A 230,686-nucleotide genomic window follows, 5' to 3' on the forward strand; every position below is an offset into this window, starting at 1 on the left:
GCCCGCCTCCGCGCACGCGGTGGCCAGCTCGGGGTTCTCGGAGAGGAACCCGTAGCCCGGGTACACCGCGTCGGCGCCCGCTTTCTTGGCGGCCTTGACGATCTCCTCGACAGACAGATACGCCCGAACCGGGTGACCGGGTTCGCCGATCTCGTAAGCCTCATCGGCCTTCATCCGGTGCTGGGAGTTGCGGTCCTCATGTGGGAACACCGCGACAGTCCCGGCGCCGAGTTCATACCCGGCCCGGAACGCCCGGATGGCGATCTCGCCACGGTTGGCGACGAGCACCTTGCGAAACATGCCCGGATACCTCCTGCTACTTCAGCGTCGGTCGCCGGAGATTACCGTGTCTTTCCCGCCAGTCGGGAACGTCGTCCCACGTGACGGACTACTCGCCGGTAACGCCGTCGCCGTGTTCCGCGCGTTCGGCCGACCTCGAATCCGAAGTCTCGCCCAGCTGACAATTGTCCTGGCAGGCGGGGTTCCGCGCCGGATCAGTCGACCACGATCTCGTGCACTCCGACGGTCGGGCCTGGCGGAAAAACGACGCGTACCTGCGAAGCCATGAGGCCGTGGACGGAGACGCCGCTGTACTCCCCCGCGATCCGGCCCACGGTCCGCCAGGCCCCGACGCCGTCGCGCAGCTGGATCTCCCCGCGCGGGGGCGTGTGGCGGGCGGCCAGGACGACCACGCTGGTGATCGGCCGGGGCCCCGCCACGGGCACCTCGGCGACCCCGGACGTGACGGGGAACACGGTCTCGGCGGCCCCGTCGGCGCACGCGTCGACCGGCGCCGGGGTCACGCTGAACTCGCTCACGGCCAGCCAGTGCCGCTGCCCGGCGGTGGCCCGCAGCCGCAGGTACCGGGTCGCCTCCGTCAGCCCGGCCACGACGGTCGGACTGGCGACCTGGCGGACCGGCAGCCAGGTGATGCCGTCGACCGAACGCTCGATCACGCCCGACCGCAGGTAGTCGTGGGGCCGGGCGTTCTGGCCCATGACCAGCCGGACGCCGCTGAGCGAACGGACCCGGCCCAGGTCCAGGACGACCTGGGTGCCCGCCCGCGGCGCGCCCGCGCTCCAGAAGTAGGTCGTGGCGTCGCCGTCGACCATCCGGGCGGGAAGGTGGTCGCCGTAGGCGCCCATGTCGGTCGTCGGCGCCGGGTGGGTGCGGCGCAGGTTGAGCGCCCGGTCGGACTCGGCCCGGGCGGCGGCGACGAACCGGCGGTGGCGCGGCGGCACGTCGAGCCCGGCCAACGCGAGGCGATGGGCCCACGCGCGCCGGTGGTGCCCGAGGGCGTGGGCAAGCAGGATCCGCGCGGCGCGGCGGGCGCTCTCGGTGTCGCCGCCGGTGTCCGTCCGGAGTCGGTGGTCTAAAACCGCGGCGGTGCGACGCAGGTCGGTGCGGCCGACATAGGCGGCCCAGAAGTCGGCGACGGCCTGCGCGGTGGCCACGGGCGACGTGGGCGCCTCGGCCGCGGCGGGTGCCTGGGCGGCCAGCAGCGCGGCGACGACCACGGGCAGCCCGCGTCGAAGGTGGCGTCCGCCTGGTGGCACGACAGGTCCTCTCTTGGTGCCTCGGACAGGCGGGCACAGCACTGGGCCCGGGCGGCTGAAATGTCTCAGCAACGCCCGGGCCCGCGCCAGAGCCGTCACCCGAACGGCGGCTGGACAACCACGTTCGGTTGACGGACGGCGACGCTTACTGTCCTGTGTAGAGGATGCGGTCGGCGGTGTTCGGCGGCAGGTTGCACACTCCTCGACTGGCCTTGGCCTTGAGCGCGGCCTGGACCTGCGCCGGTGTCGCCACGGGGTTGAGAGCGGCGAACAGGGCGGCGCCGCCGGTTACGTGCGCGGCGGCGAAGGAGGTCCCGCTGATCGTCACGGTCGCGGTGTCGGAGGTGATCCACGGGGCGGTGATGCCGACGCCGGGCGCGTAGAGATCGACGAGCGGGCCGTAATTGGAGCTACGAGAGGCACAGTCGTTGCGATCGATCGCCGCGGAGGTGATCGCCTCGACGACGCGCGCGGGCGAGAAGTTGCCCGCCTGGCTCGCCGAGGAACCGGCGGGCACCGAGTAGGTGACGCCGGAGGCGATCGAGCGGCGGACCGCGTCGTCGAGCGCCTGGTTGGCCGAGCCGCCGAGACTCATATTGGCGACGGCGGGCTTCACCGCATTGCGGGTCACCCAGTCGATACCGGCGATCACGGCGGAGATCGTTCCGGAGCCCGAGTTGTTCAGCACCCGAACCGGGACGATCCGGACTTCCTTGGCCACACCGTGCGCGGTGCCGCCGATGACGCCCGCGACGAAGGTGCCGTGGCCGTTTCCGTCGGTGGGATCTTGGTCGTGGTCGACGAAGTCGTAGCCACCGGAGACGCGGCCGGCGAAATCCTGGTGCGTGGCCTTGACTCCGGTGTCGATCACGTAGGCGTGGACGTTCGCCGCGGTGGTCGCGTAGCGATAGCGGCCGTCGAGCGGGCGGGTTCGCTGGTCGATGCGGTCGAGGCCCCACGACGGTGGATTGAGTTGCTCCCCGAGGGCGTGCACGGGACTGTCGGGGACCAAGTAGGAGACGGCCGGATCGGCCGCCAGGGCGCGCGCCTGCCCGCGGGTCAGGCGGGCCGAAAACCCTTGCAGGGCAGCGGAATACCGGTGTTCCACGGTTCCGCCGTGGCGGTGGGTCAGGTCGTCCGCGGTGCCCGCGCGGAGGACCACGACGTAGGCCGCGGCGGACTCGGCGCCCGCCGGGACAGGGATGGCCGCCAACGACAGCGCGACAATTGCCGGAAGCAACATGCGAATTTTCTTCGGCGTCATATACCTGATCTACGTCGCCCAGGTCGGCGCGAACAATCATCCCCAATTACCAGCCTGTGGAAGACACGATTGGGGGACCCACTAAAGTGGGGCAATGCCGACTGCCGACGCCGAGTCCGCCGACAAAGTCCCACACTTCGACACGGTCCTGCGTGGGTACAACCCCCGCCAGGTCAACGAGCGGGTCACCCGTCTCACCTACGACCTGCGCCACGCGGCCAAGGGACGCGACGAGGCTTCGGCCAAGGTCGCGGAGCTGACCAAGTCGCTTGGTTCGTTGCAGCAGCAACTGTTGGAGACGACGACCCGGCTCAACCGGATCACCTCGAACCCCAACAGCACCGAGGGGATGACCGAGCGCGTCCGGCTCATGATGGAGCTGGCCCGCGAGGAGATCGCCGACTTCAAGCGTGAGGCCGACGAGTACGCGCAGGCGACTCGCACCGAGGCCGACACCTACGCCACGGGCGTGAAGTCCAGCGCCGACGACTACGTCGCGCAGACCCGCAAGAACGCCGACGGCTACGCCCAGAACACCACCCGCGCCGCCGACGAGGCCGCCGCCGGCCTGCGCGCCGAGGCCGAGGCGTACGCCGCGGACCTCAAGGCGAAGCACGAGCGCCTCGTCGCCGATGTCGAGGAGCGGCGCAAGCAGTTGGAGGCGGACTACACCCGCAACCACGCCGAACTCGACGCCGAGTACGAGACGATGCGCGCGAACCTCGTCGCCGAGCACACCAAGCTCATGGCCGACTCCCGCGCGGAGATCGAACGGCAGTCGAAGGCCAACGAGGCCCGCATCGCCCAGCTCTACGACGACGCGTCCGCCCACCGCGACGAACTCGACGCCGAAGCCCAGCGCATCCGCGAACAGCTCGACGCCGAGGCCGCGGAACTGCGCGCCGCCGCCGCCGAGAAGGCCGACCAGGACCTCGCCGCCAAGCGCGCCGCGGCCGAAGCCGACCTCGCCGCCCGCACGGAGCAGGCGGAGGCCACCTTCGCCGAGCGGACCGCCGAACTGGACCGCGAGTACGCGGCGAAGTCCGCGGCCATCGAGAAGGACCTCGCCGACGCCCGCGCGAAGTCCGACGCGGAAATCACCGCCCGCCTCGACTCGGCGGAGAAGCGCGCCGCCACCCTGATCGCGGACGCGGAGAAGTTCCAGGCCGACACCGAGTCCACCCTCGCCGCCCAGTCCGCGGCGGTCGAGAAGGAACTCGCGGACGCCCGCGCCAAGTCGGACGCGGAAATCCTGGCCAACCTCGACACCGCGGAAAAGCGCGCCGCCAAACTCGTCGCCGACGCCGAGAAGCTGCGCAAGGACACCGAGGCCAAGCTCGCCGAGGAGCGCAAGAGCGTGGAGGCCGAGCTGGCAGCCCAGCGAGCCACCACGGAAAAGGAAACCGCGAAGCTCCTGTCCGACGCGGAAGCCCGCCTGACCGACGCCACGGAGAAGAACCGCGCCGCGACCGACTACGAGACCCGCGTCTCGGAACAGGTCACCAACGCGTTCGCGCTGCTGGAAGAGGCCAAGCGCCACTTCACGTCGGCGAAGCCGGCGAAGACCGAGAACGCCGCCCCTGCGAACTCCAACGGCAACAAGGCACCCGCCAAGACCCGCTAGATGTGATCACGTGGAAAGGCGCCCGGGGCTTCGCTCCGGGCGCCTTCCCTTCTCAAGCAGAAACTTTCGGTCATCCACATCGTTCCGGATCCCATCCACAGACTCCGCAGCCCGCTCAACCGTAGGGAGACGTGTTGCCACGACCTGGCGTGTTCTGCCTTGAAGGCGAATGGAGCTGGAGTTCTACCTACGAACGTGGCTGCAGAAGCGCTACGACAACTACCGCGTGCTCTACCTGGCTTGCCACGGCTCAGCCGATGGCATCGAACTCGGCGGTGACATGGTCACGCTCGCCGACTTGGCGACCATCCTCGAAGGCGGGTGCGACGCCAGCACTATTTACTTCGGCTCATGCATGGCGATGGATGTCGAGGATCGGGTCCTCACAGACTTGGTCGCACGAACCGGGAGCGAAGGCTGTGGTTGGTTACAGCAACGACATCGACTGGCTGGACTCCGCGGCGTTCGAGTGTTTGCTCCTCGACCGCCTGACCCGAGGCAACCGGACCGACGGAATGTTCAACCAACTCCATAACGACCACGGCCAGATGGCCGAGCGGCTCGGGCTTGTAGCGGCTACCCGCACCACCGTTTACCGGGCTCCCCGGCGAACCCGACCGAAATAGCGGCCAGGAAGCCTGGCACGAACTGCAGGCCGATCACCGATGTCGCGGTGACGGGTCGCTTGCCGCCACCGCCACCGCCACCAGCGCGAGGCTTGTCTTTGTCCCTGCAGTTCCCCCTTGCCCCTCGTCCTGGCCGTCTTTAACTCTCGATCATCGGTGTCAAGGGTCGCGCAGCGATCGCGCAGCGACGGCCGTTTACGGCCGCCCTTGACGCCGATGATCGAGAGTTAAACAATTATGGCCAGAGGGGCACCCGGTTTCGGCCCCCGGGTTTGGGCAGCCCGCTATTCGGCTGACAGCAAGTCTTGCAACTCCTGCACAGCCTTCTTCAGCTCATCCGCGAACGCGTACATCTCAGCCGCCACCCCCACCGGCGTGCTCAAGTACAGGTTCAACCGATCCGGCAGCAACACATACGCCACCCCAATGCACTTCGAAGACGTGGACCCGAACCCGAAGTACTGGATGTTGACCGACGGCGCCGAGCTCGTGCTCAGGTAGTCGTCGCGCATCGTGATCCAGCCCGGGCTGTCATACAGGGCAAGGGGTTCTCCGCCGCCGCGGCGCTTCTGGATCAGCTGGAGTTCCCACAGGTGCTGCTCCGGTGCCCGACCGGCCTGGCAGTCCTTCGCCCGGGCGACGTGCTTCTCCGCTGCCGCCCGGAAAGCGGCGCGGCGGGTGTCCGGGTCGCCGGATTCCATGGCCTCGACGAACTGCAGCACCTCCGGGGTGACGACCCGCATCGCCTCGGTGCGGCCTCGGTTGTACTGGCGGGTGGCGATGGACTCGTAGGTGGCGCCGGTGATGCCCTTGGTGCGCTTGTGCGCGAGCTGGTACGCCAGCTGCGCGAAGGCGTCCGGGGACATGCCCAGTTGCTTCGCTTTGTTCGCCCCGAAGTCGTCGAACGAGACGATCGTGGTGGCGTTGGCGGCCGCGTAATCAGCGAAAGCCTTGGCGGCGGTTGCCACATCGGCGCGCAAGGCGTCGGTGAGGGTGAACTCGACCAGTTCCGACGTCGGGACGCCGGGCGCGGTCTCAGCGGTGGGCTCGTCGCCGAGGATGCTGTCGACGAAGGCGAGGATGGTCGTCCCGTCCAGGCCGCAGTGCTCGATGTTGATGCCCGCGCGGCCGTCGGCGAAGACGATCAGGGACACGGCCTTGTCGAACCACCGGTTGGCGCTGTCACCGTGGAGCAGGTGGTCGCACGCCTCCTGGGTGTCCTTCGGCGCGAAGTCCTCCAGGCACACGCAGAACAGCGCAGTCTCCACGACGTCCAGGGCGGCCGCGTTGTCCTGCGCAAGCGCTTGCCTGGTCGCTGCCCAGTCCGCGCGGGCCATCGTGGTGAGGTGGCCGACGCAGGTGTCGGAGCGCTCGGGGGTCATCAGAGCGCGCAGGGCCTCGGTGAGGCCGTCGAGGGAGTACGGGCGGCCGTCGGGGGCGATGACGTCGAGCCGGATGATGTTGCCCCGGAACAGCACCGCGATGTGCTTGGCCTGCGACGGGCCCGGCCACTCGTCGGTGTACGGGACGCGGACGGTGTCCTGCTCGAGACCCGGGATGCGGGTGGCGGAGAACAGGTACTTGTTCTGCTCCATCGACAGCGGCTGCCCGCGCTGCAAGACCGGCGGGATCCGCTCGTCGTCGAGGCGCAGCTTGTAGTCGACGGCGGCCGCGGTCAGCGCGGCGGCGCGCTCGACCTGGCCCAGGTCGCTGTCCTTGAACAGGAAGAAGAAGTTGGCGTTGAGCGCGATCCGGTCGCGCCTGCCCAGGTAGCGCGACGGCCAGAATGTGTCGAGCCAGCTGTGCACACCCTCGGTCTCGTTGTACCGCACCAGCTCCGCGTGCAGTTCCCGCGCAGGACTGTCAGGCCGCAGGTAGTCGGCCACGGCGGCCTCGGTCTGGGCCAGTTCCTCGGCCGTCAGCAGCGGCGCGCACCAGGCCAGGAAGCGCTCGCACGTGTCTTCCAACTCGGGCAGCGGGACCCGCGGCAGGAGGTCCTCGTTGCCGAAGGTGCGGGGAGACCATTGCTGGCTGCTGTTCACGTTGATCCTCGAACTCGGTGGTCGGGTGTGCCCATCATCGCGCGGTCAGGCGCGCGGACGGGAGATATAGAGCCGGGCATAGAGCCACCCTTCGGCTTCCAGCCCGGCCGGGTCCACCGACACGCTCGACAACGTGTCCAGGACCTGCGTCTGCTCCTCCGCGGAAGCGAACCGCCGCTGCCGGAAGTCGCCGTCGACGGCCTCGGTCTCGTAGCCGAGTTCGGCCAGGCTCTCGGCCACCGGGTCGAAGGAGAACATGCGGAGCACGAAGTGCGCCATCCACGGCCGCCGCTCCTGCGCGCGGGCGATCCGGGAGATCGTCTTCTCGGTCACATAGCCGACGCAGCCGGTGGAGACGACGATGTCGGTCCCCGCCAACTCGGCGCGCTGCTCCGGCGTCGGGTCGGCGCGCTCCAGGTCGGCGTGGAGGGCGGAGTCGATGAAAGCGGCCGACAGCGCGTAGGACAGGGCGTTCTCGGAGGCGTCGAACCCGGCGAACCGCACGCCGTCGAGGCGCGGGCGCGCGCGAACCAACTCGCGGTCGCGCGCGACCAAGTCGCCGTGGCCGAGTTCCCCGGTGTCGGCGTAGTGCAGGTACAGGTCGTCCATCGTCGCGTCGCAGCGCAGGAGCGCGGCGTTGATCCCGTAGGAGCAGCCGACGTCGAGGACGTTCACCTCGGCGGCGCCGGTGGTCTCCCGGTACTCGTGGATGAGCTTGAGGAAGTACGGCTTGGCCAGCTCGGGAATGCGGTAGTCCAGCTCCCGCAGCGCGCCGTAGTACGCGCGCGGGTCGGGCTGGATGTAGATGTCGTCGAAGGAGATCTTTCCGGTGGTGTCGAAACGCACGGACACGCTCGCTCCCTAGTCCAACAACTGGTCGCCTCGAACGGCGCGCCCCGCGGCCGCCAGGTGTTCAGGCAGGACGCGGCCGAAGAGCTGCCGGGTCCGTTCCACATTGCCGATCACGCCGGGACGCTCGCTGTAGGCGAAGATCGCCGAGTGGCGGGCCGTCTCGCCGCGCACGGAGGTCACCCGGTGCAGCGAATAGCGGCCTTTGAACAACTGCAGGTCGCCGGGCCGCAGGGAAAGCCGGCGGATAAGCCGTTCCCCACTCCCGGTCAGCACCGCACGCACCTCGCCGAAGTTCTCGGCCTGCCCGGACCGGATATTCGGGCAGTATTCGAACACGCCGCCCGCCGCCGATTCCTGGGTCAGCATGCTCACGGTGAATTCGTTCGTGTCGAAATGCCACGGGTGTTCCATTCCCGGCGACACGACATTGAGGCACAACCCGGCCAGCGGGTCGGCGAACTCGTGCAGCTCCGGCAACTCGAAGCACTCGGCGACGAATCGCTTGAACAGCGCGCTGGTGTAGAGCTGGTGGATGAGCGAGGTCTCCGGGATGCGGTCACGGGCGACGAAAGCGTTGCCCCGCTCCAGAATCATGCGCCCGGGGTGGTCCTCGGGCAGGTCGGCGTCGAGCGGGATGTTGTAGGCGTTGACCTGCTCGACGTCGTAGTGGGCGAGCGGCGCGACGCTCGCACCCTCCGCGCGCAGCGTCTCCCTCAGTTCCGATCTGATGAAATCCGGCAGCACACTGCAGCCGTCGGTGCGCAATTCCTGACGGGCCTGGGAAACAGCGGTTCGCCACGCGCCGCTTGCCGGATCCGTCAGCGGATAGCGAGCCGTGTCGACCACCCGGTCGATCACTCGGACTTCCGTAGCGACCATGCGGTTCATTGTCTTGACTCACGAGTAGCGACCGCTACCTGAAATGCGCGGTAATTTTCGTGATCGTAGCCATATTGTGTCAGGACACCAAGATCCGTTAAGTTCAGGACTTTTCCAGATATTCCGCCCGGTCTTCGGCGACCAGTTGGCGGACCATCGTGGCCAATCCCGGATACGGCTTGAGGTCCGGGTCGTCGGCGATGAGCGCCTGGGCCACGACCCGGGCGTCGGCGATGACGTCCTCGTCGCGCAGCAGCGACAGCATCTTGAGCCCGGAGCGCGAACCGGACTGGCTCGACCCGAGGATGTCGCCCTCGCGCCGCATCTCCAGGTCGAGCCGGGCGAGCTCGAAACCGTCCAAAGTGGACGCCACGGCGGCCAGTCGGTCGCGGGTCGCGGTGCCGCCCGGCATCTCCGTGACCAGCAGACACAGCCCCGGCGCGCTGCCTCGGCCGACCCGGCCACGCAGCTGGTGGAGCTGGCTGACACCGAACCGGTCGGCGTCCATGATCACCATGGCGGTCGCGTTGGGCACGTTGACGCCGACCTCGACGACCGTCGTCGCGACGAGCACATCGATCTCGCCCGCCGCGAACGCGCGCATCACGCGGTCCTTCTCGTCGGGCGCCAGCCGCCCGTGCAGGATGCCCAGTCGCAGCCCCGCGAGCGCGCCCTCGGCCAGTAGCGGCGCCACGTCGGCCACGGCCAGCGGCGGCCTGCGGTCGGTCCCGGAGTCCTTAGGGGGTTCCCCCTCATTTGTGTCCTCCGAAGATGCCTCCTCGCCGATGCGCGGGCAGACGACGTAGGCCTGGTGGCCCTTGGAGACCTCCTCGCGGATGCGCTCCCAGACCCGGTCGAGCCACGCGGGCTTCTCCGACACCGGCACGACGTTGGTCGAGATCGGGGACCGGCCCGCCGGGAGTTCGCGCAGCGCCGAGGTCTCCAGGTCGCCGTAGACCGTCATCGCGACCGTGCGCGGGATCGGCGTCGCGGTCATGACCAGCACGTGCGGGCTGACGTTCTCCCCCGCCCGCGCGCGCAGGGCGTCGCGCTGCTCGACGCCGAAGCGGTGCTGCTCGTCGACGACGACGAAACCCAGGTCGGCGAAGGAGACCTTGTCCTGGATCAGCGCGTGCGTGCCGACGACGATGCCCGCGGCGCCGCTGGCCGCGTCGAGCAGTGCCTGCTTGCGTTGCGGCGCGGTCAAGGACCCGGTGAGCAGCGTGATGCTGGTGGCGTTCTCCGCGCCGCCGAGCTGACCACCCTGGGCGAGGTCGCCCAGCATCTCGGCGAGCGAGCGGGCGTGTTGCGCGGCAAGGACTTCCGTGGGCGCGAGGAGCGCGGCCTGCCGACCGGAGTCGACGACCTGCAGCATCGCGCGCAGGGCCACGATCGTCTTGCCGGAGCCGACTTCGCCTTGCAGCAGCCTGCTCATCGGGTGGCTGCCGGAGAGGTCCTCGGCGATCGCGTGGCCGACCTCGACCTGGCCCTTGGTGAGCGTGAACGGCAGCCGCTGGTCGAACGCGTCGAGGATTCCGTCCGGCCGTGGCGGGCACGCGGGCGCGGGGCGGGCGCCGCTGGCCATCCGCCGCTGGGCGAGCACGAGCTGGAGTGCCAGCGCCTCGTCCCACTTGAGCCGGGTCTTCGCGGACTCGACGTCGGCCCAGTCGGCGGGCAGGTGGATCGCGCGAACCGACGCGTCGTACTCCGCGAGGCCGAGCTTGTCGCGCAGCTCGTCGGGGAACGGGTCCTCGATCTCGTCGAGCATCCCCAGCGTCTGGCTGACGCACTGGGCGATCTGCCAGGACTGGATCTTCGCCGAGGCCGGGTAGACCGGGATCAGGCTGCCCGCGAACTCCCCGGCGTCGACCTCGTCGGTCGACTCGAACAGCTGGTAATCGGGGTTGGCGAGCTGCAGCTTGTTGCGGAACGCGGTGACCTTGCCCGCGAAGAGCGCGTTGAGCCCCGGCTTGAGCTTGTCCAGGTGCCAGGGCTGGTTGAAGAACGCACACTCCAGCGACTTGCTGCCGTCGGTGAGGACGACCTCGATGATCGACCCGCGCTTGGTCTTCATCTGCCGCTTGTTGACCGAGACGACCTTCGCCATCACCGTGACGTGCTCGCCGACCTCCAGCCCGGCGATCTCGGTGAGCTTGCCGCGCTCTGCGTAGCGGCGGGGGTAGTGGCGCAGCAGCTCGCCCGCGGTCTCCAAGGAGAACGCGGCCTTCAGCGCGTCGGCCGACTTCTTGCCCACCACCCGGTCGAGCTTCTCGCTCAGCGAAGCCATACTTCTCCGTTCCGCACTCGGCTCGCCCAATTATGTCGACTCACACCGACACCGGCACGCGCCCCTCGTCGTGCCTGTGGACAAACTCCGGCTATTCGAGGCCGAGCGTGAGCACCGAATCGGACTGGCCGCCGCGGTAGACCACCAGTTCGGCTTCCGGCCGCGCGGTGCGCAGGTACTCGGCCAGCGCCTCGGCGAGGCCATCGGGGGCGTCGCGGCCGAGCAGCGCGGTCACCAGTTCCCCGCCTACCGCGAGCATCCGCTCGACCACCCCGCACGCCACCTTGATCAACGCGTCGGACAGCGGCGGGCCGGGCTCGATCAACACGACCTCGCCGTCGGCGAACCCGACCACGTCGTTCGCCTCGCACGAGCCGATCCAGGTGATCGCGGCCTCCGCGGCGACCAGCACCGCACCGCGCCGGGTCGCCGCCGCGGCCTCAGCCATGGCGACCACGTCGTCACCTGACCGGCGCCTCGGGTCGTGGACCGCGATCGCGGCAAGCGCCTGGACGGGGGACGCGCACGGCACGACCACGACGTCCTGACCGGCGGCGACCGCGCGGATCGCGGCCTCGTCGGCAATCTCCATCAGCCCGGCGTCACCCGGCAACACGGTCACGTGACCCGCGCCCGTACCGGTGATCACCTGCAAGAGCTCGTATGGCGTCGGCACGTCCGCGTCGCCGACCCGGAGCACGGCGACCCCCTCGGACAGGAACAGCTCCGCGAGGTCGTCGCCGCGCACGGCGGCCACCACGGCCCGGTCCTTCGTGTAGCGGCTCTCCTCGCCGGAGACCGCGTCGGCGAATCGCGCGACCCGGATCTTGCGCGGCCGCCCGACGTCGATCCCGGCCTCGATGGCGGCGCCGACGTCGTTGCAGTGCACGTGGACGGTCCACAGGTCGGCGCCGTCGCCGACGACGGACACGCAGTCACCGAGGTCGTCGAGCGCGTCGCGCAGCCGGTCGACCTCGGTGGCGTTCTCCAGCAGGTACATGACCTCGTAGGCGTAGAGGTCCGATCCGGCCTCGCGAGCCGCGACCAGCGGGTTCTCCGCCCGCCGGGGGGCGATCGGCGCGTCGGCGGTGACCCGGGCGGCCGCGGCCAGCTCGGGCGGCTTCCCGCCGATCACCGCGACCAGCGCGTCGAGGACCACGACGACCCCGCGCCCGCCTGCGTCGACGACACCGGCCTCGGCGAGCACGGCGAGCTGGTCGGGGGTGCGGTCGAGCGCCTCAGCGGCGGCGATCGCGGCGGCGGCGGCCACGTCGTGCAGGCTGTCCGGCCCGGTGGCGGAGGCGGCGGCGTCGAGCACGCTGAGCATGGTGCCGGGCACGGGCTTGGACACCGCCGCGGTGGCCAGCTCAGCCCCCCGCTTCAGCGCCGCCCGCAGCTCGGGCCCGCCGACTTCGCGCTGGTCACGGACCGTTTCGGCGATCCCGCGAAGCAACTGCGAGATGATTACCCCGGAGTTGCCCCGCGCGCCCGCGAGCGCGCCTTTGGCCAGCACGGCGAACGCGCCACCCGCGTCCGACCGCTCCATGACCGGTGCGCGCAGCAGCGCTTCGAGGGCCGCGCGCAGCGTGTTGAGCAGGTTCGAGCCGGTGTCGCCGTCGGCGACCGGGTAGACGTTGATCCGGTCGATCGCCGCGCGGTGGGCGTCCATCGACTGCACGCAGGCCGCCGCCCAGCGACGCACCTCGCCCGCGTCCAGTGCCTGCAGCACGCAGCCTCCCCAAATCCGGCGGTATCCGGGCAGCGTAGCGACCGGGTCCCGCCCCGGTTTGGAACACCACACCGGCACCCGTTACGCTGTGCTGACTGCCCGGGCCCCTGGGGCCCTCGTATGTGCGCCCATGTACAGATCCGTTTATGGGCACCGCAACCTGAAGGAGTTCGACGTGGCTGCCGTGTGCGACGTCTGTGGCAAGGGGCCAGGCTTCGGCAAGTCGGTCTCGCACTCCCATCGGCGTACCAACCGTCGTTGGAACCCGAACATCCAGACCGTGCACGCCAAGCTGGGCATTTCTCAGCGCAAGCGCCTGAACGTGTGCACCTCCTGCCTCAAGGCGGGCAAGGTCGTGCGCGGCTGACGCTGCCGCAACTTGTCGTCGAAACCGGCGTCGGTGACTCAGGTCACTGACGCCGGTTTTGTCATGCCCACAGCCCGCAGTGCGCGCAAGGCGGCCAGCCCGGCCAGCAGCGAGGCCGCACCCGCGATGGCGAACGACCACCGGGCCCCGGCGAGCGCGACCACGGCGCCGCCGAGCACGGTGCCCAGCACGTTCGACCCGATGAGGATCGCCCCGGCGGCGGCGAACACCCGCCCGCGCAGTTCCTGTGGTGTCCGCGAGCGCACCAGCCCTTGGTTGCACACGTTCTGCACGCCGTTGGCCGCGCCGCCGAGCAGGTAGCCCGCCGCCACCGGCGCCGCGAACGGCAGCAGCGCCGGCACCAGCATCGCGGCGCCCATCGTGCAGCAGGACAGCCCGAGACCGGTCAGCAGCACCCGCTCGGTCCGCACCCGCCCGGCCAGGCGCACGCCGATGAAGACGCCGATCATCCACGCGGCGTGCAGGATCCCCAGGGTCGCGGCGCCGCCGTGGAGCACGTCGATGACGTAGAAGACGTTGGCGACGTCGGCGATCATCACCCCGAGCATCGCCAGCGCCAGGCTGACCTGGGCGACCCGCAGCACCGGGTCCGCCGCGACGTGCCGCGCGCCCGCCATCGCCGCACCGCGCCTGCGCCGGGTGCGCGTCCCCCGCGGGTCGCGTTCGGCCCGCACGAAGCCGAGCAGGCACGCCTGGGCGAGGTAGGTGGCGGCGTCGAGGTACAGGGCGTCCCGGGTGCCCAGCGCGGCCACCAGCAGCCCACCCGCGGCCGACCCGCCGAGCATCCCGAGTGTCCGTCCGGTCGCGACCACGGCGTACCCGCGGGTGGAATCGCGTTCGCCGCAGATCACCGGGACCAGCGCGGCCGCGGCGGGGTTGACCACGGCGGTGCCGCAGCCGAGCAGCACGAGCATGACCAGCACCAGCGGCAGCCGGTCCAACACGGACACGACCCCGAACACCGCGCCTGCTTGGACCAACTGGCCGACGATCATCAGCCTGCGGTTGGGCAACCGGTCCACGAGCAACCCGGCGAGCGGCGCGCCGAGTGTCACCGGGACGAACTCGGCAATCAGGATCGCGACGACGGCGTAGGCGCCGAAATCCTTGACGTGCAACAGAAGCACAATGAGCGTGATGGCCGTGCCGAACATCGACACAGCGGAACCGGATGCAACCAAAATCAGATCGCGTCGCCCCAGCACATCGCCGACGCTACTGACGATCTTGGGCGAACTGAACGGACGTCACACCCTTGCCGGACCGTGCTACTGGGATGCGCAGTCCGGCGGGTTTCCGTTCACCCGGTCGTCCTAGCCATTTCCCTAACGGCCGATCGACATCGGTGGAAACCGTTGGTCAAGGCAACTTCCAGTCGACTGGGTCCGCTCCCTGTTCGACCAGCAGCGCGTTCGCCCGGCTGAACGGCTTCGAGCCGAAGAACCCCGCGTGCGCCGACAGCGGACTGGGGTGCGGGGACTCGATGCAGGGCACGGGTTCCAGCATCGGCCGGAGGTTGCGGGCGTTGCGGCCCCACAGGATCGCCACCAGCGGACCACCCCGGGCGGCCAGCGCGCGGATCGCCTGCTCGGTCACCTGCTCCCAGCCCTTGCCCTGGTGGGAGTTCGGCTTGCCCGGCTCCACCGTCAACGCGCGGTTGAGGAGCAGCACGCCGTGTTCGGCCCACGGGGTGAGGTCGCCGGTGGAGGGCAGCGGGTGACCTAGGTCCTCGCAGTACTCCTTGTAGATGTTGACCAGGCTCTTCGGGATCGGCCGCACCTCCGGCGCCACCGAGAACGACAGCCCCACCGCATGCCCCGGCGTCGGGTACGGGTCTTGGCCGACCACGAGCACCCGCACGTCGGCGAAGGGCTGTTGGAAGGCGCGGAGAACGTTCTCCCCGGCGGGCAGGTACCGGCGCCCGGCGGCGATCTCCGCGCGCAGGAATTCGCCCATCTCGGCGATCTTGTCCGCGGCGGGGGCCAAGGCCTGTGCCCACCCGGCTTCGACTATCTCAGTCAGCGGTCGTGCCACGCCGGAAAACCTTACTCAGTCGAGCCTGCGCAGCCCCGCCCGGTAGGTCTTGGCGTGCTGCAGGTAGCCCTCCACGATCCCCGACGTCATGTCCTCGGGCACAACGTGGCCCTCACGGACCTTCGCCGGGACACCCAGCGCCATCGACCGGGCGGGGATGAAACCGTTGAACGACATGACCGCGCCCGCACCGAGGATGGCGCCGTCCTCGACCACGGAACCGTTGAGCAGCACCGAACCCGAGGCGATCATGCAGCGGTCGCCGACGGTGGCGCCCTCGATGTGCACGTTGTGCCCGATGACGCAGTCCGCGCCGATGATCGCGGGGTGGAACTGGGTGCAGTGGATGACCGTGCCGTCCTGCACGCTGGTCCGCTCCCCCACCACGATCTCCCCGGCGTCACCGCGCAGGACGGCCTGCGGCCACACGGAAGCACCGGCGTGCAGGGTCACGTTCCCGATGACCGTGGCGTCCGGGTGGACGTAGGCGTCGGGATGGATGGTGGGCGTCAGGTCGCCGAGGGCGTAGACGGGCACGCGATCTCCTTGCCGAGGTGGACGGAATGCTCGTGCCCGGCGTAGTAGCCGAACGCGGGAACGGGTGTGTAGCCGGAGGACTTGTAGAGCGCCACGGCCTCGGGCTGCATCAGGCCGGTCTCCAGGATCAGGTTCTGGATGCCCGCCTCAGCGGCGGTGCGCTCGATCTCGGCGAGCATCCGGCGCGCGAGACCTTTGCCGCGTCCGTCCGGGGAGACGTACATGCGCTTGATCTCGGCGGTGCCGTGCCCGTGGTCGCGCCAGGCGCCGGTCACCAGGGGGCGGTCGTCGAGGTAGCCGACGAAGAAGCGACCCTTGGGCGGCAGGAAATCCGCGGGGTCGACCGGGGTCTCGTCGGGGGTGCCGTAGCGGACCACGTACTCCTGCTGGACCTCGTCGATGAGCAGCTGGGAGTGCGGGTGGTCATAGGGCAGAGCTTCGATACGCACCGGCCGATTGTCGTTTATGCGAGTGCGCGACTAAAGGTCAGGTCTGTCACCTTGGGCTGCTGGAACAATCACCTCACGCAACAGCGCGTAACCATGACACTCCGCAAGTTCCCAGGCGACTGCGAGCCGGCTTCGTCGACTAGCGCCAGTGCTGCCAGCCTGCCGCGCCCTCATACGTCGAGCCGTCGACAGTCACGCCCGAGCCGCGGGTGACCGTCCCGATCGCGCGCCAGCCCTCCGGGATCGCGCCCGGGTCGGGGAACGTCGCCGCCAGCGCGTGGTCCTCGCCGCCGGTGAGGACCCAGTGGCGGGGGTCCGCTCCGAGTGCCTGGGCCACGTCGATCAACCGCTGGTGGACCTCGATCAGGTCCGTCCGCACATCGATGGCCACATTGGACGCGACGCCGATGTGGCCGAGGTCTGCCAGGAGGCCATCGGACACGTCGATCATCGCGGTGGCTCCGCAGTCCGCCGCCTGCGGTCCGGCGGCGTAGGGGGGTTCGGGGGCGCGGTGGGCTCCTACGACGGTGACCGGGGAGCGGAAACCTCTGCCCAGCACCGCCAGACCGGCCGCGCTCCAGCCGAGGCGGCCGGCGACCGCGACGATGTCTCCGGGCATGGCGCCGCCTCGGGTGATCGGCATTCGGCCCTCCAGGTCACCGAGGGCCGTGACTGAGATCACCATGGTGTCGGAGTTGGCCATGTCGCCGCCGATGATGCCGATGCGGGCCCGGCCCGCTTCGTGCCACATGCCCGCCGACAGCTCGTCGATCACCGACACCGGCGTGGTCGACGGACACGCCAGGCCGACCAGCACCGCCGTGGGGACCGCGCCCATGGCGGCGATGTCGGCGAGGTTCACCGCGATCGCCTTGCGGCCCACCTGGTCCGGCGGCGACCAGTCGAAGCGGAAGTGCACTCCCTCGACCAACACATCAGTGCTGGCCACGACTCTGCCGTCAACGGCGGCCACGACCGCGGCGTCGTCGCCGGGGCCGAGCAAGGTCGGAATGCCTTGTTTGCGGCCCTCGGTGATCCGGCGGATGAGACCGAACTCACCCACATCGGCCACGGTTTCCTGGCCCTGGGTCGAATCCGGTCGCACGACTTCCTCCGATCACCGATGTTCGGATCCCCCAACGAATCCTGAACTGGGGTACGTTGCTGAACACGTTCCTACATCTTGGGGACTCCTAGCCGCGAAGGGGCGCGCCGTGGTCCACGCTTACATCCTGATCCAGACCGAAGTCGGCAAGGCAGCTGCCGTCGCCTCGGAGATCGCCGAGATCTCCGGGGTCACCACAGCGGAGGATGTCACCGGGCCGTACGACGTCATCGTCCGGGCCGAAGCCGACAATGTCGACCTCCTGGGCCAACTGGTGGTTGCCCGCATCCAGAATGTGGACGGCATCACTCGCACGCTGACCTGCCCGGTCGTCCACCTCTGACCCGTGGTCTAGTGGGCCGGTGAGTGACCAGCCCCTGACCGGGCCGCCTCGCGCCGCCGTCATCGCCGCCGTGGTCCTCGTGGGCCTGCTGGCGGTCGGCGTGGTGATCGCGAGCCGGTTCCTGCCGTCCGAACCGACGGCTCCGACGACCTCCGCGGTGCCCAAGACCGGGCCGGTAGGGCTGGTTCCTGTCGACGCCCCCGACTCGGGGTCGACGCACTGTACGGCCGTTCTCAAAGCCCTGCCCACGTCGCTGGTCAGCGCTGGGACGACCTTGTCGAAGCTGCCACTGGCCGACCCCGCCCCCCAGGGCGCCGTCGCCTGGGGCGACCGGATCGCCCCGCCCGTCGTGTTGCGCTGCGGGCTGCCGAAACCGGCCGAGCTGACGCCGACCTCAGCTCTGCGTGAGGTGTCCGGCGTGAAATGGCTGCCGATCGAGGGCACTGGCAGCTCCACCTGGTTCGTCGTCGATCGGCCCGTGCACGTCGCGCTGACGCTGCCCCAGGGCGTGGGCACCGGGCCGCTGCAGACAGTGTCCGAAGTGGTGGGTGCCACGCTCCCGGCGCAGCCGGTCAAGCCTTAGCGCAGGCCGGTTCCGCGGGCGATCGCGGTGTCGATGAGCGTGGACAGCAGCGTCGGGTAGTCCACGCCGGTGACCTCCCACATCTTCGGATACGCCGAGGTGGGGGTGAAGCCGGGCATGGTGTTGATCTCGTTGATCGTCAGCGTGCCGTCCTCGCCGACGAAGAAATCCACCCGGGCCAGGCCCTGGCAGTCGAGCGCGTGGAACGCCTCGACGGCCATGGCGCGCAGGCGTTCGCTGACGGCGTCGGGGAGCTTGGCCGGGATGTCGAGCTCGCAGACGTCGTCGAGGTACTTGGAGTCGAAGTCGTACCAATCGATCCCGTCGACCAGCCGCACCTCCGCGGGCTGCGACGCCTCGACCCGGCCGTCCGGGAACTCCAGGACCCCGCATTCGACCTCACGGCCGACAATCGCGGCCTCGATCAAGACCTTCGGGTCGATCTCGCGCGCGTGCGCGATCGCCGCGTCGAGCTGGTCCCACTCGGTGACGCGGCTGATGCCGGTGGACGATCCGGCGCGCGACGGCTTGACGAACACCGGCAGCCCCAGGCGCTCGCGCTCGGCGGCGTCGAGCGTGGTCTGCTCGCGGCGCAGCTCGACATACGGGCCGACTGGCAGCCCCTCGGCCATCAGCAGCTTCTTGGTGTAGCCCTTGTCCATCGCCACGGCGCTGGCGAGCACGCCCGGTCCGACGTAGGGCAGGCCGACCATCTCCAGCAGGCCCTGGATGGTGCCGTCCTCGCCGTAAGCGCCGTGCAGCATCGGGAAGACGACGTCCACCGCCGAGAGCACCTCGCCCTCGCGACCCTTCTCCAACACCACCAGGCGGCCCGACGTCGGGTCGGCTGGCAGCGTCAGCTCGGTCCCCGCCTCGACGCTGGGCAGCGCGCGGCCCTGGATGCGCAGCGCGGCGGGATCCGACGGCCCGAGCACCCAGGCGCCCTCGCGGGTGATCCCGACGGGCAGGACCTCGAAGCGCTCCGGGTCGAGGTTGGCGAGCGCGCCCGCGGCGGACACACAGGAAATCGTGTGCTCGGTGCTGCGTCCGCCGAACACGACGGCGACTCGGATCTTTGAGCTGGACATGGGTCACGACCCTACCCGGATGGGCTAACGGCGGACCCGATCGACCTGGCGAACAGCTCCGCCAGCACCGGGATCGCGGCCCGCAGCTGATCGCGGGAACACGCCGCGTACCCGAGGGCGATGCCGAACCAGCTCGCCCGACCGCTGTGGTGGCGGGCGAGCCCGTCGAGCAGCAGGCCCCGGCGCAGGCCCTCGTCGATCAGGGCGCGCTCGGCCTCGGCGGAGTCGAGCGGGACGACCAGGTGCGCGCCCGCGTCGTCGCCGATCATCGGGATGGCGGCCGCCTCCAACGCGTCGACGAGCAGCGCACGGCGCTCGGAAAGTTCGCGGCGGAGTTTGCGCAGGTGTCTGCCCAGGTCGCCGTTGCGCGCGAGTTCGACGAGCACGAGCTGGCCGGCGGCGGCCGGGCTGGTGCCGCACCGGTCGCGGTGTTCGAGGACGGCGGTGACGACGGACGGGGGCGCGACCATCCAGCCGGTGCCCAGCGTCGGGGTGAGGATCTTGCTGGTGGTGCCCAGGTGCACCACGACGTCCGGGGCGAGCGCGGCGAGCAGGGGCAGTGGGGCGACGTCGTAGCGCAGTTCGCCGTCGTAGTCGTCCTCGACCACCAGCCAGCCCTCGCGGCGGGCGCGTTCGACCAGCTCGACCCGCCTGCCCGCGGACATCCGGCGGCCCAGCGGGTACTGGTGGGCGGGCGAGCAGTAGATCAGCTTGGTGGCGGCGGGCAGCGCGTCGAGGAGCAGCCCGTCGGCGTCGACATAGGCGGGCACGACCCGCAGGCCCGCGGCGCGCAGGGTGTGGACGGCCCGCTGGTACCCGGGTTCCTCGACGGCGACGGTGTCGCCCCGGCGCAGCACGGCCGCGGCCAGTTCGCTCACCGCGGCCGTCGTGCCGCCGGTGGCCAGGACGGACTCGCCTTCGCCGCCGTCGTCGAACTCGCCGCTCACCCGCAGTCCCCGGTGCCGCAGCAGGTGCTCGGCGACGATGGCCCGGTACGCGGGCAGGCCTGCCCGCTGCGGCCGGGACAGCGGTGCGATGTCCGCCGCACCGCGCCAGGCCCGCCGCCACGCGGAGCGGTCGATGCCGCCCGCCCAGGGCGATCCGGGGGTGAGGTCGACGGCGTCGGCGGCGATGACGTCCGAGCGGGGCCTGCGCGGCTTGGCGCGCAGCGAGCCCGGCGGCTCGGTGGTGATGTAGGTGCCGGAGCCGTGGCGACCCGCGATCCAGCCCTCGGCGTGCAACTGCTCGTAGGCGGCGGCCGTGACCGTGCGACTGACGTCGAGCTGCGCGGCCAGCGCGCGCGTGGAGGGCAGCCGGTCGCCGCTGCGGAGCCTGCCGTCGCCCGCCGCGGCCCGCAGCTCCTCGGCGAGCTGCACCGCGAGTGGAGTGGCGGACTCGCGGTCGAGGGTGACCGGCAGCGCTGGACTCTCCGCCATAAGTGGACTCCTGAAATTGCTGAGCTGTGGCCCTATTGGGATGCCACTCTACTCGGCCAGGCTAGTCGGGTGACCCAGACACCGCTCTCCCCGACCAGTCGCAGCACCGTCCGCCGGGGCAAGAAGCGCGCCGTCGCCGACCGCGCGGTCCTGTACTCGATCCTCGACTCCGGCCTGGTCTGCCACCTGTCCACGATCATCGACGGCGCGCCCGTGGTCTTGCCGACCGCCTACGGCCGCGATGGCGACACGCTCTATGTCCACGGCTCGACCGGCGCCCTGAGCCTGCGGACCGCGGGCGCGGGTGTCGAGGTGTGCGTCGCGGTGACCCTGGTCGACGGGATCGTGTACTCGCGGTCTGTGTTCAACCACTCGATGAACTACCGGTCGGCGGTCGTGCACGCCACGGCGACCGCGGTGACCGACCCGGACGCGAAGTGCCACGCGCTCAAGCTGGTCACCGAGCATGCCGCCCCAGGGTCCTGGGACTACGCGCGCGTGCCCAACACCAAGGAGCTGGCGCAGACCTCCGTGCTCGCGATCGACCTCACCGAGGCGGCGGTCAAAGTGCGCGCGGGCGGGCCAGGCGACGACGAAGACGACATCGCGGCGAACCGGGTGTGGGCCGGTGTGCTTCCCCTGCACCAGGTCTGGGGCGAGCCGGAACCGTGTGAGCTGCTTCCCGAGGGTGTCGCGGCGCCGGAGCACGTGGTCGCGCGCGAGGTCCGATAGCCGCCGGCTCGGGCGGGCGGGCGCGGACAGGCTGGGCGCATGACGTTCGAATTCCATGCCATTCCCGCCGCCGTCCTCGCCGAGGTCCGCTCGAAGCCCGCGCAACCGTGGACCGCGGGCGGCGGCGAACCGCTGCGGTGCTGCCTGCGCAACGCCGTCGCGGGTGAAGAGCTGATCCTGTTCAACTACGAGCCGCCGCTGCCCTGGGACAGTCCCTATCGGGAGAAGGGCGCGGTGTTCGCGCACCCGGCCGACTGCGACGGTCCCGCCGCGACCGACCGGTATCCGTCCGACTGGCTGGGCAAACCGCAGGTGTTGCGCGCCTACGACAGGCGGGGCTGGATCCACCCGTCGACGACGGTCCACGACGGACAGGACCCACAAGGCGTGATCGCCAAGCAGCTGGCGGACCCGGACGTGGCCTGGGTGCACAGCCGCAACATCGCCTACGGCTGCTACATGTTCACGGTCACACGGGCTGCGGGCCGGTGAGCGGGTCGAGCCGGTAGTGGCCCATGGGCGGACGGCCCTCGCGGTAGACGTGGATGCTCACCGCGGGGTCGGTTCCGGCGTTGGTGACCTGGTGGACGTAGCCGGGGCCGAAGACGCGGGTCTGGCCGACGGTCACCGGGTGCAGCACCTCGGCGGGCCGGGCGCCGCCGCGGGCCACCCGCTCGGTCAGGACCCCGGACACGACGGTGAACGCGCCCGCGACCGAGCCGTGGTCGTGCAGGTCGGTGCCCTGGCCCGGCAGCCACGACATCAGCCAGACCTCCTGGCCGTCCGTGCGGTCGATGAGCGCGGTGAAGCGCTCGTCCGGGTCGTAGCTGAGCAGGTCGCGCCAGCGGTCGCGGTCCAGCGCGTACTCGCGGGCGATCAGCGCCGGGTGCGCGAGAGCCGGGGTACCGCCGAGGGCGATGGTGTTCGGGGGAACGGCGAACATCTTCAAGTCTCTTCTCGGGATGCACGAGCACGACACGACCGGATCAGGTCGCAGGGCGGGCTGGATCACCGACAGAGACAGAGCGCGCCGGCGACACGACAGAGGTCGATGTGACCCCGTCGGCCGGTCATGGCGCGGAACAGCATGGGAATAGGGAACCATGAGTCCGGGCGGCCGTCAAAGGCGCCCAGTTGCTGAGACGACCCATCCGCACCCGCCAGGGCGCCGAATGCCTGCTGTCGGGGTTGGACGGATGAGAGCGGGTGGCCATGGCCGACCGGGTTCGACGGATCACGGGGAGCGTGCCCGATACGGAGCTGCCCCCGGACGCGGGCGCGCTGCTGCAGCGGGTCGCGCGGGGCGACGAGCAGGCGTTCGACGCGCTCTACGACCTTGTCTCGGCGCCCGTGTTCGGGCTGGTGCGACGCGTTGTCCGGGATCCGGCGCAGTCGGAGGAGGTGACCCAGGAAGTGATGCTCGAGCTGTGGCGGACCGCCGCCAGATTCGCCCCCGATCGGGGCAGCGCGATGACCTGGGTCATGACCCTGGCCCATCGCCGCGCGGTCGACCGTGTCCGCTCGGCGCAGTCGGCGACCGACCGTGAGGACAAGGCGTTCCGCCGCGAGACCACGCGGCCCTTCGACGAGGTCGCCGAGCAGGTGAGCACCCGCCTGGAGTACGAGCAGGTGCGCCGCTGCCTGGCCTCGCTCACCGACCTGCAGCGCGAATCGGTCGAACTCGCGTACTACCGCGGGCTCACGTACAAGGAAGTGTCGGAACTGCTCGACACGCCGCTCGGCACGGTCAAGACTCGGCTCAGGGACGGACTCATCCGTCTGCGCGACTGCTTGGGGGTGGCCCGATGACCCCGGACATCCACGCGCTGACCGGCGCGTACGTGCTCAACGCCGTCACCGAGACCGAACGCGCGGACTTCGAACGCCACCTCGCGGAGTGCGAGTCGTGCGCCGAGGAAGTGCGCGAACTGGAGGCGACGGCGACTCGGCTCGGCGAGGCCGCGGCCGCACGACCGCCCGCGGCGATGAAGGCGGCGGTGATGACCCGCATCGGGGACGTCCGGCAGCTGCCGCCGATCGGCGACGAACTCGCGGTGCGGCGCAAGCGGTGGTCGACCCGGATCCTGGGCATGGCGGCGGCCGCGCTGCTGGTGGTGTCGGTGGCGCTCGGGGTGGCGCTGGTGCAGACCCAGCGGGACTTGGACGCGGGTCGGCGGCAGGGGGCGGCGATGGCGGAGCTGCTGTCGGCGTCGGATGCCCGGGTGGTCAACGGGTCGACGCCCGCGGGGCTCAGCGGGACTGTTGTGGTGTCGCGGGAACGTGGGCAGGTGATGCTGCTGGCCGACAAGATTCCGGCCGCGCCCGCGGGGAAGACGTATCAGGTGTGGCTGATCGGCGGCGAGAAGCGCTCGATCGGCCTGCTCACCCCTGACGAACGCGGCAAGGCCCACCTGCTCGACGCCTCCGGCGTCGGCGATGCCGTGGCGATCGGCGTGACCGTGGAACCCGCCGGCGGCTCCCGCCAACCCACCACCGACCCCGTCATGGCCATGACCCTCCCCGCTTGACCCACCCGAATGTCGAACTCACTCGCCTGAACGTCGAACTCACTTGCCGGAAAGGGCGACTCGTTCGCTGGACGGGGCGACTCGCGATGGTCGCGAGTCGCCCCTTCTGGCAAGTGAGTCGCCCCTTCGGGCGAGTGAGTTCGACGTTCAGGCGGGTGAGTTCGACGGTCGGGTCAGGTGTCCAGGGCGGTGAGGATGTCGGCGACCAGGTCGGTGGGGTCTTCGCAGCCGCAGGAGAAGCGGAGTAGGCCGTCGGGGACTGGGTCGCCCCAGCGGGCTCGGCGGTCGGCGGTGGAGTGGAGGCCGCCGAAGCTGGTGGCCGAGGAGACCAAGGTGGTGGTGGCGACGAAGGTGTCCGCTGCCTGCGCCGACTCCAACTCGAAGGTGACCACTCCGCCGAAGCGGCGCATCTGGCGGGACGCGAGTTCGTGTGCGGGGTCGTGTTCCGAGCCGGGCCAGCGGATCCCGCGGATTCGCGGGTGCTCACGCAGCGCCTCGTAAACGGCTGCCGCGTTCTCCGCCTGCCGTGCCAGCCGCAGATCCAGGGTTCCCAGACCCCGGTGCGCCAGCCAGACCTCGAACGGGCCCGGGACGCTCCCGCTGCCGGTGCGCTCCGAGCGGAGACGGGCCGCCAGGTCCGGGTCGGCGGTGCTGATGTGGCCGAGCACCACATCGCTGTGGCCCGCGAGTGCTTTGGTGTCGCTGGCGAAGACCACGTCCGCGCCCAGGGAGAGGGGACGTTGGCCCAGTGGGGTCGCCGTGGTGTTGTCGACCGCCATCAGCGCGCCCGCCGCGTGGGCGAGGTCGGCCACGGCGGCGATGTCGCACACGTCCAACCGGGGGTTCGACGGCGTCTCGACGATCACCAGGCGGGCGCCCTCGACCATGTCCGCCGTCCACACCATGCCGGTCGGCAGTTCACGGACCGTCAGGTCCAGCGCGGCCAGGTTGTCGCGGACGTAGGTGCGGGTCAGGTAGTAGCCGTCCGACGGGAGCACGACAGTGTCCCCCGCGCGAAGCACCGTGCGCAGCAGGGACGTCGTGGCGGCCATGCCGGAGGCGAAGACGACACATGTGCCGCCGTCGAGGTCGCCGATCGCCGACTCCAGTGCGTCCCAGGTCGGGTTGTCGGCGCGGCCATAGGAGTGTGCGCCGCCGAGGTGGAACTGCGAGGCGAGCACCGGCTGCGGCCCCACCGGGGCACCGGGTTCGGCCGGGGGCAGTCCGGCGTGCACGCAGCGGGTGCCGTCGCCGAGGGTCATCGTTCCGGCTTCGTCTTGCGGCCGATCAGCTCGCCCGCCATCTCGCGCGGGTCGAAACCGTCGTGGCAGACCCGGTGGACGACCTCGGTGATCGGCATCTCGACCCCGTGCCGCTGGGCGAGTTCGCGGATCGAGGAGCAGGACTTCACGCCTTCGGCGACCTGGCCCTGCGCGGCGGCCTGGGCCTGCGCGACGGTCTCGCCCTTGCCCAGGCGCGCGCCGAAGGTCCGGTTGCGCGACAGCGGCGAGGAGCAGGTGGCGACCAGGTCGCCCAACCCCGCGAGCCCGGAGAAGGTCAGCGGGTCCGCGCCGAGCGCCGCGCCGAGGCGGGCGGTCTCGGCGAGGCCGCGGGTGATCAGCGTGGCCAGGGTGTTCGCGCCGAAGCCGAGGCCGGTGGCCATGCCGCAGGACAGCGCGATGACGTTCTTGCAGGCGCCGCCGATCTCGCAGCCGATGACGTCGGTGATCGTGTACGGCCGGAAGTAGCTGTTCGTGCACAGCTCCTGCAGCGCGACCGCGCGGTCGTGGTCGCGGCAGGCGATGACCGACGCGGTCGGCTGCTCCTGGGCGATCTCCAAGGCGAGGTTCGGTCCCGACACCACCGCGACCCGGTCCTCGTCGACACCGGTGATGTCGACGACGACCTCGCTCATCCGCTTGAGCGTGCCCAGTTCCACGCCCTTGGCCAGGCTCACCAGGGTCGCGTCCGGCGGCAGCAGCGACGACCACGCCGCCAGGTTGTGCCGCAGGCTCTGGCTCGGGACGGCGAGCACGACCGTGTGCGCGCCGTCGAGCGCCACCCTCGGGTCCGAAGTGGACCTCAGGGTGTCCGGGAGCCGCACGCCCGGCAGGTACTCGGCGTTCTCCCGGTGGCGCTCGATGGCCTCCGACACCGAGCCCCGGCGAGCCCACAGGGTGACTTCGCGCCCGCTGTCGGCCATGACCTTGGCGAAGGTGGTGCCCCACGATCCGGCGCCCAGAACGGTGATCTCGGCCATGTCAGCTCGCGGTCTCGTCGCGCTTGGCGCCGGGCCGGAAGAACTCGGCGGGCGGCTGCTCCTCGCGGATCTCGGCCAGCAAATCGCGGACTTGAGTCATCAGCAGGTCGGTGACCTCGCGAAGCAACTGGTTGGTGATGGGCTTGCCGCGGTACGCCGAGAGATCCACGGGGTCACCGACAACAGTGCGCACGTGCTTGCGCGGCAGCGGGCGGAACTTCTTGGTGTACCCGTCCCAGATGTCGTTGGTGCCCCAGCGCGCGGCGGGCAGCACCGGGACGTCGTTCTCCAGGGCCAGCCGCGCCACCCCGGTGCGGGCCCGCATCGGCCAGCCCGTCGGGTCCTTGCTGATGGTGCCTTCGGGGTAGATCACCACGACCTTGCCCTCCTGGAGTGCCTCATGCGCGGCCCGCAGGCTGTCCTTGGCCTCCGACGACCCACGGTAGACGGGGATGCCGCCGGAGCCCTTGAGGATGCGGCCGAAGATCGGCACCTTGAACAGGCTGTCCTTGGCCATGAACCTCGGCACCCGCTTGTTGCGGTGCACGAACACGGCGTCGTTGGGCGGGTCGAGGTGCGAGACGTGGTTCATCACGAGCAGCGCGGCCCCGGTGCGGGGCAGCTTGTCGCCGCCCACGTAGGTGCGCTTGCCCAACCAGGTCATCGGGTAGAAAGCGGCGGCGGCCGCACCGACCCAGAACCCACCCTTCTCGCGCTTGCCCAACGTTCGTCCTCCTCTTCGCGCTGCCGTGGCCCGTGAGTCTCCCTGGCGACCCCGCCTCCGGTCCAGACGGGGTGCCATCGGGCGAGCCGGCAGGATCTCGGGTTGTGGTGGACCTCGTGGTCCCGGTGAAGCACCTCGACCGGGCGAAATCGCGGCTGCGCGGCACGGTGCCGGGCGGTCCGGCGGGGCACCGCGAACTCGTGCTCGCCCTGCTCGTCGACACCCTCACCGCCGCCGTCGCGGCCCCCGGCGTGCGCCGGGTCCTGGTCGTCTGCGAGGACGAGCGGGTGACCGAGGCGGTGGCGGCCACCGGGGCGGAGTGCGTCGACGAGCGCGGGCTGCCGGGTCTCAACGCGGCCCTGCGGTTCGGCGCGGACGTCCTGCTCGCCGACGACCCGGACACCACTGTCGGCGCGCTGCAGGCCGACCTGCCCGCACTGCGCCCAGCGGACCTGGGCACCGCGATCGACCGGGCCGCGGGCGCCCGCGCGTTCGTCGCGGACCGGGAGGGCACCGGCACCACGCTGCTCATCGCCGCCGCGGCCACAGCGCTCGTCCCGAGGTTCGGCGCGGGGTCGGCGCTCGCCCACGGCCGCACGGCCCTGATGGTGGGCGCCGGACTCGCCACGCTGCGCTGTGACGTGGACACCGCGGCGGACCTCAGCGAGGCCATGGCGTTGGGTGTCGGACCCCGCACCAGCCAAGTGGTCGAAGGTATCCGAAGGGTGTGCTGAGAATTAACCGCCAGGTTCGCCCGACAGTGGGCTGATGGCCGGTTCTTGCTGAACAATGGGATCCCGTGAGCACCCAGAGCAGTCAGAGCAGCGAGAACACCGACGAGAAGGTCATCGCCCCTCCGGCCGCGGCGACCGAAAGCCGCGCGGCCGAGCCGCGTGCGCTGCCGTCCGCACCGCCCGCGGTGACCCCCGCGGCGGCCGTGACCGACCTGCCCGACGACCGGTATCTCAACCGCGAACTGTCCTGGTTGGACTTCAACGCGCGCGTGCTCGCCCTGGCCGAGGACTCTTCGCAGCCGTTGCTCGAGCGAGCCAAGTTCCTGGCGATCTTCGCCTCGAACCTCGACGAGTTCTATATGGTGCGCGTCGCCGGCCTCAAGCGGCGCAACGAGACGGGCCTGTCGGTCCGCAGCGCCGACGGCCTGACCCCGCGCGAACAGCTGGCCTACATCGCCAAGCGCAACCAGGAACTCGTCGAGCAGCACTCGCGGGCATTCGAGGAGCGGGTGCGCCCGGAGCTGGCCGAGCGCGGAATCCGCATCGCCACGTGGAACGAGATCACCGACGACGAGCGCACCCGCCTGTCGGCTTATTACCGCGACCAGGTCTTCCCGGTGCTCACACCGCTGGCCGTCGACCCCGCGCACCCGTTCCCCTATATCTCCGGCCTGTCGCTCAACCTCGCGGTGACGGTGCGCGACCCGGAGGGCGGCATCGAGCGCTTCGCCCGGGTCAAGGTGCCGGACAACGTGCCGCGGCTGGTGCCGATCGACCGCAGCGCCGACGAGCAGGTCGCGATCTTCCTGCCGCTGGAGGAACTGATCGCCGCGCACCGCAACACCCTGTTCGCGGGCATGGACGTCACCGGGGTGCACGCGTTCCGGGTCACCCGCAACGCCGACCTCGAGGTCGAGGAGGACCGCGACGAGGACCTGTTGCAGGCCCTGGAAAGGGAGCTGGCGCAGCGCCGCTTCGGCGCGTCGGTGCGCCTGGAGGTCGCGGGCGACATGACCGAGCACATGCTCGAACTGCTGCTGCGCGAGTTGGAGGTCCACCCCAACGACGTCGTCGTCGTGCAGGGACTGCTGGACCTGTCGTGCCTGTGGCAGCTCTACAGCGTGGACCGCAAGGAGCTCAAGGACCCGGTCGTCGTGCCCGCCACGCACCCGGCGTTCGGCGAACGCGAGACCCCGAAGAGCATCTTCGCCACCCTGCGCGAGGGCGACGTGATGGTGCACCACCCGTACGACTCGTTCTCCACGAGCGTGCAGCGCTTCGTCGAGCAGGCCGCGAGCGACCCGCATGTGCTGGCCATCAAGCAGACGCTGTACCGCACCTCCGGCGACTCCCCCATCGTCGACGCCCTGATCGACGCGGCCGAGGCGGGCAAGCAGGTCGTGGCGCTGGTGGAGCTGAAGGCCCGGTTCGACGAGCAGGCGAACATCAAGTGGGCGCGCGCGCTGGAGAAGGCGGGCGTGCACGTGGTGTACGGGCTGGTGGGTCTCAAGACGCACTGCAAGATCTCGCTCGTGGTGCGGCAGGAGGGGTCCACGATCCGCCGCTACTGCCACATCGGCACGGGCAACTACAACCCGAAGACCGCGCGGCTCTATGAGGACGTCGGCTTGCTCACCGCCGAGCCCACCATCGGCGCGGACCTGACCGACTTGTTCAACGTGCTCACCGGATACGCCCGGCAGGACACCTACCGGGGGCTGCTCGTGGCGCCTTACGGTGTGCGGCGCGGGATCATCGAACGGGTCGACGACGAGATCGCCCACCAGCGCGCGGGCAGGCCCGCCGGGATTCGCATCAAGGTCAACTCGTTGGTGGACGAGCAGGTCATCGACTCGCTCTACCGGGCGTCGCAGGCCGGGGTGCCGGTGGAGATCGTGGTGCGCGGCATCTGCGCGCTCAAGCCGGGGATCCCCGGGCTGAGCGAGAACATCGTGGTGCGGTCCATCCTGGGCCGGTTCCTGGAGCACTCGCGGGTGTTCGTGTTCAAGGGCTGCGACGAGCACTGGATCGGCAGCGCCGACATGATGCACCGCAACCTCGACCGGCGCGTGGAGGTCCAACTGCGGGTCACCGACAAGCGCCTCACCAGACAGTTGGACGACATGCTGGACTCGGCCCTGCACCCGGCGACCCGCTGCTGGGTCCTCTCCGGCAACGGCGACTGGCACCCCTCACCGGTGGGCGCGACTTCGGTGCGCGACCACCAGGCCGAACTTCTCAAGCGCCACCGAGCCCTGGGGTAGCCCCGTGATGAAGCCCATCCTCGCCGCCGGAGCCGTGCTGTGGCGGCGGGCGGCGGAGGTCGAGATCGCCGTGGTGCACCGCCCGCGGTACGGAGACTGGACGCTGCCCAAGGGAAAGCTCGACGACGGCGAGTCCCGCTACGCCGCGGCGGTGCGGGAAGTCGCCGAGGAGACGGGGTTCCGCTGCGCCCTGGGCCGGTCGCTGGGCCTTGTGTCGTACGCGGTGGACGGGGTGCCGAAGTCCGTCGACTACTTCGCGGCCCGGGTCGTCGACGGAGAGTTCACCGTCAACGACGAGGTCGACAAGCTGGAATGGCTGACACCCACTGCGGCGGCGGCCCGGCTGACGTACGACCACGACCGCGCGGTGTTGGCGACTTTCTGCGAGCACGGCCCGGAAACCACGACCCTGCTCCTGGTGCGCCACGGCCACGCCGGCCGCAAGGACAAATGGCCGGGCCCGGACGACGAGCGACCACTGTCGAAGACCGGCCGGGTGGAGGCGAAAGCGCTCGCGAAGCTGATTCCACTGTTCGGTCCCGACCGGGTGCACTCGGCACCGAAAACCCGGTGCGTGCAGACCGTCCAGCGGGTCGCTGAGCGGCTGCGGGTGGAGGTGCGGATGGAACCGAGGCTGGTGGAGTCCGCTCCGCTGGACAAGGCCATGGGACGGCTGCAGGAGATCGTCAGCGAGAGCGGGACGGCGGTCGTGTGCAGCCAGGGCGGAGTGATTCCCGACCTGGTCAGGGGCCTTGCCGAGGATTCCAGTGTGGACGTTGGCGAGGCCCACAGCCGCAAAGGCAGCATGTGGGTCCTCTCGTTCGTCGGGGAACGAATGGTGGGCGCTCTGTATATAAGGCAGGCGACCAACACATAGCCCAGCTACCCCACCCCGCTCGGTCGCGGTGACGTTTCGGGGGTCCCGCACGAACACGCCATCGAAGTTGGCAGTGTTCGTGCGGGACCCCCGAAACGTCACCATCAAAGCGACCGAGCCGCGCCGCCGAAGGCGGCGCCACATTACAGCGAGAACCCCGCACGGGAGAAGCGTGCGGGGTTCTCGCGATGTGCCTAGCTGACTACTTCTTGGCTGCCCGCTTGGCCGGGGTGGCCTTCGCCGTCGCCTTGGCCGCGGTGGTCTTCGCCGCGGTCGTCTTCTTGGCGGTGGTGGCCTTGGCCGCTGCCGGCTTCTTGGCCGCGGTGGTCTTCGCCGCTGCCTTGGGGGCCGCCTTGGTGGCCGTGGACTTCGCCGCGGTCGTCTTGGCCGCGGTGGTCTTCGCCGCTGCCTTCGGGGCCGCCTTGGCGGCCGTCGTCTTCGCCGCGGTGGTCTTCGCCGCCGTGGCCCTGGTGGTCGCGCGAGCCGTGGTGGCCTTGGGGGCCGCCGCGGGCTTCGCCGCTGCCGCGCGGGTTCGCGTGGTGGTGCTACGCGTTGCCGTGGGACGTGCCGTGGTGCCCGCCGCCGCCCGGGTGGTCCGGGTCGCCGTCGCGGTACCGCGAGCCGCGGGGGCCTTGGCCGCCGCTGCCGCCGGACGAGTGGCCGCCACCTTGGGCAGCTTCTTCGTCCCGCTCACGACCTCCTTGAACATCGTGCCCGCGCGGAACGCGGGAACGTTGGTCTTCTTCACCTTCACCGTCTCGCCGGTGCGAGGGTTGCGCGCGGTGCGGGCAGCGCGAGCGCGCTTCTCGAACACGCCGAAGCCGGTGATGTTGACCTTCTCGCCCTTGTTGACCGTACGAACGATCACGTCGACGAGACCGTCGACCGCAGCGCCTGCGGCCTTCTTGTCGCCAAGACGCTCGGACAACGCCTCGATGAGTTGGGCCTTGTTCACCCTTCAGTCCTCCGTTTGAGACCACACTGCCGTTAACGGCCCAATTTGGCCGACTTCAGGCCACCGTATGCCTATAGGCGCGTAATTTCCACGCGACGCGCCCGATTTTTCCTTGCATCGTGCGATGTTCGGCCCTCTGGGGGGTCGAAATCGGCGAAATCGGGTGCGTCGCGCTGAAAGTCGGCGGCTGGATTGTGGTCCTCGGATACCCCTTGCGGGAAGGGAATCCGGGAGTGGATCAGGGGGCGGCGAGGGGTGTGGTGACCGGCTTCCACTTGGGCCTGGCCTGCTCGAACTCGGTCACGGCGGCCTCGTGGCGCAGGGTCAGGGCGATGTCGTCGAGCCCTTCGAGCAGCCGCCAGCGGGTGTAGTCGTCCACGAAGAACGGGGCGGTGAAGTCCTTTGCCCGGACGGTCTTCTCGACCAGGTCCACCGTGACCTCGGTGCCCGGCTCGGCCTCGAGGATCTTCCAGAGCAGCTCGATATCAGACTGCTCGCACTGGGCGGCCACCAGGCCCTGCTTGCCCGCGTTGCCGCGGAAGATGTCGGCGAACCGCGACGAGATGACGACCCGGAACCCGTAGTTCGACAGGGCCCAGACCGCGTGCTCGCGGGAGGATCCGGTGCCGAAGTCCGGTCCGGCGACCAGGACACTGCCCGCCCGGTAGGGCTCCTGGTTCAGGATGAACTGCTCGTCGGCGCGCCAGGCGGCGAACAGGCCGTCCTCGAAACCGGTCCGGGTGACCCGCTTGAGGTAGACGGCCGGGATGATCTGGTCGGTGTCCACGTTGGACCGGCGCAGCGGCACCCCGACGCCGGTGTGGGTGGTGAACGGCTCCATGGTGTTTCTCCGTCCTCAGTTCAGGTCGTCGGGGGTGGACAGGGTGCCGCGGACCGCGGTGGCGGCGGCGACGAGCGGGGACACCAGGTGGGTGCGGCCGCCCTTGCCCTGCCTGCCCTCGAAGTTGCGGTTCGACGTCGACGCGCTGCGCTCGCCGGGGGCGAGCTGGTCGGGGTTCATGCCCAGGCACATCGAGCAGCCCGCCTGCCGCCACTCGGCGCCCGCGTCGAGGAAGACCTTGTCCAGGCCTTCGGATTCGGCCTGCGCGCGCACCCGCATCGAGCCGGGCACCACGAGCATCCGCACGTTCTCGGCCACGTGGTGGCCGCGGATGATGTCCGCCGCCGCCCGCAGGTCCTCGATGCGGCCGTTGGTGCAGGAGCCCAGGAACACCGTGTCGACGTGGATGTCGCGCAGCGGCGTGCCGGGGATGAGGTCCATGTACGTCAGCGCCTTTTCGGCGGCGACGCGCTCGTTCTCGTCGGCGATGTCGGCCGGGTTCGGGACGCTCGCGGTGAGCGGCAGACCCTGGCCGGGGTTGGTGCCCCACGTCACGAACGGCGCGAGCGAGTCGGCGTCGATGACGATTTCCTCGTCGAAGACGGCGTCGTCGTCGGTGCGCAGTTCGCGCCAGGCGGCGACGGCGGCGTCCCAGTCCTCGCCCTGGGGGGCGTGCGGACGGCCCTTGAGGTACTCGAAAGTCGTGTCGTCGGGCGCGATCATGCCCGCGCGGGCACCCGCCTCGATGGACATGTTGCAGACCGTCATCCGGGCTTCCATCGACAGCGTCTCGATGGCGCTGCCGCGGTACTCCAGGACGTAGCCCTGGCCGCCGCCGGTGCCGATCTGGGCGATCACCGCGAGGATCACGTCCTTCGCGGTGACACCGTGGCGCAGCTCACCGTTCACGGTGATCGCCATCGTCTTGAATGGACGCAGCGGCAGGGTCTGGGTCGCCATCACGTGTTCGACCTCGGACGTGCCGATGCCGAAGGCCAGCGCGCCGAACGCGCCGTGCGTGGAGGTGTGGCTGTCGCCGCACACCACGGTCATGCCGGGCTGGGTGAGGCCGAGCTGCGGGCCGACGACGTGCACGATGCCCTGCTCGACATCGCCCATCGGGTGCAGCCGCACGCCGAACTCCGCGCAGTTGCGGCGGAGCGTCTCGACCTGGGTGCGTGACACCGGATCAGCGATTGGGAGGTCGATCCCAATCGTTGGCACGTTGTGGTCCTCGGTGGCGATGGTCAGATCGGGCCTGCGCACCGGCCGACCGGCCAGCCGCAGACCGTCGAACGCCTGCGGACTGGTCACCTCGTGAATGAGGTGCAGGTCGATGTAGAGCAGGTCAGGTTCGGCGCCGTCGCCACGGCGCACCACATGCTGGTCCCAAACCTTTTCGGCGAGCGTCTTAGCCATCGCTCATCACCATCAACTTCCCACGGACTGGACTTCCCATATAACGGGAACGTAGTATCGAGTTGTGGGACAGCATAGCGGCATCGGGGTTCTGGACAAGGCAATGGCCGTACTGCAGGCCGTTGCGAAAGAGCCCTGCGGGTTGGCGGAGCTGTGCACCAAGACCGGACTGCCCAGGGCCACGGCCCATCGCCTGGCGGTCGGCCTTGAAGTGCATCGCCTGCTGCGCAGGGGTTCTGACGGTCGGTGGCGGCCGGGAGCGGCGCTCGGCGAGCTGGCGGGCGGCGCGACCGACCCGCTGCTCGACGCGGCCACCGCGGTGTTACCGAGATTACGCGACCGGACCGGCGAGAGCGTCCAGCTCTACCGCCGCGACGGCCTGCACCGCATCTGCGTGTGCTCGGCGGAGCCGCAGAGCGGGCTGCGTGACACCGTTCCCGTCGGGACCCGCCTGCCGATGACCGCCGGGTCGGGCGCGAAGGTGCTTGCCGCGTGGGCGGATCCCGCCACGCAGCGCAGCCTCCTGGCCGACGCGGTGTACGGCGAGCGCGCCCTGCTCGAGGTCCGCAGGCGCGGGTGGGCGCAGAGCGTCGCCGAGCGGGAACCCGGTGTGGCCAGTGTTTCCGCCCCGGTCCGCGACGCCACGGGCACGGTCGTGGCCGCGGTGTCGGTCTCCGGCCCCATCGACCGGATGGGACGCAGGCCGGGCGCACGCTGGGCGGCGGACCTCCTCGCCGCCGCGGACGCCTTGCAAAACCGGCTGTAGTCGGTTGTGTGCCGCCCGGCAGCGTGTGTCGGGCGGCACACAACGAGACGCAATCGTCATCGCGGCTGAGTAGTGCTACGGATCTCTTTCGGGTCGAGCCAGGCCATTCTCAGCGCATGCCAGCCGAGAGAACCGCACTCGCGCGTCTCGCCGAGGAGATCGACGAACTTGGGCGCCGCCTGACCCTGGTCGGCGCGGAACTGCGGACGCTCCACACGTCTGCCGCCCAGCCGACAGTGCCGACAACGCCGCCGCCATCGCCGACAACACAGTCGGCGCAGCAGCCACAGCAGGCACAGCCCTGGCAGCCGTCGGGCGAACCGGTGGCCGCGGCCGGTCCGATGCCGTACGCCGCACCGGTGTGGCCACAGGCGCCCATGGGACAGGTGGGACAGACCCCGCCGCCCGGGTACGCCTGGCCGTCGCCGCCGATGGTTCAGCCGATGCCCGCCATGGGGCAGCCGCCGAGGTGGCCCGCACCCGCGCCGGTCCGCCGGGAGTCGCTCGGCGAGAAGCTGGGCAAGGAGGGCGCCGGGAGCAGGCTGCTGGCCTGGATCGGCGGCGCCGTCACGCTTCTCGGGATCGTGCTGCTGCTCGTGCTGGCGATCCAGCGCGGCTGGCTCGGACCGCTCCCCCGGGTCCTCGTCGGCGCCGGGTTCGGCCTCGCGCTGGTCGCGGTCGGCCTGCGCCTGCACCGCGATCCGGCGGGCCGCACCGGGGCCTTCGCCCTCGCCGCGACCGGCATCGCCGTGCTCTACCTGGACACCATCGCGGCCACGACCCTCTACGAGTACCTGCCCGTCGTCGTCGGCTTGGGCGTCGCGCTGGCCATCGTGGTCGGCGGCCTGCGACTGGCCACGCACTGGGATTCGGCGTTGCTAGGCACTGCAGTGGTCCTCGGCTGCGCGGTGTGCGCACCCCTCATCACCCAAGGGTTCACGCCGACGCTGGTGACATTCCTGTTGGCGGTCCAGTTGGCGACCACCCCGGTTCAGCTCGGCAAGGAGTGGACCCCGATGGTCTGGGGTGCCGGGATCCCGCCGCTGCTGGCGTCCGCGGCGAGCACCTTCGCGTTGGCGAAGCCTGGTTCCTGGACCAACACAGCGGCCGCGGTGGGCGCGGGTGTGGTCGGCGTCGGGCTGGCCGTGCTCGCGACCCGCCGCCGCCCGGCGGACCCGGCCGCGCTGACCCTGCTGGCCCTCGCGGCCGCGCCGACGCTGATCGCCGCGCTGTTCCTGCCGAAGTCCCAGGCCGTCCTGCTGGCCGCGGGCGCCGCTGTGGTCCTGCTGGGGGTGTGCGTGGCCCTGCGTGGGACGGCCGGACAGCTGGCGGGCATCGCCGCGATGGTGGCGGCCTTCCAGGCGACGGTCACCCAGTTCGACGGCACCGCCCGCACCGCGGTCCTCCTCGCGGAGGCGCTGCTGCTCACCCTGGTGGCGTGGCGCGTGCGCAAGGACTTCGCGCTCGCCGGGGGCCTCGCGTTCGCCGTGGTCGGCGGCCTGCTCGCGTGGAGCACCGACTTCCCGCCCACGATGATCGCCGAGTTCCGCCCGTGGACGTCGGGCAGGCTCGCAGGCGCCTGCCTTGTCGCCGCGCTGATCCTCGCCGTCTCCGTGGCGCTGCCGTGGACGGCCGCACGGTTGGGCAAGCTCGGCGCCCCGGGGACGACCATGCCGCCCTGGGTGTTCGCCGGATTCCTGGCGCTCTATGGGGCGGCGGGAGTGGTGCTGACCGCGTCGCTGCTGGTGTTCCCGGGCCGGACGGGATTCCTCGTCGGGCACGTGCTCATCACGGTCTCGTGGACCGCGGCGGCCCTGGTGCTGCTCGTGCGCGGGATCAACGTGCCCGCGCTGCGGATCATCGGCCTGGTGCTGGTGGGCGCGGCCGTCGTCAAGCTGATCCTGTTCGACCTGTCGGCGCTCGACGGCATGGCGCGGGTCGCCGTCTTCCTCTGCGCGGGCCTGATCCTGCTCGCCGCGGGCACCCGCTATGCCCGGCTGGTCGCCGCCGCCGCCCGACCGCAAGAGCAAGGTCCGTAGCCGCACGGGGGTTTCGCCGTAGATCGGCCGGATGTCGTAGTGCGAGACGCGCCGCACTGGCCGGTGTGGAGCACCTTTCTCCCGGGACGGCCGGTGGCCGCGAAAGGATTCGCGGCCACCGACGCTGTCCTACTGGGTGTCCGTCGCGGTCAGCGTGATCGGCACCGCGGCGCCGAGCCAGAGCTGGGTCAGGACGTAGCGGGTGCCGCTGGGCAGCGTGCCCGACTCGTCCGCCGAGGAAGACGCGGCGGACCCGGTGGGCTGGCAGGCGGCGTCGTAGAAATACAGGTCGAGGTCGTACGGGGCGGGTGAATCGCCCTTGACCTCGACGTTGTGCGCGCCGTCGCCGAAGCTCGCAGGCACCTCGGTCACCCAGCCGTCGGCGCCCTGCGCGGGTGCGGCGGGCACACCGCACGCCGTCGTGAGGGCCGTGGCGGTGACACCGGTCGGCGCCGTCCCGGTGGACGGGTTGGCCGCCACGATGGTGCCGGTGTCGGTGACCGGCTCGTCCGGCGGGAGCGGCGGGAGCGGGTCGATTCCCTTGACCTTGCCGGAGAACACCTGCACTTCGGCGGTCTGCACGACCGTCTTCGTCTCGCCCTGTGCCGAGTCGGTCCAGAAGCGGATGTACTGCGCCTGCACGGGCTTGTCGAAGGTGAACGTCCGGTAGTTCAGGTCCGGGGCGGTGGGCCGCGGGGCCTGGTAGCCGAACGCCGCGGACTCGGTCCGCACGGTCTTCCAGTTCACGCCGTCGGTCGAGGTCTGCAAGGTGAACCCGCGCAGGGCCTCGAAGCGCGACGTGGTGAACGCGCTGACCTGGATCGCCGAGACCGGGGCCGTCTTGGCCAGCTTGACGGTCGCCTTCCCGGTGCGCGGAGCGGACTTCCAGGTGCTGCCCGCGGTGTCGTCGAGCAGGTTCTCCGCGCCCGGCGTGGTGCTGTCGACCACGGTCGCGCCCATCGCCGTCGAGGCCAGGTTCGGGCTCAGGGTGAACTTCCGCGCGGTGATCGCACCCGCGCCGACCGCGACGTCGTCGAAGGTCTGCGTGCCGAACCCGGGGGCGGAGATCGTCACCGGGTAGCGGCCCGCGGTCACCGGGGCGGAGAACGCTCCGGTGGCCGAGGTGGTGCGCAGCGGGGTCACCCTGGCCTCGAACCGGCCGAGCACGATCTTCGCGCCCACCACGGGCGAACCGGTGGCGGCGTTGACGACGGTGCCGGTCAAGGTGCCGTTGCGGGCCGGGTCGAGGTGCGTGAACGACGGCACGGGATCGGTGTCCTCGCCGCCGTCGGTCGCCGCGCCGACGCCGAGTCCCCGCTGGGCGAAGGCGCCGAAGACGAGGTCGACGACGGTGTCGTAGTCCGACCGCGAGTGGTAGCGGTTGTCCAGCGCGGTCCGCATGGCGTCACGCATGTCCACGAAGGACGGGTCGGGCGGGGACAGCGGCATCGCGTCGGTGACGATCCGGGCGGTCATCTCCCCGCCTTGCGCCTCACCGAATTTCGCGACGAGGGACTTGCGCACGTCCCACAGGATGGTCGTCCAGATCTCGCCGTCCGAGTGCACCTCCGGACCGCCGAGGTCGTAGCCGATGTCGCCGAAGGTCGTCGGGTTGCGGTCGTAGTCCCAGTTGCGGATGCCGCGCTCGCCGTTGCCGGTGGCGTACTCGCCGACGACGGCCTTGCTCGCCAGTCCCTTGCCGTAGAGGTAGTTCAGCGCGTACCAGTCGCCCCAGCCCTCGCCCATCGAGCCGGACTGGTGGGCGTTGAGCGAGTTGTCCTCGCCGCTGACGTACCGGTTGGACAGACCGTGGGCGTACTCGTGCTCGATGACCGACGCGTCGAAGTTGCCGTCGGTGTACGGGCCCTCGAAGGCGTCGTTGATCGGCTCCCACAGGAACATCCCGCTCCACGGCGGGATCCCGTCGGGCAGCGTGAGCATGTAGGCGTTGTCCCGGCCGGTGTAGGTCGGCGCGCCACCGGAGGCGGCGCCCGCGTGCACCAGGCCGATGATCGGGTCGCCGCCCTGCCCGCCGTTGCCGTTGTTGTTGACCTGGAAGTTGCCCGCGGACTCGGTGAAGCCGAGTTCGGCGAACTCGTCGTGGATGCGGTTGTGGTGGAAGAACAGGTTGGTGGCGGCCGGATCCAGGTCGAGCGCGTAGCTCGGCGGGACGATCGCGCCATTGGTGCGGGCCCAGTTCGCCGCGTAGGCGTAGTTGAACTGGGAAGTCGGGCTCACCGGGCGCGGGCCCTGGTCGGCGGGGACGAGGAAGTTGGAGTAGTTGGCGTAGGTGTTGGCGTTGTTGCCGAATGTCGTCGGGCCCGGCAGGCCCGCAAGCCCGGTCGGATCCACCCAACCCGCGGGCGACTGCGGGGTGGGGCCGAAGGGCTTGATGACGGGGTTCCCGCCGCGCGCGGCGCCGGGGTGGTTCTCGTAGACGGTGCCCTCGGACTCGTGCGCGACAAGGTTCGCGCGGTAGAGCACGGCGCCGGTCTCCGCGTCGACCATGGTGTCCCACGCGGCGTCGAGCGCCTTGACGAACAGGACCCGGTAGGCGGGCCGGGCGCCGTCAGCGGTGGGGAAGGCTGCCCGCTGGACGTAGGACTCGGCGGCGAACGGTCCCTTGACGAAGGTCTGGAAGCCGGCGCGCTCACCCGCGCTCGTCGCGGTGAAGGCGACTCCGGGCGCGAGTGCGGCGGCGACACCCTGCAATGCCTGCGCGGAGCTGAGCCGGTAGTCGCCGCGCAGCTCGCCGCCGCGGGCGGTCGCGCCTGCGTAGGACAGCACCCGACCGTCGGCGGTGACGGCGACGACGAGGTGGCCGCCTCGGGCGGCCCGCACTCCCTCGAAGGTCTGGGCGAAGGTGACCAGCCGGGTGCCGGTGCCCGCCAGTTCGTGCTCGCGCACGACGGCCAGGCCCGCCACCTCGGCCGAGCCGAGCCCGAACGCGGCGCGGTGACTGTCCACGAAGGACCTCGCGATGACCGCGGCGGCGCCGGTCGCCGGCCCGGTCAGCCAGCCGCCGTCGCGCCGGATGGTGCGTGGCGTCCCGAATCTCGGATCCCACGTGACGCGCGTGCCACTGCCCGCCTGGGTGGCCAACCGGTTGGCGGCGGCGAGTTGTTCCCCGGTGGGGGTGACGTCGGTGGCGCGGCGCACGTCGACGCCCTCGCCTGGGGGCGCCGCCGGGTCGACGGTGACCGAGTTGGCCGCTGGAACGAGCGCCACTGTGGTGGCGACGGCCAGCGCGGCCGCTAGTAGCGGACGGACACGCATGATTGCTCCTCACGTGCACGAGCAGGGGATCCGATCGGACGTGAATCGGCCGGATGCCCTGGGCGCAACAGCGGAGGAGCGGAATTACGCCATTTGTCGTAACGCTATCGGAAAGTCGGAATCACGCTGGGTAGCAAGGTCGGCAGCCCTGGCCTGGTGCGCACGCTGGGCGTGGTCGTGGTGACCTGCGGTGGTTTGGCCGGACCGCCCGCCGTGACCGGGACGACCGACGTGGTCGGGAGCACCGCCTGCGCGGGTCGGGTCGTGACCGCGGTGGACGTCGTGGACGTGGGCGATGGCTCGACCGCGAGGGCGCGCAGCCGCTCCATCTCGGCCCGCAGGCGCCGCTCCTCCACCGGGTCGCGGACCTCGTCGATGAGTTCGCCCGCCCGGTCGAGAAGGGCTCGCGCGGACCGCAGGTCGCGGCGTTCGATGGATCCCCGCGCGTCCCCGAGAACCTGTTCGGCGGCGGCGATGGCGACCCGGTTGGGCCCGGCCGGGGCCGTCGGCGCGGACGGCCCGCCGGTCTGGCCGCCGGTGAGGGAGACGACCCCGACGCCCGCCGCGATGACGGCCGCGGCGGCGGCCAGCCAGCGCACGACCCGACCGGCGCTTCGCGGCTTCGCGGCCGGGGGCGCGCTCTTGCGGGGTCGGGCAGCGGGCGCCACGACCGGGGACTCGAGGAACGCCGTGGTCTCCCCCGGCACGGGCTGCTCGGCGGACAGCAACGGTTCGAGCGTGCCGACGTGCGGCACATAAGGCGGGGACGGCTCCGAGACCGCGGGCGGCGTCATCGAGTCGTCGGCGGCGGTCCCTGATCCGGGTCGGTCCGGGAGGGCCGCGCGCCACTCCGCGAGCAGGGCGATCGGGTCGGCGGCGTCCGCTACGGGATCGCCACGGCCGATGCGGTCGAGCAGGTCGTCGTCCGCGGCGAGGCGGGCGAGGTCGATGGCGAGCCGGTCGTCGGTCATGCCACCACCTCGTCGGCCGGATCCCGCGTCCACTCCCGCAGGCGCGCGAGCGCCCTGGACTGTGCCATGCGCACGGCGGCAGGCGTCATTCCCAACACCGCCCCGACCTCCTCCGCGGACAACCCGGCGGCGATTCGAAGCGTGATGATCTCACGTTGGGTGTCCGAAAGATGATGGAGCATCCCGGCGACCCGCTGGAACAGATCCGCCGACAACGCGTGCCGCTCCGGGCCGGGCGCCTCGTCGGCGGGCTCGGGCACCCGGTCGAACGGAAACACCGAGGACGCCTTCATGGCCGCGCGGTGGGCGTCGGCGACCTTTCGGGCGGCGATGGCGTAGACGTACGCGGTGAACGGCAGCCCGCGGTCCTGGTAGCGGCGCAACGACTGGAAGACCGCGAGGCACACCTCCTGCGCCACGTCGTCCGGCGAGGCATAACCCCGGCCCGACGCCCCCAGCCGCGCCCAGCAGTAGCGCAGGATGCCCGGTCGGATGGCGGCGAGCAGCGCGGCCTCGGCCCGCGAATCACCGCGCACCGCCGACCGCACGGTGTCGCTGTCGACCTCCGCCATCGCCACGCCCCTCCGCCTGCCGGGATCGCCGGACTCAGGGGGACAACGACGGCCGGGCCGACAGGTCACTCTGACATGGCGCCGGCCCGCCGGCGCGGCTCGGGTGGGTTACCTGGCCTTGACTCGCGACCCGATCTGGTCTTGGCTCGCGGCCCACTGACCTACATCAGTGGGCCAGGCAGTGTGACTCGCCGGGGCAGCTGCGCAGGAGCTTGACTTCCGGCGCGCCGGTGATCGCGCCCGCCGTGTCGGAGGTGGCGGGGGGCCACTGGATGGAGATGGCGATCGACGACGAGTTGTTGGTGTAGTCCTTCTCGATCAGGCCGCGGTCCTCGTTCACCGTGTGGACCAGGTCGTAGGTGCCGGACGGCACATGGGTGATGTCCAGCCACTGGTAGCCGATGCGGTACTCGTACTCGTCGCCCGCGCCGACCGAGATCCCCTGGGTCACGTCCAAAGCGGAGGGCTGGTGCATGGCGCAGTAGTTCTCGCGGAGGTACTTGGCGAGGCGGCCCGTCTCGCTGGTGTCGTCGCGCGGGGTCTGGGCCAGGCTGTCGGCGTCCTTGGTGACGTAGCGGTCGCCCAAGCAGAAACCGTTCTTCCGGTCGCTCACCACCGTCGCACCCAGGTGGTCGCGCAGCTGGAAACGGTCGAAGCCGTTGAGGTGCCAGTGGTGGTGCGACTCCGCGGGCTCGTAGTACGCCGTCGCCGGGGTCCAGGCCTGCGCTTGGCCGTAGCTCTTCGGGAGCGGTCCGCCCGGACCGACCTGGAAGGCCTGGCGCACCGACATCAGCGGCTGGTCGACGCTGTCGCGGTGGCTGAAGAGCAGCATCGGACCGTCGCCGACGTTGTCCACCGAGGTGGTGAACCGCAACCGGACCGCCTTGGCCTTCCCGAAATACCCGATGCAGCGCCCCTTGGGAGCACCGGGGTCCTCGACCAGGCAGACATCCCAGTCGGTGCAGGTCGCGGGATCACCCGCGAAACCACCAGGACAGCCGACCGGGCCCTGACGCAGATCCGGGACCATCGTCTCGGCCATCGCGCCCGCCTGAGCCGATGGCGCCAGAACCGCCGCCGCCATCACCGCGGCGGCCAGTGCCGCATACGTCCTGATCATGTGTTTCACGTCCGTCCAGCGATCTTGATCAGCAACGCTCGACCCTAGCGACGGCCGCGACGAACGGTCTACAGAGGACAAGCCAGATTCACTCGATCGATGGGGAAAGAAGAGCCGGACGTGCGCGGGTCATCACGCGTTGGTCAGGATTCCGGCCACCCGGTTGGCGAGCCCGACACTGGAGTTCCAACTGGTGACCTCCGGATAGACATGTGCCGTGGTGGCCAGCAGCAGCGGGGTTTCGGCGACCTCGATCGGCGGCTGGTGGGTGAGGAACCCCAGCGGGTACACCGGCTCCACGAAGGGCGCCTTGAACACCTGGACGTCCTCGATGTCCTCGGCGGTCAGGCCGATCCCCGCGTAGAGGTCCACCAACTGCCCGGCCCACCTGGCCGCGATCGCGTCGCCGTCCTCGCGGTACAGCGCGGATTCCCGGTCGGTGTAGCGCATGGCGTACACCAGGTGCCTGCCGCCGTAGGCCTCGACGCCCGCCAGCTCCGACATCTCGATCACGCCGTCGAAGTCGGTCCCGGAACGCAGCACCGGCGTCCAGTAGTGCCCGGTCAGTGGCCTGCGCAGGAAGAACAGCGCGTTCACCACACCCTGGTACGGCAGCCGCAGCCCCGGCAGCCGCGCGGCCAGGTCGGCGTCGGCTAGACCGCGCAGCAGTGGCAGGGACACAGTGGACACGAGGTGGTCCGCTTCGAGGATCTCGTTGTCCGCCAGCGTGATCCGCGCCCGGTCGCCCTCGGCGGACACCTGCCGCACCGGGACCGACGTGCGCACCGTCCCGCCGTGGGACTCGATCGACGTCCGCAACCCGTCGATGAGCGACTTGTAGCCGCCTTCGGGATAGCCGCGGGTGGCGACGTTGCGCTCCCGGCCCAGCCGCTGCCACAGGTAGAGCGCGGGCACGTTTCCGAAGGACGGACCGAACTTCGAGCCGAACATCGGCGCGAGCAGGTCCTCCCACACCTTGTCGCCGTACAGCCCGCGCAGCCAGTCCTCGGTCCGGGTGGTGTCGAGGTCGCGGCCCTTGCCCAGCCGCCGCAACAGCAGCGAGATCGCACCGAACCGGATCCGGTCGAGCGGGCCGAGCGGACGGAACCGCAGGAGGTCCAGCGCCGAGTTGAACGGGTGGTGCGCGCCGTCGACGATCATGCCCATCCGGGTCGGGCGCCACCGGATCGCGTCCCGCAGGCCGAGTTCGCCGAGCAGCCCCAACAGGTTGTCGTCGGTGGGCATGACGCAGTGGTAGAAGCGCTCCACCCAGCGGTCGCGCCACGGGAAGAAGGTGCCGAGCCCGCCGAGCTGGTCGCTGCCTTCCAGCAGGGTCACCCGCATTCCGGCCCGCGCCAGGCGATGCGACGTCGCCAGTCCGCAGATCCCGCCACCGATCACCACCGCGTGCCGTGCTGTCGCGGTCATCGGTTCACAGCTCCCGGTACGGGGCGGGCGCGAGCCGGTCGCGGACCAGCAGGCTCAGGTACTGCACGATCGTGCGGCGCAGCTTGAGCTTGCTCGGGCCGCGCTTGCGGTCGTAGCGCAGTTTCAGTGGCACCTCGGTGATGACCGGGTGGCAGTGCCGCAGCTTCAGCAAGAGTTCGACCATGCAGGCGAAACCCTGCTCCTCGATGAGGCGCTCACCCCAGTGCAGGCTGGCGCGTTCGAGCAGGGTGACCCGGTAGGCGCGGAACCCGCTGGTGAAGTCGTGCACCCCGTCGACCCGCAGCATCCGCCGGAACAGGGTCGCGGCGCCGCGGGAGAGCAGCCTGCGGAACGCCGGAGCGGTGTCGTCATCGCCGCCGTCGGTGAACCGGGAGCAGATGACGACGTCCGCGCCTGCCGCGATCTCCGCGCGCAGCAGCGGGATCACCCCCGGATCGTGGGTGTCGTCGGCGTCCATGACCACCACGATGTCGTCCTGCCCGGCCGATTCCAGGGCGGCGCGCAGACCTGAGCGCACGGCCTGGCCGAGACCCAGGTTGATCGGATGGCGCACCAGCCGCACGTCGAGCCCGTCGACGCCGGCGGCGGCGACCTCGGCCGTGGCGTCCGACGAGCCGTCGTCGACCACCCACACCGTCAGCAGCTCGGCGCGGCCGACCTCGGCGAGTCTCGCCAGCAGCGGCGGCAGTGACGCCGCCTCGTTGTAGGCGGGCAGCACCACGTGCGAGTGGCAGGTGGTCGGTGTCGCCGTGCGGCTCGGAGCTGTCTGCAAAGTCGCGGCCACTGTCGCGTCGGCGCTCGGGGCGGTCTCCGACATGGTCCGCGACGTGCTGTCCCGTAGTACCACTGGCCCCCATTACGTTCGTTTTCCGGCTGGGGCCAGAATTATTTGCCTGCGTGGGGAATGCGCCTTCGACCACCCCGGCCTTTGTCGTGCAGAATGCGGGCGAACGCGGCCCCGATCGGCTAAAAACGCCTTGCCACACAAGTCTTGAGTCACCCGAAGGGGGGATCAGCGAACTCTCGAACAGGTGAATCACGACGCTAGCAACGCAATTCGGCCGGTATCGGGTAGTCAATTTCCTCGTTCAGGTGAACTCTAATGGTTGAAGGTGGTCGAATGTGACTGGGATGCCTCAGCGAAGGTCGTGGAAACCAGGATCAGATTTCACCCGAAAAGGTGGTTCTGGGTGAATCCGACAAGCTCCACGGTCACCTCGCTTCCCGCACCGAGGAGGCGACTGGCCCCGCCGCGACCACGGCAGACAGAGGGCACGTGGGCGACCGACGCACTCAGTCGGGTGAACGGCGTCGCGGTCCTGCTCGTCGTCGTCGACGTGGTCGCCCTCGCGGCCGCCTCGGTGACCGTCGCGCTCGACTTGGCATGGACGCTCGCGCTGGCGGGCGCGCTTCTCACCTTCCGCGGGAGCAGCCGGATCTACCGCAGGCGCTTGCGGCTCTCCTGGCTGCACGAGCTGCCGCGGTCGGCCATGGCCACGGCCACCGTGTTCGCCACCCTCACCTGCGCCGCCCTGGTCCTGGGGGTGTCCGCGGCCACCACGGCGGCGGCCCAGTGGGCGGTGCTGGCCTTCGTCGCCTACAGCGAGCCCGCCCGGGCGGCGGTGTTCGCGCTCGGCCGCTGGTGTCGCCGCAAGTTCGACCGCTGCGACCGGTCCCTGGTCGTCGGCGCGGGCAAAGTGGGCGCCGACCTGGTCAGGGCCATGCTCGACCACCCCGAGTTCGGCCTGCGCCCGGTCGGGTGCCTCGACACCGGCCCGGTCCCCGCGGCGCTGCCGGTGGACCTGCTGGACGAGGACCTCGCCGAGGCGATCACCCGGCTGCGGGTCGGCACGGTGATCCTGGCGTTCTCGCACCGCGACTCCCCGCTGGTGGAGGCGGCGATCACCGCGCACCGGCTCGGCTGCAACACGCTGGTCGTCCCGCGCATGTACGAACTGCACGCCGACGGCCCCGACATCGAGCGGGTGCGCAGCTACCCGCTGATGCGCCTGGGCACCGCCCCCACGAGCCGCCCGAGCTGGTGGGTCAAGCGGGCCTTCGACCTCGTGGTCGCCGGGGTCGCGCTGATCCTGCTGGCGCCGGTCATGGCGCTGTGCGCGCTGGCCGTGCTGCTGGAGAGCGGCAGGCCGGTGCTCTTCCGGCAGGTCCGGGTCGGCATGGACGACGAGACCTTCGTCCTCTACAAAATCCGCACGGTCCGAATGCGCGGCGACGACGATTCGCAGAGCCGCTGGTCGGTGGAAGGCGATTCCCGGGTCGGGCCGGTGGGCCGATTCCTGCGCCGAACCGCGCTCGACGAGTTGCCGCAGCTGTGGAACATCATTCGCGGCGAAATGTCGGTGGTCGGCCCGCGACCCGAAAGGCCGGGTTTCGTTCGCGAATTCTCCGCGATTCACGAACTATACTGGGCGCGTCATCGGGTGCCGACCGGTCTGACCGGTCTCGCCCAAGTCCACGGTTTGCGCGGAGACACCTCGATCGGCGACAGGTGCCGCTACGACAACTATTACATCGCGAATTGGTCATTGTGGCTGGACCTCAAGATCTTGCTGATGACGGTGGGTGAGCTGGTATGCCGACGCAATCGATGAACACCGTGGGCGCGGCTTCGCGCGGACGACTCGGCCGCGCGTTGGCGGGCGTTGTCCTGATGTCCGCGACGGCCTGTGCCTCCAGTTCGGCCGGGGAATTCGACGCCCCGCCGCCGAAACCACTCGCGCCCTGCGCCTGGTGGTACGGAATCGGTGATTCCCCGACCGCGGCGGAGCTCGAGTCCGCGGCGAAGCGCTATCACGTCGTGGTGCTCAACTCGTGGGAAACCAAGGCCATGCGCAAGCTCCACGAGCTCAATCCCAAGATCAAAGTATTGGTCTACAAGGACCTCTCCAGCACCCGCAATTACCCGGGCGCCGTCATCGGCGACAAGGACGCCGACCAGCTGCCGACCGGTCTCGGCTACCTCAAGACCCAACGCGAGCATCCCGAGTGGTTCGCCGTGGACACCGCCGCCAAGCGCATCGAGTGGCAGGGCTACCCGAGGCACTGGCAGATGACGACCTGGGTCAGGCAGTACCAGGAATCCTGGGCGTACGCGGTCACCAACGAGGTCACCCGCGAAGGCTGGGACGGGGTGTTGGCGGACAACGACTTCAACTCGCTGAGCCACTACTCGCCCGCGGTGCTGGCGGGCACGGCGAACGCCGCGGCCACCGACCGGCTGCTGCGCGACGGGCTCGACGCGTTCCTCAGCGTCGCAGGCGATTCCCTGGAGAAGGCCGGGAAGTTGTTCATTCCCAACGTGTCCGAGACTTTCCTGACGCCGGGCCGGTGGACGGCGCACTCGCGCTTCGCGGGTGCGATGGAGGAGAACTTCGGTTTCCGCGACGACAACGGCGCGGGCGGCCTGCTGACCTTCCAGGGCAACGAGTGGAAGGAGCTGCGCGGCCAGGCCGCGCTCGGCGAGTCCTGGCTGCTGCTGGTGACCCGCGCGCGAAGCCAGCGCGAGGAGCGCGTCGGGTACGCCAGCGCCGCGCTGCTGGCCGGTCCGTACACGTGTTGGAACCTGGCGACCACGCCCGACTACAGCAAGCCCGAGTTGTCGCGGCTGCACGGCGCCGGACTCGGCGAGGCGGTCGAGGCGGCCACCCGGCACCCGAACGGACTGTGGACCCGGGAGTTCACCGGTGGCTGGGTGGCGGTGAATCCGACCGGGGCGGCCGCGGACGTGGCGGTGCCCGCCGGTCTGGTCACTGTCGACGGAGCCGCGGTGACCTCGCCGCTGCGGATCACGGCCGCGGACGGCGCCGTGCTGGTCAAACCCAAGACGAATTCACCCACACCAGTGCCGTGAGTCATCGAATGGGTGGAATTTCGCGGCTAAGTAGCGGAAATCCGGTACGGATCGAAGTCGATCAACCAGTGCCATATACCTCGAAAGGGTAATAGGAATACAGCCCGTACGCTCCCGACACATCATCGAGCACGACATTCTCAGGGAGCATCGTGCGCGGCTATCTCGAACTCGCGGCGTCCACGACGATGTATGGGCTGGGGATCGTGGCCCAGACCATCGCGGCCCGGCGGGCTGAGCAACGGCCCGGGTCCGGCCTCGGTCTGCTCGCCCGACTGGCGACCGACCGCATCTACCTTCTCGGATTCGCCGGACAGGTCGGCGGGTTCGCCCTCGCTTTCCTTGCCCGGGAATCACTTCCGCTCTACCTCGTCCAGGCAGGCTCATCGTCGGCGGTCGGGCTCGCCACCGTGTTCGGCGTGCTGATGCTGCGCTGGCGGGTCCGCGGAATCGAGATCGCCATGCTGCTGGTGATGGCCTTCGGCCTCGCCCTGCTGGCCGCGGCGTCCACACCCTCGGTGGCGAACGACATCCCGACCGGCACGGGGCTCGCGATGCTCGGGCTGCCACTGCTCGCCGGGGCCGTCGCGGTGCACTTGGGCCTGGTGACGACCGCCGTCCCGCTGGCCATCTTCGCCGGGTTGGCGTTCTCGGTCGTGGCCATCACGAGCCGCACGATCGCCGACGAGTCGCTCCTGTCGCTCATGCTGCATCCGCTGGCGTGGCTGATGCTCGTGGCCGCGCTGGTCGGCCAGGCGTGCTTCGCCATGGCGCTGCAGCGGGGTTCCACCACGTCGACCGCCGCGTCGATGGACGGCACGACGGTGATGATCGCGTCCGCCGTCGGCGTTCTCGCCTTGGGCGACCAGATCGCGCCGGGCCGGTCCTGGTGGGTGGCGCTGGGCCTGACCCTCGTCGTGCTCGGCGTGCTCGTGCTCGGCGCGGCCTCGCGGTCCGCCCCCGCGGTCGTCACCACGGGAGCCCGGGAGGTCGGTTGAGCGCGCGGCCGGTCGCCAGCGTCTCGCTGGACCTGGACAACCTGTGGGCATACCTGAAGACCCACGGCGACCCGAGGTGGGAGCGCAGGCCGAGTTTCCTGCCCGCCGCCGTGCCGCGGCTGCTGGAGGTCTTCGGTGAGCACCGGCTGACCAGCACGGTGTTCGTAGTCGGAGCGGACGCCGAACGCGAGGACGGCGCCGCGGCCATCGGCGCGATCACCGCGGCCGGACACGAGGTGGCGAACCACTCCTTCGGGCACGAACCGTGGCTGCACCGGTATTCCCGCGCCGAACTCGAGGCCGAGGTGGCCAAGGCCGAGGAGGCCATCGTCGGCGCGGGCGCCCCACGGCCGACGGGGTTCCGCGGGCCGGGGTTCAGCGTGACCAGGGACCTGCTGGAGGTGCTCGCCGAACGCGGCTACCGCTACGACGCGACCACGCTGCCCACCTGGATCGGCCCCCTGGCCCGGGCGTACCACAACCGCACCGCCCCCAACGCGGGCGAACCGGGTCGCGACGACCTGTTCGGCGGATTCTCCATGGTTCGCGGGCCGAACACGCCCTACCGCTGGCGAATCGGGAGCACCGGGCTGACCGAACTGCCGGTGACCACGATGCCGCTGGTCAGGACCCCCATCCACGGGTCGTACCTGCTGCAACTGCACCAAGCTTCCCCCCGGTTGGCGCGCGGGTATTTCCGTACGGCGCTGGCCTTGTGTCGGGTCCGCGGTGTGTCGCCGTCGCTGCTGCTGCACCCGACCGACGTCCTCGGTGCCGCCGAGGCGCCCGGGATGGAGTTCTTCCCGGGCATGTCCGTGCCAAGTGGACAGAAGGTCGCCCTGCTCGGGTGGGTGCTCGGCGAACTGCGCAGGCACTTCGATGTCGTGGGCACCGGTGAGCACGCCACCCGGGTCGACGCCCGGCTGCGCGACCGGGACGTGAGCCGGGTGCGCCGATGCGGGTGACCCAAGCCGCCGCTCCGCGATGGACGAGCGCACGAGCTTCCTGGCATACCCCGGTGCTCGGTGTCCTCGCGTGCGCGACGGTGGCCTTGGCGCCGATGGAGGGCTACCTCTTCGAGGTGCACGGCCAACTCGCCAAGGTGGCCCCCGCGCTCCTGGCTGTCGCGTGGGTGGTGATCCGGGTGCGGGAACGCCGTGCCCCGAACGCGCATCCGGTCCACGCGGTGCTCGCCCTGTTCGCGGTGGTCCTGCTGGCCTCGGCGGCGGTGCACGCGGGCGGGCGGTTCACTGTGGACTACACCGTGCGGTGGCTGCCGTTCCTGCTGCTCACCGTGATCATCGCGGACATCGCGGCCAGGGAACTGCCGATCCGGCTGCTGCTCGGCGCCGCGGCGGCGGGCGCCACGGCGGCGGCGGGGTCGGCGCTGTACGCGATGTTCGCGGAGGGCCAGCCCCGGGCCAGTGGACCGGTGGAGGATCCCAACGACCTGGCCTATTTCCTGGTGGTGGCCGTGCCGATGCTCATCGCGGTCCTCCCCGCGCGCCCACCCACGCCTCCCTTGTCGACGACGGCAAGCGTGTCCAGGGCCGCGCCGACTCTGGGCACGATGGTCCCTTCCGGCAGGTGGGCGGTGATCGGCGTACGAGTGGTGGCCGTGCTCGCCGGCGCGACCCTCGTGGCGGGGGCGATGGCGACTCTGTCGCGCGGCGGCTTTCTCGCGCTGACCGCGGCGGTGGGCTGGCTGCTGCTTCGCCGCGTCCTGCCCCTGCGCGTGTTGGCGGGGGCGCTGGCCGTGGTCGCCCTGATCGGCGCCCTGGCCATGTCGCTCGCGGGGCCCGCCCTGGCGAAGGCGCTCGGCGAGAAGAGCTTCATCGCGGGGTCCAATGTGGACGCCAGGGAGCTGCGGTGGCAGGCCGCCGCCCGCATGCTCGCCGAGAACCCGGTACTGGGCGTCGGGCCGGGCGGCTTTCGCAGCGACTACGCGGCGGCCTCGCACAACGCCGAGGTCGGTGAACAGACACCCGTGGCGCACAACATGTACCTGGAAGTCGCCGCCGAACTCGGTCTGCCGGGATTCCTGCTGTTCATCGGCCTGCTCGTGCTGGCCGCCGTCGCCACCGAACGTGCCCTGCGCGCGAGCCGCGACCGCCGACCGATGGTGGCCGTGCAGGCCGCCCTGATCGCGGTCGCGGTGGCGTCCACGTTCTTGTCCCAGCAGTACTACCTGCCGCTGTGGCTGCTGATCGGCCTCGCCGTCGCGGCCGAATCGCGTCTTCACGAACGGAGAGGAAGTGCCGATGCGGGTGCTCCAGGTGATCAGTGAGATGGGTGCGGGCGGCGCCGAGGCGCTCGTCTCCGGCATGGTCGGCGAAGGCGCCGACTTCGGTTGGGAGTCGGCGGTCGCCTCCGGCGGCGGGTTCCGCGCGGACCGGTTGCGGGAGCAGGGTTTCACCACGTTCGAGGTGCCGGTCGCGCGCCGCAGCGCCGTCGGCGTGCTCCGGGCCGCCGCCGCGACCGCCAAGGCCATCCGGGGGTTCGACCCGGACGTGGTGATCGCCCACAACGTCTCCGCGAGCGTAGTGACCAGGGTCGCGATGCTGCGGGCGCGGCGGCGGCCGGTGCTGACGATCTTCCACGGAGTCGCCGACGCCGACTTCCCCGGGGCAGTCCGGCTGCTGCGGCGCACGTCCGACGCCGTGGTGGCGGTCTCCTCCGTCACCGCCGATCGGCTCCGCGTCACCGGGCTGACCACACCGGACCCGGTCGTGGTCGCCAACACGGTGTTCCCCGAGCGGCCCACCCTCGACCGCGCCGCGGTGCGGCGGTCGCTGGGCGTGGTGACCGAGGCTCTGCCGGTCGCCCTGTGTCTGGCCCGGATGGAACCGCAGAAGCGCCACGACGTGCTGCTCGACGCCTGGGCGCGGCTCGGTGGCGACGCCGTGCTGTGGCTGGCGGGAGACGGGAGCACGCGCTCCGCCCTCGAAAAGCAGGCAGGCGAACTCGGGCTTGCCGGCCGGGTCCGGTTCCTCGGCAGCCGGTCGGACGTGCCGAACCTGCTCGCCGCGGCGGACGTGACGGTGCTGACCAGCGACTGGGAGGGCATGCCGATCGCCGTGCTGGAGTCGCTGGCCGCGGGACGCCCGGTCGTCGCGTCCGATGTGGACGGTGTGCGGGAGGCGCTGGCCCACGGCGGTGGGATCACCGTGCCGCCCCGGCAGCCGGACGCGACCGCCGCCGCCTTGCGCACGCTGCTGTTCGACCCGGCGGCACGGGCCGCCGCGGGGGCCGCCGGACCGGCGGCCGGACACGACCCGCACACGCTCATGAAGTCCTACGACGAACTCATCCGGACACTCGCGGGAGCGCGGCTGTGAAAGCGATCCTCACCAGGACTCCCCTGTCGGTGTTGGCGGGTCTCGCGGCGGGCCTGCTCATGGCAGCCGTCGTGCTGATCGGCGCCGAGGCGCGCGGCGAGGTGTTCGAGGGCCGGGTCGGGCTGCTCGCCCAACCGGTGCCGGGCGCGCAGACGCCGTACGGCGAAGTCGTCTCGCTGGGGCTGCCCGCCATGGTCGAACTCGCGCGCAGTCCCTCGGTGCTGGAGGCCGCCACCCACGGCCTCGGGATCTCCCCGGCCGAGCTGGCCAAGAGTGTGTCCGTCGAGTTGGTCCCCGCGTCGGCGCTGGTGCGACTGGCTGTGCGGGCGCCCACCGAGGCCCAGGCGCAGACGGCCGTGTCCGCCATAGCCAAGGCGATGGTCACCGCGGATCTGCTTGCCCCGGCGGGAAAGTTGCGGCTCGTCGACGAGCGCGCCGAACTGACCAGGGTCGCCCCGGACCGTCCGCTGGCCTTCGGCCTGGCGTTGGCGGCGGGCGCGGCGGCGACCCTCGCCACCGCCACCGTCGTCACCCTGCGCCGAGCCCGGTCGGTCGGCGCGGCGCTGGGCGCGGCCGGTGTGCAGCACGCGGTGACGGTCGTGCGCGAGGACGACACAGACCTGGCGGACCGGCTGGCCGTGCTGTGCGCGGCGGCGGCGCGGCCCGCCCGAGTGGTGGCGGTCGCGCCGGACCTGGCCGACCGCGCGGACGCGTTGGCGGAACGACTGCCCGACAAGACCGGTGAGCCCGGCGATGGGAGTGCGGTGATCGTGATGGTGCACAAGGAAAACCCGGAGGAGGCGGCGACCGTGGTCGGCCTTCTCCCGCTGTCCTCGGTGCTGGTGGCGGTGGTGCTGGCATGAAGGACCGCACCCTCCGCGTGGTCACCGGTCTCGTCGCTGTCGTGGGCGCGCTGAGTGCCTGGCGCGCGCTGCAGCCGTCGCTGCGGGTTCCGATTCCCACCCTGGCCAACAAAGCCGAAGAGCGGATGCAGGACTTCCGCGACGCCCTGTACTTCCCGATCCGGGAGTTCATGGACGGCGGCAACCCGTACAACCCGGCGGTGATGTTCGCGAACTGGCCGGTGCGCCAGGACTTCAACCTCTACCAGCCGTATCACCTGGTGCTGCACCTGCCGTTCGCGCTCCCGTCCTACCGGGTCGGCGCGGTGACGTTCACCGTCGTCTCGTTGCTGCTGCTGACACTGCTCGCGTGGATGGCGGCGACGCACGTGCGGGTCCAGGTGCCGATTCCGCTGGTGCTCGGCACGGTGGTGCTGGCGACGCTGCTGGTGACCAGCCAGCTCGGCAAGGCGCAGCTGTACGTCGGCCAGGTCAATCCCCTCATCGCGGTGGGCGCGGCCGGGGCGTTGATGGCCCGGTCCAGCCATCCGCGGTGGGCGGCGCTGGCGCTCGCGGCGGCCTGGCTCAAACCGCAGTTCGGCCTTCCGCTGGCGATCCTGCTGTTCGCCCGTGGCTCCCGGCGGGTCGCGGTGACCGGCACCGCGATCGCGGCGGTCGCGAGCCTGCCGTGGGTGGTGCTGCTGATCGCGCGCGGCGGCGGGGTCGGCCCGTTCCTGGACGTGATCGCGGCGAACCTGGCGCACGCCAACAGCACCTCCTACGGCGCCGTGGACTCGGTCACGGCGCAGCGGGTCGACCTTCCCGCGGTGCTGTTCCGGGTCACCGGCTGGGTCGCGCCGGGGGCGGAAGCGTTGGCGCTGGTGGGAATCCTCGCGCTGAGCGTGGTCCTGTTGCGCAGGCTCGACCGGCTCGGGGATGCGAACGCCACGGCGATCGCCGATCTCCTGACCTGCCTGGCCGTCGTGGTCGCCGTGGTGCACCAGCCGGGCGACCTGCTGATCGCCGTCCCGGCGATGGCGCTGGTCGCGGCCCTGTGGTGGCGGAACCGGCGGGACCGTGACTGGTGGCTGGTCGGTGTCGCGGTCGTGGCGCTGGCGGTTCCGTTCGCGCATCTGCATTTCGTGGACAACGCGGTCGTCGCGCTGCTCGGCGCCCGGGCGGGCGTCACGCTCGACGGTGTGGCGATCGTGGCGGCCTGGGTACTGCTGGTGGTCTTCGCGGTCCGCCGGGTGCGGGAACCCGTTTTGCAGGGCGCTCGGTGACCGACCTGCTCGGCGTCCGCGCGGCCCGCGGGTCGCTGTGGCTGCTCGGCGTCAACGTGGTGTCCAAGGGCAGCCAGATGGCGGTCACCTTGGTCCTGGCCGCGTTCCTCACCGAGGGCGACCTGGGCACGGTGTCGCTGGTGGTGTCGCTGGTGAACATCGGCCAGGTCATCCAGTCCATGGGTGTCTACGACGTGATCAGCCGCACCGACCGCGACCCGCGGCGGTTCGCGGGGACGGTGCTGACGCTGAGTGTGAGCGCGGGGCTCGTGCTTGCCGCGGCGCTGGTGCTCGCCGCCGACGTGGTCGCCGAGCTGTTCGGCACGCCGGGGGCGGCGCCGCTGGTCCGGCTCGCCGCGGTGACCCTGCCGTTCTCGGCCGCGGGCGGGGTGCTGATGGGGCTGATGCACCGCGACCTGGACTTCCGGCGCCGGATGCTGCCGGACGCGGGCAGCGCGGTGCTGGGCGCGGCGGTCACGGTGGTGCTCGCGGCGCACGGCGACGGTCCGCGGGCGCTGGTGATCGGGTTGCTGTGCACCGCGATCGCGCAACCGGTCCTGGGTGCGCTGGCCGGAGTCCGGTGTCGTCCAGGTTGGGATTCGGGCGCGGCACGGGAGGCGCTGCGGTGGATCGCCGTGGTGGGCCCGGCGGCCATCGTCGCCGTGCTGCTGGTGACGGTCGACTACCTGGCGATCGGGCACGTGCTGGGTGCCGACGCGCTGGGCGTGTACTCGCTGGCGTACCGGATCGCGTGGGTGCCGTACATCCTCGTCGCGGTCGTGCTCGGCGGCGTCGCGTTCCCCCTGTGCGCCGCGCTGATCCGGTCCGGGCGGCGGGCGGAGCTGCCCGCGGTGGCCTGCCGGTTCACCCGCGCCACCCTGGCCGTCACGGGGGGACTGTTCGTGGTCGCCGCCGTGCTCGCTGATCGGGTCGTGCTGCTGGGTGACCGCTGGGCGCCGGCCGCCGGGGTTTTGGCTCTGCTGTGCGGATATGGGCTGGCCATCAGCGTGCTGCAGACGTGGCACCAGGTGATCAAGGCGGCCGGGCACGCCCGGCTGTACCTCGGGTTGCAGGCGGCTCATCTTGTGGTGCTCGTGTCTTTGCTCGTGCCGGGCACCAGGTTCGGGGTGACGGCGGTGGCGCTGATCCAGGTCGGCGCGGCGTGGCTGCTGGTGGGCGGCACGTGGTGGGCGATGGTCCGGCGCGGCCTCGCCTTCCGGCCGGCTGAACTGGCACGGATGGCCTTGGGCGTGGGACTCGCGGGCGCGGTGTGCGCGGCGGCGGGGATGGCACTCGATGGCGGGTGGACGGAGTCGGTGGCGGGCACGCTCGTCGAAGGGTTGGTGCTGCTTGTGGTCTACGGCGGGGTTCTGCTGCTCGTCGACCGGGACATTGTTCGGCAGTTGCGGGGCTTGCGGGCGGTGGGCCGGTGAGGGTGCTCCACGTGACGCAGCCGGTGACTGCGGGGGTGGCCGCCGTGGTGCTGGATTTGGCGGTGGCGCAACAGCGATCGGGGTGGTCTGTCGGCATCGTGTGTCCGCCTGAGGGGTGGCTTGCCGAACGCGCGCGGGAGGCGCGGATCGAGGTGTGGCCCTGGGCCGCGACCCGGATGCCCAGGCCGTCGTCGGCGGCGGAAGCGGTGCGGCTGCGCCGGATACTGCACAAGGCCTCGCCGGATGTGGTGCATCTGCACAGTTCCAAGGCGGGGCTGGTGGGCCGGGTCGCGCTGCGCGGGCGGGTGCCGACGATCTTCCAGCCGCACCTGTGGTCCTTCCAGACGGCCGGCGGGCTCCTGCGTCGGGCGTGCGGCGCCTGGGAACGGGTCGCTTCACGGTGGACGCATCAGCTGGTGTGCGTGAGTGACGACGAACTGGCGGCGGGTCGGGCCGTCGGGGTTTCCGGGGCGGCCGAGGTGGTCTGCAACGGGGTCGACACCGGGCGTCTGCGCCCTGGGGACCGCGCGGCGGCCCGAACCCGCCTGGGTCTGCACCTGAACGCGCCGACGGTGGTGTGCGTGGGGCGGCTTGCCCGGCTCAAGGGCCAGGATCAGCTGCTCGCGGCCTGGCCCGCGATACTCGCCGCCGTCCCCACCGCCCGCCTGGTGTTCGTCGGAGACGGACCGATGGGAGACACCTGGCGCGAACGCATCGCGGTCGCACGGCACGAGTCCGTCCAGTGGCGGGGCCATTGCGACGCGGTCGCGGACTTCTACACCGCGGCGGACGTCGTGGCCCTGCCGTCGAGGGCGGAGGGGATGGCGCTGGTGCCGCTGGAGGCGATGGCCTGCGGCCGGTCGGTGGTGGCGTTCGACGTCGGTGGCGTGCGGCAGAGCGTGGCGAGCGCGGGTGCTGTCGTGCCTGAGGGGAGCGTCCCGGCGTTGGCCTTCGCGATCGTGCGCAGGCTGGCCGATCCGGCTTTCGCGGCCCGAGAGGGCGAGCTGGCGAGACTGCGCGCCGAGACCCTGTTCGACCGTGATCGTGCGACGGAGCAGATCGCCACGCTCGTCGAGAAACTCGTCTCCCCCAGGGAGTCCGGATGACCGACCGGCTTCGGGTCGCGTACCTGCTGACCCAGGACCACGGCGGGCCGGTGGACCTCACCGTGCGCCTGGCCGCCACCCTGATCGCGTCCGGCGAGGCCGACGTCCGCGTCTTCGGCCCGCTGCCGCGGCGCGGTGCTGAGCTCGTCGAGGGGCACCACGAGCTCATCGCGGTACCGCGCAAGGGAGACCTGGGGGCGGCGCGGAGGGCAAGGGCCGCGCTGCGGGCGTGGAAGCCCACCGTGGTGCACGCCCAGGACCGCCGAGCGGGCTTGGTCAGCGCGGGCCTACCCCGGGTGGTCCACACCTACCACGGCGTCCCGGACGACGTAAGCGAACCGTGGTTCCGCGGCACCCGGGGCGCGCCCCCGCCGTCGAGGTACACCCGGGCCGTCCTGACGGCCGACGCCGTGGTGGCGCGCGTCGTCGCCCGCACGGTGGTCCCGGCCCCCAGCATGGCCACGTTCCTCACCGGCCGGCTCCGCGTCCCCACGCACCGGGTCGTGCACATCGACAACTGCGTGTCGATGGGCGAGGCCTCCCCCGCGCCCGGCCCGGTCCGGAAGTTGCTGTTCGCCGGTCTCCTGGTGGAGCGCAAGGGTTTGGACCTCCTCCTCGAGGCGCTGGCCACCCCCGGCACCATGCCCTCCGACGCGACCCTCACCGTGGCGGGCGATGGACCCGAACGCGCCCGGGCGGAACGTCTGGCCGACCGACCGGGTTTGCGCGGCCGGGTCCGCTTCCTGGGGTTCAGGACGGATGTGCCGGTTCTCCTGCGCCAGCACGACGCTTTCGTGTTGCCGTCCCGGATGGAGCAGCAGCCCCTGGTGATCGCGGAGGCCATGGCGGCGGGGAAGCCGGTGCTGGCCACCGACACCGGCGGCGTCGCCGACATGCTCACCGTGCCTGGGGCGCACCGGTATTTGGCGGTCCCTGGTGATGTTCACGACTTGGCCAAGCAGCTCCGTGCTCTCTTCGCCGCTCCCGCACACAACGGCGATCTTCTGGCGGCGAGCGCCCGTTCCCGCTTCTCCCCGGAAACCTGCGCCCAGCAACACCTCACGCTGTACCGGGACCTCGCCAAGGGTTGATCATCCGGCCCGGTCCGTGCAGCTCGGGTGGTTGGGCTGACTGCCGCGCCCACACCGGGCTTGGGTGGTGCGCACCTTCGGGTGGTTGGGCTTGATTCGGGGACCCCTGAGATGGCCCTGCGGGTCAAGAGCGTGGGGAAAGGGAAGCCCCGCCCCCGCGAGGGTAGGGCCATCTCCGCCCCGAATAAAGCCCAACCACCCGAAGCTGCAGTCGCGTTGGGGACCTCGCGTGAACTGGGAGGACAGACCCCCGCCAAGCCCCTAAACGAGTCGCGCCACCGCCACCGCCACCGCCACCGCCACCCAGCGAGCGCAGCGACGCGTCACCGACAGGGAACGGTCAGGCACGGTCGGCGTTCAGGTGTCGTGATCCACTCCGATGCGCGCAGCGCGAGCCCCCTTTGGTCCGGTAGGGCTGGCATGGCCACCGATCGCACCGTGGGGGTCCGGGGGGTCGCCCCCCGGGTGTAATAACGAAGGAGTCCCCTATGCCTGCTTTCCAGGCATAGGGGACTCCCAACTCCGAGTAGCCCCGACGGGATTTGAACCCGCGCTACCGCCTTGAGAGGGCGGCGTCCTAGGCCGCTAGACGACGGGGCCAAGGAACTTTCTTCTTACGTTATGTTGTCTTGCTGGCGGGAATCCTACCAGATGGCTTTGGACTCTTTACCGCTGGGGTACCAGGACTCGAACCTAGACTAACTGAACCAGAATCAGTCGTGCTGCCAATTACACCATACCCCAATGGCTATTCGATCAGCCCTGTCCGGATCTCTCCGTTAGTGCTGTTCGGGGCGCCGGAGAAGATGTTAGACCACACCCCGCACCGAAGAGAAATCGGGGGCTACCGGCGTGGGGTGGGGACTCCGGAGGCGCTGGTCAGTGTCGGTGTGCGGTAGTCCGTGACGAGGAGTTCGGGCAGGTCGGCGAGGGTCTCGATCACCGGCACGGTGGTGTCCGGGTGTTCGTCGCCGCCGGTGCGGTCTAGCCAGACGCCGTGGAGGCCTGCTGAGCGGGCGGCCAGGGCATCCAGGTCGAGGCGGTCGCCGATGTGGAGGGTTTCGCTGGGGTGTACGCCCAGTTGGGCGCAGGCCGCGTGGAAGATCGCTGGGTCGGGCTTGGCGACGCCCAGTTCTCCGGCGCTGACGACGACGTCGAAGTACCGGGAGATGCCTTGTGCGGCGAGGCGTGCGCGCTGGTGGGGGGCTGAGGCGTTGGTCACAGCGGCGATCATGAAGCCTGCTGCGCGGAGCCAGTCGAGGCAGGGGCGGGCGTCGGGGAACAGGGTCCACGACTGGCGCATCTGGGCGAGTCTGCGGTCTTCCAGCACCGCCACGGCGTCGTCGTCGAGGAGTGCGCCCAGGTCGGCGAGGAACGCCTTCGTGCGGGTGCGGCGCATGGTGTCGTAGTCGAGTTCGCCGGAGACGACCATGGCGCTGTGCTCGTCGGTGACGCGCTGCCAGGCGGGCCACATGTCGTCGCGGCCGATCAATTCGGTGAGTGCCGATCTTGCCGAGCCAGTGAAATCGATCACTGTGTCGTCGATATCCAGGCACACCGCGTGAATTGTTGGCGGGCGGTGGTCGCGGGTCAGCGCTCCGGGCGTGGCCGTCGGCAACATAAAAGACATGAGCGCTGATGTCATTCAGCGACGATAGATTGTCGAACGGCCTTTTCGATTCGTCTGCACAGGTGATATTTCGGCAACTTGCACGGTCAAGCACGAACGCGCCGCGATAGGCCCGAAGGGGTTCTATCGCGGCGCGTCCGAAAAGCGTTACGGCAGTGCGGCGCGCAGCCTCGAGAGGGTGCGGTCGCGGCCGAGCAGTTCCAGGGACTCGTACAGCGGCGGGGACACCGTGCGGCCGGTCGCGGCGACCCGCACGGGGGCGAAAGCCTTCCGCGGCTTGAGACCCAGGCCGTCGATCAGTGCCGCCTTGAGCGCCTCCTCGATGGCGGGGGTGGTCCACTCGCCGAGGCCCTCGAGCGCCTCGATGCTCGCGTCGAGGACGGGCTTGGCGTCCGGTCCGAGCGCCTTCGCCGCCGAGTCCTCCTCGGGGGCGAATTCGTCCTCGGGGGTGAACAGGAACCGCATCATCCCGGCCGCGTCGGCGAGCACGATGACTCGCTCCTGCACCATCGGCGCGATCGCGTCCACTGTGGCCACCTGCTCGGCGGTCGGCTCGGCCGGGAGCAATCCGGCGGAAATCAGATAAGGCAGCGTCCGGCTGACGAACTCCGCGGGCGCCAGCGCGCGCACGTGTTCGGCATTGATGGCTTCGGCCTTCTTGAGGTCGAATCGCGCCGGATTGGAGCTGACTTTGCCGATCTCGAATGCCTCGATCATCTCCGCCATGGTGAAGATGTCACGGTCGTCCGCAATGGACCAACCGAGCAGCGCGAGATAGTTGAGCATTCCTTCTGGGACGAATCCACGCTCGCGGTAGGCGAACAGATTCGACTGTGGATCGCGCTTGGACAGTTTCTTGTTGCCCTCGCCGCGCACCAATGGCATGTGTCCGAAATGCGGGGTGAACTCGGCGACGCCGACCCGCTGCAATGCCTCGTAGAGCGCGATCTGCCGCGGCGTGGACGGCAGCAGGTCCTCGCCGCGCAGCACGTGGGTGATCCGCATGAGAGCGTCGTCGACCGGGTTGACCAGGGTGTAGAGCGGCTGGCCGTTCGCGCGGACCAGCACCGGGTCGGGCACGCTTCCGGCCGGGAAGCTGATGTCGCCGCGGATGAGGTCGGTGAAGCCGATGGCGCGGTCGGGCATGCGCAGCCGCAGGGTCGGCTCGCGCCCCTCGGCCCGCAACTTGACCTTGTCGGCGTCGGTGAGGTCGCGGTCGAAGTTGTCGTACCCGAGCTTCGGGTCCTGTCCGGCCGCCTTGCGCCGCTCCTCCACCTCCTCGTTGGTGGAGAACGACTCGTAGAGCTCGCCCGCCTCGGTCAGCTTCCGGATGACCTCGGCGTAGCGGTCACCGCGCTCGCTCTGCCGGTACGGGCCGTAGTCGCCGCCGACCTCGGGGCCTTCATCCCAGTCGAGTCCGAGCCAGCGAAGCGCGTCGAGGAGGGCGACGTAGCTCTCCTCGGAGTCGCGCGCGGCGTCGGTGTCCTCGATGCGGAAGACGAGTTTGCCGCCGTTGTGCCGGGCGAAAGCCCAGTTGAACAGCGCTGTACGGATGAGCCCGACGTGCGGGGTGCCGGTCGGAGACGGGCAGAAGCGGGCTCGGACTGGGGTGTTTGCGTCAGGAGTGCTCATGGCCCGATCAGGGTATCTCTGCCGATCGTGCTTGACCGACTCGACGCCCGGGTGCATCCTGAGATTATTCAACCGGCGTTGAAAAGGGGAGATCACCATGGACCGCACGACGGTGTGCGTGGCGGGCGGCGGGCCCGCGGGGATGGTTCTGGGGCTGCTGCTGGCAAGGGCGGGCATCGAGGTCACGGTGCTGGAGAAGCACGACGACTTCCTGCGTGACTTCCGCGGCGACACCGTGCACCCGCCGACGTTGGACCTGCTCGACGACCTGGGCCTGGGCAAGCAGTTCGCGGCGCTGCCGCAGAGCCGGATCCAGCAGGTCCAGGTCCCGTACAAGGGCGGCTCGCTCGTCCTCGGCGACCTGTCCCTGCTGCGCGGCAGGCACGACTACATCGCGATGGTCCCCCAGTGGGACCTGCTCGACCTGCTGGCCAAGGCCGCACGGGAGGAGCCGACGTTCACCCTGCGGATGGGCACGGAGGCGACCGGGCTGATCCGCGAGAACGGCCGCGTGGCCGGCGTGACATACACGACCAGAGACGGTGGGAGCGGCCGGATCCACGCGGACCTGACGGTCGCCTGCGACGGCCGGACCTCGCTGCTGCGGGCGGAGGCGGGCCTGCGGTCGAAGCCCTACCCCACCCCCATGGACGTCTGGTGGTACCGCCTCCCGAAGCACGACGGCGACCCCTCGGGCATCGTCGGCCTGCTCGGCAACCACCGCGCCGCCGTGATGATCGACCGCGCCGACTACTGGCAGTGCGCCACCCTCATCCGCAAGGGCACCGACGCGCAAGCCCGCCGGACCCCGATCGAGAACCTGATGCGGGACATGGCCGAAGCGGCCCCCTGGCTGGCCGACCGCGCCGACGCCCTGTCCTCGTGGGACGACGTCAAGGTGCTCGACGTCAAGCTCGACCGCCTGCGCCAGTGGCACATCGACGGCCTGCTCTGCCTGGGCGACGCGGCCCACGCGATGTCCCCGGTCGGCGGGGTCGGCATCAACCTCGCCGTCCAGGACGCGGTCGCGGCGGCTCGACTGCTCGCGGCTCCGATCAAGCGCGGCACGTTGTCCACAAAGGACCTGGCGAAGGTGCGGCGCAGGCGGCTGCTGCCCACGGTCGTGGTGCAGACGATGCAGCGGATCGCCCACGCGAAGGCCCTCAAGCCCGCGCTGGACGGCGAGGTGAACATCGCCCAGTCCGTGGTCCCGCCGAGGCCGCTGCGGCTGATGGCCCGAATCCCGGCCCTGCGCCGGATCCCGGCCTTGATCGTCGGCCGGGGCCTGCTCACCGAGCCGACCCCGGTCTTCGCCCGCCGCTGACCACGCGAGTCCCCACCTCCCGACGGTGAGTTCTCAGGTGAAGTGAGAACTCGGTGTCGGGAGGTGGGACTCGCGGGGTTCAGCGGAGGGTGACCGGGTTGGTGAGGGTGCCGAGGCCGGTGATGGAGACCGAGACGCTCTGGCCGTCCTTGATCTGGCCGACGCCCGCGGGGGTGCCGGTCAGGATGATGTCGCCGGGGAGCAGGGTCATGACGGCGGAGACCCATTCGACCAGCTTGGCCACGTCGTGGATCATGAACGCGGTGCTGGAGTCCTGCTTGACCTCGTCGTCCACAGTGGTCTTGATGTCGAGGTCGTCGGGCGAGACCGACGTCTCGATCCACGGCCCCAGCGGGCAGAACGTGTCGTGCCCCTTGGCCCGGGTGAACTGGCCGTCGGCCTTCTGCTGGTCGCGCGCGGTCACGTCGTTGGCGATCGTGTAGCCCAGGATCACGTCCTTCGCGCGCGCGGCCGGGACGTCGCGGCACGGCATGCCGATGACGACCGCCAGCTCGCCCTCGAAGTCGACGTGATCGGAGTCGCGCGGCAGCTTGATGGCCGCGCCGGGGCCGACGACCGTCGTGGACGGCTTCATGAAGATGACCGGGTGGGCCGGGGCCTCCCCGCCCATCTCCTTCGCGTGGTCGGCGTAGTTCTTGCCGACGCACACGATCTTCGTGGGCAGGATCGGGGCGAGCAGCCTGGTGTCGGCCAGCGGCCACCGGCGTCCGGTGAACGTGGGCGTCCCGAAGGGATGCTCGGCGATCTCGGCCGCGACCAGGTCGTTCCCGTCGCCTTCGACGGCGACGAAGGCGACACCTTCCGGATGGGCAATTCGAGCGATACGCACGACCACACCCTAAGCCGTGCGTTCAGCGCTCGGTGGGGGTGAGGGTGTCCTTGGCCAGGAGGTAGCCGGGGAGGGCCTTGTCGTAGTCGGCGTCGTCGTCGGCGGTAACGGAGACGACCACCGAACGCAGCGGCGTGACCATGGCGAACGCGCGGGCGCGGGCTCCCTTGTCTTTGACGTAGGTCACCTCGACTCCCTCGCCCATGCCGACGCCCGTGTCGCGGTACTGCGGGTCGGAGATGGCGCCCTCGCTCTCGAGGAACTTCTCCAGCGCCCCGCGCGGGGTCGAGCCCGCCTCACGGCCGACCCACGCCCGCAGGAACGCCGCCTTCCCACTGCTCTCCTTGACCTGGCAGGCCAGGGCGAGACCGCCGCGCGGCGACCCGCTCGGTGGCGTGGGCACGACCTCCCACTGCTGGGCGATGTCGAACGCCACCGGCATCGTGCAGGTGTCCGGTGTGCCGACCCGCTTCGCGGACGCCGCGGGCGTCGCACGGGCGTGCCAGACGTCGGAGGCGGGGGGCGCCGAACTGGGCGGCGGCGCGGCGTTGCCCGGCGGAGTTCCGCCACCCGCACACCCGGTCACCGCGATCGCGACCGACACGATTGCCGCCGCTACCTGAATCCGACGCACCCGACTGCCTCCTCTGCCATGAAGGGGCCTACGGACGCAGGCCCCCACCTGTCGGCACACCCGCACGCACACGCATGGCCTTGTGCGTCAGCGCGTCGCAGAGGGCCAGCCAACTGGCCTCCACGATGTTGCCGTGCACGCCGACCGTGGTCCATTCGAGCCCGTGGTCCGTGGACTGCACCAACACCCTGGTGACGGCATCGGTGCCGTGTTCGGTTGCACGCGGGCTGCCACCGGAGGTGAGAATGCGGACCTTGTAGTCGGTCAGTTCGACGTCGTCGAGCCACGGCAGGTGCGGCACCAGCGCCTTGCGCAGCGCCGCGTCCAGGGCGTGGACCGGACCGTTCCCCTCCGCGGTGGCGATGACCCGACGGCCCGCGACGTGCACCTTCACCGTGGCCTCGGACACGACCTCGCCGTCGATGCGGTGGTCGAGGATCACCCGGTAGGACTCCAGCTCGAACGGCGAGCGGACCGCCTCGGCGCCGCCGACCTCGTCGCGCAGCAGCAGTTCCAGGGAGGCGTCGGCGGCTTCGAACGACCAGCCGCGCGCCTCCAGTTCCTTGACCTTGGCCAGCGCGTTGTTCAACGCGTCAGGCCTGCCGGCCAGGTCGACCCCGAGCTCGTGTCCCTTGAGCTCCAGGCTGGCCCGGCCGGCCATCTCGGTGACCAGCACCCGCATGTCGTTGCCGACGATGACCGGATCGATGTGGTTGTAAAGCTCCGGGTCGACCTTGATCGCGCTCGCGTGCAGGCCCGCCTTGTGAGCGAACGCTGACGTCCCGACATAGGCCTGGTGGGTGTCGGGAGCGATGTTGGCGATCTCGGCCAGAGCATGGGAGACCCGGGTGAGCTCGGGCATGGCTTCGGTGGGTAGCACCTGCATGCCGAGCTTGGTCACGAGATTTCCGATCACGGCGAACAGGTCGGCGTTGCCCGCCCGCTCTCCGTAACCGTTCGCGGTGCACTGGACGTGGCTCGCGCCCGCCTGCACAGCCGCGACGCTGTTGGCCACCGCGCAGGACGTGTCGTCCTGGCAGTGGATGCCGACCCGGAAGCCGGTGCGGTCGATGACCGTGCGGACCGTCTCGGCCAGGCCGAGCGGGAGCTGTCCGCCGTTGGTGTCGCACAGGACGGCGACGTCGGCGCCCGCCTCCATGCCCGCGCCGATGACGCGCAGCGCGGTGTCGGGGTCGAAGGCGTAGCCGTCGAAGAAGTGCTCGGCGTCGAGGAACACCCGCCTGCCCTCGGCGACCAGGAACGCGACGGTGTCGCGCACCATCTCCGCGGCCTCGTCGACGTCGGTGCGCAGGGCGAGTTCGATGTGCCTGCGGTCGGACTTGGCGACCAGGGTGATGACCGGCGCCTGGGAGTCGAGCAGGGCCCTGACCTGCGGGTCCGTCGCGGCCTTGGCGCCCGCGCGCCGGGTCGAGCCGAACGCGACCAGCGCGGCGTGCTTGAGGTCGAGTTCCTTGGCCGCGCGGGCGAAGAACTCGGTGTCCTTGGGCATGGCGCCCGGCCAGCCGCCCTCGATGAAGCCGACGCCCAGGTCGTCGAGCAGGCGGGCCACCGCGAGCTTGTCGGTGACGGAGTAGGAGATGCCTTCCCGCTGGGCACCGTCGCGCAGGGTGGTGTCGTAGACGTGGAAGGTGTCGCCGAGCGGTGTGCCTGCGGGCGTCGTGCGGGTCACGGGGGCTCCTGGGTCAGAGGGCGTTTCGTTGGCCGGAAAACAAAAAGACCCCCCGCATGGATGCAGGAGGTCAGCGCGCCGGGTGTGTAGCTCTGCTACCCAGCGCGCTCGTCAATAATGATCATGGAGAAAGTGGCCACGGCCTGATAGTGCCACAGTGGACGTGGCGGTACCAACTCGCGGACCCAGATTCCCAAGCCCTGGGACCGCGAGTCGGCGCCGCAGGTCAGCGGACCGCGACCACGACGTGGTCGTCGCCGAACTGCCAGACCGGACCCGCCGCGGCGAAGCCCGCGCCGGTCAGCAGGGCCACGTATTCGCCCACCGTGAGGCCGCTGGACGAGTCGTGGGAGTAGGTGACCTTGGAGCGCTCGGCGACCAGCGCGTCCATCCCGGGCTCGGCGAGCAGGGCGTCCCACCAGGACCGCCAGTCCTCGTTGTCCACGACGCCCACCCGCTTCGCGCGCTCCGCCAGGACGACCTTGGCGAACTCGTCGAGCGGGCCGGCCAGGTGCATGTTGTCGGCGTTGACCAACACACCTCCGGGCCGGAGCCTGCCCGCCGCCGTGGCGAACACCTGGGCCAACTCGGTCGGGGAGAGCCAGTGCAGCGCGGTGCTGGAGACAACCGCGTCCCACTCCCCCGCCATGCCGACCGCGTCGGCCCAAGCCGGGTCGCCCAGCAGGGCACGGACGAAGCGGACGTCGTTGCGGGCGGCGGAGTTAGCCATGTCGAGCAGGAGCGGGTCCGCGTCGACACCGACGATCTCGGCGTGCGGCAGCGCGTCGGCGAGACGTTCGGCCAGCGAGCCGGGGCCGCAGCCGATGTCGACGATCCTCGGCTTGGCGATCCCCGCCGTTGCCTGCCGGACCACGTCGATGACGACCCGGAACCGCTCTTCCCGGTCGGCGACGTAGCGCTCCTGCTGGGTGTCCCACCGGTCCAGCCACTTCCGTGCGGTTATCGTGTCCACAAGCCCCTCCGGTCACTGGTGTATCGAAGAACGACAGTGACAAACCTAGAGAAGAGGATGTGACTGGTCAAGTGGATTTCGACAGTCACTCAAGTGTGGTCACCCAGGCGGCGCTGGCGTTGATGAACGACGTGTCCCCGGGACACCGGCGCGGCCGCCCGTTCTCCGCGCCCGAGGACCTTCCGGAGGCTGTGGCCCAGGCGATCGCGTCGGTGAACCCGAAGTGGAATGAACTGCCTGATGCCGCCGAGGCCGCGAAGTTGGTGGGTTGGGCGGTGCGGCTGCACGCGGCCATCACGGCTTTGGACGCGGGCGATGTTGATGGGGCGTGCGTGGAGGTGAACCGCGTGATGCGGGAGGCGGGGGCGCTTCCCACGTTGTCTCGGCATGACGGTGAACCGTGGCACCTGCATTTCCATGCGGTGGACGCGCCGTGGGCGGAGAGTTGGGCTTCTTCGATGGCGACCGGGCTGGCGATCGTGCTGGGCAACGCTTCCGTTGAGCGGTTGGGGATCTGCAACGCGCCGGCTTGTGATCGGGCTTATTTGGACGTTTCGCGCAATGGGACTCGGCGGTTCTGTTGTACGGCTTGCCAGAATCGGGTCAAGGCTGCTGCGTTTCGGGCTCGGCAGTCTGGTTAGGCATCTTGGGGGGTGCCTGTTTGGGTCGCCAGGTGGCGCGGTGGGTGCGTACGGGCTGGGTGCGTGGGTGCCTGTTTGGGTGGTTCGCCTTGATTTGGGGCCCCTCCAAATGGGGCTGTGCGGGTCAAAAGGCGGGGCAAGTGAAAGCCCACCCGCACCGCGAGTTTAGCCCCATTTGCCCCAAATCAAGGCGAACCACCCAAACAGGCCGTTCTGTTGAGCCCCTGCGTTCCAGCGTCGATGCTGTCGTGTTGCTCCCTAGCTTGTGGTCAGGAACTTGTTGAACTCCACGATCGCGGCCGGGTTTCGCGGGCCCTCGACCAACGCCGCGTACGGCAGCACGTAGAACCGCTTGTTCTGGATGGCGGGCACGCTTGCCAGCGCTGGATGCGAGAGCAGGAACTGCTTCTTCGCCTCGATGCTGTCCGCCGGCCCGTTGCCGTAGTCGTTGATCAGGATCACCTCAGGCGCCCGCTGCACCACGGACTCCCAGCTCACCGTGGTCCAACTGTCATCCAGATCGCCGAAGATGTTGTCCCCTCCGGCTTTCGCGATGATCTCCTGCGGCCCGGCGTTGCGTCCCGAGGTGAACGGCTGGTCGATTCCGGCGTCGTAGAGGAAGACCTTGGGGCGCTTCCAGTTCGCGGGCAGGTTCTGGGCCGAAGCGACCTGCTTCTGGTAGTCCGCAACGAGTTCATCGGCCCGCTGCCGCACGCCGAACACAGTTCCGAGGTTGCGCAAGTCCGTGTACAGCGCCTCCAGCGGGTCCATGATCCCCCGCTGCTTGCCCACCCCGTTGCGACAAGACTCGGTCAGCAGGTAGCTCTGAACTCCCAATGCCTTGAGGCTGTCCGGAGTGAGTCCCTTGGTTTCGTTGAACCCGTAGTTCCAGCCGGCGAACACGAGATCCGCGTTGGCGCCCTGGATTGGTTCCAGGGCGATGTCCTCGGCGATGCGGGGGACCTTCGCGAAGTCCGCCTTCCACGGGGAACTCGCGATGCCTCGGTCCTGTCCATGGTCCACTGTGTACCCGGCCATCCGGTCGGCCAGGCCGAGGGCGAACATGATCTCCGTGATGCCGATGTCGTTGGCCACCACCCGAGACGGGGCGCGGTCGAACTTCACGTCCGCGTCGCAGTTGCGGATGGTCACGGGGTATCCCTGTGCGGGGGCGGAAGTGTCGGCCGCGATCTGTGCGCCGCACGCGGTCGTGGTCAGCATGACCGCGACGGCCAGGACTCGGGTCTTCACTGGATCTCCTCTTGGTGGACGAGCCGGTCGTAGAGCAGCTGTGGGGCACCGGAAACGGGATGGTCGACGACGAATGCCCGCACGCCGAACACCTCGGCGACCAAGGCCGGGGTGAACACTTCGGCGGGTCGTCCACTGGCGACGATCCGGCCGTCGGCGAGTACGTGGACGCGGTCGCAGTAGGTGGCGGCGAGGTTCAGGTCGTGCAACACGGTCAGCACCGTCAGGCCGGTGCCCGCGACGAGCGCCAGGATCTCGTGCTGGTGGCGGATGTCGAGGTGGTTGGTCGGCTCGTCGAGCACGAGGACCTTGGGCTGCTGCGCCAAAGCGCGGGCGACGAGCACCCGCTGCCGTTCCCCGCCGGACAGGGTGAGAACGCTGCGTTCGGTGAGGTGGGTGGCGTCGACGCGTTTCAGCGCCTCCGCGCAGATCGCGGCGTCGGCCTCGTTCTCGCGCTCGAAGGTTCCCTTGTGCGGCAGGCGGGCCATGGCGACGACCTCGGCGACGGTGAAGTCGAGGTCCACCTGGCTGTCCTGGGTGACAGCGGCGAGTTGCCGAGCGCTGTCCTTCGGCGCCATCGTGGCGAGCGGGTCGCCGCCGAGCAGCACGGCTCCGGCGTCCGGGGTCAGCGACCGGTAGACGCAGCGCAGGGTGGTTGTCTTGCCGCTTCCGTTGGGGCCCACCAGACCCACGACGGTGCCGGTGGCCGCGGTGAGCGAGACGTCCGACACGATCGTGCCGACGGAGAGGTCGCGGAGTTCGATGTCCATCAGCGGCCGCCGAACACGTAGCCGCGGCGGCGCATCAGGAACACGAAGCACGGCACGCCCACGACCGCCGTGATCACGCCCAGCGGCAGCTCCTGCGGCGCGGCGACCGTGCGCGCCACCAGGTCCACCCAGATCAGGAACACCGCGCCCGCCAACGGCGCCACCGTCAGCACGCGGCGGTGGTCGGCGCCGACCACCATCCGCACCAGGTGCGGCACGACCAGCCCGACGAACCCGACCGCGCCGCTCACCGCGACCAGCGTCCCGGTGAGGACCGAGGACACCACGAACAACGTGCGGCGCAGGGCGGTCGGGTCGACGCCCAGGGTCAGCGACGTCTCGTCGCCCATGGACAAAGCGTTGAGGGAGCGGGCGATCAGCCGCAGGTAGACGAGCCCGATGACCACCACCGCGGTCGACAGCGGCAGCATCGCCCAGGTGGCGGCGCCGAGGCTGCCCAGCAGCCAGAACAGCACCGACCGGGCCGCGTCCCCGTGCGGCGCCAGGAAAATCAGCACGGTCGTGACCGCCGAGAACGCATACGCCATCGCCGTGCCGGTCAGCACCAGCCGCAGCGGGGTGAGGCCCTGCGAGGTTCGGGCGGCGACGTAGACGAGCACCGTGGCGACCAGCGCCCCGAGTGACGCCGCCACCGACAGCGCGTAGAGACCCATCGACGCGAACACCCCGAACACGACCACCGTCGATGCGCCGACCGACGCCCCCGACGACATGCCCAGCACGAACGGGTCCGCCAACGCGTTGCGCACCATGGTCTGCACGACGACACCGACCACGGACAGCCCCGCGCCGACGACGGCCGCGAGCAGCACCCGGGGCAGCCGGATCTCCCACACGATCCGGTACGTGCCCGCGTCAGCCTGGTCGATGATCCCGCCGAACAACGCCGCACGCAGGTGGGTGACCGTGTCGACAAGGGGAACCCGCACCGGGCCGAGTGCGACACCGCACACCACGGACACCAGGAGAGCCACGCCCAACAGCGCGACCATCGGCGCGAGCGGGCGCCTGGACAAGAGGACAGGGGCGGACACGGCCACCTTTCGGAGTGCGGGTCCGAAACGAAACCCACGACTCCGGCACGCGCGTCGACGCCGGAAGGGACTTCGCCCGCAGACCTCGGCGGGAGAGAGCTGGCTTGCGCGGGTTGTCAGGTGGTCGGGCTCGTCCGCCGTGAGGCGGACCTACCGTTGCGGGTCAGCGCCGGATTTTGACCGGTCTTCCCCTTCGAACCGCGGATGAAGTTGTGGCACGCATGGTGCTGGCATCGCTACGTGACTGTCAACGCACCATGCCCCTTACGTGCGAATGGCCACACCCGCCGAAGCGGATGTGGCCATTCGTGCGTGCTTTGAGCTATCCGACGCGCACGTTCGACGACACCAAGGCCGCCAGCCGGTCGCCGATGGCGAAGGTGCCACCGGGCGAAGCGTGGTCGCGGGTGGCGAGGTCGAACGCCACCGACGCCTCGATGCGCCGGGCCGACTCGTTCTGGCCCAGGTGGTCGAGCAGCAGCGCGACCGACAGCACGGCGGCCGTCGGGTCGGCGATGCCCTGGCCCGCGATGTCCGGCGCGCTGCCGTGCACCGGCTCGAACATGCTCGGGTTGCGCTTGGTGATGTCGAGGTTGCCGCTGGCCGCGAGGCCGATTCCGCCGGTGACCGCCGCCGCCAGGTCGGTGAGGATGTCACCGAACAGGTTGTCGGTGACGATCACGTCGAAGCGGGTCGGGTCGGTCACCATGTGGATGGTCGTGGCGTCCACATGCTGGTAGGCGACGGTGACCTCGGGGTGCTCGAGCGAGACCTCCTCGACCACGCGCGACCACAGCGAGCCTGCGTGGGTGAGGACGTTCGTCTTGTGCACCAGCGTGAGGTGCTTGCGCGGACGGGCCGAGGCACGGCCGAACGCGTCGCGGACCACCCGCTCGACGCCGAACGAGGTGTTGACGCTCACCTCGGTGGCGATCTCGTGCGGAGTGTCCTTTCGCAACAGACCGCCGTTGCCCGCGTAGAGGCCCTCGGTGCCTTCGCGGACGACGATCATGTCGATCTCGCCCGGGTCGACGATCGGGCTCTTGACGCCCGGGTAGAGCCGCGCCGGGCGCAGGTTCACGTGGTGGTCGAGCTCGAACCGCAGACGCAGCAGAAGGCCGCGCTCCAGGATGCCGCTCGGCACCGAAGGGTCGCCGACCGCGCCGAGCAGGATCGCGTCGTGCTCACGCAACTCGCCGAGCACCGACTCCGGCAGCAGCTCACCAGTCGCGTGCCAACGCGACGCGCCGAGGTCGTAGCGGGTGATCTCGGCGGTCGGAACGACCTCGCCCAGCACTTTGAGTGCCTCAGCGATGACTTCCGGCCCGATCCCGTCACCTGGGATCACCGCGAGCCGCATGCACACACCTCCCGGAGTATCGGCCCGAACTGACAGGGCCTCGTAGACGAACGAAAGGCTACCGGCAATAAGCCCGATTGCCGCACCTCGCCACCCCTCTGGGTGGTTTCATCACACCTCGACCGTGGGCTTGCTACACCTGCGGTGCCCAAATCGGCTGAGAGACAACCATTCCGGGCACGCGGTCGGGATGATCGAGCATCCCAGCAGATGGACCCGATCAGGTGTCGCGCGCCTCGCGGCCGCTGTCGCGGCCGCGAGGAACGGACGGATTCCAAGTCGATCAGCCGAAGTCGATGGAGCGGACAGTGCGGGCGCCGATGGACTTGCCGATCGACTCCAGCACCGACTGGTCGACCGAGCGGCCCACGCGCAGCACCATGACCGCGTCGGTGCCGTCGGTGGTCTGGCTGATCTGCGCGGCGTCGATGTTGATGCCCGACTCGCCGAGCAGGGTGCCGACGGTGCCCATCACGCCGGGGCGGTCCGGGTACTCCAGGAACACCACGTCGCCCTCGGCGCGCAGGTCGAAGTGCCTGCCGTTGACCTCGACGAGCTTCTCGACCTGGGTCAGGCCGGACAGCGTGCCGCTCACGGTCAGCGACGAACCGTCGGGGTAGACCGCGCGGAGCGTGACGAGGCTGCGGTGGTTGTTGCTCTCGGATTCCTTGGAGAGGTCGATCGACACCCCGAGGTCCTCGGCGAGGCGCGGCGCGTTCACGAACGTCACCTGGTCCTCGACGATGCCGGAGAACACGCCGCGCAGCGCGGCCAGCGGCAGGATCGAGACGTCCTCTGTGGACAGTTCGCCGCGGACGACGACCGAGATCGAGGTGGGGGCCTTGGGGCTCAGCGCGGAGAGCACGGTGCCGAGCTTCTGGGTCAGCCGCAGGTACGGGCGGACCTCATCGCCGACGACGCCACCGGCGGCCACGTTCACCGCGTCGGGGACGAACTCGCCACGCAGGGCCAGCAGCACCGAGCGGGCCACGTCGGTGCCCGCGCGGTCCTGGGCCTCGCTGGTGGAGGCGCCCAGGTGCGGGGTGACGACGATGCCGGGGACGCCGAAGAGCGGGCTCTCGGTGGTGGGCTCGGTGGAGAAGACGTCGATGCCCGCGCCGCCGACCTGGCCGCTGCGCACGGCGTCGGCGAGCGCCTGCTCGTCGATCAGGCCGCCGCGGGCGGCGTTGACGATGATGACGCCCTTCTTGGTCTTCGCGAGGGCGTCGGCGTTGAGCAGGCCCTTGGTCTCCGGCGTCTTGGGCAGGTGCACGGAGATGACGTCGGCGCGGGAGAGCAGCTCGTCGAGGCTGACCAGCTCGATCCCCAGCTGCGCGGCACGCGCGGGCGAGGCGTACGGGTCGTAGGCGATAAGCGTGGTGCCGAACGCCGCGAGGCGCTGGGCGAAGAGCTGCCCGATCTTGCCCAGGCCGACGACACCCACGGTCTTGCCGTTGAGCTCGACCCCGGAGAACTTGCTCCGCTTCCACTCGCCGCCCTGCAGCGTCGCGTGCGCCTCGGGCACCTGGCGGGCCACGGCCAGCAGGAGGGCCACGGCGTGCTCGGCGGCGGAGACGATGTTCGAGGTGGGCGCGTTGACGACCAGGACACCCCGGTCGGTCGCGGCGGGCACCTCGACGTTGTCGAGGCCGACACCCGCGCGGGCGACGACCTTGAGCTTGTCGCTGGCCTTGAGCACCTCGGCGTCGACCTGGGTGGCGGACCGGACGAGCAGCGCGTCGGCGCTGGCCACGGCGGCGAGCAGGGCGGGGCGGTCGGTGCCGTCGACGTGGCGGACCTCGATCTCGTCGCCGAACACGTCCAGCACGGACGGCGCGAGCTTCTCGGCGATGAGGACGACGGGTCGGGTCGAATTGGTCACGCTGCGACTCCAAGGTCAGGAGGCTGGGCAGGAGACGGTTACCGCGCTGTAACCAGACGTCGACGAGTCTATGACGTGGGCTGAACCGTTTCACCAGGAGGTGGGATTCATGACATGGCAGCGTTGCGCCACACCGGCCCGACGGCAAGGTCAACTACGCGGCGTCACTCCCCGATGACCTGCGGAGCGGTGAACTCGCCACTGCCGAACATCTCGTCGTCGTCGCCTTCGACGAGGAAGGCTGGGCGCTTTTTCTCCTGGTCCTTGACGGTGGGGAGCTCGGGGTGGTCATCGCCGGACCGGACCGGGACGGGGGTGCTGCCGGTCGAGTAGCCACCGGAGCCCGCGGGGCCGAAGCCGCCGCCGAAGGCGCCCATGGGCGGGAGCTTGGCCGCACGGGCGGGCGGTGGCTGGGGCGGGCGGTTGGGTGGGGCGGGAGGTCGGTTTTGGGGGTTGGGAGGGGGTGGCTGGCGGGAGGCGTCCGGTCCGGGTTGGCGCATCGGGGGACGGGGTGCGTCGGGCCTGCCCATTGGGGGGCGTGCGGCGTCGGCACCGGGTCGGGCCATGGGGCGGGGAGCGTCGGGGCCGGGCCGGGAGATGGGACGGGGGGCGTCGGGTCGTTGGCCCATCGGGCGGGGAGCGTCCGGACCTGGCTGACCCAACGGCGGGCGGGCAGCGTCCTGACCCATCGGGCGGGGAGCGTCGGGACCGAGCTGACGCATCGGCGGGCGCGAAGCGTCCGGACCCGGCTGACCCAACGGCGAACGGGAACCGTCGAGACCGGGCTGGCCCAACGGCGCACGGGAACCATCGAGACCCGGCTGACGCATCGGCGGGCGTGAAGCGTCCAGATCGGGCTGGCCCAACGGCGCACGAGAACCATCCGGCCCCGGCTGACGCATCGGCGGGCGGGCAGCGTCCTGCCCAGGTTGACCCATAGGGCGGGGAGCGTCGAGACCCGGCTGACCCAACGGCGGACGCGAAGCGTCCAGATCGGGCTGGCCCAACGGCGCACGAGAACCATCCGGCCCCGGCTGACGCATCGGCGGGCGGGCAGCGTCCTGCCCAGGTTGACCCATAGGGCGGGGAGCGTCGAGACCCGGCTGACCCAACGGCGGACGCGAAGCGTCCAGATCGGGCTGGCCCAACGGCGCACGAGAACCATCCGGCCCCGGCTGACGCATCGGCGGGCGGGCAGCGTCGGGACCGGGGTTCCCCATCGGCGGGCGGGGAGCGTCCGGACCCGGCCGGCCCGACGGCGGGCGCGAACCGTCCGATCCAGGTTGGCCCGACGGCGGGCGGGAAGCATCGGGGCCGGGCCTGCCCGGGTGGTGCGGAACCTCAGGTCCGGACTGCCCCATCGGACGCGGGGAGTCGGGGCCGGGGTGGCCTGGTCGCATCGGCGGGCGCGGGGCGTCGGCGCCCGGCCCGCCCAGCTGGCGGGGAGCGTCGGGACCGGGCCTGCCTGGTCGGACCTGCGGGTGGGAGGCATCAGGGGCGTGCAGGCCAGTCTGACCCGGCGGGCGCCCAGGCATGGGACGGTGCGGCGGGTCGGTCTGGCCGTCGGCGCTGGGGCTGAATTCGCCTGGCCGCATGGACCGCTCGACTTCGGGCAAGGGGTGACCGGGGCGATTCTGCGGTCCGGGCAGGTGCTGACTGGCCTGACCCGGCGAACGCTCGGGCATCGGATGGCCAGGCCCCATACCCGGGCGACGGCCGTCGGGCACGTGTTGTCCGTGCGGATCCGCAGGATGCCGACCGGACATGGGCGACGGACGATCGCCCGCCTGCAGCGAATGACCAGGCCGACCGGACTGGTGCTCGGCGGAACCACCCGGCAAGCCCTCGGCGCCGGACAGCTGCCCGCCGGGTCGCGCTGGGTCGGGCAACTGTCCCGGGTGCCTGCCCTCCGGCAGGTGTTGGCCGGGACGAATCGGGGGGCGACCAGGTCCGTCACCTGGGTGTCCAGGCCTCGGCCCGGCGGGAGGACCCTGCCGCGGGTCGGCGTGCCTGCCAGACCCACCCGGCATCGGCCCTTGCGTGCCTGGAGGCGACCCTGGGTCGGCCGGGTGCGGTGGCCTGCCCGCCGACGAGTCCTCCAACGGGTCCGGCCCACCCATCGGCCTCGGCGCGGGCTCTCCCACACCGAACGCCATCGGCCTGCCATCGACCGGCGCGGGCCCGGCTACCGGGCGCGCCTCGTCCGGTGATCGCGAACCATGCGGCTCGCCTGTCGGGGAGGGCTGGGGCATCGGCAAGCGGTCCTCACTCAAAGGTGTACGCGATACCTCCACCGGCCCCACTGGGCCGGACGGAAGTGCAGGACCATCCACCTCGTCAAACGACGGGTAGGCGGCGGGCAGCGAAGAACCCGCGTCTTCCGGCGACGGCCAAGAAGGATTGGGCGGAGTCGGCCGCGGGTCATGCCGCGGGAGTGGATCCGCGTGGGTGACCGAAGGCTGTTCTTCCGGCCAACGCTCCTCCCACGGTGCCGCGGGGGCCGTCGAGTGCTGTGCTGGCTCGCGGACGTCCGCGGGGGGCTCCTCGAAGCCGCCGATGCGGGGAGCGACCAGCTCCGGGGCGGCGTGGGCCCGTCGTGCGCGGCGGCCGGGAGGGGCGCTGGGCTCCTCGAACCGGGCTGCCTGATCGTCAGTCATAGAAGAAGGCGCGGCGGGCTCCACGAAGCCTCCACCAGGCCAGACATCCCCAGAACCCCCAGAACCACCGGCAGGCTCCTCGAAGCCCGACCGGCCATGCCCCCCACTGCCTAATAAGTGCTCCTCAGCGGCCTGCCGAGCCTCCGCCGAGTGGCGCCCGCCCCCGGACGGCGGCGTCCACGCCCCCTCGTCCTGCGGCCACTCCGGGGCCGCGCTGGGGGCCACCCAGCCTGGGTCACCCGATCCAGTGAAATCCCCCCGGTCCCGGGCCGCGCCCGAGCTCACCACGGCTCGTCGAACTCGCCTGCCTTGGCGCCCTCGACGAAGGCGTCCCACTCAGACTCGGTGAAGACCAGGACGGTGTCGTCCGGGCCGGTGAACTTGGAGTTGCGCATGGCGATGTAGGTCTTGCCGTCGGTGTGCGGCACGAACGCGATCTCGACGTATTCGCCGTCGGGGTCGGCGTCCGGCTCCGCGGCGCGCTGCCAGTCGGCCTTCGTCAGGTCGAGGTTGCCGCGTACCTCGGCCTTGTCGTCGTAGATGGGGGCGCTGTCCATCGCGTCTCCTCTTTAGTCCCGAAGGCGTAACCGAAAACTGTCGGGCCCAGGTATACCGCAGTGGGCGACTCGGCGATGCCAGAACGTGTCGGTCCGGCCACTGTGCTGTCGCGCTCAGTAGCGTGCCCCGCGTGAGCTCGTATTACGCGCGATACATGAGCGGCGAGCACGAGGCGGTCTGGAACGACCTTCGCGCGCTCGGCGACATCCCGGAGGACCTCGTCGACGACGCCGCCGCGGTGGCCGACGAGACGATGATCCGGGTCGCCCAGCACGTGGCCCGCATCGCCGCGGCGCTGCCCGAGTTCGGCTGGGTGTCCTCAGACCGGCTGGTCCCCGCCCACCAGCCGCCCACAGAGGACGACGACGACCTGGTCGACACCCTGATCGACAAGATCGGCGGCCTGCCACTGGCCCTGGAGGCCTGCCTGCGCCGCGTCGGCGAGGTGTGGTTCGCGGGCGACTGCCAGGTCCTGGAGCTGACCTACCACCAGCAGCCCGCCCCGCGCGGCACCCCGCCCGGCCCCGAGTACCCCGACCCGCTGTGCCTGGGCAACGCCTACTCGCTGAGCTACGAGCTGCAGCGCTGCGACGACCCGGCGGCCCTCGTCTTCGCCATCGCCCCCGACGAGAGCACCAAGGCCAACGTCGCGGGCGCCGCCCACGGCATCGAGCTGCCCGCCCTGACCGCCGACGCGGTCCTGCACGGCGTCGCGGGCAGGCCCGGCATCACGCTCGTCGACTACCTGCGCGAGTCCGTCGCCTGGGGCGGCTTCCCCGGCTTCTCCTTCACCCCGGAACTCGCCCCGGCCGCTCTCATCACCCTGCGCACCAAACCGGACTTCTGAGCGAAACACAGTGGCCCGCGGCGTCGAGGACGCCACGGGCCACTGCTGGGGGAAAGTCTCAGGCGGTGTCGGTCAGCGGCCGGTCGACCCAGGACATCAGGCCGCGCAGCTTGCGCCCGGTCTCCTCGATCGGGTGCTGCTCGCCCTGCTCCTGCAGCTTGCGGTAGTTCTCGCGGCCGGCCTCGTCCTCGGCCACCCACTCGCGGGCGAAGGTGCCGTCCTGGATCTCGCCCAGGATCTTCTTCATCTCTTCCTTGACCGCGGGCGTGATGACGCGCGGGCCGCGGGTGAGGTCGCCGTACTCGGCGGTGTCGGACACCGAGTAGCGCTGGCGGGCGATGCCGCCCTCGTACATCAGGTCGACGATGAGCTTGAGCTCGTGCAGCACCTCGAAGTAGGCGATCTCCGGGGCGTAGCCGGCCTCGGTGAGCACCTCGAAACCGGTCTGGACCAGCGCGGACGCGCCGCCGCAGAGGACGGCCTGCTCGCCGAACAGGTCGGTCTCGGTCTCCTCGGTGAACGTCGTCTTGATGACGCCGGCGCGCGCGCCGCCGATGGCCGCGGCGTAGGACAGGGCGAGCGCCTGGGCGCCGCCGGTGAAGTCCTGGTGCACGGCGATGAGCGCCGGGACGCCCTTGCCGTCGACGAACTGGCGGCGCACGAGGTGGCCGGGGCCCTTCGGCGCGACCATGGCGACGTCGATGTTCGCCGGCGGCTTGATCAGGTCGTAGCGGATGTTGAAGCCGTGGCCGAAGAACAGCGCGTCGCCGTCCTTGAGGTTGGGCTCGATGTCCTCGGCGTAGATGAAGCGCTGCTTGGTGTCGGGCGCGAGCACCATGATCAGGTCGGCTTCCTTGGAAGCCTCCGCCGGGGTGAGCACGCGCAGGCCCTGCTCCTCGGCCTTGGCGCGGGACTTGGAGCCCTCGGGGAGCCCGATGCGCACGTCCACACCCGAATCACGCAGGCTCAGCGCGTGCGCGTGGCCCTGGCTGCCGTAACCGATGACCGCGACCTTGCGACCCTGGATGATGCTCAGGTCGGCGTCGGCGTCGTAGAAGATCTCGACGGACATGGTGCTAGTTGTTCCTTCCTGGGACTACGAAATTCAGCGGACGGCGGTTGCCGTGATGGAGCGTGGCCCGCGGCCGATGGCGACCATGCCGGACTGGACCATTTCGCGCACGCCGTAGGGCTCGAGCATGCGCAGCAGCGCCTCGAGCTTGTCGGCGGTGCCGGTGGCCTCGATGGTGAGCGCCTCGGGCGAGACGTCGACCACCTTGGCGCGGAACAGGTTCACCGTTTCGAGGACCTGGCTGCGCACGGTGGCGTCGGCCCGGACCTTGACCAGCAGCAGTTCCCGCTGCACCGCGATCGACGGCTCCAGCTCGACGATCTTGATGACGTTGATCAGCTTGTTGAGCTGCTTGGTGACCTGCTCCAAGGGCAGCTCGTCGACGGCGACCACGATCGTCATCCGGGACACGTCCGGGTGTTCGGTCGGGCCGACCGCGAGCGAGTCGATGTTGAAGCCGCGCCGGGAGAACAGGCCCGAGACGCGGGCCAGGACACCGGGCTTGTTCTCGACGAGAACGCTCAGAGTGTGAGTAGTCATGATCATTCCTCGTCGAACAGTGGCCGGATGCCGCGCGCGGCCATGATCTCGCTGTTGCCCGTGCCCGCGGCGACCATGGGCCACACCTGGGCGTCCTTGCCGACGACGAAGTCGATCACGACGGGCCGGTCGTTGATCGCCATGGCCCGGTTGATGACCTCGTCGACCTCTTCTTTGGTCTCGCACCGCAGGCCCGCGCAGCCCAGCGCCTCGGCGAGGAGGGTGAAGTCGGGGATGCGGAACTTGTGCGTGCCGAGGTCGGTCTGGGAGTAGCGGCCGGAGTAGAAGAGGTTCTGCCACTGCCGGACCATGCCCAGGTTGCCGTTGTTGATGACGGCGACCTTGATGGGCGCGCCCTCGATGGCGCAGGTGGCGAGTTCCTGGTTGGTCATCTGGAAGCAGCCGTCGCCGTCGATCGCCCAGACCACCGAGTCCGGCTTGCCGAACTTGGCGCCCATGGCGGCGGGGACGGCGTAGCCCATCGTGCCCAGGCCGCCGGAGTTGAGCCAGGTGCCCGGCTTCTCGTAGCGGACGTGCTGCGCGGCCCACATCTGGTGCTGGCCGACGCCGGCGGTGTAGATGGCGTCGGGGCCCGCGATGGCGCCGATGCGCTCGATGACGTACTGCGGCGACAGCGTGCCGTCCTCGGGCCACTCGTAGCCCAGGGGGTAGGTCTCGCGCCACTGGTCGAGCTGCTTCCACCAGGGGGCGAGGTCCTCGGACCCCGAGGCCTTCTCGGCCTTCACCGCGGCGATCAGCTCGACCAGGATCTCCTTGCAGTCACCGACGATCGGGACGTCGGCGCGGCGGTTCTTGGAGATCTCGGCCGGGTCGATGTCGGCGTGCACGATGGCCGCGCCGGGCGCGAACGACCCGAGCTGGCCGGTGACCCGGTCGTCGAACCGGGCGCCGAGGGCGATGAGCAGGTCGGAGCTCTGCATGGCGCCGACCGCGGGGACCGTGCCGTGCATGCCGGGCATGCCCAGGTGCTGCTTGTGCGAGTCGGGGAAAGCACCGCGCGCCATCAGGGTGGTCACCACGGGCATGCCGGTCAGCTCGGCGAGCTCAAGCAGCTCAGGGGACGCCTGGGCCTTGATGACGCCGCCGCCGACGTAGAGGACCGGGCGCTTGGCCGAGCACATGAGCTTGGCGGCCTCGCGGACCTGCTTGCCGTGCGGGCGCGTGGTCGGGCGGTACCCGGGCAGGCGCAGCTCCGGCGGCCAGATGAAGGACGTCTGCTCCTGCAGGACGTCCTTCGGGATGTCGACGAGGACCGGTCCGGGCCTGCCGGTCTTCGCGAGGTGGAAGGCCTCGGCGATGATCCGCGGGATGTCACCCGGGTCGGTGACCAGGAAGTTGTGCTTGGTGATGGGCAGCGTGATGCCGCAGATGTCGGCTTCCTGGAACGCGTCGGTCCCGATGAGCGCGCGCGTCTGCTGGCCGGTGATGGCCACGACCGGCACGGAGTCCATGTTGGCGTCCGCGAGGGGGGTGACCAGGTTCGTCGCGCCGGGGCCGGAGGTGGCCATGCAGACGCCGACCTTGCCGGTGGCCTGCGCGTAGCCGGTCGCGGCGTGGCCCGCGCCCTGCTCGTGGCGGACGAGGACGTGGCGGACCTTGGTGGAGTCGAGCAGCGGGTCGTACGCGGGCAGGATGGTGCCGCCGGGGATGCCGAAGACGATTTCGACGCCTACCGCCTCGAGCGAGCGGACGAGTGACTGCGCGCCGGTCACCCGAACGGGTGTCCCGGTCGGCGGCGCGGGCTTGGGGCGGGCGGAGTTGCCCGGCCCCGGTGTCGCGGGGGCCGGCGTGGGCCGCGATGTGGCGCTGGTCATCGTTTCTGCCTCGTGGGTAGAAGTGTTATCTGGTCACGGGAAGCGGGTGAGGGCACAAAAAAGCCCCCGTCGACCGGCATGGTCGTACGAGGGTCCGCGCGTTCGATGCGTGCTGGCTTCCGTCAGCGTCGAACGCGCGGCGGAAGTACGAGAATGGATGGTGAGGGCACGGCTCAGACGCTAATGCGTTCGGCCTAGGGCGTCAACTCTGCGGGATCGTGATCCCGGATACTGGACGGCGGGCAGGGGGTCGCGCGTATGCCCGCGCGGCCGAGGGTGCACCATTTGAGTGTGTCCGACCAGCAGATTCCTTCCCGCCTCGTGTTCCGGATCCCCGGCGTCGCCATCCTCGCGGCGCTGCTCCTGGCCGTGTGCGCGACGCCGATCGCGTTCGCCGCGCCCTGGCTTCCGGTGCTCTATGTCATCCCGCTCGCCATTGTGGTGTGGGTCATCCGGGTCCGCACCACGGCGACCGCCGAGGGCATCGTCGCCCGCGAGGTCTTCCGGAGCCGGACCCTGCCGTGGGACTCCCTCAAGGGGCTGCGGCTGACCAAGCGCTCCGGGGTGCGCGCGGTGCTGGCCGACGACACCGAGGTCACGCTTCCGTGTGTGCGCGTCCGGCATCTGCCCGCGCTGGCCCTGGTCAGCGGCGGGCGGCTGGACGACCCGACCGAGACGCCGGTCACCGAACCCGAGGAAGACGCCGAGAAACCGGCAGTCGAGGCGGAGTAACCTGGGGTCACCGCTCCCCGCCTGGGCGCCTATCCGGCGCCATGCACGTCCCATAGCTGATAGCGAACCGAACCTTGGAGGAGCCGTGCCCGCGCTGCGCTCCCGCACGACGACCCACGGCCGCAACGCAGCCGGAGCCCGCGCGCTCTGGCGCGCCACCGGCATGACCGACAGCGACTTCGGCAAGCCGATCGTCGCCATCGCCAACTCCTACACGCAGTTCGTGCCCGGCCACGTGCACCTGCGCGACCTCGGCGACATCGTCGCCGACGCGATCCGCGAGGCGGGTGGCGTGCCGCGCGAGTTCCACACCATCGCCGTCGACGACGGCATCGCCATGGGACACAGCGGGATGCTCTACTCCCTGCCTTCGCGCGAGATCATCGCCGACGCGGTGGAGTACATGGTCAACGCCCATCAGGCCGACGCGCTGGTGTGCATCTCCAACTGCGACAAGATCACCCCCGGCATGCTCAACGCCGCGATGCGGGTCAACATCCCCGTGGTGTTCGTCTCGGGTGGACCGATGGAGGCGGGCAAGGCGGTCGTCGTCGGCGGTGTCGCCCAGGCGCCCACCGACCTGATCACCGCGATCTCCGCGTCGGCCAGCTCGGAGGTCGACGACGAGGGCCTGACCGAGGTCGAGCGCTCCGCGTGCCCGACCTGCGGCTCCTGCTCGGGCATGTTCACCGCCAACTCGATGAACTGCCTCACCGAGGCCCTCGGCCTCGCGCTGCCGGGCAACGGCTCCACCCTGGCCACCCACTCGGCCCGCCGCGACCTGTTCACCCGCGCCGGGACGACGGTTGTCGAGCTGTGCAAGCGCTGGTACGGCGAGGACGACGAGTCGGCGCTGCCGCGCTCGATCGCGAACCGCAAGGCGTTCGAGAACGCGATGGCCCTGGACATGGCGATGGGCGGGTCCACCAACACGGTGCTGCACGTCCTCGCCGCGGCCCAGGAAGGCGAGATCGACTTCACCCTCGCCGACATCGACGACATCTCCCGCCGCGTCCCGTGTCTGTCGAAGGTCTCGCCGAACTCCGACTACCACATGGAAGACGTGCACCGGGCGGGCGGAATCCCGGCCATCCTGGGCGAGCTGTGGCGGGGCGGGCTGCTCAACACCGATGTCACGTCGGTGCACAGCCCGTCGCTGGAGCAGTGGCTGTCCGAATGGGACATCCGCGGGGAGAACCCGTCCGAGGCGGCCATCGAGCTGTTCCACGCCGCCCCCGGCGGCGTCCGCACCACCAAGGCGTTCTCCACCTCGAACCGCTGGTCCTCTTTGGACACCGACGCGGCGGGCGGCTGCATCCACGACGTCGAGCACGCCTACACCGTCGACGGCGGCCTCGCGGTGCTGCACGGCAACCTCGCCGAGCGCGGCGCGGTCATCAAGGCGGCGGGCATCGACGAGGAGCTGTTCACCTTCCAGGGCCCGGCGCGGGTCGTGGAGAGCCAGGAGCAGGCCGTCTCGGTGATCCTCGGCAAGCAGATCCAGCCCGGCGAGGTGCTGGTCGTGCGCTACGAGGGCCCGGCGGGCGGCCCCGGGATGCAGGAGATGCTGCACCCCACCGCGTTCCTCAAGGGCGCGGGCCTGGGCAAGAAGTGCGCCCTGGTCACCGACGGGCGGTTCTCCGGCGGCTCAAGTGGACTGTCCATCGGCCACGTCTCCCCGGAGGCGGCGGGCGGCGGCACGATCGGCCTGGTCCACGACGGCGACCAGATCCGCATCGACGTGCACGCGCGGACCCTGGAACTCCTTGTCGAGCCCGAGGTTCTGGCGGAGCGCCGGGCGAAGATGGAAGCGAGCGAACGCCCGTGGCAGCCGGTCGACCGGGTCCGCCCGGTCACCGCGGCCCTGCGCGCCTACGCCCGCATGGCCACCGACGCCTCCACCGGCGCGGTGCGCGACCCGGACAAGTAGACAGTCAACGACCGAGGGGCCCGTCCGGACTGTCCGGACGGGCCCCTCGGTTTCTTCGGCTCTAGCGCAGAACGATGTTGGTGGCCACGGAAAGCCCGATGGCCAGCACGAGGAACACGAACCCGAACGCGGGTGCGCGGCGGAACCACGGAGTCTTGCGGTCGAGCGAGATCTTGCCCGCGCCCGCGAACAGCAGGGCGAAGGCGCCCGCCGCGTACAGGCCTTCGAGTTCGACCGCACCAAGGAATTCCCTGACGTCGAGCTTGACCCAGATGGCGTTCGCCACCACGCCGAGCGCGCCCGCGGCGGCCGCCGGGGTGAACAGGCCGAGGACGAGCAGGGAGCCCGCGGTCAGCTCGGTGACCCCGGTGACCCAGGCCAGCAGCGTCGTCTGCTGGTAACCCAGGGTGCCGAGGAACTTCGCGAAGCCGTCGATCCCCGGGCCTTGCATGATCCCGAAAACCTTCTGCAGCCCGTGCCCGACGAGCATCGCGCCGAGCACGACCCGCAGGACGAGCAGACCCAGGTCGGCACCGAAGTGCCACTGGTGTGGTTCCCGAGTCGCGACTACATCGTCGTCGTCGAAGTCGGTCGTGGTGCCATCAGAGTCGTATGCGGTGTACCTCTGTTCGGAAGGCGTGAAATATCCGCTGTCCGTGCTGCCGCCCGCGACTGGGGTGCGGCCATCATCGATACTCACGGGCGCAGACTAGAGCCTCCGTCAAGGGTTTGCCCTGCGGAAGATCGCTCAGTAGGCCCCGCGAAGCAGGTTCAGGGGCGCTTTCCCGGCGGCGAACCGGGCGATCTCGGCGGCGGCCACCCGGTAGGCGCGAGCCCGGTGACCTGCGCTGTTTCCCGCCACATGCGGTGTGATGACGATGTTCGGCGCGGTCCACAAAGGATGATCAGCGGGCAACGGCTCCGGATCGGTCACATCAAGCGCGGCGCGCAGCCTGCCGGAGGTCAACTCCGCCAGCAGCGCGTCGGTGTCCACAACCGGCCCGCGGGCGGCGTTGACGACGATGGCGCCGTCGGGCAGCAGGGACAGGAACTTCTTGTCGACCATGCGGGTCGTCGCCTCGGTCAGTGGCACGACCAGGACCACCGCGTCGTGTTCGGGGAGCAGTGCGGGCAACTCGTCGACGCCGTGCACGCCGTCCCGGGCCCGACTGGCGACCAACGTGGTGCGCGCGTCGAAGGCGTCGAACCGACGGCGCAACTGGTGGCCAAGGTCACCCGCGCCGATGACCAGGATTCGCTTGTCCTGCAACGTGTCCGTCGTGTGCGGCGTCCACTTGCCCACCCTGCGCGCGGCGTCGAACGCGGTGAACTCCCGGTAGAACGTGAGCAGCGCGCCGACCACCCACTCGGCACTGCTGCCGCCGTGGGCGCCACGGCACGTCGACAACATGATGTGGTCCGGCAGCCTGCCCGCCCAGGCGTCGGCGCCGGTGGTGAGCAACTGCACGAGACGCAGCTTCGGCAACCGATCCACCAGGTTCAGCGCCTCGCCCCCGAGGAAGTCGGGGATGAGCACCTCGGCGTCCGCGGCCTCCGGCGGGAGTCGTGGTGAGTGTCGGAACACCCGCAGCCCCTCGATCCCGGAAAGTGCTTCGATTCCGTGCTCATCGGGCACGAGAACTGTCACCGTCACACAGCACACACTAATCAGGCGTAGTTGTCAGGCAAACTATGTCCGATGCGCGAACACGACCTCATCGCCGCGGACGGCACCCGGATCCGTGGCTGGCAGACCGAGTCCGACGGCCCGGTCGTGCTGCTGTGCCCGGGTCTGGGCACGATTCCCGAGGCGTGGCCCGCGCTGCTGCTTCCGTCGTCGGGTGTGCGGGTGCTGAGCTGGTACCACCGCGGCACCATGGGATCCGACCGGCCCGCCGACCCCGACCGGATCACCCTCGACGACCACGTCGCCGACGCGATCGCGGTCATGGACGCCGCCGGGGTGGCGCGGTGCGTGGTCATGGGCTGGTCGATGGGGGTGATGGTCGCCACCGAGTTGGCCACCCGGCATCCCGAGCGGGTGTCCGGGCTGATGCTGACCGCGGGCGTGCCCGGCGACCTGTTCGGCGGGATGCTCGGCGTCCTGGGCGTGCCCGCGCCGGTGCGCAGGCCCGTGGCGCTGACCACCGCCCGCGCGCTGCGGTTCGCCGGTCCGCTGGTCGACGCCGTGCTGCACCGCGTCCCGGTCAACCGGGTCACCGCCACGGCCATGCGGTACAGCGGGTTCATGCTCCCCGGCGCCGCGACCGCCGACGTGGCGGCGGCCCTGCGGCGGTTCCTGCGCCACGACTGGCGCTGGTACGTCACGCTCGCGCTCGCCCTGGCCGACGTGCCCGACCGCGATCTGGCCGGGATCACCTGCCCGGTCACCGTGCTCGCCGCGCGCTACGACATCCTGGCCGACCCCCGGCGCTCCACCGTGGCCGCGTCGGTGCTGCCCGATGCCCGCGTCCGGGTGCTGCCGACCAGCCATTTCCTCCCGATGGAGGCGCCGAAGGTGATCGTCGACGAGTTGGGCCTGCTCGTCGAGCGGGCGCTCACCGCGGATTCACGGGCGGCCTCCTAACCTGGGGGCATGTCGGGTACATACCGCCGGGTCCGCGCGCTCGCCGCCGCCTGTGTGGCCAGTGCCCTGCTCGCCTCCTGCGCGACGTTCGAGGAGCAGCCGCCTCCGCAGAGCTGGCAGCCCAACCCGAAGCTCACCCCGCAGGCCGCGCCCGAGCCGGACACCGGGGGCGGCGACAGTGGCGGCGGCGGACCCGCAGGCGACCCGCGGGTCAAACCGCCCGGCCCGGTGCCCCCGCCGGACGGCTGCAAGGACTTCCATCCCGCGGTGCTCGCCACCTGCCTCGACACGGTCGTCGCGGTGGCCGCGCTGCCGGGTGACGGGTCGACGCCGTCGGCGCTGGTCGGGGAACGCAAGACCGGCCGCATCCTGCTGGTCCGGATGGGCTCGGAGCCGGTCGTGGTGGCCACGGTCCCGGTCGACGGCAGCACCGACGGAGGGCTCACCGGGCTCGCGCTGTCGCCGACGTACGTCGAAGACCAGCTCCTCTTCGCCTACATCACCACGCCCACCGACAACCGTCTGGTCCGCATCGCGCCGAACGACACGCCCAAGCCGGTGCTCACCGGCATCCCCCGAGGTGCTTCGGGCAACCGCGGGGCGCTGGCGAACGACCACCGTGGGGCGCTCCTGATCGCCACCGGCAACGCGGGCAACCCCGCCGCGGCCGCGGACCCCGCGTCGCTCGCCGGGAAGGTGCTGCGGATCAACTCGGGCGGCAAGCCCGCCGAGGACAACCCCGCACCGTCGGCTGTGGTGGCCAGTGGGCTCGAGTCGCCCGGTGGGCTGTGCAGTTCGCTGGACGGGTCGCGGGTCTGGGTCACCGACCGGACTGCGGCGGCTGACGTGCTCTACCGGCTGGACTACGGCAAGCCCTTGGGGGCTCCGGCCTGGTCCTGGCCCGACAAACCGGGCATCTCAGGGTGCGCCTCGCCCGCTCGGAGCATGTGGGTGGCCATGTCGAAGGCCGCGCACCTGCAGAACCTGGCTCAGGCCCCGGACGGGACGTTCACCGGAAAGCCGCAGGTCGTGATGGCCGAGCCGGACGGCTTCGGCCGCGTCGACGGGCTCGACCTGATGTCCGAGCAGCTCGCCATCGGCGGCACGGTCAACAAGGAGGGCGGCAAGCCCGCCTCCAGCGACGACCGCGCCGTAGTCATCGTCGTCGAACAAGGCGGCGGCGGCAGCGGCGTCGACTAGCCGCGAGTCGCCCCCTCCAGCAAACGAGTCGCCCCCTCCAGCAAGTGAGTTCGACATTCGGGTGTTCCGAACGGGCGACTCACTTGCCGGAAGGGGCGACTCGCGAGGGTTAGCTGCAGCGTTCCAGGATGAGTTCCCGGACGCGCTTGGCGTCGGCCTGGCCCTTGGTCGTCTTCATGACCGCGCCGACGATGGCGCCCGCGGCGGCGACCTTGCCGTCGCGGATCTTGTCGGCGACGTCCGGCTGGGCGGCCAGCGCCTCGTCGATGGCGGCGTAGAGCGCCGAGTCGTCCGAGACGACCTTGAGGCCGCGCTTCTCGACGACGTCCTCCGGCTCACCCTCGCCTTCGAGGACTCCGTCGACGACCTCGCGGGCCAGCTTGTTCGTCAGGCTGCCGTCGGCGACCAGGGCGATCACCTTCGCCACCTGGGCGGGCGTGATCGGCAGGTCGCCGAGCTCGACACCGCGGTTGTTGGCCTGCTGGCTCAGGTACGACACCCACCACGAGCGGGCCTCGGCGGGCGAGGCCCCAGCGGCGACCGTGGTGGCGATCAGGTCGATCGCACCGGCGTTGATCAGGTCGCGCAGTTCCAGGTCGGTGAGGTTCCACTCGGCCTGGACCCGCTTGCGGCGCTGCGCGGGCAGCTCCGGCAGGGTCAGGCGCAGTTCCTCGACCCACTCGCGGGACGGGGCGATCGGGACCAGGTCGGGCTCCGGGAAGTACCGGTAGTCCTCCGAGGTCTCCTTGCGCCGCCCGGCGCGCGTGGTGCCCGACGCCTCCTCGAAGTGCCGGGTCTCCTGCAGGATCGACCCGCCTTCGACCAGGATCGCCGCCTGCCGGGTCATCTCGTGCCGCACGGCCCGTTCGACGCTGCGCAGCGAGTTGACGTTCTTGGTCTCGGTGCGGGTGCCGAACTCCGTGGCGTCCTTGGCCATCAGCGAGATGTTCGCGTCGCAGCGCAGGGAACCCTGGTCCATCCGCACGTCGGACACGTCGAGCGCCTTGAGCAGGTCGCGCAGGGTGCTGACGTAGGCGCGGGCCACCTCGGGAGCCCGCTCGCCGGTGCCCTCGATCGTCTTGGTGACGATCTCGATCAGCGGCACACCCGCGCGGTTGTAGTCGAGCAGCGAGTGCTCGGCGCCGTGGATGCGGCCGGTGGCGCCGCCGACGTGCAGCGACTTGCCGGTGTCCTCCTCCATGTGGGCGCGCTCGATCTCCACGCGGAAGATCTCGCCGTCGTCGAGGGTGACGTCGAGGTAGCCGTTGAAGGCGATCGGCTCGTCGTACTGCGACGTCTGGAAGTTCTTCGGCATGTCCGGGTAGAAGTAGTTCTTCCGGGCGAAGCGGCACCACTCAGCGATCTCGCAGTTGAGCGCGAGGCCGATGCGGATGGCCGACTCGACGCCGATGGCGTTGAGCACCGGCAGCGCGCCGGGCAGTCCGAGGCACACCGGGCACACCTGGGTGTTCGGCTCGCCGCCGAAGGTGACCGGGCAGCCGCAGAACATCTTGGTGTTGGTGTTGAGCTCGACGTGGACTTCCAGGCCCAGCACCGGGTTGAAGCGCTCGATGACCTCGTCGTAGTCCATCAGCTCCACAGTGGACGTCATTTGTCCCCGCCCTTCCGGAACGCCCGAACCGCGATCAGCGCACTGGTCAGCGCGACGAAGATGCCGCCGATCGCGTTGGCCAGCAGCAGCCTGTCGTTGTCCTCGCGCGCCTTGCGCAGGCTGGTCACCGCGGACGTCGCCGCCGTCACCGAGCCGACGACACCGAAGGCGCCCTTGAGATTCTTCACGCCGGCCATCAGTGAGCCACCTCCAGCTCGGGAACGCGGTTGATCAGCGAACCGCCCTGCGCGGCGTTGCGGGCGGCCTCGTACGCGGCGGCCACGCGGTAGCCGCGATGGTCCTGCAGCGCGGGCGACATGATCTGCAGACCCACGGGCAGACCGTCGTCGTCCGACAGTCCACTTGGGACACTCAGGGCCGCGTTGCCCGCCAGGTTCGACGGGATCGTGCACAGGTCGGCCTTGTACATGGCCATCGGGTCGTTCGCCCGCTCGCCGATGCGGAACGCCGTGGTGGGCGTGGTCGGCGAGATGAGCACGTCCACGGTGCCGAACGCGGCGTCGAAGTCACGCGAGATGAGCGTGCGGACCTTCTGCGCCGAGCCGTAGTACGCGTCGTAGTAGCCCGAGGACAGCGCGTAGGTGCCGAGCATGATCCGGCGCTTGACCTCGGGGCCGAAACCGGCCTCGCGGGTCAGCGACATGACCTCCTCGGCGCTGCGCGTGGCGTCGTCGCCCACCCGCAGGCCGTAGCGCATGGCGTCGAACCGGGCGAGGTTCGACGAACACTCGCTCGGCGCGATCAGGTAGTACGCGGGCAGCGCCAGGTCGAAGCTCGGGCAGGACACCTCGACGATCTCCGCGCCCAACTCCTTGAGCTGCGCGACCGCGGCCTCGAAGGAGGCGAGCACACCCGGCTGGTAGCCGTCACCCGCGAACTGGGTGACCACGCCGACCCGGACACCGCTGAGGTCGCCGTTGGCGCCCTCGCGGGCCGCGGCGACGACGGGCGGCAGCGGCGCGTCGATCGAGGTGGAGTCCAGCGGGTCGTGGCCGCCGATGACCTCGTGCAGCAGGGCCGCGTCGAGGACCGTGCGGGCGCACGGGCCCGCCTGGTCGAGCGAGGAGGAGAACGCGACCAGGCCGTAGCGCGAGACCGTGCCGTAGGTGGGCTTGACGCCGACCGTGCCGGTGACCGAGCCGGGCTGGCGGATCGAGCCGCCGGTGTCGGTGCCGATCGCGAGCGGGGCCTCGAAGGCGGCCAGCGCCGCGGCCGAGCCGCCGCCGGAGCCGCCGGGGATGCGGTCGAGGTCCCACGGGTTGTGGGTGGTGCCGTAGGCGGAGTTCTCGGTGGAGGAGCCCATCGCGAACTCGTCCATGTTGGTCTTGCCGAGGATGACGATGCCCGCCTGGAGCAGCTTCAGGGTGACCGTCGCGTCGTAGGGCGGGTTCCACCCCTCGAGCATCTTCGAGCCGCACGTCGTGGGGGCGCCCTGCATCGTCAGAACGTCCTTGAGCGCGAGCGGCACACCGGCCAGCGGCGACGCCGCCGGGCGGCCCGCGGCCACGTCCTCGTCGACGGCCTTGGCGGCCTGCAGCGCGCGCTCGGTGTCGACGTGCAGGAACGCGTGCACGGCGGAGTCCACCGCGCCGATGCGGTCGAGGTGGGCCTGGGCGACCTCGACGGCGGAGACATCCTTGGCCTGGATCTTCGCGGCCAGTTCGGCGGCGGTCAGGCGGATCAGGTCGGTCATGCTTCCTCCCCGAGGATGCGCGGAACGCGGAAGCGCCCGTCCTCGGCGGCGGGTGCCGCGGCGAGTGCCTGCTGCTGGGTGAGCCCGGGTCGAACGAGGTCCGCACGGAAGACGTTGGTCAACGGCACCGCGTGAGAAGTGGGCGGAATGTCCTGGTCAGCGACGTCACCGACCTTCGCCACGGCCTGCACGATCTGGTCGAGCTGGCCCGCGAACAGGTCCAGTTCTTCTTCGGTGACGGCCAGCCTGGCCAGTCTGGCGAGGTGGGCTACCTCGTCACGGGAGATGCTTGGCACTCGACGAACCCCCGGGGGTGTCTGCGATGGGACCCCGTGAGTCTATTTCGCGCAGGACGGAAGCCCCGAACGGGTTGTTCTCAAGGCGCCGGGGGTGTACACCGACCCCATCCCGCGATGCGGTCCGATGGACACCAGCCGCCGTGTGGGTCACCTGGTCTGCGACAATCGGCGGTCGGCGTAGGGCGTGGACGTTTGGTTTCGCGCACCGAGTAGGAACATCGGGAGGCGTTCGCCTTGTCCTTCCTGATCCGGGTCCAGCTCCCGGACAGCCCCGGAACCCTGGGCGCGGTCGCGACCGCGCTGGGGGCCATCGGGGCAGACATCCTCAGTGTGGACGTGGTGGAACGCGTGGGCGGTGTCGCCATCGATGACCTCGTCGTCGAACTGCCCGGCGGCAGGCTCCCCGACGTCCTGATCACCGCGGCGGAGTCCGTGGCAGGCGTCGAGGTGGACGCCGTGCGCCCCTACGCGGGGGTGCTCGACACCCACCGTGAGCTGGAACTGGTCGAGGACGTCGCCGCCGAACCCAACGACGGCCTGGCGATCTTCACCGAGGGCGTCCCGAAGATCATCCGAGCGGGCTGGGCTTTAGTCATCACCTTCGACGCCGACGGCGCCCACCCCATCGCGTCGAGCAGCGCGGCGCCGACGGTGCACCGGCTGGAACTGCCGTGGCTGCCGTTAGCCCGGGCGACGGTGCTCGATGGGGAGGAGTCGTGGGTGCCGGAGACCTGGCAGGAGCTGGGGACCGAACTGGCGGCCACGCCGTTGGGGAAGCCGGACCGGGTGTTGCTGGTCGGGCGTCCGGGTGGGCCGATGTTCCGGGCGGCTGAGGTGGCGCGGTTGGCGCATCTGGCTGGGATCGTGGCAGTGGTGTTGCCGGACTGATTGCGTTTCGCTGCGCGGTTTGGGCGGGTGGTTCGGCGAGCGGTTTGGTGCCGGGCAATCCGAGTGGGGCGGTAAGCGGTTTCCTGTAGTGCGCCCAGGTGGTTTGGTGGCCGGGCGCCTTGGGCGTTGGGTGCCCGTTTGGGTGGTTCGCCTTGATTTGGGGACCCCGCCAAATGGGCCTGGCGCGGGCTCAAAAGGTGGGCGAAGTACAGCCCACCCGCGCCGAAAGTTTAGGCCCATTTGCCCCAAATCAAGGCGAACCACCCAAACAGCCCGTGGGGATCGGACCGTCACCTTTCGCGGGGCTTGCCTTCGCCGGTCGCCGAGTCAAGCCATTCCCTCCCGTGGGATTTGTCGCACCGGCCAGACAGGATTGCGGCCTTCGTCCGCTGGGGCGCGCCATCGCAGTCCCGCCAAGGCTGACCGCCCATCTCACGGGCGCGCCACAATCCGCCCTAAGGACCACGGCACCACCCCCAGGCAGACCATCGCAGTCCCGCCAGGTCTGACCGCCCCATCTCACGGCGCGCCACACCCGCCCGACAGGATCACGGCTCCCACCCCTAGGCGCGCCGACGCAGTCCCGCCAGGTCCCACCGCCCAATCCCCACAGGCCCACCACACCACGCCCGAGAGACCACGGCACCCACCCCAGGCAGGCCATCGCACTCCCGCCAGGTCTCACCGCCCAAAGCCGACAGGCCCACCACACCCCGCCCGAAGAACCACGCCACCCACTCCCAGGCACGTCGTCGCACTCCCGCCGGGTTGGACGCCCCTCAGCTCACGGGCCTGCCACACCCTCCCGTCGGCGGCCGCTCGCCCCGGTGGCTCAGGCGTCCGGTAGGTCCAGTTCGAAGGCGATCAGGTGGACTTTCGGGCCCGGGCTCCAATCGCGGTCTGGCAAGCGGGTGAAACCTAAACGCTCGTAGAGGCGGTGGGCGGGGGCCATGTTCTGTGAGCTGCACAGCACCACCCTCGGCAAACCGAGTTCCCTGGCCCGGTCGAAGACGGCGCGGATGAGGGCTTCGCCGATGCCTCGGTTGCGGGCGGTGGGGGCGACGGCGAGCATGCGGAATTCCAGTTCGCCCTCGCGGGAGATTTCGGCGTAGTCGGAGCCGGGTAAGGCGAGGGTGACGGTGCCGAGGAGGGTGTCGTCGGCGTCGACGGCGACCAGGAGATCCGCGCTGCGCAACCTGCTTGCGGCGTCGGCCAGGCTGGCGGCGTAGCCGCTTGAGTCGGGGCCCAGGTAGCCGTCGGCGGTGTAGGCGTCGAGGGTGAGGGTGCCGATCTGGTCGACCTCGTCCGCGCGGGCCGAGCGCACCGTGATGCTGGAAGCGTCCACTCGGCTACTCATCCGTGGCCTCGGCGTTCCCGGCCGCGTCGGCCTTCGCGCTACCGTCGTCAGCGTCCGTGTCGCCGATGGTAGCTACCTCCGTGGCGGCCTCGGGGCCTTGTTCCAGCAGCACGCGGAAGCCGTCCTCGTCGAGTACGGGGACCTTGAGCTGGATCGCCTTGTCGTACTTCGATCCCGGTGCGTCGCCGACGACCACGAAGGCCGTCTTCTTCGACACCGAGCCCGACGCCTTGCCGCCGCGGGCGATGATCGACTCCTTGGCCTCGTCGCGGGAGTAGGTCTCCAGGCTGCCGGTGACGACGATCGACAGGCCCTCCAAGGTCCTCGGCGTCGAATCGTCGCGTTCCTCTTCCATGCGGACGCCCGCGGCGCGCCACTTGTCGACCACCTCGCGGTGCCAGTCGACGGCGAACCAGTCTTGGACGGAGGTGGCGATGGTCGGGCCCACGCCCTCGGCGTCGGCGAGTTCCTGTTCGGTGGCCTTGGCGATCGCTTCGATGGAGCCGAACTCACGAGCCAGTGCCTGGGCCGCGGTGGGGCCGACGTGGCGGATGGAGAGGCCCACCAGAACCTTCCACAGTGGACGGTTCTTCGCGGTGTCGAGGTTGGCCACCAGCTTGCGGCCGTTCGCCGAGAGCTCCCCGGCCTTGGTGCGGAACAACTCCACCCGCGAGAGCTGCTCCTCATCCAGGGTGAACACGTCGCCCTCGTCCTGCACCACACCGGAGGTGAGCAGGGCGGCGGCGGCCTCGAAGCCGAGCACCTCGATGTCGAACGCGCCCCGGCCCGCCAAGTGGAACAGCCGCTCCCGAAGCTGCGCCGGGCAGGACCGGGCGTTGGGACACCGGATGTCGGCGTCGCCCTCCTTCTCGTAGGCCAAGGTGGTGCCGCACACCGGGCACTCGGTGGGCATCTCGAACTCGTAGGCGTCCGGCGGCCGAACCTCGATCACCGGGCCGAGCACCTCCGGGATCACGTCCCCGGCCTTGCGGATCACCACGCGGTCGCCGATGAGGACGCCCTTGCGCTTGACCTCCGAGGCGTTGTGCAGCGTGGCCATCGCGACCGTGGACCCTGCCACCTTGACCGGCTCCATCACCGCGAACGGCGTCACCCGGCCGGTCCGGCCGACGTTGACCTCGATGTTGAGCAGCGTGGTGGTCGCCTCTTCCGGCGGATACTTGTAGGCGATCGCCCAGCGCGGCGCGCGCGAGGTGGTGCCGAGGCGGCGCTGCAGCGACACCTCGTCGACCTTGATCACCACGCCGTCGATCTCGTGCTCTGCGTCGTGGCGGTGCTCGCCCCAGTACTTGATGTGCTCGGCGAGCTGGTCGGCCGAGTCGAGCACCTTGGTGTGCCCGGACACTGGCAGCCCCCACGCGGCCAGCGCCCGGTACGACTCGGACTGCGCGGTGGGCTCGAAGCCCTCGCGCCTGCCCAGGCCGTGGCAGATCAACCGCAGGTTGCGGCTCGCGGTGATCTTCGGGTCCTTCTGGCGCAGCGACCCGGCGGCGGTGTTGCGCGGGTTGGCGAAGGGCGGCTTGCCCGCCTCCACCAGCCGGGCGTTGAGGTCGGCGAAGTCCTCGACCGTCATGAACACCTCGCCGCGCACCTCTACCAGCGCCGGGACGGGGAACTCGTCGCTCGGGGTGAGCCGGTCGGGCACGCCGCGCATCGTGCGGACGTTGAGCGAGACGTCCTCGCCGGTGCGGCCGTCGCCCCTGGTGAGCGCCCGGGTGAGGCGGCCGTTCTCGTAGAGCAGGTTGATCGCGAGGCCGTCGATCTTCAGCTCGCACAGGAAGTGCGCGGCCGAGCCGACCTCCTTCTCCACCCGGTCGACCCACCCGCCGAGCTCGTCGAGATCGAACGCGTTGTCCAGGCTGAGCATGCGTTCGAGGTGGTCTGCCGCGGCGAACTCGGTGGAGAAGGACCCGCCGACCCGCTGGGTGGGCGACTCCGGGGAGACCAGCGACGGGTGCTGCTCCTCGATCGCCTCCAACTCGCGCAGGAGCGTGTCGAACTCGCCGTCGGAGATCGTCGGCGCGTCGAGCACGTAGTAGCGGAACTGGTGGCCGAGGAGTTCCTCGGACAGCTCGGCGTGCCGCTCACGCACGTCGGAGGGCACATCCTCGACGCCCTCGACCGCGGCTGGTCGTTCCTGCGGAAGATCCTCGTCAACACTCGTCACGTGTCAAAGAGTAGCCAGGACGACCGACATTCGGAGGCTCAGGAAGCCAGCCTGTGGACAAGTTCGCGCAGCTCCAGCAAACCGATGCTGTCGGCGGGCTCGGTGTCGGCGGCCTCGACCCGGCGCAGCCGCTCCCCCGCCAGCCGCTCACCCAGCGTGGCGTCCAGCGGGAGGAACGTCATCGCCGCGCGCGCCGACGGCTCCAGCCCGGCGAGCGCCGGGTGGTAGACCGCGACGTCGACCAGACCCTCCTCGACCTGCGCGTGCACGCGGACATCCGCGAGCGCGACCCGGGTCGCGCCGAGGTTGACCGTGACCTCCGTCGGGTCGGGGACGGCGGGCACCGAGTCGTGGAACTCCCACAGCGGGGTGTCCGGCTCGGCGGCCGCCTTCCACGCGTCGGTGTACGGCCGCAGCCGCGGGTCCTCCTGCCCGCTCACCACGAACGCGTAGATCGAGCGGATACCGCGTTCGAGCGAGAAGTGCAGGTCGGGGTGCAGCGCCGCGACCATCTCGCAGAGCTGGTTCTCGACCCGCTGCGGCTCCCCTTCGCCGAGGGCGGCGGCGACCTCGGGGAGCAGCTGCTGCCACTCGCACCAGAACCGTTCCGCGAGAACTGCCGGGTCGGGCTGCTCGACCGGGTCACGGGACCGCTTGAACCAGCGCGCTAGCCGCCCGCCACCGACGGAATCACCTGGATCTCGGCGTCCGCCGCGACCGGTGTGTCCGCCCCGCCCAGATACCGGCATTCCTCTCCGTCCACGTAGAAGTTGACGTACCGGCGCAGCCCCCGGTTCTCGTCACGCAGGCGCCGCTCCAGCGCCGGGTAGCGCTCGCAGACCACGTCGAGCACCCGGGCCAGGGTAGCGGGATCGGGCGCGTCGATCTCGAGTTTCGCCTGCCCGTCCGCCTTGGCCCGCAGGACCTGGGGCAGCAGCACGGTGATCATCAGATCACCGCGGCCCGCACCGACAGCACGTCCGGCAGGTGCGCGGCGACCTGCGTCCAGTGCTCGCCGCCGTCTCGGCTGGCGTAGACCTCGCCGGACCGGGAACCGAAGTACACGCCCGCCTCGTCGGCGTCGTCGACGCACATCGCGTCGCGCATGACCGCGCTCCAGAAGTCGTCGGGAAGGCCGTCGCCGAGCGCGGTCCAACTGGAGCCCGCGTCGTCGCTGCGGTAGACCCGGCAACGGCCGTCGGGCGGGAAGCGCATCGAGTCCGCGGTCAGCGGGAAGTTGAAGATCGTGTCCGGCTGGTGCGGGTGCACGACCATCGCGAAGCCGAAGTCGCTGGGCAGGCCGTCGGCGATCGATTGCCACGTCTTGGCGTTGTCGTCGCTGCGATAGACACCGTGGTGGTTCTGCGCGTAGAAGCGGTCGGGCCGGTCGGGATGCTGGGCGATCTTGTGGACGCACTGCCCGAACTCGGGGTACGGGTCGGGAAGGAAGTAGGCCTTGATGCCGTCGTTGCTCGCGTCGAAGGACTTGCCGCCGTCGGCGCTGACGTAGACACCGCCGGTCGACATCGCGACCGTGATCCGGCCTGCCTCGGTCGGGTGCGGGATGACCGAGTGGACCGCCATGCCGCCGAAGCCGGGCGTCCACTTCTCGCGGTGCGGGTGGTCCCACAGGCCGCGGACGAGTTGGTAGTTCACGCCGCCGTCGTCGGAGCGGAACAGCGCGGACGGCTCGACCCCCGCGTAGACCACGTCCGGTTCACTGGCAGGCCCGGGGGCGATCTGCCAGACCCGCGCGAGCGCTGTCTCGGTGTCCTCGGGGAACGCGACCGGCGCGTGGTCGGGCTCGGACCAGGTGGCGCCGAGGTCGTCGCTGATCGCGACGCTCGGCCCCCAGTGCTCGGACGTGACCGCGGCCAGCAGCCTCGGTGTGGCGCGTCGGGTGTCGATGGCGACGGCGTAGACGTCGGTCATCGGGTGGTGCGGACCGGTTGTCTCCCAGTCCCCACCGGAGTTGGTCGCGAGGAACAGCCCCTTGCGTGTCCCTATCGCGAGCAGCACCTTCTGTGTCATCGGGCACCTCCGTAAGTGACCCGCGCCACGTTACGCCCGAGCACCGACAGCTACCAGGATTCCGGCGGCTCCACAAAGGCTTTGCCCAGGTCACGAACCTGCTTGAGGGCGGCGCGTACCCATCCGGCTGACGCTCCGGCGAGGCCGCAGGCAGGCGTGACGACGGTGTGCGAGGCGAGGATCGAACGCGGGAAGCCGAGCCGGTCGACCAGCCGCAGCGCGGGCTCGGCGGCCTCGCGCAGCGACAGCCGCTCGCGCGGCTCCGTCCCGGGGACCAACCCGAGGAACATGGACACGCCCGCGTCCCACGCCTCGCCGAGATCGTCGGACAGCGACGCCGGGATTCCGTCGAGCAGAGCGGCGTCCAGGGCGAGTGCGCCCGCGCCCGCTTCACGAAGCAAACCGATCGGGGGACGCGGAGCGCAACAGTGGACTATGACCGGATTGCCGGTAGCGGCACGTGCCGCGTCGATCAGCTTCGACAGCACGTCGCGCGCGTCATGAATGGGAACCGACGGCACGGTGCCGTAGCCCGACGGCGTGGGCAGCGCGCCCGCGAGGACGGTCGGCAGACTCGGCTCGTCGAACTGGACGACCACCTCGGCCCCGGTCCGTTTGCGCACCTCTGCGACATGCAGGGCGAGACCCTCCGCGAGCGACTCGCCGAACTCCCGGCGCGCCCCGAGATCGGTCAGGACGCGGTGGCCCCGGTGCAGTTCGACGCCCGCCATCAGCGTCCACGGCCCGGCAACCTGGACCTTGAACACGGCGGGTGCTTCGCCCGCGCGCCCGATCGCGTCCTCGACAGCGTCGAGGTCCCAGCGCAGCAGGTCGACCCCGCGGCGGTGGTCCCGGCCGGGGTGGGCGGCGACCCGGTAGCCCGAGGGCACCAGTTCGACCGCCAGGTCGACGAGCAGGGCGGCGGTCCGGCCGATCATGTCGGCGCCGAGTCCGCGGGCGGGCAGTTCCGGCAGGTGCGGCAGGTCGGGCAGCTCACCGAGGACGACTGTGGCGGCCTCGGCGGGATCGTCGCCGGGCAGCGAGCCGATACCGGTGGCGGCTCCGTGCGGCCATGGTGCGTTCGTCACCAGGCCAGTGTGGTCGATCAGGCGACGCCGACGCACACCGACCGGCCGCGGTTAGCATGACTCGTGGACCGCAGTGAAGTAATCAAGGCCGCCGACCGCATCGCGCCGCACCTCCGCCGCACCCCACTGCTTCGCTCCGAAGTGGACGGTCGGCGGGTGGTCCTCAAACTCGAGCACCTGCAGCGCACCGGCTCGTTCAAGTTCCGCGGTGCGCTCAACGCGCTGCTCGGCGGTGAGCGCCCCGAGACGGTGGTGACCGCGTCGGGCGGCAACCACGGGCTCGCCGTGGCCACGGCGGCACGGGTGCTCGGCATTCCCGCGACCGTGTACGTCCCCGCGTCCGTCCCACCGGCGAAGGCTCGGCGGATCGAGGCGGCGGGCGCGAAGCTGATCATGGGCGGCGACTCGTACGGCGAGGCCTCCGCGGCGGCGCTGGCCGAGGCGAACAGCACCGGCGCGCTCTACGTGCCCGCGTACGACCATCCGCTGGTCATCGCCGGCCAGGGCACCTGCGCGGCCGAAGCGATCGCGGATGCCCCCGACATCGACACGTTCGTGGTGGCGGTCGGCGGCGGCGGGCTGGCCTCCGGCACCGTGCTGGGCGGCGGCAGGCCCGTGGTCGCGGTCGAACCCGAGAACTGCCAGGCCATGCACAACGCGTTCGCCGCGGGCCACCCCGTCGACTCGACGGTCGACTCGGTCGCCGCGTCCGCGCTCGGCGCGACCCGGGCAGGCGACCTCACGTTCGAGATCCTCCGGTCCGCGGGAGCAACGTCGGTGCTGGTCAGCGACGACGAGCTGCTCGCCGCGCGCGACCGGCTGTGGGAGGAGTTCCGGCTGGCCGTCGAACCCGCCGCCGCCGTGCCGTTCGCCGCGTGGCTCGCCGGGCGGGTGCCCGGCGAGCTCGCCTGCGTCATCGTCTGCGGCGCCAACACCGAGTGGTCACCGAGCTAAGCGCGCATCACTGTCGCGATCGGAATGCGCGCCGCTCGGATCGCGGGAAGCAAACCGCCGAGGACACCGGCGGCGAGACCCGCGATCACTCCCGCGACCCCGGCCTGCCACGGGAACGCGAGGTCGGCCCCCATCGTCTCGAACCGGCCGCCGAGCACCATCGGCGCCAATTTGAGCCCGACGGCCCCGACACCGATCGCGGCGCCCGCCGTCAGCATGCCGATGATCAACGTTTCCGAGAGCACGATTCCCGCCAGCAGCAGCCGTGGTGTGCCGACGGCGCGGCGCAGGGCGAACTCCTCGACGCGCTCGCCGACAGTGGCCAGACCGACGTTGAGGATTCCCGCGACCCCGATAAGCAGGACCAGCACGGCCATCGCGAGGAAGATCATCCGCATCAGCGTGAGCTGGGATTCGATCTCCTTCTTGGACTCGACTTGGTACGCGTGGATCTGGTCGGCGGGCGCGCCGCGGGCGGCGAGCCGAGCACGCAGCGTCTGCTCCACATCGGTCACCCCGGGCGGCATGTAGACGGCGAATGAGTTGCGCCCGTTCTGGTTTCCAGTAGCAGGCGTGGTCCAGTTCAGCAGCTCGTCAGCCCGGACGTAAGCCGCGGGAGAGCTGTCGCCGTCGTGCACGACTCCGAGGACGCGCGGGGTCGGATTCGCCGTCGAACCCTCGATCCGCATCTCCGCGGGAATTCGGTGCTGCGTGAAGGCGGCGGCCGCTTCCCGGTTCAAGACCAGTCCCGGCGATAGCGACGGCTCGCCGGAGAAGTCGAGCCAGCGACCCGCCTCCGCGTGGAAGGGCCGGTACTGGCGGATGTCGCCGGTCAGGCCGACGAGGCGCAGTTCGATCGCCTTGCCGGGTGGAGGTGGGCCGTCATCGGACTTCTGCTCGTGGCAACCCATCTGGTCGCAGACCATCATTGCGCCGCCGTAGCCCTGGCCCGCGTACTTGAGCGGCGACCCGCCCGGGTTGATCGGCATGACCGACGGTTCGCCGATGATCGCCATGGTGCTGGTCAGGCCGACCATCTCCGGCCTGCCGCGGAGAACCTCGGTCATGACCGGCACCGTCGCCTCGTGCGTGGGCAAGTTCAGCACGACGGTGCCGTCCTTGCCCATGCCGAGTTCGATGTCGGTGAGAAGCGCGCGGTTGGCGATCTCCGCCCCGGCTTGCACGGTGACCACCGCTAGAACGCCTAGGAACAGACTGACCATCGAGAGCAGCGTGCGCAGTTTGCGCGCGCGGATGCCTTGTCCGCCGATGATGAGCGCGGAGCGGAACCGACCGGACAGGGCCATCAGGCGTACACCCCCGCCCGCTCGGTCACGAGCCTGCCGTCGGTCAGTCGCACCACGCGACCCATCCGGCTGGCGTGCGCGTGGTCGTGGGTGACCAGGACGAGCCCGCACCCACGCGCGGTCGCGGAGTGCAGGACCTCGATGACGTGGGCGCCGGTCTCTGTGTCGAGCGCGCCGGTCGGCTCGTCGGCCAGCAGGATCTTCGGTTCGCGGACCAGCGCGCGGGCGATGGCCACGCGCTGCTGCTCGCCGCCGGACATACGCTGCGGCTTCTGCTTGGCCAGGTGCGCGATGCCGACCATGTCCAGCGCCGCCATGACCTTCGCGCGCCGCTTGCGCCGCGCCGCCCAGCCCTGGCCGTTGACCAGCGCCATCGAGACGTTCTGCGCGGCGGTGAGGTGCTTGAGCAGGAAGAAGCGCTGGAAGACGAAGCCGAACTCGTCACTGCGCAGCCGCGCGGCGCGGCGCTCGGACACCCGGCTGATGTCCACCCCGCCGAGCAGGTACTGACCGCCGTCCGGCCGGTCGAACAGCCCGATCAGGCTCAGCAGCGTGCTCTTGCCGGAGCCGGAGCGGCCCAGGATCGCCACGCTCTCGCCACTGTGGACGGAGAGGTCGACGCCGGTCAGGATCGGCCGCGGTTCGCCCTGCCCCTTCAGCGTCTTGGTGAGTCCGTGCAACTCGATCAGGGGCGTCATGTCAGGACCCCATACCGGGCTGGGCGTTCTGCTCGGGCGGGCCCGGCGGCAGATTCGGGCCGGGCACGGCCAGCGTCTCGTCGCCGGTCAGGCCGGACTTGATCTGCACGACCCGGCCGTCGGTCAGGCCGAGGACGACGTCCTTGGTCTGGCGTGCGCCGTCCGGCCCCATGACGTCGACCTTGCCGCGGCCCTGCTTGCCCGCGACCGCCTCGACCGGCGCGACGAGCACCTGCTTCGCCGTCTCGGTGATCACCTCGATGGTGGCGGCGGCTCCGTTGATCAGCTTCACGTCGGCGGGCGCGGTGCAGACCAGACGCATGCCGGTGGCCTCCGACGGCTTGCTCTGCGGCTGCTCGGCCTGCGGCTTGGGCTGCGGCGGCGGCTGCTGCGCGTTCGGGTCCGGGTTCGGCTGCTGCGGCGCGGGGTCCGGCGCGGGCGGCTCCGGGATGGTGCCCGCGGGAAGCGCGGCGATGGTGCCCAGGACACGGCAGTCGAACGGGCCGGGTCCGCTCTTGATCTGCGCACGCACCGAGGTCAGCGCGTCGGACAGCTGGTATGCCTGCGCGCCATCGATGTCGGCCACGATGCCGTATCCGACGTGGGTCGCGGAGACGATCGGCATGCCCGTGGTCACCGACGACTTGTCCGCGACGAGGCGACCCGCGAAGACCGCGCCCGCGGGGACGTCGACGTGCGTGGGCTTGCCCGACGCCCACACCGCGCCCGCGCGAGTCGGCTTGGTGGGCGTGCTTGTCGGCGCCTTCACCTCGACGTAGCGGACCTGGCCGTCGCTCGGCGCGACGAGGCCGAAGATCGGGTTGAGCGTGACCTTGCCGGTGAGGCTGACCTTGTTGGTCAGGTCCTGTCGGGTGAGCTTGGCCGTGGTCATGGTCGTGCCGCGGTCGGCGAAGCCGGGCACGGGCGGCGGCGCGTCGGATGACGTACACCCCGCGAGGGTCAAGACGGCGGCGACGACCGCCGCGCAGATTCGTGAGTCCACCGGTACCCCCAGAGAGTCGAATTGCCCGGTACTCGCTCAGTCTATACATGCAGTGAATAGTGATGTTCGCGCCACTGCTCGACCGCCATTTCCACGAAAGCGCGGACGGCGGGCTTGCGGCCGCTCTCCTCCCGCCAGACGGCGAAAACCCGCCGTGACATGGCGGGTTCGACCGGGCGGAGGCGGACGCCGTCGGGCACGTGATCGCCCGCCAGCCGGGGCATGAGCGCCACACCGAGGCCCGCGGCGACCAGACCGAGCTGGGTGGGGAATTCGACGGCCTGATGGGCGATGTCGGGCTCGTGCCCGGCGCCGCGGAAGGTGCTCGTGAGCCAGTCGTGGCAGATGGTCCCGGCCGTGGACGCGATCCAGCGCTCACCGACGAGGTCCGACAGCGCCACAGTGGCCGCGTCGGCCAGCCGATGGCCTGCCGGAAGGGCCACATCGATCAGGTCATGGCCGATGTCATGGGAGCGCAGGCGGTCGGAGATGGCGATCGGGACATTGACCCAGTCCTGGGCGATCGCGAGGTCGACGTCGCCGCGGGCGAGTTGGGCGATGGCGTCATACGGTTCGACCTCCCGCAGGCCAAGACGCAGCCGCGGGTAGCGCTCGTTCATCGCCGCCAGCACCCTGGGCAGCAGCCCGCGCGCGGCGGTGGGGAACGCGGCGACGGTGAAGTCGCCGAGGACCTCGCCGCGGCGCTCCTCCAGGTCGGCCTCGGCCTGCTCGACCGCGCCGAGTATGCGTTCGGCGTGCTCCGCGAGCAGCCTGCCCTCTTCGGTGAGCCGGACCCGCCTGCCGTGCCGCTCGATGAGCACACAGCGGGCCTCGCGCTCCAGTTTCGCCATCTGCTGCGAGACCGCCGAAGGGGTCAGGTGCAGGACGTCGGCAGCCGCGGCGAGGGTGCCCTGGTCAGCGACAGTGCGCAGGACACGGAGTCGTACGAGGTCGAACATGAAGCAAGGCTAACGCTCTTCGGGCGTCAGCCATTAGCGGAGCTTCAGGATACGAAGACCGTGAACGCCCCTCGGTGGACCTGGCCGTCGCGGTTGAACTCCAGGAACAGGCGGTACTCGCCGCGTTCGCCGAACAGCGCCTGGAAGGTGAGTTCGCCGTTGATCAGCGGGGCGCCCAGCGGTTCGCGCGGGTGCAGGTGGGTGGCCGACAACAGGGCGGTGTGGAAGCCCGTCATGTGGCCGTAGGCGCCGAGGTGCGGGTCGACGGTGTCGAGGGGCTTGCCGTCGGGGCCGCGCAGGGAGAACCGCAGGATCGTCGGCTGGCGGACGGCGACGGTGGCCGCACCCTCCGGACGCACGATTCGGTAGCCCGAACCGGCGTCGGCCTCGGCAGCGGGGGCCGGGATCTCGACGGTCGCGGTGTCACCGGCGATCGCGAAGGGCAGGCCCAGGACGACCGGGTGCGTGGTGTCCGTGGTGTTCATCGGGATGAACTCGGCGAACATCCGATACGCGCCGCCGTCGGCGATGGCGACCGCGACCTTCCAGGTGTCCCCCACGAGTTCCGGATGCAGGTGCTGGTAGCCCTGCATGTCGTCGCGGACGACGAAGAAGTGCAACTGCTTGGTGGCATTGAGCTGGAACTGGGTCTCCGGCTTCCCGGACGGTCCCAGGATTCGGAACGCCACCGGCACCGCGTCGCCCCGGGTCGTGGGCAGGGTGACCGGCTCGAAGCGGAAGCCGTTCTCGAAGTCCGACAGCCCGTCACTGTGCGCGGCCAGCGTCATCGGCGAGCCCATGTTCTGGTGGGGCGACGTACCGGTCGAGGAGCGCATCACGACGAAGACAATCGCCACCACAGCGACCAACACCGCCGCCCCGAGCGCGGCCCAACTGGCCCAGTGCAGCTTGCGCATGCGGGCAGAACCTCCGAACCCTCGCGACCGGGACGTGGGCGAACAGCGGGTATTCACCGAATGCGTGCCGGTTTCGTCAATCAGCAGGATCTGCAGTGTCGCTGAGGGGCAAGGCGATGACAACCCGCGAACGGCTGGGTCACTCCATGGCTGACCGGTCCCCCGAAGCCTCGGGCCGTCTGGATTCTCAGCGTTCTCAGCCGGTGGCGGATACGTTGGCGGCCGTGACGGGGAGGTGGGCGCCATGGTCTCGGAGGGGCAGACCCGGTTGATGCTGTCCTCGCTGCGTGGGGCGTGGACACAGGGCAGGGCGGTCGAGCGGATCGGCTATGTCGTGGGTGCCTGTCTCTTTCTCTCCGGTCTCGCGCATTTCGGGGTGTTCCTGGTCGACGGCGGCCCGTGGGAGGGGCCGGTGTCCTGGCGCAAACCCGTCACCTTCGGTCTCTCGTTCGGCTTGGCCTTGATCACCCTGGTGTGGGTCACCACCTGGATTCGGCAGAGCGAGCGAGCGCGGTCGGCGACGCTGTGGTTGTTCACGGCGGCGAGCGTCGTGGAGGTCGGGCTGATCTCCCTGCAGGCGTGGCGTGGGGTGCCATCGCACTTCAACAGTGAGACCGGATTCGACCGGGTGATCGCCACCTCGCTCGCCATTGGCGGCGGACTGATCCTCATCTCCGTCCTGACCGTCACGGTGGCGGCGCTGCGACCGGACTCGGTCGCACGGCCGGACATGCGCTTGGCTGTGCGTGCCGGGTTGCTGCTCCTGGTCGTGGCCTTGCTGGTCGGCGCGGCCATGATCGTGCGGGGAGTCAGCGCGGTGAACGCGGGCGACCCCGACCTCGCGTACACGACGGCGGGCGCGTTCAAACCGATCCACGCGGTCGCCATGCACGCGGTCCTCGTTCTGCCCGGCATCGCCTGGCTGTTGGGCTTCACCCGGTGGACGGACCTGCTCCGGCTGCGCGTCGTACAACTGGGCACCACGGGGTACGGCCTGTTGGCCGTGACCACCGGTGTCGAGTCGGCGCTCGGCGTCTCGCCGTTCTCCGCACCACTACTCGCCGATGTCGCCAACCTCGTCGGCTTGGTCGCCTTGGTGTCGGCCGGGGTGGTCGCCATCTACGGCGTGGTTCATTTCCCGGCCAGAGACACCAACCCCGTTCGTACGGCGTAGAGCGCGGCCTGAGTGCGGTCCTGCAGGCCCAGTTTGGCCAGGATCGCGCTCATATGGGATTTCACGGTCTTCTCGGACAGGTCGAACTTCTTGGCTATCTCCCGGTTGGACAGTCCACGAACGACAGCCTCCAACACCTCCGACTCCCGCGAGGTCAGCTTCAGGTCGCTTGGCCTCGAGTCGCCTTCGGCGAGCAGGCGGGCCACGTCCGGGTGCAGCAACACGTGGCCTGCGTGGACCGACCTGATGGCCGCCGCAAGCGCCCGCGGATCGACGTCTTTGTAGACATAGCCGGCCGCGCCCGCGCGGACCGCGGGAACGATCGCGGAGGGATCGGCGAAGCTGGTGATCACCAGTACCCGCGCGGGATTCGCCCTGTCGCGCAGACCGCGCAGCGCGAACACGCCATCCGTGCCCGGCATGCGCAGGTCGAGCAGGATCACGTCCGGGTTCAACCGCTCCGCCTCGGCAACGCAGGACGCGCCGTCGAAGGCCTCGCCGATCACGGTGATGTCGTCCTGCAAGTCCAGGAAGGTGCGCAGCCCCTGGCGCACCACCGGGTGGTCGTCGACGATCAGGACCTTGATGTCGTCAGTCAACGGGCACCTCCAGCAGCACGGTCGTCCCACCGGGACGCTCCGAGGTGACCTTCAACCGGCCGCCCGCCGCTCGCGCGCGCTCGCGCATCGACGAAAGCCCCAGCCTGCGCGACGTCTGACCGGACGGCGAGGTGTCGAACCCGATGCCGTCGTCCTTGACCCTCACCACGAGCAGCTGGGCGCGGAAAGACACGTCGATCTCGATCTCGTCCGCTTGGGCGTGGCGCAACGCGTTGTGCAGCGCCTCTTGCGCGATTCGATACACCGCCTCCTCTCTCGCCGAGGTCAGCCTCGGCACGTCCCGGCTGCTGAACCGCACGGCCGCGTCGTGGACGCGGTTCAACAGGTCGGCCTGCTTGCGCAACGCGATGTCCAGACCGTCGCCTGCGAGATCGGGCGAACGGAGCCCGATGACGACCGCCGACAACTCGTCCGTGGCGGCCGCGGCGAGCTTGCGCACGGTGTCCATCTCGGCTCGCGCGCGATCGAGGTCGCGGTCCAGCAGGGCGGCGGCCGCCTCCGCGGTGAGCCGGAGGCTGAACAGCTTCTGGGTGACCGAGTCGTGCAACTCCCGCGCGATGCGGTTGCGCTCCTCCACAATGGACAACTCGCGGCTGCGCTCGTACAACCGGGCGTTGACCAGCGCGATCGCCGCATGGGACGCGAGCAGCGCGAGGAGTTCCTCGTCCTGGGCGGTGAAACCGCCCGGCACCTCTTTGTTGGCGACGAAGATCTCGCCGAGGATCTCGTCGCCATCGGTGATCGGCACCCCGAGGAAGTCCGTCAGCACCGGATGCGCCGCGGGCCACCAACCGAACTCGGGGTGCGCCCGGATGTCGTCGAGCCGGACCGGGTGGGGGTCGGACAGCAGGACGCCGAGGAGGCCGTGCTGGCGGGGCACCGGGCCGATCTCGGCCCACTGCTCGTCGCTGATGCCGTCGGCGAGGAACTCGGCGAACCCACCGTTCTTGTCGGGCACGCCGAGCGCCGCGTACCGGGCGCCCACAAGCCTTCGCGCGGAGGTCAGAATCGTCTGGAGGACGTCGCGCACCTCGAGGTGGGTGGCGACCGCCAGCACGGCGGCGCTCACCTCACGCAGTTCGTCTCGGTCGATTCCGGTCACCATTTCAAGGTACCCACGAGGACCGACAAAGCCCCTGGTCCTAGGACTAAAGTCTTAGAAAAGAGCCATCTCTGGTCCGATGGCTGCCGGCCCCGACCGGCCTAACGTCGATCACGTCAAACGACGATCGACGAAAGGACCGACATGCCCGTCGCCATCATCACCGGCGCGTCCCGCGGCCTGGGCCAGGCACTCGCGGCCGGACTAGCAGGCGAAGGCTGGGACCTTGTTCTCGACGCCCGCGGCGCCACCGCACTCGCCGAAGCCGCCGCCGCCCTGCCCAAGTCGGTGACCATCGTGCCGGGCGACATCACCGACCCAGGTCATCGCGCGGACCTGATAGCCGCCGCCGACGCGCTCGGCGGAGTCGACCTGCTGATCAACAACGCCGGCGGCCTCGGCCCGAGCCCACTTCCGAAGCTGGCCGAGTACCCCCTGGACGCTCTGCGCGAGGTGTTCGAGGTCAACGTCGTCGCCCTGCTCGCGTTGACTCAGCTCGCGCTTCCCGGACTGCGCGAGCGAGCGGGCGCGCTGGTCAACCTCACCTCGGACGCGGCAGTCGAGCCGTACGAAGGCTGGGGAGGGTACGGCTCGTCGAAGGCGGCGGTGGAGCAGCTCAGCAACGTGCTCGCCGCCGAGGAGCCAGGAGTCCGCGTCTGGTGGACCGACCCGGGCGACCTGCGAACCCAGATGCACCAGGACGCCTTCCCCGGCGAGGACATCAGCGACCGGCCGCTGCCCGCCACGGTGGTCCCCGCGATGCTCAAGCTGCTGGCGGACCGCCCCGAGTCCGGCCGGTACCGGCTCACGGAGCCGGCGTGACCCGGGCCCTGTGGATTCCCTTCGAGGCGGCCGACATCGACCCGGCCCGAAGGTTCTACCTGGACCGGCTCGGGCTTTCCGAAGTGGACAGTTGGTCCACTTCGGAGGAACGCGGATCGGTCATCCAGGTCACCCCTGGCGCGTTCATCGAGTTGGTCAGCCCGGTTCGACGCCGCTCCGGACAAGGACCACTGGCGTTCGAGCTGCCCACGGTCGCCGACGTCGACTCGCGGCTCGCGGAGATGGGGCGGGACTCGCTCACCCGGGCGCCCGGGCGGTACCCGCGCGGGCATTACGGGTTCGAGGTTTCCGGCCCTGGCGGGGTCGAGGTCATGGTGTGGACCGAGGAGAGGAGCACTGGGGGACGATGAGGAACGCATCACCGGACATTCAAATGTCCACAATGGAGTTCGAGCTTCCTTCGGAGCTGGAGGCACACGAGCCGCCGGAAGCGCGCGGACTCTCCCGAGACGGCGTGCGACTGCTCGTCGGCACCGGATCGTCGGTCGACCACAGGCGGTTCGCCGACCTGCCCAGCGCCCTGCGTGCGGGTGATCTGCTCGTCGTCAACACCTCGGCGACCGTCCCGGCGGCGGTCAAGGTCCCCGACACCGACCTCTCGGTGCACTTCTCGACAGAGCTACGCGACGGTTCCTGGCTGGTGGAACTTCGGCAGGCCCAAGGGAAGACGACAGCGCGCTACCGCGACGGCGTGGCCGGGCGGAGGTACGCCCTTCCCGCCGGCGGCTCGGTGACGTTGACGCGTCCGTACTCGCGGGACCGGCTGTGGGAGGCGGAGGTCGACCGGGGGCCGTTCGGATCCGTCATCGGCTACCTGCGGGCAGTCGGGTCGCCTATCCGCTACGGGTACGTGCCCCGAGACTGGCCGATCGCCTACTACCAAACCGTTTTCGGCACCGAACCCGGCAGCGCCGAAATGCCGAGCGCGTCCAGACCGTTCACTGACCGCATGGTCACCACCCTGGTGACCAAGGGAGTACGCATCGCCCCAGTCCTACTCCACACCGGCGTCGCCTCGCAGGAAGCACACGAACGCCCCTACCCGGAACGGTTCCGCGTCCCGGCGTCCTCCGCGACCCTGATCAACGACACCCGCACCACCGGCGGCCGCGTCATCGCGATCGGCACCACAGCGGTACGAGCCGTGGAAAGCGCCGTGGCCCCGGACGGAACCGTCAAGGCGGCCGAGGGCTGGACGGACCTGATCATCACCCCGGAACGCGGCGTCACCGTGACCGACGGCCTCCTCACCGGCTTCCACGAGCCCCGCGCATCCCACCTCGACATGCTCGAAGCCGTAGCCGGCCGCCGATTACTGCGGGAGTGCTACCAAGAGGCCATCGAAGCCGGCTACCTGTGGCACGAATTCGGCGACCTCAACCTGCTGATCCCATGACGCCCCTCCCCGGCGAACGCCGACAAGGCACGGAAAGGAGTGATAGGCCGGCCAGGCATAAGCACAACAGGGAATGGGCGTCGAGCGACCGGCGGACCACAGCAGGCGGGCCAGGCAGACCCCGGCAGACGGGCCGGGCGGGCCAGGCTGCTGGGCCCGGGCAGGCAGGCTGGGCCGGGCAGGCTGGCAGGGCCGGCTAGGCCAGCTGGGCAAGGCAGAGCTGGCAGGGCCAGCTGGGCTGGCTGGGCAGGGCCGGGCAGGCAGGGCCGGGCAGGCAGGCAGGGCTGGCAGGGCCGGCTAGGCCAGCTGGGCAAGGCAGAGCTGGCAGGGCCAGCTGGGCTGGCTGGGCAGGGCCGGGCAGGCAGGGCCGGGCAGGCAGGGCCGGGCAGGCAGGCAGGGCTGGCAGGGCCGGCTAGGCCGGCTGGGCAAGGCAGAGCTGGCAGGGCCGGCTGAGCCGAGCAGGCTGGCCGATCCGGCTGCGGATCACCGCAGTGCGCTCGCTTGCCCCCAGCATTGCCACGACGACATGAGGAGGGTGGGGCCAGGCAGGCAGGCCAAAGCAGACCGGCCGGACAGGCAGGCCAAGCAGTCGGGTCGGGTTGGCGGCGGTCAAGCTGACCGGAGTACTGGCAGCGGTCAGGTTGCCGCGGTCGGGCTGACCGGAGTCGGACCGGCAGCGGTCGGGCAGGAGGAGTCGGGCACGGGGCGCGCAAGCGCGTGCGAGGCGGCAGCCGGCTCCACGGAGACGTGGAGCCGGCTCAAGATCAGGAGCCGACGTTGATGGTCTCCGGCGTTGGGGAGTCCGCGTAGAGGTCGTCGATGTCGTGGGCGTACTTCTCCGCGATGGGCTTGCGGCGCAGCTTCAGTGTGGGCGTGAGTTCGTCGCCGCCTGGTTCCCAGAAGCCGGGGACAATGCGGAACCGTTTGATCTGTTCCACCCGGGAAAGGGTGGCGTTGCCCTTGCGGACCGCGTCGGTGATCAAGGTTCGTACGGCCTCGTGGTTGAGGACCGCACTGGGCGAGGTGGCGTCCAGGCCGTGTTTCGCGGCGAGGCCGGCGGCGGCGTCCTGGTCTACGACTATCAGTGCCGACACGTACGGGCGGTCGTCGCCGATCGCCACTACCTGGCCGATGAGGGAGCTGGCTGCCTTGACCGCGTTCTCGATGTTCGTCGGGGACATGTTCTTGCCCGACGAGTTGATGATCAGTTCCTTCTTGCGGTCCACGATCGTCACGTACCCGTCCGCGTCGATCACGCCGATGTCGCCGGTGTGGACCCAGCCGTCGGTGTCGATCGTCTCCGCTGTGCGGGTGGGGTCGTTTCGGTAGCCGCGCATGACCGACGCCGCTCGGATGAGGAGTTCGCCGTCGTCGGCAAGGGTTACCTCGGCGCCGTGTACCGGGGTGCCTACGGTGCCCAGTTTGACCTGGCCCGCCCGGCAGGAGGTGCCCAGGCCACCCGTCTCCGACATGCCCCAGATCTCGTACACGGGGATGCCGATGCCCCAGAAGTACTCCATCGTGTCCACCGGGATGGCGGCGGCGCCGGAGGCGGGGACCTTGGCCTCGTCCAGGCCCAGCTTCTTCCGGAGCTTGGACAGCACGAGCTTGTCGGCGAGCTTGTGCTGGAAGCCGAGCGCGGCGGGGACGGGTTCGTCCGCCAGTTGCAGCTTCGCGACCTTGCGGCCGACGTCGAGGGCCCAGCCGGCGATCTTGCGCTTGGCGCCGCTGGGCTCGGCGGCCAGTCCGGTCTCGATGGCGAGCTTGAACTTCTGCCAGACGCGGGGGACGGCGAAGAACACGTGTGGGCGGGCGTCCGGGAGGGCGGCCGCGAGCTGCTTGGGGTCGGCGACGGAGGTGACGATGGTGCCGAACAGCATCGACAGGTAGTGCGAGATCACCCGGTCGGCGATGTGGGCTGACGGGAGAAACGACAACACCCGGTCGCCGGGGTCGACCTCGTACGCGCTGCGGACGGCGTCGGCGACGGCGAGGACGTTGCGGTGGGTCAGCTCGACGCCCTTGGGCGGGCCGGTGGTGCCGGAGGTGTAGATGATCGTGGCCAGGTCGCCGGGTTCGACGGCGCGCCAGGCGGCTTCGAAGTCGAAGTCGGGGTCGCCGGCGGCCTCGAGGTCGGCGAGCGTCGTCGTGCCTTCCTCGGCACCGTCGACGCAGACGATCTTCAGGTCGGCGCCGGTGGCGCGCAGGGTCGGGAGGAAGGCCTTCTCGGTGACGACGACGCTGTTGCCCGCGTTGGAGAACACGTACGCGAGCTGCTCGGGGGCGCTGGTGTTGTAGACGGAGAACGGCACCGCGCCCAGGTGCAGCGCGCCCGTGTCGACCAGGTGGAACTCCGGGCGGTTGGTGAGCATGATCCCGACCGTGTCGCCCCGCTTGACGCCCTGCGCGGCGAGGCCGGCGGCGATGCGGCGGACCCGGTCGGCGTACTCCTGCCACTTGATCGACACCGCGTCGCCGGTCGTGCGCAGCGCGACGAGGTTCGGGATCTCCTTCGCCGTCGCCTGGAATGCCTCGCACAGGGTTTGGCTCATGGCTCGCCTCTCGACCTTTGTGACTGGTCACACAGGGGCGTGATCGTATTCAGAACCGTCGCCCGCTGTCTATGGCCGATTCGTCCGATTCGGTCCGGAATCAGCCCGCGCCCAGGCAGATGAACGGCCTGCGGAACGGGTCCTGGGCGATCGACTCCGCCAGCGCCCGAGCCGGGGCCACCCCCGAGGCGAGCCGCTCGTGGTACTCGACCATCGCCCCCGCGGCCGCGGCGTCGCCGACCCGGCTGGTCGCGGCGACGACGGTCTGGACGCCGCCCGCGAGCAGGGCGCCCGCGTATCCGAGGGCCTCGTCGCCGGGGCGGACGTAGTTCAGCGCCAGCTCGCACGCCGCGAGCACCACCTGCCGCGGCGGCTGCCGCAGCCGGGCGACCTCATAGGCGAACAGCGGCCCGTCGGCCAGCTCCAGCCGGGAGAACAGCGCGTTGGTCGGCTCGTGCTCGCCGTGCGCGGCGAAATGCGCGAGCTCTGCGCCGTCGAGGGCGTTGAGCACCTCGGCGACAGTCGCCCCCTCCCCCTCCAGCATGGTGGCCCGCGGGTAGACCGAGCGCAGCTTGTCCTGCTCGACCACATCGCCGGTCAGCATCGGGCCGCGGGCGAGGACGGCGCGGCCGGTCGCCGCGGCGGTCGTGGACGCCGCGAGCCACGCCGTCGCGGAGGGCGCCACGACTAGCGGCCGCGCCCGCAGCGAGGGCAGACTCCCCCACGGCACGGCGTACAGCGCCCCGGTCGGCACGATGATCAGCTCACGGTCGCCGACCAGGCTGAGCAGCGGCCGGACGATCTGCGCGTCGAGCTCGCCCGCGCTGCGTGCGGCCGAGCCCTTGACGACCTCGATCACCGGCGCGGGCAGCGTGTCCGGCGCGAGGGCGTCGAGGTCCGCGTGCAGGCGGGCGGCCTGCTCGTCGGCGGTGGCCGAGGAGTCCAGCCGCACCATGCGCACCCGCGACCTCGTCACCACAACGGCCACCAAGGCGCCGCGCGAGGTCGCGAGGGACACCAGCGCACGGTCGCCGAGCGTGTCGGTCACCTCGTCGAGCCGGGCCACCGGACGGGGGCGTCCCCAGGTGCTCGACGACCAACCCAGCCGCAGCACCTCCCGTTCCAGGGCCGCGGTCTGCTTCTCCAACCGGCTCGACGGCCTGCCGTCGAGCCGGAACGTCTGCACCGCCCGGCGCAGGGTGCGCAGTTCGGCGGCCTTCTCCGCGACGATCGGGTCATCGATGGCGGGCAGCGGCTCGTAGCGGTACACCTGCGCTCGGGTGCGCTCGAGCCAGCCGAAGAGCTGCCGCGGGTCGGGGCGGGGCCGGTCAAGCACGAGCCGCACGGCCAACTCGCCGAGTTCCTGCCCGTGCAGGGCCGTCCCGCAGACCAGTTCCATGCCGCCCATGCGGTCACGCACCCGGCCCAGTTCCCCCAGGCCCGCCGACGCCTCCGCGAGGGCGGAGCGCGTGCGGCCACGGGCCACGGCGATCTCCGCCCGGCACAGCCGCAACAGCATCTTGTGGTCGATGGGCGTCATCGAACTCGCCCGCGGCACCATGTCCAGCAGCACCTCGGCGGCCCCGACGTCGCCGCGGCGCAGTTCCAGCCGGATCGCGAGGAGCAGGGCCAAGGCCATCTCGTCTTCGAGCATGAGCGCCCGCAGGCTCTCGGCCAGCTTGATGGCTTCCTCGACGAGGGTCTGCCGCACGCGCCCGGTGCGCAGCGCCGTCTTCGTCCTCGCGCGGATACCGGTCAGCGCGGCGATCGCCGCCCAGCGGGCGTTTCCCCGCTTGGCGAAGCTCCGCTCGGCGATCCGGGCGCGGCGCCGCGCGAGTTCGGTGTCGCCGTCGAGCAGGGCCGCGGCGGCGCGGGCGATCTCTGCCTCGGCGGCGTCCTGCCCGCCCCGCTGCTTGCGGAACAGCGGCAGCGCCTCGTCGAGGGTGCGCGCGGCCTCCTCCGCCAACCCGGCGGCGAGCATCGCGCGGGCCTGGTCGAGCAGCACCACGGGAAGCAGGCTGAGCGCGCTTCGGCGGCAGAGCCGGGCGTTGTCCTCGTATCGGCGCAGCGCGGTCGGCATGTCCCCGGACATGTAGGCGACGTAGCCGAGGTTGTGCTTGGCCTTGTAGCTGATCGTCGGGTCGAGGTCGTAGCGCTCGGACAACTCGACGCACCGGTTGAGTTCGGCCGTCGCGGCGTCCGGCTGGCCGTTCATGATGTGGGCGAGGCTGCGGTTGAGGTACAGGATCGCTAGGACGCTGGCCTCGCCGATGCCGTCCGCGAGGCTGCGTTCCAGCACCTCCGCGGCCTGCTCGAGGATCTGCAGCCCCTCTTCGGACCGCCCGACCCGGATGAGCAGGAATCCGCGCTGCTCCAAGGAAAGCCCGGCCAGTTCGGTCCGCTGCCCGGGGTCGGCGATGTCGTCGACGAGCCGGTCGGCGATGTCGAGCCTGCCCAGGCCGAGGTCGACCCGGCCGATCTCCGTGTCGGCGTACGCGGCGGTCACCAGGACGCGGACCCGCATCGGGATGAGATCGACGTGGTCCGGCGCCGGGGCGTCCGCGAGCACGGCGAGCGCTTGCTCCAGCTGCGCTCTCGCGCGAGCGAAGTCGTAGCCGTACACCGCTTCCCGCGCCCGGGAGTGCAACCCGGCCGCCCGCCGCAGTGCCCGCTGGTTCACAGGGGGCACCACGCGGGCGTGAGCTGACCGGCCATGCACAAAACAGTACTGCCGGCCACCTTGCGGGTAACGCCGTGTCGATCAGTTCACCCAGCCGCGTTCCTTGAGCTCCTGGTCAGCCTGGGCGAGCGCCTCCGCCGCCCGGGCGCCGCGCTCGGCCTGACCCTGCGCGGCCGCCGACCCGGCGAGGTGCTTGGCGATCAGCCCCGCGATCACGGGCGTGGCGAACGACGTGCCCGCCCACACGGCGAAACCGGTGGTCAGGTCGTCGGGGTCCGGTGAGGTGCGGCGCATGGCCGGATTGCCGTCGCCCGCGGTGTCCAGGCCGCCGCCTTCGGGCCCCTGCCACAGCGGGACGGTGCTGACCACCGCGTTGCCTGGCGCCCACCGGGTGACCCAGTCGCCCTCGTTGCTGAACGCCGCGACCGAGGTGCCCGACGCATTGAGAGCGCCGACCGCCACCAGGAGCGGGTTGCCCGTGTTCGACCCGTCCGGGTTGAACGCCAACGCAGCCGGGACGAACGGGCGCGTCGTCGAGTCGTTGCCCGCCGCCGCCACGACGACGACACCGAGGTCGGTGAGCTTGCGGACGGCCTCAGCCAGCAGCAGGCCGGTCTGGTTGTCGGTGTGCTCGGGGTAGAAGCCCAGCGACACCGACACCACGTCGACCAAGCCCTCGGTCGTCTCCGTGTCGATCGCGTTCTGCACCCGCGCCCGCAGCCATTCCAGCGCGAGCAGCACCGAGGCGTCGGTCGTGATGCCGTCGGTGTGCAGGACGCGCAGCGACAGGATCCGCGCGTCCGGGCAGTTCTGGACGACGAGGCCCGCGACGAACGTGCCGTGGCCGGAGTGCGAGTCGGTGACGCCCAGCAGCGGCTGCAGCACGTCACGCTGGTCCTCGTAGGAGGCCAGGCTCGGCAGCACGCCGCCGGAGGCGTCGGTCAGGGTGGTCTCCAGGTCCGCGAGCAGCCCCTGGAACTCGGGCGAGACCTCGACGACCGGGTCGGAGGCGACGTCGCCGATGCGCAGCCACGGGTGGGTGCCGATGCCCGTGTCGAGCACCGCGACGACGGGACGCCTGCCCGAGGGCAGGCTGGTCGGGTCGCACGTGCGGTGCGGTTCCGGCATGAACAGCCGGACGGGGTTGCGGGTGCCGCTGGCGAGCGGGATGCCCGCGCCGCCGCCCTGGCCGACACCGCTGCCGTAGGGGACACCGCTGCCATAGGGGACACCGCTGCCATAGGGGACGCCACTGCCGTAGGGCACCCCGCTGCCGTAGGGCGTGCCGTGCATCTCCACGGACGCCGCGTGGGCGACGTGTTCGAGGCTGATTCCGGCGAGGTCGTCGTCGGAGAACTTGCGGCGAAGGTTCACGAGAACCGTCCAGGGATCCGGGGCACGGTCGGCGACCGCGTCCTCGCGCAGGCGCACCAGGACGGGGACCGCCATGCCGTCGTCGAACGTGCGCAGGGCCGCTTGCCAGCGGTCGGTCTCCGGCAGCAGCCGGACCAGTTCGACGCCGAGCGGCTGAAGGGCTTCGTTGAATCGAGCGAGCGCCTCGTCGTCACGCGCGATGCGCAGCGGGACGAGCAGGGTGTCGGCGCGGTAGATGGTCGTGTCGGGTTTGCGGTTGCCGCGGCTCGGTACCGCTGTGGACGGGTTGAGCGCGCGCGCTCGATGCCGGATCACCACGCCCGGCGGCAGGCCGACGACTTCCGACAGGCCTTCGCCCTCGTCGCCGCTTCCTCCGGACGCTTGGTCACCGCTCGGGCTCATGGTCGCCATGGATTAACTCCACCCCGATTGTCGTCTCGTCTTGTCACGGTCGGTACCTGAGATCAGCCCAACCTGCTCATCGTTAGTAGAGCAGGCGGGCAGTCATGAGATACGTCGATCGGCATAGTGCCTGCGTAACGGCTTTACCCGATCGTGCGACCGAAACTTGCCGATCACGCTGTGTCAGGACCCGCTTGCCCTAGTGGCCTAGCGGGTCGCGGAGATCATTCCGCTGCCGAGCACGATGTCGCCCGCCTCGTCCGGCCGGTAGAGGACCACGGCCTGCCCAGGCGCTACACCGCGCAGCTCCTCCGAGGGGCGGACGACCAGGTTTCCCTCGACGAAGTCGGCCGTCGCGGCCGAGGTGCCGCCGTGCGCGCGGACCTGAGCGACACAGTCGACCGGTCGGTCCAGGGCGACGCCGGAAGGCCAGATCGGCCGGTCGGCGATGATCTCGCGGACGGCGAGCTTCTCGATGGCGCCGACCCGGACTTTGCCGCTCACCGGTTCCAGCGCCAGCACGTAGCGCGGACGGCCGTCGACGGAGGGGGCGTCGATGCCCAGGCCGTGGCGCTGCCCCACGGTGAAGCCGTGGACGCCCGCGTGCACGCCGAGGACCGCGCCGGTTTCGTCGTCGACGAGTTGGCCGGGGCGTTCGCCGAGCTTGCCCGCGAGGAAGCCGCGGGTGTCGCCGTCGGGGATGAAGCAGATGTCGTAGCTGTCGGGCTTCTCGGCGACGGCGAGGCCGCGCTCGGTGGCCTCGACCCGCACGTCGGACTTGAGTGAGTCGCCCAGGGGGAACATGGCGTGGCTGAGCTGCTCGGCGGTCAGCGAGGCCAGCACGTAGGACTGGTCCTTGCCGAGGTCGGCGCTGCGGCGCAGTTCCGGGCGGCCGTCGACCTGGGCGAGCCGGGCGTAGTGGCCGGTGCAGACGGCGTCGAAGCCCAGCGCGATGGCCTTGTCCAGCAGCGCTTCGAACTTGATCCGCTCGTTGCACTTGAGGCACGGGTTGGGTGTGCGGCCCGCGGCGTACTCGGCGACGAAGTCCTCGACCACGTCCTCGGTGAACCGCTCGGCGAAGTCCCAGACGTAGAACGGGATCCCGAGCAGGTCGGCGACCCGGCGGGCGTCGTGGGCGTCCTCGACGGTGCAGCAGCCGCGCGAACCGGTGCGCAGGGTGCCGGGCTTGGCCGAGAGCGCCAGGTGCACGCCGACGACGTCGTGGCCCGCGGCGACCGCGCGCGCGGCGGCGACCGCGGAGTCGACGCCGCCACTCATTGCGGCTAGAACTCGCACTGCCTCACACCTCCGCCGCGGCTCGGGACTTGGCCCGCCGCATTCCGGCGAGACCCGCGCTGCGGGCTCGCTCGACCACCGGTCCGATGGCCTCGACCAGGGTGTCGACGTCATCGACGGTCGACGTGTGTCCCAGCGAGAAGCGCAGCGAGCCGCGGGCGATGGCGGGCTCGGCGCCCATCGCGAGCAGCACGTGGCTGGGCTGGGCGACACCCGCGGTGCAGGCCGAGCCGGTCGAGCACTCGATGCCCTTGGCGTCGAGCAGCATCAGCAGGCTGTCGCCTTCGCACCCGGGGAAGGAGAAGTGGGCGTTGCCGGGGAGCCGCGACGGACCATCGTCCACTGTGGACTCACCGGGGTCGCCGTTGAGGATGGCGTCGGGCAGCGCGGCACGGACGCGGGCGACCAGGTCGGCGCGCAGCACGGCCAGCCGGTCGGCGCGCTCGACCCGCTCGGCGGCGGCGACGCGGACGGCCTCGGCGAAGGCCGCTATCGCGGGTGCGTTGAGGGTGCCGGAGCGCACGTCGCGCTCCTGCCCGCCGCCGTGGGACACGGGGGCGCAGGGCACGTCGCGGCCCAGCAGCAGCGCGCCCACGCCGAACGGCCCGCCGAGCTTGTGGCCGGACACGGTCAGGGCGTTGGCGCCGCTCGCGGCGAAGTCGACCGGCAGGACGCCGACGGCCTGCACGGCGTCGGTGTGGAACGGGATGCCGTGCGCGGCGCAGGCGGCGGCCAGTTCGCGCACCGGGTTGACGGTGCCGACCTCGTTGTTGGCCCACATCACGCTGACGACCGAGACGGACTCCGGGTCCTCGGCGATCGCGGCCCGCAGGGTGTCCTCGTGGACCCGGCCGAACGCGTCGACCTCGAGGTGGACGACCTCGGCGCCGTCGTGCTCGGCGAGCCAGGTGGCGGCGTCGAGCACGGCGTGGTGTTCGACCGCGGAGACCAGCACCCGGGTGCGGGCCGGGTTCTTCGCCCGGCGGGCCCAGTGGATGCCCTTGACCGCGAGGTTGTCGCTCTCCGTGCCACCGGAGGTGAAGATCACCTCGGAGGGGCGGGCGCCCAGCGCCGCGGCGACGGTCTCGCGGGCCTCCTCGACGGCGCGTCGGGCCAGCCTGCCGGAGGTATGCAGCGAAGAGGCGTTGCCGTAGGTGGTCAACGCCCCGGTGAGGGCCTCGGCCACCGCGGGAAGGATGGGCGTGGTGGCCGCATGGTCGAGATAGGTCATCGCTCAACCAGAGTAGACCGACTCTCCGCACCCCTGTCACGAGATCCCGCCCACCGGCCGTTCCCATCACGGCTGTAGAGGACGAAACCCAGGGCGGCGACGCCCGCCATCACCAGGTTGAGCGGGAGGACCGCCGCGGTCGGGGCGGCCGCTGTGGCGAGCGACACGAGCAGGACGCCGCCGAACCCGACGCAGACCGCGGAGAACACCATGTCGGCGACCTGCAGCGCCGACGAGGTGAAACCGCGCTCCTGCTCGGAGGTCTGCTGCAGGGCGAGCACGTTGATCGCCGGGAAGGCCATCCCGATGCCCGCGCCGCTGACCACCCACATGACCGAGGCCAGCCAGTGCGGTCCCCAGGCGGGGGCGATGAACGCCGTCGACGCGAGCCCGACCGCGAGGATCGCGAAACCCCAGCGGATCAGCTTGGCGCGGGGGATGTCGGGCCGTCTGCCCTGCCAGTGCGAGGCCCCGGACCAGCCGAGCGCGCCGAGGGTGAGCGGGAGTCCGGCCATCGCGGGCGAGTAGCCGTGGACAGCGGTCAGGGTCAGCGGCAGGAACGCCTCGACGCCGAAGAACGAGCCGGCCAGGACGCCGCGTGCCAGCACGGTGCGGGGCAGGCCCTTGCGGCCGGTGAGGGTCCCGATGGGGAGCAGCGTGCGGAGGGCGGGCAGCAGCACGGCCAGCCCGCCGAGCCCGATCCACAGCGTCCCGAGGGACGGGTGCTGCGCCGCCCATGTCACCGCCGTGATCCCGACGGCCGCAGCGACGGCGGCGAGCGGCAGTCCACGTTTGCCCGGGGTGGCCGGTCGCGTCGGCTTCGGCAGCGCGCGCAGGGCCGGGACCAGCAGGATCGCGCCGAGGACGGCGAGCGGGGCCAGGCCGAGGAACACCCACCGCCACCCGAGCCGCTCGGTGGCGATACCGGCCGCAGTCGGGCCGATGATGGACGGGATCACCCAGGCCGCGGCGAGCAGCCCGAACGCGGCGGGCCGGTACTTCTCCGCGTAGATGAGGGCGACCAACACGTAGATCGCGGCGACCTCGGTGCCCAGGCCAAGGCCCTGCAGGGCGCGTCCGACCAGCAGTCCGGCCATGTCGCCCGCCGTTCCGGCGACGATCAGCCCCGCCAGGAACAGCGTCGGGCCGACCATCAGCGCCGGGCCCGGCCCGACCCGGTCGCAGAGCCGCCCCGAGAGGACGGTCGCCACGACGCTGGCGGCGAGGAAGGAGGTGAACGGCCAGGCGTAGAGGTGGCCGCCGTCGAGCTCGGCGAGCATCCGGGGCATCGCGGTGCTGACCCCGAGGTGTTCGAAGGCGGCGATGGTGATGAGCAGCAGGACGCCGACCGTGGTGGCCCGGTTCTCGGAGCTCCACAGGGATCCGCTGGGTGGTTCGGTGACCGTCACCCGGTCATGGTGCTACCTCCACCGCACCGGAGGTCCAGTCCTTTTCGTGAGATTTCCCGGGGAGGGCAACCTGGCACCCCACCCCGATCGTCACCATGGGTAGACCGGGGAGGGAGACCGTCGGGTGACCGATCGCGACAACGAGTTCGTCGACTACGTCAAAGCGCGCGGGGCGGCGCTGCGCCGCACAGCGTTCCTGCTGTGCGGCGACTGGCACCGGGCGGAGGACCTGGTGCAGAGCGCGCTGCTCAAGCTGTTCCGCGCCTGGCCCAAGATCCGCGCGGACGACGCGGTCGACGCGTACGCCCGCAAGATCCTGGTGCGCACGGCCATCGACGAGTCCCGGCGCCTGTGGCGCAAACGCGAATGGGGCGCCGACGACCTCCCCGAGGTGGCGGCCCCACACGAGGACCACGACGGCGCACTCGACGCCCGACGCGCGCTCGGCCGTCTCCCGGTCCGGCAGCGGGCGGCGGTGGTGCTGCGGTACTGGGAGGACCTGCCGGTCGAGGAAGTCGCACAGCTGCTCGGCTGCGCGGAGGGAACGGTGAAGAGCCAGTGCGCCAAGGGCCTGGCCTCACTACGGCGGATGCTCCGCGACGAGATGGTGTTGGAGGGACCGCGATGAACAGCTTCGCTGAAGGTGCGGAGACGGACCCGCGGGAACGCGACGACGTCCGTTCGGTGATCCACCGGGCGCTGGATGAGGAACCCGAGCTGGGCTTGGAGCCGCAGGAGATCCTGTCCCTGGCCCGACGCCGCCTGCGGACCCGACGTTATGCGGGGATCGGAGGCGTGGCCGCGGCAGTCGCCGGCGTGACCCTGGGGGCGACCCTGTTGACGGGACCGGTCGAGGCCCCGGGCATGGTCGGCCCGGCAGAAGTCGGCCGCGTCACCACGACAGCGCCATCGATACCGCCCACGACGCCCCCACCGACGACGGTGAGCCCGTCCCCGATGCCGCCGCCGAGCGCCACGACCAAGTCGACTGTCCGCGCACCCGAACCTCCCGCCTCCACAGCCGCCCGACGACCGACCAACCCACGTTCGGCGCCCGCCACCTCGGAAGCAGCGCCGGCGTCGGTCAGCCCGACCACCACTCGGCGGTAAACCGGGAACGACCGCGCATCACTGGAGTCCCAGCGGGCCCGACACAAGGGCTTGTTGGGATCTAGCAGCCACGCCCACCACCGCGAAGGTGCTGGACCGAACCCGACGGCCGGCCGGGATGCGCCATCCCAACCACCCCACCCCCAAACGTGACAGGCCAATCCCAACGGCCTGTTTGGGTGGAGTGGTTTCTTTGGGGGAGAAGAAAGACCCCTAAACTCGCGTGGTCGTGGGGCCGAAGGCTTCCCACCCGCTTTCCCACGACAGGGGTCTTTCTTCGTAGGGGCCCCAAAGAAACCACTCCACCCAAACAGGCACCCACCCGGGCAACCGCGGTTGCCGGTCGGCTGGTTTCGAGCAGAGCGGCAGTGACGATCAGATCCGCCGTCAGGTTGCCCGTTGTGTTCTGACCGACGAAACAACCACCGCGGCGAACCAACCTCCACCACCGACCGGTCTTCCTATGCGTACCCATTCCCGCTGTACCAACGCATAGGAGAAGCACATGCGTGCTGTCCGCGTTCTGCTCGTCGGCCTCGGAGTCGGCGCCGCGACCCTGTTCACCGTGTCCCCCGCGACGGCCGAGCAGGGCCAGCCCGCGCCGCCGTCGACCACGGTCAAGGCTCCGCAGCCCTCCGCCGCACCCTCGTCGGCCGTGGTCACCTCCAGCCCCACGCCGATCCCGACCACCGCGCCCGCTCGTCCGCGCCCCAAGGGCGGCGTGCAGACCGGTGGTGGCAGCCCGGAGGGTGACAACACCGGTCTGATGCTCGGTGGCGGCGCCGCCATCGTCGCCGGGTTTGGTGCCTTCGCGCTGCGCAGGCGCGCGGTGCGTGGGTCCAACTGATCGTCGTGAGCCGCATTCGTCATGGCCGCCGCGGGTTCGCGGCGGCCATGGTGGCGGTGGCACTCGTGTCCGGCTGTGCCGCGGCTGTATCCGCGCCACCAGTCATATCCAGCGCACCGCCGCCGGTTAGCCAAAGCACGGCAGCGACCCAAAGCACGACCACGGCCGCTCGAATCAAGCCGGTGTCGGTGGAGATCCCGAAGATCGGCGCGAAGTCCTCGCTGGTGCCGGTCGGGCTCACCGCCGACGGCGCGCTCGACGTGCCGCCGACCTCGCAGCCCCTGCAAGCCGCCTGGTACGAACTGGGGCCGACGCCGGGTGAGGTCGGGCCGTCGGTGGTGCTCGGGCACGTCGACGGCGACGGCAATCCGGGCATCTTCCACCAGCTCACCAAACTCACCCCGGGCGACGAGGTGCTGATCGCCCGCGAGGACGGCAGCACCGTGACCTTCGTCGTCCGCAGGCTGCAGCAGGTGGCGAAGGACGCCTTCCCCACCGAAGAGGTCTACGGCGACACCGCGGGCCCCGAGTTGCGGCTGATCACCTGCGGCGGCAGCTTCGACCGCGCCACAGGAAATTACCGCGACAACATCATCGCCTACGCCACCCCGAAATCAGGCTGACAGCGCCGGGTGCGGTCGGACCGGCCGCACCCGCCTGCGCTGCGCGGGCACCGTGACCCGGCCAAGTGCCGAGTTCACCGCGGCCTCGGTCAGCGCCGCGAGTTCGCGGCGGTCGGCCGCGCGGCCGGGGGCGATCTCGTCAAGCACCTGGACCTGCAGCACCAGACCCCGCAGCCGCGCCACCCGCAGCACCGAGTCGATGATCGTCTCGTCCCCGATGAACGACGGCGCGCTGGTCTCGCGGCCGTCGGCCATCAGGAACCGCAGCGCGATCGGGCGCACCGGCACCCCGCCGTCGATGGCCGCCTGGAACACCGCCGGCCGGAACCGGCCGACCCCCTGGCCGCACCACGTCGTCCCTTCCGGACACACGTAGACCAGCGACCCCGACCGCAGGGCGGCCGAAAGGGACTCCATCGTCGCGGGCAGCGTGCGAAGGTTTTCCCGGTGCAGGAACACGGTTCCCGCGGCGGCGACGATCCGGCCGAGGACCGGCCAGGAGCGGATGTCGAGCTTCGCCAACGCGCGCATCGGGCGGATCGCGTTCACCGCGGCGATGTCCAGCCAGGACACGTGGTTGGTCGCCACGAGGGCGCCGCGTCGCTGGTCGGCCCCGAGATCACCGGTGACGTCCAGCCGGACGCCGAAAGCCCGCAGCAGGCAACGGAAAATCGTCTTCGCGACCAGTTCCCGGCCCGCGCGGCCGATCACCGGCAGCAGCGGGACCGCGAGCGCGCTGCCCAGCAGCACCGCCGCGGCCCCGGCCAACCGGGCCACCACCCGGGCCCGGCCGACGGTCGGCTCGCCACCGGTCAGACAGGACGGGCCGCACGGCGACGTCGGCATCCAGGCGTGGGCCATCGCTACTCCCCCAGGAAGAACTTCAGGTACCGCTGGTCGATGTGCTCGAGGCCGAGCAGCACGAAGAAGTCGGCGACACCGAAGTCGGCGTCGTGCGCGGGCGGGCCGCACACCCAGGCGCCGAGGCGCAGGTAGCCCTTGAGCAGCGGCGGCATCACCGTCCGCGCGGGCGTGCGAACAGAGTCGACGTCCCAAGGGTTCAGCGGCTGGACCCGGTAGCTCTCGTCGGCGTAGTGCTTGGCGCGCACGGTGTTCCACACGCCCGCGGCGAGGGTGCCGCCGTCGTTCAGCGGGACCGACGCGCAGCCCGCGAGCCAGCTGCGGCCGGAGAGCAGCATGTACCGGGCGATGCCCGCCCACACCAGGCTCACCACGGCGCCGTTGCGGTGGTCGGCGTGCACACAGGACCGTCCGGTCTCGACCAGGCCGTCGCGCATCCCGGCGAGCGCGGAGAGGTCGAACTCGGTCTGCGAGTAGAGCCCGCCCGCCTCAGCGGCGCGTTCCGGGGGCAGCATCCGGTAGGTGCCGACGATCTCGCCAGTCGTGTCCTCGCGGACGATCAGGTGGTCGCAGAACTCGTCGAACCGGTCCACGTCGAGACCGGGCTCGGGGGTCCGCAGGGTCGCGCCCATCTCCTCGGCGAAGACCTGGTGGCGAAGTCGTTGCGCGGCACGCACTTCGGCCCCGTCGTGGGCCACCAGAAGCGAGTAGCGCGCGGTAGCGGTCTCTGGGGTGCTCACCAGCACGTGGGTCATATCTGTTTTCTACGGACCACTCGGCAACCGTGACTGGGCCATTCCCGTAACCGGTCGGTGGAAAGTCAGTGAATTGCCAGTGCCGGGGCAAAGAGTTCGGGGCGGCTCCCGAGTGGGAACCGCCCCGAATTCGATCTTGATTCAAACTCAGCCCTTGCGCTTGCCGACCTCTTCGGTCAGCTGCGGGGCCACGGCGAACAGGTCGCCGACGACACCGAAGTCGGCGATCTCGAAGATCGGCGCCTCGGCGTCCTTGTTGACCGCGATGATCGTCTTCGAGGTCTGCATGCCCGCGCGGTGCTGGATCGCGCCCGAGATGCCGAGCGCGACGTACAGCTGCGGGGAGACCGTCTTACCGGTCTGCCCGACCTGGAACTGCGGCGGGTAGTAGCCCGAGTCGACCGCGGCGCGCGAGGCGCCGACAGCCGCGCCGAACGCGTCCGCCAGCTTCTCCACGACCTCGAACTGCTCGGCCGAACCGACACCGCGACCACCGGAGACGACAACCGACGCCTCGGTGAGCTCGGGGCGGTCGCCGCCGACGATCGGCTCCTGGCCGGTGATGCGGGCGGACTTGGCCGCGTCGGCCGCGGGAACGTCCACGGCCTCCTCGGCCGCGGCGCCCTGCGCCTGCTCGGCCTCGAGGCCACCGGGACGCACCGAGACGATCGGCGTGCCCTTGTTGGACTTCGACTTGACCACGAACGCGCCACCGAAGATGGACTGCACGGCGACAACGTCACCGGCGGAGCCCTCGATGCCGATGGCGTCGACCAGCAGACCGGAACCCGTGCGGGCGGCCAACCGACCGGCGATCTCCTTGCCGTCGGCCGTGGCGGCGACGAGGACGGCCGCGGGGGCCGTCTTCTCCACCAGGGCCGCGAGCACGTCGACCTTCGGGGTGACCAGGTAGCCGGTGGCGTCGTCGGACTCGGCGACGTAGACCTTCGCCGCGCCGTAGGCCGCCAGGGACTCCTTGAGCTTGGCCGCCGTGCCGGGCGAGCCCACCACTACGGCCGACGGCTCGCCGATCTGGCGGGCCGCGGTCAGCAGCTCGAAGGTGACCTTCTTGATCTCGCCGTCGACGTGGTCGACGAGGACCAGAACTTCGGACATGGGGTTTCCTCCTTCGCTGCTTGTCAGATGAGCTTCTGGGCGATGAGGTACTCGGCGATCTTCACGCCGCCGTCACCCTCGTCGGAGACCCGCTGGCCCGCCGCGCGCGGGGGCTTCGGGGCCGCCTCGAGCACGGAGGACGAGGCGTTGGCCAGGCCCACCTCGCCCGCGTCGATGCCGAGGTCGGCGACGGTGAGCGTCTCGACCGGCTTCTTCTTCGCGGCCATGATGCCCTTGAACGACGGGTAACGCGGCTCGTTGATCTTCTCGCCGACGCTGACCACGGCGGGCAGGGAGGCCTCGAGGTGCGTGATGCCCTCGTCGGTCTCGCGCTCGACCTTGATCGACGTGCCCTCGATGGTGACCTTGCGGGCGTGGGTGAGCTGCGGGTAGCCCAGCAGCTCGGCGAGGATCGCCGGGACGGCGCCGGAGCGGCCGTCCGTGGCCTCGTTTCCGGCGATGACGAGGTCGACGCCGTCGACCTTGCCGATCGCGGCGGCGATGACCTTGGAGGTCTGCAAGACGCACGAGCCGTGCAGAGCCGGGTCCGAGACGTGCACGGCCTTGTCCGCACCCATGGAGAGGGCCTTGCGGATGGCTTCGGTCGCACGGTCGGGGCCGACGCTGAGCACGGTGACCTCGCCGCCCTGCGCCTCCTTGATCAGCAGCGCTTCCTCGACGGCGCGCTCGTTGATCTCGTCGAGCACCGCGTCGGCGGACTCACGATCCAGCGTGTGGTCGGAGTCGGAGAGCTTGCGCTCCGAGTAGGTGTCTGGCACCTGCTTGACCAGGACAACGATGTTTGGCATGGGTCTTCTTCGACCTCCTGGGTACGAGCACCGTGTGTTCGCCGCCGACCGGCAGCGCGCCGCCTTGAATTCTCGTGCGGTTCGGCTGACCTTGCCATGCGGGTCGGCCGCTTGACACGGTGGCCTTGACCACGCCGATGTTACTCGCCAGTAGCTGAGGTGCAAGGCGCAACCCTCGTGTCAGCGCCGTGACAGTGCTCACCACGCGGCCCGCCCGACGGTGATTGCGCTGGTCCGAACGGGTTATTGTCCTAGGAATGAGGGTCGCCGTGATCACGGACTCCACCGCCTGCCTGCCCGCCGACATGGCCGCGCAGTGGCGGCTGACTGTCATTCCGGTACAAATCCGCATCGACGGCCACCTCGATCTTGAGTCCCGGGTCCCCCGAAAGATGCTGATCGACGCGCTGCGGTCGGGCCGTGACGTGTCGACCGAGCCGCCGGACCCGGCGGCGCTGTTCTGGGCCTACCAGGCAGCCGCGGCGGACGGGTGCGACGCGATCGTGTCCGTCCACCTCTCCAGCAGTCTGTCCCAGACCTACGCGCACGCGAAGGAAGCCGCCGAGCGCGCGTCCATCCCCGTGCACGTCGTGGACTCTCGGACCACGGGAATGTCCCTTGGGTACGCGGCGACGACCGCCGCCCGGGTCGCGGCGGCCGGTGGCGATCCCGCCCGGATCATCGACGCGCTCAGCCGCAGGCTCGCCGACTGCTCCGAACTGCTCTATGTGGACACCCTGGAGTACCTGCGCCGCGGCGGGCGCATCGGCGCGACCGCGAGCCTGATCGGCACCGCGCTGTCGCTCAAGCCGCTATTGGCCATGAAGGACGGTGAGGTCGCCCCGCTGGACAAGGTCCTCGGCGGCAACCGCGCGGTGCGCAAGCTCATCGACCTGGCGGTCCGCCGGATCGACGGCCGGGCCGTCGACCTGGCCGTGGGGCATGTCGGCGCGCCCGAGCAGGCTCACGCGATGCTCGACACCTTGCTGCCGCGCGTTCCCCAGGCGCGGCAGTCGGTGATCATCGAGGGCAGTTCCGCCCTGGCGGTCCACTTGGGCCCCGGCGCGCTGAACATCTCCATCTCGCCCGTATAGGTCCGTCAGGCAGGAACTGGGTCCACAAAACATGAAGACCACCTTCCGGGGGAAAGGTGGTCTTCATGTTCGTGATGAACAGGGCGCGCTGTCATCACGCACGCGCGGCGACGTGGGGGTCAGGCCGTCGCGGGAAGCCATTTCGCACGGCCGGGCGCGGTGGGCACCCAGCAGCCCGCGGCCGAGGTCTCGGCGCGGTGGCGCGCGAAGGCGCCGGGCGTGCGGTCGTCGGGCAGGGCGAGCAGGTCACGCAGGATGTCGGTGGCCCAGCCCGCGCGCTGCCAGAGCACCTCGGTCGGGTTGAGCACGTCCGCGGCGTCGGCGGGCAGCCGGGAGGCGATCGCGTCGTCCTCGGCGTGCAGCCGGATGACGTCGATGACGTTGTGGTGGGCGCGCACACCGACGACGGCGGCGATCTCACCGCGGGCGTCGCGCGGGTGCAGGAAGTCGAAGCCGCGGGCGACGAGCCTGCGCAGGTAGGTCTCGGCGGTCGGCATCCGCAGGACGCCGCCGCGCAGGGCGCTGGTGAAGGAGCGGATGACCTGCCCGGAGAACACCAGGGCCGGGCCGTCGGGGCTCTTGGAGTCACGGATGGCGGTGCGCCCGTCGGAGACCGGCGAGACCTCCACACAGTTGCCGACCGCGCCACTCCGGCTGCCCTTGCGCCAGTCGGCGCCGGTCACCAGTGCTGCTGACATTCCGTTGCGAATCACGGTCATCGCGACCCCGCCTCCCGACGTCATCCTCACGTTGCAGATGCACGTGCATTTGAACGTGACGACGGTAACACGATCACCCGCCGGCGCAAATGCACGTGCATCTGCCGGAGTCGTTCGGCGGTCGGATTTCAGCGGCGAGCGGTCAGGCCGCTTCGCCCGGTCAGATCTCGGCGCGTCGCTTGATCAGCGTCTGCCGGGTCTGGTTCGGCGTCTCGGCGTCGACGGCCAGCCGGTCGATCACCCGGCTGTAGGTCTCGATCTCCTCGCGACGGTCCAGGTAGACAGCGCCGCCGAGGTGTTCGATGTAGACCAGGTCGGGCAGCTCCGGCTCGGTGAACCGCAACATCGTGAACGAGCTCTCCGCGGCGTAGCCGGACAGCGCGTAGGGCACGACCTGCAGGCTGATGTTGGGCAGCCGGGTGACTTCGAGCAGGTGGTCGATCTGGTCGCGCAGCACCCGCGGCCCGCCGATGGGCCGGTGCAGCACGGACTCGTCGATGACCGCCCACAGCTTCGGCGCGTCGGTGCGGTGGAGCACCTTCTGCCGGGACAGACGCAGGGCGACCCGGCGCTCGGTCTCGTCGGTGCTCAGCTCGGGGCGGCCGTGGCTGGCCAGCACCCGGGTGTACTCCTCGGTCTGCAGCAGACCGGGGACGAACTGCAGTTCGCAGGTCTGGATACGCGAAGCCGACTCCTCCAGGCCCACGTAGTCGGTGAACCACGTCGGCATCAGGTCGCTGTAGCGGTGCCACCAGCCGGGCTCGTTCGACTGCCGGACCAAGGAGAGGAACTGCTCGCGTTCCTCCTTGTCGGTGACGCCGTACATGGACAGCAGGTCCTCGACGTCGCGCTCCTTGAAGCCGACGCGGCCCAGTTCCATCCGGCTGATCTTCGACTCGGATCCGCGGATGTGGTAGCCGGCCTTGCCCCGGGTGATCTCGGCTTTCTCGCGGAGTTTGCGGAGCTGGGAGCCCAGCACGATCCTGCGCGCGGTCGGGCCACCGCTGAGCCCACCGTCGTTGCGGCCGTCGGCCACGCTCCGTCCCTTCCCGACTCGACACTCTCCGCCGGAATGCGATCCCTACCTGGCCGCACTCTTGCCAACACCCCTATGGTGAGGTTACCCCTCAACTCCGCACCGTCCATGATCCACGACGCTCTGTGAGGAAAGCATGTCCACCGACGCCCAGCAGACCGAACGTGATGTGCCTGTCTACATCGACACCAGCAAGGCAAGCATCGCGAGAGTCTACGACGCGTTCCTCAATGGCAAGGACAACTACGAGATCGACCGCGAGGTGTTCCGCCGGGTGAAGGCGGTCGCCCCCGAAGCGGCGCAGCTCGCGTACGACAACCGCGCCTTCCTGATCCGCGCGACCCGGTTCATCGCGAACCAGACCGGGATCAAGCAGTACCTCGACCTCGGCTCCGGCCTGCCGACCGCGGAGAACACCCACCAGGTGGCCCAGCGGATCGAGCCCGACTCGGTAGTCGTCTACGTCGACAACGACCCGGTGGTGCTGGCCCACGGCCGCGCGCTGCTCGAGGAGAACGACCAGACGCACTTCATCGCCGAGGACATCTTCGAGCCGGAGCGGATCCTCGAGAACGAGACGGTGCGCGGCCACCTCAACTTCGACGAGCCGATCGCCCTGTTCCAGATGGGCACGATCCACCACTACGACGGCGAGCGGTCTCCCGCCGACATCATGAAGGCCTACATCGACGCGCTGCCCTCGGGCTCGTTCGTCGGCATCAGCCACTTCCTCGACCCGCAGACCACCGAGCACAGCGCGCTCGCGCGGCGCATGGAGGACGTGTTCATCCACAGCCCCATGGGCACGGGTGTGTTCCGCACGCAGAAGGAGATCGAGGGCATGTTCCCGGGCCTGGAGATGGTCCACCCGGGGGTCTCCCTGTGCGCGACCTGGTGGCCGGACGGTCCGCAGATCAAGCCGCTCGACCAGGTCCAGTACTGCATCGCGGGCGGCATCGGCCGCAAGCCCTGATCCGTACTGGCTGGTAGGCCATCGGCTACCGTGCCGGGGTGTCCACCGATCCCGTAGCCACGGCCGAATCGCTCCCGCTGACCGGTGAGCGCACGGTCCCGGGCATCCCCCAGGAGAACTATTGGTTCCGGCGCCACGAGGTCGCGTATCTCGACCTCGCGGCGCACTGCGCGGACGCCGTGGTGCTGGAGGCGGGCTGCGGTGAGGGCTATGGCGCCGACCTGCTCGCGGGTCGCGCCCGGCTGGTCGTGGGGCTCGACTACGACCAGCTGACGGCCGCGCACGTGGCCAAGGCGTACCCGTCGGTGCGCACGCTTCGGGGCAACCTCGCGGCGCTGCCGCTGCGGTCGGAGTCGGTGGACGTGGTGGCGAACCTGCAGGTCATCGAGCACCTGTGGGACCAGGAAGGCTTCCTGCGCGAGTGCCGCCGGGTGTTGCGCCCCGGCGGCAGGCTGCTGATCACCACGCCGAACCGGATCACCTTCTCCCCCGGTCGCGACACCCCGCTCAACCCGTTCCACACCCGCGAGCTCTCGGGCGCCGAGATGGCGGACCTGCTGGTCGACGCCGGTTTCGAGGTCGAGTTCCTCGGCGGCGTGCACCACGGGCCACGGCTGCGTGAGCTGGACGCGGCCCTGGGCGGGTCGATCATCGACGCGCAGATCGAGGTGGCGGTGTCGGGTCAGCCGTGGTCCGACGAGCTGATGGCCGCGGTGACGTCCGTGCGCGCGGAGGACTTCGAGATCACCACCGAGGACATCGACGCCAGCCTCGATTTGGTCGGGATCGCGCGCGCATGAGCAAAGAGCCGATAGGCAGCTTCGCCCTTGTTCTGCACAGCCACCTGCCCTGGCTGCCCCACCACGGCACGTGGCCGGTCGGCGAGGAGTGGCTCTACCAGGCGTGGGCCCACTCGTACCTGCCGATCGTGGACCTGGCCCGGCGCTTCGCCGCCGAGGGCAAGCGCGACATGTTCACCCTGGGGATCACCCCGGTGCTGGCCGCGCAGCTCGACGATCCGTACTCACTGCGCGGGGTGCACGACTGGCTGGGCAACTGGAACCTGCGGGCGCAGTACGCGGGTGTCCGCTGGCAGGCGGCGGACCCGCTGCTGCGCGAGGTCGCCGCGGCCGAGTTCCGCGCGTCCGCGGCGGCGCTGACGGAGTTCGAGACGCACTGGAGTAGCGGGTTCTCGCCCATTTTGCGGACCCTCGTCGGCAGTGGCGTGATCGAGCTGATCGGCGGTCCGGCGACGCATCCCTTCCAGCCGCTGCTCGACCCGCGGCTGCGCGCGTTCGCGCTGCGCACGGGGTTGGACGACACCGAGGCGCGGATCGGGCACCGGCCCGAGGGGATCTGGGCGCCGGAGTGCGGTTACGCGCCGGGCATGGAGACGGGGTACGCGGCGGCGGGCGTGCGGCGATTCCTGGTCGACGGTCCGGCGCTGCACGGCGACACGTCGGCGGCGCGCACGGTGGGCGACTCCGACGTCGTGTGCTTCGGGCGCGACCTGGAGGTCACCTACCGGGTCTGGTCGCCCAAGGCGAGCTACCCGGGCGACCCGGCGTACCGCGACTTCCACACCTACGACCACCCGTCGGGCCTGAAGCCGTCGCGGGTGACCGGGCGCAACGTCGACCCCGAGCACAAGCGGCCGTACGAGCCCGCGCTGGCCGCCCAGGCCATCGAGCGGCACGTGACCGACTTCGTCGACACCGTCGTGCGCAGGCTGACGGACCTGCGTGAGCAGCATGGCAAGCCGGGGCTGGTGGTGTCCGCGTACGACACGGAGCTCTACGGGCACTGGTGGCACGAGGGCCCGGTCTGGCTGGAGAAGGTGCTGCGGGCGCTGCCCGAGGCCGGGGTTCGCGTGACGTCGCTGCGCGGTGCCCTGGAGGCCGGGCACCTCGGCGGTCGGGTTGACCTGCCCGCGTCGTCGTGGGGTTCGGGCAAGGACTGGCGGGTGTGGGACGGCGAGCAGGTCGCCGACCTGGTGCACGCGGGCGCCGAACTGCAGCGCGACCTGCTCGACCTCGTCGACAGGCATCCGGTTGATGACCGCGACCCGGTCATGGACCAGGTGCTGCGTGAGGCCCTCTTGGCCCTGTCCAGCGACTGGGCGTTCATGGTCACCAAGGACTCCGCGGCCGATTACGCTCGGCGGCGGGCCAAGGTGCACGGCGAGCGCTACGCGGAGTTGGCGAGCCTGGTTCGCGCGGGCGCGCGCGACCGCGCGTCACAGCGGGCCGCCGAGCTCGTCTCGGAGGACGGGCCCTTCGCCGGACTCGATGCACGACGGTTGGGTACTGACGAGTAGGGTTCGAGACCCGAAAGCGAGGATTCGCTCGATGCGCGTGCTGATGCTGTCCTGGGAGTACCCCCCTGTCGTTGTCGGGGGGCTCGGCAGGCATGTGCACGCGATCGCCCGACACCTCAGCGACCAGGGCCATGAGGTCGTCGTGCTGTGCAGGCACGAGGCGGGCACCGACGCCGCGACCCACCCGACCGAGGACGACGTCCACGACGGTGTGCGGGTCATCCGGGTCGCCGAGGACCCCACGCACCTGGTGTTCGAGAAGGACCTGGTCGCCTGGACCCTGGCCATGGGCCACGCGATGATCCGCGCGGGCCTGTCCCTGCTCGACGGCTGGCGCCCCGACGTGGTGCACGCGCACGACTGGCTCGTCACCCACCCGGCCATCGCCCTGGCCGAACAGGCGAAGGCACCGCTGGTCTCGACCGTGCACGCCACGGAGGCGGGCAGGCACAGCGGCTGGCTGTCCCAGCCACTCAACCAGCAGATTCACTCGGTCGAGTGGTGGCTGGCCAACCGCTCGGACGCCCTGATCACGTGCTCGTCGGCCATGCGGGCGGAGGTGTCGCACCTGTTCGAGGTCGACCCGGAGACGATCACGGTCATCCACAACGGCATCGAGCCGCGCAGCTGGCGCGTGCCCCCCGCAGCCATCCGCGAGGCGCGGGTCTCGCACAGTCCCGCTGGCGCTCCGCTGCTGCTGTTCTTCGGCAGGCTGGAGTGGGAGAAGGGTGTGCAGGACCTGATCGGCGCGCTGCCCCGGATTCGGCGGACCCACCCGGGCACGCGCCTGGTGGTGGCCGGCCGCGGCACTTACGCGAAGCAACTGGAAGAACTGGCCCGCAAACTCCGCGTCCGGCGCGCGATCGACTTCGCCGGGCATATGTCGGACCGGGAACTGGGCGCGACCTTGGCGGCGGCCGATGCGGTGGTCCTGCCCAGCCGGTATGAGCCCTTTGGAATCGTGGCGTTGGAGGCTGCGGCGGCTGGGGCTTCCTTGGTGTCGTCGACGGCCGGTGGGCTGGGTGAGGTCGTGGTCGACGGCGAGACCGGCCTGTCCTTCACCCCCGGCGACATGGACGGCATCGCGACGGCGGTTCGCAAGGTCTTGGACGATCCCGCGAGTGCCAGGCGACGGGCCAAAATGGCCAAGGCGCGCTTGGCGGTCGACTTCGACTGGAACCGAATCGCCGAGCAGACGGCTTCGGTTTATGCGCGCGCTGAGGCGGCACCCGCAACCCAACTGGGCAGGCCAAAGATCGCCAGCGGCAACGCTTTCATCATCTGATCCCCGCACAAACGCAACGGGCCGAACCCAACGGCCTGTTTGGGTGGTTCGCCTTGATTTGGGGTGAAATGGGCCTAAACTTTCGGCGCGGGTGGGCTTCACCTCCCCACCCTCTTTGCCCGCGCAGGCCCATTTCTGGGGGTCCCCAAATCAAGGCGAACCACCCAAACAGGCACCCAGCGGCCTAGCCCTCCAAAGACTTCTGCAATGCCTTGCGTGCCTTGCGATCCATGTCCTCGACCGCCGCACGACGAGCAGCGTCGGCCTCATAAGCGGTGAGCCGGCTCTTGACCACCTTCGCAGGCATCCCGGCAGCGATCGCGTAATCCGGGATCTCCCCACGAACCACCGCGTGCGCCCCGATCACGCAACCCCGCCCGATCCGAGTGCCCTTGGTGACCGTGACCTTCGTACAGATCCACGTGTCCGGCCCAATTCGCACCGGGGACTTCACGATGCCCTGGTCTTTGATCGGCTGGTGGATATCGGACGTCACGTGGTCGAAGTCGCAGATGTAGACCCAGTCGGCCACCAACGCGGCCTCGCCGAACTCGACGTCCAGATAGCAGTTCACGACGTTCTGCCTGCCGAACACGACCTTGTCGCCGATGCGCATCGAGCCCTCGTGACACCGGATCGCGTTGCCATCCCCAATATGGACCCAGCGCCCGATCTCCAGTCGCCCGAAGCCGGGGCGGGCGTGGATCTCGACGTCCTTGCCGAGGAACACCATGCCGCGCAGGACGACATGCGGGTTGGCCAGGCGGAACTTCAGCAGGCGGTAGTACCGGACCAGGTACCAGGGGGTGTACGCCCGGTTGCGCAGCACCCAGCGCAGGGAATCCCTGGTCAGGAAGCGTGCCTGGGCGGGGTCGCGGTGCGCGCGCGACCAGAATCGCAGCCGATCGGACACGGGCGAGCCCCACATGGACGTCATGGGCGAAAACGTTAACCCAGCGGTAGGTGCGCGGTGGCAAGGTGGTCGTATGCCTCGCCTGATCATCGACACGGACCCCGGCGTCGACGACGCCTTCGCCCTCTGTCTCGCCGCCCGCTCACCCGAGGTGGAGCTGCTGGCGGTGACCACCGTGTTCGGCAACGTCAGCCTGGAATCGACGACCCGCAACGCGCTGCGGCTGATGGCCCTGTGCGGGCGTGAGGACGTCCCGGTGGCGGCCGGGGCCGCTCGCCCGCTGGTGCATCCGCAGGCGGCTGAGGGCAAGGCGGCGCACGGTGAGGATGGGCTGTCGGGTGGGGCGGACCTGCTGCCCGCGCGCACACGGGGTCTGGAGCCGGTCGGCGCCGTCGAGTTGATGGCCCGGGTGCTGCGGGCCTCGCCGACACCGGTGACGATCGTGCCGATCGGGCCGCTGACGAACATCGCGCTGCTGCTGGCCACCCACCCGGAACTCGCTCCCCGCATCGAGCGGCTGGTCATCATGGGCGGCGGGCTGGCCGGTGGGAACGCGACGTCGGCCGCCGAGTTCAACATCTGGTCGGACCCGGAGGCCGCGCGGCGGGTGTTGGTGGAGGAGTCCGTCCCCACCGTCCTCGTGCCGATGGACCTGACGTACCGGTGCCGGGTCGACGCCGACTGGCTGGACCGACTGGCCGCCACCGGCCCCCTCGGCGCGACCCTGACGGCGCTGACCGGCTCCTACCGCGCGCACTACAGCGCCCTGATGAACTTCGACGGCATGGTGATCCACGACGCCGTCGCGGTGGCCGAGGCGATCAGTCCGGGGATTCTCAAGACCGAGCGACTTCCCGTGCGCGTCGAGACGGCGTTCGGACCGGCGCGTGGTGCGACGCTCGCCGACCGGCGGCTGACTCAGTACAACGACACCACCGAGGCCCGGACGATCGATATCGCGACCGACACCGAACTCGACGGGCTGCGGGAGTTCATCCTGCGGGGTCTGTCCTGACCGCTTCGCACACGATCGCGACCGGCGAACGGCCGACGCGAGTCAGCACCACGGACGCCTCGTCCGGGCCCTTGAGCTTCAGCCTGGGCCGCAGCGCGTTCGGGTCGATGTCCAGGCCCCGCACCAGGATTTCCAGCCTGCCGATGCCGCGTTTCGCCAGAGTGGTGCGGAGGGTCTTCTCGGTGTACTTGCCGTGTTCGAGCACGCGGAACGCGCGGATGCCCGGCGGGGGAACGGGTCCGGTGAGGTAGGCGATCCGTTCGTCGAGCTGGCTCAGGCCGTGCGCGGCGGCGTAATGACGGACCAGGCCTGCCCGGACGACGGCGCCGTCGGGGTCGATGATCCACTCACCGACGTCGGTCACCGGGCAGTCGTCGTCGTGGCGATCGGTGACTGTCCACTCCGAACCGTCGGAGCGCAGGACGGTGGCTCGCCGACGCGCTTCCGTGGCCAGGCCACCGGTCCAGAGGCACGCCTCACGCACGGCACCATCGAGGGAGACGACTTCGACCTCGTCCGCCCAGGGCACATCGTCGAAGTCGATGCCGGGGGCGCATTTCACCGCCAGGTCTCGGCCCCGGTACGTCTCGGCGAGGGCGCCCAGCGGCGGTGCGAAGTCCTCCGGGCGCCAGCGGCGTCTGCCGGAGGAGTCCCGCCGGCCCGGGTCGGCCAGGACCGCCATCTCGCGAGTGATCGGCACGAGCGCGTCGGCCTGAGCCAGGATCACGTTGGGGCGCTTGAGGTTGTGCCGGGCCATGGCCAGCCGCACCGGGTCGAGGTCCGAGCCGACACAGCGGGCGGCCACCTCGGACACCGCCGCGAGGTCGACACCGACCGAGCAGGTCACGTCCTGGACGTCGCGACCTTCCAATCTGCGCGCGCGGTGTCGGGCGACGGGGGTCGGGGTTGCCTGCTGCAGCGCGGCGTCGGTGAACAGCCAGTCGGCCGGGTTGTCCACTTTGGACACGGCTTTGCGCCGAAGCAGCACGGTTTCGAGCAACGCGGGGGCACGGTCTCCGGCCAACACACGCGCTTTGGCCACGTCGGCCAGATAGGTCGCAGGGGTCAGCGGCAGCCGATCGATCTCGGCCGCCGCCGCCGCTCCGTCCGGCGACCGCAGGAACGCTACGTCGCCGAGGGTGAATCCGTAGCCCACTCAGTTCGGCTTGCGGCCGCTGATGAGCACGTTGTAGAACAGCTCGCGCGGCAGGACCTTGCGCAGCACGCGCTCGTCGAGCCAGGACAGGCGCTGCCAGGTCTTGAAGGCGAACATGCCCCAGCCGAAGCCGAGCTTCTCGCGCGGCACCGCGGCCTCGAAGGTGCGCACCGGCCAGCCGAACAGGGCCGCGGCGAACTCCTCGGTGACCGCACGGACCTCGACCATCCCTGCGGCACGCGCCTGGGTTTCCAGTTCCGCCGGGTCGAAGGTGTGGATGTCGACCACGGCCTCCAGCGCGGCGGCGCGGGAGGACTCGTCGAGTTCCTCCTGCGGCCTGCGCCACGAACTCAGCGCGCCCAGTTTGGTGACGTTGGTGGTCAGCCACCAGGTCGCCTGGCCCAGCTTGCGGGCGTAGCGGTCGCCGATCTTGGTCGGCTCACCGGCGAAGACGAACCGGCCGCCCGGCTTGAGCACCCGCTGGATCTCGCGGAACGCCGCCGGGATGTCGGGGATGTGGTGCAGCACGGCGTGACCGATGACCAGGTCGAAGCTGTTGTCCTCATACGGGATGCGCTCGGCATCGGCGACCCGGCCGTCGACGTCGAGGCCCAGGCTCTTCGCGTTGCGCAGCGCCACCTCGACCATGCCGGGCGAGAGGTCGGTGACCGACCCCTTCTTGATCACGCCGCCCTGCATCAGGTTCAGCAGGAAGAAGCCGGTGCCGCTGCCCAGCTCCATCGCCGTCTCGTACGGCCATTCCTTGTCGCCCGCGACGGCCTTGAACCGGCCCGTGGCGTAGTCGATGCAGCGCTCGTCGTACGAGATCGACCACTTCTCGTCGTAGGAGCCGGCTTCCCAGTCGTGGTACAGCACGTTCGCGAGCTTCGGGTCGAGGAACGCGGCCTCGACCTGCTCGGCGGTGGCGTGCGGGTTGGGCGTCGGGTCAGCGGCCATGGAACTCCGCCTTTCCGGGCCCGTTCTCGATGAACGACTTCAGGCCCGTGTCGCGGTCCTCGGTCGCGAACAGCGCCGCGAAGAGGTTGGTCTCGAGCTTGAGGCCGCTGGCGAGGTCGTTGTCCAGGCCGCCGTCGATCGCGGCCTTCGCGGCGGCGAGCGCGCGGGAGGCGCCACTCGTGAACTGGCCCGCCCAGCGCTTGGCGGCCTCGTAGACGTCGTCGGGGGCGACGACCTCGTCGACCATGCCGAGGGTGAGCGCCTCCTCGGCCTTGACGAAGCGGCCGGTGTAGACGAGGTCCTTGGTCTTGCTCGGGCCGATCAGCCGGGCCAGCCGCTGGGTGCCGCCCGCGCCGGGGATGATGCCGAGCAGGATCTCCGGCTGGCCGACCTTGGCGTTGTCGCCGGCGATGCGGCGGTCGCAGCACAGGGCCAGCTCGAAGCCGCCGCCGAGGGCGAATCCGGTGATGGCCGCGACGGTCGGCTTGGGCAGCTCGGCGATCGCGGTGAGCGAGCCGGTCAGCTCGGGGGCGTAGTCGGCGATGTCGGTGTACGACATCTCCGCGAACTCCTTGACGTCCGCGCCCGCGGCGAACACCTTCGGGCCGCCGTAGACGATGACCGCCTTGACGTCGTCGCGCTCACGGGCCTCCTGCGCGACCTCGCGCAGCTCAGCCTGGAGCTGGCGGTTGATGGCGTTCATCGGCGGCCGGTCGAGCCGGATGGTCCCGATGCCGTCCTCGACCTCAAGCCGAACGAACTCACCCACGGCGATGTCCTCCTACCGGTCCGATACCACGTCGTCGAAGGTTACCTGTCAGTACGAAAGTCAGCTGCGGCGGCGGGCGAAGTACCGGTCGCCGGAGCGCTCCAGTTCGAGTTCCTGGCCGAACGCGGCGGACAGGTTCTCGCTGGTCAGCACGTCCTCGATCAAGCCCTGGGCGACCACGCCGCCCGCCGAGAGCAGCAGCAGGTGGGTGAATCCGGGCGGGATCTCCTCGACGTGGTGGGTGACCAGCACGGTCGCCGGGGCGTCGGGGTCCATCGCGAGTTCCGAGAGGCGCGCGACCAGGTCTTCGCGGCCGCCGAGGTCGAGGCCCGCGGCGGGCTCGTCGAGGAGCAGCAGCTCGGGGTCGGTCATCAGGGCGCGGGCGATCATGGCGCGCTTGCGCTCGCCCTCGGACAGGGTGCCGAAGGTGCGGTCGGCCAGGTGGGCGATGCCCATGGCCTTGAGCAGCTCACCCGCGCGGCCGGTGTCGAGCTGGTCGTACTCCTCGCGCCAGCGGCCGAGGACGGCGTACCCGGCGCTGACCACGACGTCGAGCACCTTCTCCTCGGCGGGCACGCGGCCGGCGAGCGCGGCGGAACAGAAGCCGATGCGGGTGCGCAGCTCGAAGACGTCGACCTTGCCCAGTCGCTCACCCAGGACGTGCACGGCGCCGGTGGTCGGGTGCAGCTCGGCGCCGGCCATCCGCAGGAGCGTGGTCTTGCCCGCGCCGTTGCTGCCGAGGATCACCCAGCGCTCATCGAGCTCGACGTTCCAGTTCACCCCTTTGAGGAGTTCCGTGCTGCCGCGACGGACGCCGACGTCCGTCATGTGCACAACCAGGTCGTCGGGAGCGGTGCTGACGTCAGTGTGCGGGGTCACGGCGGCCATTCTGCCTTTGCCGCGACACGGCCGGGGCTCTCGGGGTCACCAGTTGTCGGGCCCTTGGGCCAGGATGGAGGTGTGACCCACTCCGAGCCACGTCTGCTGCCCGGCCATCCCTACCCGCTCGGCGCGCACCCGGAGGCGGGTGGGGTGCGCTTCTCCGTCGCGTCGTCGATCGCCGACGCGGTCGAGTTGTGCCTGATCAACGAGGGTGGCGTCGAGCGGCGCATCGAACTGGCGGAGCGCACGTTCGGGGTCTGGCACGGGACCGTCCCGGGGGTCACGCCCGGGCAGCGGTACGGCTACCGGGTGCACGGGCCGTATGAGCCTGCCCGGGGTCTGCGGTGCAATCCGGCCAAGCTCCTCGTCGACCCGTACGCGCGCCGGATCACCGGCACGATCACCGACCTCGGCGCCACCCGCGGCTACCGGGGCGACCCAATGACCGGGCCGCCGTCGCGGATCGACTCGCTCGGCTCCGTCCCCCTATCGGTGGTCACCTCACTGGGCGGTCCCGACACCGGCCGGCGGCCGGACGTGCCGTTCGAGGAGACGGTGATCTACGAACTGCACGTGCGCGGGTTCACCAAGCTGCACCCGGACCTGCCGAAGGAGCAGCGCGGCACGTACCTGGGGCTGGCGCACCCGGCGGTGATCGAGTACCTGCTGCGGCTGGGCGTGACGGCGGTCGAGTTGCTGCCGGTCCACAGCTTCGCCGACGAGCCGCTGCTGCTGCGCACGGGCAGGCACAACTACTGGGGCTACGCGAGCCTGGGTTTCCTCGCCCCGCACGCGGCGTACGCGTCGCGCCGCGGCAAGGAGGTCGAGGAGTTCCGGACCATGGTCGCGGCGCTGCACGCGGCGGGCATCGAGGTGATCCTCGACGTCGTCTACAACCACACCTGTGAGGGCGGCGCGGCCGGGCCGACGGTGTCGTTTCGCGGGCTGGACGCCCCGGCGTACTACGTCCTGGGCGAGAACGGGCACGACGTCGACCTCACCGGGTGCGGCAACACGATCGACGCGGGATCGCCCACGGCCGTGCGGCTGATCACCGACTCGATGCGGTACTTCGCCACGGAGATGGGCGTCGACGGGTTCCGCATCGACCTGGCCAGCGTCCTCGGCAGGCCGCACGGCGGCGCCTTCCACCCGGACGCGCCGCTGCTGACGGCGATCACCACGGATCCGGTGCTGGCCAACCGGAAACTGATCGCGGAGCCGTGGGACGCGACCGGCGACGGCTACCGGGTCGGCGGCTTCGGGGTCAACTGGGCGGAGTGGAACGGCCGCTTCCGCGACGGCACCCGCGACTTCTGGCGCGGCGCGACCGGGCTGCGCGACGTCGCCTACCGGCTGTCGGGGTCGTCGGACCTGTACTCGGCGAACGGGCGTCGGCCCTGGGCGTCGGTCAACTTCGTCACCGCGCACGACGGGTTCACGTTGCGGGACCTGGTGTCGTACAACCACAAGCACAACAACGAGAACGGCGAACACGGCGCGGACGGCACCGACGACAACCGGTCGTGGAACTGCGGGGTCGAGGGCGAGACCCAGGACCAGGCGGTGTTGGAACTGCGCGACCGGCAGGCGCGCAACATCCTCAGCACGCTTCTGCTGTCCACCGGCACCCCGATGCTCACCGCGGGCGACGAGCGGTGGCGGACGCAGCACGGCAACAACAACCCGTACTGCCTGGACAACCACACGTCATGGCTCGACTGGTCGGCGACCGCGCGCGGCGAGGACCTGCTGGCGTTCACCCGCCACCTGATCTCCCTGCGCGCCGACTCCCCCGCGCTGCGCCAACCGGAGTTCTTCGACGGCAGGCCCACCAGGTCCGGCGAACCGGACCTCGTCTGGTTCCGCCCCGACGGCGCCCCGATGACCGACGACGACTGGTTCGACGAGTCCCGGCGCACCCTGGGAATGTGGATCGACGGCTCGGAATGCCTCTCCCGCACCCGCGAGGGCGACGTCGTGGCCGACGACTCCTGGCTGCTGCTCCTGCACGCGGGACAGGACCCGATCGACTTCACCCTGCCACCCGCGCGCTACGGCGAGCGGTTCGTCCCGACCCTGGACACCCGCACCCGCCGAGGCACCCCGGACGACGCGACCCCTTGCGCCCCAGGCGACAAGGTGCACCTGACCGGCCGGATGACACTGCTGATGCGCGCACCCCGGTCGACCTGACCACGCATTTCGACGAAAGCGTCCGCGCGGACCACAACAAACTGGGGATGAGGTGGCCCCGCCGCTGCTGTAAGGGTGGTGGGGCGTGGTGTTCCTGACGGGACCTGGCTCTCCACCCGCCCGACCTCTTGTTGGAGTGTCTTTCCCGAGATCCCCACCTCCAGCGGCACAACCAACCGCCACCGCAGAGACTGGCGAACCTGGCCCGCGGACCTGCGCCACCCGACCGGCCCTGCCGTCGCCGCCGCCCGCCGCGACCTGACCGACCGGGACTGCGACCGCCAAGTCAACCGAGCCCTGCACCTCACCATCCGCAGCCGCCTCGCCGGCTGGCCGACAATCAAGGCCTACAAAACCCGCCGCACCACCGAAGGAAAGACCACAAAGGACATCAACCGCAGCCTCGCCCGGGGCTCCACAAGCCCTGACCAGGGCCAACACCCACCCAAGCCGCACAACAAACCCCCACCCACCACTGGGGGGCTGCCCCTGGCCAGTCTATCGGCGGTGGCGGCGCGGGTGAAGGTGTGCGCGCAGGCTGTGGACAACAGGCCGTTACCTGTGGATCACGGTGCCCACGCAAGCCCAAGTTCCGGGTGGGTGTCGCCGAAACCGCGCAGGTCGACGGCAATCGGTTCCACGACGTGGGAGGCGGTGCCGCGACCGGCCCACCGTGCCAGCATGGGCGGCATGACCGGGTCGCTGCTGTGGCGTGACCGCACGATCGACCACCAGTTGGTGGCCTCGTGCGGCTGTACCGCCACGCGGCCCGCCTCTCCCTGATCTCACACCCCGGCGTGCCGCGTTTCGCTGTCCTCACCCGACACGAACCTCAGGAGCACCGCATGCCGGTCCTTGCCGATCTCGACATCCACCCCCGTCTCGACTCCCCCACGCTGCGCAACCTGATCGCCCCGCGACGTCCCGTGTGGACACCCGCCGAGCTGCGCCAGCTGACCGCGTCCACGGCCAACCGCCTGTCCCGCCCGCTGCTCGACGTCGTGCGCTTCTCCAGTCCGCAGCGCTGGTGGGCGCGGGTCGCGGTCACCGACGAAATCGAGTTGTGGCTGCTGTCCTGGCTGCCGGGCCAGGGCACGGCGCCGCACGACCACGGGGGTGCGACCGGGTCGTTCACCGTGCTGTCCGGCGAACTCGCCGAGACGTTCCGCTACCCGGCGGGGCCGATCCGCAACGCCTGGCACCGCACGGGTTCCAGCGTCGCCTTCGGTGCGGGACGAGCCCACCAGGTGGAGAATGTGGGCAGTCGGATGGCAGCGAGCGTGCACGCGTACTCGCCGCCGCTGGTCCCCACCCGGGAGTACCGGAGCCTTCGCGAGGTCCCCGACAGCATTCCGTCCCTTCCGACGCAGCGGGACAACCGATGAGCGCCATCGACGACGAACTCGCCCGGGCCCGGGCCGACCTGGACCGGGTCGACCCGGCGACAGCGGAGCGCCTGCGCCACGAGGGTGCCCTGTTCATCGACATCCGCCCGGTCGTCAACCGCGTCGAGGAGGGCGAGATCCCCGGGTCGATCCCGATCGAGCGCATCCACCTGGAGTGGCGGCTCGACCCGCACGGCGAACACCGGATCGCGGGCTTCACCGAGGACACCACCGTGATCATCCTGTGCAACGAGGGCTACGCCTCCTCCCTCGCCGCCCGCGACCTCAAACGACTGGGCCTCCGCAACGCCACCGACCTCATCGGCGGCTACCGCGCCTGGAGCTCTGCCAGCCTCCCCACCCACGACGGCGGAACACCGGCCACCCCTTAACCCCGCGAGTCGCCCCTCCCGGCAAACGAGTCGCCCCCTCCGGCAAGTGAGTGCCCCCTTCCGGCAAGTGAGCGCCCCCTTCCGGCAAGTGAGCGCCCCCTTCCGGCAAGTGAGCGCCCCCTTCCGGCAAGTGAGCCGCCCCCTCCGGGCGACGAGTCACCCTTTCGCGATGCGCGAATGTTGAACTTACTTGCCGGAGGGGGCCACTCACTTGCCGGAAGGGGCGACTCGTTTGCCGGAGGGGGCGACTCGCGGGGGTTATAGGGTCGGGGGATGTTTGTGAAGGTTTGTGGGGTGCGGACGGTGGGGGACGTCGACGCGGCGGTGGAGGCGGGGGCGGACGCCATCGGGTTCGTGTTCGCCGAGCGAAGTGTGCGCCGCGTGGATCCGGAATTGGCCGCGCGTCTTGCCGGGCGGGTTCCGGACGGTGTGCTCACTGTCGGTGTCTTCAGTGACGTGTCGGCCACCGCGGCGGGCGAGATCGCCGTCGCCGTGGGGCTGCGGGCGGTCCAGCTGCACGGCGACTACCCGCGTACGGCCTTCGCCGAGCTCGCGGGCGTTCCGGTCCAGCTCATCCGCGCGACCGCGCTCAAGCCGACGACCGACGTCGAGGTCGGCGCGTTCGGCGAGGACCTACTGCTCCTCGACTCCCCCGTGGCGGGTTCCGGCGAGCGATGGGACCTCGCCACCCTCGACGGGGCCCGGCCCGAGGGGAAGTGGATCCTCGCGGGCGGGCTCGACCCGGCCAACGTGGGCGCCGCCATCGCCGCGTCCCGGCCCTGGGGTGTCGACGTCTCCAGCGGGGTCGAGTCGAGTCGCGGGGTGAAGGACCACGGTCTGATCCGGGACTTCGTCAAGGCGGCCCGTTCCGCGACCTGACGCTGGCCCGTCGGAGAACGCGAGCGGGAACCGGGTGTGGCCGGGTAGCGTCTGCCTATCGTGCGGTTACTTCGAGTGGTCTCAGGTCCTGTGTTCCTTTCGGCCGTGGCCACCGGGGTGGTCGTCGCGGTTCTCGAACGGTCCGTGGGCCCGGTCGCGTGGGGACTGGCGGGCGCGATTGTCGGGCACCTCGTGGGTCTCCTCGCGCTCCAACTGGGACTGCTTGTCGGCGCCATCGCCCTGCGAGCGCGCCTGCATCGGGTCGTGATCGGTGTCGGCACCCGCGTCAAGGACTGGACGACGCCGAGGCGGGTTGTCGTGTTGCGTGCGGTGCCGCTGTTCCTGTCGGTGTCGGTGGGTCCTGGGATCGCTCCCGCCCGCAGGCGCATGTGGGGCGCCGCGCTGTGCTCGATGGCCGCGGGTGTGGTCACCGCGGCCGTGGTCGTGCTCCAGGCGTTCGCCTCGCCTTCCGGCTTCTGGACGGGTCTCGCCGTGGCCTGTGTGATCACGGTGGGGCACGCCTTCGTCCCGCGCAAGACCGCGGCGTCCACCTCCACCGGCTGGTTGGTCTTCAAGCTCCCGGCGCTCACCGGTGTCCGCGCCCAGCAGCTCGACGCCGCCCCGCTGGTGGGCCAGACCGTCGACGCCGCCCAGGAGGGCAAGCTCGACCTCGCGGCCGACCTCGCCGCCAGGCTCCGCGACGAGTACCCGGCGCTGCGGACGGCGACGGCGGCCCGCGTCCTGGTGCTGCAAGCCCAGGGACGGTACGCCGAGGCGATGATGGTGGCGATGACGATCGTCGAGGACCGCGAGCAGACGCCCGCCGAGGCCGCCGTGGCGTTCGCCGCGCTGGGCGGGTTGGCGTGCGCCACAGTGGAAGCCGGTCAGCTCGACGCCGAGATCGGACTCGGCACCGCCGCCACGGCCATCGAGAACGCGACGACCCTCGGATACCCCCAGCACAAGCTGAACGGCACCCGAGCCCTGCACGAACTGCTGTCGGGCAACACCAGCCGGGCGATCTCACTGGCCCGCTTGGCCGCGGACTCCGGCGACGACCGGCTGGGCCGCGCCGACGACCTGGCCACCCTGGGCCGAGCCCACATGACGGCGGGCGACAACCGCGCGGCGCGGACCGCGTTGGCCGAGGCGGAGAAGCTGGTCCCCTGGTGGCCGCGCGTGGCGACCCTGCGCAGCCGCCTCGACATCGCCTGACTCTATCGGTCGGCGGGCAACAGCGAACTGATCATGAAGTCGGTGACGAACCGGGCGAATCGGGACAGTGGCCAGCCACGTTTCATGACGAGGAGTTCATAGAGTTCGGCTGAGCTGCACGTCCACAGCACGTCGGTGGCCTCCGCGAGGGTGACGTCGGCCCGCAGCCAGCCGCGGCCATCGAGGAACCGGGCGTGGTGCCGCATGCGTTCGAGCCGCTCGTCGTCACCGGCCCGCAGCAGCGTGGCCATCTCGGGGTCGGTGGCCGCCGCGGCGCGCATGAGCAGTCGGATCGGCGTCACGAGCGAGGCGACCTCGGCGGTGAGGACACCCCACTTCCGCATGATCGTCTCAGGGTCGGTCTCCTGCGCCCGCATCTCGTCCGAACGCTGGTAAGCGGGGACCGTTCCCCGGCCGGTCAACCCTCGTTCGTAGATGGCTTGGACCAGCCCGGCCTTGCCGCCGAAGGCCTTGTACACCGTTTCCACCGACACCCCGGCGGCCCCGGCGATCGCGGACACCGTGGTGCGGGCGTAGCCCTGGTCCAGAAACTGCCGCTCGGCGGCCTCAAGGATGGCCTCACGGCTGCGGCGGGCCTGCTCTTGGCGTCCACTGGAGTCGTAGCGACGCTTGCCCTTGACCTGTCCCATAATTCGTTCCATACTCCTGTATTGGTTACAGGCGATGGTAACAGAAATGGGAGTGGGCCATGAACCACTCGAACCTGCTGGAAAACCTGCTGCACGCGGTGAACAGCCACGATCTCGACGCGCTCGTGGCCTGCTTCGCCACCGACTACGTGAACGAGACCCCGGTCCATCCCGAGCGCGGATTCCGCGGTCGTGAGCAAGTGCGCCGCAACTGGACCCAGATCTTCGCCGGCGTCCCCGACATCCACGCTGACGTCCCGCGCACCGCGATCGACGGGGACACCCTGTGGACCGAGTGGGAGCTGTCCGGGACCCGCGTCGACGACGGCGCGTTCCTCATGCGCGGCGTGGTCGTCTTCACCGTCGCGGGCGGCCTCGCCCGCTCGTCGAGGTTCTACCTGGAGCCGGTGGAGACCGTCAGCGGCGACGTCGACGCGGCGACCCAGCGTCTTGTCGGAACACCAGACCCTAAGGAGGGGTCATGATCCTGGTAGCGGGAGCGACCGGCTCGCTCGGCCGACACCTGACCCGAACACTGCTCGACGACGGAAAGCCCTTGCGCGTGCTGGTGCGGGAAGGGTCGCCCTACGACGAACTCGTCGCCGCGGGAGCCGAACCGGTGATCGCGGACCTGAAAGACCCGGATTCCCTCGCCACGGCATGCGCGGGTGTGGACAGTGTCGTCACCACGGCCAACGCCACCGCCCGCGGCGGCGCCGACACCATCGAGTCGGTCGACCGCCAAGGCAACCTCGATCTTGTCGACGCCGCCGAGGCCGCGGGCGTGCGCCGCTTCCTGTTCGTCTCCGCCCTCGGGGCGCGGCCCGGCCATCCGCTGCCGCTGCTCAACGCGAAGGGCGAGACCGAACAGCGTCTGCGGGAGAGCGGGATGGCCTGGACGGTGGTGCAGCCGAACCTCTACATGGACAAGCTGATCCCCATCGTCGTGGGCGGGCCTGCCCTGGCGGGCCAACCCGTGACCCTGGTCGGGGACGGTCGCCGCCACCACTCGTATGTGGCCATGCGCGATGTGGCCGCCTACCTCCGCGCGACCCTCGACCACCCGCGAGCCCAGCGGCAGACCCTCGTCGTCGGCGGTCCTCAACCGCTGTCGTGGCGCGACATCATCGCGGCCTTCGAGCGGGAACTGGGGTATCCCGTGCCCGTGCACACTGTCGAGCCCGGGGAGCCGGTGCCCGGCAGGCCGGAGTTCATCACCGAACTGCTCACCATGCTCGAGACGTATGACTCACCACTCGACGTGAGCGGCCTGGCGAGCACCTACGGCGTCACACCGACCCCGCTCGCCGAGTACGTCCGCGGCTTCGTCACGGCGAACCGGGTGCACGCCGGTTGATCCGTGTCCGGGTGCGGGCCAGGACGGACCCGGCCACGAGGCCGAAGGCGACATGGTCGGCCACCTGCGGCAACACCGGCAGCGCTCTGATCCGCGGTAGCCGCCGCCCGATCAGCCCCAGGTCGAGGGCGGCTATGGCGAGACCGGCCACCGCGCCCGCCGCCGTCGTGTGCCGTCTCGGCAGGGTCGTGGCGAGGGCCGTGGCCCAGCCCAACGACAGGCCTGTGTGGACGACGACGGCGGCGACGAGGAGACGTCCGGGGCGGGTTTCGTTCGGCAGGATCAGCGAACCCGCGGCTCTGGTCGCGGCCAACGGGTCTTGGCCCGCGACAATCGCCCACGCGGTCGAAGGCGCTCCACTCAGGACTCCAGCCAGCAGGCCTGCGCGGAGCGCGCCACGGGTGCGGTGTTCGGGGTCCACGGTGTAAGTGTCGCAGGTCAGCGGCCGCCGACGTGGGTCACGGCGGGGCGGTCGTGCATCAGGAACTCCACGTGGCTGATGTTCTGCGCGTACGCCCCGGCCAGGGCGAACACCACCTTGTCGCCGACCCGCACCCGACTCGCCCGGACCGAACGCGCGAGCACGTCCTTCGGGGTGCACAGCTGGCCGACGAAGGTGACCGGGTTGTCGGTGCCGGAGCGGGCCCACGGGCGGTCCCAGCGGTCCACCGGCAGCACCGCGAGCGGCTGGTCGTGGCCCTTCGCGGCCGGGGTGCGCAGATGGTGGGTGCCGCCCGCGCAGATGGCGAACCACTCGCCGTGGCTCTGCTTTACATCCAGGACTTCCGTGGCGTACCAACCGGAGTAGGCACTCACCGCGCGACCCGGCTCGATCCTCACCACGGGACCGCCCGGGAGCACGGGAAGCTGCCGGGCGTAGTCGGCCCAGTCGAAGACCCGTTCGGGCCGCAGGTAGTCGACGTTCATGCCACCACCGATGTTGACCTCGGCCAGCGGCAGTCCGTGCCGACACGCGAAGTCGACCGCCCAGCGGTGGATGGCGACCCCCTGCGCGGCACACGGCTCCGGGTCCAAGCCGCTGGCCAGGTGCGCGTGGACGCCCACGAAGTCGATGCCGGGCAACGACTCCAGCGCTCCCGCGCAGGCGTCCGCTTCGGCCGGGTCCATGCCGAACGGGCTCGGGCGCCCACCCATGGTCAGCACGCCGGGGGCGCCGCCGGTCGGGAGGTTCACCCGCAGCAGCACCCGCGCACGGGTGCCCAGGTCCCTGGCGAGAACGTCCAGCCGGCGCAGTTCGTTCAGGCTTTCCACGTGGAAGCGGTCCACCCTCGCGTTCAGGGCGGCGGTGAGTTCCGTGTCGGTCTTCCCGGGACCGCCGAAGGCGAGCGGGATATCCGGCGCCACCTGCAGCACGTGCGCCAACTCGCCCCCGCTGGCCACCTCCAGGCCGTCGACATGACGTGCGATCACCCGCAGCAGGCCTGGGTCCGGGTTCGCCTTCACGGCGTGGATCAGCTCCACGGACCCGAGCGCCGCCCGGATCGCCGTCACGTGGGCGTCGAGGTGCGCCAGGTCGTAGACGTAGGTCGGCGACCCGTCCAACTCCCGAACGGCTTCGGCGACCCGGTCGGTCAGCGGGGTGCCGGCGGGCGCGAGGACCGCGGCGGGCAGGACACTCGTCAACGGGTCTTCCTTTCAGAGAAGGCGGCCGATCGGGTTGGGAAAGGGGACATAGCCCGCCTGCCGGTCGGCTTGGCGCTCCCACCGGACGAGCAGATTCGTCTTGGCGGGCAACGGAATCCCGGTCAGCAGCGCCCGCAGCCGCGGCGGGTTCCCCAAGGCGCGGCTCACCGCGGCCACCGTGTCGCCGAGGTCGGACCACAGCCGGTCCTCGAACCGGCACATCCCCGGCGCCGACTCGTGCACCAGATCGGCGAGGGCGCCCGCGAACTCGGTCAGGTGGTTGACGAAAAGGCAGTAGGCGATCCGGTTCCACGCGCGTTCGTCGTCGTAGGCCACCGCGCGGGCGACGTCGGCGGGCAGCGCGGCGAGGGTGTCCAGGTGCCGGTCGGTGAGGAGCTTCGTGCCTTCCAGGTCACGGGCGAGCACCCGCACCGGCATGCTGTCCGGGCCGAGCACGACCAGCACGTTCTGCGGGTGCGGTTCCAGCACCACGCCGTGTTCGGCCCACAGGCTCAGGACCGGCGGGACAAGCAGGTTCGTGTACCGGTGCCACCACCGCAGCGCCCACGCCTCGACGTTCGCCGTCCCGACGAGATCGGCCAAGCGCGTTCGGGTTCCCACCGGATCGCGGTGCTCGGCGGCGAGGGCGCCCGCGAGGTGCACCTGGCCACCGAGGTGCTCGCCCAGGCCGCCGCGCACGATGGTGCCGAATCCCTCCAGCAGCGCGTGCCGCCCCCGCCTGTCGCCGTAACGAGCGGGGAGGTCGACGGTGCGCGCGGCGGGCTCGGGCAGGAACCCGAATCCCGGGTGTTCGCGCGTCACGCGTGCGCACGGTTCGGCGAGCAGCCGGGTGAGTTCGACGGCACCCGCGAGTTCGTAGTCGGAGTTCTTGCGCAGGCAGTTGGTGATCCGCACGTTGAGGCTGGTCTTGAGGAACAGGTCGGTTTCAGGCTGGTAGAGCGTGCGAACGCTGGCCGTCGGATGGAACTGGGGGCCCGTCTCGCCGAGGTCGCGCAGCGCGCCCGCCGCCATCGCCGCGCGCAGGATCGGGCCCGCGGCGTTGTCGGCGGACATCAGCGCGAACTGCCACGGGTGCACCGGGAGCGCGCGGAATCCTTCTGGCACAGGCAAGTCCGCGGTCCGCGCGTGCCCATCGAACCCCAGGTCGTCGACGGCGTGGTCGCGGACAAGTTCGGCGGGTGCGGCCAGCCAACGCAACGGGAACGCCGACCGCGACTCGGGGGCGTAGCGCCGCCACTGCTCGGAGCCGCCGGACCGCGACTTCGGCGTCGGGTGGCGCGGATGCCCGGCCACCAAGGACTGTTCGGAGTCGAGGTAGGCGCCCGCGGATCCCGGCACCGGCCGGTCGGCGGACTTCGGCCGGGTGCGCAGGATGTCCTCGAGCGCGTCACGGCTGGCCGCGACCTGCCCGGCGAACTCGTCGTTCCCGTGGCCGGTGCGCAGGGTGAGTTCGGCGTCGATCAGCGCGGCCAGTTCGTCGGCGGCGCACGACCGCCACCCGCCATCGTCCTGTTCGGACTGGACGGGCCCGGTGAAGCGGTGTGCCGCGACGGTGGACGCGCGGCGCAGCCGGGCCCGCAGCGTGCGGCCGGTATAGGGCAGGTGCACCACGAGGAAGCGGTCGACGATCCCCGTCCGCCGTTCGGGTCCGGCGACTTCCCGGACAAGGCAGCCGAGAATCGTGTGGGCGGTCAGCAGATCAGCGGTGTCGACGCTCAGACCCGCCGCGGCGGTGGTCGAGGCGGTCAAGATCAGCTCCTGGGGCGCAGATAGTTCGGGCCGGCGTGGCGGTAGTGCTTGTTGATGTCCGTGCAGCCGAGGCGGTGCTTGGGAAGCAGGGTCCCGGCGGTGACCATCGCCTTGACCGGTAAGTGTTCCGCCTCCAGCACCCGCCTGCGCACCGCTTCGGCCGCCGCGACGGACCTGGGGTCGGCCAAGACGGTCCAGCGGACCAGCGCCTGCTCGATCCTGTTCCGCAGCAAGGCGAACAACCGCGCCCGGCGCGCCAGGTCGTCGCCCGCGTGCTCGACGATCAGCGCGCCCGCGCACAGGTGCAGGGTGATCGTGATGAACAGGTCGGCGAGGTCGTCCTCGCCGGTGACGCACATCCGCTGATCGGCGAACGAGTCCGGCGTCACGGGGAGCCCCAGCGCTTCGGAGAGGCGCTCGCAGTCGATCCGCGCGCCGTCGTCGTCCTTGTAGACCAAGCGAAGCCAGGGATCACGGTCGGCCATGGCAACGGTGATGTTCTGCTGGTGCGCCTCCAGCGCCACGCCGTAGCGGACCCACAGCGCGACATGCCAGTCGAGCAGCAGAGTCAGGTAGGTGTCGAGCCAGGCGTCGGTGTCGCCGCCGGTGTGCCGGGCGGCGAACGCGTCGAGCAGCGTGCCGCCTGGGGTCGCCGGGTCTTCGGCGAGCAGCGCGGCGACGGGTGCGAGCGTGTCGTCCTCAAGGTCGGCGGGATAGCGGCGGACCAGCACGGCGAGCAGGTCGTCGGCGCTGTCGAGCCAGGCTGACTCGTCGGCGAGCAGGATCCGTTCGCGCAGCGCGGGTTCGCGGTCCAGGATCGCCCGCAGCAGCCGGTGCACGGTGTCGCCGTCGGCCAGCGTGCCGGGCTTGATGGTGCGGCTGTTGCGTTTGCCGAGGGTGGCGGTCGGCATCGGCAGCTTGAGGTGGACGCCGGGGTGGTCGGCGAGTGCCACCGTGCGAGTCGACAACGTCGGTGTCGCGAGCAGCGACCCGTCCACGTTTCCGGTCAACGGATGCACCGGCACCGCGAGGTGACCGACGGCCGCTTCGGGCCACCAGTCCGGGAGCCGGGCGGCCAGCGTCGGCGAGAGCCGCACCGAGTCCCGGGGGACGGTGGTCCAGCCGACCTTTAGCTCGGGCAGGAACTCCGGCGCGTAGCGGCGCAGGTCGGCCTCGTCGAGGCCCCAGCGGCAGCGGCCGGTCGGGTGCACGGGGTGGTCGCGCAGCGCGGCCAGCGACTCGTGGTGCAGCAGCTCACGAAACCCTTCGGCGCCGGGCTCCGCCCTGATCTTGGCGTACAACTCGCCGCGCGCCGTCTCGTGCAGCCGCACGACAGCAAGCGTTTGCGCACACTCTTCGACGAAATCCGCCCAGCCTTGCTCCGCCTCCGGGTCGTCCGCGGGCGCGAGTGCGGCCAACACCTCGGCAAGCGTGTCGAGCACCTGCCCGGCCACGACGACCAAGGGACGTGCGAGCCGGTACTCGGCAAGGAACCCGTCCGGCTCCACCGGCAGGTGCACCCGCCGCTCCCGTGGCAGCGGCGCGCACCACCATGGCCCTGCCCAGTCCTGGCCCGCGGGCCGATCACCGAGTGCACCCCGCTCGGCCAGACCGAGGTGATCCTCGCGCAGCAGCGCGTCCACCACCCGGCGGAGCAGCTCAGCCTCGACCGTCACGCCGCCACCACGGGTTCGATCACCCAGCGCTGTCCGGCGAGGAACTCTTCAACCGTCTTGTCCACTGTGGACCGATCGGGTCCGATCGCGTGCACCGCGGACAGGTAGTCGCGGTTCGTGCCGTGCCAGTCCGCCGCGACCCCCACGTCCCGCATCCGCCGGTGCCCCAACCGGACCCCGTCGACGGTGAACTCGCCTGCGGGCGGCGCGGCGACCAGGACACCCGCGCGGTCCGCCGTCACGTAGTCCACCCTGGCGTGCCGGGCCAGACCCACCGGGTCGGGCAGCCCGGCGGGCAGGGACTCCCCCAGATGCAGTCGGATCACCTGGGCGAACAGGTCGATGCCGAGCAGCTCGGCGCAGATCAGGTCCATGGTGTCGCCGATGAGCCGGTAGTTGACCTCGATGATCCGCGCCCGGTCGCCGTCGACGACGAACTCCGTGTGGCACGCGCCCAATCCGACGCCGAGCGCGGCGAGTTGGGCGCGCAGGTGCGCCTCGACGGCGGGCGGCAGCCGCGGTGCCCACTCCATGCGGGTCTCGGCGAAGTGTGGCGGGGCGCCGAGGCTGGTCCGCCAGGAACCGAAGTGGTACAGCGATTTCCCGTCGCCGAGCGTGTCGTAGGTCCTTACGTCACCGGCCAGGTACTCCTCGACGACCAGGGTCGCCTCGGGCCTGCGAGTCCTGATCTCGGCGACTCGGGCGGCGAGGTCGGCCAAGTCGGTGACGAGCAGCGCGTCCTCGCTGGCCACGCCTTCGCGCGGTTTGACCACCGCGGGGAACGGCACGGCCAGGCTTGCCAGTTCGGACAACGGCAGCGCCGGATCGAGCTGGCCGCAGCGCACCACGTCCAACCCGGCCTCGGCCAGGACCGACCGGGCGAGCGCCTTGTTCTTGCAGCGCACCGCCGCCGCCCACGGTTTCGCGGGCAGCCCCAGCAACTCCGCGGCGAGCGCGGTCACCGCTTGCAGGTGGTCGCTGTTGCTGAGCAGGCCCGCGGGCCTGCCGAACCGGGAGGCCAGGGCCCGTACCCGCGCGGCCACCGCACCCGGGTCGCGCACGTCCGCCTCGACCACAACCGGCGGACAGTCAAGGCCGCGGTACGCCTCCCGGTGCGCCTCGACACGGTCGGTCAGCAGCACCGTCTCCAGACCGAGCCGGGCGGCGGCCGGGAGCAGACCGTGGGTGACCGCGTCAGTCGGCGGAAGCGCGGTGACGTAGAGCCGCAAACGGGACCCCTCGAAGAATGGACGTTAGGTTAGCTATACCTAACGATCTTCCCTGGGCAAGGTCAAGCCGACGGCCCGATACAGCCCGATCGGGTCAGGCGAGCACGACCTTGCCCAGTTCCGCGTGCGTGGCGAGCAGACCGTGCTTGGGCAGCACCCGCGCGGTGACCCCGAGCGCGCCCGCGTGCGGGAGTGAGATCTCCGCCGAGTACCGCCCGGACCCGACCGGCCGCATCGTGGCGGTCACCACGTCGCTCAGTTCGTCCGCGTCACTGACCCGGCCGACCACCGCCTGCACCTCGACGTCATGCGGGTCGAGTCCGGCCAGGTCGACCGAGGCCTGCACCTGGACCCGGTCGCCGATCACCGGCATCTGCCCCTCGTCGAGCGAGAGCTCGCAGCTGGTGACCCGGATGTGCGGCCACGAACCGGACAGCCGCCGCCGGTACTCCGCGAGGTCCTTGGCGGCCCGGAAGCCGTCGACCTGCGCGAGCGCGCCCGCGGTGGCCGCGGGCGCGTAGTGCGCCTCGACGTACTCGCGGACCATGCGCGAGGCCTGCACCTGCGGGCCGAGCGACATCAGGGTGTGGCGCACCATCGCCATCCAGCGGCTGGGCACCCCACCCTGGTCGCGGTCGTAGTACAGCGGTGCGACCTGCGAACCGAGCAGCTCATAGAGCGCCGCCGCCTCCAGGTCGTCGCGACGGACCGGGTCGGTGACGCCGTCGGCGGTCGGAATGGCCCAGCCGTTGCTGCCGTCGTAGAACTCGTCCCACCAACCGTCCCGAATGGACAGATTGAGGCCGCCGTTCAGCGCCGCCTTCATACCGGAGGTGCCGCACGCCTCCAGCGGGCGCATCGGGTTGTTGAGCCAGACGTCGCAGCCCCAGTACAGGTAGCGGGCCATCGACATGTCGTAGTCGGGCAGGAAGACGATGCGGTGGCGGACCCCGGCGTCGTCGGCGAACCGGACGATCTGCTGGATCAGCGCCTTGCCGCCGTCGTCGGCCGGGTGCGACTTGCCCGCGACGACGAGCTGCACCGGGCGTTCCGGGTGCAGCAGCAGCGCCCGCAGGCGCTCCGGGTCGCGGAGCATGAGCGTGAGCCGCTTGTACGTCGGCACCCGGCGGGCGAAGCCGACGGTGAGCACGTCCGGGTCGAAGACCGAGTCGGTCCAGTTCAGTTCGAGCGCCGACGCCCCGCGCTGCAGCCACGCCGCGCGCACCCGCCTGCGGACCTCGCCGACGAGCCGCTCACGCAGCCCGCACCGCAGCTTCCACAGCTCGGCGTCGCTCATCGACTCGATGACCGACGACGGGTCTTCCTCGTCGAAGGCCGACGCCATCTCGACGGCGGCCCACGTGGGGCCGTGGACGCCGTTGGTGACCGACGAGATCGGCACCTCGTCGGTGTCGAAGCCCGGCCACAAACCGCCGAACATGGACCGGCTCACCGCGCCGTGCAGCTTGGAGACGCCATTGGCGCGCTGCGCGAGGCGCAGGCCCATGTGCGCCATGTTGAACATGCCCGCGTTCTCCTCGGCGCCGAGGGAGAGGATGCGGCGCAGATCGATCCCGGGCAGCAGGGACTCGTCGCCGAAGTAGTGCTGCACGAGATCGATCGGGAACCGGTCGATGCCCGCGGGCACGGGGGTGTGCGTGGTGAACACGGTCCCCGCGCGCACGGCGGACAGCGCCTGGTCGACGTCGAGGTTGTGCCCGGAGACCAGTTCGCGGACCCGCTCCAGGCCGAGGAACCCGGCGTGGCCCTCGTTGGTGTGGAACACCTCGGGCTGCGGGGTGCCGGTCAGCTCACAGTAGGTGCGCACCGCGCGGACGCCGCCGATGCCCGCGAGGATCTCCTGGCGGATGCGGTGGTCCTGGTCGCCGCCGTAGAGCCGGTCGGTGACGCCGCGAAGATCGTCGGAGTTCTCCTCGATGTCCGAGTCGAGCAGCAGCAGCGGCACCCGGCCGACCTGCGCCTTCCAGATCCGGGCCCGCAGAATGCGCCCGCCCGGCATCGCGACGTGCACCAGGATGGGCGCGCCGGACGGCTCGGCGAGCGGCTCCAGCGGCAGCCCGCTGGGGTCGATGACCGGGTAGTGCTCGACCTGCCAGCCGTCGAGCGAGAGCGACTGGCGGAAGTAGCCGGAGCGGTAGAGCAGGCCGACACCGATCAGCGGCACGCCGAGGTCCGACGCGGCCTTGAGGTGGTCACCGGCGAGCACGCCCAGCCCGCCGGAGTAGTTCGGCAGCGCCTCGGTGACGCCGAACTCCATCGAGAAGTAGGCGATGGCCGCGGGGAATCTCGTCCCGTCGACCTCCTGGGCGCGGTTCTGGTACCAGCGCGGCGCCTCCATGTAGTCGCGCAGGTCGTCGGAGATCTCCCGCACGCGGCCGAGGAACTCCTCGTCCCCCGCGAGCCGCTCGAGCCGCTCGGCGGGAACCTGCGCGAGCAGGTGCAGCGGATCCCCGCCGACGCGCTGCCAGATGTCCTGGTCGACGGCGGCGAAGAGGTCCTGGGTGGGCGGGTGCCACGTCCAGCGCAGGTTCGTGGCAAGCGTGCCGAGATCGGCAAGCTGCTCGGGAAGACCGGCACGGACGGTGAATCGGCGTACGGCTCTCACGGAGCACGACACTAGCGGCCAGACTGGATCGAGCAAGCCACCAGTAGCGGCCGCGTCGGTGACGGGCCGTGTCCACAAGGGCCATGACCACCGCCGATGCGTCACCAGAAGGGCATCGCCACGAGCGAAACATTGCCGCAGGCGGGTCGCGGAAGCGGGTCATTCACCGGGTTGTTCAGTAGACCTGGATCGAGCAAGGCAGACTAGGGAGCAGGACCCGCAACGAGAGGAGCCTGACCGGTGAGCGGTCGGCTGGCAATCGATGACGTCTCCCCGATCGTGTCGTGCGGTCGTTACCCCTCCAAGGCCGTGGTCGGCGAGCACATACCCGTGCGCGCGACCGTGTGGCGGGAGGGACACGACGCCGTGGCGGCCACGGTGACCTGGAGAGGGCCCGGCGACGGCAGGGCCCGCCGCACCGCGATGAAACCCTTCTCCGAAGACCGGTTCACCGCCGACATCGTTCCCGACCACACCGGTCTGTGGACGGTCCGCGTCGACGCCTGGAGCGATCCGTGGGCCACGTGGCGGCACGCGGTCGAGGTGAAGGTCGCGGCGGCGCAGGGGCCCGAGGAACTCGCCAACGACCTGGAATCCGGCGCGCGGCTGCTGGAGCGGGTCTCCCGCAGGCCGGACCGCAACACCGACCGCAAACTGCTCGCGTCCGCGGCGCGCGCGCTGCGTGATGTCTCGCTGCCGCTGCCCGCGCGTATCGCCGAGGCGGTCTCCGAAGCGGTGCACCGGGTGATGACCGAGCACCCGGTGCGGGAGTTGTTGACCAAGGGCAAGCCGCAGCAGATGTGGGTCGACCGCAAGACCGCGCTCTACGGCTCCTGGTACGAGTTCTTCCCGCGTTCGACCGGCGGAGTGGACGCCAACGGGCAGGCGGTGCACGGCACGTTCAGGACCGCGATCAAGGAACTGGACCGGGTCGCGGACATGGGCTTCGACGTGGTGTACCTGCCGCCGATCCACCCCATCGGCGCGGTGAACCGCAAGGGCCCCAACAACAGTGTGCTGTCCCAGCCCGGCGACGTCGGCTCCACGTGGGCCATCGGGTCGGCCGACGGCGGCCACGACGCGATCCACCCGGAGCTGGGGACGTTCGAGGACTTCGACGCGTTCGTCGCCCGGGCGCGGGAACTCGACCTCGAGGTGGCGCTCGACTTCGCGCTGCAGTGCGCGCCGGACCACCCGTGGGTCACGTCGAACCCGGAGTGGTTCACCACCCGCCCGGACGGGTCGATCGCCTACGCGGAGAACCCGCCGAAGAAGTACCAGGACATCTACCCGATCAACTTCGACAACGACCCGGAGGGCCTCTACGCGGAGACGTTGCGCGTTGTCCTGCTGTGGGTCGAGCACAGGGTGCGGATCTTCCGGGTCGACAACCCGCACACCAAGCCGCCGGACTTCTGGGAGTGGCTGATCAAGCAGGTCAAGGCGGTCGACCCGGGCGTGCTGTTCCTGTCCGAGGCGTTCACCCGGCCCGCGCGGCTCTACGGCTTGGCGCGACTCGGTTTCACCCAGTCCTACACGTACTTCACGTGGCGCACGAGCAAGCAGGACCTGATCGACTTCGGCGTCGACTTGGTCGAGCACGCCGACGAGGCACGGCCGAACCTGTTCGTCAACACCCCCGACATCCTGCACGCGTCGCTGCAGCACGGCGGCCCGGCGATGTTCGCCATCCGGGCCGCGCTGGCCGCGACGACGGCGCCCACGTGGGGTGTGTACTCCGGTTACGAGCTGTACGAACACCAGGCCGTCCGCGAGGGCAGCGAGGAGTACCTCGACTCGGAGAAGTACCAGCTACGGCCGCGCGATTACGCGCGGGCGCTGGCCGACGGGCGCTCGCTGCAGCCGTGGATCACCCGGCTCAACGCGATCCGCCGGGCGCACCCGGCGCTGCAGCAACTGCGGACCCTGCGGTTCCACCATGTGGACAACGACGCGCTGATCGCCTACTCGAAGACCGATCCGGCCACCGGCGACACCGTGGTCACGGTCGTGACCCTCGACCCGAACGTCACGCAGGAGGGCACGGTGTGGCTCGACCTCGGCGCGCTCGGCCTGGACCCGCACGGGTCCTATACGGCGTTCGACGAGGTGTCCGGCCAGACCTGGCTGTGGGGGGCGGCGAACTACGTCCGGCTCGACCCGTGGAACGCCGTCGCCCACATCGTGCACCTCAGGCGCTGACCTTCACCCGCTGCCGGTCACCGGCGATGATCAACCCGCCGATCAGCGGGAACATCCATCCCGGCGACGCGGGCAGCAGGCTGACAGCGAGGACACCCCAGGCCGTGATGCCCCAGCCGAAGGCGGCGGGGACGCGGTGTCCCTGGTTCGCCGACCACACGACCAGTGCGCCGAACAGCAGCAACGGTGCGGCGAAGCTGCCCGGGGTGAGCCAGAAGGCCTCCGCCACGGGTAACCGCTCGGGCGTCGGTTCGAGGGTCACGGTGTTCCACCAGCCCTGAGAGAACACCTCGGACCAGGCCGAACCCCGCGAGAACGGGGTGGCGACGAGATGGAAGGCGCTGCCCACGATGGCGATCCAGCCTGCCGCGCGGGTAATGTTTACGTTGTTCACATGGAGGATGTGAACGATGTCAACATCGGCTGGCAAGCCATACCACCACGGCGACCTGAGACGCGCGCTGATCACCGCCGCGCGCGAGTTGGTTCGCGAGACCGGACCGGCGAAACTCACCCTGCGCGGGGTCGCCGCGCGGGCCGAGGTGTCCCCCGCCGCGCCCTACCGGCACTTCGCCGACCGCGACGCCCTGCTCGCGGGTGTGGCCGAACAGGGCTTCGTCGAACTGGCCGAAGCCATGACACCGAACGAACCGAGCCTCGACGCGCTGCACCAGGTCGGCGCCGCGTACCTCGAGTTCGCCCTGCGGGAGCCGCAGCTCTACCGGCTGATGTTCGGCCCGGTCGACCGCACCGCCCATCCCGGGCTCGCCGCCGCCGAGAGCGGGCTCACCGAGATCTTCCGCGAGGCGCTGCGAAACGCCCAGATCGCGGGAGTCGTCCAGCCGCAAGATCCCGAAGACGTCATGCTGACTATGCGGTGCGTGATGCACGGCCTGACATCACTGGTGGTGGACGGCCAGATCGCCGCCGAGCAGGCCGCCGACGCCGCCAGACGGGTGATGTCCGTCGTCGACCGAGGTCTGCTTCCACGCTGACCGCGTGGTACGCATGAGGAAACCGCCACCTACGACGAGGGCGACACGAGATGACGGTTCACGACGCCACCGCGCCGGACGCGGCATTGGGTCTCGAAGGCATCCCGCACACCGGTGAGGCGCTGACCGCCGACGGTCACCTCACCGAGCCGCAAGCCGAGGACTTCAAACACGCGCGCACCGTTCCGCAAGACCTGCTCTGGTACAAAAGCGCTGTCTTCTACGAGGTGCTCTGCCGGGCGTTCAACGACTCCGACGGCAACGGCACCGGCGACCTGCGCGGCCTCGCCGACAAGTTGGACTACATCCAGTGGCTCGGCGTCGACTGCCTGTGGCTGCCGCCGTTCTACGCCTCACCGCTGCGCGACGGCGGCTACGACATCAGCGACTTCCGCGCGGTGCTGCCCGAATTCGGCACCGTCGACGACTTCGTCTACCTGCTCGACCAGGCCCACAAGCGCGGCATCCGGGTGATCACCGACCTGGTCCTCAACCACACCTCCGACGCCCACCCGTGGTTCCAGGAGTCCCGACAGCACCCGGACGGGCCTTACGGCGACTACTACGTCTGGTCCGACACCGACGAGGCCTACTCCGACGCGCGAATCATCTTCGTCGACACCGAGACGTCCAACTGGACCTACGACCCGGTGCGCGGCCAGTTCTACTGGCACCGCTTCTTCGCCCACCAGCCCGACCTCAACTACGAGAACCCCGAAGTCGCCGAGGCGATGCTCGACGTGCTGCGGTTCTGGCTCGACATCGGCATCGACGGCTTCCGGCTCGACGCCGTGCCCTACCTGTTCGAAGAGGAAGGCACCAACTGCGAGAACCTGCCGCGCACACACGAGTTCCTCAAGCAGTGCCGCAAAGTCGTCGACGACGAGTACCCGGGCCGGGTGCTGCTCGCCGAGGCCAACCAGTGGCCCGCCGACGTCGTGGAGTACTTCGGCGACCCGGACAAGGGCGGCGACGAGTGCCACATGGCGTTCCACTTCCCGCTGATGCCGCGGATCTTCATGGCGGTGCGCCGGGAGTCGCGGTTCCCGATCTCGGAGATCCTCGCCCAGACACCGTCCATCCCCGACGGCGCCCAGTGGGGGATCTTCCTGCGCAACCACGACGAGCTGACCCTGGAGATGGTCACCGACGAGGAACGCGACTACATGTACGCGGAGTACGCCAAGGACCCGCGGATGAAGGCCAACATCGGCATCCGCAGACGGCTGGCTCCCTTGCTGGACAACGACAGCAACCAGATGGAGCTGTTCACGGCGATGCTGCTGTCGCTGCCGGGGTCGCCGGTCCTCTACTACGGCGACGAGATCGGCATGGGCGACAACATCTGGCTCGGCGACCGCGACGCCGTCCGCACGCCCATGCAGTGGTCGCTCGACCGCAACGCGGGTTTCTCCCGCTGTGACCCGGCGCGGCTCTACCTGCCCGCGATCGCGGACCCGGTCTACGGGTACCAGGCGGTCAACGTCGAGGCGCAGATGAACAACACCAGTTCGCTGCTGCACTGGACCCGGCGGATGCTGCAGGTCCGCAAGGAGCACCCGGCGTTCGGGCTCGGCGACTTCACGGAGCTGGGCTCGTCAAACCCGAGCGTGCTCGCCTACCTGCGCAGGCACGACGGCGACGTCGTGATCTGCGTGAACAACCTGTCCCGCTTCCCGCAGCCGGTCGAGCTGCACCTGTCCGAGCACGCCGGGTGGGTTCCGGTCGAGCTGACCGGCGGTGTCCGGTTCCCGCCGATCGGTGAGCTGCCGTACCTGCTCACCCTGCCCGGCCACGGCTTCTACTGGTTCCAGCTCACTCCTGAGGAGGGCGAAGGTCCTTGAGCACCCGTCCCCTGCACGCCGTCGAGTCCCTGGCCGACGACCTGCGCGCGTGGTTGCCCGGCCAGCGCTGGTTCGCGGCCAAGGGCACCGAACTGGGCGAGGTCCTCATCGAGCGCGCGGTGATGCTGACCGATGACGACCCGGCGCTGCTGCACGCCGTGATCGACGTCGACGGCGAGCGCTACCAGCTGCTCATCGGGGTGCGCGACGACCCGCCCGAGCACCTGGCGCACACGGTGATCGGCAAACTCGGCGAGTCCTACGCCTACGACGCCACCCAGGACGGCGAGCTGATGGGCAGGCTGCTGGACCTGATGGCCATCGGGGCCGACCAGGGCGGCATCCACTGGACGACGGAGCCCGACGTCGAGCTGGTCACCGGGCTGCGCGCGCGGCCGATCGGCGTCGAGCAGAGCAACACGTCGATCGTGTTCGGCTACCACTACATCCTCAAGCTGTTCCGCCGTCCCGGCCCGCGGCCCAACCGTGATGTCGAGCTGCACCGGGCGCTGCACCGGGTGGGCAGCGCGCAGGTGGCCGAGCCGATGGCGGTGATCGAGGACGACGAGCTGGTCTACGGCTTCGCCCAGCGCTACCTCGCCGACGCCGCCGAGGGATGGGCGACGGCCACGGCCAGCGTCCGCGACCTGCTGGCCGAGGGCGACCTGCATGCGGGCGAGGTCGGCGGCGACTTCGCGGGCGAGTCCTTCCGGCTGGGCATGGCCGTGGCCCAGGTGCACGCCGACCTGGCCGCGACCCTGGGCACGGAGCTGGTCAGCCCCGACCGGCTCACGGAGGCCGTGGAGGTGATGCACGGCAGGCTCGACGCCGTCACCGCGGAGGTGCCGGAACTGGCCGAGTTCGAGCCGATGCTCCGCGCGGCCTTCGACGAAGTCCGCCACCTGCGCGAAAGCCAGCCGATCCAGCAGATCCACGGCGACCTGCACCTGGGCCAGGTGCTGCGCACGGCGACCGGCTGGGTGCTGATCGACTTCGAGGGCGAGCCCGCCGCGCTCGCGACCGACCGGGCGAAGACCAGATCACCGCTGCGCGATGTCGCGGGCATGCTGCGGTCCTTCGACTACGCCGCGTTCGCCCTGCTCGGAGCCGACGACGACCACCAGCGGACCACCCGGGCGACCGAGTGGAGCGACCGCAACCGCGCGTCATTCTGCGAGGGCTACGCCTCGGTGGCCGGGGCCGACCCGCGCGACCAGGCGGTGCTCCTGCGGGCCTTCGAGCTGGACAAAGCGGTCTACGAGGTGGCCTATGAGCACCGCAACCGGCCCGACTGGGTTCGGGTGCCATTGACAGCATTGCGCCGAACGTGAGGTTTCGGCGGGACCCGAACGTGGTTAACCTGATCGACAAGGCGTGATGCGACGACCAGGATCGAGGTGGCCTGCATGCGGATCTCCGATGTGTTGCGTGTCAAGGGTGCGAAGGTGGCCACGGTCGACCCCGGGACCTCGGTGGCCGGGCTGATCAGAGCCCTGGCCGAGCACAACGTCGGCGCCCTGGTGGTCGTCGACGCCGATTCGGTCGTCGGGATCGTCTCCGAGCGCGACATCGTGCGCAGGCTCGATGAGCGCGGCGGCGATCTGCTGAACGCGACCGTGGCTGACATCATGACAGTGGACGTGGTCACGTGTGGCCCGGAGGAGAGCGTCGACGCCCTCGCCGAGACCATGACCGACCGACGGATCCGCCACATGCCAGTGGTGGTCGAGGGCAAGCTCGCAGGCATCGTCAGCATCGGCGACGTCGTGAAGACCCGCATCAGCCAGTTGGAGACCGCCCGCGACCAGCTCCAGTCCTACATAGCCCAAGGGTGACCTTTTGGCTTCAGAGATCGAGCGCCTTCTCGCCGGCGCGCACCACGATCCCCATTCGGTTCTAGGCGTCCATCCGGACCCGAGCAGACCAGGCGGGGCGGTGGTGCGGACACTGCGTCCGCACGCGACCGCCGTCACCGCCCTGGTCGGGCCGGACAGACACGACCTGGCGGAGATCGCGGAGGGGCTGTTCGAGTCCGAACTGCCCGCGCTGCCCGACGAGTACCGGCTCGAGATCGACTACGGCTCGGACACGCTCGTCGTGGACGACCCGTACCGCTGGCTGCCCACCCTCGGCGAACTGGATCTCCACCTGTTCGGCGAGGGCAGGCACGAGCGGCTGTGGGAGATCCTCGGCGCGCACCCGCGCTCCTACGACACCCCGCTCGGCACGGTGACCGGCACCTCGTTCGCGGTGTGGGCGCCGACCGCGCAAGGGGTGCGGGTGTGCGGCGACTTCGACGGCTGGGACGGCCGGGCGACGCCGATGCGGTCGCTCGGCTCCTCCGGCGTGTGGGAGCTGTTCATTCCCGGGGTCGAGCCGGGCACGCGCTACAAGTTCCGCATCCACGGCGCGGACGGGGCGTGGCACGAGAAGGCCGACCCGATGGCCTTCGCCACCGAACTCCCGCCCGCCACCGCGTCCATCGTGTCCGCTGTGTCCACTTCGGACTACGAGTGGTCCGACGCGGACTGGCTCGCCACCCGCGACGCCACCGACTGGAGCGCGGCGCCGATGAGCGTCTACGAGGTGCACCTCGGCTCCTGGCGCGAGGGGTTGACCTACCGCGACCTCGCCACGCACCTCGGTGACTACCTCGTCGAGCACAACTTCACCCACGTCGAGCTGCTGCCGGTCGCCGAGCACCCGTTCGGCGGCTCCTGGGGCTACCAGGTCACGTCGTACTACGCGCCGACCGCGCGGTTCGGCACCCCCGACGAGTTCCGCTACTTCGTCGACGAGCTGCACCGTCGCGGCATCGGCGTGCTGGTCGACTGGGTGCCCGCCCACTTCCCGCGCGACAGCTGGGCGCTGGCCCGCTTCGACGGCGGCCCGCTCTACGAGCACAGCGACCCGCGCCGCGGCGAGCAGCCCGACTGGGGCACGCTGGTGTTCGACTTCGGCCGCCCCGAGGTGCGCAACTTCCTCGTGGCCAACGCGCTGTACTGGATCGAGGAGTTCCACATCGACGGCCTGCGGGTCGACGCGGTGGCCTCGATGCTCTACCTCGACTACTCGCGCAAGGACGGCGAGTGGCTGCCCAACATCCACGGCGGCCGGGAGAACCTCGACGCGGTGAAGTTCCTGCAGGAGCTCAACGCGACCGTCTACAAGCACCACCCCGGCACCTTGATGATCGCCGAGGAGTCCACCGCGTGGCCGGGCGTGACCAGGCCGACACACCTGGGCGGCCTCGGGTTCGGCTTCAAATGGAACATGGGGTGGATGAACGACACGCTGCGCTACATCGGGCACGACCCGGTGCACCGCGCGTTCCACCACAACGAGCTGACGTTCTCACTGATGTACGCGTGGAGCGAGAACTTCGTGCTGCCGCTGTCGCACGACGAGGTCGTGCACGGCAAGGGTTCACTGTGGACCCGGATGCCCGGCGACGACTGGAACAAGGCCGCGGGCCTGCGCGCCCTGCTGGCCTACATGTGGGCGCACCCGGGCAAGCAGCTGCTGTTCATGGGCTGCGAGTTCGGCCAGGTCCGCGAGTGGTCGGAGAACCGGTCGCTGGACTGGGAGCTGACCGGCGAGCGGCTGCACGGCGGCGTGCAGGCGCTGGTGTCGGACCTGAACGCCGTCTACCGCGACCAGCCCGCGCTCTACGTCGACGACACCCGCCCCGAGGGCTTCTCGTGGATCGACGCCAACGACTCGGCGGGCAACGTGCTCAGCTTCGCCCGCCGCTCCGGTGAGCACGAGCTGGTGTGCGTGGCCAACTTCTCCGGCGCACCCCACCACGACTACCGCGTGGGCATGCCCCGCGCGGGCCGGTGGCGTGAGGTGCTCAACACCGACGCCGCGGGCTACGGCGGCTCCGGCGTCGGCAACTACGGCGGCGTCGAGGCCACCGCGACCCCGTGGCACGGCCGACCGGCGTCGGCGGTCCTGCAGCTCCCGCCGCAGGGCGTCGTCTGGTTCACCCCCGAGTAGCCGATTCGGCGTTCGCCTGCCGCGCGGCTCAGGCACACTGGGCGGGTGCGCCTGTCCCTGGCTGTTGGTCGACCCGTGCCCGTGCTGTTGGCGTTAACGCTGGCCGTGACGGTGACGGCGTGCACGACAGCCATCCCGGGAACGGCCACCAGCCAGGGCTCCGTGGTCTCCCGCGAGGACCCGAACCAGCCGGGCGGGGTCGATCCGTCCTTCGTGGAGAACACCGACAACGGTGAGATCGACCGGCTCGCCGCCACGGTGATCACCGACGTGCGGACGTACTGGGAAGAGCAGTTCCCGAAGACGTTCGGCGAGGAGTTCAAGGACCTCAAGGGCGGCTACTTCTCCGTCGACACCGCCGACGCCGACAGCGACGCGCCGCCGTGCGCGGACAAGGCCGACGAGGTGGAGGGCAACGCCTTCTACTGCCCGACCGCCGACATCATCGCCTGGGACCGGGCCGCGCTGCTGCCGGTGCTGCGCGACCGGTTCGGCGAGGCGGCGGTGATGCTGGTGCTCGCCCACGAGATGGGCCACGCGGTGCAGAACCGCACGGGTGTCGGCCTCGATCAGCGCAAGGCGAACCCGAGCAAGTTCCCGACGATCCTGATCGAGGCGATGGCCGACTGCTACGCCGGGTCGTTCGTCCGCTGGGTCGCCGACGGGAAGTCCAAGCACCTCAACATCGCCAAGGACCGGCTGGACTCGGCGCTGGAGTCGCTGATCAGCTTCCGCGACCCGATCGGCACCGAGCAGACCGACCGCGGCGCCCACGGCGACGCGTTCGACCGGGTGTCGGCGTTCCAGGACGGGTACGAGAAGGGCGTCGACCTGTGCGCCAAGATGACCGTCGACAACCGCACGTTCACCCTGAGCGGCTTCATCGACGCCGGTGACCAGGCGCGCGGCGGCAACCTGCGGTTCGACCAGATCGTGCAGTCGATCTCGCCGGGGCTCAACACGTACTTCTCCGCTCTGATGACCAAGTCGGGCAAGACGTGGACCGAGCCGAAGATCACGACGGTCGACGCGGCGCCGGAGTGCGGGGGCGGCAAACAGGGGCCGGTCGCGTTCTGCGGGGATGGCGGGGCGCTGGAGATGGACGGCAAGAAGGAGCTGCCGGAAATCCACGTCGACATCGGCGACTACGCGACCGGCGCGCTGCTCGCCAGCCGGTACGGGCTGGCCGCGCTCGCCGCGGCGGGCAAGCCGGTGGAGGGGCCCGACGCCCAGCGCTCGGCGGTGTGCCTGGCCGGGTCGTTCACCGGGTCCTTGTTCAGCGCGGAGCAGCGCTTCCTGTCCCCCGGCGATCTCGACGAGGCCATCCAGGTCCTGCTGGACTACGACTACGCCGCCCGCGACGCCAAGGGCGACGCCATCGACGCGGGCTTCGACCGGGTGATCGCGTTCCGCGAAGGCTTCACCGGCGGCGGCGAGAAATGCGGACTGGGCTGAATCGGGCGGATCACCGCACGGTGGTTCGGACTCGGCAGTAGGGTGCAGCCAGACAAAAGGGACCAGGTCCCCGGGGCAGGCGCGACTTTGAAGTGTGGGGAATGACGGGTGCGTATCAGAATCGCGTTGGCGCTCACCGCTGCGGTGGTGATGGCCGCTCAGGTCGGCGGTTGCGCCGGCAAGCAGATCGCGGGCAAGGCACGCGCGGTCGGTGAGATCGACGCGGGCACCGCGGCGGGCATCCCGATCGACAACAGCCGCCCCAGCGGGCCGAAGCAGGGCGTCGAGGACGCGAAGTTCCCGGTGGAGAACGCCGACAACGGCGAGATGGACCGCCTGGCGATGAACGCCGTGAGCGACATCTACGACTACTGGGCCGAGAAGATGCCCGCCGAGTTCGAGGGGCAGAAGTTCGAGCCGCTGCACCGGCTGGTGTCCTACGACTCCAACGGCAAAGCCGTGAAGGTCTGCAACACCTCGACGGCGAAGCTGGTCAACGCCTTCTACTGCAGCCTCGACGACAGCGTCGCGTGGGACCGCGGGGTGCTGCTGCCGATGCTGGACAAGCAGTTCGGCCCGATGTCGGTGGTGACGGTCCTCGCCCACGAGATGGGCCACGCCGTGCAGTTCCGCCTGGGCGCGAAGAGCAACGTCAACCGCGGCACGCCGACGATCATCAAGGAACAGCAGGCCGACTGCTACACCGGCTCGTTCTTCCGGCACGTCGCCGAGGGCAAGGCCAAGCACTTCGACATCAACGTCGGCGACGGCCTCAACCAGGTCCTCGCGACCATGTTCTTCATCCGTGACCCGGCGGGTGAGTCGGCCAACAAGCAGGGCGCCCACGGCCTGGCGTTCGACCGGGTCTTCGCGTTCCAGGCGGGCTTCACCGAGGGCCCGCGCCGCTGCGCGAAGATGGACCAGGACGAGATCAACAGCCGCATCGCCGAGAAGGAACGCAGCGCGCAGGACAAGGAAACCAACGGCCAGGTCGAGATCAGCGACAAGCGGATCATGACCAAGCTCGAGGAGAGCCTCGCCGAGGCGTTCAAGCGCACCGGCGCCGCCATGCCGAAGATCGAGGACAACGGCGCCAAGTGCGCTGACGGCTCGTCCACACCGCCCGCGACCTTCTGCCCGGACGACAACGTCGTAGCCATCGACCTCGCCGCGCTGAAGAAGATCGCGACACCACCCAAGCGCGGCGAGCCTGGCCTCGACACGGGCATCGGCGACTTCGCCGCGTTCGCCGAGATCGCCTCCCGGTACTCGCTGTCCATCCAGAAGTCGACGGGCGCCTCGCTGGAGGGCGACAAGGCGGGCCTGCGGACCGCCTGCCTGACCGGGGCGTGGGCGGCGTTCACCGTGGACAAGACACCCGATGACGGCGACGCCAAACTCCACATCGCGGTCGGGGACCTTGATGAGGCCGTGGCGGAACTGCTGCTGGAGAAGAGCCTCATCGCCGCCGACGCCAAGGGCAAGCACGTTCCCTCCGGTTTCGCCCGGGTGGAAGCGTTCCGCGTCGGCTACTTCGACGGCGACAAGGGCTGCGCCAACCAGTTCAGCTGATCCACCTTTCGCGAACGGCCCGCCGGTGACTCACCGGCGGGCCGTTTCGCGTTCCGCCGCCGCGAGCAGAATCTGACAACATCTTGCATGAAAATGTCCGATAGCTCGGGTTTTCAGTCATCTCTTGACAGTACGGGTGGATGGTCGACAGAGTCGAGGGCGTCCCTACCGCAGTGAGTCGAGCGCAAGACGTGACTGAGGAGTGGTGCACCCATGCCCGAAATGCCCCCTGTCTCCCGACGATCACTCCTCGGCGGCATCGCCGCGGGCGGTGCGCTGACCGCGCTGGGCGGGAGCGCGCAGGCGCAGACCACGGTCGAACCAGCCCGCGAAGGCGGCCAGACCACGATGATCGGCACGCCCTTCGAGCCGCACCGCACGGTGCGGGTCGGCGTGATCGGGCTCGGCAACCGCGGCATGGGCATGCTCAGCGGCTGGGCCGCGGTGCCTGGCTGCGTCGTGACCGCGGTATGTGACGTGCGCGCGGACCGCGCCACCCGCGCCGCCGACCGGCTCGTCGCGTTGGGCAAGCCGCGGCCGGCGCAGACCGGTTCGTTCCAGCAGCTGGTGGACCGCGACGACGTCGACTTCGTCTACATCGCCACGCCGTGGGAACTCCACTACCCCCAAGGGAAAGCGGCGCTGGTCGCCGGCAAGCACGTCGGCGTCGAACTGCCGATCGCGACCGAGACCGCGGAGCTGTGGGATCTGGTCAACACCTCGGAGATCACCCGCAAGCACCTGTTCCTGATGGAGAACTGCAACTACGGGCGCAACGAGCTGGCGATGCTCAAGATGGCCCACCAGGGGCTCTTCGGCGAGATCACCAACGGCCACGGCGGCTACCTGCACGACCTGCGCGCGCTGCTGTTCTCCGACACGTACTACACCGACGCCTGGCGGCGGAAGTGGCACACCCGCAGCATCGCGAGCTTCTACCCGATGCACGGCCTCGCCCCCATCGCCGCGTGCATGGACATCAACCGCGGCGACCGGATGACCACCCTGCGCGCGACCGCGACCGCCCCACGCGGACTCGCCGACTACCGCGAACGCCACATTCCCAAGTCGCACCCGTCATGGAAGGAGACCTACATCAACGGCGACCTGGTCACCTGCATGATCGACACTGAGCGCGGCCGGGTCATCCGCGCCGAACACGATGTCAGCTCGCCGCGGCCCTACAGCCGGATCAACAGCCTGGCGGGGACCCGCGGCATCGTCGAGGACTACCCGGCGCGCGTCTACCTCGAACCCGACCACGGCAACCACGCCTGGCAGGACTTCCGCCCGTACCGCGACACCCACGACCACTGGCTGTGGAAGAAGATCGGCGACGACGCGGCCAACAACGGCGGCCACGGCGGGATGGACTACGTGCTGCAGTGGCGCGTCGTGCAGCAGATGCGCGCGGGCCTGGTCCCGGACATCGACGTCTACGACTCGGCCGTGTGGTGCTCGGCCATCCCGCTGAGTGTGGTGTCGCTGCGCGCGGGTGGCAGGCCGGTGGGTGTCCCGGACTTCACCCGAGGGCTATGGTCCCGCCCCCGCGTGGGCCTTGATTCGCAACCGTCGGAAATGCCACCGGTCGGCTGAGTCGACCGCCGACAGATCCCGGCGCGCTCCCAGCGAAACAGCAGTAGCGTCATGAAACTGACGCCACCTGAAGGGAGCGCGCCGTGGATCCGACGTTGACCAACCCGGACCTGTACAAGGTCGTATTCGAGAACGACCGCGTGCGAGTCCTGGAATACACGGACAAGCCCGGCGACCGGACCGCACCACACGAACATCCCGACAGCGTGATGGTGACCTTGAGCGACATCCGACGGCGAATCACCTCGCGCGGACAGGTGGTCGACGTGACCCTGCCCGCCGGACAGGCCCGCTGGCTCGACGCCCAGGAACACATCGGCGAGAACACGGGCGACAGCAAGACGCACGCGATCTTCATCGAGCTCAAGGAGGCCCGGCCCGACGGCAATGCCGAACAGGGCGCCACCGTCGGGCCTCGCTAGAACGGGCCCGGAGCAGCGCTAGTACAGCGCGCTGGCCAGGTCCCTCCGTGCCTTCATCACGCGCGGGTCGTCCGCCGCGAACAGGTCGAACAGCGACACCAGGTGCGTCCGGGCCTTGTCCCGGTCATCGCCCGAGGTCCGCCGCACGGCGTTGATCAGCCGGGCGAAGGCCTGCTCGGTCTGCTGCCCCGCCACCTCCAGGTCCGCGGCCGCGACCTGGGCGTCGACGTCGTCCGGGGACATGTCGGCGCGCACGATCACCGAGGGGTCATGGGACTCGGCGCGGGCCAGGAAACGCACCTGGGCGAGTGCCGCCTTGGCCTCCTCGTTCGCCGGTTCGGCGTCGAGGATCGACTGGTAGCCGGCTTCCGCGGCCGCGTAGTCGCCCTGCTCGAAAGCCCGCTCGGCGGCGAGGAAACGCTCGTCCTCGGGCTCCGGCTCGGGGGCCGACGCCGCGGGGGCGCCTTCCTCAGCGGCCCGGATGGCGGGCATACGGTCGCGCAGGGCGTCGAGCAGGCCACCGATCCACTGCCGCAGGCGCGGCTCCGGCGGCACCTCGGCGAACGCCTCGACGGGCTGACCCGCCGCGATGGCGATGACCATCGGCACGGACTGGGCGCCGAAGAGCTGGGCCACCCGGGGGCTGGCGTCGACGTCGACCGTCGCCAGGCGCCAGGCGCCGTTGGATTCGGCGACGAGCCGGTCGAGCAGCGCGACGAGCTGCTCCGACGGCACCGACCAACTCGCGTGCAGGGCGACGACGACGGGGACTTCCATCGACCGTTCGACGACGTCGTTCTGGAACGTCGCCTCGGACACCTGGGAGGTGAACGCGCCACCCGCCGCCGCGGCGGCGGGTGCGCCTGCCTGCGGAGCCCTGGTGGTGGCGTCCGCTCTGGCCTTGAGTGCGGAAAGGTCGACGGCCCGGGAGAGGGCGGCCGACAGAGCTGCGGTCTGGCGTGGATCAGGCCTGGTCACGTTTCTCATCCTGGCATGGCCCGCGTGGCGGCGTTGTAGGGGTGTGGCCCGTCCAGGAACGGTGACCGGGTCTCGACGTGCTCCTAGCTCCCGGTCATCTCGGCCAGTGCGGCCTCCGGTGCCAGGCCCATCGGGTTGACCCGCATCGCCTCGTTCAGCCGGGTGATCCGCAGCGACAGCGGTGCGAGCAGCTCCACCAACCGGGCCGTGCCCTGCTCGCCGAGCTGCGTCCACGGGGTGGACGCGGCCTCGTCGGTCAGCGCCTCGACGGTCTCCCGCATGTCCCGGCCGTCGGCGGTCAGCCCGCCGTCGTCGATGAGGTCGCGCTCGCGGAGCCGGTCCTCGGCCGCCGCCCACTCGTCCTGCGGCCAGTTGCGGGCCTTGCGCATGTACTCCTGGGTCAGCCCGTTGTCGGCGGCGAAGAGGACCAGCGTCTCGCACGGGTCGAGGCCCGCGGTGATGAGCGCGGCGACATGGCCGTCGCCGCGGGACTCGCGCAGGGTGGTGGCGGACTGCCACAGCGCCAGGTGCGGCTCCTCGGGCAGGTCGAGCGCGGCGTTGGCGGCGGCGAGCGCGCGGCCCGCGGTCGGCGCCCAGCCGGCCGCCGTGCGCGCCAGGTCCGCGGCCTCGGCGATCTCCGGGCCGGACACGGCCTCGCCCAGCATGCGGCGCAGCGCGCCGTCGACGCCCGCGAGCCGGGTGCGCAGGAAGTCCTCGGGGGACGCGACCGTCCACGCGTCGGGCAGCGCCCGCTCCACCAGCGAGGGGTGGAAGTTGTAGAACAGGCTGGTCACCAGCCAGGCGGGCGCGGCGCCGAGCGGCGCGGCCCGCATGCCGAAGTAGCCCATCCACCGGCCCTTGCAGCCGAGCGCGTCGGTGGCGGCGATCGACTCGGGGCTGAAGTACGTGACGGCGTGGTAGGGCTCGAAGCACTGCCACATGCGGCGCGGATCCATGGCGCCGATCCTAGGAGTCGGCCAGGTATTGCTCGACCCTTTCGACCTTCGCCGTGAGCTGACCGACGTGACCCGGCCGGATGTCGGCCTTGAGGACGAGCCCGACCCGCGGGTACTTCTCGAGCAGGACGTCGGTGGCGCGCTTGACCACGGCCATCACCTCGTCCCACTCACCCTCGATCGTGGTGAACATGGCCGACGTCTCGTTGGGCAGACCGGACTCGCGGACCACCCGCACGGCCTCGGCGACGGCCTCGCCCACGTTCTCCGATTCCCCGCCGAGCGGGCTGACACTGAAGGCGACGAGCACGGTTCACTCCTGTCGTTGGGCGACTTGCCAGGCACACTAGCCAGGTGGTCTCCGACCGCTGGGTCCTGCACGTGGACCTCGACCAGTTCATCGCCGCGGTCGAGGTCCTCCGCAGGCCTGAGCTGCGCGGACTTCCCGTGGTCGTCGGCGGGCAGGGCGATCCCACCCAGCGGGCGGTGGTGGCGACGGCGTCGTACGAGGCCCGCGCGTTCGGGGTGCGGTCCGGCATCCCGCTGAAGCTGGCGGTCAAGCGCTGCCCGCAGGCGGTGTTCCTGCCCAGCGACCCCGAGGCGTACACGGCGGCCTCCGCGCAGGTGATGGCCGCGCTGCGCGAGTTCGACGCCGTGGTCGAGGTGCTGGGGTGGGACGAGGCGTTCCTCGGGGTCACCACGGCCGACCCGGTGACGCTGGCCTGCGAGATCCACGACGTGGTGCTCGACCGGACCCGGCTGCACTGCTCGGTGGGGATCGGCGACAACAAGCTGCGCGCCAAGCTCGCCACCGACTTCGGCAAGCCCCAGGGGGTCTTCCAGCTCACCGCGGAGAACTGGTTCGAGGTCATGGGCGAGCGCCCCACCGACGCGCTGTGGGGCATCGGCGCCAAGACCGCCCGCAAGCTGACCGAACTGGGCCTGACGACCGTCGCGGAGCTGGCCGCGGCGGACCCGGACGTGCTGGCCGCCCGGATGGGCCCGACGATCGGCCCGTGGCTGCGCACGCTCGGCCTGGGCGCCGGGTCGACGGAGGTCTCGGGCGAGCCGTACGTGCCGCGGTCGCACAGCCACGAGACGACGTTCCAGGAGAACCTCACCGCCGTGGAGGACATGCGCGCGGCGGTGGTGAAGCTGACCGGGCAGCTCATGGCGGAGGTCGACGCCGACGGCAGGCCGGTGGTCCGGGTCGGGGTGAAGGCCCGCTTCGCCCCGTTCTTCACCAAGACCCGCAGCGTCACCCTCGCGGGCCCGACCACCGACCAGGCCGACATCGAGGCCGCGGCCCTGGTCGCGCTGGAGCGGTTCGAGCTGGACCGGCCGGTGCGGCTGCTCGGCGTGCGGGCCGAGTTCGCTCCGCCGCCGGATGGCTACTGAGGGCGGTCGGCGGTTCCCGGCTGGTAACTTCTGGCCATGAGCCCCCGCTCCCTGCCGTTCGATCCCATCGCCCGAGCTGCGGATTTGTGGCAGGAGCGGATCGGCGACGCCAAGACCATGGCCGCGGTCACCAGCGTCATGCGGGTCCAGCAGATCCTCCAGTCCGCTGTGGACGGAGCGCTCAAGCCGCACGGGCTGACCTTCGCCCGCTACGAGGCCCTGGTCCTGCTGACGTTCTCGCGCAAGGGCAGCCTCCCGATGCGGGTGATGGGTGAGCGGCTGCAGCTGCATCCGACCAGCGTCACCAACATCGTCGACCGGCTCGAGGCCGACGGCCTGGTCAAGCGGACCCCGCACCCCACCGACCGCCGCACCACCCTGGCCGAGATCACCGAGGCGGGCCGCGAACGGCAGGCGCAGGCCACCGCAGCGGTGACCACCGTGGACTTCGGGCTCAAGGGCCTGACCGAGCGGCAGACCGCGCAGCTCACCGACCTGCTGGCGAAGGTCCGCAAAGCGGCGGGCGACTTCCAGGACTGATCGCGGTTGGGTCACGAAAGGTAACGACCACCGCACTCTCCGGCGACTCTCAAAGACACGTCGCTGCGGAGGCAAGGCATGTCGGCACTCGAGATTCGCGTACACGGCATCGGTGACCACGACGACTACAGCGCCTTGGGCGATCCGGTGTTGCTGACGCCGAACAACCGCACGCACATCGTGGTCCCGCCGACCGTCCCCGACCACCCGCTCAAGCTGGTCAACTGGTCGCGCTCCTCCCGCAAGCTCTCGCGCGGTCTGCTGTGGTACTTGGCGCTCCCGTTCACCCTGGTCAACGCCGCGGGCAACATGGGCCCAGCCAAGGGCCCGGCCCACTCGATCCTGCGGATCCTGGTGGGCTTCGTCGGCATCCTGCTGACCGTCTCCGCCGCCGCGTGGCTGATCGTGATGGCCGAATCGGTGATGAAGGTCGTGGCGATCCCCGACGACCCGCGCACCGTGAGCCGAGTGCTCGCGGTCGTCATCCCGTCGCTGCTGGCGTTCGGGATGCTCGCGCGGTGGAAGTTGCGGAACCTGCGGATCAACGCCGTCGTGCTGTGGCTCAACGTGGCCGCGCTGATCTTGTTCGGGGCCGCGGTGGCCGCGCTGTTGCCCGCGCAGATCGATTATTCCGGGTGGCCGTCGCGCACAGTCCCCATGACCAGGCCCGAATGGCTCGGGACCCGGTGGAGCCGGCCGCCCTTGGTCGAGCGGCTCGATCCCATGACGGCCGTCGTCATCGTCACGACGCTGCTCGGGCTGGCGTGCTCGGGACTCGTTTTGCTCGTGCGGATGTTCACCAAGGCCGACAAGGCGAGCCTGGCAGGCGCGTCCGCGCTGTTGTCCATCGCGGTGGTGTCGACGCACACGGTGAGTTCGGTGCTGCGGATGGGCGCGGACTGGATCGCCGGCTGGGTCTCATGGGCGTCGCTGTCCCACCCGGACACGGTGTCGGCCTGGGACCGGGCGCTCATGGGTTACTACGAGCGCGGAAACGCCGTGCAGTCGCGGCTCGACTTCCTGGCCTGGTTCGGCATCGCCGCGATTGTCGCCCTGGCGATCGCGGCCGGGCTGTCCATCTGGACCGGCACCCCAGGTCCGCGCCCGAAGAAGTCGCCGACGAACCGGGAGCGAGCCGTGTGGATACACGGCGTCGTGGCCGCGCTGCCCCACTTTCTCCCCAGGACCCTGGTCGCGGGCGGCCTGCTCGCACTCGGGCTGTCAGTGGTGCTGGTGCGGCATCACGAATGGCTGCTCGAGGGGCTGCGGGGGCACTTCGTCGTCCTGATCATCAACGCCTTGACCGTGGTGGCCATCGTGGCGGTCTTCCTCCGCCACCGGCTGCCCATGCTCAGCAAAGTGATCGGCAGCTTCGCTGACATAGTCGGGTTCTGGACGGTCGAACACCACCCGCTGGCCGGTGTCTCCTACCGCGGCGCGGCGCTCGTCGCGATCGACGCCGCCGTCGGCTCGAAGAAACACATCGTGCTCGTCGGCCACAGCCAAGGATCGGTCGTGTGCGCCTGGTGGCTGGCCAGGCACCCCGGACCTAAACCTAAGGTGAGCCTGGTCACCTGCGGGTCACCACTGGCCTCGCTGTACCAGACGTTCTTTCCCCGCCACTTCACCACCGCGTTCTTCGACGACGTACGCACTGGGAGTCCGAAGTGGCGGAACTTCTGGCGCGAGACCGACCCGATCGCGACCGCCGTGCCCAACGCGCACAACGGCGACGCGCTCGCCGATCCACTGCCACCGCGGATGAAAGCCCTGGGGCACGGCGACTATTGGACCGACCCGGCCCAGCAGTACTGGATCAGACAGCGGATCCGTCAGATGAGCTGACGGGCCCGGACCGGGTCGAGCTTGCCCGTGCGCAGTGCCCAGCGCTCGAAGAGGATGGTGGCCAAGGGCGGGATGCTGGACGCGAAGGCCCAGATCGTCGTCCACCGGTTCCACCGCTGTTCGCGCGCGGTGAAGGCCACGACGACGATGTAGGCGACGAAGACGGCGCCGTGGATCGGGCCGAAGACCTTCACCCCGAACTCGCCGAGGTCGGTCGCGTACTTGAAGAACATGCCGATCAGGAGACCGACCCAGGAGACGGCTTCAGCGAGGGCGACGATGCGCAAACGGCCTGCGGGGGTGGCGAACATGGCTCCAGTGTGGAGCGTGAGCGCGCTCACCCCCCTCTCGGGTCGGCCGTGAGGTCAGCTGTCCTCCCACGTGAACACCCGACTCGCGACGAACCCGACGACGAGGGTGAACCCGATGAGCACCGCGCACGGCACCAGCAGCGCCGAGAAGTCCTTGCCGCGGACCAGGAAGTCCATCATGCCGTCGTTCATGTGCCGCAGCGGGAACACCTTCGACACGGTCTGCAGCCAGGGCGGTGCCGCCTCGATCGGGAAGAACGTCCCGGAGAGGAAAGCCATGGGCAGCACGACGATGTTGGCCGCACCGGTCGCGGCTTCCTCGGTCTTGCAGAACGCGCCGATGAGCATGCCGATGGCGAAGAAGGCCAGCACTCCCAGCACGAACACCGGGATCGACAGCCACCACGTGCCGGACAGCCGCAGCCCGAAGATCGGCAGCAGGGCGACACCGACGAAGACCAGCGCCTGGACGAACGCGACACCGACCGTCACGGTGAGCCGCGAGCTGAGCACCGTCGTCGGGGTGATGGGCGCCAGCCGCAGCCTGCGCAGCACCTGCTTGCGCCGCCAGTTCACCATCGTCAGCGCCGCGCCGAAGACCGCGGTCACCGCGATGCCCCACGACATGATGCCCGGCGTCAGGTACTGGATCGGTTGCAGCGACGCGTCTTCCACCTGTGCGGCCTCGAACGCGAAGCGCGGCGGCTGGCCGCTCGCCCGCACGTTGAGCTCCTGGGTGACACCGGCCACCAGACCGCGCACCGTGCCCGCCTGGGCCTGGTCGCTCGCGGCGAAGCTCAGCCGGACCGTGTCGCCGGTGGCCTCGACGAGGCCGGGCAGGTCGCCGTCGCGCACCTTCCGCACGCCCGCCTCGACCGAGTCGAACCGCTCCAGCTCGACCGCGCCGGTCTGCTCGAGCGCGGCGAGGACCGGGCCGTCGCCGACCGCGCCGATCTTGATCTTCTCCGCGCCCGCGTCGCGGAACAGCAGACCGAAGATCACCAGGAACATCAACGGGAAGATGAACGAGAAGAACAGGGTGGCCTTGTCCCGGAAGAACCCCTTGGCCATGGCCTTCGACAGGCTGGTGAACGCCGCACTCATGCTCGGTACTCCCGCCCGGTCAGGTCGAGGAAGACGTCCTCGAGCGTGGCGGTCCGCACCTGCAGGCCGTCGAGGGTGCCGCGTTCGGCCAGCGTGGAGAGCACGGGTGCCGGGGTGCGGGTGGAGATGGTGAGCGAGACCTCGTCGGCGTGCACGTCGTCGGCGCCGGGGATCGCCCGAGCGTCCTCAAGGGACAGTGAGCCGCGTTCGAGGATCACGTGCGTCGGGGCGTCGAGGCCGCGCACGAGCGTCGCGGGCGGGTCCATGGCGAGGATGCGGCCGTTGTCCATGATCGCGACCCGGTCGCAGAGGATCTCGGCCTCGTCGAGGTAGTGCGTGGTGTAGACGATGGTCTTGCCGCGCTCCTGGATCGCGCGCAGCACGTCCCACAGGTTGCGCCGCGCCTGCGGGTCGAGCGCGGCGGTGGGCTCGTCGAGGAACACCACGTCCGGGTCGTGGACGAGCGCGCAGGCGATGGACAGCCGCTGCCGCTGACCGCCGGACAGCTTGTCCTCGCGGGTGTCCGCCTTGTCGGTGAGGCCGACGAGTTCGAGCATCTCGCCCGCGGTCTTCGCGTCGATGCCGTAGAGCGCGGCGAAGGTCTCCAGCTGCTCGCGCGCGGTCAGCTTCTCGAAGAACGCCGACGCCTGCAGCTGCACGCCGATGCGCGGAAGCAGCGCGGCGTTGCGCGGGAACGGATTCTCACCGAGCAGGCGCACGGAACCCCCGTCGGGCACGCGCAATCCCTCGACGATCTCCAGGGTTGTGGTCTTGCCGGCGCCGTTCGGACCGAGGATCCCGAAGAACTCACCTTCGGCGACGGTGAAAGACACACCGTCGACCGCGTCGAGTTCTCCGTAGGACTTGCGAATGTCCTCGACCACGATCGCGTCCGTGGTGACAGTCATGGCACAAACGTAGTCGCCGAAACACCGCCATGAGGGTGAGATCAGGGTGTTTGGGCCGGACGGACGAGCCTAAGTGGACGCTTGGATGCTCTCGATCAAGGAGTCGGCGGCGGTGTACGGGTCGACCTCGCCCGCCATCACCCGCTTCGCCAGCCCTTCGAGCGCGTCACCGTGCACGTCGGCCAGCTTCGCGCGCAGCGATTCCACCGCGATGGCTTCGATCTCGGTGCGGGCGCGGACCGCGCGGCGCTCTTCGAGTTCGCCGTGTTCGGCCATCCATGTGCGGTGGGTGTCGATCGCCTCGACCACGTCGGCGATGCCCTCCAAGCGGGCGGCGACCGTCTTGACGATCGGCTGGCGCCAGCTCGCGCCGCGGATCTCCCGACGTCCCAAGGAGATCATGTACTTCAGCTCGCGGACGGTGGTGTCGGCGCCGTCGCGGTCGGCCTTGTTGACGACGAAGACGTCGGCGATCTCCAGGATGCCCGCCTTGGCCGCCTGGATGCCGTCGCCCATGCCCGGGGCGAGCAGCACGATCGTGGTGTCGGCGAGCGCCACGACTTCCACTTCGGACTGCCCGACGCCGACCGTCTCGATGAGGACGACGTCGAACCCGGCCGCGTCGAGCACCCGCAGCGCCTGCGGGGTCGCCCACGCCATGCCGCCGAGGTGACCGCGGGTGGCCATGGAGCGGATGAACACGTCCGGGTCGGTCGCGTGTTCCTGCATCCGGATGCGGTCGCCCAGCAGGGCGCCGCCGGAGAACGGGGACGACGGGTCGATGGCGAGCACGCCGACCCGCTTGCCCAGCGCGCGGTAGGCCGCGACGAGGGCCGAGGTGGTCGTGGACTTGCCGACACCCGGCGACCCGGTGAGCCCGATGACCTGGGCCCGCCCGCCGTGGGGCGCCAACGCCGCCGCCGCTTCACGCAGCTGCGGGCTGGCGTCCTCGACGAGTGAGATGAGCCTGGCGACCGCGCGCGGCTCACGCCGCCGCGCGCGGTCGACAAGATCTGCTACATCGACCTGACGGGCCAAGCTCAGGCCTTGGGCACGGAGATGATCAGGGCGTCGCCCTGGCCGCCGCCGCCACACAGGGCCGCCGCGCCGACACCGCCGCCGCGCCGCTTGAGCTCGTAGGCCAGGTGCACGATCAGCCGGGCGCCGGAAGCGCCGATCGGGTGGCCCAGGGCGATGGCGCCGCCGTTGACGTTGACGATGTCCTCGGAGATGCCCAGCTTCTTGGTGGAGACGACACCGACGGCGGCGAACGCCTCGTTGATCTCGACCAGGTCCAGGTGGGAGGCCTCGATGCCCTGCTTGGCCAGCGCGGCGTTGATGGCGTTGGACGGCTGCTCGTGCAGGCTCGCGTCCGGGCCGGCGACGACGCCGTGGGCGCCGATCTCGGCGATCCAGGACAGGCCCAGTTCCTCGGCCTTGGCCTTGCTCATGACGACCACCGCGGCGGCGCCGTCGGAGATCTGCGAGGCCGAACCGGCGGTGATGGTGCCGTCGCTGGCGAACGCCGGGCGCAGCTTGCCCAGGCTCTCGACGGTGGTTTCGCCGCGCACACCCTCGTCGGTGTCGAAGACGATCGGGTCGCCCTTGCGCTGCGGGATGGTGACCGGGGCGATCTCGTCGGCGAACACACCGTCGGCGATGGCCTTGGCCGCCTTCTGGTGCGAGGCCGCGGAGAACGCGTCCTGCTCCTCGCGGGTGAGGTCGTAGCGGGCGTTCACCTTCTCGGTGGAGACACCCATCGCGACCTGGTCGAACGCGCAGAACAGGCCGTCGTAGGCCATGTGGTCCTGCAGCGTGACGTCGCCGTACTTGAAGCCGGAGCGGGACTTCGGCAGCAGGTGCGGCGCCTGGGTCATGGACTCCTGGCCACCGGCGACGATGATGTCGAACTCGCCCGCGCGGATCAGCTGGTCGGCCAGCGCGATCGCGTCGAGGCCGGACAGGCAGACCTTGTTGATGGTCAGCGCGGGGACGTTCATCGGGATGCCCGCGGCGACGGCGGCCTGACGGGCCGGGATCTGGCCCGCGCCCGCGGTGAGCACCTGGCCCATGATCGTGTATTGCACCTGCTCGGGCTTCACGCCCGCCTTCTCCAGCGCGGCCTTGATGGCGACCCCGCCGAGCTGCGCTCCGCTGAAGTCCTTCAGCGAGCCGAGCAGGCGACCGATCGGGGTGCGGGCCCCCGCGACGATGACGGTTCCGGACACAGCGGTCTCCTCAGCGTGCGAACGTGCGTTAACTCGGACCTTACTCGCGGAGAACCGCTTCGCCATGTGCCTGTGTGAGTAGCCGCACAGCAAATAGTTACCGATGGGTAGACAAGGCGTAATCTTCGCTTATGACCGATGCCCTGAAGCCTCACGTAGTCGCAATCGACCACGTCGGGATCGCCGTGCCCGACCTCGACGTCGCCATCGCGTTCTACCGCGACAACTTCGGCCTCGAGTCGGTCCATGAGGAGACCAACGAGGAGCAGGGCGTCCGCGAGGCCATGCTCCGCGTCCCCGGGGACACCACCGGCCCGGCCATCCAGCTGCTCGCGCCGCTCAACGAGCAGTCGACGATCGCCAAGTTCATCGGCCGCAGCGGCCCCGGCCTGCAGCAGCTGGCGTACCGGGTCGCCGACGTCGAAGCCACCGCCGACGCCCTACGCGCCAACGGCCTGCGCCTGCTCTACGACAAGCCCAAGCGCGGGACGTCGAACAGCCGGGTGAACTTCGTGCACCCGAAGGACGCGGGCGGCGTGCTCGTGGAACTCGTCGAGCCCGCCGCCGACGCGCACTAGCGGATTCCGTTCATCAGCTTCCGGACGGCGGGCGTCAGCAGGGCCATCACCACGCCCAGCGCGATGGCGCCCGCTCCCAGGAGGCCGAAGTACGTCGGCTCGGAGTCCTTCGAGTAGTACTCCGCGAGCGCGCCCGCGACGGACGTGCCCAGGGCGACCGACAGGAAGAACAGCGCGACCATCTGCGCGCCGTAGGCCTTCGGGGCCAGCTTCGTCGACAGCGAGAGGCCGACCGGCGACAAGCACATCTCGCCGAGCACGAAGATCACCAGCACCAGCACGACCAGCAGCGGGTTGATCACCTTCTCGCCTCCGGTGAAGCCGAGCAGCGCCATCACCAGGAACGCCACGCCCATGGCGGCGACGCCGAGGGCGAACTTGACCGGGGTCGACGGCTGGCGCGAGCCCAGCCGGATCCACAGCGCCGCGAAGACCGGGGCGAGGAGCACCACGCCGAGCGGCTCGACGGAGGCGAACCAGGACGGCGGGATCTTGAAGCCCATCAGGTCCAGGTCGACCCGGGTCTCCGCGTAGATCGCCAGCACGGTGAACTGCTGCTGGAACAGCGCCCAGAAGCCGAAGCTGACCAGGAACATCGGGATGAACGCGACGACCCGGCGGCGCTCGACTCCGTCGACCTTGCGGCTGGTCAACAGGATCGCGAACAGGGTCACCGCCGCGGCCGCGATGACCCAGGTGACCACGATCGCCAGGTTGTCCGCGCCGACGACGCCGGTCAGCACCAGCGCCAGGACCGCCGCGACGCCCGCGCCGATCACCGCGAACGACCGCACCCGGGCGGGGCCGTCGAGCGGGTTGGGGACGATCCGGCCGGACTCCGGCAGGTGCTTGCGCCCCATGACGTACTGCGCGAGGCCGACGGCCATGCCGACCGCCGCCAGCCCGAAGCCCCAGTGGAACCCGACGCGGTCCTGCAGCAGGCCGGTGAGCAGCGGCCCGACGAGCGCGCCAAGGTTGATGCCCATGTAGAAGATCGAGAACCCGGAGTCGCGCCGCTCGTCGTCGGGCGCGTACAGCGCCCCGACCAGCGCGGTGGCGGTGGCCTTGAGCCCACCGGACCCCAGCGCGACGCAGATGAGGCCCACGGCCACCCCGACGACGCCCGGCAGGACCGCGAGCGCGATGTGGCCCGCGAGGATCAGCGACCCGCTGTAGAACAGCGTGCGCTCCGGGCCGAACAGCCGGTCCGCGACCCAGGACCCGGCGATCGTGGCCAGGTACACCGACCCGCCGTACGCCCCGACGATGCCCGCCGCGGTGGACTGGGGGATGCCCAGCCCACCTTCGGCGACGCTGAAGTACAGGTAGTAGAGCAGGATCGACTGCATCCCGTAGTACGAGAAGCGCTCCCACATCTCGGTGCCGAACAGGTTCGCCAATCCGCGTGGATGGCCGAAGAACCCCTTGCCCTGCTCGACTTCGGTGGTGGCGGTCACTGTCGCCGGTCCCCTCTCACTCCGTTGTGTGGAGAACTCCCGAGGAGACCGTACGACAGGTGACCTTCCTACGAAGGTAGGTATCCGCTCACAAGCCGTTCGCCGCCAGCCAGGCCGGGTCGGGCGCGATCATCTGGACCAACTCGAGCAGCAGACCACCGGGCACGGCCACGTAGAAGTGGCGCTGACCCCACGGCTCGTCCGTGCACGCCTTCACGATTTCCGCGCCCGCCTCGCGCAGGCGGGCTTCCTCGGCCGCGGCGTCCTCCACCACCAGGGCGAAGATCGTCCCGGCCACCGGGCGGCCGCGGTACGGCTCGGGCGTGGACGGGTGGTCGACCTGGACTATGTCGAACATGAACGACTCGGCCGACTCATGACAGAAGTCGACATACCAGCCGAGGTCGACTGTGACCTTGAAACCGAGCTTCTCCACCAGGAAGTCCCGGGTCGCGGCGACGTCCTCGACCAGGATGGCCGTGGCGAACTTGCTGAACTGCATACACACCCCTCGGTTAAGCACTACGTCTGTAGTACTCTAGCCGTAGTGGTCTAGGAGGTGCAAGTGCGACGCAATGACGACCGACGCCTGGCGCTGGTGGACGCGGCGGTGGAGGTGCTGGCGCGCGACGGCGCCCGCGGGCTGACGTTCCGGGCGGTCGACGCCGAGGCGGGCGTGCCGAAGGGGACCGCGTCGAACTACTTCCCCAGCCGCGACGCGCTGCTCGACCAGGTGGGCACGCACATCCACGTGCGGCTCGCACCGGACCCCGCGCAGGTCCAGGAGACGCTGGACGCGCCGCGGGACCGCGAGCTGGTCGTGCGGTTCATGCGCGACATCCTGCGGCGCGTGCACGCCGACCGGGCGGGCTATCTGGCGCTGCTGGAACTGCGCCTGGAGGCGACCCGACGGCCGGAGCTGCGGGCCGGGTTCACCGAGACGATGCGTGCCCAGCTGGAGGGCAGCATCGCGTTCCACCTCGACTCCGGCCTCCCCGGGGACCGGACGACGGTGGAGCTGCTCTATATCGCGATGACGGGCCTCATCGTCGAGTCGTTGACCCTTCCCGGCGTCCTGGGCGACGAGGAGGCCCTGGTCAGCGCGCTGGTCGAACGGGCCGCGACGATCGCGGCCCGTTGACCGGCCGGGTCAGTGCGATCCGGCCATCCGGCTGGCGGCCTGCGCCAATGGCAGAGCGGCGGCGCCCGCCACCACGGTCAGCGCACCGATGATCCAGGAGGACCACGCGATGCCGGTCAGGTGCGTGTAGCTCATGACCCAGGGCGAGATGAACAGCAGCACGCCGAGCACGATCTGGATCGCCTCACCGGCGACCATGCCCGGCATCGCGAGCGACACCAGGCCGTCGAGCGCGATCAGCGCACCGAGCACGACCATGGTCCACATCGCGGCGTTGTCGGTTGCCATCCACAGTGGAGACGCCATCGCGACGACACCGAGGACTACCTCGGCCCAGTCGTACGGACGGGTCCACGGCTTGACCGCTTGAGACTCGTTCACGAGACCACCTCCATCAAAGGGAGATCCCAGGAACATGGTCCGCTCACCAAGAGCCGCAGGTCAATAACGATCCAGTGCGTGCCATCCCTCACATCATCGGTACCTGCTGTCTACCGCTAAGTAACATCTCGCCACCTGGGTGTTCTAGCCCAGAGCCGATTCGCCGGGAGGTCCCGCAGTGCAGAAGATCCTCGACGCCATCCAGGCCGACGAACTCGACGCGATCGGCTCGTTGCCGGTCCCCGAGTCGTACCGGGGCGTTACCGTGCACGCCGACGAGGCCGGAATGTTCGAAGGTCTCGCGTCGCGTGACAAGGACCCTCGCAAGTCGCTGCACCTCGACGAGGTGCCGGTCCCCGAGCTCGGCCCGGGTGAGGCTCTCGTCGCGGTGATGGCCAGCGCCATCAACTACAACACCGTGTGGACCTCGATCTTCGAGCCGGTCTCCACCTTCAAGTTCCTCGAGCGCTACGGCAAGATGTCGCCGCTGTCGAAGAAGCACGACCTGCCGTACCACGTGGTCGGCTCCGACCTGTCCGGCGTCGTGCTGCGCACCGGCCCCGGCGTGCACGCCTGGAAGCCGGGCGACGAGGTCGTCGCGCACTGTCTCAACGTCGAGCTCGAGGGCCCCGACGGCCACAACGACACGATGATGGACTCCGAGCAGCGCATCTGGGGCTTCGAGACCAACTTCGGTGGTCTGGCCGAGGTCGCGCTGGTCAAGTCCAACCAGCTGATGCCCAAGCCCAAGCACCTGACGTGGGAAGAGGCCGCGTCCCCCGGCCTGGTGAACTCCACCGCCTACCGCCAGCTGGTCTCCAGCAACGGCGCGGGCATGAAGCAGGGCGACGTCGTGCTGATCTGGGGGGCCTCCGGCGGCCTCGGCTCTTACGCGACCCAGTTCGCCCTCAACGGCGGCGCGATCCCGGTGTGCGTCGTGTCGAGCCAGGAGAAGGCCGACATCGTCCGCAAGATGGGCGCGGAGCTGATCATCGACCGCAGCGCCGAGGACTACAAGTTCTGGAAGGACGAGAACACCCAGGACCCGAAGGAGTGGCAGCGGTTCGGCAAGAAGATCCGCGAGCTGACCGGCGGCGAGGACCCGGACATCGTCTTCGAGCACCCGGGCCGCGAGACTTTCGGCGCGTCGGTCTACGTCACCCGCAAGGGCGGCACGATCGTCACCTGCGCGTCGACCTCGGGCTACATGCACCAGTTCGACAACCGGTACCTGTGGATGAGCCTCAAGCGGATCGTGGGCTCGCACTTCGCGAACTACCGCGAGTCGTGGGAGGCCAACCGGCTCATCGCCAAGGGCCTCATCCACCCGACGCTGTCGAAGACTTACGCGCTGGCCGACACCGGCCAGGCCGCGCTCGACGTGCACCGCAACGCCCACCAGGGCAAGGTCGGCGTGCTGTGCCTGGCCCCTGAGGAGGGCCTGGGCGTGCGTGACCACGAGATGCGGGCCAAGCACCTCGACGCGATCAACCGTTTCCGCGGGGTCTGACGGATCACCCGGACGGGCCGTTCGATGTGGGTTTGCGCTACTTGTCGTGAGTGCCGTAACCCAGACAGGTAGCGTGACCCCATGGGATTGGGCGAGGAACGCGATCTCGTGCCGTTGGGTGCCGGATTCGACATCACCAAGCGGGGCTACAGCCGCGCGCAGGTCGAAGAGCACCTTGAGCGGCTCGACGCCGAACTGCAGCTACTGCACGCCGACCGCAACGCGGCCGTCTCACAGGCGACGGATCTCGCGAAGCAGCTCGAACGGAGCCGCTCGGAGATCGACGAACTCAAGGGGCAGGTCGAGCGGCTCTCATTGCCGCCGACCACCCTTGAGGGCCTGAGCGAGCGCCTGCAGCGAATGCTGCGGCTCGCGCAGGACGAGGCGAGCGAGGAACGGGCCAGGGCGGAAGCCGATGCCGAGCGCATCCGGCAGAAGGCCGAAGCCGACGCGCTGATCCTCAAGCAGCGCTACGAGAAGCTGATGGCCGACCTCGAGCAGCGCCGCAAGGCGATGGAGGCCGAACACGTCGGCGTCGTCGAGAAGGCCCGTACGGACGCCGAGCAGACCGTCGCCGCGGCGAAGGCGGAGGCGGCGAGGATCGATGCGGCGTCCCTGGAGCGGCGAACGAAGGTCGAAGAGGACTTCGAGATCGCCATGGCCTCGCGCCGCACCGAGTCGATGCGCGCGCTGGCCGAGCAGGAGGCGACCAGCAAGTCCGAAGCCGAACGCCGCGTGCGTGAGGCCACGGAGGAAGCGAACCGCAGGCGGCACGAGGCGATCACCGAGTCGACGTCGCGGCTCAAGGAGGCCACCACGGAGGCGCACCGCCGCGTCCGAGAGGCCACCGAGGAAGCCAACCGCCGAATCACCCACGCCACCCAGCGCGTGGCGGCCCTGCGCCAGCTGCGGGCCCGGGTGGCGGACCAGCTGCACTCCGCACGGGACCTCATCGCCGACGCCCACGTCCAACTGGCCGACGCGACGCCGATCCTCGACCCACTCCCGGAGGAGCGGGCCCCGAAGACGATCGACGGCACGCCCGCGGACGAGTCCCCGACCAAGATGATGAAGCCGGTCGGCCCGCCGCAGGAGCACTGGGAAGCCGTGGAGTCCGACACCGAGCGCACCCCGGCGGCGAGCAAGAAGCCGGAGCGCCCGACGGAGAAGCCGGAGCAGAAGTCCGCTCCCAAGGCCGAAGCAGTCCGCGCCGCCGAAGCCGAACCCAACGGCGAACGCACCCAGCGCCTGCCCAAGCCAACCCCGGACACCACTCCAGTGAACTCACGGGGCTGAGCAACATCCAGCTGTGACCGAGCCGCGCTCCCAAGGGGGCGCGGCTCGGTTGTTTAGAAGGTGTTTGAAGGTGGTTTGAAACCAACGACACGGCGCTCGCCGTGCCAGCTGACTTGGCGGCGGGCAGGGCGAGCGCGCTCCCGGTCCGGTGCGGATGGTGACGGGACTGCGCTGCCGTCACCCGCACCTGCACCGAGCTTTCGTCACCAGCGCCTGCACTTCCCCCTTGCCCCTCGTCCTGGCAATCTTTAACGCTGGTTCGGCAGGGTCAAGGGTCAGCTTGCTGATCGCGAAGCGACGGCGCTTGCGCCGCCCTTGACGCTGTCGAACCAGCGTTAAACACTCGAGCCAGAGGGGCATCCCACCCCAGCGGCAATGCCCGAAGGGCGAGCCTCACGCAGACCCGATGTCCTCGTTCCACAGCGCAGGATTGGCTTCGATGAAGTCCGTCATCATGCCCACGCAGGTCGGGTCATCGAGGATGGTGATCTCCACCCCATTCTCGGCCAGCCAGTCGTGTCCGCCAGTGAATGTGCGGGACTCCCCGATGACGACCGTCGAGATCCCGAACTGCCGCACCAACCCACTGCAGTACCAACACGGCGACAACGTCGTCACCATCGTCGTCCCCACATAAGACCGCCGCCGCCCAGCGGCCCGAAACGCCGATGTCTCCCCATGGACCGACGGATCACCGTCCTGCACCCGCCGATTGCGCCCCCGACCCCAGAGTTCGCCGGACGGCCCGAACAGCGCGGCACCGATCGGGATGCCGCCCTCGGCCAGTCCGATTTGTGCCTCGGCGATGGCTACGGCGAGCATCTCTGTCGTTTTCATCGCGTCGATTCTCGTTCTGGCGCGTCCGATGGGCGAATCGGTCGTTGACCTGGTTAAGTCTACCGGCAAGTAGGACTCGGGAGGGACATCCGCAATGGTCGCCTATCAGACCGTAGTCGTCGGCACCGATGGCTCGGATTCGTCGTACCGCGCCGTCGATCGCGCCGCCGCGATCGCCGGTGACACGGGCGCGACGCTCGTGATCGCCTGTGCTTTCCAGCCCGCCAGCGCCCGGACCGTGGAACGGGCTCAGGACTCGCTGGGCTCCGACGTCGCGTACCAGGTGGTCGGGTCCAACCCCGCTGAGGAGTCGGTGCGCACCGCCGCCGAGCGGGCCAACCGCGCGGGTGCGACCAAGGTCAAGACCGTGGTCGTCGACGGTGACCCGGTGCCCGCGCTGACCAAGGTCGTGCACGAGCACAACGCCGACCTGCTGGTGATCGGCAACCGGGGCCTCAACACCCTCGCGGGCCGCATCCTGGGCTCGGTGCCGTCGGAGGCCGCGCGCAAGTCGACTGTCGACGTGCTCATCGTCCACACGACGTGACCGAGGAGTTCGGGGCGGCGCAGCGGCAGGTCGAGGAGATCCTCCTCGGCGGCGAGCGCCGCTACACCCGTCAGCAGGTCCGCGAGAAGGCGGGCGTGCCGCTGGACCGCTCCGTCATGCTGTGGCGGGCGCTCGGCTTCGCGACGGTCGGCGACGACGACATGGTGTTCACCGACAGCGACGTCGAGGCCCTGCGGATGACGCAGGAGCTCATGCTGGCGGGCATCATCGAGCCGGAGACGACCACAGCGACCGCGCGGATGCTCGGCCAGCATCTTTCCCGGCTGGCCGAGTGGCAGGTCCACCTGATGACCGACATCCTCGCGGCGAACCCCGAGCTGGTCTCCGACGAGCGCCAGCTCGGCCGGTTCATCGAACGCCTGGTGCCCGACCTCGAACGCCTCCAGAACTACACCTGGCGCAGGCACCTGGCGGCCTACGCGGGCCGGGCGCTGGCCAGCCCTGGCGAGCAGCTGCAGGTGCAGAGCGAGGTCGTCGGGTTCGCCGACATGGTCGGCTTCACCACGCTGACCCGCCGGGCCAACGAGGCCGAGCTGGTCACCATGGTCGACCGGTTCGACGCGATGACCGCGGAGATCGTCGCGGACAACCACGGCCGGATCGTGAAGATGCTCGGCGACGAGGTCCTCTATGTCGCCGACTCCCCCCAGCAGGGCGCCGAGATCGCGCTGCGGCTGCTGGAGGCGGCGGAGGCCGACCCTGATCTGCCCGTCCTGCGCGCGGGCATGGCCTACGGCCGGGTCCTCAACCGCTTCGGCGACGTCTACGGCTCCGTGGTCAACATCGCCGCCCGGCTCACCGGCGTGGCCCGCCCGGGCACGGTGATGATCGACCGCGCCCTGGCCGACGCGCTGGCCGGGATCGACGCGTACACGGTGCGCAGCAGGCGGCCGGTGTCGGTGCGCGGCTTCAGCAGGCTCAAGTGCGCGGTGCTGCGCCGCTCCGAGGAGTCGAAGGTGCCCAGCATCAATCTGGTCCCCGACGAGCGCCCGCGCCGCAAACGCCGCTAGGGGCCTGGCAAGAGGACGGCAACGGGACGGCAACCGGAGCGGGAGAAGGTCTTCACACCTTCTCCCGACTCCAAGGACACCGTCATGAAGAGCAAGATCCTCCGCGCCGCCACCGCCATCGCGGTCAGCCTGGGCACCATCACCGGCGTCACCGTCGCCACCGCGCCCGCCGCCAGCGCGTGCGTGATCATCGACGGCCAGTGCATGCCGAACTACCAGACCAGCAAGACCCTCTGGGCGGAGCGGCAAGGTCAGCACACCAGCTACTTCTGCGGCCCGGCGGCGACCCGCATCGCCATCACCGCGCGCGGCCTCTACCCCAGCCAGGAAGGCTTGGCGGGCTTGATGGGCACCCACAGCGGTGGCACGGACAGCTCGTGGAACATCCGCGCGGCGCTGAACAAGACGCTCAACACCACCTACTACGACGCCAAGTTCGGCCGCGACCACTCGACGTCCGGCTGGGCCAACCTGCTCCGCTCGGACATCCTGTTCGACATCAACCGCGGGTGGGCCCTGGTCGTCAACGTCTCGGGTGGGGCGAGCACGACCAGCGGGTGGCGGAGCTACCCGGGCGGGCACTACATCGCCGTCCTGGGCTATGACCAGTCCGGCGACCGGGCTCGCGTGGTCGACACCGGCTACAACGGCGGCCTGTACGACCCCCAGGGCTACTACTACGGCGAGTACTGGATCAACACCACCGAGCTGGCGCGGTGGAGCTACTACCGCGGGTACGCGGCCTGAGAACGGGAAAGGGACCGCCGACTGGTTCAGTCGGCGGTCCCTTCGCGTGTCTAGCGCTTGGCCAGCCAGGGGGTGACGGCGCCGAGGAAGGCCGCCGGGGACTCGATCGGCGGCAGGTGGCCGGTGTCGGGCAGCAGCCGCAACTCGCCCCCGGTCAGCTCGGCGAGTTCCTGCGCCACCGGCACCGGCATCAGCTTGTCGAGCGATCCGTGCACGACGAGGGTGTCGACGCCCCCGGACCGCAGCGTGTCCCGGGAGTCCATTCGGGACGCCATGGCGCGCTGCGCCCACGCCACGGCGGCGGGGCTCTGCGCCTCCATCAGCTCGCGGACGGTGCCCGCGTAGGCCTGGTCGGCCAGCAGCATCGGCAGCATCGTGTCGGCGAGCCAGGGCGCGGTCCCCTCGGCTTCGGCGCGGTCGGCCACCTTGAGCCGGTTGGCGGCCGCCTCCTCGGTGTCGGCGGTGGCTTTCGTGTCGATGAGCAGCAGCCCGGAGACCCGCTGCGGCGCGGCCCGCAGCGCGGCCATGGCGCAGTAGCCGCCCATGGAGCAGCCGCCGACCACCGCGCGGTCGAGTCCCAGTTCGTCGAGCAGGGCCACGACGTCCTGGCCGAGGGTCTCCACCGAGGGCTCGGCGTCGCCCGCCGGGGTGCGGCCGAAGCCGCGCAGGTCGGGGGTGATCAGCCGGACGACGGCGGAGAGCTCCTCGCGGACCGGGTCCCACATGCGCGAGTCCAGCGGGAACGCGTGGAGCAGGACGACGGGGGTGCCGGAGCCGGTATCGGTGAGGTGCACGTCGCCATTGTGGACCTCAGAAGCGGCCTTCGCGGACCCGCCGCACCGCGTCGTCACCCGAGAGTTCGGCGCGCGCGTCCGGGTTCTCCAGGTAGAACCGCAGGCTGTGCAGGACGACGAGTTGGTCTATGTCCATGGTCCGCATAGGCACCGCGCACGCGACGTCGCGGCCGAACTTGGCGGCCACCTTGCGCATCCGGGTGTCGGCCGCGGCCGCGTCGGTGGTGATGAGGCCAAGGTAGTTCTGGGTCGGCGCGGTCTTCGACCGCCCGATGCGCAGGCTCAGCGGCCGGATCTCGGTGATGTCGTGCCATGGCAGCCGGACCACCGGATGCACCCACGTCAGCGCGACGTGGTCGGGGGTGAGCAGGATCCCGACCATCCGCTGTTTGCGCTTGAGCGCGAAGAAGCCCGCGAGCAGCAGGAGCACCCCGAGGATTCCGAGCACGACCGCGCCGAGCGTGGGGCCCACCCCGCCGCGGATGATCAGCAGCGCGGAGAGGCCGCCGAGGCCGAGTCCGACGATGATCAAGACGACGCCCGCCGCGACCCGCGCCTGCCGGGCGGGGATCAGCAGACCGGGGACGCCGTCGAAGGTCGCCGCGGTCGCGGCTCCGGTCGGTGTGCCGGATGGCTGTGGGGATCCGTCCGCGGCCCGCCAGGGCCGGGGGCAAGGGAGCGAGCGGTCGTCCATGTGTCAATGCAAGCGCATGCGGGGGGCTTACGCCTAGCCAACTCACCAGCCCGGCGGTGAAGTCGATCACCCGGACGGGTCAGCGCCGCCGCGATGTCGGGCCGCGGCGGCCGCGTGCGGCCCAGCACGCCTGGTGCCAGTGCCTGCGGTCCTCGACCGAGCCGTAGTCGTCGGCGGGCCAGGTGACCACGTGGGCCATGCCGACGGGGATCTCGTGGTCGCATCCGGGGCAGCGGTACATCTTCGTCGCGTGCGCCCCGGGGACGTTGCGGACCTGCCAGTCGCCGTCGTGGGCGGTTTCGCGCCGCTGGGCGGCCAGGCCGCCGCTCAGCGGACGGGGATCGTCGCCGATGGCGTACTTGGGTCGGTTACGGCGGGGCACGGTGAGCACCGTATCCGCGGGCACCGGTGAGGCAGAATGGGCGGGTGCCCACTTATGAGTTCCGCTGCCGCGAGTGCGGCTCGACCTTCGACGTGCGACGCCCGATGGCCGAGTCGTCCGATCCCGCCGCCTGCCCCGAGGGCCACGCCGACACGGTGAAGCTGCTCAAGATGGCAGGCCTGTCCGGATCCAACACCTCCGCCGCAACAGCTCCCCAAGCTGGCGGAGGCTGCTGCGGCGGCGGTTGTTGCGGCTAAATCAGAACTCTGACATGGCGCCGGATCGCCGGCGCCATGTCAGTTCGATCTTAATAATCCCGGAAGCCCTTGCCGGTCTTGCGGCCCAGGCGGCCTGCGGTGACCAGGTGTTCCAGCAGCGGGGCCGGGGCGTATCCGGCCTCGCGGAACTCGTTGTACAGCGTGCGTTCGATGGCCAGCGACACGTCGAGGCCGACGACGTCGAGGAGTTCGAACGGGCCCATCGGCAGGCCGCAGCCGACCTTCATCGCGCTGTCGATGTCGTCGGCGCCCGCGTAGTGCGCTTCCAGCATCTTGATCGCGTCGTTGAGGTACGGGAAGAGCAGCGCGTTGACGATGAAGCCGGCGCGGTCGCCGCAGTGGACCGGCTTCTTGCCGACCTTCTCGCAGATCGCGTGGGCGGTGGCGACGACGTCCTCGGCGGTGGAGATGGTCTCGACGATCTCGACCAGCTTCATGATCGGCGCGGGGTTGAAGAAGTGCAGGCCGACCACGTCGGCCGGGCGTGAGGTCGCCGCGGCGCACTCGATGACCGGCAGCGAGGACGTGGTGGTGGCCAGGATCGCACCCGGCTTGAGCACCTCGTCGAGCGCGCCGAAGACCGCCTGCTTGATGGCGAGTTCCTCGGCGACGGCCTCGACCACGAGGTCGCAGTCGGCCAGTTCCTCGAACTCCACGGCCGGGCTGACGCGGCCGAGGATCGCGTCGCGCTCCTCCTCGGCGAGGCGGCCCTTGGCGACCTGGCGGTCGAGCGACTTGCGCACCTTGGCGATCGCCGCGGTCGCCTTGTCGGCGCTGCGGGCGCGGAGCACGACGTCGAAACCCTTGCGGGCGAAGACTTCGACGATCCCGGTGGCCATCGTGCCGGTGCCGACCACACCGACCCGCTGGACGTCGCGGGTGGACACCCCGGCGTCCCCGGCGGCGGCCGGGGTCTGGGCGTCGGCGACGACGTTGGGCGAGTCCGGGGCGTCGTAGGTGTAGAAACCCTTGCCGGTCTTGCGGCCGAGCTGGCCCGCGGTGATCATCTGCTTGAGGATCGGGGCGGGGGCGTGCAGCCGGTTGCGCGACTGCGCGTACATCGTCTCGAGGATCTCGTAGGCGGTGTCGAGTCCGATGAGGTCGAGCAGCGCCAGCGGGCCCATCGGGTAGCCGCAGCCGTAGCGCATGGCGGCGTCGAGGTCCTCGCGGGTGGCGTACTTCGTCTCGAACATCGACACAGCGTGGTTGAGGTAGCCGAAGAGCAGCGCGTTGGCGATGAAGCCCGCGCGGTCGCCCATGACGACCGGTTCCTTGCCCAGGCGCTCGGCGAAGGCGACGACGTCGGTGACCACGTCCGGCTCGGTCACGACGGTCTTGACGACCTCGGTGAGCTTGAGGACCGGCGCCGGGTTGAAGAAGTGCAGGCCGACGACCTTGCCCGGGCGGCCGGTGTGCACGCTGATCTCGGTGATCGACAGCGACGAGGTGTTGGAGGCGAGGATGGCGTCCGGTCCGACGATGGTGTCGAGTTCGGCGAACACGCGCGCCTTGAGTTCGAGCGACTCGGGGATCGCCTCGATGACCAGGTCGGCGCCGGCGAGGTCCTTCAGCGAGGTGCTGTAGGTGACCCGGCTCAGCAGTTCGTCGCGGCCGGCCTCGTCGAGCTTGCCCTTAGCGAGCGCGCGGCTCGTCGAGTGCTCGATGTGGCCGCGCCCGCGCTCGATGCCCGCGTCGTCGACCTCCACCGCGACCACCTGGACACCGGTCCTGGCCAGTACTTCGGCGATGCCCGCACCCATGGTCCCGAGCCCGACAACACCAACGGTGGAGAACTCACGCGCCACAGCTACCTCCGCAGTCACCGAAAAGCACATCAGATGCTACCTGTCAGTAACATCGTGTGCTGATGATGCCACGCGACCAGGGGATCGCCAGGTGAACTGCGCCACTCTCACCCGGGTGAGCGGTCCTCGAAACCGCGTTCGGCCAGGTCAGCGATCCTCCTCATGGCTTCGTCGGCTTCCGGTCCGGTTGCCGCGACACGCACCCGGTCACCACCGGCCGCGCCGAGACCCATCAGGCTGAGCACACTTCTGGCGTCCGCCGCCCGGCCGCCGAAAGTGACCGTGACCTCGGCATCCACCCCCGCCAGGGCCTGAGCGAGCAGGCCGGCGGGCCGGGCGTGCAGGCCGACGTCGTTGGTGAGCAGGATTTCCACACCTTCAGTGGAGTCGGACTCGTCGGGAATCAAATCCGCCATCGCGCCCGCGGCGGCGGACAGCACCGCGTCGAGGTCCGCGCCGCCCTGCGCGGCGGCGGCCGCGGCGACCGCGCCCTCCACCAGCGGCGCGTCGACGACCGCGGCGGACTCCGGGTCGCCGAGCATCTCGACGGCCAGGTCGGCGACCATCTTGGCGCTGCCGAGGTCGTAGAGCACGACCACGCCCGCGCCGCTCTGCGCGCCTTCGAGCGCCAGGGAGACCGCTTCGAAGTCGGTGCCCAGTTCGCCGTCGAGGCCGCCCGCGGTGGCGATCGTGACGTCGGGCGCCATCTGTCCCGCCACCTCCGCGACCCCGTCCGCGAGCCGCTGGCTGTGCGAGACGATCACCAGCCCGACCCGGGTCATGCCGAGTCCGCGAAGGAGCGCAGCAGCAGGGCCGAGGACCGCGCGCCCGGGTCGAGGTGGCCCGCGCTGCGTTCGCCCAGGTACGACGCCCGCCCCTTGCGCGCAACCAGGGGCACCGTCGACTCCGCTCCCGCCTCGGCGGCGTCCGCGGCGGCGCGCAGCACCTCGGCGACCGTCGCCCCCTGCGCCTTGGCGGCGGGCGTGAGCGCGTCGACCATCGTCTTGTCCCCGACTTCGGCTTTGCCGCGGGCGACGACACCGTCGACCGCGGCCTGGAGCGCGGTCGAGATCAGCTCGGGCGTGAGTTCGGCGGCGTCGCCCACGGCGGTGGCCGCGCGCAGGAACGCCGTGCCGTAGAGCGGGCCGGCGGCTCCCCCAACCTTGGAGATCAGGGTGGTGGCGACCAGCTTGAGCACCGCGGCCGGAGTGTCCGGAGTGGACTCGTCGAGCCGGGCGAGCACGAAACCGAAGCCGCGCTTGAGGTTCTCGCCGTGGTCGCCGTCGCCGATGGCCTGGTCGAGCTTGACGAGTTCGTCGCGGTGTTCGGTGATCACGGCGGCGGCCTCGCGGATGGCGGCGGCCACGGTGCCCGCGTCGCAGCCCATCAGACTCCCCACCGCAGGGCGGCGGTGTGGACCGGCGCGTCCCACAGGGCGGTGAGTTCGTCGTCGAGGCGCAGCAGGGTGAGGCTCATGCCTTGCATCTCCAGGCTCGTGATGAACGGTCCCACCAGTCTGCGTTCGACGGTGATCCCCCGCTCGGCGAGCAGCCGCTCGGCGATGCCGTGGGCCAGGTACAGCTCCAGCAGCGGCGTGCCGCCCATCGAGTTGGTGAACAGCAGGACCCGGCTCTTCTCGGCGAACGGGAGGTCGTCGAGGATCGGGTCGAGCAGCGCGGCCACGAGGGTGTCGGCGTCGGCCATCGGCTCGCGGCTGCGGCCCGGCTCGCCGTGGATGCCGATGCCGACCTCCAGCTCGTCCTCGGCCAGGGTGAAACTCGGCTCGCCCACGTGCGGCACCGTCGGGGCGGTCAGCGCGATGCCCATCGAGCGGACGTTGCCGACGACCGCGCGGGCCAGCCGCTCGCAGGTGTCGAGGTCGGCGCCGGACTCGGCCGCGGCGCCCACGATCTTCTCCAGCAGGACCGTCCCGCCGACACCGCGCCGCCCGGCCGTCCAGGTGGAGTCGCGCACGGCGACGTCGTCGTCGATCACCACGGTGCGCACGTCGATCCCGTCGGCGGCGACCAGCTCGGCGGCGGTCTCGAAGTTCAGCACGTCGCCGGTGTAGTTCTTGACCAGCAGCAGGACACCCGCGCCGCCGTCGACCTGGGTCACCGCGGCCTGCACCTGGTCGGGCGTCGGTGACGTGAACACGGCGCCGGGACAGGCCGCGTCGAGCATGCCGAGGCCGACGAAGCCGCCGTGCAGGGGTTCGTGGCCGGAACCGCCACCGGAGACGATCGCGACCTTGCCCCGCACCGGGGCGTCGGCCCGGGCGACGACCGCCGGGTCCTCGGTGATCCGCAGCAGGCCGGGATGGGCGAGCGCCATCCCGCGCAGCGCGTCGGCCACGATGGTCGTCGGATCGTTGATGATCTTCTTCATCGCGCGCCTCTCGCCGGAACGGGTCCGTCTCCCGTTCCTACACCGCTCAGGGCCGGCGCGAAAGGCGTGCCGGTCAGCCGGTGGGCAGCTTGGGGATCAACGCCTTCGCCGCGGCCTCGAGCTTGGTGCACGGGTCGCCTGCCTTGTCGTCGTACCGGCTGAACGACAGGGAGACGACCTCGGCCTGCTCCTTGTCAGCCGGGAACGGCGCGTGGGCCCAGTCGAGCCTGCACCGGTCCTCGGACTCCCGCTTCTGCGCTTTCACCCCGCCCAGGTCGACGGGCTTGGACTCCGCGGCGTCGGCCAGGTCGTCGGGGTTCGGTCCGACCTTGAAGCTCACGGAGAACGACGCGCCGCCCGCGCTCCAGTCGCACGCGTGCAGCGTCGTGGGCCGGGCGTTGGTCTCGCCGACGGTCTCGGTGACCGTGGACTCGTCCAGGATCGCGCACGGGTCGATCCCGGCCACCGTGCCCTTGGCCAGCGTCAGCTTGGGCGCGCCCGCCTGCAGGTTCTTGATGACGCCTTCCATCACCTTGCGCCCCGGCTCGCAGAGCGGACCCGCCGGGCCGCTGATCTGCAGCGTGATCGCCCGCTTGGGCGAGGCCTCGGTGATGACGCCGATGAAGCACGCGGTCTTGTCGTCGAGTTCGTTCTCGTTCGCGGGCAAGCCGCCGATCTTGAACGCCCCCTCGGCCGACTTCCCGCTCGCCGACTCGCCGAGGACGAGGTTGAAGTTCAGCTCCTTGCCCGCCTTGTCCTTCATGTAGTGCGCGCAGTGGCCGAAGTCGCGCAGGCGGTTGTTCGCGGGGGTGCCGACCGACGCCATCGTCTGGTCGTCGAACAGCACGCAGGCGTCGACGACCCGCAGGTTCTCGGCGGTGAACGCCGCCTCACCCCCTACGGGCGTGCCGTCGACGGGGGCGCCGCCGCCCCCGAGTTCGGCCGCCGCGGCCACTGTGGACCGGGGGAAGCTCTTCTTGGCCAGGTCGGGGCCGCCACACCCGGCGAGCACGCCCACCAGACATCCGACCACACCGATTGACCACCGCGCTGAACGCCTCACGGCGTGAACCGTAGCCAGTCGGCCGCGGCCGTGTGGCACCAACCGGCTTATTCGGGCACGGCGAGCGGCCGCAGCCGGGCCCAGAGGGCGAACAGCGCGGCCGCGGCGAGCATGCCGACGCCCATCCACAGGTTGACGTTGATGCCGCCCGCCTTGTCCAGGTCCTGCTGGGACGTCGAGAACAGGCCCATCACGGTCAGCACGACGCCGTAGACGGCGAACAGCAGCGCCAGAACGCCCCGCAGGTCGAACAGGCCCGCCTTCTTCACCTCGGTCATGGCTTCCTCCTCACCAGAAGATGATGTTGAGCGCGAGTGCCAGCACCAGCACGCCCGCGGCCAGCACGCCCGGCCTGCGGTACCAGCCGGAGTCCGCGCCGGTGGCGTCGTGGCGGAGCCGGTCGCGCGGGGTCAGCGACCAGACCAGGCCGACCAACTCGCTGTCGGGCTTGGGCCGGGTCACCATCGAGACGGCCACGCTGACCACGATGTCCACCACGAACGCGACGCTGGCCGCCACGAAGCTCGCGCCCTGGCCCGCCAGGTGCAGCACGTCGGCGCGGTTGAGCACGTCGACGGTGACCGCCGAGGCGGTGCCCGCGATCAGCCCGAGCCCGCCCGCCAGCGGGGTCATCCGCTTCCAGAACATGCCGAGGATGAACGTGGCGAACAGCGGCGCGTTGAAGAAGCCGAACAAGGTCTGCAGGTAGTCCATGATGTTGTTGAAGCCCGCGGCGATGAACGCGGTGCCGATCGCGGCGAGGCAGCCGACGACGGTGATCGTGCGGCCGACCCGCAGGTAGTACCCGTCCGGCTTGTCCTTGACGACGTAGCTCTGCCAGATGTCGTAGGTGAACACGGTGTTGAACGAGCTGACGTTGGCGGCCATGCCCGCCATGAACGCCGCGAGCAGCCCGGTGATCGCGATGCCGAGCATGCCGTTGGGGAGCAGGTCGCGGATGAGAAGCAGGATCGCGTTGTTGTAGGTGACGCCGCCTTCCGCCGTGCCGCCGGAGGCCTTGTAGGCGGCCAACTCCGGGGACAGGACCGCGGCGATCATGCCCGGGATGATGATGATCAGGGCGATGAACGTCTTCGGATACGCCCCGATCAACGGCGTGCGCCGCGCCGCCGACATGCTGCGCGCGGACATGGCCCGCTGCACCTCGGCGAAGTTGGTCGTCCAGTAGCCGAACGAGAGCACGAAACCGAGTCCGAACACGATGCCCAGCACGGAAAGCGTGGCGCTGCCGATGCCGGTGAGGTTGGTGCCCGGCCACGACGAGAGCTGCTCCCCCGCCGCGACCGGATCGGCGCCGCGGATCTTGTCGACCAGCCCGTCCCACCCGCCGACCCGGTGCAGGCCGACGAAGGTGAGCGGCAGCAGCATCGCGACGATCACGAAGAACTGCATGACCTCGTTGTAGACGGCCGCGGAAAGCCCGCCGAGCGAGGTGTAGGCGAGCACGATCACCGCGGCGACCACCACGGAGAGCCAGAGCGGCCACCCGAGCAACAGATTGACCACCGTGGCCAGCGCGAACAGGTTCACCCCGGCGATGAGCACCTGGGCGGTGGCGAAGCTCAGAGCGTTGACGAGGTGGGCGAACGTCCCGAACCGGCGGAGCAGGAACTCGGGGACGCTGCGGACCTTGGAGCCGTAGTAGAAGGGCATCATGACCAGGCCGAGGAAGACCATGGCCGGGATGGCGCCGATCCAGTAGTAGTGCACCGTCGGCAGGCCGTACTGGGCGCCGTTGGCGGTCATGCCGAAGATCTCGACGGCGCCGAGGTTGGCGGAGATGAACGCCAGCCCGGTGACCCAGGCGGGGAGGGACCGGCCGGACAGGAAGAAGTCCAGACTGCTCGACACCGACCGTTTGGCCATGGCACCGATACCGAGCACCATCGCGAAGTAGACGGCGAGCAGGACGTAGTCGATCACGTGGGCGTCCAGCCGGAGATCCGCGTCCGCGAGGTAGTGCATCCGTCACCGCCAGTCACCGGGAGTGGAACCGGATCATGATGACCCGCTTCCCGGTACCCCGCATCACGGAATAGGGGTATCGGCGTACGCATGTGTTGATCTATTCGGGTCAATCCTGGTCGAGACCCGGCACCGGCCGAACGGGTTTGGGCAGGCTCGACAGTGACCACGAAGAGCACCGGAAGGACCCACCGTGTCACTGCCCACCGAGCCCATCGGGAGCATCCCCCGTCCCGCCTTCCTGATCGAGGCCATCGGGGACCACGCGACCGGCCGCATCGACGACGCGGCGCTCGCGGTGTCGACCGAGAAGGCACTGGTCGACACCCTGCGGCGGTTCGAGGAGACCGGGTCACCGGTCATCACCGACGGCGAACAGGGCAAACCCAGCTTCGTCACCTACCCGATCGCCGGTCTCGACGCGCTGGCCCCCGACGGCGCGGTGATCCCGTTCGCCGACGGCCACACCCGGCAGCTGCCGCGCCTGACGGGACCGTTCAGCTACCAGATCCACGCGGACAGCTACTTGACCAACGCCCGCGCGCACACCGACCGGCCGATCAAGCAGGCAGTGATCGCGGCGTCGGCCATCAGCCTGCTCTACCCGGCCGACGGAGTGCCCGGCTACGACCGCGACCAGTTCATCGCCGACTTGATCGACGGTGCGGAAGCCGACATCCGGCGCAGCCTCGACGCGGGCGCGCACAGCGTGCAGATCGACTTCACCGAGGGCAGGCTCTCCCTCAAGCTCGACCCCAGCGGTGCGCTGCTGCGCGCGTTCGTGGACCTGAACAACCAGGTCCTCGACCGCTTCACCGACGAGGAGCGCAAGCGCATCGGCGTGCACACCTGCCCCGGCGGCGACCAGGACTCGGTCCACAGCCTCGATGTGGACTACGCAGAGTTGCTTCCGGCGCTGTTCGACCTGCGGGCCGGGAACTTCTACGTCCAGCTGGCGAGCGAGTCCGACCCGCACCGGGTGTTGGGCTCGATCAGGGACCACTCGAAGGCCGAGCAGAGGGTGTTCGTGGGTGTGACCGACCCGATCGACCCGCGGGTGGAGACCCCGGAGGAGGTGCGGGACCGCGTGCTGACCGCCGCCCAGTACATCCCCACCGACCGCCTGGGCACCTGCGACGACTGCGGTTTCTCACCGTTCGCCGACGACGTGTCGACCTCGCGGGACACCGCGTTCGCCAAGATCGCCGCACGGGTCGAGGGCACGCGGCTGGCGGCCGAGCTGCTTTAGCCGTTCGGGCGGGCGTTGTCCGGTTCGGGCAGCGCCCGCCCGCGAACGTGGTCAGCGGTCATCCGTGGCGTCGGCGCGGGATCAGTTCGAAAGCGACTGGGCGTCACGAACGATGTCGGCCATATTGCGGCCGGTCAGAACGGCATCGATGAAGGCCTTCGGCGGCCGGTAGCGGTGAGCGCTGACGTAGTGCGCCACCAGGGCCGGAGCCGCGTAGATGGTGCCGTCCGGTGCCTGGACGTGGATTTCCGCGGATCCGAGCGAGGGGTTGTCGAGGCCGCAGATCGGGCACGACTGGGATCCGCGGGTCTGGTTCACCCGGTCGGTCGCGTACTCGTCGAGCCGGGCGACGAAGTCGGCGGGAACGTCACCCTGGTCGAACCGCTCGAAATTCAGCCAGCCGACATTCAGCACGCGGTCAGTGGGCTGGTGCCGATAGTGGACGTAATGCGGTTCGCCCACGAGACTCACGACGGTCTCGTCGAAATACTCGTACTTGGTCAGATCTCGGAACCGGGTCATCAGAACAGGCGGAACTCGTCCGATTCGATTCCGCGCAGGGTGTCGTAATCGAGCACCACGCACCGGATTCCGCGGTCCTCGGCCAGCACCCGCGCCTGCGGCTTGATGATCTGGGCGGCGTAGATCCCCTGCACGGGGGCGAGCAGCGGGTCGCGGTTCAGCAGTTCCAGGTATCGGGTCAGCTGTTCCACGCCATCGATGTCGCCGCGCCGCTTGATCTCCACGGCCACCGAGCCGCCGGTGTTGTCGCGGCACAGGATGTCGACCGGGCCGATCGCCGTCGGGTATTCGCGGCGGACCAACGTCCAGCCGTCGCCGAGGGTGGTGATGTGTTCGGCGAGGAGTTCCTGGAGGTGGGCCTCGACACCGTCTTTCACCAAGCCGGGTTCGGCGCCCAGTTCGTGCTTGGAGTCATGCATGATCTCTTCGATCGTGATGACGATCTTCTCGCCCGCCTTGTTCTGCACCGTCCACGTGTCGGGCTCCTCGGTGAGCCAGCACGGCGGCGTCATCCAGTTCAGCGGCTTGTACGCGCGGTCGTCGGAATGGACCGACACCGACCCGTCGGCCTTCACCAGCAGCAGCCGGTTGGCCATGGGGAGGTGGGCGGTCAACCGACCGACGTAGTCGACTTGGCAGCGAGCGATCACGAGGCGCACGGCGAGCAGGTTAGTCCCGTCGGCCGGGTGCGGCAGGATCACCCCGTGGACACCCTCGGCACCGAACAGGTCTATGCGAACGCCTGGATGACCGTCCGTGAGGACCGGGTCCGCCGCCACGACGGCAGCGCGGGCATCTACGGCGTGATCGACAAACCCGACTACGCCCTGGTCATCCCCCTCGACGGCGACCGGCTGATGCTTGTCGAGCAGTTCCGCTACCCCCTCGGCGAGCGGCGGTGGGAGTTCCCCCAGGGCACCGCCCCGAACCGCGAGCACGTCGACACCGCGACCCTCGCCGCCCGCGAGCTGCGCGAGGAGACGGGGCTGCGCGCGGGAACGATGACCAAGATCGGCTCGCTCGACTGCGCGGCGGGCATGTCGAGCCAGCGGGGACACGTGTTCCTCGCGACCGACCTGACCGAGGGCGAGCCGGAGCGCGAACCGGAGGAACAGGACATGCGCACCGGCTGGTTCGCCCGCGCGGAGTTCGAACGGCTGGTCCGGGCAGGCGAGATCACCGACGCCCAGTCCATCGCGGCGTACGGGTTGCTGTTGTTGCGAAGGTAGGGCCCACCCCACCTTCCAGACGCCAGTTGGCCTGACTGCGGGCGGCGGGCCGGGCGGCCAGGCTGGTGAACATGATGAGCACCAAGCAGAGGCGGGTCGCGGCGGGGATGACCGTCGGGCTGCTGAGCACCTTCGCCCTAGTGCCCCAGGCCGCGGCGTCGACGATCGACGGCCTGTGGGAGACCGATGGCTACGGGACCGTCATCAAGATCGCGAACGGCGAGGCGACGCCATACGAGACCACACGGATCAGTTGCGTGGCAGGCAAACCGGTGTCACGGTCGACTGACCCCACGGGTGTCGCACGCTTCGGCTCGTTCACCTTCCGCGCGCGGGGCAACACCGCGATTCAGCACATTGATGGCTCGGTGGACGACCGGCGGTTGCGCCGACTGGAAGCCCTTCCCCCGGACTGCGCCGCGCCCGGCGGCGCTGGTCCACTGAGGACATTCGACGTCTTCTGGACCACCTACGCCGAGAACTACCCGTTCTTCGCGCTCAAAGGCATCGACTGGACCGCGGTCCGCGACCGCTATCGCCACTGGTGCGCGAGGACATGACCGACGACGAACTCTTCGCCCTGCTGGGCGCGATGATCACCCCACTGGGCGACGCGCACACCGCGATCAAGGCTGGAGACCGCCTGCACTTCGGCACCCGCCCGGGCACGACCTACCCGACCCCGGACTTGGAGGCCAAGCTCAAGCCCTACATCGTGCGCCGCGACCTGGCCGGAAAACCCCTCCAGGAGTTCGGCGACGGCCGCATCGGCTACGCGGACCTGCCCGGCGGGATCGGCTACCTCCGCCTGATCGCCTTCATCGGCTACACCGACGGCGACTACGCCGCCAACCACGCCGAGCTGACCCGAGCCCTGGACACGATCTTCACCCCCTCACGCACCAAGGCATGGCGGGGCCTGATCATCGACCTGCGAATCAACGGCGGCGGCGCGGACCAGTTCGGCCTGGACCTCGCGGGCAGGCTCACCCGACACCCGTACTTCGCCTACGCCAAGCAAAACCGCAACCACCCCACCGACCCCACGCGGTTCACCACCCCCCAGCGATCCCAGGTCCGCCCCGGGGCGAACCCATACACCGGCCCCGTGGTTCTCCTGACGGGCGGCTCGACAATCAGCGCGGGCGAGACGTTCACCCAGGCCACCCTCGGCCGCACACCGCAGCCCATGCGGATCGGCGAAAGCACCCAGGGCGTCTTCTCCGACACCATGGAACGCACCTTGCCGAACGGCTGGAATTTCATCCTCCCGAACGAACGGTTCCTCACCCGATCAGGACAAACCTTCGACGGCACGGGAATCCCGGCACACATCACCACCCCGGTATTCACCGAAGAGGAATTCACCAACAACCGCGACTCAGCATTCGACCGGGCCGTAGCACTTCTTCGCTGAGCGCCACCCTCGATCGCCGGCCCCCTCGACCGAGACACGAGGAGCAATCCCAAGCCCCAAGCCCCGAGTGGCGGTGCACGAGCCGCGAGTGCACGAGCCGCAGTACGCGAGTCGCGAGTGCACGGGTGCAGGGGTGCAGGGGTGGCGAGTCACGAGTACACGGGTGCAGGGGTCCCAACCACCCCCACACGCAACGGGCCAATCCCACCTGCCTGTTTGGGTGGTTCGCCTTGATTTGGGGTGAAATGGGCCTAAACTTTCGCGGCGCGGGGCAGTTTCTTCACCCTGCCCGCTTTACCCGCGCAGGCCCATTTCCGGGGTCCCCAAATCAAGGCGAACCACCCAAGCAGGCACCCCAGCGAAAGCCGGCCGACAACCCCAAACACGAGCCAGCTAAACCAGCCCAGCTTCCTGAGCAAGCACAGCCGCCTGCACCCGCGACCGCAAATCCAACTTCGTCAACATCCGCGAAACGTGCGTCTTCACCGTCGCCTCAGCGATCCCCAACTTCCGCGCGATCTCCTGGTTCGACAGCCCTTCCCCCACTCCCACCAACACATCCGTCTCCCGCTCGGTCAACTCGTCCAACCCCGCGGGCCGCGCCACCGTCTTCGGCTGCGCATCCGCGAACGCGCTGATCAACCGACGGGTCACACCCGGCTCCAAGACCCCGTCCCCAGCCGCCACCAGCCGGACCGACTCGATCAGCCGGGCCGCGTCCACGGACTTGAGCAGGAATCCCGCCGCTCCCGCGCGAAGAGCCCCGTAGACGTACTCGTCCATGTCGAACGTGGTCAGCACCAGCACCGCGCACACGCCATCGGCCACAAGTCTGCGGGTGGCCTCGATGCCGTCGACCTCGGGCATCCGCACGTCCATCAGAACCACGTCCGGCCGCAGCGCGGTCGCCTTTCGGACCGCGGCGGCGCCGTCGGCGGCTTCGGCGATCACCTCGATGCCCTCGGCGTTGTCCAGGATCAGGCACAGCCCGGCCCGGATCGCCGCGTGGTCGTCGGCCACCAGCACCTTGATCGTCATTCGTCCTCCACCGGCAGTTCCGCGCGCACCCGCCAGCCGCGCGCGCACGGGCCCGCGACCAGCACCCCGCCCACGGCCTGGGCGCGTTCGGACATTGTGATCAGGCCTGTTCCCGACGGGTTGAGCACCGCACCGGCGCCGTCGTCGATGACTTCGACGACCAGTGTCCCCTCGCCGTGGCGGACGTTCACCTCGGCCCGGGAGCCCGGTGCGTGCTTGACCGCGTTGGTGAGCGCCTCCTGCACGATCCGGAACGCCGACAGGTCGACCGCGGCGGGCAGTTGCGGCGGGTGCTCGGCGTCGACCCGCACGTCGAGGCCGGACGCGCGCGCGGAGCGGATCAGCCGGTCGAGTTCGCGCAGGCGCGCGGGGGCGGTGCGTTCGGAGACATCGTCGTCGGCGCGCAGCAGGCCGATCATGGCGCGCATCTCGGCGAGGGCGTCGACGCTGTTCTCGCGGACCGACCGGAGCACGGTCCGGGTCCGCGGGTGTCCGTCGGGGAGGGTCAGCAGGGCCTCGGACTGGATGGCGATGGCCGAGAGGTGGCCCGCGATCACGTCATGCAGGTCGCGGGCCATCGAGGCGCGTTCGGCGTGGACGGCGGCGTCGCGGTCGAGGGCGGCGATGCGGGCGAGGTCGTCGGCGCGGGCGCGTTCGGCCTCGGCGGACTCGCGCTGCTGGCGCATGTTCATCCCCCACCACACCGGCACCAGTGGCAGCGCGCACGCCTTGAGCAGGAGATCCGTGGTCGACCGCATGTCCCAGCCGTGCACGATCGCGATCACGATGATGCTGACGATCAGCGCGCCGACCGCACCGGCGATCACCCGACTCGCCCGCCGCGACCCGTACAGGACAGCCGCATACAGGTGTTCGCCCGCGACCATCACCACCGGCAGGGTGAGCCCCATGAGCAGGTCGAGGGCCACCAGCGGCCACCCCGCCACCATCGCCAGGACCGGCATGCGCAGTCGGAGCAACAGCAACGCGCACATGCCCGCGAGGACCAGGACATGCGCCCACACCGACACGGGGATGGCCGCCGGGGCCTCCAGCGGCGCCAGGTCCTTGAGGAGGACCAGCGCGCCAAGACTGAAGGCGAAGGCGGCGTGCCACACGGGTTTCTGCCACGGTCGGACCGGTCGTTCCCTCACCGGTCAATCACAACACACCTGCTCACCCGGCGTCCCCAACCAAAGTCCTAGATCCGAGTGCAACTAAAGGATGACCCGGAACTCAACTATTGACCGATGCCGCAGCTTGGCCCACCCGGCACGCTGAACGAGTGCGATTCCTCCTGGACAACCCGCTCTTCGCCGTGATCGCCTTGTGCGAGATCGGTTTCTGGGTGCTGCTCGGCGCCGGCCTCGTCGCCCGCTATCCACTGCGGCTGCGGCGGACGGGCGCGGTCTTGCTCATGGCGACGCCCGTTGTGGACGTCATCCTGCTCGTGGCGACCGTCCTGGATTTACGCCGCGGCGGCGAAGCCGGTTTGGTGCATGGGTTGGGCGCCGTCTACCTCGGCTTCAGTGTCGCTTTCGGACCGAGCGTGATCCGCTGGGCCGACCGGTGGTTCGCGTACCGGTTCGCGGATGGCCCGCGGCCGGTCAAGGTACCCAGACACGGTCCGGAACGGGCGCGTCACGAGTGGCGTGAGTGGGGCAAGTGCGTCCTGGCGTGCGGCATCGGCGTGGCGGTGCTGGCCTTGCTCTCGTTCGTCGTCGGCTCGCCGGACCGAACGACCGCGCTGTGGTCGGGCTGGTCCGCGTGGATCCCGAAACTCGGCGTGGTGGCGGCCATCTGGTTCGCCACAGGTCCTTTGTGGACATTATTCGACCAGGACGACGAGGCGGTAATGGGAACGCGTGGGGGTTGACAGGCCAAGTGGTCTAGTCCATTTTTGGATTTCGACCACCCTGCAGCTGTCATGCCCTGGAGGCAGCCATGACGCTCCCTGCCAAGCGAGCGCTCGTCGCCCTGTTATCCGCTTTCTCGATCTGCGTCGGGCTCATCCTGGCTTTCACAGGACAAGCGGCCGCCGCGAATCTCGTCGCCAATCCCGGATTCGAATCGGGAACGCTCAACGGCTGGTCCTGTTCCAGTGCGGGTGCCGTGACCAGCGGCGATGCCCACTCAGGCAGCTACGCGCTGACCGGCACGCCGGCCGGTCAGGACAACGCGCGGTGCACGCAGACCGTGACCGTGAAACCGAACTCGGCCTACACCCTGACCGCCTGGGTCAAGGGCGCCTACACGTACCTGGGAGCGACTGGAACCGGCACAAGCGACCCGAGCACCTGGACCCCGACCTCGGGCGTGTGGACGCAGCTCTCCACCAAGTTCACCACGGGTGCGTCCACCACCTCGGTGTCGATCTACCTGCACGGCTGGTACGGCCAGCCCGCCTACAAAGCCGATGACGTGATCCTCGACGGCCCCGGCACGACCCCGCCGACCACCACGACGACGGCACCCACGACAACCCCGTCAACCACCACTCCGACGACGACTCCAACGACGACCACAACCCCGACGACCACCACCACGACACCGCCGCCGACCGGGCTGCCCGCGCACGTCCTCACCGGCTACTGGCAGAACTTCTACAACGGCGCCCGAGCCCTGACCCTCGCGGCCGTGCCGACCACCTACGACATCATCGCCGTCTCCTTCGCCGACGCCGTCCCGGGAACGCCCGGCGCGGTGACGTTCACCCTCGACTCCGGGCTGTCGAGCCAACTCGGTGGCTACACCGACGCGCAGTTCAAAGCGGACATCCGAACCGCGCAGGCCCGTGGCCAGAAGGTGATCCTGTCCGTCGGCGGCGAGAAAGGCACCGTGACCGTCGGCGACACCGCCGCCGCAAACGCTTTCGCCTCCAGCATGGCCCGGCTGATCAGGGACTACGGGTTCGACGGCGTCGACATCGACCTGGAGAACGGGATCAACGCCACGCACATGGCGTCGGCGCTGCGCCAGATCCACGCCGCGGGCGGGAAGATCATCACGATGGCCCCGCAGACCATCGACATGCAGTCGACGTCGGGCGGGTACTTCCAGTTGGCGTTGGCGATCAAGGACATCCTGACCATCGTCAACATGCAGTACTACAACTCCGGATCGATGATGGGCTGCGACCAGAAGGTCTACGGCCAAGGCTCGGTCGACTTCCTGACGGCACTGGCCTGCATCCAGCTGCAGGGCGGTTTGCGCGCCGACCAGGTCGGCCTCGGACTGCCTGCCTCACCCTCGGGTGCGGGCGGCGGCTACCAGTCCCCCGCCAACGTCAACGCCGCGCTGAGCTGCCTGGCCCGGCGGACGAACTGCGGCGGGTTCACCCCCGCCGTGGCCTACCCGACGATCCGCGGGGCGATGACCTGGTCGATCAACTGGGACGCCTCGAATGGGTACGCGTTCGCCAACTCGGTGGCCGCGCACCTGGACACGCTGCCCTAAGGCTCGACGCCGCGGGTCATCATCACGCCTTCGATCTCCACGCCGTCCGGCATCAGGATTGCCCGCCGCTCGGTTTCGCGGAAGCCGAAGGACCGGTACAACGGCACTCCCGGCAGCGTCGCCAGGAGCGCCAGCGAACCGAATCCTTCGGCTTGCGCGGCCCGTCGGCACGATTCGAGGATCGCCCGGCCGAGACCGCGCCTCGTCCAGTCCGCGCGCACGAACATGGCGCGGACCCGGGCGGGTTCGGTGGCCGGGTCGATCAGCCGGAGGTCGTCGTCCCCCGGCCCGGAGCCGGTATAGAGCTTTCCGCGCCTGCTCCAGCCGCCGCAGGCGATGATCTCCCCGTCGGCCTCGTGGACGAAGTAGGTGCCGTCTTCGATCAGCGTCAGGTCGAGGTGCGCGATATACGCCACCGCGCTCGCCGTCTCGCGTTCGCCGTAGAACCGTGGGAACAACTCCACCACGGACGCGCGCATCAACTCGGCGATCCGCGGTGCGTCGGCGAGCGCCGCCAGGCGTTGGGGAGGAACCTGGTCCGCCATCAGTCCAGCCATATCGGGGAACGCTTCTCCAGGAACATCATCATGCCGTCCTTGACGCTGGTGAGGAACCGGGCCGGCCAACGGTCCGGCCACACGGGCGAGCGCTTCTCCAGGAACATCGCCACGCCCTCCTCGACGCTGGCGAGGAACCGCGGCGACCCATCAGTCCGGCCACACCGGCGAACGCTTCTCCAAGAACGCCGCCATGCCCTCCTTGGCACCGGGGAGCTGCGAGGCGGCGGCCATCACTTCCAGGGCGATCGCATAGGCGTCTGCCTCCGGGCGGTCCAGCTGGGCGTAGATGGTCTGCTTGCCCAGCGCCTTGCTGGCCGCGCTGCCGCGGGTGGCGCGGCGGAGAAGCTCGGAGACCGCCTTGTCCAGGTCGGTGTCGGGGACGACCTGGTTGACCATGCCCCACTGCTCGGCGGTGTGGGCGTCCACGACGTCGCCGGTCAGCACCATTTCCATCAGGCGCTTGCGGCCGATGGACCTCGCCACCGGCACGGCGGGGGTGTGGCAGAACCAGCCGCCCTTTCCGCCGGGCAGGGCGAAGCCCGCCGACTCCGCGGCCACCGCCAGGTCACAGGAAGCGACGAGCTGGCAGCCCGCGGCGGTGGCCAGACCGTGGACGCGGGCGATGACCACCTGGGGAACCGATTCGATGGTGCGCATCAGGTCCGTGCACAGCCGCAGCAACTCGCGCACGCCGCCGAGGTCGCGGGAGGAGACGTCGCCGAAGTCGTGGCCCGCGGAGAAGACCGGTCCCTCCGCGGCCAGGACGATGCCAGTGGCATCGGAGGCACCCGCGGCGCGGAAGGCGTCGAGGAGTTCGGCCAGGTGGTCCTCGGAGAGCGAGTTCCGCCGCGCCGGACGGTTCATGGTGATCCGGACGACGCTGTCCGTCCGCTCGACGCGGATGTGCTGGTAGTCGGCCATGACTCGACGGTACTGCGGTCAGGTCCGCCCGACCACCGCCTGCAGGAACTCCCGCGTGCGCTCCTCCCGCGGGTCGGTGAACAGCTGCTCCGGCGGCGCGTCCTCGATGACGTGGCCGTGGTCGAACATAAGCACCCGGTCGGACACGTCCCGGGCGAAGCCCATCTCGTGGGTGACGCAGAGGAACGTGATGTCCGTGGTGTCGGCGATGTGGCCGAGCAGGCTCAGCACGCCCGTCACCAGTTCCGGGTCGAGCGCCGACGTCACCTCGTCGAGCAGCAGCACGTCCGGCCGCATCGCCAGGGCTCGGGCGATCGCCACGCGCTGCTGTTGGCCGCCGGACAGGCGCGCCGGGTGTTCGTCGGCCTTGTCCGCCAGGCCGACCAGGTCGAGCAGGTCGCGGGCTCGCTCGTCCGCTTCGGCCGGGGCGAGGCCGAGGACACGGACCGGGGCTTCGGTGAGGTTGCGCAGCACGGTCATGTTCGGGAACAGGTTGAACTGCTGGAACACCATCCCGATCCGCTTGCGCACCCCCGCGAGGTGCTTCTCGTCCGCGGGCACGAGCTTCCCGCCGCGGTGCATATGGCTCAGTGGGGAACCGTCGATCTCGATCAGACCGTCGGTGACCCGTTCGAGGGTCATCACCAGGCGCAGGATCGTGGTCTTGCCCGAGCCGCTCGGGCCGATCAGGGTGACGAACTCCCCCGGCGCCATGCGGCAGGTGAAGCCATCCAGGACCGTGTTTTCGCCGAAGCGTTTGACGACGTTGTCGAAGCGGATCATCGGGGGGTCAGACTGGCTCGACACGACGCTCCAACCTCCGCACCAGCAGGGACGCGGGATAGCTCAGCAACAGGAACAGCAAGCCGGCGATCGTGTAGACCTCGACGAACCGGTAGGACTCATTGCCCGCAGCCTTGGCCGCGTTAACCAGGTCGACCACACCGATGGCCAGCAGCAGCGGGGTCTCCTTGAACATCGAGATCGTGTAGTTCCCCAGCGCGGGCAGGACTCTGGGCACGGCCTGCGGCAGGATCACCGACGTCCACACTCGGCGGCGCGGCAGCGAGAGCGCCGTCGCGGCCTCCCACTGTCCTTTCGGGACAGCGTCGATTCCCGCGCGGTACACCTCCGAGGTGTAGCACGCGTAGTGCACGCCGATGGCGATCACGCCGGTGACGAACGCCGACATGCTGATGCCGAACGCCGAGGGGAACACGTAGTACAGCACGAAGATCTGCACCAGCAGCGGCGTGCTGCGGACGAACTCGATGAACAGGTGAAGCACCTGGTCCACGACCGGCACCCGCGCCCGGCGAACCAGGGCGAACGCCAATCCGAGGGTGTAGGCGACCAGGGAGCCCAACACCGTTATCTGAAGCGTGACCAGCAAACCCTGAAGGATCAGCGGCACCGAGTTCGCGGCGAACTGCCAGTCCCACGTCATCGAACACCCCCCGGCACCCGGCCGATTCGGCGGCCCGCGAGCCGCTCCAGCAGCCGCATGACGCCCGTGATCACCAGCGCCAGCCCCAGGTACAGCAGCAGCTCGACCACGTAGATGAACGGCAGGTCGGCGCCATGGGTCGGCCGCAGCTGCTCACCGCGCTGGACGATCTCGGTGACCTGGATGAACGACAGCAGCGCGGTGCTCTTGAGCAGCTGGATGAACAGGTTGCCGAACGGCGGCAGCATCTCCACGAACGCCTGCGGCAACACCACTCGCCGCATCCTCTGCGCGGGCGTGAAGCTCAGCGCCAGCGCACCCTCCACTTGGGACCGTGGCACGGCCTGCACGGCCCCGCGCACGATCTCCGCCCCATAGGCGCCGTGGTTGAGGCCGAGCACCAGGATTCCCGCGTACAGCGGCACCAGCTGCAGGCCGACCAGCGCGGGAAGGGCGAAGTAGAGCCAGAACAGCTGCACCACCTCGGACGTCCCACGCAGCCCCTCGACGTACACGCGGGCGATCACCCGGACCGGCCGGGATCGAGACAGCAGGGCGAGCCCGGCGGCGAGGGAGAGCACGATGGTCAGCGCGATGCCGCCGACGGCGGCGATCACCGTGAAGGGCAGGCCCTCCAGAATCGTCGAGACTATGCGGTTCGCGTTGTCCGGCACGGTCGGCTCAGGCGGCGCAGAGCTTCTCGGTCGTCAGCCCGCCCGCGGGCAGATTGTCCTTGCCGAAGCCGAACGGCTCCACGATGCGCAGCCATTCCCCGCTCTGGTGCAGCTTCTTCAGCTCCGCGTTGAACGCCTCAAGCAGAGCGGTGTCGTCCTTGCGGAACACGAAACCGCCCGCGGACACGACGTCCTTGCCCTTGTCCCGCGGGGTGAAGCCGGGCGTGACCTCGACGGCGATGTCCGGGTTCTTCTTGACCAGGTCCTTAAGCGAGATGTCGGTCAGCGCGGCGGCGCCGACCCGGCCGTCGGCGACCGCGCGCAGCAGGGTGTCCTGGCTGTCGAGGGTCTCGATCGCTGCCACTCCCGCGGACTCGGCGTAGCCCTTCTCCACCGCCGCGGACAGCACGGCGAGCTTGAGCCCCTTCGCCTTCACGTCGTCGAACCCGCGCACGCCCTCGGGATTTCCGCGCGGCACAAGCAAAGCGGTGAGCGCGCTGTAGTCCGGGATGGAGAACGCGACCTGCCCGCAGCGGGCGGGCGTGATGTTCATGCCCGCCGCGACCATGTCGAACTGCCGGGCGGTGACGCCGGGGATCAGGCCGTCGAAGTTCGTCGCGACCGCCTCGACGTCCGCGATACCGAGGGCCTTGAAGACCGCGCGGGCCACTTCCGGCGCCTCGCCGGTGACCCGGCCCGACGCGTCCGTGAACCCGTACGGCGCTTCGTTCGCGATGCCGATCTTGATCTTGCCCGCGGCCTTCGCCGCGGCGAGCGGGTCACCGGAGGACACGCTGGTGCAAGCGGAGAGAGCCCAGCCACCCGTGGTGGCCAGGGCTCCCGCCGCGGCCGTTCGTCGAAAGAATTCCCGCCGCGTCCAGCCCTGACCCACCATCGCGTTAGCCCCGTTTCGCGCGCATCGACAAGTTACGTGTGTGTGCGTCGAACGTAGGGGGATCACCCGATTAGGTCAACAGCCGGTGATTAACCCACTGCTAGGGCAGCTTGTTGGCCTCGCGGATGACGTTGACGATCTCGTCCATGATCTGCGTCATCTCGTAGTCCTTGGGCGTGAACACCCGGGCCACACCGCGCTCGGCGAGGATCTTCGCGTCGTCGGGCGGGATGATGCCGCCGACCACGACCGGAACATCCCCCGCACCGGCGGCCCTCAAACCCTCGACCACCGCGGGGACGGCCTCCAGGTGCGAGCCGGACAGGATCGACAGGCCGACCACGTGCACGCCCTCCTGCACCGCGGCCGCCACGATCTGGTCGGGCGTGAGCCGAATGCCCTGGTAGACGACCTCGAAGCCGGTGTCGCGGGCCCGGACGGCGATCTGCTCGGCCCCGTTGGAGTGACCGTCGAGACCGGGCTTGCCGACCAGCATCCGCAGCCGCTCGCCCAGCTCCTCGCCGGTGGCCTTGACCCGCTCGCGCACGGCCGCCAGCTCGACGCCCGCCTCGCCGCCCGCAGACGCGCCGGAGACGCCCGTGGGCGCCCGGTACTCGCCGAACACCTCGCGCAGCGCGCCCGACCACTCACCCGTGGTGACCCCGGCGTGCGCGCACGCCAGGGTCGCGTCCATCAGGTTGACGTCGGTCTTGGCGGCCTCACGCAGCTTGCGCAGCGACTCCTCCACCACGGCCGCGTCGCGCTCGGACCGCCAGCGCCGGACCGCCTCGACGGCCTCCAGCTCGGCGGCCGGGTCGGCGGTCTCGATGGCCTTGGCGCCCTCGGCCTGCAGAGGGCTCGGCTCGGTGGTGTCGAACTTGTTGACGCCGACGATGATCTGCTCGCCGCCCTCGATGAGCCTGCGCCGCTCCGCCAGCGAGCCGACCATCTGCGTCTTCATGTAGCCGGACTCGACGGCCGCGACCGCCCCGCCCATGGCCTGCACGCGGTCGATCTCCTCGCGCGCGCCGGTGATGATCTCGTTGACCTTCGCCTCGATGACCGGGGAGCCGTCGAAGATGTCCTCGTACTCCAGCAGGTCGGTCTCATAGGCGAGCACCTGCTGCATCCGCAGCGCCCACTGCTGGTCCCACGGACGCGGCAGGCCGAGGGCCTCGTTCCACGCGGGAAGCTGGATCGCGCGGGCCCGAGCCTTGCGCGAGAGCGACACGGCGAGCATCTCCAGCACGATGCGCTGGACGTTGTTCTCCGGCTGCGCCTCGGTCAGGCCCAGCGAGTTGACCTGCACGCCATAGCGGAACCGGCGCTGCTTCTCGTCGGTGATGCCGTAGCGGTCGCGGGTGATCTCATCCCACAGCTCGGTGAAGGCGCGCATCTTGCACATCTCTTCGATGAACCGCACGCCCGCGTTGACGAAGAAGGAGATGCGGGAGACGACCTCGCCGAACTTCTCGGCGGGCACCTGCCCGGAGTCGCGCACCGCGTCGAGGACCGCGATCGCCGTGCACATCGCGTAGGCGACTTCCTGCACCGGGGTCGCGCCGACCTCCTGCAGGTGGTAGCTGCAGATGTTGATCGGGTTCCACTTCGGCACGTTCGACACGGTCCACGCGACCATGTCGGTGATCAGCCGCAGGCTCGGCCCGGGCGGGAAAACGTAGGTGCCGCGGGACAGGTATTCCTTGATGATGTCGTTCTGCGTGGTGCCCGCGAGCTTGGCGACGACCTCGTGCCAGTCGGTGCCCTCGGCCTCGGCCTGCTCCTGGGCCACCGAGACGTAGAGCGACAGCAGCCACATGGCCGTCGCGTTGATCGTCATCGAGGTGTTGGCCACACCGAGCGGGATCTGGTCGAACAGCGTGCGCATGTCGCCGATGTGGGTGACCGGGACGCCGACCTTGCCGACCTCGCCCTTGGCGAGTTCGTGGTCGGGGTCATAGCCGGTCTGCGTCGGCAGGTCGAACGCGATGGAAAGGCCGGTCTGCCCCTTGGACAGGTTGCGGCGGTAGAGCTCGTTGGACTTCGTCGCGGAAGAGTGCCCGGCGTAGGTGCGCATGACCCACGGGCGGTCTCGCTCACGGTCTGACGGATACGGCACCGGTTTACCTCCGTTAACAGCCCTTTTCGTGGAGAGTACTGGTCAGTAACGAATTTCGGCTCGGTGCCATTGCTCACAGGGGCTCTTCAGCGTTGACTGTCCGAACCCGAATCCCCTTCCCGGAGGCTTTGACCATGAGTCTGAAGTACCTCGTGCCCGCCGTCGCCGTCGTGGCGCTGACCAGCGTGTTATCCATCCCAGCATCGGCGATCAACAGCTACAACGCCACCCCCGCGCCCGAGCGGACCGAGGTCGGCGCGCTGGTGGTCCAGTGGGACAACGACGACAACCCGGCCACGCCGGACCGCATCGACTGGATGTGTTCGGGGACCATGGTCGACCGCGACACGTTCCTCACGGCGGCGCACTGCACCACCGACTGGGCCGAGGGCGTTCGGTTCTACGTCTCGCTCGCCCAGAACGTGCAGGCCGACCTGGACGCGGCCGCCCTGGCCCACCCTGGTGACCCGGCGGCCGTGGGCGCGGCGGTCGGCGTCGAGGGCATCGCCCACAACGACCCGGCCTACCCGGGCAACTCCGCGGACTCGCACGACATCTCCGTGGTGCAGCTGCCCGCCGCCGCGCTCGCGGCCCGCTGGAGCTTCACCCCGGCCACCCTGCCCGCCGCGGGCAAGCTCGACACCCTCGGCCCGCGCGGGCTGGACGCGGTGCCGTTCACCGTGGCCGGCTACGGCACCCAGGAAGCCGTGCGCGGCCCCGGTGGACAGACCCACCCCGGCGGCGGCGTGCGGATGAAGGCGCCGGTCGGCTTCGACGCGCTCAACAACACGTGGGTGCGGCTGCACATGACCGCGCCCCAGGGCAACGGCGGCGCCTGCTACGGCGACTCGGGCGGCCCGAACTTCGCCGTCATCGACGGGAAGCGGACCCTGGTCGCCACCACGATCACCGGTGACGGCCCCTGCTACGCCACCAACGTGTCCTACCGGCTCGACGCGCCGACCGCGCGCGCCTTCATGAGCCCGTTCGTGGCCCTGCCGTAAATCGCTGGACGTGGACCGTCCACGTCGGACATGCTGATCGCAACGAAACGAGGAGAGACCATGACAGTCGCGAACGCGCAGCGAGGGGTGTGGCGCCGATCCGGCACCGCGCACGTCGCCCGCCCGCGCCTGGGCGTCGGCTCCCCACCGTGAGATCAGTGATCGTCACGTGAGGGAGCCGCCCATCGGATCACCGATGGGCGGCTCTCTTGTTTCCACAGACCATTTCCCAGTTCGCCCCGTCGCGCCCGCTACCGCGTGGCCCGGCGAACGAAACCGGCTTGCCCTCGGGCGAGCCCTCCCGGCCGCCGCTTCACCGCGCGGCCGGGCGAATCCCTGTAGCTCAGCTGGACAGAGCGCGCCGCTACGAACGGCGAGGTCCCAGGTTCAAGTCCTGGCAGGGATGCTCAGTCTTTGAGGATGGCGATGGCTTTGCCCTTCGTCGCCCACGCGACACCGAAGGCCAGCACGGCGCCGGATTCCAGCCACAGGGCGGGATGCAGCGCCTTGGTCTCGTTGTCGAAGAGGTAGGCGATCACCGGGATCAGGCCGATGCAGACGACGATCGCGACCCCGCAGGCCACGTAGATCTTGTTGCGCACCTCGTTGTGCTCGCCCGGGTTCTCCGCGTCGCGCCTGGTGAACAGGAACAGGCAGAAGTAGGCCAGGGACAGGAAGAACACGGCCGCGGCGGCGACGTGGACGTAGCCGAGCAGCTTGTCGTCCGCGGCCGCGACGTTCGGGCCGCCGCTGGGCGACGTCGGGAAGATCGCGACCCCGATCGCGGACAGGCCCGCGATGTTGGCGACCCAGTCGTCGATCGGGCTGTAACCGCGGTAGCAGAACAGGAACACGCCGACCGCCCACATGGCGCCGACCAGGACGTCGCGCATCCCGGTGTAGTAGTAGCCGCTGAGCGAGTTCTGCAGCCCACCGCCGTCGAGGAGGATCTTCCCGAGGATGAGCACTGGTGGCAGGGCGATGCCGATCAGGCCGATCGCCCGGCGCAGGTAGAGGTACGAGTGGACGAGGTCGCGTCCCACTGTCTGAGTCATGGCCGCCTCCGGAGACTCGGTTCCGTGGATCGGCTCGCGCGGACCACACCGACCCGACACAAGTTGATCGCATCCGAGGTGGCGAACATAACCGCCTAACGGTTACGTCTTGTGCCCGGGAGGATGATGGAGGCATGGAGGTGCCCGCGCCGTTCCTCATCCTGGTGGCGATCGCCGTCGTCGGCCTGCTCGGCCTCGTCCTGCGCTGGGGCCTGGCGTCGGACGCCGACCGGCGCAAGGACTACGGCCTGCTGCGTGAGGTCGCCAAGGTCCGCAGCGTCGACGCCGCCCGCTTCGTGGAGACCGAGTTGCAGAAGGCGGGCGTCCGCGCCACCACGGTCCCCGGCGAGGACGGCGAGACCTACCGAATCCTCGTCTTCCCCACCGACGAACAAACCGCCATCCAAACCCTCCTCAACACCTAACCGCGAGTCGCCCCGTCCGGCAAACGAGTCGCCCGTTCCGGCAAGTGAGTTCGACATTCGGGATACGCGAATGTCGAACTCACTTGCCTGGAGGGGCGACTCGTTTGCCTGGAGGGGCGACTCGCGGTTAGGGGGTGGGGTAGAGGACGGCGGCGGAGGTGCCGCCGCGGCGGAATTCCTCGCCTACGGCCAGGACTTTGCCCGCGCCGGTGAACTCCAGGGTGGCGGCGGCGCCGATGAAGCGTTGTTCGGTGAAGACGTGGCCGATGGCGCTCAAACCGCCCGCGGCGGCGATGAAGGCGGGTTCGGCCACCGTCGTCGGCGAGTTGCGCTGGGTGGCGCGCGGGGCGGCGACGGCCTGCTTGAGTGTCATGCCGAAGTCGACCCGGTTGACCAGGATCTGCAGGACCGTGGTGATGATCGTCGAGCCGCCCGGGGATCCGAGCGCCAGCCACGGCTTGCCGTTCTTCAGCACGATCGTCGGCGACATGCTCGACCGCGGCCGCTTGCCCGGCGCGGCCAGGTTCGGGTCGGGCGCCGAGCCCTGCGACGGGGTGAAGTTGAAGTCGGTCAGCTCGTTGTTGAGCAGGAACCCGCGGCCCGGCACCACGATGCCGCTGCCGCCGACCTGCTCGATGGTGTTGGTGTAGGACACCACGTTGCCGCGCTTGTCGGAGACGACGAAGTGGTTCGTGTGAACCTCGTTCTCCGACGACGCCGTACCCGCCGTGGCGGGCTCACAGCCCGCGTCCGGGGCGGTCGGCGCGGGCAGGACCGCCGCCGGGTCGATCAGGCAGGCCCGCTTGGCCGCGTGCGCGTCCGACAGCAGCCGCTCCTGCGGGACGTCGACGTAGGCCGGGTCGCCGATGTACCGGTTGCGGTCGGCGAAGGCGAGCTTGCTTGCCTCCAGGTAGTGGTGCAGCGCCTGGGTGCGTTCCATGCCCGCGAGGTCGAAGGTCTCCAGGATGTTGAGCGCCTCGCCCACGGTGATGCCGCCGCTGGAGCTGGGGGCCATGCCGTAGACGTCGTAGCCCCGGTAGGCCACGTGGGTCGGGGCGCGGTCGATGGTCCGGTAGTCCCGCAGGTCCTCGACCGTCATCCGGCCCTTGGGCGGGGTGATCGTGGCGTCGGCGGCCAGCGGCGGGTTCTGCGTGGTCTCGGCGACGTCCTCGCCGATCTCGCCGCCGTAGAACGCGCGCGTGCCGTCCTTGGCGATCTCGCGGTAGGTGTCGGCCAGGTCCGGGTTGCGCAGGATGTACCCGACCTCGGGCGCGCTGCCGCCGGGAAGGAACAGCTCGGCGGTCGAGCTGAACTGCTTGAACCGGGCCTGGTTGTCCAGGATCTCCGAGCGCAGCTGCGGGGTGACCGGGAAGCCCTTCTCGGCGACCTTGATGGCGGGCTTGAGGTTGTCCTTGAGGCTGAACCGGCCCCACCGCTCAAGCGCGCGCTCCCAGGTGGCCAGCATGCCCGGGGTACCCACGGACAAGCCGCTGCTCACCGCGGTCGGGAACGGGTAGGGCGTGCCCGTGGCGGGATTGATGAACATGTTCGCGTCACCGGCGGCGGGTGTGGTCTCGCGGCCATCGATCGTGGACACCTGGCGGGTGCGGGCGTCGTAGTACACGAAGTACCCGCCACCCCCGAGGCCCGCCATGTTCGGATCGGTCACCCCGAGCGTCGCGGCGACCGCCACGGCGGCGTCGGCGGCGGTCCCGCCTCTGCGGAGCACCTCGATGCCCGCCTGCGTCGATTCGACGGTGTCGGAGACAACCGCCCCGCCGTATCCCTGCGCGAACGGGGCCTTCGCCAGTGGGGGCGCGGCCACCGCGGCCGACGGAGCCGCGACCAGCCCCGCGATCGCGAGTAGCGCTACGGACAGTGCGTTGCCTCGGCGTGGAGTACGCATCACGGCCTTCCTGTCGTACTGGACGGTGGTCCAGTTCTACTCGCGGTGTCCCGGTGGCGCCAGGTTTGCGCCCGGGCACTTCGGGTGCGCGAACCGGCCGAAAATGTCGGCCGCGGTCGCTAGCCTGCGTCGCATCGGAATCGAGGGGGCAGCAGTGCGGTTGGAGTTCGTCGGCGATGGGTCCGCCAAGTTCTGGGAGGGCGAGCTCAATGGCTGTGCGGTGACGGTCCGCTGGGGCCGCATCGGCACCGCCGGGCAGTCGCAGGTCAAGGAGTTCGCGACAACCGATGCCGCTCAGGCGCACTTGGACAAGGTTGCCGCCGACAAGGTGCGCAAGGGGTACCAGGAAGCGGGCGCCGAGCTCGCGCCGGTCGTCGCGGCCGTTCCCGTGGCGCCGGCCGAGCCCGCCGCGATTCGCGACGAGAACACGTTCGTCCCGCCCTCGGCGTTGGGCCGTGGGGTGCACCTGCGCCGAGGCGATGGCCGGGGTGCGCGCGCGCTCGTCCGCGGCGCCTCCGAGACGATCCGCGAGTTGCTCAAGGAGCAGCAATCGCATGTCTCGTTCATGCTGCGGCACCTGGGCGAAGACGCGACAGCGGCGTACCCGGTCTACGTCGACGGTGCACCGGACCCCTTGGGCGGGGGCGCGGTGCTGGTTTCGCTGGCCGCCTGTCGGCGCTACCTCGACGAAACGAAGGTCCCGCTGGTAGCGGACGCATGGCTGGCGGAGCACGGCGTCGTCTTCGCCACCTCCGCCCTGATGGAGGCCGCGGGGCTCCAAGGGGACCACAACGCCATGGGATGGCCGCACGGGTGCATCGAGGCAGCGGGCCGGGTCCGGGCCGCGCTGGCGACGGCGACCGACGAGGAGTACACCGCCGCCGTCTCCCTGCTGGCCGGGAAGCACCAGCACTGGCAGCCGATCGTCGCCGCCTTCATCGCGCCCACCGAGACCGCGTTGGTCGAGGCGGTCCTGAGGGACGCTCCGAAGTGGGATGCGCGACGCCTCGGATGGCAGCCGCTGATGGTCAGCGCGATCAGCACCCGCGAGCAATTCGACAGCCTGCTGCCGTTGCACAGCTGGCACATCAGCAGGTCACCGAAGACGCTGGCCACGTTGGTCGAGACACTCCGCGGCGACGTCGTCGCGGAAGTGGTCGAGTGGTCACGCGAAGCGCCCTCGGAGGAGCGGCGCAAGTACCTCGCGCAGCTCGCCGAGATCCCGACCGACGAGGCGTTCGGCGCCCTGCTCGGCCAAGTAGGCGAGAAATACGTCGCACCGGTCCTGATGGCGGCGATGAAGCGCTACCCGCTGCGCGCCCTGCGCATGCTGGCGGCGGAGGCGAGCCCGGCCGCGGCGGCGCTGCTGCGCGGGCACCTGCTCGCGCATCCACACCTGGTCGACCAGGTCGTGGAGCTGCCCGACGGGGCTCGCCAGTCCGCTGAGGCGATGCTGGAGGGCACCAAGCGGCTGCCCGACGCGACCGATCTGCCTTCCCTGCTGGTCACGCCGCCGTGGACGACCAAGCGTGTCGTGGTGAAACCGCTGGTCGTGGCCGGTCTGAGCGTGCCGGACGAGCTGCGCGACACCGTGTTCGACTGGCTGCCCGGCGAGCGGGAGTCGTGGACCGAGACGCCACTGGAGTACACCCCGTTTCATGACCTGACGGGCTGGGAGTCCGTCATCCACAAGTACAAGTCGGGCACGCTGCACGTCTCGGAGCAGTACCTCTTCGCCCAAGGGCCGCCGGAACTCACGGCGCCGCTGTTGCGTGACTGGCAGCCGGGCTGGCTGTACGGCCTGGACGAGTGGGGCAGGCGGATCGCCGCGGGCTACGGGCGCGACGGTGTGGAGTTCTTGCTGCGCAACACTTCCGGCAACCCGGCCGCCGTGGCTCGGCTGCTCGTGCCCGCCCGCGATCCCGCTGTCGCGGCGGCGATGGCGCAGTGGCTGGTGACGGCGAAGTCGGTCCGACCGGCCGCGCGGGCGTGGTTCGCCCGACACGGGCCGCGGGCGGTGCCGCTGCTGGTCCCCGACGCCGTCGGGGTGCCGGCCGGGCGCCGCGGCTACGCGGAGGCAGCGCTGCGGCTGATCGCGGGCTCCGCCGGGGTCGACGCCGTCGTGGAGGCCGCGGCCGTCTTCGGCGCTGAGGCCGTCGCCGCGGTGCGCGCCGTGCTCGCGGTCGACCCGCTGACCGTGCTGCCCGCACGCCTCCCGGTGATCGGCGACTGGGCTGATCCGCTGCTGCTGCCGCAGATCCGCTCGCGCGCAGGCGACACCGGTCTGCCGATCGCGGCGACCCGGCACGTGCTGACGATTCTCAGCCTGGGCAAGGCAGGCGAGCCGTACGCGGGAGTCGAGATCCTGCGTGCGTGGGCCGATCCCGCCTCACTCGCCGAGTTCGTGTGGGGCTTGTTCCGGCAGTGGCAGCAAGTGGAGATGCCGCCGAAGGACGGCTGGGTGATGACCGCGCTCGGCCTGTTCGGCGACGACGACACGGTGCGCTCGCTCGCGCCGGTCATCCGGATCTGGCCGGGCGAGGGCCGACACCAGCTCGCGGTCACCGGCCTCGATGTCCTGGCCGAGATCGGCACAGACGTGGCGCTGATGCACCTCAACGGCATCGCGAACAAGGTGAAGTTCAAGGGACTCAAGACCAAGGCCCAGGAGAAGATCTCCGAGGTCGCGGCGAACCTCGGACTCAGCGCCGATGAACTCGCCGACCGGCTCGTCCCGGACTTCGGGCTCGACGCCGAGGGCGCGCTGGTCATCGACTACGGCCCGCGGCGGTTCACGGTGGGCTTCGACGAGCACCTCAAGCCGTTCGTCCGCGACGCGGACGGCAAGCAGCGCAAGGACTTGCCGAAGCCGGGGGCCAAGGACGACCCGGACATCGCCGACGCCGCCCACAAGCGGTTCGCGGCGCTGAAGAAGGACGTGCGCACGGTCGCCGCGGACCAGATCATCCGGCTGGAGAAGGCGATGACCGCCCGCCGTCGGTGGACGGGCGCGCAGTTCCACGAGCTGTTCGTCGCGCATCCCCTGCTGTGGCACGTGTCCCGCAGACTCGTCTGGGGTGTCTACGAAGACGGTGCGCTGGTCGGCGGTTTCCGGCTCGCCGAGGACCGCACCCTCGCCGACGTCGAGGACGACACCATCAGCCTCGCGGACGACGCCGTGGTCGGGATCGCCCACCCGGTCGACCTCGGCTCGGCCGCGACCGCGTGGTCGGAGGTCTTCGCCGATTACGAGATCCTGCAGCCGTTCGCCCAGCTCGGCAGGCCGGTGTACTCGGCCGACGTGCCGCTGGAGAAGTTCGTAGGAGTCACGGTCACCACCGGCAAGGTCCTGGGCCTGATCCGCCGCGGCTGGGAACGTGGCGAACCGCAGGACGCGGGCGTCGAGGTCTGGATCAGCAAACCGTTGCCGGACAACCAGACCGCGGTGATCAACCTTGATCCCGGCATCGCCGTCGGGGCGCTCGACGTCTTCCCGGAACAGAAACTGGAATCGGTCTGGCTCAATCCGGGCCGCGGCGGCGACTGGTCCCGCAACGGCCGGGTGCTGCCGCTGGAGGACCTCGACCCGATCACCGTCTCCGAACTGATCGCCGACCTGATGGAGCTGACGGAGCTGTGACCGAGGATGTCTTCGTCCCGCCGTCCACGCTCGGCCGGGCCGTGTACCCGAGACGCGATAGGCCCCACCCGCCGCGCCCGCTCGTGGCGGACGCCGTCGACCAGGCGCGCCGGATCCTCGACCGGGCACGACCTTCGCTCGACTTCTCGTCGCTGGGCCAGGAGACCGAGCGGGCCGCCGCGTCTTACCTCGACGGCGAGGCGACCCCGTTCGGCGCGGCCGCGACCATCGCCTGGCTGCCGCGCGGGAACGACGACGAATACGCGGTCTTCGCCGACGCGTGGATCGCGCAGCGCGGCATCGACTTCGCCGTGTCGGCGACCGTCGAACTCGCCGACCGCGGTTACTGGCAGCCGAGCCACTACAAGATCGCGGGCCGGGTCCGCGCGGCCTTGGCCACCGCCGATGCCGACACCTACGCCGCTGTGGCGGCCAGGCTGACTCAGCCCTTGTCCGGAGCGAAACAGGTCCTCGCCGCGTTCCTGCTGCCGACCGAGACCGCACTGGTCGACGCCGCGTGCGCGGCGGGTTTCCAGGCCCACTGCGGCGACCGGTGGAGCCTGCTCTACGCCGCGGTCAGCACGCTCGACCAGGTGCGCCTGCTGGGCGTACCGGACCACTGGACGGTGCGGCAGCCCGCGATCCTGACGACCCTGGTGGAGACCCTCGGACCGGATCTCACACCCGTGTTCGCCGCGTGGATCGACTCCGAGTGGGCACCGCCGACGGACCTGGTGCGCCGGGTCAGCGGCTTCCTCGCCGAGTTCCCCACGGATGAGGCATTCGGCGTGCTGCTCGACCGCGCGGGCAGCCGACACGCTCGGCCCGCGCTGCTCGAGGCGATGCGCCGCTACCCGTCCCGGGCGTTGCGTCTGTTGGCCGATCGCGACACGCACGCGGGCCTGCTGCGAACGCATCTGCTGGGCACACCCGACCTGGCCGACCACATCGCCGCGCTGCCCGCCGCCGCCCGGGCCCGCGCCGAAGCGGCCTCGGTCCACCCCACCCAGCTTCCCGACGCACCCGCGGACGCGCTGCCCGCGTTGTTCACCACACCGCCTTGGACCCGCAAACCCGCCAAGCGCGCCGCGATCAAGGGTCTCCCGGTGCCTGAGCCGACCCTGGCATGGCTGCCCGGCGAGCAGGCGACGTGGTCCAAGCGACGCGACGGTCACCGGTTCTTCGCCGAGGTCGGCGACTGGGCGGCCAAAGTCCAGGACTTCCGCGACGGCCGAATCCCGAACGGCTACCGGCCCGACCTGTTCCTCGAAGGTCCGATCGAGGTCCTCACACCGCTGCTCGCCGAGTGGGATGGCAAGACCTACAGCCACATCAGCCAGTGGGGTCGCCCGCTGCTGGCCAAGTACGGCGTGGACGGTCTCCGGTTCCTGACGGGGTTCGCCGCACGGCAACCGCTGCCGGACAACGTGCGCGTGCTGCTGCCCGCGTTGAGCGCGGAGACCGCGGTGCTCATGGGGAAGCTGTCGGTCCGGCGGACCACCCGGGCGGACGCCCTGGCCTGGTTCGACCGGCATGGCGCGGCGGCGGCGCCGTACCTCATCCCGACCGCGCTGGTGTCAGGCGCCGACCGCAAGCACGCCGAAGCGGGTCTGCGGCTGATCGCCGACACCGAAGCCGTCCTCACCGCCGCCAAGAAGCACGGCGACAAGGTGGTCGCGGCGGTCCACGCGATCCTGGACACCGACCCGCTCGACTTGGTGCCCGCCAAGCCGCCGACCATCGGCGACTGGGCCGATCCCGCTGTGCTGCCGCGGATCACGCTCGCCGACCAGGCCCACGGGCTGTCCCACGACTCGACCAAGACCGTGCTGACCGTGCTGTCGCTGTGCGTCCCCGGCGAGCCGTACGCGGGCGCCGACCTCGTGCGTCAGGTGTGCGACCCGGATTCGCTGGCGGCGTTCGTCTCCGCGCTGTTCCACCGGTGGGAGGAAGTGGGAGCGCCTGCGAAGGACAGCTGGGCGATGAACGCGCTCGGTGTGTTCGGCAACGACGCCACCGCCGACAACATCACCCGGCTCATCCTCGAGTGGCCGAACACCGGGCTGCACCAGCGCGCGGCCGCCGGTCTCGACGTGCTCGTCGAACTCGGCACCGACACAGCGCTGAACCACCTCAAGGCCATCTCGGCGGGCAAGGGCATGGCGGGCCTGCGCCGCCGGGCGAAGGACAAGATCGCCGAGGCCGCGAGCCGACGTGGCCTGACCTCGGAGCAGCTGGCCGACCGGCTGGTGCCCGACCTCGGGCTGGACCGTGACGGCACGCTGACCTTGGACTACGGCCCACGGCGGTTCGTGGTCGGCTTCGACGAGTACCTCAAGCCGGTCGTGTCCGACGCCGAAGGGGTGCGTCGCCGGGACTTGCCGAAGCCGGGCGCGAAGGACGACCCAGACCTCGCCACCGAGGCACACCAGCGGTTCACCCGGATGAAGAAGGAAGCGCGGGCGGTCGCGAGCACCCAGGTCGCCCGGCTCGAACTGGCGATGGTGCGGCAGCGCCGCTGGTCGCGGGCGGAGTTCCGCGAGCTCATCGTCGAGCACCCACTGCTGTGGCACATCGGCCGCCGACTCGTGTGGGGCGCGTACGCCGACGGTGTGGTGATCGGGTCGTTCCGGCCGGCCGAGGACCGCACGTTCGCCGACGTCCACGACGACCCGTACGACCTGCCCGCCGCCGCACTGGTGGGCGTGGCGCACCAGCTCGATCTCGGGCCGGACGCGAGCGCGTGGGCCGAGGTGTTCGCCGACTACGAGATCCTGCAGCCCTTCACCCAACTCGGCAGGCCCACGTTCACCGCGGATCAGTCGACCCCCGCGCGGTTCGAGAACGCCGCGACCACCACCGGCGACCTGCTCGGACTGGTCCGCCGGGGTTGGGAACGCGCGGGCGCAGGCGACGGCGGCTACGAGACCTTCCTGACCAAATCGCTTCCAGGCGGGCGCGAGTTCACCGTGGACATCGAACCCGGCATCTACCTTGGCGATGTCCAGCCAACCGAGAAGCAGCACCTCATCGGCCTGCGGCTGACCGGTGTCGACTCGTTCGCCGACCTCGACCCGATCACCGCCTCCGAGCTGATCGCCGACCTCACGGAGCTGACGGCCCGATGACCACCGAGAACCTGCAGCGCCCGCCCGCGGAGGTTCGGTTCGCCGACGAGCTGACCCGGCTGCGCGAGGCCGACACCGGTGACCGCCCGCCCGGCTGGTGGCTGAGCATGGAGGCGGCGCGGCGGTTCATCGTCGGCGACGAGTCCCACGGGATCAGCCGCAAGTTCGTCGGCGACGTGTCCCTGATCGACCGCGCGCTGATCTCGCTGGCCACCAGCCGCGGCCTGATGCTGGTCGGGGAGCCGGGCACGGCCAAGTCGCTGCTCTCGGAGCTGATCGCGGCGGCGGTGAGCGGGGTGTCCACGCTGACCATCCAGGGCGGCGCGGCGACCACCGAGGACCAGATCAAGTACTCGTGGAACTACGCGATGCTCGTCTCCGAGGGCCCGTCGACGCGGTCGCTGGTCCCGGCGCCGCTGCTGCGCGGCATGGCCGAGGGCAGGCTCGTCCGGTTCGAGGAGATCACCCGCTGCCCGCTGGAGGTGCAGGACTGCCTGCTCTCGCCGCTGTCGGATCGGGTGCTCGCGGTCCCCGAACTGGAAGGGGCCGATGCGATGGTGTTCGCCCGTGAGGGCTTCAACATCATCGCCACCGCGAACACCCGCGACCGCGGCGTCAACGAGATGAGCGCGGCCCTCAAGCGGCGCTTCAACTTCGAGACAGTGTTCCCGATCGCCGACTTCGCGACCGAGCTCGCCTTGGTCGAGCAGGAGGCGAACGCGCTACTCCAGCGCTCCGGGGTGAAGATCGCCCAGGACCGCGACGTCTTGGAGGTGCTGGTCTCCGCGTTCCGCGACCTGCGCACCGACAAGTCCGACCGGCTCACGACGGTGATGAGCACCGCCGAAGCCGTGTCGGTCGCGCACGCCGTGGGCCTGCGCGGCTGGTACCTGCGCGGCGAGCGGGGCTCGGCCGCCGACATCGTCGACTGCCTCGCCGGGACCGCCGCGAAGGACAGCACCGACGACCTGGCCAAGCTCCGCCGCTACCTGGAGCAGCGGGCCGCCAAGAAGCCCGGCCCGCACTGGGCCGAGTTGCACGGCGCGCGGCACCGGCTGCCCGGATGACCGTCACGTTCCTCGGCGTCCGCCACCACAGCCCCGCCTGTGCGCGGCTCGTGGCGGAGACGATCGCGCGTGTGCGACCCGCGCACGTGCTCATCGAGGGACCGGCCGACTTCAACGACCGCATCGAAGAACTGCTGCTCGGGCACACCCTGCCGCTCGCGATCTTCAGCTACCAGCGCGGCGAAGCGGGGTCACGGATGTCGTGGACGCCGTTCTGCGACTACTCACCGGAATGGGTCGCCCTCACCGAGGGCCGGGCGGCGGGCGCACGCGTGCGGTTCATCGACCTGCCCGCGTGGCATGACGCGTTCGCCGACCGGGGCAACCGGTACGCCGACGCCGAACTCCGCTACGCCGAGGCAACGGACCGGCTGTGCCGGGAGTTCGCCGTCGACAACGTCGACACCCTGTGGGACCACATGGTCGAGGCCGCGCCCGCGGCGGGTCTGGCCGAGCGGCTGGCCGCGTACTTCGACCTGGTGCGCGGGGACTCGGTGGCGCCCGACGAGGTCGAGCGCGAGCGGTACATGGCGCAGTGGGTGCGCGCCGCGCGCGAAGACGGTGGCCCGGTAGTGGTGGTCACGGGCGGTTTCCACCGGCGGGCACTGATCACCTTGGCCGAGACCGGCGACACCTCGTGGCCGACCGTGCCCGAATCCCCTGGCGGAGTCGGGGGCAGCTATCTGGTGCCCTACAGCCACCAGCGGCTCGACGCCTTCGAGGGTTACCAGTCGGGGATGCCGTCGCCTGGCTACTACCAGCGGCTGTGGGAGGTCGGCGCCGAACGGGCGGCGACCGACCTGATCGAGTCGGTCGTGACCCGGCTGCGCGGACGCAGGCAACCGGTGTCCACCGCCGACCTGATCGCCGCGCGCACCCTGTCGGCCGGGCTGGCTCGGATGCGCGGGCATCGCCACCCCACGCGCACCGACGTGCTCGACGGGCTGGTCAGCGCGCTCGTCGCGGACGGGCTCGACCAACGCCTGCCGTGGACGACGCGCGGCCCGCTGCTGCCCGGCGCGCATCCGGCCGTGGTCGAGATGGTCGCCGCGGCCACCGGTGACGGCGCGGGCCGCCTGCATCCGGACACACCCGCGCCCCCGCTGCTCAACGCCGTGGCGCGCGACCTCGCCGACCTTGGCCTCGACGGCGATGGCCTGGTGCGGCTCGATCTCACCGACCCGGACGGGCTTCGCCGGAGCAGGCTGCTGCACCGGCTGCGGGTGATCGGCGTGCCCGGTTTCCACCGCGATCGCGGTCCCACCAGCGGCGCCGACCCGCTGGCACGCGAGGACTGGACGCTGAGCGACTCGCCGCACCGGCTCCCCGCGCTGATCGAGGCGGCGGCCAAGGGCGCGACACTCGCGGACGCGGCGACGACGACCTTGGCCGAGTCCGACACCGACGTCGGCAGTCTCGCGGCCGCGCTGTTCAACGCGGCGCTGTGCGGGCTGCCTGAACTGTCCGAACACCTCGGCGACCGGCTCGCCGAAGGCGTCGGCGACGCCCGAGACCTCGGCGCGCTCGGCCAAGCCCTGGCCGTGGCACTGGGGCTGTGGCGGCACGACCGGCTCTTCGGCGTGGCGGGCGACGCGGTGCTGGGCGTGGTGATCAGCGCGGCAGCCGAGCGAGCGCTGTGGCTGGCCGAAGGCATCCACGGCGGTCCGGCGCCCGCCGACCGCGGCCGGATCGCGGCGGTCGCGGCGCTGCGCGACGCGGTGCGCCATGCCGGTGCCGCGCTGGGCATCGACGCCCGACCCGTGGTCGAAGCGGCCCGCCGGATCGGGCTCGACCACTCGGCACCGCCCGACCTGCGCGGCGCGGCGGTCGGTCTGTGCTGGTCGATGGCCGATCCGGTCGACCCGGGGGTGATCCCCGAGGGAGCGTCGGTTCTGGGCGACTGGCTGGCCGGGTTGTTCGCTCTGGCGCGGGAGGAAGTGCTGCGGGCCGAGGTGCTCCCGGTGCTCGACGACCTGGTCAACGACCTGTCCCACCAGGACTTCCTGGTCGCGCTGCCCGCGCTGCGCCAGGCTTTCGAGTTCTTCCCGCCCGCCGAGCGCGAGGCCATCGCGAAGCGGCTGCTGGCCCGACGCGGGCTCACCGGCTCGGCCCGCGCCCTGCTGCGCACGAAGACCGACCCGCTGCTCCTGGCCAGGGCCGCGGCCCTGGAATCGCACGTCGACGACCTGCTCACCCGAGAAGGACTGCTGCGATGACCGACCCCTCGCCGCAGCGGTGGCGGCTGATCCTGGGCGAGCCCGCCGAGCCGGCCTGCCCCCTCGGTGGCGTCGACGCCCGCCGGGACACGGCCCTGCGGTGGCTCTACGGCCGGGAAGAGGACCTGGAGAGCCGCGG

The 230,686-nt window shown here is 70.3% G+C and carries 214 protein-coding genes and 3 tRNA genes (2 of these 217 running past the window's edge); 90 read left to right on the forward strand and 127 right to left on the reverse strand.

Translation table 11 applies throughout. The annotated features are described in order from the left end of the window. From C8E96_RS00530 to C8E96_RS00540, 3 genes are all read right to left on the reverse strand, one after another. On the reverse strand, positions 1–300 hold the 5' portion of the coding sequence (locus C8E96_RS00530) for a pyruvate carboxylase (RefSeq protein ID WP_091370884.1). It extends 3,075 nt beyond the left edge of the window; 300 of the gene's 3,375 nt are visible here — the first part of the coding sequence; its start codon is at positions 298–300; its stop codon lies beyond the left edge, outside the window. A gap of 194 nt (positions 301–494) precedes the next feature. Then, positions 495–1,556: a discoidin domain-containing protein gene (locus C8E96_RS00535; RefSeq protein WP_133794086.1), complete on the reverse strand. Its 1,062-nt coding sequence runs from the start codon at positions 1,554–1,556 to the stop codon at positions 495–497. Between the two features lie 145 nt (positions 1,557–1,701). Continuing rightward, on the reverse strand, positions 1,702–2,799 hold the full coding sequence (locus tag C8E96_RS00540) for a S8 family peptidase (protein ID WP_228769699.1): 1,098 nt from the start codon (positions 2,797–2,799) through the stop codon (positions 1,702–1,704). A 115-nt stretch (positions 2,800–2,914) separates the two neighbouring features. Here C8E96_RS00540 and C8E96_RS00545 point away from each other — a divergent pair, with 115 nt between their 5' ends. Next, positions 2,915–4,444, forward strand: coding sequence for a coiled-coil domain-containing protein (locus C8E96_RS00545; RefSeq protein WP_091370877.1), 1,530 nt, complete (start codon positions 2,915–2,917; stop codon positions 4,442–4,444). Positions 4,445–4,613: 169 nt separating this feature from the next. Then, positions 4,614–4,979 (forward strand): DUF6642 family protein, encoded by a 366-nt coding sequence (locus C8E96_RS34560; protein ID WP_407642591.1) that lies wholly within the window; start codon positions 4,614–4,616, stop codon positions 4,977–4,979. A 375-nt stretch (positions 4,980–5,354) separates the two neighbouring features. Here the strand turns inward: C8E96_RS34560 and C8E96_RS00550 are convergent, their stop codons facing one another. The 5 genes from C8E96_RS00550 to C8E96_RS00570 all read right to left on the reverse strand — a co-directional run bounded on the left by C8E96_RS00550 (position 5,355) and on the right by C8E96_RS00570 (position 12,856). Then, positions 5,355–7,118 carry a choline/carnitine O-acyltransferase gene (locus tag C8E96_RS00550; protein ID WP_091370873.1) on the reverse strand — a complete coding sequence of 588 codons (1,764 nt, stop codon included), beginning with the start codon at positions 7,116–7,118 and terminating at the stop codon, positions 5,355–5,357. A 39-nt stretch (positions 7,119–7,157) separates the two neighbouring features. Next, positions 7,158–7,964 (reverse strand): class I SAM-dependent methyltransferase, encoded by an 807-nt coding sequence (locus C8E96_RS00555; protein ID WP_324187084.1) that lies wholly within the window; start codon positions 7,962–7,964, stop codon positions 7,158–7,160. A 9-nt stretch (positions 7,965–7,973) separates the two neighbouring features. Then, positions 7,974–8,852, reverse strand: coding sequence for a HalD/BesD family halogenase (locus tag C8E96_RS00560; RefSeq protein WP_407642592.1), 879 nt, complete (start codon positions 8,850–8,852; stop codon positions 7,974–7,976). Between the two features lie 94 nt (positions 8,853–8,946). Next, a complete protein-coding gene (gene recG / locus C8E96_RS00565) occupies positions 8,947–11,130 on the reverse strand; it encodes an ATP-dependent DNA helicase RecG (RefSeq protein WP_091370870.1) in 2,184 nt (727 codons plus the stop codon). A gap of 91 nt (positions 11,131–11,221) precedes the next feature. Next, on the reverse strand, positions 11,222–12,856 hold the full coding sequence (locus C8E96_RS00570) for a DAK2 domain-containing protein (RefSeq protein WP_166658207.1): 1,635 nt from the start codon (positions 12,854–12,856) through the stop codon (positions 11,222–11,224). 178 nt (positions 12,857–13,034) lie between these two features. Here C8E96_RS00570 and rpmB point away from each other — a divergent pair, with 178 nt between their 5' ends. Next, positions 13,035–13,226 (forward strand): 50S ribosomal protein L28, encoded by a 192-nt coding sequence (rpmB, locus tag C8E96_RS00575; RefSeq protein ID WP_054294989.1) that lies wholly within the window; start codon positions 13,035–13,037, stop codon positions 13,224–13,226. 38 nt (positions 13,227–13,264) lie between these two features. Here the strand turns inward: rpmB and C8E96_RS00580 are convergent, their stop codons facing one another. From C8E96_RS00580 to C8E96_RS00600, 5 genes are all read right to left on the reverse strand, one after another. Continuing rightward, the gene (locus C8E96_RS00580; RefSeq protein ID WP_324187083.1) at positions 13,265–14,452 is read right to left on the reverse strand and encodes an MFS transporter; all 1,188 of its coding nucleotides are present in this window, start codon (positions 14,450–14,452) and stop codon (positions 13,265–13,267) included. A 154-nt stretch (positions 14,453–14,606) separates the two neighbouring features. Next, on the reverse strand, positions 14,607–15,281 hold the full coding sequence (locus C8E96_RS00585; protein WP_091370863.1) for a uracil-DNA glycosylase: 675 nt from the start codon (positions 15,279–15,281) through the stop codon (positions 14,607–14,609). A gap of 15 nt (positions 15,282–15,296) precedes the next feature. Then, positions 15,297–15,818 (reverse strand): gamma carbonic anhydrase family protein, encoded by a 522-nt coding sequence (locus C8E96_RS00590; protein ID WP_091370861.1) that lies wholly within the window; start codon positions 15,816–15,818, stop codon positions 15,297–15,299. Beyond that, entirely contained in the window at positions 15,791–16,267 is a 477-nt protein-coding gene (locus C8E96_RS00595) for a GNAT family N-acetyltransferase (protein WP_091370859.1), read from the reverse strand. The genes C8E96_RS00590 and C8E96_RS00595 overlap by 28 nt, the downstream gene beginning before the upstream one ends. Before the next feature lie 139 nt (positions 16,268–16,406). Continuing rightward, positions 16,407–17,372, reverse strand: a complete 966-nt coding sequence (locus tag C8E96_RS00600; protein WP_091370857.1) for a thiamine-phosphate kinase — start codon at positions 17,370–17,372, stop codon at positions 16,407–16,409. Positions 17,373–17,481: 109 nt separating this feature from the next. On the opposite strand from C8E96_RS00600, the gene C8E96_RS00605 reads away from it, so the two are divergent. Then, positions 17,482–17,715 carry an Lrp/AsnC ligand binding domain-containing protein gene (locus C8E96_RS00605; protein WP_091370855.1) on the forward strand — a complete coding sequence of 78 codons (234 nt, stop codon included), beginning with the start codon at positions 17,482–17,484 and terminating at the stop codon, positions 17,713–17,715. A gap of 19 nt (positions 17,716–17,734) precedes the next feature. Further along, positions 17,735–18,298 (forward strand): DUF3515 domain-containing protein, encoded by a 564-nt coding sequence (locus C8E96_RS00610; protein WP_091370853.1) that lies wholly within the window; start codon positions 17,735–17,737, stop codon positions 18,296–18,298. Here the strand turns inward: C8E96_RS00610 and C8E96_RS00615 are convergent. Continuing rightward, positions 18,295–19,386 (reverse strand): D-alanine--D-alanine ligase family protein, encoded by a 1,092-nt coding sequence (locus tag C8E96_RS00615; protein ID WP_091370851.1) that lies wholly within the window; start codon positions 19,384–19,386, stop codon positions 18,295–18,297. The genes C8E96_RS00610 and C8E96_RS00615 overlap by 4 nt on opposite strands. A gap of 11 nt (positions 19,387–19,397) precedes the next feature. Continuing rightward, entirely contained in the window at positions 19,398–20,822 is a 1,425-nt protein-coding gene (gene pdxR, locus C8E96_RS00620) for a MocR-like pyridoxine biosynthesis transcription factor PdxR (protein WP_091370849.1), read from the reverse strand. A 69-nt stretch (positions 20,823–20,891) separates the two neighbouring features. On the opposite strand from pdxR, the gene C8E96_RS00625 reads away from it, so the two are divergent. Together C8E96_RS00625 and C8E96_RS00630 are read left to right on the forward strand one after the other, a co-directional pair. Further along, on the forward strand, positions 20,892–21,554 hold the full coding sequence (locus C8E96_RS00625; protein WP_091370847.1) for a pyridoxamine 5'-phosphate oxidase family protein: 663 nt from the start codon (positions 20,892–20,894) through the stop codon (positions 21,552–21,554). A 39-nt stretch (positions 21,555–21,593) separates the two neighbouring features. Further along, positions 21,594–22,046 (forward strand): DUF1203 domain-containing protein, encoded by a 453-nt coding sequence (locus C8E96_RS00630; protein WP_091370845.1) that lies wholly within the window; start codon positions 21,594–21,596, stop codon positions 22,044–22,046. On the opposite strand, the gene C8E96_RS00635 is transcribed toward C8E96_RS00630, so the two are convergent. Then, the gene (locus C8E96_RS00635) at positions 22,024–22,497 is read right to left on the reverse strand and encodes a cysteine dioxygenase (protein ID WP_091371396.1); all 474 of its coding nucleotides are present in this window, start codon (positions 22,495–22,497) and stop codon (positions 22,024–22,026) included. The two genes, C8E96_RS00630 and C8E96_RS00635, sit on opposite strands and share 23 nt — an antisense overlap. Positions 22,498–22,766: 269 nt before the next feature. Here C8E96_RS00635 and C8E96_RS00640 point away from each other — a divergent pair, with 269 nt between their 5' ends. Further along, positions 22,767–23,363, forward strand: coding sequence for a sigma-70 family RNA polymerase sigma factor (locus tag C8E96_RS00640; RefSeq protein WP_091370842.1), 597 nt, complete (start codon positions 22,767–22,769; stop codon positions 23,361–23,363). Next, the gene (locus C8E96_RS00645) at positions 23,360–24,082 is read left to right on the forward strand and encodes an anti-sigma factor (protein WP_091370840.1); all 723 of its coding nucleotides are present in this window, start codon (positions 23,360–23,362) and stop codon (positions 24,080–24,082) included. The genes C8E96_RS00640 and C8E96_RS00645 overlap by 4 nt, the downstream gene beginning before the upstream one ends. A 173-nt stretch (positions 24,083–24,255) precedes the next feature. On the opposite strand, the gene C8E96_RS00650 is transcribed toward C8E96_RS00645, so the two are convergent. The 3 genes from C8E96_RS00650 to C8E96_RS00660 are packed head-to-tail and all read right to left on the reverse strand — an operon-like array spanning position 24,256 to position 27,066. Next, positions 24,256–25,344 carry a cystathionine gamma-lyase gene (locus C8E96_RS00650; protein WP_091370838.1) on the reverse strand — a complete coding sequence of 363 codons (1,089 nt, stop codon included), beginning with the start codon at positions 25,342–25,344 and terminating at the stop codon, positions 24,256–24,258. Next, positions 25,341–26,342 (reverse strand): NAD(P)H-dependent glycerol-3-phosphate dehydrogenase, encoded by a 1,002-nt coding sequence (locus C8E96_RS00655; RefSeq protein WP_091370836.1) that lies wholly within the window; start codon positions 26,340–26,342, stop codon positions 25,341–25,343. The genes C8E96_RS00650 and C8E96_RS00655 overlap by 4 nt, the downstream gene beginning before the upstream one ends. Before the next feature lies 1 nt (position 26,343). Continuing rightward, a complete protein-coding gene (locus C8E96_RS00660) occupies positions 26,344–27,066 on the reverse strand; it encodes a lysophospholipid acyltransferase family protein (RefSeq protein WP_091370834.1) in 723 nt (240 codons plus the stop codon). Between the two features lie 107 nt (positions 27,067–27,173). On the opposite strand from C8E96_RS00660, the gene cofC reads away from it, so the two are divergent. From cofC to C8E96_RS00675, 3 genes are all read left to right on the forward strand, one after another. Next, positions 27,174–27,800 (forward strand): 2-phospho-L-lactate guanylyltransferase, encoded by a 627-nt coding sequence (gene cofC, locus C8E96_RS00665; RefSeq protein WP_091371394.1) that lies wholly within the window; start codon positions 27,174–27,176, stop codon positions 27,798–27,800. Positions 27,801–27,913: 113 nt separating this feature from the next. Continuing rightward, positions 27,914–30,064: an RNA degradosome polyphosphate kinase gene (locus C8E96_RS00670; protein ID WP_228769728.1), complete on the forward strand. Its 2,151-nt coding sequence runs from the start codon at positions 27,914–27,916 to the stop codon at positions 30,062–30,064. 7 nt (positions 30,065–30,071) lie between these two features. Next, the gene (locus C8E96_RS00675; RefSeq protein ID WP_133794954.1) at positions 30,072–30,941 is read left to right on the forward strand and encodes an NUDIX hydrolase; all 870 of its coding nucleotides are present in this window, start codon (positions 30,072–30,074) and stop codon (positions 30,939–30,941) included. A gap of 202 nt (positions 30,942–31,143) precedes the next feature. Here C8E96_RS00675 and C8E96_RS00680 read toward each other — a convergent pair whose 3' ends face one another. The 3 genes from C8E96_RS00680 to leuC form a co-directional block, all read right to left on the reverse strand. Next, a complete protein-coding gene (locus tag C8E96_RS00680; RefSeq protein ID WP_091370831.1) occupies positions 31,144–31,896 on the reverse strand; it encodes an HU family DNA-binding protein in 753 nt (250 codons plus the stop codon). A 238-nt stretch (positions 31,897–32,134) separates the two neighbouring features. Continuing rightward, positions 32,135–32,737 carry a 3-isopropylmalate dehydratase small subunit gene (gene leuD / locus C8E96_RS00685; RefSeq protein WP_091370829.1) on the reverse strand — a complete coding sequence of 201 codons (603 nt, stop codon included), beginning with the start codon at positions 32,735–32,737 and terminating at the stop codon, positions 32,135–32,137. 15 nt (positions 32,738–32,752) lie between these two features. Further along, complete coding sequence (leuC, locus tag C8E96_RS00690; protein ID WP_091370828.1) at positions 32,753–34,156, reverse strand: 3-isopropylmalate dehydratase large subunit; 1,404 nt, start codon at positions 34,154–34,156, stop codon at positions 32,753–32,755. A 64-nt stretch (positions 34,157–34,220) separates the two neighbouring features. Here leuC and C8E96_RS00695 point away from each other — a divergent pair, with 64 nt between their 5' ends. Next, on the forward strand, positions 34,221–34,922 hold the full coding sequence (locus C8E96_RS00695; protein ID WP_176926721.1) for an IclR family transcriptional regulator: 702 nt from the start codon (positions 34,221–34,223) through the stop codon (positions 34,920–34,922). Between the two features lie 116 nt (positions 34,923–35,038). Beyond that, positions 35,039–36,961 carry a DUF2339 domain-containing protein gene (locus C8E96_RS00700; protein ID WP_091370825.1) on the forward strand — a complete coding sequence of 641 codons (1,923 nt, stop codon included), beginning with the start codon at positions 35,039–35,041 and terminating at the stop codon, positions 36,959–36,961. 129 nt (positions 36,962–37,090) lie between these two features. Here C8E96_RS00700 and C8E96_RS00705 read toward each other — a convergent pair whose 3' ends face one another. The 6 genes from C8E96_RS00705 to C8E96_RS00730 all read right to left on the reverse strand — a co-directional run bounded on the left by C8E96_RS00705 (position 37,091) and on the right by C8E96_RS00730 (position 45,166). Further along, positions 37,091–40,237 carry a M36 family metallopeptidase gene (locus C8E96_RS00705; RefSeq protein ID WP_091370823.1) on the reverse strand — a complete coding sequence of 1,049 codons (3,147 nt, stop codon included), beginning with the start codon at positions 40,235–40,237 and terminating at the stop codon, positions 37,091–37,093. A 104-nt stretch (positions 40,238–40,341) separates the two neighbouring features. After that, positions 40,342–41,208 carry a hypothetical protein gene (locus tag C8E96_RS00710; RefSeq protein ID WP_091370821.1) on the reverse strand — a complete coding sequence of 289 codons (867 nt, stop codon included), beginning with the start codon at positions 41,206–41,208 and terminating at the stop codon, positions 40,342–40,344. Then, positions 41,205–41,780, reverse strand: coding sequence for an RNA polymerase sigma factor ShbA (shbA, locus tag C8E96_RS00715; RefSeq protein WP_091371392.1), 576 nt, complete (start codon positions 41,778–41,780; stop codon positions 41,205–41,207). The genes C8E96_RS00710 and shbA overlap by 4 nt, the downstream gene beginning before the upstream one ends. A gap of 166 nt (positions 41,781–41,946) precedes the next feature. Next, positions 41,947–42,900, reverse strand: a complete 954-nt coding sequence (locus C8E96_RS00720; RefSeq protein WP_091370819.1) for a lysyl oxidase family protein — start codon at positions 42,898–42,900, stop codon at positions 41,947–41,949. Between the two features lie 132 nt (positions 42,901–43,032). Further along, positions 43,033–44,328: an FAD-dependent oxidoreductase gene (locus tag C8E96_RS00725; protein WP_091370818.1), complete on the reverse strand. Its 1,296-nt coding sequence runs from the start codon at positions 44,326–44,328 to the stop codon at positions 43,033–43,035. 4 nt (positions 44,329–44,332) lie between these two features. Next, the gene (locus C8E96_RS00730; RefSeq protein WP_091370816.1) at positions 44,333–45,166 is read right to left on the reverse strand and encodes a glycosyltransferase; all 834 of its coding nucleotides are present in this window, start codon (positions 45,164–45,166) and stop codon (positions 44,333–44,335) included. A 373-nt stretch (positions 45,167–45,539) separates the two neighbouring features. Between C8E96_RS00730 and C8E96_RS00735 the strand changes: the two genes are divergently transcribed. The 11 genes from C8E96_RS00735 (at position 45,540) to C8E96_RS00785 (ending at position 58,311) form a co-directional block, all read left to right on the forward strand. After that, the gene (locus C8E96_RS00735; protein ID WP_091370815.1) at positions 45,540–46,961 is read left to right on the forward strand and encodes a sugar transferase; all 1,422 of its coding nucleotides are present in this window, start codon (positions 45,540–45,542) and stop codon (positions 46,959–46,961) included. Next, positions 46,943–48,220 carry a putative glycoside hydrolase family 15 protein gene (locus C8E96_RS00740; protein WP_228769697.1) on the forward strand — a complete coding sequence of 426 codons (1,278 nt, stop codon included), beginning with the start codon at positions 46,943–46,945 and terminating at the stop codon, positions 48,218–48,220. The genes C8E96_RS00735 and C8E96_RS00740 overlap by 19 nt, the downstream gene beginning before the upstream one ends. Before the next feature lie 152 nt (positions 48,221–48,372). Then, on the forward strand, positions 48,373–49,218 hold the full coding sequence (locus C8E96_RS00745) for a DMT family protein (RefSeq protein WP_228769696.1): 846 nt from the start codon (positions 48,373–48,375) through the stop codon (positions 49,216–49,218). Then, on the forward strand, positions 49,215–50,183 hold the full coding sequence (locus C8E96_RS00750) for a polysaccharide deacetylase family protein (protein ID WP_091370811.1): 969 nt from the start codon (positions 49,215–49,217) through the stop codon (positions 50,181–50,183). The genes C8E96_RS00745 and C8E96_RS00750 overlap by 4 nt, the downstream gene beginning before the upstream one ends. A gap of 53 nt (positions 50,184–50,236) precedes the next feature. Further along, the gene (locus C8E96_RS00755; protein ID WP_228772096.1) at positions 50,237–51,505 is read left to right on the forward strand and encodes an O-antigen ligase family protein; all 1,269 of its coding nucleotides are present in this window, start codon (positions 50,237–50,239) and stop codon (positions 51,503–51,505) included. After that, complete coding sequence (locus C8E96_RS00760; protein WP_091370808.1) at positions 51,480–52,556, forward strand: glycosyltransferase; 1,077 nt, start codon at positions 51,480–51,482, stop codon at positions 52,554–52,556. Before C8E96_RS00755 ends, C8E96_RS00760 begins: the two co-directional genes overlap by 26 nt. Then, positions 52,553–53,419 (forward strand): YveK family protein, encoded by an 867-nt coding sequence (locus tag C8E96_RS00765; RefSeq protein WP_228769695.1) that lies wholly within the window; start codon positions 52,553–52,555, stop codon positions 53,417–53,419. Before C8E96_RS00760 ends, C8E96_RS00765 begins: the two co-directional genes overlap by 4 nt. Further along, entirely contained in the window at positions 53,416–54,681 is a 1,266-nt protein-coding gene (locus C8E96_RS00770) for a glycosyltransferase family 87 protein (protein WP_091370806.1), read from the forward strand. The genes C8E96_RS00765 and C8E96_RS00770 overlap by 4 nt, the downstream gene beginning before the upstream one ends. Beyond that, entirely contained in the window at positions 54,678–56,114 is a 1,437-nt protein-coding gene (locus C8E96_RS00775; RefSeq protein ID WP_091370803.1) for an oligosaccharide flippase family protein, read from the forward strand. The genes C8E96_RS00770 and C8E96_RS00775 overlap by 4 nt, the downstream gene beginning before the upstream one ends. 11 nt (positions 56,115–56,125) lie before the next feature. Beyond that, entirely contained in the window at positions 56,126–57,220 is a 1,095-nt protein-coding gene (locus tag C8E96_RS00780; protein ID WP_228769694.1) for a glycosyltransferase, read from the forward strand. Further along, on the forward strand, positions 57,217–58,311 hold the full coding sequence (locus C8E96_RS00785) for a glycosyltransferase family 4 protein (RefSeq protein WP_091370799.1): 1,095 nt from the start codon (positions 57,217–57,219) through the stop codon (positions 58,309–58,311). Before C8E96_RS00780 ends, C8E96_RS00785 begins: the two co-directional genes overlap by 4 nt. A 527-nt stretch (positions 58,312–58,838) precedes the next feature. On the opposite strand, the gene C8E96_RS00790 is transcribed toward C8E96_RS00785, so the two are convergent. From C8E96_RS00790 to gltX, 4 genes are all read right to left on the reverse strand, one after another. Continuing rightward, positions 58,839–58,911 (reverse strand) — tRNA-Glu (locus C8E96_RS00790). A 72-nt stretch (positions 58,912–58,983) separates the two neighbouring features. After that, a tRNA-Gln gene (locus C8E96_RS00795) sits at positions 58,984–59,055 on the reverse strand. A 100-nt stretch (positions 59,056–59,155) separates the two neighbouring features. Continuing rightward, positions 59,156–59,869: an HAD family hydrolase gene (locus tag C8E96_RS00800; protein ID WP_091370797.1), complete on the reverse strand. Its 714-nt coding sequence runs from the start codon at positions 59,867–59,869 to the stop codon at positions 59,156–59,158. A 219-nt stretch (positions 59,870–60,088) separates the two neighbouring features. Next, complete coding sequence (gltX, locus tag C8E96_RS00805; protein WP_091370795.1) at positions 60,089–61,573, reverse strand: glutamate--tRNA ligase; 1,485 nt, start codon at positions 61,571–61,573, stop codon at positions 60,089–60,091. A gap of 97 nt (positions 61,574–61,670) precedes the next feature. On the opposite strand from gltX, the gene C8E96_RS00810 reads away from it, so the two are divergent. Further along, positions 61,671–62,897 carry an FAD-dependent oxidoreductase gene (locus C8E96_RS00810; RefSeq protein WP_091370793.1) on the forward strand — a complete coding sequence of 409 codons (1,227 nt, stop codon included), beginning with the start codon at positions 61,671–61,673 and terminating at the stop codon, positions 62,895–62,897. Positions 62,898–62,976: 79 nt separating this feature from the next. On the opposite strand, the gene C8E96_RS00815 is transcribed toward C8E96_RS00810, so the two are convergent. The 4 genes from C8E96_RS00815 to C8E96_RS00830 all read right to left on the reverse strand — a co-directional run bounded on the left by C8E96_RS00815 (position 62,977) and on the right by C8E96_RS00830 (position 67,044). After that, positions 62,977–63,747 (reverse strand): fumarylacetoacetate hydrolase family protein, encoded by a 771-nt coding sequence (locus C8E96_RS00815; RefSeq protein WP_091371385.1) that lies wholly within the window; start codon positions 63,745–63,747, stop codon positions 62,977–62,979. Positions 63,748–63,769: 22 nt separating this feature from the next. Further along, positions 63,770–64,381, reverse strand: coding sequence for a lipoprotein (locus C8E96_RS00820; RefSeq protein ID WP_133794090.1), 612 nt, complete (start codon positions 64,379–64,381; stop codon positions 63,770–63,772). A gap of 28 nt (positions 64,382–64,409) precedes the next feature. Beyond that, positions 64,410–66,071 (reverse strand): citramalate synthase, encoded by a 1,662-nt coding sequence (gene cimA / locus C8E96_RS00825; RefSeq protein ID WP_091370786.1) that lies wholly within the window; start codon positions 66,069–66,071, stop codon positions 64,410–64,412. A gap of 226 nt (positions 66,072–66,297) precedes the next feature. Further along, on the reverse strand, positions 66,298–67,044 hold the full coding sequence (locus tag C8E96_RS00830; protein ID WP_091370784.1) for a class I SAM-dependent methyltransferase: 747 nt from the start codon (positions 67,042–67,044) through the stop codon (positions 66,298–66,300). A 71-nt stretch (positions 67,045–67,115) separates the two neighbouring features. Between C8E96_RS00830 and C8E96_RS00835 the strand changes: the two genes are divergently transcribed. After that, on the forward strand, positions 67,116–67,685 hold the full coding sequence (locus C8E96_RS00835; protein ID WP_228769693.1) for a CGNR zinc finger domain-containing protein: 570 nt from the start codon (positions 67,116–67,118) through the stop codon (positions 67,683–67,685). Between the two features lie 258 nt (positions 67,686–67,943). Here C8E96_RS00835 and C8E96_RS00840 read toward each other — a convergent pair whose 3' ends face one another. From C8E96_RS00840 to C8E96_RS00870, 7 genes are all read right to left on the reverse strand, one after another. Further along, entirely contained in the window at positions 67,944–68,936 is a 993-nt protein-coding gene (locus tag C8E96_RS00840; RefSeq protein ID WP_324187082.1) for an ABC transporter substrate-binding protein, read from the reverse strand. Beyond that, a complete protein-coding gene (locus tag C8E96_RS00845; RefSeq protein WP_091370782.1) occupies positions 68,933–69,706 on the reverse strand; it encodes an ABC transporter ATP-binding protein in 774 nt (257 codons plus the stop codon). Before C8E96_RS00845 ends, C8E96_RS00840 begins: the two co-directional genes overlap by 4 nt. Then, complete coding sequence (locus C8E96_RS00850) at positions 69,706–70,719, reverse strand: FecCD family ABC transporter permease (RefSeq protein WP_091370780.1); 1,014 nt, start codon at positions 70,717–70,719, stop codon at positions 69,706–69,708. The genes C8E96_RS00845 and C8E96_RS00850 overlap by 1 nt, the downstream gene beginning before the upstream one ends. A gap of 364 nt (positions 70,720–71,083) precedes the next feature. Next, entirely contained in the window at positions 71,084–72,121 is a 1,038-nt protein-coding gene (locus C8E96_RS00855) for a 3-isopropylmalate dehydrogenase (RefSeq protein ID WP_091370778.1), read from the reverse strand. A 283-nt stretch (positions 72,122–72,404) separates the two neighbouring features. Then, positions 72,405–74,003 (reverse strand): phosphoglycerate dehydrogenase, encoded by a 1,599-nt coding sequence (gene serA / locus C8E96_RS00860; protein WP_091370776.1) that lies wholly within the window; start codon positions 74,001–74,003, stop codon positions 72,405–72,407. A gap of 164 nt (positions 74,004–74,167) precedes the next feature. Then, positions 74,168–74,380, reverse strand: a complete 213-nt coding sequence (locus C8E96_RS00865) for a hypothetical protein (RefSeq protein ID WP_091370774.1) — start codon at positions 74,378–74,380, stop codon at positions 74,168–74,170. A 2,561-nt stretch (positions 74,381–76,941) separates the two neighbouring features. After that, the gene (locus tag C8E96_RS00870; protein WP_091370771.1) at positions 76,942–77,217 is read right to left on the reverse strand and encodes a DUF397 domain-containing protein; all 276 of its coding nucleotides are present in this window, start codon (positions 77,215–77,217) and stop codon (positions 76,942–76,944) included. Positions 77,218–77,348: 131 nt separating this feature from the next. On the opposite strand from C8E96_RS00870, the gene C8E96_RS00875 reads away from it, so the two are divergent. Further along, positions 77,349–78,065 (forward strand): hypothetical protein, encoded by a 717-nt coding sequence (locus C8E96_RS00875; protein ID WP_133794093.1) that lies wholly within the window; start codon positions 77,349–77,351, stop codon positions 78,063–78,065. A 58-nt stretch (positions 78,066–78,123) separates the two neighbouring features. Here C8E96_RS00875 and ilvC read toward each other — a convergent pair whose 3' ends face one another. Genes ilvC through C8E96_RS00890 form a run of 3 tightly spaced genes read right to left on the reverse strand, consistent with a single transcriptional unit; the run spans position 78,124 to position 81,512 of the window. After that, on the reverse strand, positions 78,124–79,137 hold the full coding sequence (gene ilvC, locus C8E96_RS00880) for a ketol-acid reductoisomerase (RefSeq protein WP_091370767.1): 1,014 nt from the start codon (positions 79,135–79,137) through the stop codon (positions 78,124–78,126). 33 nt (positions 79,138–79,170) lie between these two features. Continuing rightward, on the reverse strand, positions 79,171–79,677 hold the full coding sequence (ilvN, locus tag C8E96_RS00885; protein WP_091371379.1) for an acetolactate synthase small subunit: 507 nt from the start codon (positions 79,675–79,677) through the stop codon (positions 79,171–79,173). 2 nt (positions 79,678–79,679) lie between these two features. Beyond that, positions 79,680–81,512 (reverse strand): acetolactate synthase large subunit, encoded by a 1,833-nt coding sequence (locus C8E96_RS00890; protein WP_091370765.1) that lies wholly within the window; start codon positions 81,510–81,512, stop codon positions 79,680–79,682. A 291-nt stretch (positions 81,513–81,803) separates the two neighbouring features. Here C8E96_RS00890 and C8E96_RS00895 point away from each other — a divergent pair, with 291 nt between their 5' ends. Together C8E96_RS00895 and ilvD are read left to right on the forward strand one after the other, a co-directional pair. Further along, complete coding sequence (locus C8E96_RS00895) at positions 81,804–82,244, forward strand: PH domain-containing protein (protein WP_228769692.1); 441 nt, start codon at positions 81,804–81,806, stop codon at positions 82,242–82,244. Between the two features lie 85 nt (positions 82,245–82,329). After that, positions 82,330–84,174, forward strand: a complete 1,845-nt coding sequence (ilvD, locus tag C8E96_RS00900) for a dihydroxy-acid dehydratase (RefSeq protein WP_091370761.1) — start codon at positions 82,330–82,332, stop codon at positions 84,172–84,174. A 61-nt stretch (positions 84,175–84,235) separates the two neighbouring features. On the opposite strand, the gene C8E96_RS00905 is transcribed toward ilvD, so the two are convergent. Together C8E96_RS00905 and C8E96_RS00910 are read right to left on the reverse strand one after the other, a co-directional pair. After that, a complete protein-coding gene (locus C8E96_RS00905; protein ID WP_091370759.1) occupies positions 84,236–84,874 on the reverse strand; it encodes a DoxX family protein in 639 nt (212 codons plus the stop codon). Between the two features lie 48 nt (positions 84,875–84,922). Continuing rightward, positions 84,923–85,828: a 2-hydroxyacid dehydrogenase gene (locus C8E96_RS00910; RefSeq protein WP_176926720.1), complete on the reverse strand. Its 906-nt coding sequence runs from the start codon at positions 85,826–85,828 to the stop codon at positions 84,923–84,925. A 45-nt stretch (positions 85,829–85,873) separates the two neighbouring features. On the opposite strand from C8E96_RS00910, the gene C8E96_RS00915 reads away from it, so the two are divergent. Continuing rightward, positions 85,874–86,761: an alpha/beta fold hydrolase gene (locus C8E96_RS00915; RefSeq protein ID WP_091370754.1), complete on the forward strand. Its 888-nt coding sequence runs from the start codon at positions 85,874–85,876 to the stop codon at positions 86,759–86,761. Between the two features lie 9 nt (positions 86,762–86,770). Then, entirely contained in the window at positions 86,771–87,961 is a 1,191-nt protein-coding gene (locus C8E96_RS00920) for a PQQ-dependent sugar dehydrogenase (RefSeq protein ID WP_091370752.1), read from the forward strand. Between the two features lie 109 nt (positions 87,962–88,070). Here the strand turns inward: C8E96_RS00920 and gatB are convergent, their stop codons facing one another. Genes gatB through gatC form a run of 4 tightly spaced genes read right to left on the reverse strand, consistent with a single transcriptional unit; the run spans position 88,071 to position 91,583 of the window. Continuing rightward, positions 88,071–89,573, reverse strand: coding sequence for an Asp-tRNA(Asn)/Glu-tRNA(Gln) amidotransferase subunit GatB (gene gatB / locus C8E96_RS00925; protein WP_091370750.1), 1,503 nt, complete (start codon positions 89,571–89,573; stop codon positions 88,071–88,073). Further along, the gene (locus C8E96_RS00930; RefSeq protein WP_091370748.1) at positions 89,570–89,770 is read right to left on the reverse strand and encodes a hypothetical protein; all 201 of its coding nucleotides are present in this window, start codon (positions 89,768–89,770) and stop codon (positions 89,570–89,572) included. Before C8E96_RS00930 ends, gatB begins: the two co-directional genes overlap by 4 nt. Further along, a complete protein-coding gene (gatA, locus tag C8E96_RS00935) occupies positions 89,770–91,287 on the reverse strand; it encodes an Asp-tRNA(Asn)/Glu-tRNA(Gln) amidotransferase subunit GatA (RefSeq protein WP_091370746.1) in 1,518 nt (505 codons plus the stop codon). The genes C8E96_RS00930 and gatA overlap by 1 nt, the downstream gene beginning before the upstream one ends. Then, a complete protein-coding gene (gene gatC, locus C8E96_RS00940; RefSeq protein WP_091370743.1) occupies positions 91,284–91,583 on the reverse strand; it encodes an Asp-tRNA(Asn)/Glu-tRNA(Gln) amidotransferase subunit GatC in 300 nt (99 codons plus the stop codon). Before gatC ends, gatA begins: the two co-directional genes overlap by 4 nt. A gap of 237 nt (positions 91,584–91,820) precedes the next feature. Between gatC and C8E96_RS00945 the strand changes: the two genes are divergently transcribed. Next, on the forward strand, positions 91,821–92,474 hold the full coding sequence (locus C8E96_RS00945; RefSeq protein ID WP_091370741.1) for an ACT domain-containing protein: 654 nt from the start codon (positions 91,821–91,823) through the stop codon (positions 92,472–92,474). Between the two features lie 832 nt (positions 92,475–93,306). On the opposite strand, the gene C8E96_RS00950 is transcribed toward C8E96_RS00945, so the two are convergent. From C8E96_RS00950 to C8E96_RS00975, 6 genes are read right to left on the reverse strand one after another with little or no spacing between them, the layout of a single operon-like run. Further along, positions 93,307–93,819, reverse strand: coding sequence for a GNAT family N-acetyltransferase (locus tag C8E96_RS00950; protein ID WP_228769691.1), 513 nt, complete (start codon positions 93,817–93,819; stop codon positions 93,307–93,309). 4 nt (positions 93,820–93,823) lie between these two features. Continuing rightward, the gene (gene ligA / locus C8E96_RS00955; RefSeq protein WP_228769690.1) at positions 93,824–96,019 is read right to left on the reverse strand and encodes an NAD-dependent DNA ligase LigA; all 2,196 of its coding nucleotides are present in this window, start codon (positions 96,017–96,019) and stop codon (positions 93,824–93,826) included. A gap of 38 nt (positions 96,020–96,057) precedes the next feature. After that, positions 96,058–96,768 (reverse strand): hypothetical protein, encoded by a 711-nt coding sequence (locus C8E96_RS00960; protein WP_228769689.1) that lies wholly within the window; start codon positions 96,766–96,768, stop codon positions 96,058–96,060. Continuing rightward, positions 96,687–96,968, reverse strand: coding sequence for a MoaD/ThiS family protein (locus C8E96_RS00965; protein WP_228769688.1), 282 nt, complete (start codon positions 96,966–96,968; stop codon positions 96,687–96,689). Before C8E96_RS00965 ends, C8E96_RS00960 begins: the two co-directional genes overlap by 82 nt. After that, positions 96,968–98,050 (reverse strand): glycosyl hydrolase, encoded by a 1,083-nt coding sequence (locus tag C8E96_RS00970; protein ID WP_091370738.1) that lies wholly within the window; start codon positions 98,048–98,050, stop codon positions 96,968–96,970. The genes C8E96_RS00965 and C8E96_RS00970 overlap by 1 nt, the downstream gene beginning before the upstream one ends. A gap of 50 nt (positions 98,051–98,100) precedes the next feature. After that, entirely contained in the window at positions 98,101–99,138 is a 1,038-nt protein-coding gene (locus C8E96_RS00975) for a methionine synthase (protein ID WP_091370737.1), read from the reverse strand. 63 nt (positions 99,139–99,201) lie between these two features. Between C8E96_RS00975 and C8E96_RS00980 the strand changes: the two genes are divergently transcribed. Beyond that, positions 99,202–100,092 carry a threonine/serine dehydratase gene (locus C8E96_RS00980; protein ID WP_091370735.1) on the forward strand — a complete coding sequence of 297 codons (891 nt, stop codon included), beginning with the start codon at positions 99,202–99,204 and terminating at the stop codon, positions 100,090–100,092. On the opposite strand, the gene C8E96_RS00985 is transcribed toward C8E96_RS00980, so the two are convergent. Genes C8E96_RS00985 through C8E96_RS01005 form a run of 5 tightly spaced genes read right to left on the reverse strand, consistent with a single transcriptional unit; the run spans position 100,089 to position 104,976 of the window. Beyond that, a complete protein-coding gene (locus C8E96_RS00985; RefSeq protein ID WP_091370733.1) occupies positions 100,089–101,399 on the reverse strand; it encodes an ABC transporter permease in 1,311 nt (436 codons plus the stop codon). The two genes, C8E96_RS00980 and C8E96_RS00985, sit on opposite strands and share 4 nt — an antisense overlap. Then, entirely contained in the window at positions 101,399–102,097 is a 699-nt protein-coding gene (locus tag C8E96_RS00990; protein WP_091370731.1) for an ABC transporter ATP-binding protein, read from the reverse strand. Before C8E96_RS00990 ends, C8E96_RS00985 begins: the two co-directional genes overlap by 1 nt. 1 nt (position 102,098) lies before the next feature. Further along, positions 102,099–103,100, reverse strand: coding sequence for an efflux RND transporter periplasmic adaptor subunit (locus C8E96_RS00995; RefSeq protein ID WP_091370730.1), 1,002 nt, complete (start codon positions 103,098–103,100; stop codon positions 102,099–102,101). Positions 103,101–103,141: 41 nt separating this feature from the next. Next, the gene (locus C8E96_RS01000) at positions 103,142–104,059 is read right to left on the reverse strand and encodes a LysR family transcriptional regulator (protein ID WP_091370728.1); all 918 of its coding nucleotides are present in this window, start codon (positions 104,057–104,059) and stop codon (positions 103,142–103,144) included. A gap of 44 nt (positions 104,060–104,103) precedes the next feature. Next, positions 104,104–104,976, reverse strand: a complete 873-nt coding sequence (locus C8E96_RS01005) for a hypothetical protein (protein ID WP_091370726.1) — start codon at positions 104,974–104,976, stop codon at positions 104,104–104,106. 244 nt (positions 104,977–105,220) lie between these two features. Between C8E96_RS01005 and C8E96_RS01010 the strand changes: the two genes are divergently transcribed. Further along, a complete protein-coding gene (locus tag C8E96_RS01010; RefSeq protein ID WP_091370724.1) occupies positions 105,221–106,150 on the forward strand; it encodes a hypothetical protein in 930 nt (309 codons plus the stop codon). Here C8E96_RS01010 and C8E96_RS01015 read toward each other — a convergent pair. Next, positions 106,108–106,749 (reverse strand): response regulator, encoded by a 642-nt coding sequence (locus C8E96_RS01015; protein ID WP_091370723.1) that lies wholly within the window; start codon positions 106,747–106,749, stop codon positions 106,108–106,110. The two genes, C8E96_RS01010 and C8E96_RS01015, sit on opposite strands and share 43 nt — an antisense overlap. Next, complete coding sequence (locus C8E96_RS01020) at positions 106,742–107,872, reverse strand: GAF domain-containing sensor histidine kinase (protein WP_228769687.1); 1,131 nt, start codon at positions 107,870–107,872, stop codon at positions 106,742–106,744. Before C8E96_RS01020 ends, C8E96_RS01015 begins: the two co-directional genes overlap by 8 nt. A gap of 144 nt (positions 107,873–108,016) precedes the next feature. Here C8E96_RS01020 and C8E96_RS01025 point away from each other — a divergent pair, with 144 nt between their 5' ends. The 3 genes from C8E96_RS01025 to C8E96_RS01035 are packed head-to-tail and all read left to right on the forward strand — an operon-like array spanning position 108,017 to position 110,111. Then, complete coding sequence (locus C8E96_RS01025) at positions 108,017–108,694, forward strand: SDR family NAD(P)-dependent oxidoreductase (RefSeq protein WP_091370719.1); 678 nt, start codon at positions 108,017–108,019, stop codon at positions 108,692–108,694. Next, a complete protein-coding gene (locus C8E96_RS01030) occupies positions 108,691–109,065 on the forward strand; it encodes a VOC family protein (protein ID WP_091370717.1) in 375 nt (124 codons plus the stop codon). Before C8E96_RS01025 ends, C8E96_RS01030 begins: the two co-directional genes overlap by 4 nt. A gap of 23 nt (positions 109,066–109,088) precedes the next feature. Further along, positions 109,089–110,111 carry an S-adenosylmethionine:tRNA ribosyltransferase-isomerase gene (locus C8E96_RS01035; RefSeq protein WP_091370715.1) on the forward strand — a complete coding sequence of 341 codons (1,023 nt, stop codon included), beginning with the start codon at positions 109,089–109,091 and terminating at the stop codon, positions 110,109–110,111. A gap of 764 nt (positions 110,112–110,875) precedes the next feature. Here C8E96_RS01035 and C8E96_RS01045 read toward each other — a convergent pair. The 6 genes from C8E96_RS01045 to C8E96_RS01070 all read right to left on the reverse strand — a co-directional run bounded on the left by C8E96_RS01045 (position 110,876) and on the right by C8E96_RS01070 (position 121,055). Beyond that, on the reverse strand, positions 110,876–112,663 hold the full coding sequence (locus C8E96_RS01045; RefSeq protein ID WP_091370713.1) for an AMP-dependent synthetase/ligase: 1,788 nt from the start codon (positions 112,661–112,663) through the stop codon (positions 110,876–110,878). Between the two features lie 100 nt (positions 112,664–112,763). Further along, entirely contained in the window at positions 112,764–115,343 is a 2,580-nt protein-coding gene (locus C8E96_RS01050; protein WP_228769686.1) for a CHAT domain-containing protein, read from the reverse strand. Positions 115,344–115,424: 81 nt separating this feature from the next. Continuing rightward, a complete protein-coding gene (locus C8E96_RS01055; protein WP_091370712.1) occupies positions 115,425–117,128 on the reverse strand; it encodes a S8 family peptidase in 1,704 nt (567 codons plus the stop codon). A 198-nt stretch (positions 117,129–117,326) separates the two neighbouring features. Further along, positions 117,327–118,415, reverse strand: coding sequence for a tRNA 2-thiouridine(34) synthase MnmA (gene mnmA / locus C8E96_RS01060; RefSeq protein ID WP_091370709.1), 1,089 nt, complete (start codon positions 118,413–118,415; stop codon positions 117,327–117,329). Between the two features lie 4 nt (positions 118,416–118,419). Further along, positions 118,420–119,646, reverse strand: coding sequence for a cysteine desulfurase family protein (locus tag C8E96_RS01065; RefSeq protein ID WP_091370707.1), 1,227 nt, complete (start codon positions 119,644–119,646; stop codon positions 118,420–118,422). Beyond that, on the reverse strand, positions 119,643–121,055 hold the full coding sequence (locus tag C8E96_RS01070) for an MFS transporter (protein WP_091370705.1): 1,413 nt from the start codon (positions 121,053–121,055) through the stop codon (positions 119,643–119,645). Before C8E96_RS01070 ends, C8E96_RS01065 begins: the two co-directional genes overlap by 4 nt. A 124-nt stretch (positions 121,056–121,179) precedes the next feature. Here C8E96_RS01070 and C8E96_RS01075 point away from each other — a divergent pair, with 124 nt between their 5' ends. The 4 genes from C8E96_RS01075 to C8E96_RS01090 all read left to right on the forward strand — a co-directional run bounded on the left by C8E96_RS01075 (position 121,180) and on the right by C8E96_RS01090 (position 123,635). Then, entirely contained in the window at positions 121,180–121,683 is a 504-nt protein-coding gene (locus C8E96_RS01075; protein ID WP_091370703.1) for a SigE family RNA polymerase sigma factor, read from the forward strand. Then, entirely contained in the window at positions 121,680–122,165 is a 486-nt protein-coding gene (locus tag C8E96_RS01080) for a hypothetical protein (protein ID WP_091370701.1), read from the forward strand. Before C8E96_RS01075 ends, C8E96_RS01080 begins: the two co-directional genes overlap by 4 nt. A 505-nt stretch (positions 122,166–122,670) precedes the next feature. Then, the gene (locus C8E96_RS01085) at positions 122,671–123,012 is read left to right on the forward strand and encodes a hypothetical protein (RefSeq protein WP_091370699.1); all 342 of its coding nucleotides are present in this window, start codon (positions 122,671–122,673) and stop codon (positions 123,010–123,012) included. Between the two features lie 104 nt (positions 123,013–123,116). Next, a complete protein-coding gene (locus tag C8E96_RS01090; RefSeq protein WP_324187058.1) occupies positions 123,117–123,635 on the forward strand; it encodes a class F sortase in 519 nt (172 codons plus the stop codon). On the opposite strand, the gene C8E96_RS01095 is transcribed toward C8E96_RS01090, so the two are convergent. The 4 genes from C8E96_RS01095 to C8E96_RS01110 all read right to left on the reverse strand — a co-directional run bounded on the left by C8E96_RS01095 (position 123,627) and on the right by C8E96_RS01110 (position 127,176). After that, a complete protein-coding gene (locus C8E96_RS01095; RefSeq protein ID WP_091370695.1) occupies positions 123,627–124,496 on the reverse strand; it encodes a lysophospholipid acyltransferase family protein in 870 nt (289 codons plus the stop codon). The genes C8E96_RS01090 and C8E96_RS01095 overlap by 9 nt on opposite strands. 2 nt (positions 124,497–124,498) lie before the next feature. Further along, complete coding sequence (locus tag C8E96_RS01100; protein WP_091370692.1) at positions 124,499–125,251, reverse strand: GNAT family N-acetyltransferase; 753 nt, start codon at positions 125,249–125,251, stop codon at positions 124,499–124,501. A 147-nt stretch (positions 125,252–125,398) separates the two neighbouring features. Further along, positions 125,399–126,367, reverse strand: a complete 969-nt coding sequence (locus C8E96_RS01105) for an electron transfer flavoprotein subunit alpha/FixB family protein (RefSeq protein ID WP_091370690.1) — start codon at positions 126,365–126,367, stop codon at positions 125,399–125,401. Positions 126,368–126,390: 23 nt separating this feature from the next. Beyond that, entirely contained in the window at positions 126,391–127,176 is a 786-nt protein-coding gene (locus tag C8E96_RS01110; RefSeq protein WP_091370688.1) for an electron transfer flavoprotein subunit beta/FixA family protein, read from the reverse strand. Between the two features lie 257 nt (positions 127,177–127,433). Between C8E96_RS01110 and C8E96_RS01115 the strand changes: the two genes are divergently transcribed. Continuing rightward, positions 127,434–128,270: a DegV family protein gene (locus C8E96_RS01115; RefSeq protein ID WP_091370686.1), complete on the forward strand. Its 837-nt coding sequence runs from the start codon at positions 127,434–127,436 to the stop codon at positions 128,268–128,270. A gap of 119 nt (positions 128,271–128,389) precedes the next feature. Here C8E96_RS01115 and C8E96_RS33815 read toward each other — a convergent pair whose 3' ends face one another. Next, a complete protein-coding gene (locus tag C8E96_RS33815; protein WP_228769685.1) occupies positions 128,390–128,989 on the reverse strand; it encodes a DUF397 domain-containing protein in 600 nt (199 codons plus the stop codon). Between the two features lie 160 nt (positions 128,990–129,149). Beyond that, positions 129,150–130,025 (reverse strand): helix-turn-helix domain-containing protein, encoded by an 876-nt coding sequence (locus C8E96_RS01130; protein ID WP_091370684.1) that lies wholly within the window; start codon positions 130,023–130,025, stop codon positions 129,150–129,152. 136 nt (positions 130,026–130,161) lie between these two features. Here C8E96_RS01130 and C8E96_RS01135 point away from each other — a divergent pair, with 136 nt between their 5' ends. From C8E96_RS01135 to C8E96_RS01150, 4 genes are read left to right on the forward strand one after another with little or no spacing between them, the layout of a single operon-like run. After that, a complete protein-coding gene (locus C8E96_RS01135) occupies positions 130,162–130,998 on the forward strand; it encodes an SAM-dependent methyltransferase (RefSeq protein WP_091370682.1) in 837 nt (278 codons plus the stop codon). Between the two features lie 38 nt (positions 130,999–131,036). Then, positions 131,037–131,798, forward strand: coding sequence for a class I SAM-dependent methyltransferase (locus C8E96_RS01140; protein WP_091370680.1), 762 nt, complete (start codon positions 131,037–131,039; stop codon positions 131,796–131,798). Next, entirely contained in the window at positions 131,795–133,315 is a 1,521-nt protein-coding gene (locus C8E96_RS01145) for a 1,4-alpha-glucan branching protein domain-containing protein (protein WP_091370677.1), read from the forward strand. The genes C8E96_RS01140 and C8E96_RS01145 overlap by 4 nt, the downstream gene beginning before the upstream one ends. 31 nt (positions 133,316–133,346) lie before the next feature. After that, positions 133,347–134,600 carry a glycosyltransferase family 4 protein gene (locus C8E96_RS01150; protein ID WP_091370676.1) on the forward strand — a complete coding sequence of 418 codons (1,254 nt, stop codon included), beginning with the start codon at positions 133,347–133,349 and terminating at the stop codon, positions 134,598–134,600. A gap of 184 nt (positions 134,601–134,784) precedes the next feature. Here C8E96_RS01150 and C8E96_RS01155 read toward each other — a convergent pair whose 3' ends face one another. Further along, complete coding sequence (locus C8E96_RS01155) at positions 134,785–135,537, reverse strand: acyltransferase (RefSeq protein WP_091370673.1); 753 nt, start codon at positions 135,535–135,537, stop codon at positions 134,785–134,787. A 49-nt stretch (positions 135,538–135,586) separates the two neighbouring features. On the opposite strand from C8E96_RS01155, the gene C8E96_RS01160 reads away from it, so the two are divergent. Continuing rightward, a complete protein-coding gene (locus C8E96_RS01160; RefSeq protein WP_091370671.1) occupies positions 135,587–136,528 on the forward strand; it encodes a nucleoside hydrolase in 942 nt (313 codons plus the stop codon). Here C8E96_RS01160 and C8E96_RS01165 read toward each other — a convergent pair. Genes C8E96_RS01165 through C8E96_RS01180 form a run of 4 tightly spaced genes read right to left on the reverse strand, consistent with a single transcriptional unit; the run spans position 136,506 to position 140,298 of the window. Further along, on the reverse strand, positions 136,506–137,684 hold the full coding sequence (locus C8E96_RS01165) for a class I SAM-dependent methyltransferase (protein WP_091370669.1): 1,179 nt from the start codon (positions 137,682–137,684) through the stop codon (positions 136,506–136,508). The two genes, C8E96_RS01160 and C8E96_RS01165, sit on opposite strands and share 23 nt — an antisense overlap. Continuing rightward, positions 137,685–138,641 (reverse strand): class I SAM-dependent methyltransferase, encoded by a 957-nt coding sequence (locus tag C8E96_RS01170; protein ID WP_091370667.1) that lies wholly within the window; start codon positions 138,639–138,641, stop codon positions 137,685–137,687. Then, positions 138,631–139,410, reverse strand: coding sequence for an enoyl-CoA hydratase/isomerase family protein (locus C8E96_RS01175; protein WP_091370665.1), 780 nt, complete (start codon positions 139,408–139,410; stop codon positions 138,631–138,633). The genes C8E96_RS01170 and C8E96_RS01175 overlap by 11 nt, the downstream gene beginning before the upstream one ends. 60 nt (positions 139,411–139,470) lie before the next feature. Further along, positions 139,471–140,298 (reverse strand): ABC transporter ATP-binding protein, encoded by an 828-nt coding sequence (locus C8E96_RS01180; RefSeq protein ID WP_091370663.1) that lies wholly within the window; start codon positions 140,296–140,298, stop codon positions 139,471–139,473. Between the two features lie 72 nt (positions 140,299–140,370). On the opposite strand from C8E96_RS01180, the gene glgX reads away from it, so the two are divergent. Next, positions 140,371–142,488, forward strand: a complete 2,118-nt coding sequence (glgX, locus tag C8E96_RS01185) for a glycogen debranching protein GlgX (RefSeq protein WP_091370662.1) — start codon at positions 140,371–140,373, stop codon at positions 142,486–142,488. 566 nt (positions 142,489–143,054) lie between these two features. Here the strand turns inward: glgX and C8E96_RS33030 are convergent. After that, the gene (locus C8E96_RS33030; protein WP_091370660.1) at positions 143,055–143,252 is read right to left on the reverse strand and encodes a hypothetical protein; all 198 of its coding nucleotides are present in this window, start codon (positions 143,250–143,252) and stop codon (positions 143,055–143,057) included. A gap of 81 nt (positions 143,253–143,333) precedes the next feature. On the opposite strand from C8E96_RS33030, the gene C8E96_RS01195 reads away from it, so the two are divergent. The 4 genes from C8E96_RS01195 (at position 143,334) to C8E96_RS01210 (ending at position 146,359) form a co-directional block, all read left to right on the forward strand. Continuing rightward, entirely contained in the window at positions 143,334–143,873 is a 540-nt protein-coding gene (locus C8E96_RS01195; protein ID WP_091371366.1) for a cysteine dioxygenase, read from the forward strand. Next, on the forward strand, positions 143,870–144,265 hold the full coding sequence (locus tag C8E96_RS01200; RefSeq protein WP_091370658.1) for a rhodanese-like domain-containing protein: 396 nt from the start codon (positions 143,870–143,872) through the stop codon (positions 144,263–144,265). Before C8E96_RS01195 ends, C8E96_RS01200 begins: the two co-directional genes overlap by 4 nt. Positions 144,266–144,538: 273 nt before the next feature. Next, positions 144,539–145,144, forward strand: a complete 606-nt coding sequence (locus tag C8E96_RS01205) for a phosphoribosylanthranilate isomerase (protein ID WP_091370656.1) — start codon at positions 144,539–144,541, stop codon at positions 145,142–145,144. A 105-nt stretch (positions 145,145–145,249) separates the two neighbouring features. After that, positions 145,250–146,359 (forward strand): tetratricopeptide repeat protein, encoded by a 1,110-nt coding sequence (locus C8E96_RS01210; RefSeq protein WP_133794099.1) that lies wholly within the window; start codon positions 145,250–145,252, stop codon positions 146,357–146,359. Between the two features lie 2 nt (positions 146,360–146,361). Here the strand turns inward: C8E96_RS01210 and C8E96_RS01215 are convergent, their stop codons facing one another. Beyond that, positions 146,362–147,009 (reverse strand): TetR/AcrR family transcriptional regulator, encoded by a 648-nt coding sequence (locus C8E96_RS01215; RefSeq protein ID WP_228769684.1) that lies wholly within the window; start codon positions 147,007–147,009, stop codon positions 146,362–146,364. A 59-nt stretch (positions 147,010–147,068) separates the two neighbouring features. Here C8E96_RS01215 and C8E96_RS01220 point away from each other — a divergent pair, with 59 nt between their 5' ends. Next, positions 147,069–147,494 carry a nuclear transport factor 2 family protein gene (locus C8E96_RS01220; RefSeq protein WP_091370652.1) on the forward strand — a complete coding sequence of 142 codons (426 nt, stop codon included), beginning with the start codon at positions 147,069–147,071 and terminating at the stop codon, positions 147,492–147,494. Continuing rightward, positions 147,491–148,366, forward strand: a complete 876-nt coding sequence (locus tag C8E96_RS01225; RefSeq protein WP_091370650.1) for an SDR family oxidoreductase — start codon at positions 147,491–147,493, stop codon at positions 148,364–148,366. The genes C8E96_RS01220 and C8E96_RS01225 overlap by 4 nt, the downstream gene beginning before the upstream one ends. Here the strand turns inward: C8E96_RS01225 and C8E96_RS01230 are convergent. The 6 genes from C8E96_RS01230 to glgP form a co-directional block, all read right to left on the reverse strand. Beyond that, on the reverse strand, positions 148,338–148,787 hold the full coding sequence (locus C8E96_RS01230) for a hypothetical protein (RefSeq protein ID WP_228769683.1): 450 nt from the start codon (positions 148,785–148,787) through the stop codon (positions 148,338–148,340). The genes C8E96_RS01225 and C8E96_RS01230 overlap by 29 nt on opposite strands. A 17-nt stretch (positions 148,788–148,804) precedes the next feature. Further along, complete coding sequence (locus C8E96_RS01235; protein ID WP_228769682.1) at positions 148,805–150,010, reverse strand: type III PLP-dependent enzyme; 1,206 nt, start codon at positions 150,008–150,010, stop codon at positions 148,805–148,807. 12 nt (positions 150,011–150,022) lie between these two features. Continuing rightward, on the reverse strand, positions 150,023–151,780 hold the full coding sequence (locus tag C8E96_RS01240) for an IucA/IucC family protein (RefSeq protein ID WP_091370648.1): 1,758 nt from the start codon (positions 151,778–151,780) through the stop codon (positions 150,023–150,025). Positions 151,781–151,782: 2 nt separating this feature from the next. Beyond that, positions 151,783–153,456 (reverse strand): IucA/IucC family protein, encoded by a 1,674-nt coding sequence (locus C8E96_RS01245; protein ID WP_091370647.1) that lies wholly within the window; start codon positions 153,454–153,456, stop codon positions 151,783–151,785. Next, positions 153,453–154,685 carry an ATP-grasp domain-containing protein gene (locus tag C8E96_RS01250; RefSeq protein WP_091370645.1) on the reverse strand — a complete coding sequence of 411 codons (1,233 nt, stop codon included), beginning with the start codon at positions 154,683–154,685 and terminating at the stop codon, positions 153,453–153,455. The genes C8E96_RS01245 and C8E96_RS01250 overlap by 4 nt, the downstream gene beginning before the upstream one ends. 94 nt (positions 154,686–154,779) lie before the next feature. Beyond that, positions 154,780–157,311 (reverse strand): alpha-glucan family phosphorylase, encoded by a 2,532-nt coding sequence (gene glgP / locus C8E96_RS01255; protein ID WP_091370643.1) that lies wholly within the window; start codon positions 157,309–157,311, stop codon positions 154,780–154,782. Between the two features lie 240 nt (positions 157,312–157,551). Here glgP and C8E96_RS01260 point away from each other — a divergent pair, with 240 nt between their 5' ends. Beyond that, positions 157,552–159,513, forward strand: coding sequence for a maltotransferase domain-containing protein (locus tag C8E96_RS01260; RefSeq protein WP_091370641.1), 1,962 nt, complete (start codon positions 157,552–157,554; stop codon positions 159,511–159,513). On the opposite strand, the gene C8E96_RS01265 is transcribed toward C8E96_RS01260, so the two are convergent. Further along, positions 159,503–159,907, reverse strand: coding sequence for a DUF6463 family protein (locus C8E96_RS01265; protein WP_133794101.1), 405 nt, complete (start codon positions 159,905–159,907; stop codon positions 159,503–159,505). The two genes, C8E96_RS01260 and C8E96_RS01265, sit on opposite strands and share 11 nt — an antisense overlap. 16 nt (positions 159,908–159,923) lie before the next feature. On the opposite strand from C8E96_RS01265, the gene C8E96_RS01270 reads away from it, so the two are divergent. From C8E96_RS01270 to C8E96_RS01310, 9 genes are all read left to right on the forward strand, one after another. Then, positions 159,924–160,508 (forward strand): TetR/AcrR family transcriptional regulator, encoded by a 585-nt coding sequence (locus C8E96_RS01270; RefSeq protein WP_091370637.1) that lies wholly within the window; start codon positions 159,924–159,926, stop codon positions 160,506–160,508. A 50-nt stretch (positions 160,509–160,558) separates the two neighbouring features. Beyond that, a complete protein-coding gene (treS, locus tag C8E96_RS01275; protein WP_091370635.1) occupies positions 160,559–162,352 on the forward strand; it encodes a maltose alpha-D-glucosyltransferase in 1,794 nt (597 codons plus the stop codon). Then, complete coding sequence (locus C8E96_RS01280; RefSeq protein WP_091370633.1) at positions 162,349–163,683, forward strand: maltokinase N-terminal cap-like domain-containing protein; 1,335 nt, start codon at positions 162,349–162,351, stop codon at positions 163,681–163,683. The genes treS and C8E96_RS01280 overlap by 4 nt, the downstream gene beginning before the upstream one ends. Before the next feature lie 75 nt (positions 163,684–163,758). After that, positions 163,759–164,187: a CBS domain-containing protein gene (locus C8E96_RS01285; RefSeq protein WP_091370631.1), complete on the forward strand. Its 429-nt coding sequence runs from the start codon at positions 163,759–163,761 to the stop codon at positions 164,185–164,187. Positions 164,188–164,191: 4 nt separating this feature from the next. Further along, complete coding sequence (gene glgB / locus C8E96_RS01290; RefSeq protein WP_091370629.1) at positions 164,192–166,351, forward strand: 1,4-alpha-glucan branching protein GlgB; 2,160 nt, start codon at positions 164,192–164,194, stop codon at positions 166,349–166,351. Positions 166,352–166,432: 81 nt separating this feature from the next. Further along, on the forward strand, positions 166,433–167,806 hold the full coding sequence (locus C8E96_RS01295; RefSeq protein ID WP_228769681.1) for a neutral zinc metallopeptidase: 1,374 nt from the start codon (positions 166,433–166,435) through the stop codon (positions 167,804–167,806). A gap of 108 nt (positions 167,807–167,914) precedes the next feature. Further along, positions 167,915–169,378: a neutral zinc metallopeptidase gene (locus tag C8E96_RS01300; RefSeq protein ID WP_228769680.1), complete on the forward strand. Its 1,464-nt coding sequence runs from the start codon at positions 167,915–167,917 to the stop codon at positions 169,376–169,378. Positions 169,379–169,591: 213 nt separating this feature from the next. Further along, positions 169,592–170,974, forward strand: coding sequence for a Gfo/Idh/MocA family protein (locus tag C8E96_RS01305; protein ID WP_091370628.1), 1,383 nt, complete (start codon positions 169,592–169,594; stop codon positions 170,972–170,974). A gap of 83 nt (positions 170,975–171,057) precedes the next feature. Continuing rightward, entirely contained in the window at positions 171,058–171,396 is a 339-nt protein-coding gene (locus C8E96_RS01310) for a cupin domain-containing protein (protein ID WP_228769679.1), read from the forward strand. Positions 171,397–171,414: 18 nt separating this feature from the next. Here C8E96_RS01310 and C8E96_RS01315 read toward each other — a convergent pair whose 3' ends face one another. The 3 genes from C8E96_RS01315 to C8E96_RS01325 form a co-directional block, all read right to left on the reverse strand. Continuing rightward, positions 171,415–172,374 (reverse strand): tetratricopeptide repeat protein, encoded by a 960-nt coding sequence (locus tag C8E96_RS01315; protein ID WP_407642593.1) that lies wholly within the window; start codon positions 172,372–172,374, stop codon positions 171,415–171,417. An 83-nt stretch (positions 172,375–172,457) separates the two neighbouring features. After that, complete coding sequence (locus C8E96_RS01320) at positions 172,458–173,330, reverse strand: SCO6745 family protein (RefSeq protein WP_091370624.1); 873 nt, start codon at positions 173,328–173,330, stop codon at positions 172,458–172,460. A 10-nt stretch (positions 173,331–173,340) separates the two neighbouring features. Continuing rightward, positions 173,341–173,640 (reverse strand): MTH1187 family thiamine-binding protein, encoded by a 300-nt coding sequence (locus C8E96_RS01325; RefSeq protein WP_091370622.1) that lies wholly within the window; start codon positions 173,638–173,640, stop codon positions 173,341–173,343. 44 nt (positions 173,641–173,684) lie between these two features. On the opposite strand from C8E96_RS01325, the gene C8E96_RS01330 reads away from it, so the two are divergent. From C8E96_RS01330 to C8E96_RS01340, 3 genes are all read left to right on the forward strand, one after another. Further along, positions 173,685–174,728, forward strand: coding sequence for a DNA polymerase IV (locus tag C8E96_RS01330; RefSeq protein WP_091370619.1), 1,044 nt, complete (start codon positions 173,685–173,687; stop codon positions 174,726–174,728). A 36-nt stretch (positions 174,729–174,764) separates the two neighbouring features. Beyond that, positions 174,765–175,268, forward strand: a complete 504-nt coding sequence (locus C8E96_RS01335; RefSeq protein WP_091370617.1) for a MarR family winged helix-turn-helix transcriptional regulator — start codon at positions 174,765–174,767, stop codon at positions 175,266–175,268. Positions 175,269–175,346: 78 nt separating this feature from the next. Further along, complete coding sequence (locus C8E96_RS01340) at positions 175,347–177,113, forward strand: lipase family protein (RefSeq protein WP_091370615.1); 1,767 nt, start codon at positions 175,347–175,349, stop codon at positions 177,111–177,113. Here C8E96_RS01340 and C8E96_RS01345 read toward each other — a convergent pair. The 5 genes from C8E96_RS01345 to C8E96_RS01365 form a co-directional block, all read right to left on the reverse strand. Next, a complete protein-coding gene (locus C8E96_RS01345) occupies positions 177,101–177,424 on the reverse strand; it encodes a DUF3817 domain-containing protein (RefSeq protein WP_091370612.1) in 324 nt (107 codons plus the stop codon). The two genes, C8E96_RS01340 and C8E96_RS01345, sit on opposite strands and share 13 nt — an antisense overlap. Before the next feature lie 54 nt (positions 177,425–177,478). Further along, the gene (locus C8E96_RS01350; RefSeq protein ID WP_091370610.1) at positions 177,479–178,528 is read right to left on the reverse strand and encodes an ABC transporter permease; all 1,050 of its coding nucleotides are present in this window, start codon (positions 178,526–178,528) and stop codon (positions 177,479–177,481) included. Then, positions 178,525–179,436, reverse strand: a complete 912-nt coding sequence (locus C8E96_RS01355) for an ABC transporter ATP-binding protein (protein ID WP_091370608.1) — start codon at positions 179,434–179,436, stop codon at positions 178,525–178,527. The genes C8E96_RS01350 and C8E96_RS01355 overlap by 4 nt, the downstream gene beginning before the upstream one ends. A gap of 69 nt (positions 179,437–179,505) precedes the next feature. Then, on the reverse strand, positions 179,506–180,474 hold the full coding sequence (gene meaB / locus C8E96_RS01360; protein ID WP_091370605.1) for a methylmalonyl Co-A mutase-associated GTPase MeaB: 969 nt from the start codon (positions 180,472–180,474) through the stop codon (positions 179,506–179,508). Positions 180,475–180,476: 2 nt separating this feature from the next. Beyond that, positions 180,477–181,664 (reverse strand): acetyl-CoA C-acetyltransferase, encoded by a 1,188-nt coding sequence (locus C8E96_RS01365; protein ID WP_091370603.1) that lies wholly within the window; start codon positions 181,662–181,664, stop codon positions 180,477–180,479. A 131-nt stretch (positions 181,665–181,795) separates the two neighbouring features. Between C8E96_RS01365 and mce the strand changes: the two genes are divergently transcribed. After that, positions 181,796–182,242 (forward strand): methylmalonyl-CoA epimerase, encoded by a 447-nt coding sequence (gene mce / locus C8E96_RS01370; RefSeq protein ID WP_091370601.1) that lies wholly within the window; start codon positions 181,796–181,798, stop codon positions 182,240–182,242. On the opposite strand, the gene C8E96_RS01375 is transcribed toward mce, so the two are convergent. Then, entirely contained in the window at positions 182,239–183,699 is a 1,461-nt protein-coding gene (locus C8E96_RS01375; protein WP_091370598.1) for a peptide MFS transporter, read from the reverse strand. The genes mce and C8E96_RS01375 overlap by 4 nt on opposite strands. An 88-nt stretch (positions 183,700–183,787) precedes the next feature. Then, positions 183,788–184,201: a VOC family protein gene (locus C8E96_RS01380; RefSeq protein ID WP_091370596.1), complete on the reverse strand. Its 414-nt coding sequence runs from the start codon at positions 184,199–184,201 to the stop codon at positions 183,788–183,790. A 63-nt stretch (positions 184,202–184,264) separates the two neighbouring features. On the opposite strand from C8E96_RS01380, the gene C8E96_RS01385 reads away from it, so the two are divergent. Beyond that, positions 184,265–184,840, forward strand: a complete 576-nt coding sequence (locus tag C8E96_RS01385) for a TetR/AcrR family transcriptional regulator (RefSeq protein WP_091370593.1) — start codon at positions 184,265–184,267, stop codon at positions 184,838–184,840. A 9-nt stretch (positions 184,841–184,849) separates the two neighbouring features. Here C8E96_RS01385 and C8E96_RS01390 read toward each other — a convergent pair whose 3' ends face one another. After that, complete coding sequence (locus C8E96_RS01390; RefSeq protein ID WP_456049307.1) at positions 184,850–185,221, reverse strand: SPW repeat protein; 372 nt, start codon at positions 185,219–185,221, stop codon at positions 184,850–184,852. A gap of 178 nt (positions 185,222–185,399) precedes the next feature. Between C8E96_RS01390 and ccrA the strand changes: the two genes are divergently transcribed. Together ccrA and C8E96_RS01400 are read left to right on the forward strand one after the other, a co-directional pair. Next, on the forward strand, positions 185,400–186,731 hold the full coding sequence (gene ccrA, locus C8E96_RS01395) for a crotonyl-CoA carboxylase/reductase (protein WP_091370589.1): 1,332 nt from the start codon (positions 185,400–185,402) through the stop codon (positions 186,729–186,731). An 81-nt stretch (positions 186,732–186,812) separates the two neighbouring features. Further along, the gene (locus tag C8E96_RS01400; RefSeq protein WP_228769678.1) at positions 186,813–188,027 is read left to right on the forward strand and encodes a coiled-coil domain-containing protein; all 1,215 of its coding nucleotides are present in this window, start codon (positions 186,813–186,815) and stop codon (positions 188,025–188,027) included. A gap of 393 nt (positions 188,028–188,420) precedes the next feature. Here the strand turns inward: C8E96_RS01400 and C8E96_RS01405 are convergent, their stop codons facing one another. Then, positions 188,421–188,864 carry a nucleoside deaminase gene (locus C8E96_RS01405; RefSeq protein WP_091370587.1) on the reverse strand — a complete coding sequence of 148 codons (444 nt, stop codon included), beginning with the start codon at positions 188,862–188,864 and terminating at the stop codon, positions 188,421–188,423. 94 nt (positions 188,865–188,958) lie between these two features. On the opposite strand from C8E96_RS01405, the gene C8E96_RS01410 reads away from it, so the two are divergent. From C8E96_RS01410 to C8E96_RS01420, 3 genes are all read left to right on the forward strand, one after another. Continuing rightward, complete coding sequence (locus C8E96_RS01410) at positions 188,959–189,411, forward strand: universal stress protein (protein ID WP_091370585.1); 453 nt, start codon at positions 188,959–188,961, stop codon at positions 189,409–189,411. Then, positions 189,408–190,442 carry an adenylate/guanylate cyclase domain-containing protein gene (locus C8E96_RS01415; RefSeq protein ID WP_166657839.1) on the forward strand — a complete coding sequence of 345 codons (1,035 nt, stop codon included), beginning with the start codon at positions 189,408–189,410 and terminating at the stop codon, positions 190,440–190,442. Before C8E96_RS01410 ends, C8E96_RS01415 begins: the two co-directional genes overlap by 4 nt. Before the next feature lie 84 nt (positions 190,443–190,526). Continuing rightward, complete coding sequence (locus C8E96_RS01420) at positions 190,527–191,189, forward strand: C39 family peptidase (RefSeq protein WP_091370582.1); 663 nt, start codon at positions 190,527–190,529, stop codon at positions 191,187–191,189. Positions 191,190–191,239: 50 nt separating this feature from the next. On the opposite strand, the gene C8E96_RS01425 is transcribed toward C8E96_RS01420, so the two are convergent. The 3 genes from C8E96_RS01425 to C8E96_RS01435 all read right to left on the reverse strand — a co-directional run bounded on the left by C8E96_RS01425 (position 191,240) and on the right by C8E96_RS01435 (position 193,059). Then, complete coding sequence (locus C8E96_RS01425) at positions 191,240–191,983, reverse strand: alpha/beta fold hydrolase (RefSeq protein ID WP_091371353.1); 744 nt, start codon at positions 191,981–191,983, stop codon at positions 191,240–191,242. 16 nt (positions 191,984–191,999) lie between these two features. Beyond that, positions 192,000–192,677, reverse strand: a complete 678-nt coding sequence (locus tag C8E96_RS01430) for a hypothetical protein (protein WP_091370580.1) — start codon at positions 192,675–192,677, stop codon at positions 192,000–192,002. A 79-nt stretch (positions 192,678–192,756) separates the two neighbouring features. Then, positions 192,757–193,059, reverse strand: a complete 303-nt coding sequence (locus tag C8E96_RS01435; RefSeq protein WP_194957343.1) for a hypothetical protein — start codon at positions 193,057–193,059, stop codon at positions 192,757–192,759. Positions 193,060–193,103: 44 nt separating this feature from the next. Here C8E96_RS01435 and C8E96_RS01440 point away from each other — a divergent pair, with 44 nt between their 5' ends. Then, entirely contained in the window at positions 193,104–193,316 is a 213-nt protein-coding gene (locus C8E96_RS01440) for an FmdB family zinc ribbon protein (RefSeq protein WP_091370578.1), read from the forward strand. 50 nt (positions 193,317–193,366) lie between these two features. On the opposite strand, the gene C8E96_RS01445 is transcribed toward C8E96_RS01440, so the two are convergent. The 7 genes from C8E96_RS01445 to C8E96_RS01475 form a co-directional block, all read right to left on the reverse strand. Continuing rightward, a complete protein-coding gene (locus C8E96_RS01445; RefSeq protein ID WP_091370576.1) occupies positions 193,367–195,142 on the reverse strand; it encodes a 3-hydroxyacyl-CoA dehydrogenase family protein in 1,776 nt (591 codons plus the stop codon). Between the two features lie 107 nt (positions 195,143–195,249). Continuing rightward, complete coding sequence (gene dhaM, locus C8E96_RS01450) at positions 195,250–195,924, reverse strand: dihydroxyacetone kinase phosphoryl donor subunit DhaM (protein WP_091370573.1); 675 nt, start codon at positions 195,922–195,924, stop codon at positions 195,250–195,252. Beyond that, entirely contained in the window at positions 195,921–196,529 is a 609-nt protein-coding gene (dhaL, locus tag C8E96_RS01455; protein ID WP_091370571.1) for a dihydroxyacetone kinase subunit DhaL, read from the reverse strand. The genes dhaM and dhaL overlap by 4 nt, the downstream gene beginning before the upstream one ends. Further along, positions 196,529–197,530: a dihydroxyacetone kinase subunit DhaK gene (gene dhaK, locus C8E96_RS01460; RefSeq protein ID WP_091370570.1), complete on the reverse strand. Its 1,002-nt coding sequence runs from the start codon at positions 197,528–197,530 to the stop codon at positions 196,529–196,531. The genes dhaL and dhaK overlap by 1 nt, the downstream gene beginning before the upstream one ends. A gap of 73 nt (positions 197,531–197,603) precedes the next feature. Then, positions 197,604–198,593, reverse strand: coding sequence for a hypothetical protein (locus tag C8E96_RS01465; RefSeq protein WP_133794103.1), 990 nt, complete (start codon positions 198,591–198,593; stop codon positions 197,604–197,606). Between the two features lie 47 nt (positions 198,594–198,640). Then, complete coding sequence (locus tag C8E96_RS01470) at positions 198,641–198,871, reverse strand: hypothetical protein (RefSeq protein ID WP_091370567.1); 231 nt, start codon at positions 198,869–198,871, stop codon at positions 198,641–198,643. Between the two features lie 10 nt (positions 198,872–198,881). After that, complete coding sequence (locus C8E96_RS01475; protein ID WP_091370565.1) at positions 198,882–200,579, reverse strand: sodium:solute symporter family protein; 1,698 nt, start codon at positions 200,577–200,579, stop codon at positions 198,882–198,884. Between the two features lie 193 nt (positions 200,580–200,772). Here C8E96_RS01475 and C8E96_RS01480 point away from each other — a divergent pair, with 193 nt between their 5' ends. Next, positions 200,773–201,828 (forward strand): cobalamin-independent methionine synthase II family protein, encoded by a 1,056-nt coding sequence (locus C8E96_RS01480; RefSeq protein ID WP_091370562.1) that lies wholly within the window; start codon positions 200,773–200,775, stop codon positions 201,826–201,828. 81 nt (positions 201,829–201,909) lie between these two features. Here the strand turns inward: C8E96_RS01480 and C8E96_RS01485 are convergent, their stop codons facing one another. Then, on the reverse strand, positions 201,910–202,350 hold the full coding sequence (locus C8E96_RS01485; protein ID WP_091370561.1) for a DUF7919 family protein: 441 nt from the start codon (positions 202,348–202,350) through the stop codon (positions 201,910–201,912). Then, positions 202,350–203,009: an endonuclease NucS gene (gene nucS, locus C8E96_RS01490; protein WP_091371349.1), complete on the reverse strand. Its 660-nt coding sequence runs from the start codon at positions 203,007–203,009 to the stop codon at positions 202,350–202,352. The genes C8E96_RS01485 and nucS overlap by 1 nt, the downstream gene beginning before the upstream one ends. A gap of 87 nt (positions 203,010–203,096) precedes the next feature. Here nucS and C8E96_RS01495 point away from each other — a divergent pair, with 87 nt between their 5' ends. From C8E96_RS01495 to C8E96_RS01505, 3 genes are all read left to right on the forward strand, one after another. Then, positions 203,097–203,579 carry an NUDIX domain-containing protein gene (locus C8E96_RS01495; protein ID WP_091371347.1) on the forward strand — a complete coding sequence of 161 codons (483 nt, stop codon included), beginning with the start codon at positions 203,097–203,099 and terminating at the stop codon, positions 203,577–203,579. Positions 203,580–203,653: 74 nt separating this feature from the next. Then, complete coding sequence (locus C8E96_RS01500) at positions 203,654–204,139, forward strand: hypothetical protein (protein WP_091370559.1); 486 nt, start codon at positions 203,654–203,656, stop codon at positions 204,137–204,139. Then, positions 204,136–204,996 carry a S41 family peptidase gene (locus tag C8E96_RS01505; protein WP_133794105.1) on the forward strand — a complete coding sequence of 287 codons (861 nt, stop codon included), beginning with the start codon at positions 204,136–204,138 and terminating at the stop codon, positions 204,994–204,996. Before C8E96_RS01500 ends, C8E96_RS01505 begins: the two co-directional genes overlap by 4 nt. 393 nt (positions 204,997–205,389) lie before the next feature. Here the strand turns inward: C8E96_RS01505 and C8E96_RS01510 are convergent, their stop codons facing one another. Both C8E96_RS01510 and C8E96_RS01515 read right to left on the reverse strand, forming a co-directional pair. Next, positions 205,390–206,034 carry a response regulator gene (locus C8E96_RS01510; RefSeq protein WP_091370556.1) on the reverse strand — a complete coding sequence of 215 codons (645 nt, stop codon included), beginning with the start codon at positions 206,032–206,034 and terminating at the stop codon, positions 205,390–205,392. Next, positions 206,031–207,188: a sensor histidine kinase gene (locus tag C8E96_RS01515; protein ID WP_133794107.1), complete on the reverse strand. Its 1,158-nt coding sequence runs from the start codon at positions 207,186–207,188 to the stop codon at positions 206,031–206,033. Before C8E96_RS01515 ends, C8E96_RS01510 begins: the two co-directional genes overlap by 4 nt. A gap of 131 nt (positions 207,189–207,319) precedes the next feature. Between C8E96_RS01515 and C8E96_RS01520 the strand changes: the two genes are divergently transcribed. Both C8E96_RS01520 and C8E96_RS01525 read left to right on the forward strand, forming a co-directional pair. Continuing rightward, positions 207,320–207,910, forward strand: coding sequence for a hypothetical protein (locus C8E96_RS01520; RefSeq protein ID WP_091370553.1), 591 nt, complete (start codon positions 207,320–207,322; stop codon positions 207,908–207,910). Positions 207,911–207,978: 68 nt separating this feature from the next. Then, entirely contained in the window at positions 207,979–209,490 is a 1,512-nt protein-coding gene (locus tag C8E96_RS01525) for a chitinase (RefSeq protein WP_091370552.1), read from the forward strand. On the opposite strand, the gene C8E96_RS01530 is transcribed toward C8E96_RS01525, so the two are convergent. The 8 genes from C8E96_RS01530 to C8E96_RS01560 form a co-directional block, all read right to left on the reverse strand. Further along, on the reverse strand, positions 209,487–210,035 hold the full coding sequence (locus C8E96_RS01530; RefSeq protein WP_091370551.1) for a GNAT family N-acetyltransferase: 549 nt from the start codon (positions 210,033–210,035) through the stop codon (positions 209,487–209,489). The genes C8E96_RS01525 and C8E96_RS01530 overlap by 4 nt on opposite strands. After that, complete coding sequence (locus tag C8E96_RS34370; RefSeq protein ID WP_267463802.1) at positions 210,035–210,160, reverse strand: hypothetical protein; 126 nt, start codon at positions 210,158–210,160, stop codon at positions 210,035–210,037. The genes C8E96_RS01530 and C8E96_RS34370 overlap by 1 nt, the downstream gene beginning before the upstream one ends. A 37-nt stretch (positions 210,161–210,197) precedes the next feature. Then, positions 210,198–210,971, reverse strand: a complete 774-nt coding sequence (locus C8E96_RS01535) for an enoyl-CoA hydratase-related protein (RefSeq protein WP_091370549.1) — start codon at positions 210,969–210,971, stop codon at positions 210,198–210,200. 18 nt (positions 210,972–210,989) lie between these two features. After that, a complete protein-coding gene (gene ehuA, locus C8E96_RS01540) occupies positions 210,990–211,754 on the reverse strand; it encodes an ectoine/hydroxyectoine ABC transporter ATP-binding protein EhuA (protein ID WP_091370547.1) in 765 nt (254 codons plus the stop codon). Between the two features lie 7 nt (positions 211,755–211,761). Beyond that, positions 211,762–212,418, reverse strand: coding sequence for an ectoine/hydroxyectoine ABC transporter permease subunit EhuD (gene ehuD / locus C8E96_RS01545; RefSeq protein WP_091370546.1), 657 nt, complete (start codon positions 212,416–212,418; stop codon positions 211,762–211,764). Then, a complete protein-coding gene (gene ehuC, locus C8E96_RS01550) occupies positions 212,415–213,092 on the reverse strand; it encodes an ectoine/hydroxyectoine ABC transporter permease subunit EhuC (RefSeq protein WP_091370544.1) in 678 nt (225 codons plus the stop codon). Before ehuC ends, ehuD begins: the two co-directional genes overlap by 4 nt. Before the next feature lie 7 nt (positions 213,093–213,099). Further along, complete coding sequence (gene ehuB / locus C8E96_RS01555) at positions 213,100–213,987, reverse strand: ectoine/hydroxyectoine ABC transporter substrate-binding protein EhuB (RefSeq protein ID WP_091370543.1); 888 nt, start codon at positions 213,985–213,987, stop codon at positions 213,100–213,102. 100 nt (positions 213,988–214,087) lie between these two features. Continuing rightward, positions 214,088–216,106, reverse strand: a complete 2,019-nt coding sequence (locus C8E96_RS01560) for a protein meaA (RefSeq protein WP_091370540.1) — start codon at positions 216,104–216,106, stop codon at positions 214,088–214,090. Between the two features lie 134 nt (positions 216,107–216,240). On the opposite strand from C8E96_RS01560, the gene C8E96_RS01565 reads away from it, so the two are divergent. Both C8E96_RS01565 and C8E96_RS01570 read left to right on the forward strand, forming a co-directional pair. Next, entirely contained in the window at positions 216,241–217,110 is an 870-nt protein-coding gene (locus C8E96_RS01565) for a trypsin-like serine protease (RefSeq protein WP_091370538.1), read from the forward strand. A 332-nt stretch (positions 217,111–217,442) separates the two neighbouring features. Next, a tRNA-Arg gene (locus tag C8E96_RS01570) sits at positions 217,443–217,516 on the forward strand. Between the two features lies 1 nt (position 217,517). Here C8E96_RS01570 and C8E96_RS01575 read toward each other — a convergent pair. Continuing rightward, a complete protein-coding gene (locus tag C8E96_RS01575; RefSeq protein WP_091371346.1) occupies positions 217,518–218,165 on the reverse strand; it encodes a DUF998 domain-containing protein in 648 nt (215 codons plus the stop codon). A gap of 134 nt (positions 218,166–218,299) precedes the next feature. Here C8E96_RS01575 and C8E96_RS01580 point away from each other — a divergent pair, with 134 nt between their 5' ends. Next, positions 218,300–218,590 carry a hypothetical protein gene (locus tag C8E96_RS01580; RefSeq protein WP_091370536.1) on the forward strand — a complete coding sequence of 97 codons (291 nt, stop codon included), beginning with the start codon at positions 218,300–218,302 and terminating at the stop codon, positions 218,588–218,590. 127 nt (positions 218,591–218,717) lie between these two features. Here C8E96_RS01580 and ggt read toward each other — a convergent pair whose 3' ends face one another. After that, complete coding sequence (gene ggt / locus C8E96_RS01585) at positions 218,718–220,496, reverse strand: gamma-glutamyltransferase (protein WP_091370534.1); 1,779 nt, start codon at positions 220,494–220,496, stop codon at positions 218,718–218,720. 154 nt (positions 220,497–220,650) lie between these two features. Between ggt and C8E96_RS01590 the strand changes: the two genes are divergently transcribed. The 5 genes in view from C8E96_RS01590 to C8E96_RS01610 are tightly spaced (each overlapping or abutting the next) and all read left to right on the forward strand, a layout consistent with a single transcriptional unit that may run on beyond the window. Then, complete coding sequence (locus C8E96_RS01590) at positions 220,651–224,136, forward strand: WGR and DUF4132 domain-containing protein (RefSeq protein ID WP_166657840.1); 3,486 nt, start codon at positions 220,651–220,653, stop codon at positions 224,134–224,136. After that, a complete protein-coding gene (locus C8E96_RS01595; RefSeq protein ID WP_091370530.1) occupies positions 224,133–227,264 on the forward strand; it encodes a DUF4132 domain-containing protein in 3,132 nt (1,043 codons plus the stop codon). Before C8E96_RS01590 ends, C8E96_RS01595 begins: the two co-directional genes overlap by 4 nt. Beyond that, the gene (locus C8E96_RS01600) at positions 227,261–228,331 is read left to right on the forward strand and encodes an ATP-binding protein (protein ID WP_091370528.1); all 1,071 of its coding nucleotides are present in this window, start codon (positions 227,261–227,263) and stop codon (positions 228,329–228,331) included. The genes C8E96_RS01595 and C8E96_RS01600 overlap by 4 nt, the downstream gene beginning before the upstream one ends. After that, the gene (locus tag C8E96_RS01605) at positions 228,328–230,547 is read left to right on the forward strand and encodes a DUF5682 family protein (protein WP_091370526.1); all 2,220 of its coding nucleotides are present in this window, start codon (positions 228,328–228,330) and stop codon (positions 230,545–230,547) included. The genes C8E96_RS01600 and C8E96_RS01605 overlap by 4 nt, the downstream gene beginning before the upstream one ends. Next, positions 230,544–230,686 carry the 5' portion of a VWA domain-containing protein gene (locus C8E96_RS01610; RefSeq protein ID WP_091370524.1) on the forward strand. It continues 967 nt past the right edge of the window, so only the first 143 of its 1,110 coding nucleotides appear in the window; its start codon is at positions 230,544–230,546; its stop codon lies beyond the right edge, outside the window. The genes C8E96_RS01605 and C8E96_RS01610 overlap by 4 nt, the downstream gene beginning before the upstream one ends.

It is taken from the genome of Actinokineospora alba, assembly GCF_004362515.1.
Classification (GTDB): domain Bacteria; phylum Actinomycetota; class Actinomycetes; order Mycobacteriales; family Pseudonocardiaceae; genus Actinokineospora; species Actinokineospora alba.

Coding starts and splice junctions, on each gene's coding strand:
- C8E96_RS00540 (WP_228769699.1), bottom strand. CDS start 2,799: ATGTTGCTTCCGGCAATTGTCGCGCTGTCGTTGGCGGCCATCCCTGTC.
- C8E96_RS00545 (WP_091370877.1), top strand. CDS start 2,915: ATGCCGACTGCCGACGCCGAGTCCGCCGACAAAGTCCCACACTTCGAC.
- C8E96_RS34560 (WP_407642591.1), top strand. CDS start 4,614: ATGGAGCTGGAGTTCTACCTACGAACGTGGCTGCAGAAGCGCTACGAC.
- C8E96_RS00560 (WP_407642592.1), bottom strand. CDS start 8,852: ATGAACCGCATGGTCGCTACGGAAGTCCGAGTGATCGACCGGGTGGTC.
- recG (WP_091370870.1), bottom strand. CDS start 11,130: ATGGCTTCGCTGAGCGAGAAGCTCGACCGGGTGGTGGGCAAGAAGTCG.
- C8E96_RS00615 (WP_091370851.1), bottom strand. CDS start 19,386: ATGTCCAGCTCAAAGATCCGAGTCGCCGTCGTGTTCGGCGGACGCAGC.
- pdxR (WP_091370849.1), bottom strand. CDS start 20,822: ATGGCGGAGAGTCCAGCGCTGCCGGTCACCCTCGACCGCGAGTCCGCC.
- C8E96_RS00630 (WP_091370845.1), top strand. CDS start 21,594: ATGACGTTCGAATTCCATGCCATTCCCGCCGCCGTCCTCGCCGAGGTC.
- C8E96_RS00635 (WP_091371396.1), bottom strand. CDS start 22,497: ATGTTCGCCGTTCCCCCGAACACCATCGCCCTCGGCGGTACCCCGGCT.
- C8E96_RS00640 (WP_091370842.1), top strand. CDS start 22,767: ATGGCCGACCGGGTTCGACGGATCACGGGGAGCGTGCCCGATACGGAG.
- C8E96_RS00645 (WP_091370840.1), top strand. CDS start 23,360: ATGACCCCGGACATCCACGCGCTGACCGGCGCGTACGTGCTCAACGCC.
- C8E96_RS00650 (WP_091370838.1), bottom strand. CDS start 25,344: ATGACCCTCGGCGACGGCACCCGCTGCGTGCACGCCGGACTGCCCCCG.
- C8E96_RS00655 (WP_091370836.1), bottom strand. CDS start 26,342: ATGGCCGAGATCACCGTTCTGGGCGCCGGATCGTGGGGCACCACCTTC.
- C8E96_RS00675 (WP_133794954.1), top strand. CDS start 30,072: ATGAAGCCCATCCTCGCCGCCGGAGCCGTGCTGTGGCGGCGGGCGGCG.
- leuD (WP_091370829.1), bottom strand. CDS start 32,737: ATGGAGCCGTTCACCACCCACACCGGCGTCGGGGTGCCGCTGCGCCGG.
- leuC (WP_091370828.1), bottom strand. CDS start 34,156: ATGGCTAAGACGCTCGCCGAAAAGGTTTGGGACCAGCATGTGGTGCGC.
- C8E96_RS00700 (WP_091370825.1), top strand. CDS start 35,039: ATGCCAGCCGAGAGAACCGCACTCGCGCGTCTCGCCGAGGAGATCGAC.
- C8E96_RS00705 (WP_091370823.1), bottom strand. CDS start 40,237: ATGCGTGTCCGTCCGCTACTAGCGGCCGCGCTGGCCGTCGCCACCACA.
- C8E96_RS00710 (WP_091370821.1), bottom strand. CDS start 41,208: ATGACCGACGACCGGCTCGCCATCGACCTCGCCCGCCTCGCCGCGGAC.
- shbA (WP_091371392.1), bottom strand. CDS start 41,780: ATGGCGGAGGTCGACAGCGACACCGTGCGGTCGGCGGTGCGCGGTGAT.
- C8E96_RS00720 (WP_091370819.1), bottom strand. CDS start 42,900: ATGATCAGGACGTATGCGGCACTGGCCGCCGCGGTGATGGCGGCGGCG.
- C8E96_RS00725 (WP_091370818.1), bottom strand. CDS start 44,328: ATGACCGCGACAGCACGGCACGCGGTGGTGATCGGTGGCGGGATCTGC.
- C8E96_RS00730 (WP_091370816.1), bottom strand. CDS start 45,166: ATGTCGGAGACCGCCCCGAGCGCCGACGCGACAGTGGCCGCGACTTTG.
- C8E96_RS00740 (WP_228769697.1), top strand. CDS start 46,943: ATGCCGACGCAATCGATGAACACCGTGGGCGCGGCTTCGCGCGGACGA.
- C8E96_RS00760 (WP_091370808.1), top strand. CDS start 51,480: ATGCGGGTGCTCCAGGTGATCAGTGAGATGGGTGCGGGCGGCGCCGAG.
- C8E96_RS00770 (WP_091370806.1), top strand. CDS start 53,416: ATGAAGGACCGCACCCTCCGCGTGGTCACCGGTCTCGTCGCTGTCGTG.
- C8E96_RS00785 (WP_091370799.1), top strand. CDS start 57,217: ATGACCGACCGGCTTCGGGTCGCGTACCTGCTGACCCAGGACCACGGC.
- gltX (WP_091370795.1), bottom strand. CDS start 61,573: ATGAGCACTCCTGACGCAAACACCCCAGTCCGAGCCCGCTTCTGCCCG.
- C8E96_RS00810 (WP_091370793.1), top strand. CDS start 61,671: ATGGACCGCACGACGGTGTGCGTGGCGGGCGGCGGGCCCGCGGGGATG.
- C8E96_RS00845 (WP_091370782.1), bottom strand. CDS start 69,706: ATGGACATCGAACTCCGCGACCTCTCCGTCGGCACGATCGTGTCGGAC.
- C8E96_RS00850 (WP_091370780.1), bottom strand. CDS start 70,719: ATGGTCGCGCTGTTGGGCGTGGCTCTCCTGGTGTCCGTGGTGTGCGGT.
- C8E96_RS00855 (WP_091370778.1), bottom strand. CDS start 72,121: ATGCGGCTCGCGGTGATCCCAGGTGACGGGATCGGGCCGGAAGTCATC.
- C8E96_RS00865 (WP_091370774.1), bottom strand. CDS start 74,380: ATGGGCGCCTTCGGCGGCGGCTTCGGCCCCGCGGGCTCCGGTGGCTAC.
- C8E96_RS00870 (WP_091370771.1), bottom strand. CDS start 77,217: ATGGACAGCGCCCCCATCTACGACGACAAGGCCGAGGTACGCGGCAAC.
- ilvC (WP_091370767.1), bottom strand. CDS start 79,137: ATGTCCGTCGAGATCTTCTACGACGCCGACGCCGACCTGAGCATCATC.
- ilvN (WP_091371379.1), bottom strand. CDS start 79,677: ATGACTACTCACACTCTGAGCGTTCTCGTCGAGAACAAGCCCGGTGTC.
- C8E96_RS00890 (WP_091370765.1), bottom strand. CDS start 81,512: ATGACCAGCGCCACATCGCGGCCCACGCCGGCCCCCGCGACACCGGGG.
- C8E96_RS00915 (WP_091370754.1), top strand. CDS start 85,874: ATGCGCGAACACGACCTCATCGCCGCGGACGGCACCCGGATCCGTGGC.
- C8E96_RS00920 (WP_091370752.1), top strand. CDS start 86,771: ATGTCGGGTACATACCGCCGGGTCCGCGCGCTCGCCGCCGCCTGTGTG.
- gatB (WP_091370750.1), bottom strand. CDS start 89,573: ATGACGTCCACTGTGGAGCTGATGGACTACGACGAGGTCATCGAGCGC.
- C8E96_RS00930 (WP_091370748.1), bottom strand. CDS start 89,770: ATGGCCGGCGTGAAGAATCTCAAGGGCGCCTTCGGTGTCGTCGGCTCG.
- gatA (WP_091370746.1), bottom strand. CDS start 91,287: ATGACCGACCTGATCCGCCTGACCGCCGCCGAACTGGCCGCGAAGATC.
- C8E96_RS00960 (WP_228769689.1), bottom strand. CDS start 96,768: ATGCCGGTATCTGGGCGGGGCGGACACACCGGTCGCGGCGGACGCCGA.
- C8E96_RS00965 (WP_228769688.1), bottom strand. CDS start 96,968: ATGATCACCGTGCTGCTGCCCCAGGTCCTGCGGGCCAAGGCGGACGGG.
- C8E96_RS00970 (WP_091370738.1), bottom strand. CDS start 98,050: ATGACACAGAAGGTGCTGCTCGCGATAGGGACACGCAAGGGGCTGTTC.
- C8E96_RS00985 (WP_091370733.1), bottom strand. CDS start 101,399: ATGGCCCTGTCCGGTCGGTTCCGCTCCGCGCTCATCATCGGCGGACAA.
- C8E96_RS00990 (WP_091370731.1), bottom strand. CDS start 102,097: ATGACGCCCCTGATCGAGTTGCACGGACTCACCAAGACGCTGAAGGGG.
- C8E96_RS01000 (WP_091370728.1), bottom strand. CDS start 104,059: ATGTTCGACCTCGTACGACTCCGTGTCCTGCGCACTGTCGCTGACCAG.
- C8E96_RS01005 (WP_091370726.1), bottom strand. CDS start 104,976: ATGCGCAAGCTGCACTGGGCCAGTTGGGCCGCGCTCGGGGCGGCGGTG.
- C8E96_RS01010 (WP_091370724.1), top strand. CDS start 105,221: ATGGTCTCGGAGGGGCAGACCCGGTTGATGCTGTCCTCGCTGCGTGGG.
- C8E96_RS01025 (WP_091370719.1), top strand. CDS start 108,017: ATGCCCGTCGCCATCATCACCGGCGCGTCCCGCGGCCTGGGCCAGGCA.
- C8E96_RS01035 (WP_091370715.1), top strand. CDS start 109,089: ATGTCCACAATGGAGTTCGAGCTTCCTTCGGAGCTGGAGGCACACGAG.
- C8E96_RS01045 (WP_091370713.1), bottom strand. CDS start 112,663: ATGAGCCAAACCCTGTGCGAGGCATTCCAGGCGACGGCGAAGGAGATC.
- C8E96_RS01055 (WP_091370712.1), bottom strand. CDS start 117,128: ATGGCGACCATGAGCCCGAGCGGTGACCAAGCGTCCGGAGGAAGCGGC.
- C8E96_RS01065 (WP_091370707.1), bottom strand. CDS start 119,646: ATGACCTATCTCGACCATGCGGCCACCACGCCCATCCTTCCCGCGGTG.
- C8E96_RS01080 (WP_091370701.1), top strand. CDS start 121,680: ATGAACAGCTTCGCTGAAGGTGCGGAGACGGACCCGCGGGAACGCGAC.
- C8E96_RS01085 (WP_091370699.1), top strand. CDS start 122,671: ATGCGTGCTGTCCGCGTTCTGCTCGTCGGCCTCGGAGTCGGCGCCGCG.
- C8E96_RS01095 (WP_091370695.1), bottom strand. CDS start 124,496: ATGGCCCACGCCTGGATGCCGACGTCGCCGTGCGGCCCGTCCTGTCTG.
- C8E96_RS01100 (WP_091370692.1), bottom strand. CDS start 125,251: ATGACCCACGTGCTGGTGAGCACCCCAGAGACCGCTACCGCGCGCTAC.
- C8E96_RS01105 (WP_091370690.1), bottom strand. CDS start 126,367: ATGTCCGAAGTTCTGGTCCTCGTCGACCACGTCGACGGCGAGATCAAG.
- C8E96_RS01110 (WP_091370688.1), bottom strand. CDS start 127,176: ATGCCAAACATCGTTGTCCTGGTCAAGCAGGTGCCAGACACCTACTCG.
- C8E96_RS01115 (WP_091370686.1), top strand. CDS start 127,434: ATGAGGGTCGCCGTGATCACGGACTCCACCGCCTGCCTGCCCGCCGAC.
- C8E96_RS33815 (WP_228769685.1), bottom strand. CDS start 128,989: ATGACCGTGATTCGCAACGGAATGTCAGCAGCACTGGTGACCGGCGCC.
- C8E96_RS01135 (WP_091370682.1), top strand. CDS start 130,162: ATGTCCACCGACGCCCAGCAGACCGAACGTGATGTGCCTGTCTACATC.
- C8E96_RS01145 (WP_091370677.1), top strand. CDS start 131,795: ATGAGCAAAGAGCCGATAGGCAGCTTCGCCCTTGTTCTGCACAGCCAC.
- C8E96_RS01150 (WP_091370676.1), top strand. CDS start 133,347: ATGCGCGTGCTGATGCTGTCCTGGGAGTACCCCCCTGTCGTTGTCGGG.
- C8E96_RS01155 (WP_091370673.1), bottom strand. CDS start 135,537: ATGACGTCCATGTGGGGCTCGCCCGTGTCCGATCGGCTGCGATTCTGG.
- C8E96_RS01160 (WP_091370671.1), top strand. CDS start 135,587: ATGCCTCGCCTGATCATCGACACGGACCCCGGCGTCGACGACGCCTTC.
- C8E96_RS01170 (WP_091370667.1), bottom strand. CDS start 138,641: ATGGCCGCTGACCCGACGCCCAACCCGCACGCCACCGCCGAGCAGGTC.
- C8E96_RS01180 (WP_091370663.1), bottom strand. CDS start 140,298: ATGGCCGCCGTGACCCCGCACACTGACGTCAGCACCGCTCCCGACGAC.
- C8E96_RS01195 (WP_091371366.1), top strand. CDS start 143,334: ATGCCGGTCCTTGCCGATCTCGACATCCACCCCCGTCTCGACTCCCCC.
- C8E96_RS01200 (WP_091370658.1), top strand. CDS start 143,870: ATGAGCGCCATCGACGACGAACTCGCCCGGGCCCGGGCCGACCTGGAC.
- C8E96_RS01205 (WP_091370656.1), top strand. CDS start 144,539: ATGTTTGTGAAGGTTTGTGGGGTGCGGACGGTGGGGGACGTCGACGCG.
- C8E96_RS01215 (WP_228769684.1), bottom strand. CDS start 147,009: ATGGGACAGGTCAAGGGCAAGCGTCGCTACGACTCCAGTGGACGCCAA.
- C8E96_RS01220 (WP_091370652.1), top strand. CDS start 147,069: ATGAACCACTCGAACCTGCTGGAAAACCTGCTGCACGCGGTGAACAGC.
- C8E96_RS01225 (WP_091370650.1), top strand. CDS start 147,491: ATGATCCTGGTAGCGGGAGCGACCGGCTCGCTCGGCCGACACCTGACC.
- C8E96_RS01270 (WP_091370637.1), top strand. CDS start 159,924: ATGTCAACATCGGCTGGCAAGCCATACCACCACGGCGACCTGAGACGC.
- treS (WP_091370635.1), top strand. CDS start 160,559: ATGACGGTTCACGACGCCACCGCGCCGGACGCGGCATTGGGTCTCGAA.
- C8E96_RS01285 (WP_091370631.1), top strand. CDS start 163,759: ATGCGGATCTCCGATGTGTTGCGTGTCAAGGGTGCGAAGGTGGCCACG.
- C8E96_RS01305 (WP_091370628.1), top strand. CDS start 169,592: ATGCCCGAAATGCCCCCTGTCTCCCGACGATCACTCCTCGGCGGCATC.
- C8E96_RS01320 (WP_091370624.1), bottom strand. CDS start 173,330: ATGGATCCGCGCCGCATGTGGCAGTGCTTCGAGCCCTACCACGCCGTC.
- C8E96_RS01335 (WP_091370617.1), top strand. CDS start 174,765: ATGAGCCCCCGCTCCCTGCCGTTCGATCCCATCGCCCGAGCTGCGGAT.
- C8E96_RS01340 (WP_091370615.1), top strand. CDS start 175,347: ATGTCGGCACTCGAGATTCGCGTACACGGCATCGGTGACCACGACGAC.
- C8E96_RS01345 (WP_091370612.1), bottom strand. CDS start 177,424: ATGTTCGCCACCCCCGCAGGCCGTTTGCGCATCGTCGCCCTCGCTGAA.
- C8E96_RS01350 (WP_091370610.1), bottom strand. CDS start 178,528: ATGAGTGCGGCGTTCACCAGCCTGTCGAAGGCCATGGCCAAGGGGTTC.
- C8E96_RS01355 (WP_091370608.1), bottom strand. CDS start 179,436: ATGACTGTCACCACGGACGCGATCGTGGTCGAGGACATTCGCAAGTCC.
- mce (WP_091370601.1), top strand. CDS start 181,796: ATGACCGATGCCCTGAAGCCTCACGTAGTCGCAATCGACCACGTCGGG.
- C8E96_RS01380 (WP_091370596.1), bottom strand. CDS start 184,201: ATGCAGTTCAGCAAGTTCGCCACGGCCATCCTGGTCGAGGACGTCGCC.
- C8E96_RS01400 (WP_228769678.1), top strand. CDS start 186,813: ATGGGATTGGGCGAGGAACGCGATCTCGTGCCGTTGGGTGCCGGATTC.
- C8E96_RS01405 (WP_091370587.1), bottom strand. CDS start 188,864: ATGAAAACGACAGAGATGCTCGCCGTAGCCATCGCCGAGGCACAAATC.
- C8E96_RS01410 (WP_091370585.1), top strand. CDS start 188,959: ATGGTCGCCTATCAGACCGTAGTCGTCGGCACCGATGGCTCGGATTCG.
- C8E96_RS01420 (WP_091370582.1), top strand. CDS start 190,527: ATGAAGAGCAAGATCCTCCGCGCCGCCACCGCCATCGCGGTCAGCCTG.
- C8E96_RS01430 (WP_091370580.1), bottom strand. CDS start 192,677: ATGGACGACCGCTCGCTCCCTTGCCCCCGGCCCTGGCGGGCCGCGGAC.
- dhaM (WP_091370573.1), bottom strand. CDS start 195,924: ATGACCCGGGTCGGGCTGGTGATCGTCTCGCACAGCCAGCGGCTCGCG.
- dhaL (WP_091370571.1), bottom strand. CDS start 196,529: ATGGGCTGCGACGCGGGCACCGTGGCCGCCGCCATCCGCGAGGCCGCC.
- dhaK (WP_091370570.1), bottom strand. CDS start 197,530: ATGAAGAAGATCATCAACGATCCGACGACCATCGTGGCCGACGCGCTG.
- C8E96_RS01470 (WP_091370567.1), bottom strand. CDS start 198,871: ATGACCGAGGTGAAGAAGGCGGGCCTGTTCGACCTGCGGGGCGTTCTG.
- C8E96_RS01475 (WP_091370565.1), bottom strand. CDS start 200,579: ATGCACTACCTCGCGGACGCGGATCTCCGGCTGGACGCCCACGTGATC.
- C8E96_RS01485 (WP_091370561.1), bottom strand. CDS start 202,350: ATGACCCGGTTCCGAGATCTGACCAAGTACGAGTATTTCGACGAGACC.
- C8E96_RS01495 (WP_091371347.1), top strand. CDS start 203,097: ATGACCGTCCGTGAGGACCGGGTCCGCCGCCACGACGGCAGCGCGGGC.
- C8E96_RS01500 (WP_091370559.1), top strand. CDS start 203,654: ATGAGCACCAAGCAGAGGCGGGTCGCGGCGGGGATGACCGTCGGGCTG.
- C8E96_RS01505 (WP_133794105.1), top strand. CDS start 204,136: ATGACCGACGACGAACTCTTCGCCCTGCTGGGCGCGATGATCACCCCA.
- C8E96_RS01510 (WP_091370556.1), bottom strand. CDS start 206,034: ATGACGATCAAGGTGCTGGTGGCCGACGACCACGCGGCGATCCGGGCC.
- C8E96_RS01525 (WP_091370552.1), top strand. CDS start 207,979: ATGACGCTCCCTGCCAAGCGAGCGCTCGTCGCCCTGTTATCCGCTTTC.
- C8E96_RS01530 (WP_091370551.1), bottom strand. CDS start 210,035: ATGGCGGACCAGGTTCCTCCCCAACGCCTGGCGGCGCTCGCCGACGCA.
- C8E96_RS01535 (WP_091370549.1), bottom strand. CDS start 210,971: ATGGCCGACTACCAGCACATCCGCGTCGAGCGGACGGACAGCGTCGTC.
- ehuA (WP_091370547.1), bottom strand. CDS start 211,754: ATGATCCGCTTCGACAACGTCGTCAAACGCTTCGGCGAAAACACGGTC.
- ehuD (WP_091370546.1), bottom strand. CDS start 212,418: ATGACGTGGGACTGGCAGTTCGCCGCGAACTCGGTGCCGCTGATCCTT.
- ehuB (WP_091370543.1), bottom strand. CDS start 213,987: ATGGTGGGTCAGGGCTGGACGCGGCGGGAATTCTTTCGACGAACGGCC.
- C8E96_RS01565 (WP_091370538.1), top strand. CDS start 216,241: ATGAGTCTGAAGTACCTCGTGCCCGCCGTCGCCGTCGTGGCGCTGACC.
- C8E96_RS01575 (WP_091371346.1), bottom strand. CDS start 218,165: ATGACTCAGACAGTGGGACGCGACCTCGTCCACTCGTACCTCTACCTG.
- C8E96_RS01580 (WP_091370536.1), top strand. CDS start 218,300: ATGGAGGTGCCCGCGCCGTTCCTCATCCTGGTGGCGATCGCCGTCGTC.
- ggt (WP_091370534.1), bottom strand. CDS start 220,496: ATGCGTACTCCACGCCGAGGCAACGCACTGTCCGTAGCGCTACTCGCG.
- C8E96_RS01600 (WP_091370528.1), top strand. CDS start 227,261: ATGACCACCGAGAACCTGCAGCGCCCGCCCGCGGAGGTTCGGTTCGCC.
- C8E96_RS01605 (WP_091370526.1), top strand. CDS start 228,328: ATGACCGTCACGTTCCTCGGCGTCCGCCACCACAGCCCCGCCTGTGCG.